Genomic DNA, 230,686 nt, shown 5'->3' with positions numbered 1-230,686 from the left:
GGCCTGGGTGTGGCCGATGTTGGACTTCAGGGAGCCGATCAGGAGGGGGTGTCCCCCGGCCCGGTCGCTGCCGTAGGTGGCGAGGAGGGCCTGCGCCTCGATGGGGTCGCCGAGGCGGGTGCCGGTGCCGTGCGCCTCCACCACGTCGACGTCCGCGCCGGACAGGCCCGCGTCGGCGAGGGCGGCGCGGATGACGCGCTGCTGGCTGGGTCCGTTGGGCGCGGAGAGGCCGTTGCTGGCGCCGTCCTGGTTGACGGCGGAGCCGCGCAGCACGGCGAGGACGGGGTGCCCGTTGCGGCGGGCGTCGGAGAGGCGTTCCACGAGGAGCACGCCGGCGCCCTCGCCCATGCCCATGCCGTCGGCCTCGTCCGAGAAGGCCTTGCACCGGCCGTCGGCGGAGAGGCCGCGCTGGCGGGAGAAGCTGATGAGGGCGCCGGGGGTCGCCATCACCGCGACACCGCCGACGAGGGCGAGGGTGCAGTCGCCCGCGCGCAGGGCGCGGGCCGCGAGGTGCAGGGCGACCAGCGACGACGAGCAGGCGGTGTCGACGGTGACGGCCGGGCCCTCCAGTCCGAGGGTGTAGGCGACGCGCCCGGAGACGACGCTGGGCGCGCTGCCGGTGAGCAGGTGCCCCTCGCCCTCCGCGGAGCGGGCCACCACCGCGCCGTAGTCGCTGTAGTTGACGCCGGTGAAGACGCCCGTGCGGCTGCCGCGCAGCGTCTCGGGGTCCAGGCCCGCGCGTTCCAGGGCCTCCCAGGAGGTCTCCAGGAGGAGGCGTTGCTGCGGGTCCATGGCGAGGGCCTCGCGGGGGGAGATCCCGAAGAAGGCGGCGTCGAAGTCGGCGGCGTCGTGCAGGAATCCGCCGTGCCGTGCGGTCGAGGTGCCGGGGTGGTCGGGGTCGGGGTCGTAGAGGGCGTCGAGGTCCCAGCCGCGGTCCGCGGGGAGTGCGGTGACGGCGTCGCCCCGGTCGGCCAGCAGGCGCCACAGCTCCTCGGGCGAGGTGACGCCGCCGGGCAGGCGGCAGCCCATGGAGACGACGGCGATCGGCTCGTCGGCGGCGGCCGTGCCGGTGCCGGTGCCGGTGCCGTCGGAGAGTGCCTTGCGCGGGGTGTCCTCCGTCGGGGCGTCCGCGCCGAGGAGGCGGGACCTCAGGTGCGCGGCGAGGGCGGCGGCCGAGGGGTGGTCGAAGACGAGGGTGGAGGGCAGCCGCAGGCCCGTCGCCCGGTCGAGGCGGTCGCGGAGTTCGACGGCGGTGAGCGAGGCGAAGCCCAGTTCCTGGAAGGCCCGGCCGGGCGGTACGGCGTCGGCGCGGTCGTGGCCGAGGACGGCCGCGGCGTGGTCGCGGACGATGTCCAGCAGCAGGCGGTCCCGCTCGGCGGGGGTCCGCAGGGCGGTGAGCCGCCGCCGCAGTCCGGAGGCGGCCGGGGCGTCGGCGCGGCCGGTGCCGTCGAGGGCGCGGCGTGCTTCGGGGACGCCGCGCAGGAGCGGGCTGGGGCGGCTGGAGGTGAACACCGGGGCGAACCGCGCCCAGTCGACGTCGGCGACGGTCAGGAGGGTCTCGTCGTCGTCGAGGATCTGCTGGAGCGTGCCGAGGGCGCGTTCGGCGTCGATGCGGGGCAGGCCGTGCTCTTCGAGGTTGAAGAGGTCGGCCGGGGTGCCGTCGGCGGGCGGCGCGATGCCGTCGGCCGGGTAGCCGTCGGCCGGGGGTCCGGCCCGCCAGATGCCCCAGTCGACGGTGGTCGCGCGGAGCCCGCGGGCGCGCCGGTGCCGGGCGAGGGCGTCGAGGTGGGCGTTGGCCGCGGCGTAGGCGCCGTGGTCGCCGCTGCCCCAGACCCCGGCGACGGAGGAGAACAGCACGAACGCGTCGAGGTCGCGGTCGAGCAGGGCGTCCAGGTGTGCGGCGCCCGCGGCCTTGGCGGCGACGACCCGTTCGTACGCGTCGACGGGGACGGTGGAGAGCGGGGCGAGGGCGATGTCGGCGGCGGCGTGCACGACGGCGGTGACCGGGGTGCCGGCCGCGTCGAGGGCGGCGAGGAGCCGTTCGGCCTGGTCCCGGTCGGCGAGGTCGCAGACGGGCAGGGCGAGGGTGGTACCGGACGCGGCGAGTTCGGCGCGCAGCGCGGCCGCCCCGGGTGCGTCCTCGCCGCGTCGGCCGGGCAGGACCAGGTGGGTGGCGCCGCCGCGGGCCAGCCAGCGGGCCAGGTGCGGGCCGAGGCTGCCGGTGCCGCCGGTGAGCAGGACGGTGCCGCGGGGCGTCCAGGCGCGGGCGGGGCGGGCGGGACGGGCGGCGCGGACGAGGCGGCGGACGAGGAGGCCGGTGGCGCGCACCGCGAGCTGGTCCTCGCCGTCGGGGCGGCCGAGGGCGGCGCAGAGCCGTTCCCCGGCCCGTGTGTCGAGGTGGTCCGGGAGGTCGACCAGTCCGCCCCAGCGCCGCGGGTGTTCCAGGGCGGCGACCATGCCGGTGCCCCAGACCTGCGCCTGCGCGGGTGCGGTGAGCGGGTCGGACGGGCCCGTGGAGACGGCGCCGCGGGTGGCGCACCACAGGGGCGCGGCGACGTCGAGGTCGCCGAGTGCCTGTACGAGGCCGAGGGTGAGGACGGTGCCGACGGGCAGGCCGGAGTGGCGTGGATGGGGGTGGTCGGCCAGGCCGAGCAGGGAGAGCACGCCGTCGGGCCGCCGGTCCGCGACGGCGGCGGCGACCGCGGCGCCGATCCGCGCGCGGTCGGCGCCGTCGGCCGTGGCGTCCGGGAGGCGTGCGGGGGGTGCGTCGTGCGGGGTGAGCGTCGCCGTGATCACCTCGGCCCCGTGTTCCCGCAAGGCCCGCAGGGTCTGCCGGACCGTGTCGCTCTCCTCGTGGCCCTGGGGTGTCAGGACCAGCCACGTCCCGTCGAGGGCGGGTGCGGGCGGGTCGGGGACGGGGTGCCAGGCGACGCGGTACCGCCAGGCGGCGGCCGGGTCGGGGGTGCGGCGGTGGCGGCGCCAGGCGTCGAGGGCGGGCAGTACGGCGCGCAGGGGCGCGGCGTCGACGGCGAGGGCGCCGGCCGCCTCCGTGACGTCCCCGCGCTCCACCAGGTCCCAGAAGTCGGTGTCGCCCTCGGCGGGCGGCGGTACGACGGGCGTCAGCCAGTGGCGGCGCTGCTGGAACGGGTACGTCGGCAGGTCGACCCGGCGCGCGTCCCAGCCCGCGTACACCGCCCGCCAGTCGACCGGTACGCCCCGCGTCCACAGTGCGGCGGCGGAGGTGAGGGCGCGGCGCAGGCCGCCGTCGTCGCGGCGCAGGGTGCCGGTGACGACGGGGGCGGGGACGCCCGCGGTGGCGGCGGTGTCCTGGACGGGGCCGGTGAGGACGGGGTGCGGGGAGACTTCGAGGAAGACGCCGTGGCCCTGTGCGGCGAGGGCGCGGACGGCGGTGTCGAAGCGGACGGCGCGGCGCAGGTTGCGGTACCAGTACCCGGCGTCCATGGGGGTGGTGCCCAGCCACTCCCCCGTGACGGTGGACAGGAGCGGGACGGCCGGGGCGGCCGGGGTGAGGCCGGCGAGGGCGGTGCGGATCTCGTCCTCGATGCCCTCGACGTGCGCGGAGTGCGAGGCGTAGTCGACGGGGACCCTACGGGCCCGTACGCCGTCGGCCTCGCACCGTGCGGTGAGTGCGGTGAGGGCCGCCGCGTCGCCGGACACCACGACGGCGGCGGGGCCGTTGACGGCGGCGACCGAGATCCGCCCGCTCCAGGGGGCGATCAGCCGCTCGGCCCGGTCGCGGGACACCGAGAGGGAGACCATGCCCCCGGCGCCCGCGAGGGCCGTGAGGGCGCGGCTGCGCAGGGCGACGGTCCGCGCCCCGTCCCGCAGGGACAGCGCCCCGGCGACCACCGCGGCGGCGATCTCCCCCTGCGAGTGGCCCACGACCGCGTCGGGCTCGACGCCCCAGGACCGCCACAGGGCGGCCAGGGACACCATCGTCGCCCACAGCGCGGGCTGCACCACGTCGACCCGGTCGAGGAGCCCGGCCGTGCCGGGCCCGCCGCGCACGACGTCGCGCAGCGACCAGTCGACATACGGGGCCAGCGCGTCCTCGCAGGCGGCCATGGAGCGGGCGAACTCCGGTGCGGCGTCGAGGAGTTCGCGGCCCATACCGGGCCACTGGGCGCCCTGGCCGGGGAAGACCATGACGATCCGGCCGGGGGCCGGGTCGGCGAGGCCGGTGACGGCGGCCGCCGTGTTCTCGGGGTCGCGGGCGAGGGCGTCGAGCGCGGCGAGGAGCCCGGCGCGGTCGGCGGCGGTGACGGCGGCGCGGTGCGCGAAGGCGGTGCGGGTGGTGGCCAGGGAGTGGCCGACGTCGACGGGGCGTGCCCGCGGGTCGGCGGCGAGGCGCGCCCTGAGGCGTACGGCCTGGTCGCGCAGGGCGTTCGCGGTGCGCCCGGAGAGCAGGAACGGGACGGCGTCCGGGGCGGGCGCGGCGGGCGGCGGCGGCTCGTGCGGCGGGGCCTGTTCGAGGATGACGTGGGCGTTGGTGCCGCTCATGCCGAAGGAGGAGACGCCCGCGCGGCGCGGCCGGTCCGTCGCGGGCCACTTCCGGTCGGCGGTCAGGAGGCGGACGCCGCCCTCGCTCCAGTCGACGTGCGGGGTGGGTTCGGTGATGTGCAGGGAGCGGGGCAGCAGCCCGTGGCGCAGCGCGAGGACGGTCTTGATGACGCCCGCGATGCCGGCGGCGGCCTGGGTGTGGCCGATGTTGGACTTCAGCGAGCCGAGCCACAGGGGCTCGCCGTCGTGCCGGTCCCGGCCGTACGTGGCGAGGAGGGCGTCGGCCTCGATGGGGTCGCCGAGGCGGGTGCCGGTGCCGTGCGCCTCGACGGCGTCGACCTCGGCCGCGGTGAGGCCCGCGTCGGCGAGCGCGTCCTGGATGACGCGCTGCTGGCTGGGCCCGTTGGGAGCGGTCAGGCCGTTGCTGGCGCCGTCCTGGTTGACGGCGGAGCCGCGGAGCACCGCGAGGACGGGGTGGCCGTTGCGGCGGGCGTCGGAGAGGCGTTCCAGGAGGACCACGCCGACGCCCTCGCCCCAGCCGGTGCCGTCGGCGGTGGCCGAGAACGGCTTGCAGCGGCCGTCGGCGGCCATGGCGCCCTGGCGGCTGAACTCGGTGAACACCGACGGGCGGGCCATGACCGTCACGCCGCCCGCCAGGGCGAGCGAGCACTCGTCGGCGCGCAGCGCCCGCGCCGCCTGGTGCAGGGCGACGAGCGACGCCGAGCAGGCGGTGTCGACGGTGACGGCGGGCCCCTCCAGGCCGAGGGCGTAGGCGACGCGGCCCGACATAACGCTCATCGAGTTCCCGGTCATCAGGAAGCCCTGGACGGTGTCGGGGGCGCCGGTGCCGAGCTGGGCGTAGCCCTGGTCGATCGCGGCGGCGAACACGCCGGTGCGGGTGGCGCGCAGCGAGGCCGGGTCGATGCCCGCGCGTTCCACGGCCTCCCAGGCGGTCTGGAGGAGCAGCCGCTGCTGCGGGTCCATCGCGGTGGCCTCGTGCGGGGACACGGCGAAGAACTCGGCGTCGAAGTCGGCGGCGCCGTCGAGGAAGGCGCCCCGGCAGGGCACGCCGCCGTCGGTGAGCCGGTCGGTGTCCCAGCCGCGGTCGTCGGGGACGGCGGTGACGGCGTCGCGGCCCTCGGCGACGAGGTCCCACAGGTCCTCGGGGGTGCGGACGCCGCCGGGGAAGCGGCAGCTCATCGACAGGACGGCGATCGGCTCGCGGGTCCGGCTCTCGGTGTCGCGCAGGCGTCGGCGGGTGTCGCGCAGGTCGATGGTGACGCGGTTGAGGTAGTCGCGGAGCTTGCGCTCGTTCTCTTCGCTCACCGGGTCCCTCCACGGGTGGGTCGGGACGGCGCGGTCGGGACGGGACTCACGAGATGCCCAGCTCCTTGTCGATCAGGTCGAAGATCTCTTCGTTCGTGGCGGACTCGACCGCGTCGGCCCGGTCCGGGGCATCGACGGCGGTGTGCTCCGGCGCGGGTTCGAGGCGGGCGAGGGCGCGCCGCAGCCGCCGGGCGAGGTCCGCGCGGTGCCGTTCGCCGTCGGGGCCGGTGCGGGCCAGGTCGGCGGCGAGGGCGTCGAGCCGGTCGAGTTCGGGGGCGCCCGGCGGCGCGGGGGGCGCGGACGGGGCGAGGAGGCGGGCGGCGAGGTGGCGGGCGAGCGCCTCGGGGGTGGGGTGGTCGAAGACGAGGGCGGCCGCCAGGCGGGTCGCGGTGGTGGCCGTCAGCCGGTTGCGGAGTTCGACGCCGGTGAGGGAGTCGAAGCCGAGTTCCTTGAACGGCCGGGCCGCCGCGATCAGTTCGGTGGATGTGTGGCCGAGGACGGCCGCCGCGTGGCCGCGGACCAGGTCGAGCAGGGCCCGGTGGGCCTCGGCGGGCGGCAGTTCGGCCAGTTGCGCGGCGAACGAGGGGCCCGACGGTGCCGCGGGGGACGCCGCGGACGGGGTGTCGCGGGCCGTGCCGCGCACCAGGGCGCGCAGCAGGGGCGGCAGCGGGGCGCCGGTGGCGGTGGACGCGCGGAGCGCGGCCGGGTCGACGGCGGCGGCCAGGACGTGCGGCTGGGCGGCGGTCAGGGCCGCGTCGAACAGGGCGAGGGCGGCCTCGGTGGGCAGGGCGCCGATGCCGTGGCGGGCGGTCCTGCGCAGGTCGGCGTCGGTGAGGTGCGCGGTCAGCGGGCTGCGTTCCTCCCACATGCCCCAGGCGATGGAGACGGCGGGCAGGCCGTCGGCCCGGCGGCGGGCGGCCAGGGCGTCGAGGGCGGCGTTGGCGGCGGCGTAGTTGGCCTGTCCGGCGGTGCCCAGCAGCGCGGCGCCGCTGGAGAACAGCACGAACGCGGCCAGGTCGTCGTCGCGGGTCAGTTCGTGCAGGGCGAGGGCGGCGTCCGCCTTGGGCCGCAGGACGGTGGCGAGCCGGTCGGGGGTGAGGGCGGTGACGGTGGCGTCGTCGAGGACTCCGGCGGCGTGCACGACGGCGGTGAGCGGGTGGGCGCGGGGCACGTCCGCGAGGAGCCGGGCGAGGGCGGCGCGGTCGGTGACGTCGCAGGCGGCGACGGTCGCCTCGGCGCCCGCCTCGGCGAGGTCGCGCACGAGCCGGTCCGCGCCGGGGGCGTCCTTCCCGGAGCGGCCGGTCAGCAAGAGGCGGCGTACGCCGTGCGTGGTGGCCAGGTGGCGGGCGACGAGCCCGCCGAGGGTGCCGGTGCCGCCGGTGACGAGGACGGTGCCCTCGGGGTCGAGGGGGGCGGGCAGGGTGAGGACGTTCTTGCCGATGTGCCGGGACCGGCTCAGGTGGCGGAAGGCCCGCGGGGCCTGCCGCAGGTCCCAGCAGGTGAGGGGCAGCGGGGTCAGGACGCCTCGCTCGAACAGGGAGAGCACCTCGGTCAGCAGGGCGCCGATCCGGTCGGCTCCGGCCTCCATCAGGTCGAAGGCCCGGTAGTGGACGCCGGGGTGGTCGCGTGCGACGTCGGCGGCGTCGCGCACGTCGGTCTTGCCCATCTCCACGAACCGGCCGCCGCGCGGCAGCAGGGTCAGGGACGCGTCGACGAACTCACGGGCCAGGCAGTCGAGGACGACGTCGACGCCCCGCCCTTCGCTGGTGTCGAGGAAGCGGGCGGCGAAGTCGGGGGTGCGGGTGGAGGCGATGTGGTCGTCGGCGAGTCCGGCGGCCCGCAGGACGCCCTGTTTGGCGGGGGCGGCCGTGCCGTAGACCTCGGCTCCGGCGTGCCGGGCGAGCTGGACGGCGGCCATGCCGACGCCGCCGGCCGCCGCGTGCACCAGCACCGACCGGCCGCGCCGCAGCCCGCCGAGGTCGAACAGGCCGTAGGACGCGGTGAGGAAGGCGATGGGCACCGACGCGGCCTGCGCGAAGGTCCATCCGGCCGGGATGCGGGCGAGGGTGCGCCGGTCGGCGACGGCGGTCGGGCCGAAGGCGCCGCCGAAGACGCCGGTCACCCGGTCGCCGGGGGCGAGGTCGGTGACGTCGGCGCCGGTCTCCAGGACGACACCGGCGCCCTCGCTGCCGATGGTCGGCTGGTCGGGGTCGAGGCCGAGGGAGGCGACGACGTCGTGGAAGTTGAGGCCCGCGGCCCGCACCGCGATCCGCACCTGCCGGGGGCCGAGGGAGGCGCGGGCGTCCGGTGCGGGCACGGTCGTGAGGCCTCCGGCGGTGCCGGGTCCGGCCAGGTCGACGCGCCAGCCGTCCGGGGCGTCGGCGGGCGGGGCCAGGGTGTCCCGGCCGGGCCCGGCGGTCAGGCGCGGCACGAACACCTCGCCCGCGCGCACCGCGGTGTGGGGTTCGCCGGTGGCGAGCGCGGCGGGCAGGGCGGCCCGGGACTCCGGGCTGCCGTCGGTGTCGACGAGGAGGAACCGGCCGGGGTGTTCGGTCTGCGCCGTGCGCAGCAGCCCCCAGACGCCGGACCGGGTCCAGTCGGCCGCGCGGTCGCCGGGGCCGGTGGTCACCGCGCCCCGCGTGACGACGGCGAGCACCGAGGCGTCGTAGCGCGCGTCGGAGAGCCACTCCTGGGCCAGGGCGAGGGCCGCGGTGGTCGCGGCGCGGAACGCCTCGGCCTCGTCCGTGCCGTCGTGCGGGGTGTCCGGTGCCGGGCAGTCGGCGACGACGAGGGCGGGCACGGGGCGGTCCGGTGCCGCGCGCAGGACCGCCAGTTCGGCCAAGTCCGGCGGCGCCGCGTGCTCGTCTCCGGGCGGTGCGGGCACCCAGTCCACCCGGTGCAGTCCGTCCCGTCCGGGCCGGGGGCGGTGCGGCCCGTCGTCCGTCGCGGGGCGCAGGGCGAGCGAACCGGCCGACAGGATCTCCCGCCCCGCGAGGTCGTACACGGTCAGGGCGACGGCCTCCGGTGTCGCGGCGGTGAGGCGGACGCGGACGGCGGTGCCGCCCGCGGTGTGCGCGGTGACGTCGGTCCAGCTGAACGGCAGGCGCGCGGTGTCGTCGCGGCCGGGGAGGAGGGCCGCGGTCTGGAGGGCGGCGTCCAGGAGCGCCGGGTGCAGGCGGTATCCGGGGGCGTCGGCGTGCTGCCGCTCGTCCAGGGCGAGTTCGGCGCAGATCTCGCCGTCGCGCGACCACGCGGCGCGGATGCCCCGGAACGTGGGGCCGTACGAGTGACCGGCGGCCTCGAACCGCTCGTAGAGGTCTTCGACGCCGACGGGCTCGGCGCCGGGCGGCGGCCAGGTGACGAGGGCGGGCGCGGCGGGACGGGGTGCGGGCGCGACGCTGCCGGTGGCGTGGACGGTCCACGGGGAGGCGTCGCCCGGCTCCGGTGCGCGCCCGTCCTCGGTGTCGTCGCCGGACGGGTCGGGGGCGTCCTCGGGGCGGGAGAACAGGCCGAGGGTCCGCCGGCCGTCCGCGTCGGGCGGGCCGAGCCGCACCTGGACGCGGACGGCGCCCTCGTCGGGCAGCGGGAGCGGCGCGGAGAGGGTCAGTTCCTCCACGGTGGCGCAGCCCGCCTCCTCGGCGGCGCGCAGGGCGAGTTCGAGGAACGCGGTGCCGGGCAGCAGGACGGTTCCCCGGACGGCGTGCTCGGCGAGCCAGGGCTGGCCGCGCCGGGAGAGGCGGCCCGCGCACAGGAGTTCGCCCGTGCCCGCGACCTCGACGGCGGCGCCCAGGAGCGGATGCCCGGTCGCGGCGAGGCCCGCCGAGGCGAGGTCGCGCCCGCCGGTCGGGGCGTCCAGCCACAGGCGCCGCTCCTCGAAGGGGTAGGTGGGCAGTTCGGTGCGGGTGGCCGCGGTGCCGTCGAAGGCGGGCGACCAGTCGACCGGGACGCCGTGGGCGTGGGCCCGGCCGAGGGCGTGGAACATCCGCCGCGGGCCGCCCTCGCCGCGGCGGAGGGTGCCGAGGACCAGGCCGCCCGTGTCCGCCGCCTCCAGGGTCTCCTCGACCGCGAAGGTCAGCACCGGGTGCGCGCTGACCTCGATCCAGGCGCCGAAGCCCTGGGCGGCCAGGGCGCGCACGGCCGGGGCGAAACCGACGGTGCGGCGCAGGTTGGCGTACCAGTACGCGGCGTCCATCGTCGAGGTGTCCAGCCACTCCCCCGTCACCGTGGAGAACAGCGGCACGTCGCCGCGGACGGGCGTCAGGCCGGTCAGGGACCGCGCCAGTTCCTCCTCGACGGCCTCCACCTGGGCGGAGTGGGAGGCGTAGTCCACGTCGATGCGCCGGGCCCGCACACCGTCCGCCGCGCAGGCGGCGAGCAGGTCGTCGAGGGCGTCGGTGTCCCCGGACACCACCACCGTGGAGGGGCCGTTGACCGCCGCCACCGACAGGTGTCCGCCGCGGGCCGCGAGCAGTGCGGCGGCCCGGTCGGGCGGCAGGGCCAGCGACACCATGCCGCCCTGCCCGGCCAGCCGTACGATCGCCCGGCTGCGCAGCGCCACCACCTTCGCGCCGTCCGCTAGGGTGAGCGCCCCCGCGGCCACCGCGGCCGCGATCTCCCCCTGCGAGTGCCCCACCACCGCGTCGGGCACGACACCGAAGGTCCGCCACAGCCGGGCCAGCGACACCATCACCGCGAACAGGACCGGCTGGACGACGTCGACCCGGTCCAGGCCCTCGCCCGAGCGGACCACGTCCGGCAGCGACCAGTCGGTGTACGGGGCGAGCGCGACCGCGCACTCCCGCATGGACGCGGCGAACTCCGGTGCCCCGTCGAGCAGTTCGGCCGCCATGCCCGCCCACTGCGCGCCCTGGCCGGGGAAGACGAACACCGTCCTGCCGGGCACCGGCGCCCGGCCCCGTTCGACGTGGGGGGACGGCTCCCCCGCCGCGAGCGCCCGCAGGCCGGACAGCAGTTGCCCGTGGTCGCCCACCAGTACGGCCCGGTGGTCGAAGCGGGAGCGGGTCACGGCCAGCGACAGCCCGACGTCGTCGGCGCGCAGGTCCGCGCCGTCCGCCGCCAGCAGGCGTGCCGCCTGGTCGCGCAGCGCCCGCGGCGACTTCGCCGACAGCACCCACGGCAGCGGCCCGGCCGCGTCGGGGCGCGGCACGGGGGGTGCCGGCGGTGCCTCCTCCAGGATCACGTGGGCGTTCGTGCCGCTCACGCCGAACGCGGAGACCCCGGCCCGGCGCGGTCCGCCGTCCGTGTCCCAGGGGCGGGCCTCGGTGAGCAGGCGCACGTCGCCCGCCGTCCAGTCGACCTGAGGGGTCGGCGCGTTGACGTGGAGGGTGCGCGGGAGGTGGCGGTGGCGCAGGGCGAGGACCGTCTTGATCACTCCGGCGACACCGGCCGCCGCGGAGGTGTGGCCGATGTTGGACTTCAGCGAGCCCAGCCACAGCGGCCGTCCCGCCGGGCGCTCCCGGCCGTAGGTGGCGAGCAGCGCCTGGGCCTCGATGGGGTCGCCGAGGGTGGTGCCGGTGCCGTGCGCCTCCACGGCGTCGACGTCCGCGGCCGACAGGCCCGCGTCGGCGAGGGCCGCGCGGATCACCCGCTGCTGGCTGGGGCCGTTCGGCGCCGTCAGGCCGTTGCTCGCGCCGTCCTGGTTGACGGCGCTGCCCCGCACGACCGCCAGCACCGGACGGCCGTTGCGGCGGGCGTCCGACAGGCGCTCCAGGAGCAGGACCCCGGCGCCCTCGCCGAAGGCGGTGCCGTCCGCCCCCGCGGCGAACGACTTGCAGCGGCCGTCGGCGGCCAGGCCGCCCTGGCGGCTGAACTCGACGAAGAGTTCGGGACTGGACATGACGGTGACGCCGCCCGCGACGGCGAGCGCGCACTCGCCGCGGCGCAGCGACTGCACCGCGGTGTGCAGGGCCACGAGCGACGAGGAGCACGCCGTGTCGATGGTGAGGGCCGGGCCTTCGAGGCCGAAGGTGTAGGCGACGCGGCCGGAGACGACGCTGCCGGAGTTGCCGGTGCCGAGGAAGCCCTCCACGTCCTCGGGGATGTGCGGCAGGAGCCGGACCGCGTAGTCCTGCTGCATCAGGCCGACGAAGACGCCCGCCGGGGTGCCCCGGAGCGCGGCCGGGTCGATGCCGGCACGTTCGCACGCCTCCCAGGTGAGGGTGAGCAGGAGGCGCTGCTGCGGGTCCATGGCGACGGCCTCGCGCGGCGAGATGCCGAAGAAGTCGGCGTCGAAGTCGGCGGCTCCGGTGAGGAATCCGCCCTCGCGGACGGAGGAGGTGCCGGGGTGGTCCGGGTCGGGGTCGTAGAGGGCGTCGAGGTCCCAGCCGCGGTCGGTGGGGAAGGCGGAGATGCCGTCGCCGCCCGTGGCCACGAGCCGCCACAGGTCGTCGGGGGTGCGTACCGCTCCGGGGAAGCGGCAGCCCATCCCGACGACGGCGATCGGCTCGTCGGCGGCGGTCGTGCCCGGCGGGCGGGTGGCGGGGGCCGTGGGCGCGGGGTCCGCGCCGCCGAGCGCGTCCCGCAGACGGGCGGCGAGCGCCTGCGGCGAGGGGTGGTCGAAGACGAGGGTCGCGGAGAGCCGCAGACCGGTGGCGGTGTTGAGGCGGTTGCGCAGTTCCACGGAAGCGAGGGAGTCGAAGCCGAGGTCCCGGAAGGCGCGTTCCGGTGCGACGGCGGCGCCGGAGGTGTGGCCGAGGACGGCGGCGGCCTGGGCGCACACCAACTGCACGAGCGTGCGCAGGCGTTCGGCCTCGGGGAGCGCGGCGAGCCGTTCGGGCAGGTCGGCGCGGGCGTCGCCGGGGCCCGCCGCGGCGGCCCTGGCCCGGGTGACGGGGACGCGGACGAGAGAGCGCAGGAGCGGTGGCACCGGTCGCCCCTCGGCGGCGCGGGCCCGCACGGCGCGCGCGTCGAGGCGGAGCGGGACGAGCGCCGGCAGGCCGGTGGTGAGGGCCGCGTCGAGGAGGGCCAGGCCCTCCTCGGTGGTGAGGGCCGGCAGGCCGGAGCGGGCCAGGCGGCGCAGGTCGGCGTCGTCGAGGTGCCCGGTCAGGGCGGAGCGCTCCTCCCACAGGGGCCAGGCGAGAGACTGGGCGGGCAGGCCGAGGGCGTGGCGGTGGTGGGCGAGGGCGTCGAGGTGGGCGTTGGCGGCGGCGTAGGTGGCCTGTCCGGGGCCGCCGAAGGTGCCCGCGGCCGAGGAGAAGAGGACGAAGGCCGCGAGGGTGCGGTGCCGGGTCAGTGCGTGCAGGTGCAGGGCGGCGTCGGTCTTCGGGCGCAGCACGGTGTCGGCGCGGTCGGGTGTGAGGGAGGTGAGGACCCCGTCGTCGAGGGTGCCCGCGGCGTGCACGACGGCGGTCAGGGGGTGGGCGGCGGGGATGCCGTCGAGGAGGGCGGCGAGGGCGTCCCGGTCGGCGGCGTCGCAGGCGGCGACGGTGACGTGCGCGCCGAGCGCGGTGAGGTCCGCGGCGGTCCTGGCGGCGCCCGGCGCGTCCGGTCCGCGGCGGCCGGTGAGCAGGAGGCGGCGCACGCCGTGCCGGGTCACGAGGTGGTGGGCGACGCGGGAGCCGAGGAGTCCGGTGCCCCCGGTGACGAGGACGGTGCCGTCGGGGTCGAGGGCGACCGGTGCCGGGTCGGTGGCGGCTGCCTTGGCGAGGCGGGGGACAAGGACGGTGTCGCCGCGTACGGCGAGCTGCGGCTCGCCGCTGGAGAGGGCGCGGGCGACCGTCGCCGCCGGGGTCCCGGCGGCGAGGTCGAGCAGGACGAAGCGGCCGGGGTGCTCGGACTGGGCGGAGCGCACCAGGCCCCACACGGCGGCGCGGGCCGGGTCGGCGGGGGCGTCGCCGACGGCGCCGCGGGTGACCAGGACCAGGGGTGTCGCGGTGAGGCGCTCGTCGGCGAGCCAGGCCCGGAGGGTGTCCAGCGCGCGGTGGACGGCGGCACGCACCTCCGCCGGGTCGTCCGCGCGGCCCGCGTCGCCGGTCGGGCCGGGTGACTGCGGTGCCAGGGCGCGCGCGGGGGGTGAGGTGCCCGCGTCGAGGGCGGCGGTCAGGGCGGCGGTGTCCGCGTGGACCGTGACCGCGTGCGGGCCGGTGATGTCGGACAGGGCGGTGAGGTCGAGCAGGCCGAGGGCGTCGGGGCCGAGGAGCGTCCAGTCGGCGGTCCCGGAGGAGGGCGGGCAGGCGAGGGGGACCCACTCCACCTGGAACAGGGAGTCGTACGGGGTGCGGGCCGCGGCGCCGTCCGGTGCGGCGGGGCGCAGGGTCAGGGACGCCACGGAGGCGACGGGGCGTCCGGTGGCGTCGGCGGCCTCGACGGCGAGGGTGTCGGGCGCGGTGCGGGTCAGCCGGACGCGCAGCGCGGTGGCGCCCGAGGCGTGCAGGACCGCCCCGGACCAGACGAACGGCATCCGGCCGCCCCCGGCGGCACCGGCGTCTGCGGATGCGGCCCCGTCGGTGAGCCCGGTGGCGTGCAGGGCGGCGTCGAGCAGCGCCGGGTGGAGCGCGAACCGCTGGGCGTCCTGGTGGAGTCCGGCGGGCAGCGCCGCCTCGGCGTACAGGTCGTCGCCGAGCCGCCAGGCCGCCGTGAGGCCCTGGAACGCGGGCCCGTAGCCGAAGCCGCCCTCGGCCCAGCGCGCGTACACGCCGTCGAGGTCCACGGGTTCGGCACCGGGCGGCGGCCAGGTCTCCCGGCCGTCCGCGGCCGGTGCGGGTTCCGCCGCCGGGGCGAGCAGGCCGGTGGCGTGACGGGTCCACTCCTCGTCCGCGCCCGGTTCGTCGGGCCGCGCGTGCAGGGCGAGGGTGCGGGTGCCGTCGTCGGCGGGCGCGCCGACGGACAGCCGCAGGACGACGCCGCCGTCCGGCGGCAGGGGCAGCGGCGCTTCGAGCGTGAGGTCGTCGACGCGGGAGCAGCCGGTGCGGTCGCCCGCGAGGACGGCGAGTTCGAGGAAGGCCGTGCCGGGCAGCAGGGCCTCGCCGCGCACGGTGTGGTCGGCGAGCCAGGGGTGGGTGCGGGTGGAGATCCGGCCGGTGAACAGCAGGCCCCCGCCGTCGGCGAGGGCGACGACGGCGCCGAGGAGCGGATGCCCGGACGGGTCGAGGCCGAGCGAGGCGGCGTCCCCCTCGGGGGTGCCGCTCCCTTCCAGCCAGAGGCGTTCGCGCTGGAAGGCGTACGTGGGCAGGTCGGCGCGGCGGGGCCGGTGCGGGGCGAGGACGGCGTCCCAGTCGACGCGGACGCCGCGCACGTGCAGCGTGGTGAGGGCGGTGAGGAGGCGGCGCGGTCCGCCGTCGTCGCGGCGGAGCGTGCCGAGGGCGAGGGCGTCGGTGCCGGAGGCGGCGGCGGTGTCCTGGAGGGCCGCGGTCAGCACGGGGTGCGGGCTGACCTCGATCAGGGCGCGGTGGCCGTCGGCGAGGAGGGCGCGCGTGGCCTGTTCGAACTCCACGGTGTGCCGGAGGTTGTCGTACCAGTAGGCGGCGTCGAGGCGCTGGGTGTCCAGGAGGCCGCCGGTGACGGTCGAGTAGAACGGCACGGAGGACGGGCGGGGCGTGATGCCGGCGAGGGCGTCGGTGAGTTCGGCGCGGACGCGCTCGACGTGCGGGCCGTGCGAGGCGTAGTCGACGGGGACGGCGCGGGCCCGTACGCCCTCGGTCTCCAGGGCCGTGAGGAGTTCGGCGAGGGCTTCGGGGTCGCCGGAGACGACGGCCGACTCGGGGCCGTTGACCGCGGCGAGCGCGATCCGTCCGCCCCAGGGCGCGACGCGTTCCCGGACCCGGTCGGCGGGGAGCGCCACCGAGGCCATGCCGCCGTGCCCGGCGAGGGCGCGCAGCGCCCGCGCGCGCAGGGCGACGACCTTGGCGGCGTCGTCGAGGGTGAGGGCCCCGGCGACGCAGGCGGCGGCCATCTCGCCCTGGCTGTGTCCGGCGACGGCGGCGGGTTCGACGCCGTGGGCGCGCCACACCTCGGCGAGGGAGACCATCACCGCGAACAGGGCGGGCTGGACGACGTCCACGCGGTCGAGCCCCGGAGCGCCGGGGACCCCGCGGACCACGTCGAGGAGCGGGACGTCGGTGTACGGGGCGAGGGCGTCGGCGCACTGGGCGAGGCGCGCGGCGAACACCGGGGAGGTGTCGAGGAGTTCGCGGGCCATGCCGGGCCACTGGGAGCCCTGCCCGGGGAAGACGAAGGCGACGGCCTCGCCGGGGCGGGCGGTGCCGCGCACGAGGCCCGGCGGGGGCGCGTCGTCCGCGGCGAGCGGGTCGGCGTCGCGGGCGAGCGCGTCGAGCCCGTCGAGGAGTGCCTCCCGGTCGTCGGCGAGGAAGGCGGCCCGGTGTTCGTGCGCGGCCCGGCCGGTGGCCAGGGTGTGGGCGATGTCGGGCAGCCGCAGCCGCGGGTGGTCCTCCAGGTGGGCGCGCAGGGCGGCGGCCTGGGCCCGCAGGGCGTCGGCGCCGCGCGCGGAGAGGACGCAGGGCACCGGTCCGGCGGGCCGCCCGGCGGGCGCCTGCGGGCCGCCGGGCTCCCCCGCGTCGCCGTTCGCGTCGGCGAGCGTGTCGGCGGGCGTGTCGCCGTTCGCGTCGGCGGGTGCGGCCTGTTCGAGGACCACGTGGCCGTTGGTGCCGCTGACGCCGAAGGACGACACGGCGGCGCGGCGCGGTCGGCCGGTGTCGGGCCAGGCGGTGTTGCGCGTGACGAGTCTGAGGACACCGCTGGACCAGTCGACCTGCGGGGTGGGGTCGGTGCCGTGCAGGGAGGGCGGCACGGTCCCGTGGCGCAGCGCGAGGACCATCTTGATGACTCCGCCGACCCCGGCGGCGGCCTGGGTGTGGCCGATGTTGGACTTCAGCGAGCCGACCAGGAGAGGCCGTTCGGGGGTGTGCTCGCGGCCGTAGGTGGCGAGGAGGGCCTGCGCCTCGATGGGGTCGCCGAGGGGGGTGCCGGTGCCGTGCGCCTCGACGACGTCGACGTCGGCGGCGGTGAGCCGGGCGTGGGCGAGGGCCTGCCGGATGACGCGCTGCTGGGCGGGCCCGTTGGGCGCGGTGAGGCGGCTGCTGGCGCCGTCCTGGTTGACGGCGGAGCCCCGGACCAGCGCCAGCACCGGGTGGCCGTTGCGGCGGGCGTCCGACAGGCGCTCCAGGAGGAGCAGGCCGACGCCCTCGCCCCAGCCGGTGCCGTCGGCGGCGGCCGAGAAGGACTTGCAGCGGCCGTCGGCGGCGAGGCCGTTCTGCCGGCTCATCTCCACGAACGGCACCGGCGTGGACATCACCATGGCGCCGCCCGCCAGCGCGAGGGTGCAGTCGTCCTGGCGCAGCGCCTGGCAGGCCAGGTGGAGGGCGACCAGCGACGACGAGCAGGCGGTGTCGACGGACACGGCGGGGCCTTCGAGTCCGAAGGTGTAGGCGATCCGGCCGGAGGCGACGCTGTCGGAGCTGCCGTTGCCGAGGTAGCCCCGGACGTCGTCGGGCACCTGGGAGAGCCGGACGGCGTAGTCCTGGTACATCAGCCCGGCGAAGACCCCGGTGCGGCTCCCGCGCAGGGTGTGCGGGTCGATCCCGGCGCGTTCGAAGGTCTCCCAGGCGGTCTCCAGGAGGAGCCGCTGCTGCGGGTCCATGGCGAGGGCCTCGCGCGGCGAGATCCCGAAGAAGCCGGGGTCGAAGCCCGCGACGTCGTCGAGGAATCCGCCCTCGGCGCTGTAGGTGGTGTCCGGCCGCTCCCCGTCCGGGTCGTGCAGGGCGGGCAGGTCCCAGCCCCGGTCGGCGGGGAAGGGCGTGATCGCGTCGGTGCCGGTGGCGACGAGCCGCCACAGGTCCTCGGGGGTGCGGACCCCGCCGGGGTAGCGGCAGGCCATCGCGACGACGGCGATCGGTTCCCGGTCCCTGGCCTCGGCCTCGTCGAGGCGCTGCCTGGTCCGGTGCAGGTCGGCGGCGACCCGCTTGAGGTAGTCGCGCAGCTTGTCGTCATTCACCGTGGATCGCTCACCTTCGGTACGCGGGGCGGTCGGGGGGCGTGCGGGCGGTGCGCGGTCACGGCCTGCCGAGTTCGGTGTCGATGAAGTCGAAGAGTTCGTCGTCGGTGGAGCCCATGCGGTCCTCGACGGCCTCCCCGGCCGCCCCGGTGCCGGGGCGCAGCGTGCGCAGCAGGCCCTGGAGGCGGGCGGTGAGGGCGGTGCGCGCGGCGTCGTCGTGCGGCGTGTCGCGTACGGCGCTCTCCAGGCGGTCGAGTTCGGCGAGGAGGGCGCCGCCGGGTCCTGCGGTCGTGCCGTTCGCCGTCGCCGTGTCCCCGGCCTCGTCGGGGGTGATCTCCGCGGCGAGGTGGCGGGCGACGGCGGCGGCCGTGGGGTGGTCGAAGAGGAGGGTGGCGGGCAGGGGGAGGCCGGTGGCGGCGCGCAGCCGGTTGCGCAGTTCCACCGCGGTCAGCGAGTCGAAGCCGAGGTCGAGGAGGGGCACGTCGGGGCCGACGGCCTGCGGGTCGGGGAAGCCGAGGACGAGCGCGGCGTGGGTGCGGACGGTGTCGGCGAGGACGCGTTCGCGCTGCGGCGGGGGCAGCGTCGTCAGGCGCCGCCGCAGGGTGTCGGCGGCGCCGGGGCCGTCGCTCGCGGCGGCGCGGCGGAGCGGGGTGCGGACGAGTCCGCGCAGGAAGGCGGGGACTCCGCCCGCGGTGGCCTGCCGGGCGAGCGCCGCGGTGTCGAGGCGCAGCGGCAGCAGGGCGGGCGCGTCCAGACGGGTGGCCGTGTCGAAGAGGGCGAGTCCGTCGGCGGGCGGGAACGCGACGATGCCGCCGCGGGCGATGCGGGCGAGGTCGGCCGCGCCCAGGTGCCCGGTCATCCCGGCGCCGGTGGCCCACAGGCCCCAGGCCAGGGAGGTGGCGGGCAGGCCGTCGGCCCGCCGCCGGTGGGCGAGGGCGTCCAGGAAGGCGTTGGCGGCGGCGTAGTTGGCCTGGCCCATGCCGCCGAAGACTCCGGCGACGGAGGAGAACACGACGAACGCGGTCAGGTCCCGGTCCGCGGTCAGCTCGTGCAGGTGGAGGGCGGCGTCGACCTTGGGGCGCAGCACGCGGTGGAGCTGCTGGGGCGTCATGTCGGCGACGACGCCGTCGTCGATGACGCCCGCGGTGTGGACGACGCCGCGCAGGGGACGTTCCAGGGCGTCCAGGACCTTCTTGAGGGCTTCCCGGTCGGCGGCGTCGCAGGCGACGATCTCGGCGTCGGCCCCGGCGGCGGCCAGGTCGGCGAGGAGGGCCGCCGCGCCGTCCGCGGCGGGCCCCTGACGGCTGGTGAGGAGCAGGTGCCGTACGCCGTGCGCGGTCGCGAGGTGGCGGGCGACGTGGGCGCCGAGGGAGCCGGTGCCGCCGGTGACGAGGACGGTGCCGTCGGGGTCCCAGGGTGTCTCCCGCGCGGGCAGGGAGGCGGGGACACGGGCCAGGCGGGCGGTGTGGAGGCGTCCGGCGCGCAGGGCGAGCTGGGGTTCGCCGGTGGTGAGGGCGGCGGCCAGCGCCGTCCGGGAGGACGGGGTGTCGTCGGTGTCGACGAGGACGAACCGGTCGGGGTGTTCGGTCTGCGCGGAGCGGACCAGGCCCCAGACGGCGGCGTGCGCGGGGTCGGGCACGTCGTCGCCGGGGTCGACGGGCACCCCGCCGCGTGTGACGAGGGCCAGTGTCGCGGTCCCGAACCGCGGGTCCGCCAGCCAGGTCCTGACCAGGTCCAGGACGCGGCCGGTCAGGTCGTGGACGTCCTGGGCGGTGCCGCCGCCCGCCGTGCCGGGCAGGGCGGTCACCACGAGGCCGGGCAGGGGGGCGCCGGCGTCGACCGCGGCGCCCAGGGCGGCGAGGTCGTCGTGGGCGGGGGCGAGGCCGGGGAGGCCGCCGCCGAGCACGGCGAGGGCGGCGGGCCGGTCCGGCGCGAGGGCGGCGGTGGGCCATTCCAGCCGGAACAGGTCCGGGAGGGTGCCCGTGCGGGATTCCCGGAGCCGCTCGGCCGTCACCGGCCGCAGGACCAGGGAACGGGCGGAGGCGACGGGGGCGCCGGTCGCGTCGGCGACCGTCACGGTGACGGCGTCGCGACCGGTCGGCGTCAGGCGCAGCCTCAGGGCCGCCGCGCCCGTCGCGGTGAGGCGGACGCCGCTCCAGGAGAACGGCAGCCAGCCCTGGTCGCTGCCGTCGAGCACGCCGAGGGCCAGCGCGTGCAGCGCGCTGTCGAGGAGCGCCGGGTGCAGTCCGTAGCGTGCGGCGTCCGGCTGCTGCCGCTCGGGCAGGCGGGCCTCGGCGTAGACGTCGTCGCCGAGCCGCCAGGCGGCGTTCAGTCCCTGGAAGGCGGGCCCGTAGGCGAAGCCGCCGTCGGCGAGGCGGTCGTACAGGTCTGCCACGTCGAGGGGTTCGGCGCCGGGCGGCGGCCAGGCCGTCAGGTCCTCGGCCGGGGCCGGGGCGCCGTCCTGGAGGCGGCCGCTCGCGTGCCGGGTCCAGGGGTCGTCGGCGGCGGCGGGCTCGGGCCGGGCGTGGACGGCGAAGGCGCGGCCGCCGGTGGCGTCGGGGGCCTGGACGGTGAGCTGGAGGGTGACGGCGCCCCGCTCGGGCAGGGTCAGGGGTGCCTCCAGGGTGAGTTCGTCGACCTCCGCGCAGCCGGTCAGGGCGCCCGCGTGGCAGGCGAGTTCGAGGAAGGCGGTGGCGGGCAGGAGGGCGCCGCCGTGGACGGCGTGGTCGGCGAGCCAGGGGTGGGTGTCGAGGGCGATGCGGCCGGTGAGCAGGAGGCCGTCGGCGTCGGCGAGCGGGGAGGCCGCGCCGAGCAGCGGGTGCGTGGATGGCAGCAGTCCCGCCGCGGGCAGGTCGCCCGCGCTCCGGGTGGGCGGCAGCCAGTGGCGGGAGCGCTGGAAGGCGTACGTGGGCAGGGTGACGGGGCGGTCCGGGACGTCGGCGAACAGGGGCCGCCAGTCGACGGGGACGCCGTGGACGTGCAGGCGGGCCAGGGCGGTGGTGAACGCGGCGGGCTCCGGGGTGTCCTTGCGCAGGAGCGGCACGGCGACCACGGCGTCGGCGGCGTCGTCGGTCAGGCAGTCCTGGGCGAGCGCGGCGAGGGCGCCGTCGGGCCCGAGGTCGACCAGGGCGGTGGCGCCCTCGGCCCGGAGGGTGCGGACGGCGTCGAGGAAGCGGACGGGGGACCGGACGTGCCGCACCCAGTGGCCGGGGTCGCGCAGGTCGGCGGCGTCGGCGAGGGCGCCGGTCAGGTCGGAGACGACGGGGATGCGCGGCGCGTGGAAGGTGACCTGTTCGGCGACGGCGCGGAAGTCGGCCAGTATGCCGTCCATGTGCGGGGAGTGGAAGGCGTGGCTGACGGTGAGCCGCCGGGTCCGGGCGCCGGTGCGGCGCAGGCGGGCGGCGATCTCCTCGACGGCGGCGGCGTCGCCGGACAGGACGGTGGCGGCGGGGCCGTTGACGGCGGCGATCGCGATCTCGCCCTCCCTGCCGCGGAGTTCGGGCAGGAGGTCCGCCTCGGGCACGGTGAGCGCCACCATCGCGCCGCCCGCGGGCATGGCCTGCATCAGGCGGCCTCGGGCGGCGACCAGGGCGGCGGCGTCGGGCAGCGAGAGCACTCCGGCGACGTGCGCGGCGGCGAGCTGGCCCACGCTGTGCCCGGTGACGAGGTCGGCCCGTGCCCCGTACGACTCGGCGAGCCGGTACAGGGCGACGCCGAGCGCGAACAGGGCGGGCTGCGTGTAGGCCGTGGTGTGGAGCAGGGCGGCGTCCTCGCTGCCGGGCCCGGCGTGCATGACGTCGCGCAGCGGCCGGTCCAGGAGGGGGTCGAGTTCCGCGCAGACCGCGTCGAAGGCGTCGGCGAACACGGGGTGCCGGGCGAGGAGCGCGGCGCCCATGCCGAGGCGCTGGCTGCCCTGGCCCGGGAAGAGGAAGGCGGTCCTGCCGTCCCGTCCGGCGGTGCCGGTGATCAGGTCGGGCGAGGCGGTGCCGTCGGCGAGCGCGCCGAGGGCGGCCCGTGTCGCGGCGGGGTCGGCGCCGGTGAGGACGGCCCGGTGCGCGAAGACGGTACGGCCGGTGGCCAGGGCCTTCGCGACGGTGCCGGGGTCGGCGTCGGCGGCGGGCCCGTCGGTGACGTGGCCGAGGAGCCGCCGGGCCTGGGCGCGCAGGGCGTGGCCGTCGCGGGCGGACAGCAGCCAGGGCAGGCCGCCGGGCGGCGGGGCGGCGTCGGGCGCGGCGGGTTCGGGGACGTGTTCCAGGATGGTGTGGGCGTTGGTGCCGCTGACGCCGAAGGACGACACGGCGGCGCGGCGCGGGCGGCCGGTGTCGGGCCAGGCGGTGTTCTCGGTGACGACGTGGACCCGGCCCGCGGTCCAGTCGACGTGCGGGGTCGGCGCGTCGACGTGGAGGGTGGCGGGGAGGGTGCCGTGCCGCATGGCGAGGACGGTCTTGATGACGCCCGCGATGCCCGCGGCGGCCTGGCTGTGCCCGATGTTGGACTTCAGGGACCCCACGAGCAGGGGCTGTTCGGCGGGGCGCCGCTGCCCGTACGTGGCGAGCAGGGCCTGCGCCTCGATGGGGTCGCCGAGCCGGGTGCCGGTGCCGTGGGCCTCCACGGCGTCGACGTCGCCGGGGGCGAGGCCGGCCGAGGCCAGGGCCTGGCGGATGACGCGCTGCTGGGAGGGTCCGTTCGGCGCGGTGAGGCCGTTGCTGGCGCCGTCCTGGTTGACGGCGGAGCCGCGGACCAGCGCCAGCACGGGGTGGCCGTTGCGGCGGGCGTCGGACAGGCGTTCCAGCAGGACCATGCCGACGCCCTCGGCCCACGCGGTGCCGTCGGCGGCGGCGGCGAAAGGCTTGCAGCGGCCGTCGGCGGCGAGGCCGCGCTGGCGGCTGAACTCGACGAAAGCGCCCGGCGTCGCCATCACCGTGACCCCGCCCGCCAGCGCGAGGGAGCACTCGCCGCCGCGCAGGGCCTGCGCCGCCAGGTGGACGGCGACCAGGGAGGACGAGCAGGCCGTGTCCACGGTCACCGCCGGGCCCTCCAGGCCGAAGGTGTAGGCGATGCGGCCGGACGCGACGCTGCCGGCGCTGCCGATGCCGAGGTAGCCCTCGAACTCCTCGGACGGCTCGGTGACGCGGGACCCGTAGTCGCGGTAGCTGGAGCCGACCCAGACGCCGCCGTCGCCGCCCTTGAGGCCGCGCGGGTCGATGCCCGCCCGCTCGAACGCCTCCCAGGCGGTCTCCAGCAGGAGCCGCTGCTGGGGGTCGACGGCGAGGGCCTCACGGGGCGACATGCCGAAGAAGGCGGGGTCGAAGTGGTCGGCGTCGTGGAGGAAGCCGCCCTCGCGGACGTAGGTGTGCCCGGTCCTGGCCGGGTCCGGGTCGTAGAGGCCCGCGAGGTCCCAGCCGCGGTCGGTGGGGAAGCCGGAGACGGCGTCGGTGCCGTCGGCGAGGAGCCCCCAGAACTCCTCGGGGGTGGTGACGCCGCCGGGGAAGCGGCAGCTCATCGCGACGATCGCGACGGGGTCGTCGGCCGGGTCGGCGTGCGGTCGCGGCGCGGGCCGGGCGGTCGGCGCGGCGGGCTCCGCCGCGCCGAACAGTTCGGCGTGCAGGTGGTCGACGAGCGCGGTGGTGGTCGGGTGGTCGAAGACGAGGGTGACGGGCAGGCGCAGCCCGGTGGCCTCGGCGAGGCTGTTGCGCAGTTCCACGGCGGTCAGCGAGTCGAAGCCGAGGTCCTTGAAGGCCCGCTCCGGTTCGATCGCGGCGGGGTCGTCGTGGCCGAGGACCCCGGCGGCCCGCGCGCGGACCACGGCGGCGAGTTCGGCGGTGCGTTCGGCCTCGGTGAGTCCGGCGAGCCGGGCCGTGAGGCCGTCCGCTCCCCCGCCGGGCGCGGCGGCGGCCCCGTCGAGGGCGCGCCGCGCCTCGGGGAGGTCGCCGAGGAGGGCGCTGGGCCGCAGGGCGGTGTAGGCGCGGACGAAGCGGTCCCAGGCGAAGTCGGCGACGATCAGCCGGGTCTCGTCGTCGTCCAGGGCCTGCCACAGGGCGTCGAGGGCCGTTTCGGGGTCCATGGCGGGCAGGCCGTCGCGGACGAGGCGTTCTCCGGTGGCGCCCGCGGCGAGGCTGTCGCCGCCCCACAGGCCCCAGGCCACCGAGGTGGCGGGCAGGCCGCGGTCGCGGCGGGTCTCGGCGAGCGCGTCGAGGAAGGCGTTGGCGGCGGCGTAGCTGCCCTGTCCGGTGCCGCCCAGGGTGCCGGCCAGCGAGGAGAACAGCACGAAGGCCGTGAGGTCGGCGTCGCGGGTCAGCGCGTCGAGGTGGAGCGCGGCGTCCGTCTTGGGGCGCAGCACCGCGGCGGCCCGTTCGGGGGTGAGGGTGTCGAGGACGCCGTCGTCGAGGACGCCCGCGGCGTGGAACACGGCGCGCAGGGGCCGTGCGGCGGGGATGCCGTCGAGGAGCCGCGCGAGGTCGTCGGGGTCGGCGACGTCGCACGCGGCGAGGGTGAACGCGCAGCCCAGGGAGGTGAGTTCGGCGGCGAGCGGCGCGGCGCCGGGGGCGTCGGGACCGCCGCGGCCGACGAGCAGGAGGTGCGCGCGCCCGCCGCGGGCGAGCCTGCGGGCGACCCGGACCCCGAGGGCGCCGGTGGCGCCGGTGACGAGGACGGTGCCGTCGGGGCTCCAGCCGTCACCGCCGGGCGGGGCGGGGCGGTCGGGTGCCGAGGGGGCGGGCACGGGCGTGCCGGTGGGGGCGCGGTGGGGCCGGGCGTGGGCGAGGCGCCTGCCGAAGAGCCCGGAGGCGCGCAGCGCGAGCTGGTCCTCGCCCCGCGGGTCGGCGAGGACGGAGGCGAGTCTGCCCCGCGCCCGTTCGTCGAGGCGTGCGGGCAGGTCGACGAGGCCGCCCCAGCGCTCGGGGTGCTCGACGGCGGCGACCCCGCCGAGGCCCCAGTGCGCCGCCTGGAGGGGCGCGTCGAGCCGGTCGGAGCGGCCCACGGTGACGGCGCCGCGGGTCGCGCACCACAGCGGCGCCCGCACGTCGGCGTCGCCGAGCGCCCGGAGCAGGGCGGTGGTGAGGGCGAGGCCGGTGGGCAGGGCGGTGCCGTCGGTGTACGGGGACGCGTCGAGGGCGAGGAGGGAGAGGACGCCGTCGGCCGGGGTCTCCCCGGCGAACGCGCGCAGCCGGTCGGCGAGCGGGCCGCGCGCGTCCGCGTCGGTGTCGTCGGCGCCGAGCGGGACCAGGACGGTGTGCGCGCCGTGGTCGCGCAGGGCCCGGACGCAGGCGGCGACGGCGGGGTCCTCGGCGGCCGTCGCGGACACCGCCAGCCACCAGGTGCCGGTGAGGGTGCCGGGTCCGGGCCGCGGGTCGGCCGCCGCGTGCCCCGTCAGGGGGGTGAAGACGACGCGGTGGCGCCAGGAGTCCAGCGTGGACCGGTGCCGGTGGTCGCGCAGCCAGTCGGAGAGCGCGGGCACCACGGTGCCCATGGCGGCGCGCACGGCGTCGTCCTCGATGCGCAGGGTGTCGGCGACGGCGTCCGCGTCCCGGCCCGCCACAGCCTCCCAGAAGCCCTGGTCGGCGGGGCCCGTGCCGCTCCCGGCGGTGGGCCGGGGCACGGGCTCCATCCAGTAGTGGCGGCGCTGGAAGGCGTACGTGGGGAGCGCGCGGCGCCGGGCGCCGGTGCCGTCGAAGACCGCGTCCCAGTCCACCGGGCGGCCTAGGGCGTGCAGTGCGGCGAGCGAGGTGAGGAACCGGGTGCGGTCGCCCTCGCCGCGGTGCAGGGTGCCCACGACGCCGCCGGTCCCGCCGGTGCTCTCCAGGGCCTCCTGGAGCCAGACGGTGAGGGCGGGGTGGGCGCTGTTCTCGACGAACAGGCGGTAGCCGTCGGCGAGGAGGGCGTCCACGGCGCGGCGGAAGAGGACGGGCCGGCGCAGGTTGCGGTACCAGTACGCGGCGTCGAGGGCGGTGCCGTCGACGACCGTGCCGGTGACGGTGGAGTAGAAGGGGACGCGGGACGGGCGCGGGGTGATACCGGCGAGGAGGGTGTGGAGGTCGTCGTGGATCTCCTCGACCTGGGCCGAGTGTCCGGCGAAGTCGACGCCGGGCAGGGGCCAGCACAGCACCCCGTCGTCGGCGAGCACGCCGTGCAGTTCGTCCAGGGCGGCCGGGTCGCCGGAGACGGTCACCGTCGTCGGGCCGTTGACGGCGGCGATGTCCAGACGGCCCGTCCACGGGGCGAGCCGCGCCTCGACGTCCTCCGGGGGCAGCGGCACGTACAGCATGCCGCCCCGGCCGGTCAGCGCCACGAGTGCCTTGCTGCGGAGGGCGACGACCCGCGCCGCGTCCTCCAACGACAACGCACCCGCCACACACGCCGCCGCTATCTCCCCCTGCGAATGCCCCACCACCGCATCCGGCACCACCCCCCACGACCGCCACACCTCCGCCAACGACACCATCACCGCAAACAACACCGGCTGCACCACATCCACCCGCTCCAACCCCACCCCCGACCGCAACACCTCCACCACCGACCACCCCACCAACGGCTCCAACACCCGCGCACACTCCCCCAACCGCCCCGCAAACACCGGAGAACACTCCAACAACACACACCCCATCCCCACCCACTGCGCCCCCTGCCCCGGAAACACGAACACCGTGCGGTCGTCCTGGGCGGCGGTGCCGCGCACGACGCCGGGGCCGGTGCGGCCGTCGACGAGGGTGTCGAGCGCGGCGAGGAGGGTGTCGCGGTCACCGCCGACGACGGCGGCCCGGTGTTCGAAGGCGGTGCGTGTGACGGCCAGGGAGTAGCCGATGTCGGCGGGCCGCAGGCCGGGCCGGTCGGCGACGTGGGCGCGCAGCCGCGCGGCCTGCTCGCGGAGCGCTTCGGGGGTGCGCGCGGAGAGCACCCACGGCACGGCCGGGTCCGCGGCCCCGATGCCGGGCTCGGACGCGGTCGGGGCCCCGGCCGCGGTGGTCTCCTCGTCGGCGGGCGGCTGTTCGAGGATGACGTGGGCGTTGGTGCCGCTGAGGCCGAAGGAGGAGACCCCGGCCCGCCGGGGGCGGCCGTCCGCGGGCCAGGGCGCGGGTTCGGTGAGCAGCCGGACCGCTCCGGCGGTCCAGTCGACGTTCGGGGACGGGGCGTCGACGTGCAGGGTCGCCGGGAGCGTCTCGTGGCGCAGGGCGAGGATCATCTTCATCATGCCCGCGACACCGGCGGCGGCCTGGCTGTGCCCGATGTTGGACTTCAACGAGCCGAGGTGGAGGGGGCGTTCGGCGGGCCGGTCCTGCCCGTACGTGGCGAGGAGCGCCTGCGCCTCGATGGGGTCGCCGAGGGTGGTACCGGTGCCGTGCGCCTCCACGGCGTCGACGTCGGCGCCGGTGAGACCGGCGTCGGCGAGGGCCTCGCCGATCACCCGCCGCTGGGCGAGGCCGCTGGGCGCGGTGAGGCCGTTGCTGGCACCGTCCTGGTTGACGGCGGAGCCGCGGATCACGGCGAGGACGGGGTGGCCGCCTCGGCGGGCGTCGCTGAGCCGTTCCAGGAGCAGCAGGCCGACGCCCTCGGCCATGCCGAAGCCGTCGGCGGACGCGGCGAAGGACTTGCAGCGGCCGTCGGGCGCGAGCCCGCGCTGACGGCTGAACCCGGTGAAGGTGAGCGGGGAGCCGATCACGGTGGCACCGCCCGCGAGCGCGAGGGAGCAGTCGCCGTCGCGCAGCGCGCGGGCCGCCATGTGGACGGCGACCAGCGAGGACGAGCAGGCGGTGTCCACGGTCACCGCGGGGCCCTCCAGGCCGAGGGTGTAGGCGACCCGGCCGGAGAGGACGCTGGTGGAGATGCCCGCGACGAAGAGGCCTTCGAGTTCCTCGGGCACCTGGTCCATGCTGCCGCCGTAGCCCTGGTAGGCGGCGCCCGCGAAGACTCCGGTGCGGCTGCCGCGCAGGGTGCGCGGGTCGATGCCGGCCCGCTCCAGGGCCTCCCAGGAGGTCTCCAGCATGAGCCGCTGCTGCGGGTCCATGGCCAGGGCCTCGCGCGGCGAGATGCCGAAGAAGGCCGCGTCGAACCGGCCCGCGTCGTACACGAAACCACCGGACGCCGCGTAGCTGGTGCCGGGCCGGTCGGGGTCGGTGTCGTGGAGCGCGTCCAGGTCCCAGCCGCGGTCGGCGGGGAGTCCGGCGACGACGTCACGGCCCTCGGCGACGAGCCGCCACAGCTCCTCGGGGGTGGTGACACCGCCCGGGTAGCGGCAGCTCATGGCGACGACGACCACCGGGTCGTCGTCGGTCGCGGCGGCCCGGCGCGGCGGGGCGCCGGGGGTGGCGGTGTCCGACGGGGGCGGGCCGCCGCCCAGGAGTTCGGTGCGCAGGTGGCGGGCGAGGGCGCGCGGCGAGGAGTGGTCGAAGACGACGGTGACGGGCAGGCGCAGGCCGGTGGCGGCGTTGAGCCGGTTGCGCATCTCCACCGCGGTCAGCGAGTCGAACCCGAGGTCACGGAAGGCGCGTTCGGGCGGCACGGACTCCTGGGCTCCGTGGCCGAGCACGGCCGCGGCCTCGGTGCGGACGAGGTCCGCCAGGACGCGGTCGCCCTCGGCGGCGGGCAGGTCGCGCAGCCGGGCCCGGAGGCTGCCGTCGGCCGGTGCCCCGTCGGCGGGGGCCGGTGCGTCGGCCGCGGCCAGGACGGCGCGGGCCTCGGGTACGCCGCCGATGAACGGGCTGGGCCTGCCCGTGGTGAAGACCGTCGCGAACCGGGCCCAGTCGATGTCGGCGACGACGGTGAACGTCTCGTCGTGGTCGAGGATCTGCCCGAGGGCGGTGACACAGATGGCGGGCGGCATGAACACCACGCCCTGGGCGCGGAGTTGGTCCTCGGCGAGGGCCGCCGCCATGCCCGCGCCGTCCTCGGGGCTCCAGATGCCCCAGGCGACGGAGGTGGCGGTGAGCCCGCGGGCCCTGCGGTTCTCGGCGAGCGCGTCGAGGTGGGCGTTGGCGGCGGCGTAGGCGCCGTGGATCGCGCTGCCCCACACCCCGGAGATGGAGGAGAACAGGACGAACGCGTCCAGGGTGTCCCGGTCGAAGAGGGCGTCCAGGTGGGTCGCGCCCAGCGCCTTGGCGTCCAGGGTGTCGGCGAACTCGTCCAGGTCGGTCGCGTCGAGCGCCACGAGGGAGCCCCCGGCGGCGGCGTGCAGGACGGTGCGGATCTCGCTGCCGTCCGCCGTCAGGTCGGCGACGAGCGCCGCGAGAGCGTCGCGGTCGGTGATGTCGCAGGCCGCGACCGTGGCACGGGCGCCCAGCTCCGTGAGTTCGCGGGCGAGTTCGGCGGCGCCGGGCGCGTCGGGGCCGCGTCGGCCGACGAGGACGAGGTGCTCCGCGCCCGCGCGGGCGAGCCGGCGGGCGAGATGGGCGCCGAGTCCGCCGGTGCCGCCGGTGATCAGGGTGGTGCCGCGCGGGGTCCAGGTGCGGCGCGGCGCGGCGTCGCCGAGCGGGGCGCGCACCAGGCGGCGGCCGTGCAGGCCCGCGCCGCGGACGGCGAGCTGGTCCTCGGCGCCGGGTGCGGCGAGCACCGCGCACAGCCGGGCCGCGGCCCGCGGGTCGGGCAGCGGCGGCAGGTCGACGAGGCCGCCCCAGCGGCGCGGGTGCTCCAGGGCGGCGCAGCGGCCGAGACCCCAGCTCAGGTGGGGGGCGGGGCGCACGGGCGGGTCGGCCGGGCCGACGGCGACGGCACCGCGCGTGGCCCACCACAGCGGCGCGGCGACATCGAGGTCCCCGAGGGCCTGGACCAGGGTGAGGTTGAGGGCGGCGCCGACCGGCACCGACGGCCGCCGCGGGTGCGGGCGTTCGTCGGCGGCGAGCAGGGACAGCACACCGGCGGGTACGGCCCCGGCCAGGGCGTCGGCGAGCCGGGCGGCGAGCGGTCCGCGCGCCGCGTCGGACGGGTCGGCGACGACGGTGACCACGGTGGCCCCCGCCTCCTCCAGGGCGCGCACCCAGGCCAGGGACCAGGCGTCCACGGCGGGCGGCGCGGCGGGTCCGGGCTCCCCGGCGGGCTCGGGTGACCCGCCAGGTGCGGACGGCCCGCCGGACTCGGGCGTCTCGGCCGGGGTCAGGACGAGCCAGGTGCCGGTCAGGCGGGTGGCCGGGGGGTCGGGGAGGGGCTGCCAGGTGGGCCGGTAGCGCCAGGACTCGACGGTGGCGAGTTCGGTACGCCGTTCCCGCCATCCGGCGAGCGCGGGCAGCACCGCGCTGAGCGGTTCCTCGGCGCCGACCCCCAGGGTCGCGGTCAGCCCGTGCAGGTCGCCGGTGCGGACGGCCTCCCAGAAGCGGTCCTCCGCGGGGTCGGCGGGGGCGCCCGTCACGGCCGGGGCCGGGGGCGCCGTCAGCCAGTACGGGCGGCGCCGGAAGGCGTACGTCGGCAGGTCGGCCACCGTGTCGTGTCCGGCGAAGACGCGCGACCAGTCGGGGGACAGACCGCGGGTGTGGGCCTCGCCGAGGGCGAGCCGGAAGCGTTCGGGGCCGCCCTCGTCGCGGCGGAGGGTGCCGAGGACGGCGACGGGCCGCTCGGGGCGCGCGGCCTCGGCGGTCTGCTCCAGGGCCACCGTCAGCACGGGGTGGGCGCTGATCTCGACGAAGAAGCCGTGGCCCTGGTTGAGGAGGCCGCGGACGGTCTCCTCGAACCGCACGGTCCGCCGCAGGTTGCGGTACCAGTACCCGGCGTCGAGGACCGTCGTGTCGGGCAGCTCGGCGGCCTCGACGGTGGAGTGGAACGGCACCTCGGCCGCGCGCGGGACGATGCCCGCGAGCAGGGTCCCCAGCCGCTCCTCGACGGCCTCGACGTGCGCGGAGTGCGAGGCGTAGTCGACGGGGACGACCCTGGCCCGCACGTCCCGCGCGGTGAGCGCGGCGACGACGCCCTCGATCGCCTCCGGGTCCCCCGACAGCACGGTGGCCGAGGGCCCGTTGACCGCCGCGACGGACAGCCGCCCGGCCCACGGTTCCAGGTGGGCGCCGAGGTCGGCCGCGGGCAGCGGCACGGACGCCATGCCGCCGCGCCCGGCGAGGTCCGCCAGCACCCGGCTGCGCAGCGCGACGACCTCGGCCGCGTCGTCCAGGGAGAGGGCGCCCGCGACGCACGCGGCGGCGATCTCCCCCTGGGAGTGGCCGACCACCGCGTCCGGCACGACGCCGTACGACCGCCACAGGTCGGCCAGCGACACCATCACCGCGAACAGCGCCGGCTGCACCACGTCGACGCGTTCCAGGGACGGCGCGCCGTCCGCGCCGCGCAGCACGTCCTCCAGGGACCAGTCGACGTGCGGTGCGAGGGCCCGTTCGCAGGCCGCCATCCGGTCCGCGAACACCGGCTCCGCGTCGAGGAGTCCGACGGCCATGCCCGGCCACTGCGAGCCCTGTCCGGGGAAGACGAACACGGTCCTGCCGACGGCCCCCGCGGTCCCCCGCACGACGCGCGGCGACGGGGCGCCCGCGGCGAGCGCGGTCAGCCCCTCGGCGAACCCGGCCCGGTCGGCCGCCACGACGGCGGCGCGGTGCTCGAAGGCGGTACGGGTCGTCGCGAGGGCCCGCCCGATCGCACCGTCCGTGACCGGCGGTTCCTGAACCGCCCTCTCCTCCGCGGCTTCGGCGGACGGAGCCTCGGCGGACGGGGGCTCGACGGGCGGGGCCTCGATGTGGGCGAGGAGGCGTGCGGCCTGGGCGCGCAGCGCGTCCTCGTCGCGGGCGGAGACGACCCACGGCAACGGCCCCGCGGTCGCCGCGGCGTACGTCCCGTCCCCGTCCCGCGCGCAGTCCTGGGGCGCGCCGTGCGCGGCGTTCCCGTCGCGCGCGGCGGGCTCTCCGTGCTCTTCGTGCTCTTCGAGGACGAGGTGGGCGTTGGTGCCGCTCACGCCGAAGGCGGACACTCCGGCCCGGCGCGGCCGGTCGGCCCGCCGCCAGGGGCGTGCCTCGGTGAGGACGCGGACGGTGCCCCGCGACCAGTCGACGAAGGGCGTCGGCTCGTCGACGTGCAGGGTGCTGGGCAGCCGCCCGTGGCGCAGGGCCATGACCATCTTGATGACGCCGCCGACCCCGGCCGCGCCGGAGGTGTGGCCGATGTTCGACTTCAGCGAGCCGATCCACAGGGGCTGTCCGGCGTCCCGTCCCCGGCCGTAGGCGGCGAGCAGTGCCTGGGCCTCGATGGGGTCGCCGAGGCGGGTGCCGGTGCCGTGGGCCTCGACGGCGTCGATGTCGCCGGGGGCCAGCCGGGCGTCGGCGAGCGCGTCGGCGATGACGCGTTCCTGGGCGGGCCCGTTGGGCGCGGTGAGGCCGTTGCTGGCGCCGTCCTGGTTGACGGCCGAGCCCCGGATCACGGCGAGCACCCGGTGGCCGTTGCGGCGGGCGTCGGCGAGGCGTTCCAGGAGCAGCATCCCGGCGCCCTCGGACCAGCCGGTGCCGTCCGCGCCCGCCGCGAACGCCTTGCACCGCCCGTCCGCGGAGAGCGCCCGCTGGCGGCTGAAGGCGACGAACGCGTCCGGTGTCGCCATCACCGCGACGCCGCCCGCGAGGGCGAGGGAGCACTCTCCTGAGCGCAGCGAACGGACCGCGAGGTGCAGCGCGACCAGGGAGGACGAGCAGGCGGTGTCGACCGTGATCGCGGGGCCTTCGAGGCCGAGGGTGTAGGCGACGCGGCCGGAGACCACGCTGGCGGCCGTGCCGGTGTCCAGGAGTCCCTGGACACCGGGGAGGTCGCGGGCGGCGCTGCCGTAGTCGTTGCGCATGGCGCCGACGAAGACGCCGGTCCGGGTGGCGCGCAGCGCGGCCGGGTCGATGGAGGCGCGTTCGACGGCCTCCCAGGACGTCTCCAGGACGAGGCGCTGCTGGGGGTCCATGGCGAGGGCCTCGCGCGGCGAGATCCCGAAGAAGCCGGGGTCGAAGTCGGCGGCGTCGTGCAGGAATCCGCCGTGCCGGGTGGTGGAGGTGCCGGGGTGGTCGGGGTCGGGGTGGTAGAGGGCGTCGGTGTCCCAGCCGCGGCCGGAGGGCCATTCGGTGACGGCGTCGGTGCCGCTGTCGACGAGGTCCCACAGCCGCTCGGGGGTGTCGGTGCCGCCGGGGTAGCGGCAGCTCATGGCGACGACGGCGACGGGCTCGTGGCGGGCGTCCTCCGCCTCGCGCAGCCGCCGTCGGACGTCGCCGAGGTCGGCGGTGGCACGCCTGAGGTAGTCGAGGAGCTTGTCGTTGTCCGGCATGGGTGTCCGTTCTCCCTCAGGCGCCGTAGTTGTTGTCGAGCAGTTCGAAGAGTTCGTCGGCGGTGGCGGTGGCCGTGTCGGTCCCGGTGCCGTCCGCCGCGTCGGCACTGTCGGGGCGTGGCCGACGGCTGGTCCAGGTGTGCAGCAGGTCACGCAGGCGGACGCCGATCTCGTCGGCGTCGGCCGTGGCCGGGTCGGCGTGGGCCAGGGCGTCGGCGAGCTGGTCGAGCCGGGTGAGGACGGGCCGCCGGGGTGCGGGCGGTGCGGTCAGCCGTGCGTCGAGGTGGGCGGCGAGCCCGGCGGGCGTGGGGTGGTCGAAGACCGTGGTGGGCGGCAGGTCGACGCCGGTCGCCTCGGCGAGGCGGTTGCGGAAGGTGACGGCGAGCATCGAGTCGAACCCCGCCGCGACGAAGGGGCGTTCGGGGTCGACGTCGGCGGTGCCGGTGTGTCCGAGCAGGGCGGCGGCGTGCGCGAGGACCAGGTCGAGCAGGGTCCGGCGGCGGTCGGTCCCGTCCAGCGGGGCGAGCCGGGCGGTGAGTTCGGCCGCCGGGTCGGTGCCGGGCGGTCCGGTCTCGGGTCGCGGGGCGGTGGCCGCCGCCGGGACGGCGCCGCCGGAGCGGCCCGGCGCGGGCAGCCAGTAGCGGCGGTGCTGGAAGGCGTAGGTCGGCAGCGGGACGTGCGCGCCGGTCGGCGGGGGCAGGACGGCGGCCCAGTCCACGGGAGCGCCGTGCGTCCAGGCCTCGGCGAGCGAGGCGAGGAGGCGGTCGGTTCCGTCGTCGTCGCGGCGTACCGTGCCGACGGCGGCGGCGGTCGCGCCCGCCCGCTCGGCGGTGGCGGTGACGGCGGCGGTCAGCACGGGGTGCGGGCTGACCTCGACGAACAGGTCGTGTCCGGCGGCGAGCAGGCTCTCGGTGGCCTGGGCGAACGCGACCGGTTCGCGGAGGTTGCGGTACCAGTGGCCGGCGTCGAGGGCGGTGCCGTCGACGACCGTGCCGGTGACGGTGGAGTACAGCGGTATGTCCGAGGTCCGCGGCCGGATGCCGGCGAGGACGGTGCGCAGGGTGTCGCCGACGGCGGCGACCTGGGCGGAGTGGGCGGCGTAGTCCACGGGGAGCCGCCGGGCGCGTACGGAGTCGCGGGCGCAGTCGGCGAGGAGCGCGTCGAGCGGTGCGGGCTCGCCCGCGACGACCACGGCCTGCGGACCGTTGACCCCGGCCACCGCGATCCGGCCGTCGTAGGGCAGGAGCAGTTCCCTCGCGCGTTCCTCGGAGGCGGCCAGGGAGACCATGCCGCCTTGGCCCGCGACGGACAGGAGTGCCTTGCTGCGGAGGGCGACGACCCGCGCCGCGTCCTCCAACGACAACGCACCCGCCACACACGCCGCCGCTATCTCCCCCTGCGAATGCCCCACCACCGCATCCGGCACCACCCCCCACGACCGCCACACCTCCGCCAACGACACCATCACCGCGAACAACACCGGCTGCACCACATCCACCCGCTCCAACCCCACCCCCGACCGCAACACCTCCACCACCGACCACCCCACCAACGGCTCCAACACCCGCGCACACTCCCCCAACCGCCCCGCAAACACCGGAGAACACTCCAACAACACACACCCCATCCCCACCCACTGCGCCCCCTGCCCCGGAAACACGAACACCGTGCGGGCCTCGCCCGCGCGGCCGAGGACGGCGCCCGGCGCGGGCGCGCCGTCCCCGAGCGCCGTGAGCGCGCCGAGCAGTTCGTCAGGGGTGGCGCCGGTCACGGCGGCGCGGTGGGGGAACGCGGTCCGGGTGCGGGCGAGCGCGTGGGCCAGGTCCGCCAGGGGTGTGTCCGGCGCGGCCTCGACGTGGGCGCGCAGGCGGCGGGCCTGGGCGCGCAGGGCGGCCGGGGAGGCGGCGGACAGCGGCAGCACCACGGTGGCGCCGGTCGGCGGCGTGTCGCCGGGGGCGTCACCGGCCGTGGGCGCGTCCTCGGCGACGGGGCTGTCCTCGGCGACGGGGCTGTCGTCGGGGGCCTGTTCCAGGACGGCGTGCGCGTTGGTGCCGCTCATGCCGAACGCGGAGACGGCGGCGCGGCGCGGGCGGCCGGTGTCGTCCCAGGGGCGGGCCTCGGTCAGCAGGCGTACCGCGCCCGCCGACCAGTCGACCTTGGTGGTGGGGGTGTCGACGTGGAGGGTGCGTGGCATCAGGCCGTGCCGCAGGGCCATGACCGTCTTGATGACCCCGGCGACGCCCGCGGCGGCCTGGGTGTGTCCGATGTTCGACTTCAATGAGCCGAGCCACAGCGGCCGTCGGGCGGGCCGGTCCTGGCCGTAGACGGCGAGGAGCGCCTGGGCCTCGATCGGGTCGCCGAGGACGGTGCCGGTGCCGTGCGCCTCGACGAGGTCGACGTCGCCGCCGGTCAGTCCCGCGGCGGCGAGCGCCCGCCGCAGCACGCGCTGCTGGGCGGGCCCGCTGGGCGCGGTGAGGCCGTTGCTGGCACCGTCCTGATTGACGGCCGACCCCCGGATGACGGCGAGGACGGGGTGACCGGCGCGGCGGGCGTCCGAGAGCCGTTCGACGACGAGGACGCCGACGCCCTCGCCCCAGCCGGTGCCGTCGGCGTCGTCCGCGAAGGACCGGCAGCGGCCGTCGGGCGAGAGGCCGCGCTGGCGGCTGAACTCGACGAAGGCGTCCGGGGTGGCCATGACGGCGGCGCCGCCGACGAGCGCGAAGGAGCACTCCCCGGTGCGCAGCGCCTGCCCGGCCAGGTGGAGGGCGACCAGCGAGGAGGAGCAGGCGGTCTCGACGGTGACGGCGGGGCCCTCGGTGCCGAGGGTGTACGCCACGCGCCCGGAGGCGACGCTGGTGACCGTGCCGCTCAGCAGGTGGCCCTCGACGTCGTCCGCCGGGTGCCGGGGTCCGGTGCCGTAGCCCTGGCCCGCGACGCCGAGGTAGACGCCGCCCTGGCTGCCGCGCAGCGACGTGGGGTCGAGGCCCGCGCGTTCCAGGGCCTCCCAGGAGGTCTCCAGCAGGAGCCGCTGCTGCGGGTCCATGGCCAGGGCCTCGCGCGGCGAGATCCCGAAGAACTCGGCGTCGAAGTCGCCCGCCCCGTCGAGGAATCCGCCGCCGGTCGTGGAGAAGGTGCCCTCGTGCGCGGGGTCGGGGTCGTAGAGGGCGTCGAGCGGCCAGCCGCGGTCGTCGGGCATCGGTCCGACGGTGTCCCGCTCGCCCGCGACGAGGTCCCACAGGTCCTCGGGGCTGCGGACACCTCCCGGGAAGCGGCAGGCCATCCCGATGACGGCCAGCGGCTCGTCGGCGCGGGCCGGGACGGCGGCGTCCGGGGCCGGTGCGGGCGCGGCGGCGGTCAGCGCGGTGAGGAGGTGCTCGCCGAGGGCGGTGGCCGTGGGGTGGTCGAAGACGGTGGCGGCGGGCAGGGTGAGGCCGGTGGCGGCGGCGAGGCGGTTGCGCAGTTCGACGGCGGTGAGCGAGTCGAAGCCGAGGTCGTGGAAGGGGCGTCCGGCGGTGACGGCGGTCATCGTGTCGTGGCCCAGCACGGCGGCGGCCTCGGTGCGCACGAGGTCGGTGAGCAGGCGTCGGCGCTCGGGGCCGGGCCGGGAGGCGAGCCGCCGCCGCCAGCGGTCGGCGGCGGGTTCCCCGTGCGCCGCGGCCGCCTCGACCGGCTCCGGCGCCGCCTCGGGGATCTCGTCGAACAGGGCGCTGTCCCGCCCGGTCCGGAAGGCGGGGGCGAACCGCGCCCAGTCCATGTTGGCGACGGTGAGGCCGCTGTCGTCCCGCTCCAGGGCCCGCCACAGCGCGTCCAGGGCCGCCTCGGGTGCCATGGGGACCAGGCCGAGGCGGCGCAGTCCGGTGCCGGTGTCGCCCTGGGCCATGCCCGGTCCGGCCCACGGCCCCCAGGCCACGCAGGTCGCGGCGTGGCCCCGCGCCCGCCGCCGGGCGGCGGTGGCGTCGAGGAAGGCGTTGGCCGCCGCGTACGTGGCCTGTCCCGCGCTGCCCCAGACGGCGGAGACCGACGAGAAGAGCACGAAGGCGTCCAGGTCGTCGCCGAGGAGGGCGTCGAGGTGGGCGGTGCCGCGCACCTTGGCCGCGGTCTCCTCGGCGAGCCGGGCGGGGGTGCAGTCGGCGATCCGGGTGGCGGAGGTGACCCCGGCCGCGTGGAAGACGGCCCGTACGGTGTCGCCGTCGGCGGCGAGCCCGGTCAGGAGGTCCGCGAGCGCCGACCGGTCGGCGACGTCGCAGGCGGCGACGGTGACACGGGTGCCCTCGGCGGTGAGGTCGCGCACGAGGGAGTCCGCGCCGGGCGCTTCGGCGCCCCTCCGGCCGGTCAGGACGAGGTGCTCGGCGCCACTCCGGGCGAGGCGGCGGGCCACCTGGGCGCCGAGGCCGCCGAGGCCGCCGGTGACGAGGACGGTGCCGCGCGCCGTCCACGGCCGCGGGCCGTCTCCGGCGGTGGGCCGGTCGGCGGCGGGCGCCGGTTCCCGGACCAGGCGACGGCCGTAAGCGGCGTCGGCGCGGACGGCCACCTGGTCCTCGGCGCGCCCGCCGCCGGGGGCGCGGACGGCCCCGGCCAGGAGGGCGCACAGGCGGCGCAGCGCGGTGCCGTCGGGCAGGGCGGGCAGGTCGGGCAGGTCGACGAGTCCGCCCCAGCGCCGCGGGTGTTCGAGTGCGGCGACCCGGCCCAGTCCCCACACCGGGGCCTGTCCCGGCTGCTCGGGGCCGTCGTCGTCGACGGCGACGGCGCCGGTCGTGACGCACCACAGGGGTGCGTCGGTGCCCGCGTCGCCGAGGGCCTGGACGAGGCGGAGGGTGGCCTCGGGTCCGGCGGCGGGGGCGAGCAGCGACAGCACGCCGGCCGGGTCGGCCGGCAGGCGGGCGGCCAGCGCGGCCCGGTCGGTGTCCTCGGGGACGGCGAGGACGCTCACGTCGGCGCCGTGCGCGGTGAGCGCGGCCCGGCACGCCCCGGTGAGCGGGGCGTCGGCCGCGGCCTCGGCGACGACGAGCAGCCAGGTGCCGGAGAGCCGGACGGGGGCCGGGTCGGGCAGGGCGCGCCAGGTGACGCGGTAGGTCCAGGCGTCGGCCGTGCCGCCGGGGGGCGGTCCGGCCGGGGCGGGGGTGCGGACGGCGCGGGCCGGTGCGGGCCAGTAGCGGCGGTGCTGGAAGGGGTAGGTGGGCAGGTCGGGCGGGAGCGTGTGGGCGGGGACGGCCGTGCTCCAGTCGACGGGCACGCCCCGTACGTGGAGGGCGGCGAGCGCCGCGGTCAGCGACTCGGTCTCGGGCCGCCCGGCGCGCAGCAGGGGCACGGCGCGGCAGTCCTCGTCGGTGCGGCACTCCTCGACGAGGCCGGACAGGCTTCCGGCGGCGCCGAGTTCGAGGCAGGTCGTGACGTTGTCCGCGAGGAGGGTACGGGTCCCGTCGAGGAAGCGGACGGTGGAGCGGACCTGCCGTACCCAGTACTCGGGGTCGCATAGTTCGTCGGCGGTGGCGGGCCTGCCGGTGAGGGCGGAGATCACGGGGATGCGCGGCGGCGCGTACTGCGCGCGGCGCGCCACGGCTCGGAACGCGTCGAGCATGCCGTCCATGTGCGGGGAGTGGAAGGCGTGGCTGACGGCGAGTTCCTTGGTGCGGCGGCCCCGCGCCCGCAGCGTCCCGGCGAGTCGCAGGACGGGGGCGCGGTCGCCGGACAGGACGGTGGAGCGCGGTCCGTTGAGGGCGGCGACGCAGGCACCGTCCGCGTCGGGACCGGCCGCGGCGAGCAGGTCCCGTACCTCGGCCTCGTCGGCTTCGACGGCCACCATGGCGCCGCCGCCGGGCAGGGCGTCCATCAGGCGGCCGCGGGCGGCGACGAGCGCGCAGGCGTCGGCCAGTCCGAGGACGCCCGCCACGTGGGCGGCGGCCAGTTCGCCGACGGAGTGCCCGAGCACCACGTCGGGCCGTACGCCCCAGTGCTCCGTCAGCCGGAACAGCGCCACCTGGAGGGCGAAGAGCGCGGGCTGGGTGTGGGCGGTGCGGTCCAGGAGGGGCGCGTGCTCGCTGCCGGGGGCGGCGGACATGACGGCGCGCAGCGGCGGCACCGGGGGCTCCTGGTCGAGGTGGGGCGCGAGGTGGGTGAGGACGTCGTCGAGGGCGTCGGCGAAGGCCGGTTCGGTGCGGTGGAGTTCCGCGCCCGCACCGGGCCGCTGGCTGCCCTGTCCGGGGAAGAGGAAGGCGGTCCGGCCGGGCGTGTGCGCGTGTCCGGTGCGGACGCGGCCGGAGGAGACGCCGTCGGCCAGCGCGTCCAGGGCGGCGCGGACTGTGTCGGGGTCGTGGCCGAGGACGGCGGCGCGGTGGTCGAGCGTGGCCCGCCGGGTGGCCAGGGCGTGGGCCACGGCCGGGAGTTCGCGGTCGGCGCGGGCGTCGTCGAGGCGGGCGCGCAGCAGGGCGGCCTGGGCGCGCAGGGCGTCGGGGGTGCGGGCGGACAGGAGCAGGGGTACGACGACGGCGGTGCGGGGACGGCCAGACGGCTCGGACGGTTCCGGGGCGTGGTCGGGCGGTGCCTGTTCCACGACGACGTGGGCGTTGGTGCCGCTGATGCCGAACGAGGAGACCCCGGCCCGCCGCGGGCGGCCCGTCCGCGGCCAGGGCGTGGCCTCGGTGAGCAGCCGTACGTCACCGGAGGACCAGTCGATGTGCGGGTTGGGGTCGTCGGCGTGCAGGGTGCCGGGCAGTTCCCCGGCGTCGAGGGCGAGCACCGTCTTCATCAGTCCGGCGACCCCGGCGGCGGCCTGGGTGTGGCCGAGGTTGGACTTGACGGAGCCGAGCCAGAGCGGCCGGGCGGCGGGCCGTCCGGCGTACACGGCCTGGAGCGCCTGGGCCTCGATGGGGTCGCCGAGGCGGGTGCCGGTGCCGTGGGCCTCGACGGCGTCGACGTCGTCGGGGCGCAGCCCGGCGTCGGCGAGGGCGTCCGCGAGGACGCGTTCCTGGGCGGGTCCGCTGGGCGCGGTGAGGCCGTTGCTGGCGCCGTCCTGGTTGACGGCCGACCCCCGGATGAGGGCGAGCACCCGGTGGCCGTTGCGGCGGGCGTCGGAGAGGCGTTCGAGGAGCAGCATCCCGGCGCCCTCGCCCCAGCCGGTGCCGTCGGCTCCGGCTCCGAAGGCCTTGCACCGCCCGTCGCGGGCCAGGCCGCGCTGGCGGCTGAACTCGACGAACAGGCGGGGCGTGCTCATGACGGTGGCGCCGCCCGCGAAGGCCAGTTCGCAGTCGCCGCGCCGCAGCGCCTGGGCGGCGAGGTGCACGGCAACCAGCGAGGAGGAGCAGGCGGTGTCCACGGTGAGGGCGGGTCCGCGCAGTCCGAGGGCGTAGGAGATCCGACCGGACAGCACGCCTGCGGTGCCGCCCGTGAGGAGGTGGCCTTCCGACACCTCGGGGTCGGCGGCGGCGAGCGCCGGGTAGTCCTGGCCGTTGGTGCCGACGAACACGCCCACGGGACGGCCGTGGAGGGCGGCCGGGTCCTGCCCGGCGTGTTCCGCGGCCTCCCAGGCGGTCTCCAGCAGGAGCCGCTGCTGGGGGTCCATGGCGAGTGCTTCGCGCGGCGAGATCCCGAAGAACTCGGCGTCGAACGCGGCGGCGTCGGCGACGAACGCGCCGCGGGTGCAGTAGGTGGTGCCGGTGCGGTCCGGGTCGGGGTCGTAGAGGGCGGCGGTGTCCCAGCCTCGGTCGGCGGGCCAGTCGGTGGTCGCGTCCCGGCCCTCGGCGAGCAGGCGCCACAGGTCGGCGGGGCGCCGTACGCCGCCGGGGAACCGGCAGCCCATGCCGACGACGGCGACGGGGTCCGTCTCGGGGTCGGCGGGGTGCCCGGACCGGGTGCCGGGCGCGGGTGCGCTCGGGGTGCCGAGGCCGTCGGGCGGGTCGAGGCGGCGCAGGAGGTGGGCGGCGAGGAGGGCGGGGGTGGGCCGGTCGAAGAGCGCGGTGGCGGGCAGGCGTACGCCGGTGGCGGCGGTCAGCCGGTTGCGCAGTTCGACGGCGGTCAGGGAGTCGAACCCGAGGTCGGTGAAGGCCCGTTCGGGGTGGACGGCGTGGGGGTCGGGGTGGCGCAGGACGGCCGCCGCGTGGGCGCGCACCAGGTCGGTGACGTACCGCGGGTGGTCGGCGGCGGGGACGTCGGCGAGCCGCCGCCGCAGCGTCCCGTCGGCCTCGGTGGCCTGGTGCGCGCGGTCGCCGTCGTCGTCCGGGCCGGTCAGTTCGGAGAGCAGGGTGGCGGTGTGGCGTCCGGTGGTGCCCGCGAACCGCCGCCAGTCCGCGTCGGCGACGACGACCGTGACGTCGTCCTCGGCGACGGCGCGTCCGACGGCGGTGACGGCGTCCGCGGGGTCCATGGAGGGCAGGCCGCGCTCGCGGAGCCGGTCCGCGACCGCGCGGGCGAGCATGCCTTCCCCGGCGGTCCAGGCGCCCCAGGCGAGGGCGGTGCCGGGCAGCCCGTCGGCCCGGCGGGCGGCGACGAGGGACTCCAGCGCGGCGTTGGCGGCGGCGTAGTTGGCCTGGCCCGCGTTGCCCACGGTGCCCATCAGGGAGGTGAAGACGACGAACGCCGAGAGGGTGAGGGGCGCGGTCGCCTCGTGGAGCACCTGCGCGGCGGTCGCCTTGGCCCGCAGCGGCCCGGCGAGCCGCGCGGGTGTGAGGGTGTCGAGGACGCCGTCGTCGAGGACTCCGGCGGCGTGCACGACGGCGGTCAGCGGCCGGTCCGCGGGCAGGGCGCCGAGCAGGTCGCCCACCTGGCGGGGGTCGGTGACGTCGCAGGCCGCGACGGTCACGGCCGTCCCGGCGTCCTCCAGTTCGGCGCGCAGGGCGTCGGCGCCGGGGGCGTCCGGTCCGCGGCGGCCGACGAGGAGCAGGTGGGCGGCGCCGTGCGCGGCGAGCCGGCGCGCCAGGTGGGCGCCGACGCCGCCGGTGCCGCCGGTGACGAGGACGGTGCCGTCGCCGAACCACCGGTCCGGGACGGCCGCCCCGGTGCGGGGCGGCGCGGGCAGCAGCCGCCGCCCGTGCGCGCCGTCCGCCCGGACCGCGACCTGGTCCTCGTCGGTGACGGAGGCGAGGACCGTGCACAGCAGCCGCAGTGTGCGTTCGTCCGGTCGCGGGGGCAGGTCGGCCGAGCCGCCCCAGCGGTCGGGGTGTTCCAGCGCGGCGCAGCGGCCGAGTGCCGCGACGGCCGCGTGCGCGGGGGCGCCGGGCCGTTCGTCGGCGCCGGGTCGGGCGGCGCCGCGGGTCAGCAGCCACAGCGGGGCGTCGATCCCGGCGTCGCCCAGCGCCTGGACGAGGGCGAGGGTGAGGGCGAGCGCGGCGGGCAGGCCGGGGTGTGCGGGGTGCGGGCGGTGTTCGTCGGCGAGCAGGGAGAGGACTCCGGCGAGGGGCCGCTCCCCGGCGGCGGCGGTGAGCGCCGCGGCGAGCGCGGCGCGGCCGCCCGCGGGGTCGTCGGCGGTGACGACGGTGACGTCGAGGCCGAGTGCGGCCAGACCGGCCACCACGTCGGGGCCGTCGGTGTCGGCGTTCCGGGCGGGGCGGACGGCGAGCCAGTGTCCGGGCGGCGCCTCGGTGGCGGGCCGCAGCCCCAGGGGCCGCCAGCCGACGCGGTGGCGCCAGGAGTCGGCGCGCCGCTGCCGGGTGCGGCGGTCGTGCCAGGCGGTCAGCGCGGGCAGCACCTCGTCGAGGGCGTCCGGGGTGACGTGCAGGGTCTCGGCGAGACGGGCCGGGCGGGCGGTGGCGAGTTCCTCCCAGAGCGCGTCGGCCGCCTCGGGCGCGGCGGCCGTCGGCCGGGGGGCGGGCTGCCAGAACCGTTCGCGCTGGAAGGGGTAGGTGGGCAGTGCGGTGCGGGTGGCGCCGGCGCCGTCGAAGGCGGGTGCCCAGTCGACGGCGACACCCCGCGCGTGGGCCTGCCCGACGGCGAGGAGCAGGTCGCGCGGGCCGCCCCGGTCGCGGCGCAGCGTGCCGAGGACCACGCCGTCGACGCCCGCCTCGGCGAGGGTCTCCTCGACGGCCGGGGCCAGCACCGGATGCGGGCCGATCTCGATGAAGGTGCCGAACCCCTGGGCGGCGAGGGCGCGGACGGCGGGCGCGAAGCCGACGGTGCCGCGGAGGTTGCGGTACCAGTGGCCGCCGTCCATCAGCGAGGTGTCCAGCCAGTCCCCCGTCACGGTGGACAGCAGCGGTGTCCGTCCGGGGACCGGCCTGATCCCCTCCAGTGCCTCGCGCACCTCGTCCTCGACGTCCTCCACGTGGGCGGAGTGGGAGGCGTAGTCCACGTCGACGCGGCGGGCGCGTACGCCGTCGGCCGCGCAGGACGCGAGGAGCGCGTCGAGGGCGTCGGGGTCGCCGGACACCACCACCGAGGCGGGGCCGTTGACGGCGGCCACCGACAGCCGTCCGTCCCAGCGGGCCAGTCGTTTGCGGGCCGCGGCCGTGTCCAGGGCCAGGGAGGCCATCCCGCCCCGTCCGGCGAGCCGGACGAGGGCCCGGCTGCGCAGGGCGACGACGCGCGCGCCGTCCGCCAGGGAGAGCCCTCCGGCGACGACGGCGGCGGCGATCTCCCCCTGGGAGTGGCCGATCACGGCGTCCGGTTCGACGCCGTACTCCCGCCACAGCCGGGCCAGCGACACCATCACCGCGAACAGGACGGGCTGCACGACGTCCACCCGGCGCAGCGCCTCGCCCGAGCGGACCACCTCGGTCAGCGACCAGTCCGTGACGGGTACCAGCGCGTCGTGGCACGCGGCCATCGACGCGGCGAACGGCGGTGAGGCGTCGAGCAGTTCGCGGGCCATCCCGGCCCACTGCGCGCCCTGCCCGGGGAACACGAACACCGTCCCGCCGACCCCGGCGGCCCGGCCCTGCACGACGTACGGTGACGGCTCGTCCGCCGCCAACGCCCTTACGCCCGCCAGGAGTTCCCGGCGGTCGCCCGCCACAACCGCCCGGTACTCGTGCGTGGCCCGCGTCTCGGCCAGGGACAGTCCCACGTCTGCGGCGCGTCCGTCGGCCCCGTACGCCTCGGCGAGCCGTGCGGCCTGCTCCCGCAGCGCCCGCGGGGAGCGGGCGGACAGCAGCCACGGGACCGGCGTGTCCGGGCCGGGCGCCGTGACGGGGTCCGGCTCCGGGACCTGCTCCAGGATCAGGTGCGCGTTGGTCCCGCTGATCCCGAACCCGGAGACCCCGGCCCGCCGGGGCCCGTCGCCCGCCGTCCAGGGCGTGGCCTCGGTGAGCAGGCGCACCTGGCCCGCGTTCCAGTCCACGTACGGGGTCGGCTCGGTGAGGTGCAGGGTGCGGGGCAGCAGTCCGTGCCGCATCGCGAGGACCGTCTTCAGGACGCCGCCGACCCCGGCGGCGGCCTGGGTGTGACCGATGTTGGACTTCAACGAGCCGAGCCACAGCGGGCGTTGCGCGGGCCGGTCCTGGCCGTAGACGGCGAGGAGCGCCTGGGCCTCGATCGGGTCCCCGAGGCGGGTGCCGGTGCCGTGGGCCTCGACCGCGTCGACGTCGTTCGCCGTGAGTCCGGCGTCGGCCAGCGCGGCCCGGATGACCCGCTGCTGGCTGGGCCCGCTGGGCGCGGTGAGGCCGTTGCTGGCGCCGTCCTGGTTGACGGCGGAGCCCCGGATCAGGGCGAGCACCGGGTGACCGTGGCGGCGGGCGTCCGACAGCCGTTCCAGGAGGACGACGCCCACCCCCTCGGCGAGGCCGAACCCGTCGGCGTCGGCGGAGAACGCCTTGCAGCGGCCGTCGGGCGCGAGGGCGCCCTGGCTGCTGAACTCCACGAACATGCCCGGGGTCGGCATCACCGTGGCGCCGCCGGCGAGGGCGAGGGAGCACTCCCCGCCGCGCAGCGCGCGCACCGCGAGGTGCAGGGCGACGAGTGACGAGGAGCACGCGGTGTCGACGGTGACGGCGGCCCCTTCGAGGCCGAGGGCGTAGGCGATGCGGCCGGAGGCGACGCTGCCGGTGGTGCCGGTGAGGAGGTGGCCGTTGCCGTCGGTGGCCTCGTGCAGCCGGGGGCCGTAGTCCATGGTCATCGCGCCGATGTAGACCCCGGTGCTGCTGCCGCGCAGGGTGTGCGGGTCGATCCCGGCGCGTTCGAGGGTCTCCCAGGACGTCTCCAGCAGGAGCCGCTGCTGCGGGTCCATGGCGAGCGCCTCGCGCGGGGAGATGCCGAAGAAGGCGGCGTCGAAACCGGGGGCGTCGTGCAGGAACCCGGCCTCGCGCTGGTAGTGGCGGCCCGGCGCGACGTCCTCGGGGGCGCAGGCGCCGGCGAGGCTCCAGCCGCGGTCGTGGGGGAACGGGGTGACGGCGTCGGTGCCGTCGGCCAGGAGTCGCCAGAGGGCCTCGGGGCTGTCGGCGCCGCCCGGGTAGCGGCAGCCCATGGCGACGATCGCCACCGGGTCGTCGTCCCCGGCGGCCGGGGCCGTGCCCGACGGGTCCGGCCGGTCCGGGCGGGGCCGGGCGGGCGGGTCCTCGCGGGGTGTGCCCGCTGCCAGTTCGTCCCGGAGCGCCTCCGCCAGCCGTCGGGGGGTGGGGTGGTCGAAGACGGCGGTCACCGGGAGGGCCGCGGCGCCGGTGGCGGCGGCGAGGCGGTTGCGGATCTCGACCGCCGTCACGGAGTCCAGGCCGAGCCCGGTGAACGGGGTGTCCGGGTCGACGGGGCGGGGGTCGCCGAGCACGGCGGCGGTCTCCTCGGTGACGAGGCGCAGCAGCCGCTCCCGCGCTCCGGCGGCGGTGAGTCGGGCCAGTTCGTCGCGGAGGGCGGTGCCGGGTTCCTCGGGTCCGGTGCCGCCCGCCGCCTCCCGCAGACCGGCGGGGAGTACGGCGGGGCGGGCGTCGAGCCCTGCGTAGGCGGCCGCGCGGTCCGGGGTGAGGCCGTGGACGTAGGCGTCGCCGAGGGCGGTGAGGAACTGGGCGCGCCCGCCGTGGCCGCGGCGCAGGGTGGCGCCGACGTGCGCGACGACGTCCTGGTGGGCGGCGGTCGCCTGGAGGGCGGTGGTGAGGACCGGGTGGGGGCTGATCTCCAGGAGGACGTGGTGGCCGTCGCGGAGCAGCGCGGCGGTGGCGTCCTGGAAGCGGACGGTCTCGCGCAGGTTGCGGGCCCAGTACCGTGCGTCCAGGGCGGGTTCGGGGAGCAGGTCGCCGGTGTGGCCGGAGTAGTAGGGCAGGGTGGCGGGAAGCGGCCGGACGGCGTCGAGGTCGGCGTGCAGGCGGGGCACGACGGCGTCGATGTGCGGGGAGTGCGCGGCGAGTCCGACGGCGATGGTGCGCGCGTGGACGCCGTCGGCGGTGAGGCGGGCGACGAGTTCGGCGGCGGCGTCGGTGTCTCCCGACACGATGACGGAGCCCGGCCCGTTGACGGCGGCGATCCCGAGCCTCCCGTCGAACTCCGCGAGCTGGGCGGTCACTTGGGTGACGGGGGCCAGGACGGAGACCATGTCGCCGCGGCCGGTGAGGGTGGCCTGGGCCTGGCTCCACCGGGCGACGACGCGGGCGCTGTCGTCGAGGGAGAGCGCGCCGCTGACGGCGGCGGCGGAGATCTCGCCGCAGCTGTGTCCGAGGACGGCCGACGGGTGCACGCCGTGGTCGCGCCAGAGCCCGGCGAGGGCGACGCCGACGGCGAACAGGGCGGGCTGCACGACGTCGGGGCGGTCGGGGGCGGGCGCGCGGTCCGCGGCGCGCAGCACGTCCATGAGGGACCAGTCGACGTGGGGTTCGAGGGCCTGGGCGCAGTCGTCGATCCGGGCCCGGAAGCCGGGTGCGGAGTCGAGGAGTCCGGCGGCCATGCCGGGCCACTGGGAGCCCTGGCCCGGGAAGACGAAGGCGACCGGGGTGTCGGGTCCGCGGGTGCCTTCGGCGAGGCCGGGGGCGGTGCGCCCACGGGCGAGCGCGTCGAGCCGGTCGAGGAACTCGTCGCGTCCGCGGGCCACGACGGCGGCCCGCCGTGCGCGGGGGTCCGGGTCGTGCGCGAGGGCCAGCCCGATGTCCGCGGGACTCCACTCGGGCAGGGCCCGCAGGTGGTCGCGGAGCAGTCGCGCCTGCGCGGCGAGGGAGCCCCTGCTGTCGGCGGACAGCGTCCACAGCAGCGGGGTCCCGCTAGGGCACTCGGGCAGGTTCACGCCATGGCTCCTCAGCACGCGCAGGGGGGATCGGCAGGGGGACCGCGGGCCCCGAGGGAGGGGCCGCGGGCGCGGGTGGTGCGGGTGGGTGGCTCGGAGTGGGGACCTGTCAGTACAGGCCCTCGGGGGCGGTGCTGGCGATCTGGAGCGGACGGACGTCCGCCACTCCGTCGCAGGGCCACTCGGCGTCGAGATGGCGTGCCGCCTGGTCGCGTTCGAGGATGTTGGGCAGGAAGAGGTCGTCGTGCAGGACGGTGAGGCGGACCTGTCCGGTGGCGCCGGGCGCGACGACGGTGCGCCAGTCGTCCTTGCGTACCACGGCCATGGTCACCTGCGGGTAGTTCGGCATGTACGGGAGGGGGCCGCCGCCGTCCGGTACGCCGAGGAAGGCGGCGTTGCCGAAGGTGTTGCCGTAGCTGATGCCGCAGAGTCCGCCGTCGAGGGCGGTGCGGAAGTCCCGGTACATGGCGGTGTTGATCTGGGTGCCGCTGAGGCGGGCCCCGGCGAGCGCGGCGACGTGCTGGGGGGCGCGTCCGCACAGGGCGGAGAAGAGGGCGGGGGTGGTGTTGAGGTAGTCGACGCGGTGCCCGTCGAGGATGTCGGTGATCTGGTCCAGGAGGTGGGCGGTGTAGCGCTCGACGTCGGCGGGGCGGCCCTCGCGGATGAGGCGCTTGACCCAGCGGGGGTCCATGTCGATGGCGTAGACGAGGCCCGCGTGCAGGTCGGCGACCTCCCAGGCGCCGTGCCCGATGAGGTGGGGTCCGGTGGGGGTGGCCTGGAGCCATCGGCGGCCGGGCCGGAACCCTTCGTGGACGAAGGACCAGCGGCGCCAGACGGCGCGGTGGTGGAGCATCGCGGGGGTGTAGTGGACGCGGCAGGGGGTGCCGGTGGTGCCGCCGGTGTCCCAGACGCGGCCGGTGAGCGGCCGGGGCACGGTGCGGGGCACCAGGTCGGCCGGGTCGACGGCGCGCAGGTCGGCGAGCGGGAACGGGCCGAACGCGGTGAGCTGCGCGTAGCGGGTGATGTCGTACGGGTCGAAGTCGAGGTGTGCGCGGCGGCTCAGCCAGTAGGGGCTGCCGGTCCCGGGGTGGAAGGTGCGCCGCACGATCGTGCGGGTCCATCCGTCGAGATCGGTGTCGAGCCATTTCGCGACGAGTAAGTCGGGGTCGGTCGCGTCGTTTCCGTCCGCTCCCGCCCGGCGCCCGGCTCCTCCCATATCAGCGGTCCCGCGCTGCGGAATCGCCCGGGGAAAGGCGGATTCCGAGATCGTAGGCGGTGCTGACGGCGAGCCGTATGTGTTCGGGTTTCTCCACATGAACGACCGGGAAGGGAATGTCGAGCATTCCTTCGGGAATCGCGGGGCCCATGACGAGGCCGAGTCGCACGTCGCGGCTCCGCATTCCCTCGTAGATGTCGACGAGGCTGATCGGGTCGGTGGAGTTCCGTTCGAACATGTCCCGCACCTCGTCGGCTGTTTTCAGCTCGCCGCGTTCCAGACAGGAGAGCAGCGGAATGCGGGGGGCGGTGAACGGCATCGTCGCGAGGTGCGGCGTGATGAAGTCGCGGAAGGGGCGGCGCAGCGGGGAGTGCACGGCGATGGTCCGGCCGGGCAGCGGCACGACGGAGCCGGGCGCCGCCTCGGCGGCCAGCCGCTCGACCGCGGCGCGGTGTCCGGCGAGCATCAGGATGCGCCGGGAGCCGTCCGCCAGGGGGCCGAAGTCACCGGCGAGGTGAAGGCCGGGGACCCCGTGCCAGGGCGGTGGCGCCTGCGCCTCGGCGGCCTCCACGAACGCGAGGGCCATGCCCTCCTCCGGTGCGTCGGGCGGGGGTTCGGGGGCGTCGGCCGTCCGGGCCAGCAGGGTGAACAGCGACCGGCGGTCGAGGGCGCCGGCGAGGCAGCTCGCCGTCATGGCGCCCAGGCTGAGCCCGCCGACGACGTCCGGGCGCAGGCCCGCCTCGGCGAGGAGGTCGTGCACGGCGACGGCCAGCGCCGTCTCCCGTATGGTGCCCGCGCTCTGCCGGCGTTCCCTGCCCTCGGGCAGTTCGCCGCGCAGGATCTGTTCGGCCGTCAGGCCGGTCCAGCCGGATATCTCCTCGTAGAGTTCCCGCACCAGCGGCGACGCCTCGTACAGTTCCGTCCCGTGCGGTTCGGTCCCGACGCCGCCACCGAAAAGATACCCCAGGGGCATTCTTACTCCTGTCACCCTTCAGGAGGTTCCTTTCCGCACGGGAACAGACTCGATGCCGAGCCCGAACCGCCGGTGGAGATCTCCCCCGCTTCGACAAAAGAAGTTCACGACTTTCCACAGCACGATGCGCGGGGCCCGTCGGGGCCGACGCCCCGGACTGTGTCCCGTTAAATCAAAGATTTGAGGAAAAGCAGTAATGACCCTAGCACCCGACACGAGCGAACAGAATGGCACCTTTCCGATCCAGCCATTCGGCGAACGCATCCCCCGCACCGGAAAAGGAACCAAACAAGCCAGCGCCCGACACCCCGTCCTCCACAGCCGTCACTCGCCCGCACCGGCCCCCTCGGCGAACGATCCGCCGACGTGCTCCTCCGCACCGAAAGCCCTCCCGTCACCCCTCAACCGGATTCGGCCTGCCCCCGCGAGAGCACCCGACGGAAGACGTGACCGAATGTCATCAGACGGACACCCAACGAGAGGGGGGCGGCCGGGCCGATATCGAGCGGAACCGCACGACGGAGAGGACCGCCCCGCCCGGCCCGGTGAAGCCCCCGGCCGTCACCGGCGCCTCGATTGAAGCCCAAGTCCCCTATGTACGGCCGCCGTTGACCGGACCGGTCGGTCGTCCGCCAGGTCCGCGTCCTGTCCGATGCGCTCGCCCAGACCCGCGCCGCGGTGCCCGCGTCGACGGCCCGAGACGCACACCGCCCCTGTGACCCGCTTCATAGCGGCGGCCAGGAACCAGCGTCGTCGGCCCCCCGACTCCTGGTACGGCCCTCGCAGTACGCCGACGCCACCGGGAACCCCCCGCGTGGGCGCCACCCCCCACTCCTGCGTTCCGGCCCCGTGCATGGTCGTCGGCGCCGAGGGCGTCAGGGAGTCGAGGTGGTCCGGTGATCGCGGCGAGCGGGTTGCGCTGGATTCTGAGTCTGATGTTCGCCGTCCCGGCCGGGTACGGGCTGTGGATGCTCGTCCAGCCGGGCACGGTGTGGGCGGAGCGGCTGGACCATGTGGTGCACGCGGCGATGGGGGGACTCATGCTCGCGATGGCCTGGCCCTGGGGCATGGACCTTCCGGCCGGTCCGCAGATCGTGCTGTTCGCCGCGGGGGCCGCGTGGTTCGTCGCAGCCGCGCCCCTGCGCGCGGAGGGGACGGGCCGGGGCGGCGCCGTCGTGGCCGCGCTGCCGCACACCGTGATGGCGGCGGCGATGGCGTGGATGGTGTGGGCGATGGGCGCGGGCGACGCGATGCACGGCGGTGCCGGGGCGGGCGGCGCGCACGAGATGGCGGGGCATCACATGGCGGCGGACGGCGGCCTCGCCACCATGACGCTGACCGGGACGGGGACCGTGGCCACGGCCGTCGTCCTCGCGGTCGTCCTCGGGGTGTTCGGGCTGGTCTGGCTGAGCCGCGCCCTCGACCGGGCCCGCGGCCCGCAGGAGGGCGACGGCACGGCCGGGGCCGCGACGTACGGGGCGCCGGTCGGAGTCCTGGCTCCCGCGTGTCACGCCGCGATGGCGTTGGGGATGGCCGTCATGTTCGCCGTGATGGCCTGACCGCCCCGGCTCCCCGGCGCCCACGGACCGTCAACCCCTGCCGGGGCCGGGCCGGTTCGCCGTTCTCGCGTGCCGCGCGGGGGAAGGTACCGGGCACCGCCGTCGCACGAGGGCGGAGGCACGTCAGGAAGCAGGGTGGGGTCCCGTGCACGGAGCGTCGGACGGGCGGGCGGCTCTCGCCGACGGGGCGTGGCCCTGGGGAGCAGCGGACCAGGTCCCCGCCACCGCCCACCCTCGGCGCGGCGCCCCGGCACCCGCTGACACACGGTCACGACCTCCCGGACGGGGCCGCCGAGACCGTGCCACACGCCCCGGCGGCCGTCGAACGGGCTCTTGCCCCCTGCCGCCGTAGGGGGGCCTCGCCCTCGTACGGATGTGTCCGTCAGACCGCGGCGGGCCGCGCCACCTGGTAGCCCGCCTCCTCGATCGCCGCGCGCAGCCGCGCGTCGTCCAGGCCGGTACCGGTGACGGAGACCGATCCCACCGCGACGTCGACGTCCACGCCGGTCACTCCGGGGACCTGGGAGACCTCTTCGGTGACGCTGGCGGCGCAGTGCGAGCAGGTCATGCCGGTGACGAGGTAGTGCTGACGGTTCATGGCGCGACTCCTGGGAGAGGTCGAGGCGCTGGTACGCCTCCTGGTACGGAGGCACGGGTTGTGGTGTTCAACCGGTGCTGTCCCCCAGTCAGTCGTGGGGCCCGCCCACCGGGTTCCCGGCTGTGCCGTGGCTCACCCGTCCGGGTGGGCGGGCGTGCGCGGGGCGGCCGGGTGCGCGGAAGGGCCGGGACGCGTCGTACGCGCCCCGGCCCGGCCTGCTCCGCCTCCCGGTCAACCGTCGGCTGCCGTCCGGGTCAGGCGTCGGATGCCGTGCGGGCGGCGCGCCGGGCGCGCAGCGTGCCCACCGTCATGTCGACGGCGAGGAAGGCGGCCAGCGGGATGCCGAACAGCGGTATCACCCAGCCGACCGCGGCGACCAGGACGATGCCGACGGCGAGCGGTCCGGAGGGGATGCCGCGCCAGCCGCCCCGCGCGGGCGGGGCGCCCAGGGGGGCCCGGCGGTCGGCACGGGTCGGGCGGCGCTGCCACCACATGCGGTAGCCCCAGACGATGACGCAGACCAGGCCGACGGCTATGACGGCGAGCACGAGCTGGTTGACGATCCCGAAGAGGAGTCCCATGTGGGCCTGGACGCCCCAGGTGGTCAGCTTGGACAGCAGGGGCCAGTCCGCGAAGTCCACCCGGTCGACGATGTCGCCGGTGGAGGCCTCGACGGCGACGCTGTCACGGCCGACCGGCCAGAGGTTGCGGGTCTGCGACACCGTCCAGGCGGTGGCCTGGTCGGGCGCCACGGCGATCTGTACCGGGCCGTCGACACCGGCGTCGCGGGCGGCCTTCAGGACCCCGTCGATGGCGGCAGGGTCGGCCGGGGGCGCCTCGGAGCCGGTGTCCGGGGTGCTGCCGGAGGCGTGGTCGTGCGTGAGGGCGGTGGAGACGTAGGGGGTGCTGGACCGCAGGGAGTCCAGTGCCTTGCCGAAGTTGGCTCCCGCGTAGGTGGACCAGGTCAGGCCGGTCGCGGAGAGGAACAGCAGGCCCAGCGCGATCCAGACGCCGGTCGCGGCGTGCAGGCCGCGGGTCCGCCGGACGCCCTTGCGGGCGGCGCGGTCGGGCAGCAGCAGCCGCCGGGCGGTCCGTCCGCCGCGGGCCCGGCGCCACCACAGGACCAGGCCGCCCAGGACGATGACCCACAGCCAGCTCGCGGCGAACTCCGAGTACAGGTTGCCGACCTCGCCGAGGTGCAGGTCGCGGTGGAGGACGTCCAGCCAGGTCGTGAGCGGGGTCGACGTCCACCACGTCGTCAGCTGCCCGGTGACGTCGCCGGTGTACGGGTCGACGTACACGGTGTGGGTCTTCTCGCCCAGCTCGGGCAGGGAGAAGTCGACCTGGGTGGTGCCGTCGCCGGTGCCCGGACGTACGGCGGTCAGCGTGCCGTCCGGGTGTTCCGCGCGCGCCGCGGCCACCTGTCCGGACAGCGGCAGCGCGCGGTCGCCGGTACGGGAGACGTGGAGTTCCTTGCCGTAGACGATCGAGTCCAGCTGCGGGGTGAACGTGTAGAGGAGACCGGTGACGGCCGCGACGAGCAGGAACGGCGCGACGAGGACTCCGGCGTAGAAGTGCAGGCGCGCGAGCAGCGCGCCGACGCCCCCGGTCCGTCGAGCGGGCGGGGCGGCGGCCGGCCGGTCGGCCGTCGCGGTGGCGGCGCCGGGTCTCTCGTCGGGACCGTCGTCGGCGGCCGGGGGCAGGTCGGGCTCGGTGGAGTCGACGGACGTCATGCTCACCTCGTAGGGATCGGCGCTGCGGGGTCGGCGGAACGTTCGGGACAAGGACTAGCGGCGGACATCCCGCCGCGAGGTCGAACCAGAGCCGTATTCAGCCGCTGTCCAGAACCAGTCGGATGAGCACACCGCCGAGTTCCCGGAGCGCCGGAACTTTTTTTGGCCGGTCAGCGGGCGGCCTTCGCCGTGACACCGTCCGTTCCGCCCGCCGGAGCGGGGCCGTCGGCGGCGGGGCCGTGGTCCGCGAGGGGGCGGGCGTCGTAGGTGACGCGGATGACGCCGTCCGCGTGGCGCTCGGTGCGCGCGCGGACGCCGAAGACGTCCCGCAGGACGGCGGGCGTCAGCACCTCCAGCACGGGTCCCGCGGTGACGACGGCGCCGTCGCGCAGGACCACGAGGTGGTCGCAGAGCCGGGCGGCGAGGTCGAGGTCGTGCAGGACGGCGAGGGTGGTCACGCCGGTCGCGCGGATCAGGTCGAGGAGTTCGAACCGCGCGCGGATGTCGAGGTGGTTGGTGACCTCGTCCAGCACCAGCAGGCGCGGCTGCTGCGCCAACGCGCGGGCGAGGAGCACGCGTTGGCGTTCCCCGCCGGACAGGGACGCGTAGTCCCGGCCGGCGTAGGGGCGGACGCCGCAGTGGTCGATGGCGTCCTCGACGGCCCGGTGGTCCTCGGCGCCGTCCCGGCCGAGGAGTCCGTGGTGCGGGGCCCGCCCCAAGGCGACGATCTCGGTGACGCTCAGCCCGGTGGTGTTGCCCGCGGCGTCCTGGAGGACGGCCGCGGTACGGCGGGCCGCCGCGCGCGGCGTCAGCCCCCACACGTCGTCGTCCCCCACCCTGACGACGCCCTGCGCCGGTCGCAGGGAGCGGTAGACGGTGCGCAGCAGGGTCGACTTGCCGCTGCCGTTGGGCCCGACGAGTCCGACGATGTCGCCCTCGCGGGCCTCCAGGGTCACGTCCCGCAGGATCGGGGCGCGGTCCAGGGTGATGTGGATGCGGTCGACGGTGAGTTTCATGCGGTCAGTCCAAGCCCTTGTTGCGGCGCAGCAGCCACAGGAAGAAGGGGGCGCCGAGGAGGGCGGTGAGGATGCCCAGGGGCAGTTCGTTGGGGCGGTTGAGGGTGCGGGAGAGCAGGTCGACCAGGACGAGGTAGACGGCGCCCAGCAGGGCGGTCAGCGGGAGCAGCCGACGGTGGTCGGCGCCGGTGGTCAGCCGCACCAGGTGCGGAATCATCAGGCCGACGAAGCCGATGCTGCCCGCGACCGCGATGACGGTGCCGGTGAGCAGCGCGCTGAGCACGAGCAGGACGGTCCGCAGCCGGTTGACGTCCACCCCGAGCGCGGTCGCCGACTCGTCGCCCGCGAGCAGGACGTTGAGGCGGCGGCCGAACAGCGCCAGCAGCACGGTCGTCGCCAGGACGACGACCGTCACGGTGGGGAGCTGGTCCCACTGGGCACCCGCGACGCTGCCCAGCATCCAGAACATGACCGTCCGCAGTTCGGTCGGGGTCGCCTGGAGCTGGACGAAGCTCGTCGCGGAGAGGAAGACGTAGCCCACCGCGACTCCGGCCAGGACCAGGCGGGTCGGTGCCATGCGGCCCCGGCGCTGCCCCAGCGCGAAGACGAGCGCCCCGGCGAGGACCGCGCCGACGAAGGCCGCCGCCGACACCCCGAGTCCGGCGAGGGCCACGCCGCCGCCGAGGGTGATGACGACGACCGCGCCGAGGGTGGCCCCGTAGGAGAAGCCGAGGACGATGGGGTCGGCGAGCGGGTTGGCCACCACGGTCTGGAGCACGGCGCCCGACACGGCCAGGCCCGCGCCGACCAGGGCCGCCAGGACCACCCGCGGGGTGCGGAAGTTCCAGACGATCTGGTCGAGCGCGGGGTCCGAGGGGGCCTGCCCGGCGCCGGTGACGTGGTGGAGGACGATGCTCCACACGTCGCCGACGGGGACGTTGACCGCGCCGATGCTGATCGCGACGATCATGGTGGCGGCCAGCGCGACGGGCAGCAGGGTGAAGGCGAGCGTCACCCGCAGCCGGTCGGGCCGGGCCGGTCGGGTCAGAGGCTGTCCGGGTGCAGCATCTCCGCGATCTTCCGCACGGCCAGGTCGTTGCTGGGGCCGAGGTACATCGAGTCGGACAGCGTCACGTAGGCGTTGTTCTTGGCGGCCGGCCACTGGGGGAACTCCTTGAGCAGTTTCTTGGCGTAGGCCGCCGGGTCGGGGTCGTTGTAGGCGATGACGACGAGGGCGTCGACGTCGGTGGCCGCGACCTTCTCCTTGCTGAGGTCGGCGAAGGACGTCTTGGACGCGTTCTCGAAGGCGTTGGTGCCGCCCGCCTCGGCGAGGATGTCGTTGTAGATGCCCTTGGCGACGACGGAGCTGAAGTCGTTGCCGCCCATGGACATGTTGGAGAACAGCACCATCACCTTGGGCTGCTTCTCCCCCTTCACCTTGTCCGAGACGGCCGCGATGTTCTTCTCGGAGGCGGCGATCACCTCCTCGGCCCTGTCGCCGACGCCGAAGACCTTGCCCATGTCGCGCAGCAGCCGGTAGCTGTCGTCGATGGTCATCTTCGAGGTGTCCTGGTCGCAGCCCGTCGGGGAGACGTAGGTGCGGGCGCCGACCTCCTTGAGCTGGTCGCGGGTGGCGAAGCCGTTCTTCTCGTCGAAGCCGTACGAGGTGGTGGACAGCACCAGGTCCGGGCGCAGGCCGATCATGGCCTCGCGCGGTACGTCGTAGGCGTCGTTGAGCTTGACGTCGCCCGTGGGCAGCTTCTTGATGGCGTCGGCGCGTCCGGGGACCTCGGACATGCCGTACGTCTGCTGGTTGGCGACGATCTTGTCGCCGAGGCCGAGGGCGAGCAGGGTGGACACCTCGGCCACGGAGGCGCCGTTCATGACGACGACCCGGCCGGGCGCCTTGTCGAAGGTCTGCTTCTGGCCGCAGTTGTCGAGGGTGACCGGGTAGCCGGACTTCGGCGCGGCGGCCTCGGTCTGCCGGTCGCCCGCCTTGTCGTCGGTCGACGAGCCGCATGCCGCGGTGAGCAGACAGAGGGCGGCGGCCAGGGCTGCGGCGGCCGGCCGGTGGATCGACATGCGGGCTCCTTGCGTGCGGGTGACGTGCGGGGGGGTGACGGTTCTGTTGCAGTAGTCGGGGTGAAGGGGCGCCGGGTTCCCGGCCGTCGGGACCTATTCGGCGGGCGCGGGCAGCACCCCGGTGCGGACGCAGTGGTCCAGGGAGCGGAAGAACAGGTCCCGGTCGAGGGGCGGGCAGGTGATGCCGCCGCGCTCCAGGCCCGCCCGGACCCGGTCGGAGCGGACGTGGCCGAGGCGCAGGTCGGTGCGGGCGGGGTCCTGGTCGGCCGCGTCGAAGAAGGCGAGCGTGGTGGCCGCGGCGTCGGCCGAGCGGGGCAGCCGCTCGCGCCACCGGGCGAGCGGCAGCGTCCGTACCGGATAGCCGTACTCCCGCACCCAGGCGTAGACGTCCGCGAGCCGCACCCTGGGGAGGGTGGCGTGGTTGAAGACCGGGCCCGCGGCCGGGGCGTCCTCGGTGAGGCACAGGTGGACGAGGGAGCGCGCGACGAAGTCCACGGGGGTCCAGACCTCGTCCTCGAACAGCTCGGGGACGATGCCCTCGGGGACTCCGGCGCGCAGCACGCCCCAGAGGAAGTCCCGTTCGTTGACGCGTCCGGTGTCGACGGGTCCGACCACGCGGCCCAGGCGGTGGACGGAGACGGGCAGACCGCGCTCCGCCGCCTGTTCCAGGAGCCGTTCGGAGGCCCACTTGGACTGCTGGTAGCCGTACCGCAGGCCCTCGTGGGGCGGCAGGAACGCCTCCGGCACCTCGGGGGCGAGGGCGGCCGGAGGGGCCACGGAGAGGGTGGACACGTGGTGCAGGGGTGTCGTGGTGACGGCGGCCAGGCGCAGGAGCTGCCGGGTCGCCTCGGTGTTGGCGGCGCGCAGCGTGGTGTAGTCGCGCATGATGCTGACGGTCGCCGCGTTGTGGAACACGGCGTCGCAGTGCGCGGCGAGGTCGGCGAGGGTGTCGTCGGAGAGTCCCAGGCCGGGACGGGACAGGTCGGCCGGGAGGGCCGTGATCCGGTGGGCGGCGCCGTCGGCGGTGACGGCGCCGTGCCGTACGAGGGCTTCCTGGACGCGGGCGGTGGCGGCGCCCGTGTCGGCGGCCCGGACCGGGCAGACGATCTCGGCGTCGGTGGCGGCGAGGAGACGGGCGAGCAGATGGGTGCCGACGAAGCCGGTGGCGCCCGTGAGCAGGATGCGCCGGGGTGCCCGGCGCGGGCCCCTGCTTCTGCCGGGGCGGATGCCGGGGCGGATGTCGGGGTCGAGGCGGGCGTCGGTGAGGAGGGTCGGGGGCAGCGCGCTCGGCGGGGTCACCGGGTCCGGCGCCGTCGTCGCGCCGGGCGCGTCCGTGGTGCTCGTGCTCGCTTCGTCCGTCGGGTTTCCCGCTTCCGGCTGTGTGAGGAAGCGGGCGAGGGCGGCCGCGGTGGGGTGCTGGAAGAGCCAGGCCACCTTCACCTCGCGGCCGAGGGCGACGCCCAGCCGGTTGGCGACCTGGATGGCCTGGAGGGACTGGGCACCGAGGTCGAACACGTCGTCGTCGGCCGTGACGCCGTCGTTGCCGAGAGCCCGGCCCCAGACGCCGGTGATGGCCGCCTCCAGCGGGCCGCCGTCCGCCGCGGCGGACGTCTCGGGCGGCGCGGCCAGCGCGGCGCGGTCGATCTTGCCGGAGCCGGTGCGGGGCAGCCGGTCGACGAAGTCGATCGCGGAGGGCACCATCGCCGCGGGCAGCGCCGCGCGCAGGGCGTGCCGGACCTGCGCGGCGGACGGCGCCCCGGGCTCCGCCACGAGGTGGGCCGCCAGGCGCCGGGTGCCGTCCGCGAGGATCTGTCCCGTGACGGCCGCCTCCCTGATCCCGGCCAGCGCCAGCAGGGCGCTCTCCACCTCGGCGGGCTGGACCCGGTGTCCGCTGATCTTGAACTCGGCGTCGGCCCGGCCGAGGAAGCGCAGGAGGCCGTCGTCGCCGACGCGGACGAGGTCGCCGGTGCGGTAGGCGCGGGGAGCGCCCGGCAGTGCGGTGAGCGGCGCGAAGCGGGCGCTGTCGGGGACCTCGGGCCGGTAGCCGTCGGCGAGGGCGGGCCCGAGCAGGTACAGCTCGCCGTCCACGACGGCGGCGCGGGTGCCGGGCAGCGGCAGCCCGATGGGGACGTCGCCGGGGGCGAGGCCGGGCGCGTGCAGGTCGGCGACGGTGGCCACCACGGTGGCCTCGGTCGGGCCGTAGGTGTTCAGCAGGGCGACCGAGGTGCCGACGGCCTTGCGCCAGCGTCCGACCCGTTCGGGCAGGGCGGCCTCGCCGCCGATGACGACGGTGCGGACCGCCTCGGGGAGGGCGGCGGCGCCGGTCGACAGCGCGTAGGCGACCTCGTGCCAGTAGGCGGTGGGCAGGTCGAGGACGCTGATGCGCAGCCGTGCGCACGCGTCGAGGAAGCCGGGCACCGACTCGGTCATGTCGTCGGGACGGATCACCAGGGTGGCTCCGGCGCACAGCGTCAGGAAGATCTCCTCCACGCTGGCGTCGAAGTGCGCCGGGGCGAACTGGAGGACGCGGTCCTCGCGGCGCAGCGCGTAGCGGGGGGTGGCGGCGGCGACGAAGTGGGCCAGCGCGGCGTGCCCGACGGCCACCCCCTTGGGGCGCCCGGTCGAGCCGGAGGTGTGCAGGACGTACGCGAGGTCCGCGGGAGCGGGGGGTGGGACGGAGACCGGGCCGGACTCCCGCCCGGCCGCGGCGGCGGTCGGGCCGGAGGTGAGGGGACCGGAGGCGAAGGCGCCTGAGGCGAGGGCGCCTGAGGTGGGGGGACCGGAGGTGAAGGGGCCGGGGTCGGTCGGGGGCGCGGCGGTCGGCGGGAGGACGAGGTGGCCGGGGAAGCGGTGCGCGTGGTCGTCGGTGGTCAGGACGGCGGCGGGCTCCGTCCCGGCCAGGAGGCTAGCGGTGCGGTCGGCGGGGGCCGAGGGGTCCAGGGGGCAGTAGGCGGCGCCGGACATCAGGACGCCGAGGACGGCGGTGACGGCGTCGGCGCCCCGCGGCAGGGCCACCGCGACGACGTCGCCGCGGCCGACGCCCCGGGCGGCCAGGGCGCGGGCGACGTCGCGGGCCGCGCCGAAGAGCTGGGCGTACGTGAGGCGCGTGCCGGCGTGCTCGACGGCGACGGCCCCGCCGCGGCGGGCGGCGTGGTCGGCGACGAGGCTCAGGACGGGCCGCGCCGGGGACGGCAGCGGGCCGCCGTCGAGGACGGTCGCGGCGTCCTGGTCGCGCGGACCGGCCAGCGGCCGGTCCGGGTCGGCGAGCGCCCGGTCCAGCAGGGCGAGCAGCTCCGCGTGGAACGTCGCCGTCCACTCCCGTGTGTACAGCTCGGGGTGGGTGTCGACGACGACGCGCGGGCCGGTGCCGTCACCGCGGTCGTAGACGTTGACGGCGAGGTCGTCCACGGGTCCGGCGGACACGTTGTGCACGGTGCTGGGGTGACCGCCGAAGGTCAGGTCGTAGGGGAACGGCATGATGTTGACGCCGGGGCCGGACAGCCGGCGCGCACCGCCCACCAGGCGGAGGTCGCGGCGCAGTTGCTCGTAGCGGTAGCGCTGGTGGGGCAGCCCGGCGCGCAGTTCGCGGGAGATCCGGGGGGCGAGGTCGCGGAGGCTGTCGGCCGGGGCGACGGGCACCCGCAGCGGCAGGATGTTGCGCACCATCGCGGGCACGCGCAGGGACACCGAGCCGAGGCGGCCCGTCGCGGGGAGGCTCAGCACGATCTCCGGGGCGCGGGTGAGGCGGTGCAGGTGTGCGGCGGTCACCGCGAGGAGGACCTCCGACCAGGTGACGGAGAGGCCGCGGGCGACGGTCCGCAGGGCGTCGGCGGTGCCGGGGGCGAGGTCACCGGTGTGCCGGTGGAACGTGCGGGCGGGCAGCGCGGTGCGGTCGGCGGGGGTGGCGACGGGCGGCCGGTCGGCGTAGCGCGCGGTCCAGTGGTCGCGGTCCAGGGTGTGGCGGGCGGAGGCGCGGTACGCGTCCTCCTCGGCGCGGACGGAGTCCAGGGTCCCGAAGCCGCTGTCCGGTACGGGGTCCCCGGCCGCCAGCGCCGTGTAGACCTGGGCGACACGCCGTGCGACGAGGGAGAGTCCGAAGCCGTCGAGGGCGATGTGGTGGACGCGGTGGTACCACAGGTGCTCGCGGGGTCCGGTCCGCAGGAGGGCGTGGCCGAAGACCGGTCCGCGGGTGAGGTCCACCGGGCGGGCCAGGTCCTGTTCCATCCAGGCCAGGGCGCTCGCGTGCGGGTCGGGTTCGCCGGTCAGGTCGGCGTGGTGGGTGTGCCAGCGGCCCGCCGGGGTGGGGACCTGGTGGGGGCGGCCGGTGGCGTCGGTGACGAAGGTGACGTTCAGCGCCTCGGTCTCGGCGACGACGTGGTGCAGCGCGCGGTCGAAGGCGTCCGGGTCGACGGGGCCGTCGATGCGGACGTACTCGGCGGTGTTGTAGGCCGGGCTGCCGGTGTCGAGCTGCTGGCCGGCCCAGATGCCCTCCTGGGCGGCGAGCAGCGGCCGGGGCTCCGCGGCGGGCGCGGTGCGGGGCTCAGGCGTCGGCACGGTCCGCTCCCGGCGTGCGCTCGGTGAGGAGCTGCCACCACTGGGCGAAGGTGGTGCGCTCGGCGAGTTCGACGAAGGTGACCTGCGCGCCCGCCTCCTGCCAGCGCTCCAGCAGGGTGACGATGCGCAGCGAGTCCAGTCCCGCGTCGAGCGGGCTGGCCGCCAGGTCGACCTCGTCCGGCTGGAGGAACAGGCACTCCGCCAGGTCCGCGCGGAAACGGTCCAGGGTGAGGGGTCGGGGCATGGGGGCTCTCTCTCGGTGACTCGTGCGGCGGGGTGGCGCGGGCGCGGGTCCGCGCCCGCCGGGGAACGGCGGGCGCGGGCCGGTCAGTTGACCTTGCGCGCCGCGTCGTTCCAGAAGCGGTCGCGCAGTGCGCGGCGGAGGATCTTGCCGCTCGGGTTGCGCGGGACGTGGTCGGTGAACTCGTATCCGGCGGGCAGCTTGAACGCGGCGAGCCGTGGGACGAGGAAGGTGTGCAGGTCCCGGGCGGTGGGCCGGGTTCCGGCGGCGGGCACGACGAAGGCGTGGACCTTCTCGCCCCAGCGCTCGTCGGGGACGCCGACGACGACGGCCTCCCCCACCGCGGGATGGTGCTCCAGCACGTTCTCGATCTCGGCGGGGTAGACGTTCTCCCCTGCGACGAGGATGGCGTCCTTGATGCGGTCCCGGATGAAGACGTAGCCGTCCTCGTCGACGTATCCGGCGTCGCCGGTGTGGATCCAGCCGTCGACCAGGGTCTCCGCGGTCCTGTCGGGCAGGCCCCAGTACCCGACCATGCGGGCCGGGGTGTGCAGGCAGACCTCGCCGATCGCGCCGGGGGGCAGTTCCCGGCCCTGGCCGTCGATGACCTTGGCCCGCACCCCCGGGTAGGGGTGTCCGGCGGCCTGCATGAGCGTCCCGCCCGGGACATGGGCGGCCGGGGGCAGGCAGACGGCGGTGTTGCCGGTCTCGGTGAGTCCGTAGATCTGGGCGAACTCGCAGTCCAGGACGGCGAGGCTCTCCTCCAGCAGTGCCTCGGAGATCGGGGAGCCGCCGTAGACCGTCTTGCGCAGGGTGGTGAAGTCCTCGGCGCTCACGCCCGGTTCGGTGAGCATCATGCGGAGCATGGCGGGGACCACGCAGGCGGTGGTGACGCCGAGGTCGCGGATGAGGTCGACGGCCTGCCGGGCGGCGAAGGCGCGCATCGCCACCACGGTCGTCCCGGCGTTGAAGTTCTGCGTGGCCCACCAGAGTCCGCCGACGTGGAAGCCGGGGATGCCGACGAGGGCGATGTCCCCGGCCCGCCAGTCGATCCAGTCCAGTCCGCCGTCCGCCAGGGCGTCGCGGATCGCGAAGAAGCTGCGGTGGGCGAGGACGACGCCCTTGGGCAGTCCGGTGGTGCCGCTGGTGTAGAGCTGGGCGACGGGGGTGTCCGGTCCGGGCTCGAACCCGGGGTCCGTGTCGGGGTGTCCGGCGCGCCAGGCGGCGATCGCGTCCACGGGGACGACGGTCCGCGGCGGTGCGGTGGGCAGGGCGGCGACGATCGGGGCGAACTCGTCCTCCAGGAACAGCAGGCGGGTGCCGGAGTCCCCGAGGATGTGGCTCACCTCGGGCGCGGTGAGCCGCCAGTTGACGGGCACGAGGACGGCGCCCGTCTTGGCGCAGGCGAAGAGGGCCTCGTAGTAGTGCTCGGACTCCTTGCCGAGGTAGGCGACCCGGTCGCCCTCGGTGACGCCCGCGGCGCGCAGGGCGTGGGCCGTGCGGTTGGCCGCGGTGTCCAGGTCCGCGTAGGTGAGGGTGCGGCCCTCGCAGAGCACCGCGGCGGTCCCGCCCCGGTGGCGGGCGTGGAAGCGGCTGGTGTCGACGAGATTCGTCAGCTCGGGGTGGTGGAGCGCGGCGCCGGGGCGTGGGGGTGGCGCCGGGGTCGGCGTGGTCGCCATCTGGGGTCTCCCGTCGGTGGATCGGTCAGGGCAGGTTGACGAAGGCGAGAGTCACTTCGCCGTCGCACCGGCCGCCCTCGGCGTCCTGGTAGCGGAACGCGGTCTGCGCGTGCAGGAAGGGGGCGCCGCCGCCGGGGGTGCGCCGGGTCACCGAGCGGAACTCCATCTCCCCGGTGAAGGAGCGGGGGTCGACGGGCCGCCGGAAGTTGGACGAGAAGCGGGCGATGAGGATGTCGGGCAGCTGGTGGCGCCAGAAGTCGTCCAGCGTCCAGTCCTCGAACCCGGTGAGGAGGCCGTCCCGGACGGACCGGGCGACCAGGTAGTACATCATCTGGTTGTAGGCGATGTTGACCTCGACCGAGTTCAGATGGCCGGTGTCGTCGATGTAGCAGGACTCCGGGATCGCGAACGCGCACGCCGCGGAGGGGAGTCCGTCCGCGGCCGTGACCTCGGCCGACGTCAGGTACTTGCAGTGCGGTTTGTAGGGCGTCAGGACCCGGGCCAGGAGGTCCGCGTCGGTGGGGTGGGACCGGGGGGCGGGTGCGGCGGGGCGGTCGGCGGCGCGGGCGGTCACGCGGCGGGCATCCCGTCGTACAGCCTGCGCTCGTCGTGCACGGTGACGCGGTGGGAGACCGTGGGCTCGGGGGTGGTGGTGTGGCGGGCGCGGTGGATGAGGCTGCGGTTGTCCCAGACCAGCAGGTCGCCCTTCTCGAAGCTCTGGAGGTGGATGCCCTCGTGCTCGAAGGTGTCGTCGAGCTGGCCGGTGGCCTCGAAGAGGCGCTTGAGGAGTTCCTCGTCGAGGGGTTCGCCGTGCTCGTCCTCGATGCCGACGGTGAAGCCCTCGCTGAGGTAGAGGACGGTCTCGCCGGTCATCGGGTGGGTGAAGGTGGTGGGCTGGAGGACCGGCGGGGTCTTGGTCTCCACCTCCTCGATGATCTCGGAGATCGGGCGGTAGACGTCGTGCGGGCGGATCTTGAAGTACTTGCGCACCGAGTGCCGGCAGCGCGTCCCGGCGATCTCCTTCTTCAGGTCCTCGGACAGCCGCTCGTACGCCCGGCCCATGTCGATGAAGTAGGTGCCGCGGTTCTTCTCGGGCACGACCTGGGGGTGGATGAGGGTGATGCCGAAGGGGTCGGGCATGAACTGGTAGTCCGCGTGCCAGAACTTGCCGGTCTTCGGGACGCCGATCTGCCGGCCGCCCTCGGGGACGTTGGAGGAGACGAATATCTCCGGCACGTCGGGGTGCTTGTACATCGGCTCGTAGTACGTCTCGGGGCGGCCCAGGCGGGTGCCGAGGGCGAGGAACTGCTCGGGCGTCAGGTCCTGGCCCTTCAGGACGGCGATCTTCTTCGTGTAGACGGCCGACTTGAGGGCGTCGATGTCGGTGTCGGACGCGGTGGTGTGGTCGAAGTCCTCGACGGTGACGCCGAAGGCGGCGCCGGGCTGGTCGGTGATCCTCATGGCTGCGGATGTCCTCTCGGGGGTGGGTCGGATCGTGGGTGGGTCAGACCGTGGTGGTGCGGCGGGAGTCGACGAGGTCGGCGATCTGTCCGAGGGTGAGGTCGGGCTCCAGTTCCTCGTCACCGACGGTGACGCCGAGGTCGCGTTCGATGCGGATGCTGATCTCGACCGTGGTGAGGGAGTCGATGTCCAGGGAGCCGAGGGTGGCCTCGGGGCGGGTGAGGTCGGCGGGCAGGTCGTGGAGTGCCGCGATGATCCGCACGAGCCGGTCGTAGGTGGAGGTCATGGTGTGATCCGTTCGGGTCGCGGGGTGTCGGCGGGCGACGGCCAGGTCAGGACGCAGGAGCCCCAGGTGAGGCCGCCGCCGAAGGCGGTGAGCAGCAGCCGGTCGCCGGGGGCGACGCGCCGCCGGGCCACGGCGTCGGCCAGGGCCAGCGGGATGGACGCCGCCCCGGTGTTGCCGACGGTCTCGAGGTGGGCCGCGCAGCGTTCCCGGGGCAGGCCCAGGTCGTCGGCCACGGAGTGCAGGATGCGCAGGTTGGCCTGGTGCGGGACGAAGTGGTCGACGTCGCCGGGCTGCCACCCGGCCGCCGACAGCACGGTGCGGGCCGAGGCGGCCATCCGGGTCACGGCGTGCCGGTAGACCTCCCGGCCGCGCATGGCGAAGTGCCGTTCGGCGTGGGTGGGTTCGGCGGTGGTGGAGCGCTGCCGGGAGCCGCCCGCGGCGACGGTGATGAGGTCCTCGTGGGTGCCGTCGCTGCCGAGGTCGAAGGGGCCGACGGCGCCCGGCTCGTCCGGGTCGCCCGCGCGCAGCACGACCGCGCCCGCTCCGTCGCCGAAGATGATCGCGTTGGTGCGGTCCAGCGGGTCGACGATCGTCGAGTAGGTGTCGGCGCCGACGAGGAGGACCCGGCGGGCGGCCCCGGCGGCGATCAGTCCGGCGGCGGTGGCGAGGCCGTAGACGAATCCGGTGCAGACCGCTCCCACGTCGAAGGCCGCGGCGCCGGTCAGACCGAGCCGGGCGGCGACCACGGGCGCGGTCGCCGGGCAGGGCCGGTCGGGGGTGGTCGTGGTGACGACGACGGTGTCGGGGTTCGGGCCGCCGGCCGAGTCCAGGGCGCGTCGGCCCGCCTCGACGGCGAGGTCGGAGGTGGCCTGGCCGGGTTCGGCGACGTGGCGGCGGCGGATGCCGGTGCGGGTGCGTATCCAGGCGTCGTCGGTGTCGAGCCGCGTGGCGAGTTCGCCGTTGGTGACGACGCGGGGCGGCACCCATCCGGCCAGTCCGCACAGGACGGCCGCCGGTGCGGGCGGTCCGGAGGTGGAGCGGGGCACGGCTGATCTCCTCGTGGGGTGAGAAGGGAGCGAGGGGGGACGGGAGCGGGCCGGGGGGGTGAGGCAGCGGGCCGGGTGGTTGGTGAGGGAGCGGTCTAGGCGGTGACGGTGGTGGGTCTGCGCAGGGCCAGGGCGAGCGGGACACCGCAGCCGAGCGCCACGGCGACGGTGAGGACGGCGGCGCGCAGTCCGGTCAGCACGGCGCCGTCGGACGGGCCCTGGGCGACGCCGCCGGAGACGGCGACCAGCAGGGCGAGGCCGACCGCGCCCCCGACCTGGAGCGTGGTCGAGGCCAGACCCGACGCGATCCCCTGGTCGTGTGCGTCGACGCCGGAGGCGGCGACGATCCACATGCCGGTCCAGGCGGCGCCCTGGCCGATGCCGAGCAGCACGATGCCGGGCAGCAGCAGGGGGTAGGAGCCGTCCGCCGTGAGCGCGAGCCCGAGGGCGGCGGCACCGGCCGAGCCGAGCGCCATGCCGCCGGCCAGCATGCGCCGTACGCCGACGCGGGCGACGGCCCGTTCGCCCGCCTGGGTGCCGAGGGCGGTCACGAGCGCGGGGACCAGGAAGGCCAGGCCGGTCACGAGGGCGCTGTACTCGCGCACGGTGCGGAAGTAGAGGGTCATGAAGTACGGCAGGGCGCTGAACGTGGCGCCGTAGAGGGCGGTGACTCCGGTGGCGGCGAGCAGCGGCCGGTGGGCGAGGAGCCGGGACGGCAGCAGGGGGTCGCGGGAGCGGGTCTCCACGAGGGCGAAGACGGTCAGCAGGGCCGCCGCGGCCACCGCGCTCAGCACCGCGGACGGGCTGGTCCAGCCCGCCTCGGGGGCGTGGACGAGCAGGAACACCAGGAGGGTGATCCCGCCCGTGCCGGTGAGGGCGCCCGCGACGTCGAACCCGCGTGCGGACGTCCGTGGAGCGTCCGCCGGGAAGAGCCGCAGGGCCGCCCAGGCGAGCGCCGCCGCGAGGGGCACGTTGACGAAGAACACCGACGGCCAGCCGAACGTCTCGACGAGCACCCCGCCCAGCAGCGAGCCGAAGCAGAGTCCGCCTGCTCCCGCCGCGCCCCAGACCGCCAGGGCGCGGTTGCGGGCCGGGCCCTCCGCGTAGAGCGTGTTGATCAGGGCGAGGGTGGCCGGGAAGAGCAGCGCGCCGCCGAGGCCCTGCACCGCGCGGGCCGCGACCAGGACGCCCGCCGACGGGGAGACTCCGCCGACCAGTGAGGAACCCGCGTACAGCAGGGCGGCGACGACGAACGCCCGGCGTCTGCCCAGCAGATCGGCGGTCCGGCCGCCCAGCAGGAGGAAGCCGCCCGTGGTGACGACGTAGGCGCTGACCACCCACTGGAGGTCGTGCGGGGCGAAGCCGAGGTCGTCGCCCATGTCGGGCAGGGCCACGTAGACGATGTTGTAGTCGAGTGCGATGACCAGCTGGGCCAGCGCCAGGACGAGGAGGGTGAGCCGTGCCCGCACCGGTCGCTTTCCTCCCCTCGCCCCGCCGGAATACAACGGTGAATTCATGTCCGGAAATCGATTCGATCGATCATTTTCAGTCACCATAACATCGCCCGGAGGGCTTGAAAACGGCCTGCCGGAAACACGTTCACTTTTATTTCCCATTCCTTTTCAGGGCAGCACTGAAATCCGGCAGCACCGGACTGCCGGATGGTTTATCGATGCACTGTTCAGCTGGTCAGGCGTCTCCCATGAGACGCCTGACCTCGGTGATGAGTACGGTCAGCGCCCGCCGCTCGGGAAGAGTGGTCTCCGGATGCCAGAGATCCACGAGCAGGCAGGTCCGGGGCCGCTCCCCGGAATTGCGCGCCTCATGCTCGAAGGAGTAGTCGAAGAGCAGGCACTTTCCCTCCTCCCAGGAGCGGGTCTCACCCGCCACCGTGATACTGCACCCGTCCGGAATGTCCACGGCGAGATGGAGATTGATACTGAAGTTCCACAGGTCGCAATGGGGTGCGATGACGGCACCCGGAAGCAGGGTCGAGAAATGGCATTCCAGGAGCGGACATATCGCGTCCGTCTCCACGGCGAACTCCCGGAGAACTCCGTGGGCGGTGGGCATCGTGTCCGCCGATTCCGCGACGAGGCCCCCGTCGCGGTAGAGGTGGAGCGCCTGCCAGTCCTCCTGGCGGGTCAGGTAGTGCTCGTAGTCCGAGAACACCTCGCGGCGCCCCGCCCAGGCGTCGGCCAGTTCCTTCTTGATCGCGGGGTGCGCGTCCTCGAACGCGGCCACGACGGGCGCGATCTCCGGATGGCCGTAGGGGTCGTGCCACGGCGTGGGTGACAGGCCCGGAAGAATCCACTTCGCCCCCTTCTGGAGAGGGTGGCGCAGCGCTCCGCCGCCCGGCTCCAGCATCCGCTCCACGCGCGCCAGGGACGCCGGGCCGTACTCGTCCCTGATCGCCGCGAAGGCGGTCTCCATCTCGGGTGTCACGCGGGCCCCTCCTGGTGCTGCGACCTGGTCGGCTGCCGGGCCGACGTCGTTGTAGTAGTCGGGTGAAGAAGCCGGGGAGTTCCCACGCCTTCCGGCCAATTGCGTGCGCCGGTCGCGGACTTGGAACCCTTGGCGTTCACGTGGAGAGGCGCTGCGGGGGCCCCGCGGACGGCCGGGTTCCCGGCGGCCCGTCCCTGTGAGGGGGGCGCGCACCGCCGGGAACCCGGTGACGACGGAGGGCGGGGCGTGTCAGACCGCCGCGGCGCCCGGCGCCTCGGCCTCCTGGAGCATCCGCTCCAGGGTGGCGCGGGCGCGGGAGACACGGGAGCGGATCGTGCCGACGGGGCAGCCCGCGAACCCGGCGGCCTCCTCGTAGGACAGTCCGACCACCTGGGTCAGCACGAACGCCTCACGGCGCTCGTCGGGCAGGGACTCCAGCAGGTCGACGAGGGCCACCCCCTCGTCGAAGCCGGGCAGGTCGCACGGCTGGGCCCGTTCCATCACCAGCGACCAGTCCACCGTGTCCGCGATCCTCGGCCGGACCGCGGCCCGCCGCAGGCTGTCGGCGACCGCGCGGCGGGCGATGGACAGCAGCCAGGTACGCGCCGAGGCGCGGCCCTCGTAGCGGTGCAGGCTCCCCAGGGCCCGCGCGAAGGTGTCCTGGGTCAGGTCGTGGGCGGACTGGGGGTCGCCGCACAGGTGGGCGACGTAGCGCAGTACGTCGTCGTGCAGGGCCCGGACGAAGCGGTCGGCCGCGACGGGGTCGCCGCCGCGGGCCGCGAGGGCCCAGGCGGTGGCGGAGACGTCCGACCGGGCGCGTTCCGCCCGGATCTGTTCCGCCCGGACGTGGTCCGTCCGGGGTGCGGGCAGGACAGAGATCATCACGTGATGTCCTTCTCGGGTCTTCCGGGACCGGCCCGCGAAGGGGCACGGGTCACCGGCGCAAGGTGGCGTCCGTACCCGTGGGGGTACGGCGGTGCCCGGGGCCCGTCAGGAGGCGCGGTGACGCGCCGGGTCGAGGGGTGCGCGCGTGCGCCGCGGGCGGTCGCGCCGCGGGACGCGCTGCGGGAAGGGCCCCGGTGGTTCCGGCTGCCTCAGTGGGCAGCGACGCCGGCGGGGGGACCGCGGAAGGTGAGGGAGGAGCACAGCAGCCGCCGTACGGGGGCCGGGCAGGCGGCGTCGCGGCGCCTGCGCACGACGGGGCGGAAGGGCGGCGCGGGCAGGGCCAGCAGCAGCCGCAGGGGTGCCGCCAGGCGGGCGGCGGCGGCCCGCAGAACGCGGAACAAGCCCCGTTCGCCGTGGGCCAGCCACAGACCGCACAGCAGCGCGGCCAGCAGGTGGGCGGCGAACATGCCGAACGACGACATGCCCTCCATCCCCGCCATGTCGTGCGCGGGGCCGAGGCCGCTCATGCCGTGCGCGGCGTGCCCCGCGCCCGTACCGCCCAAGGCGTGCGCGGCATGGGCCACATGGCTCATGTCCATGCCGCCCATGTCCATACCGCCCATGCCGCCCAGGGAGTCCGTCGCCATGGAGTCGGTGTGCGGGGAGCCCGCGGCGCCCCGGTCCAGGGCGTGGGCGGCGTCCGCGGCGGAGGCGACGGGCGACGCGGTCGCGGGGGCGAGCTTCTGGGCGAGGGTGAAGGTCTCGTGCAGCACCGCCTGCGCGGCGGTCACGACCACCACGATCAGCGTCCGGCCCCGCTCCCGGCCCGCCAGCAGCCAGCCGACGGCACCGGTCCCCGCCGCGCCCGCGCCCATGGCCCACCAGGGCACGGGGGTCGCGGACATCGTGGCGTGGCCGAGGGCGGCGAGCAGCACGCAGACGGCGGCGAACACGCCGGCCCGCGTCGTGCGGCACCACCCTCGGACAGTCATAGCCCGCTCATCCTCGCACCCGCTGTCTGGTCGTCATCAGGGGGTACGTACAAGGCCCCGCCCCCCGACTCACCGCGCGCACCGTGACTCTCGTCATGCCACGGGCCGGGAACCGGAGAGTGGTCGTGGACGACGGCGTGCTCTGCTTCTACGCCGAACGACACCGTGCCGGTTCTACGCCGAACGACAAGCGTGCGGTTGTACGGGAACGACACCTCGCGGTTCTACGGGAACGACACCGTGCCGGGCCGGACCACGACGGCCAGGACCTTCACCCGGCCGCTGCGCCGGAACTCCAGGGTGAACGGCACAAGATCGCCCGTGCGCCACGTCTGCGTGGGCACCGGCACCGTCAGGTCCACCGAACTCGGCGCCATGGCGAGGGTGTCGCCCGCGCCGACGGAGACCGAGTCGACCTGGGACCGGGAGGCGGCGTTCCCCTCCCGCATCAGGTGACGGGACAGCGTCACCTCGCCGGAGAGACCGGACGCGGTGACACCGACCAGGGCGTCGGCGGAGCCGCCCTCGTTGGCGATGCGGAAGAACGCGGCGGTGTCGGGGACCCCGGCGGACGGCAGCAGCACCATCCCCTCGGTGACCTGGATGCGCGCCGGACTGCCGGCCCGGCCCGCGCCCACCCACGTGGTGAGCCCGGCCAGCGCCACACTGCACGCGGCGACGGGCACCAGCGTGGCGAGGGCGCCGTCCCGCAGGCGCCGCCGGTCGGGCTCCGCCGACGACAGCAACCTGTTCAGCCCCTTCAGCCTCCTCAGCCCCCTCAGCTCCTTCGGCTCTTTCGGCTCCTTCAGCTCCTTCAGCTCCTTCATGGGGTTCCTCACCGGACACCGGCCTTCCCGCGCCGCGGGCCGCCCCGGGCGCCGGTGGTGCGGCCGGGAGAGGGCTGCCAGCCGCGCAGGCGCAGGCTGTTGGCGACCACCAGCACCGAGCTGAGGGACATCGCGGCGGCGGCGACCATCGGATCGAGCAGGCCCACCATGGCGAGGGGCACCGTGACGACGTTGTAGCCGAAGGCCCACACGAGGTTCGCCCGGATGGTGCCCAGGGTGCGCCGTGCCAGGAGGACGGCGTCGACGAGCGATTCGATGTCCCCGCGCGCCAGCGTCAGGTCGGCCGCGCCGATCGCGACGTCCGTGCCGTTGCCCATGGCGATGCCCAGGTCCGCGGCGGCGAGCGCGGCGGCGTCGTTGACGCCGTCGCCGACGACCGCGACCCGGTAGCCCTGCTCCCGCAGTTCCCGTACGAGGGCGGCCTTCGCCTCGGGTGTGCAGCGCGCGTGCACCTCGTCGATGGCGAGCGTCGCGGCGACGGCGTCGGCGGGCGCCTTGCGGTCGCCGGTGGCCAGCACGGGACGGATGCCGAGGCGCCGCAGCCGGTCGACGGCCCGGTAGCTGCCGGGGCGCACCAGGTCCCCGACGGCGATCAGGGCCTTGGCCCGGCCGTCGACCTTGACCAGGACCGGGGTGTGCGCGGCCTCCTCGGCGGCGGCGAGCGCCTTGTCGAGGGCGCGGGGCAGCTTCTCGTCGGGCGCGCCGACCTCGACGGTACGGCCGTCCACCAGGCCGCGTACGCCGTGTCCCGGCACCGCGGTGAACTCCGTGACCTCCGGCAGGGGATCGCCCGAGCCGGTCCGGCGCGCGTACGCGGTGACGGCGCGCCCCAGTGGGTGTTCCGAGCCCTGCTCCACGGCCCCGGCCAGGGCCACCACCTCGGCCTCGCCGAGCGTGCCCGGCAGCGCGGTGACGTGGGCCACGGTCATGTGCCCGGTGGTCAGGGTGCCGGTCTTGTCGAGGACGACGGTGTCGACGTGCTGAAGGGCCTCCAGCGTCTGGGGTCCGCGGACCAGCACGCCCAGTTGGGCGCCGCGTCCGGTGGCGGCCATGAGGGCGGTCGGGGTGGCCAGGCCGAGGGCGCAGGGGCAGGCCACGACGAGGACGGCCACACAGGCGGTGAGCGCGGCCTGCGGGTCGGCCCCGGCGCCGAGCCAGAACCCCAGCACGGTCACGGCGACGGCCAGCACGACGGGGACGAAGACCCCGGCGACGGCGTCGGCGAGGCGCTGCGCGCGCGCCTTCCCGGCCTGGGCGTCGGTGACGAGGCGGGTGATGCGCGCCAGTTGGGTGTCGGCGCCGACCGCGGTGGCCTCGACGAGCAGCAGTCCGCCCGCGTTGACGGCTCCGCCGACCAGGGCCGAGCCGGGTGAGACCTCCACCGGTCGGCTCTCGCCGGTCACCAGGGACAGGTCCACGGCCGAACTGCCCTCCGTGACCCGCCCGTCGGTGGCGACGCGCTCTCCGGGGCGGACGACGAAGACCTGGCCCACCCGCAGCTGCTCGATGGGGACGGACCGCTCGCCGCCCGCGTCGCGCACGGAGACCTTCTTGGTGGCGAGTTCGGCCAGCGACCGCAGGGCGGCGCCGGTGCCCCGCCGGGCCCGGCCCTCCAGGTACCGCCCGGTCAGCACGAACAGCGGGACGCTCACCGCCGCTTCGAGGTACAGGTGCGCGATGCCCTCCGAGGCGGACGGCACCAGGGTGAACGGCATGCGCATGCCGGGCTCGCCCGCTCCCCCGAGGAACAGCGCGTACACCGACCAGGAGAACGAGGCCGCGACGCCGAGCGAGACGAGGGTGTCCATGGTGGCCGAGGAGTGCCGCAGCCCCCGCAGCGCGCGGAGGTGGAAGGGCCAGGCGCTCCAGACGGCGACGGGGGCGGCCAGCATGAGGCAGAGCCACTGCCAGTTGCGGAACTGGAGCGCCGGGACCATCGAGAGCACCAGGACGGGGACGGACAGCAGCGCGGTGACCAGAAGCCGCTCCCGCTCGCGGCGGGCCGCCTCGTCGGTCCCGGCCGCCTCGTCCTCGGGCGCGTCGGGCTTCTCGGGCACCGGCAGGGCCGCCTCGTACCCGGCCTGCTCGACCGCGGTCACCAGGTCCTCGGGGGCGACGTCGGCCGGATGGCTGACCCGGGCGAGGCCGGTGGCGAGGTTGACCGTGGCGGTGACGCCCTCCAGCTTGCCGAGCTTCTTCTCCACGCGGCGGACGCAGGCGGCGCAGGTCATGCCGCCCACGGTGAGGTCGGTGATCACGAGGCTGCCGGTCGCCTCGCCCGCCGTCACTGCCCCGCCCCGTGGTTCATGCCCGGCATGTCGTCCGTGCCGCCGTCGCCGTCACCGCCGTCGTGACCGCCGCCCCCGCCGCCCGTGTCCCCGGTGCCGTGCATGCCGGGCGCCACCGGGCCCGCCGTCGAGCCGACGGCGTAGGAGAAGGCGCCCAGGAGCACGAGCAGCAGGAGGAAGCCGCAGAGCGCGGGCGGGGGAAGGAATCTGCGGAGGGTCCCGCCGGTGGAGCGGGGGGACAACGGGATGTCGGCCATACCCGGCCTTCCTGGTCGCGTCGAACCGTCCTGCGAGAGAAAGATGGCAGGTGCAGCGATGTCGCTCCAGTAGTCGGGGGGCCCGCCCACCGAGTTCCGGCGACCCATCGTGAGGCACGTCACACGTGTCTGACGGTGCGTCACCCGTCCGGGTCCGAGGCGCGCCTCGCCGCCCCGGGGGAACCGCCCCACCGGGCCGCCCTCCCCCGCCGTCCGTGGCGTCCGGCTCGTCGGTCATCGGTCATCGGTCATCGGTGACGGTCACTCGTTCGGGAGGAGGGTGAACAGCCGCTCGACGATCTCCTTCGGGGCGGTGGCCGGGGACCCCGAGCGGTACGGCGGTTCGGGCGCGTACTCGACGAGAAGCTGGACGGCCTGGGCGACGTCGTCGCCCGCGATGCGCCCGGCCAGGGTCAGCGCCATGTCGATGCCGGCCGAGACCCCGGCCGCCGTGACGTAGTGGCCGTCCACGACGACGCGTTCGTCGGTGGGCGTCGCCCCGAATCCGGCGAGCTGCTCCAGCGCTCCCCAGTGGCAGGTCGCGCGACGCCCGTCGAGGAGGCCCGCGGCGGCGAGGATCAGGGAGCCGGTGCAGACCGACACCGTCCAGTCGGCGGTGCGGTCGACGGTGCGCAGCCAGGTGTGCAGCGGCCCGTCGGACATCTGCTCCGCCTGCCCCGGCCCACCGCCGACGATGACGACGTCCGGTCGCGGTACGTCGTCGAGGCCGGTGACGACGTCCACCGAGAGACCGCCGAGGTCGTTGCGGACAAGGCCGGGACGTTCGGCGACGAACACGGTCTCGGCGCCGGGGAGACGGCCGAGCACCTCGTAGGGGCCGATCACGTCCAGCGCGGTGAATCCGGGATAGAGAACGATCGCGGTCTGCATGGTCCGACTCCTCGGGACACTCCGACGGGGCCCAGCACGGTACCGCCCGCCGGTCCGCCGGTCCGCTTCTCCGTCGGCGTGGCCGGGACGGGCGCGGCTGCGTCGCGGGGACAGGCGCGGCCGAGTCTCAACTCCGGGGTCGTCGTGTTTCGGCCACTAGTGACTCAAGAAACGCGATCCCCGGCGCATTCAATTCTCGCTGACTTCCGGGAAAATCGACACGCAAGGCGTGCGCGCGCACTGGTCCGTCCATGATTCCGCCGGGCTGAACCCGAGGGTCGCATTGGCGCCAATGCGCACGGTTATCTTGCCCCGCTGTACGTGCTCTGCCTACGGTGACCGTTACGACTGGCGGATCTGACCAAGCCGCCGAGGTCGCGCGCAGTTGAACGAGCGGGCGGGTGTCCGCCGTCACGGGGGGTCGCAATTGAGACTGCCATCAGACAGATTGAATGATCACGAAGAGATTCAGGACACCTGCTGCGGGAGGTTCCGCATCCCGCCATGGGCGCGTGCCGCCGACCTGTCTCTTCTGACGGAGCGCGAGCTGGAGGTTCTCGCCGCGCTGGGCGACTGCCATTCGAACACGGTAATCGCGGGCCGCCTCCGTATCACGGAGCGGACCGTGAAAAAGCATGTGACCAGCGTCTTCGTCAAGCTGGAGATCACGTCGCGGGCCGAAGCGGCCGTCATCGCGATATTCGGGAAGCGCCCTCCGTAGTGCCCTTAAGGACACTAGAACCGCTTATCGGGGACATGCCAGCATTATCGGGTCGACTTCAACCACAGGGGAGAACAACTGTGTCTGCGTCCACTCTGATAAGCGAACCGACAGCCGCCGACGAATCGGTGAAGGCGAAGGCCGTCAGCGCCTACACGAACGCGTCGATCGGCGCGTACGTGGCGGCGACCACGGCTCCCGCGCGGGCCATCACGTCGATCAGGACGAAGGTCGACAAGGGCCTCGTCCGCTACGACGCGTGGTTCCTGGTCTTCACCGCCGTCATCCTCGCCCTCGGCGCCACCATCTTCGCCGGTCTGGTCATCTGGTGCGTGACGGTGAAGGGCAAGAGGTTCACCGGCAACTGGTCCTTCAAGAACTTCGGCCTGAAGGTCAGCGCCGAATGCGTATAGCCACCTGACGGCTGGGTGCGCCAGGTGCCCAGGAAGCCCGCCGGACAGGACTCGGGCTCCCTGGGCACCGCCCTGATCGACCGACTCGACAAAGGATCAACGCGACAGTGTCTCTCCTCAATGTCAACGACGTCAGCTACTCCTACGACGGAATTGTCAACGTCCTCCTGGACGTGTCCTTCACGGTCGAGGAAGGCACGATCGTCGGTCTTGTCGGCCCCAACGGCTCGGGCAAGTCCACCTTGATCAGGAACATCTTCGACCTCGTGCGCCTGCAGTCCGGAACGATCCGGATCGGCGATCACGAGCACACCCGGCCCGAGGCGAAAAAGCTGGGCATGTATCTGTCCAGCAACGACTACCTGCCCGAATTCCTCACCGCCCGCGAGTACATCTCCATGATCGGCAAACTGTTCGACCTCACTGTCGACCACGACGAGGTCATCGGCCTGTTCCGCAGGTTCTCGATGGAAGGCCGCTACGACCATCTCATCGAGGACTACTCCCACGGCATGCGCAAGAAGACGCAGTTGGTGTCCGCGCTCGTCATGCGCCGGCCGCTGACCGTCATCGACGAGACGCTCAACGGCATCGACCTCGAAGCACTACATCTCGCCGAGAGAGAGTTCCGGCGGGTCCGCGACGCGGGGCGTTCGATCCTTCTCTGCACGCACGACTTCGCCGTGCTGGAGCGCCTGGCCGACAGGACTCTCTTCCTCGACCTGGGCCATGTGGTGTGCGACGAGCCCACGGAGGATCTGGTCGAGGAACACGGATCGCTGTCCGCCATGGTGTTCCACCACCTCGAAACCTCCCAGCGATGACGGCGGTCCGGCTGAAGCAGTCCGCCGTCCTGGCCCGGATGCTGCTGGTCTTCTTCCGCCGCCGTGTGCTGCGGGCAGGAGTCCTGAAGTCCACCCCGGTCAGAGTGTTCGTCGTGGTGGCGTCCGCGCTGCTCCTGGGCGTCATGTGCACCGCCGCCTATTTCTTCCTGCGCCCCCTGGCCGACGAAGCCGCCGTGTGGCGACTGCTGTTCGACACTTCGACGGTGTCCCTCCTGCTGTGGGTGCAGATCGCGTTTCTGCTGGTGAAGGTGTTGTTCATCAACGCGGAGGGCATGCTCCGCCTCAGCTATCAGTTACCGGTCACCAACCGGGAACGCTCGATGGCGTTCCTCATGTACGAAGCGGCGATGACCGCCCTCGTGGCCGCCGCCGGTCTGGTCTCCCTCTCCGTCAGCGCGCTGATCCTCCTCGGTCCGTCCGCGATCGCCCACATCACGGCTTCGGTCGTCCTTCCCGTCGCCCTGACCTACCTGGTGCTGTCGGTGCTGTACCAGTTGCTGACCCGGATGTGGATGCTGATCAGGCTCAGCCGGATTGCGGGCGTCCTCAACGTGCTCGTCCTGTTCGCCGTGCTGGCCTTCTACTCCGCGCAGATGACGTTGATGGTCCAGGACCTCTCCGGCGCGTATCTGAGCAAGCGGACCGAGTACACGTGGGCCACGTCGGTGTCCTGGTCGTGGAACGAGCACGGGCCCTGGCTCACCCTCGCCGCCGCGGTGGCCTTGTCGGCCTTGCTGATCGCCCTGACCTTCGCCCTCGCCCCGAACCAGCACGTACGGCAGTCCCGCTACTTGAAAGTGCCCGGAAGTGTGCGGCTGCGGAGCGTCCTGGGGCCCTACGACTGGTGTCTGCTGCGCAGCGCGCAGACCGTGGCCGCCGCCGCGATGGCGGTCGCGGTGTTCGTCTACCTGCTGCTGGCCAGACCTTCGATGAACCCCCTGTGGGGCCTCGCTGCCCTGTCCTTCGGTGGCCTGTACCAGTTCACCGCCACCCAGCCGCTGCGGATGCTGCCCGGCGCGCGGGAAGCGGCCTGGCGGGTCTACGCGCGGCTCATCAGGGCGCAACTGGTTCTGCTCGTCGTGTTCGCCGTGCCCGCGCTCGCGATCACGACGGCGGTCCACCCCGACCGGCTGCTCTCCAGTGGCGTGGCCCTGGCCTCCTGCATGGGCGGCGCGGTCGTGACCACGTGCATCAGCATCGTGTTCCCGGCAGAGAAGGACAATCCGTTCTCGGTGTTTCTGGGGTTGTCCGTGGTCGTGATCGTTCTGGGCCTGTCGGTGATCGCGCTGGGCCTGCTCAGCCTTCCCCCCTGGGCGGTGACGGCCTGTCTCGCCGGGGCGGCCGTCGCGTTCGTCTGGTACGCGGTACAAGGAATCCACGCAAGCGAGTCGAGGAGAAGGAATGCTCAAGGCACGGTCGGTCGTGAAAGCCGCCCTGGGGGCCGCGCTGCTCACGCTGGTCACGGTGGCGGCGACCCTGCTCGCCCTCATGTTCTCAACGGGCAGTGACGAGGTCGGTGAACGGAAGGCGTTCTTCGGATCGATGGTGTTCGAGACGGTGGAGAAGGACAACGGGGCGACGGGCATCACCACCGGCGTCGACAACCCGGTCCCGATCATCGTCCTGTTCCTCGTGCTCACCGTCGTCCTGACGCTGGTCCAGATCATCTACCGGGGGTTGAAGGAGCGCCGTGACCAGCTCCTCCGCGAGAAGCCCGGCACCTGATCTGAAGGTCCGTACCGTCGGCTGGGCGGTGGCCGCCCAGGTGTGGCCGCTGCTGGCGTTCGCCGGTGTCCTCCTCGCCGCGGCTCTGGCCTGGCGGGCGCGCTCCGGTGACCCGGTTCCGGCCGAGATGGCATGGACGCTGCTGGTCGAACCGGCCGCCCTGGGCCTGGCGGCCTCGTTCGCCCTGCACGAGTCGGCCCATGTCGTCGTCCTCAAACGGATCCGCACGGTCACTCACCTCACGATCGAGCGGACAGCGTGGCGCACGTCGGTCATCCCGGAAGGGACCATGACCGCACGGCAGACGGCCGTGGTGGCCCTGGCGGGTCCGGCTGCCTGCGTCGCGGTGGGTGCCCTTCTGTGGGTCGCCGACCTCGACCGGAACCTGGCCTGGTGGTACCTCGCGCACATCGCGTTCCTGCTGCCGCCCTTCGGTGACGGCCGAGCCCTGTGGCACAGCCACGGCGCGCTCCGGAGGCAGCAGCCCGACGACAGCGAATGAGCGCCGGCAACCGCCCTCGCTGTCGGCGTCCTCCTCTCCCGCTTCCCCCAGGACCGTGCCGCGGTCCTCGGCGTTTCGGCCATCCGCGCTCCGGACGGCTTCCCGGCCCGGCAAGGGTCGGTGTACGCGACAGCCAGGAACTTCCCTTGCCTCACTGGCTTCACAGCCCGTCCGAAATACATGTGTTCGAACCGGCGGGTGTCCTCGTTGAACGCCATGAACCGCAGGAACACCGACTCCTGGAGGCCGTCATGCACCGCTGTCCCTCCGCCGCGCCGCCGCCTCTTCCCCTCTCGCATCTTCTCCTCTCACCCGATCGGCACGAACCCGCTTGCCGCGGCGGCGTCCCGCGGCCTGTCCGCCGCGCCGTCGGCGCGTCTCGCTCAGCGCGTGCGAAAGAGGGGTGGACGGCATGAACAGCCCCGCCGAGGCAGCCACCGGCGGCGTTCCCGGCCCGCGGTCCGCCCCGCTGCCTCCTCCGCCCACCACGGTGCCGGCGGGTCCGGAGGACGACGACCCGACCGACGCTCTCGAAGAGGCGTACTGGTCCGTTCACGACGGTGCCGCCGCCAGTGCCACCGTGCGTCAGGTCCTCGCACGACTGCCCAGGATCACCGCGCTGATCGGCCGGATGGCGTGGCAGGCCGACCGCACGGCCACTCTCACGGCCATCGCCTGCCAGCTCGCGTCCGCCGCCATGGCGGCCTTCGGTCTGATCGCCTCGGTCGGCGTGCTGCAGCACCTGTTCGCCCAGGGCCCCACCCCCGACCGGGTCCGTGCCGCCGTCCCGCAGATCCTCCTGGTGGCGGGCTTCCTCACCGCCCGGTCCCTGCTCGACACTGCCGTCTCAGTGGCTCAGGCACGGGTCACTCCCAAGATCCGCACCAGGCTGGAATGTGAGTTCCTCCACCTCACCGCGCACGTCCGGCTGGAGGCGGTCGAGGACGCGGACTGGCACGACGAGGTGCACCGAGCCAATGACCGCGGGCTCTTCTACGCGCGGATGATCGTGGGGCAGGTGGTCTCCCTCGCCTCGGCGGCCCTCGCCCTCATCGGTACCGCCAGCGTGCTCAGCGTCCTCCACCCCGCTCTGCTGCCGCTGCTGTTGCTGTCCGTCCTCCCGGTGGGCGTCGCCGCCGTCCGCAGCGCCCGCGCCCGCTTCCACTCCTTCAAACGGTGGAACGCGCTCCAACGCCGCGTGCGGGTGTTCTCCTGGCTGCTGCTCGACGTGGACGCCGCCGCGGAACTGCGTGCCGACACGGCCCAGGGCGCGCTGCTGGACGAACATCGGCGGCTGACCAGCAAGATCGCTGACGAGGACACCCGTCTCGGGGTGCACGCCGCCCTGCTCAACCTGGCGGGCCGGGCCGTGGGCGGCGTCGGCACCGGCGTCACCTACGCCGCGCTCGCCGCCATGCTGATCGCGGGATGGCTCCCCCTGGCGGCGGGTGCGGGCGCCGTCCTCGCCATCCAGGCCGGACAGTCGGCGCTCACACGGCTCATCGAGGTCGGCCACCTCGTCTACGAGCACGCCCTCTGGGTCGATGACCTCCTCGCCGTGCAGGACCGCAGTCGGCGCCTCCTGCCCCGCACGTCGGAGCTTCGCGCACCGGACCACGTCCAGGAGATCGCCGTCCGCGACGTGCGCTTCTCCTATCCGGGCAAGGACCGGCCCGCCCTCGACGGAGTGTCCTTCACCCTCCGCGCCGGGCAGACCGTTGCGTTCGTCGGTCTCAACGGCTCGGGCAAGTCGACCTGCGCCAAGCTGCTGGCCGGTCTGTACGAGCCGCAGGAGGGCAGCGTCCGCTGGGACGGCGTCGATGTGCGCGAGATGGACGCCCACTCGGTGCACCAGCAGGTCGCCTGTGTGCTCCAGGACCCCGTGCGCTTCCCGTTCAGCGCGCTCTCGAACATCGTCGCGGGCACCGGCACGCTCACCCACGTCGAACCGAGGCGGGCCATGGCCGCCGCACGTGCCGCCGGAGCCGACACGGTCATCGCCGCTCTGCCCGATCAGTGGAAGGCCCTGCTGTCCAAGCGGTTCAAAGGAGGCCAGCAGCTCTCGGGCGGGCAGTGGGCGAAGATCGCCGTCGCCCGCGGCCTCTACCAGGGGTCGGTGCTGCTGCTCCTGGACGAGCCGACCGCCAGCATGGACCCGCCGTCCGAACACGCCGTGTACGAGGCGGTCCTGCGTGACCGTCTGCGCAAGGACCGGATCACGGTCCTGATCTCCCATCGGCTGGCCAGCGTCGTCGCCTGCGACCACATCTACGTCTTCGACGCGGGACGCGTCGTGGAGTCGGGTTCGCACGAGGAACTCATGGCCCTGGACGGCGACTACGCCGCCATGTTCACCCTCCAGGCCAGCGGCTACCGCGCCCCGGCCGCCTCCGCCGAGGAGACAGGCGGATGAACACGGCTGCGCGGCCGACGGGACGGGGGCGAAGACCCTGTCGTCGCGCGGCACGTCAAGGATCGGCGGCGCGTCAACTAGCCTCCTGTGCCGCGGTGATGGTGTCGCGGAGCCAGCGGTGGGCCGGGTCGTCGTCGAGGCGGGGGTGCCAGGTCATCGCGTAGTTCATGGGGGTGATCTCGTCGGGTGCGGGGAGCAGGGTGGTGGCGCCGGGGGTCACGTGGCGGCGGGCGTAGCTCGTGGGCAGGGTGGCGATCAGCAGGCTGTCCGGGACCGCGGTGGCGGCCGCCGCGTGGTAGGGCACGGTGACCGTGGCCCGCCTCGGGCGGCCGAGTGCGTCCAGGCAGCGGTCCACGTGGCCCTGCCGTCCGTCGATGACGTCGATGACGATGTGCGCGCAGTCGAGGTACTCGTCGAGGGTCGGGGCGGTGGAGCGGGCGAGCGGGTGGCGGTCGGAGACCAGGCAGGAGTAGCCCTCGGCGAACAGCCTGCGGGAGCGCAGCGGCGGGGGCGGGGTGCCGCCGTGGATCAGCAGGTCGGTGAGGCCGTGTTCGACGTCGGAGAACATGGCGTGGTGCCAGCGGGAGAAGTTGACCGTCGAGCCGGGTGACTGTTCGAGGATCCGGCCGAGGAGGGCGCCGCTCAGCAGCGAGATCGTGTAGTCGGTTCCGGCGAGCCGGAAGGCGCGGGCCGCGGTCGCCGGGTCGAACACCTCGCCGGAGAAGACGTGTTCCAGGCGCGGGAGCGCGAGCTGGAGTTCGGCCTGGACGCGTTCGGCTCTGGGGGTGAGCTGGTAGCCGCGGGGGCCGCGGACGAGGAGTTCGTCGCCGAGGGTGGCCCGCAGGCGTTGCAGGGCCCGGCTCATCGACGGCTGGCTCATGTGGAGCCGGGCCGCCGCGCGGGAGACGTGGCGTTCCTGGAGCAGGGCGTGCAGCGGGGCCAGGAGGTTGAGGTCGACCGACTCTATGCGTGGCACGCATACACGGTATGCGAGATCACCCATTGCGGCATAGTCCCTGGTCGGACGAGGCTCTTCTCATGAGTCAAGAACAACGCCAGGCGCTCGACACCCTGTTCCGCACCGGTCCCCTCCAGGTGGACGGGGACCCACGGGAGCAGCGCGAGGTCTTCACCCGGATGCTCACCTCCCGGCCGCTGCCCGACGATGTGTCCCTCACCGACGGCACCCTGGGCGGTGTGCCGGTCCTGGAGATCACTGTGGACGGGGTCACGCCGCGCGGGACGCTGCTGTGGCTGCACGGCGGCTTCTACGTGTTCGGTTCGCCCCGTACGTCGGCGGGGCTTGCCTCGGACGTCGCCCGGCGCACCGGTATGCGGGTCCTGTCGGTGGACTACCGGCTCGCGCCGGAGCACCCGTATCCGGCGGCGCTGGAGGACGCGCTGGCCGCCTACCGCGCCGTGGCCGAGTCCTCCGCGGCCTCGGCGGCCTCGCCGGCTTCGGCGGTCTCCGGCGGCGGGGAGCTGGTCGTGGTCGGTGAGTCGGCGGGCGGCGGTCTCGCGGCGGCGCTGCTGGTTGCGGCGCGTGACGCGGGGCTCCCCCTGCCCGCGGCGGCCGTGCTGTTCTCGCCGTACGCGGATCTGACGCTGAGCGGGTCGAGCATGACGGGGAAGACGGCCGTGGACCCGTCGTTCACGCCGTCGGCGGTGCGGGTGCGGGCGCGGGACTACGTCGGCGGGGCGGACGCGGCCGATCCGCTGATCAGCCCGGTCTTCGCGGAGCTGCGGGGCCTCCCGCCGCTGCTGATCCAGGCCGGGTCGCACGAGCTGCTGCTGGACGACGCGGTCCGGCTCGCGGCGCGGGCCGCCGGGGACGACGTCGACGTCACGCTGGACGTCACGGCGGGTGTCCCGCACCTGTTCCAGGCCTTCGCCGCGCTGCTGGACGAGGGGGACGCCGCACTGCGGCGGGTCACCGCCTTCGTCGCCGACGTGACCGGTTCCGTCCCCCGTTGATCCGCGCCTCCCCACCACCCCCGCGGACCTCTCCGCCCACACCAACCCCTCCCCACGTACAGGAAGTTCTCCTCCCATGACCCTCACCACCACACGTTGGTCCTCCGCCGACGCCGCGGACCGGTTCACCGTCGAGAACCCGTCGACCGGCGCCGTCATCACGACGGTCCAGGGCGGCGGCGCGGCCGAGGTCGACGCCGCCGTACAGGCAGCGCACCACGCGTTCACCACGGACTGGCGGTGGCGCGCCCCCGCCGAACGGGCCGCGCTGCTGCTGCGCGGTGCCGACGTGCTGGCCGACCACGCCGACGAACTCGCCGCCCTCGTCTCCGAGGAGAACGGCAAGCCGGTCGCCGACGCGCGGCTGCACGACGTCGGGTTCCTCATCGGCGTACTCCGCTTCTTCGGAAGCCTCGTCGACAAACTGCCCGGCGAGTTCTACGACTCCGGGGCCATCTACACCTCCACCGTGCGCGAGCCGCTGGGCGTGGTCGGCGGGATCATCCCGTTCAACTGGCCGCCGATCCACACCGGCGGCAAGATCGCCCCGGCCCTCGCGGCGGGCAACACCGTCGTCCTCAAGCCCGGCGAGCAGGCTCCCCTGACCGCGCTGCGCATCGTGGAACTCCTCAACACCGTGCTGCCCCCGGACGTCCTGCACGTCGTCCCCGGCACGGGGGCCGCCGCGGGGCGCGCGCTGGCCGGACATCCGCTGGTGCGGATGGTGTCGTTCACCGGCTCGACCGCCGCGGGCCGCGCGGTCGCCCACGCCGCAGCCGACCGGGTCGCCCCGGCCCTGCTGGAACTCGGCGGGAAGAACGCCTTCATCGTCCTGCCCGACGCCGACCTGGACGCCGCGGCCCGCGACGCCCTCGACGGCGCCTTCTACAACAAGGGCGAGGCGTGCACGGCGGCCTCCCGCGTCCTCGTCCACCGGGACGTGCACGACGCGTTCGTGGCGCGCCTCGCCGAGGGGGTGCGCGCGCTGCGCACCGGCCACGCCGCCGACCCGGCCACCCACGTCGGCCCGGTCGTCTCCGCGGCGCAGCGGCAGCGGGTGCTCGACCACATCGGCGCGGGCCTGGCGGAGGGTGCCACGATCACCGCGCAGGGCGCGCTGCCCGACGATCCGGCGCTGGCCGACGGGTTCTACGTCCCGCCCACCCTCTTCACCTCGGTCACCCCGGACATGCGGATCGCCACCGAGGAGATCTTCGGCCCGGTCGTCACGGTCACCGCGTTCTCCTCGCCGGACGAGGCCGTCGAGATCGCCAACGCGTCGGAGTACGGGCTGCTCGCCGCCGTCTACGGCCTCGACAGCGCCGCCGCCTTCCGGGTGGCCCGGCGCCTGGACGTCGGCATGGTCTTCGTCAACAACTACTTCCGCGGCGTCCTCGGCACCCCCTTCGGCGGCACCAAGCACAGCGGCTACGGCCGCGAGCACGCCATCGAGACCCTGCGCGCGTTCACCACCACGAAGATGATCCGCTTCCCCACCGGCCTGGCACCGGTCCCGCAGTGGCGGGCGGTCACGGACATCTACGCCTCCTGAGCGGCCGGTCCACGCCTCCGCCTCCGGCGGACGTGACCTTCGGTCATCGCCCGACGCCCGACGGCGACCCCGGCTGTTCACTTTCAGGCCACTTTCGATACTCCTGGAATCAACCCGTGATTCTCATGGCCTCCTCAGGCGCCGTTGGTTGCGTTTCCTCCCGCCGGCACTGCCGGTCCGTTTGAGGAGGAGGCGTTGGTGTCGCAAGACGCAGGAGCAGAGGGAGACGGGCAGCCGCTGCACGTGGCCAGTCGGCTGCACGCGTTCAACCGGTTCGAGCTGAAGTATCTCGTCCCGGTCGAGGAGGCGGCCGCCATCCGCGATGAGCTGGGTGAGCGGATGGACCGCGATCTGAACAGCCCGGTCGGCGGGTACGGCGTGTGGAGCCTGTACTACGACACTCCGCAGCTGCGTTTCTACTGGGAGAAGATCGAGGGTCTGAAGTTCCGCCGCAAGCTGCGGATCAGGCACTACGGCAACCTGGACACGGTCACCGACGAGTCACCGGTCTGCGTGGAGATCAAGCAGCGGGTCAACCGGGTCACGCAGAAGCGGCGCATCACCCTCCCCTACGGCGTGGCACGGCAACTGTGCGACGAGCGGGCGATGGTCGAGCACTCGGGGAAGGAGAGCGCCTTCGTCCAGGAGGTCCTCGAACTCGTCGTACGCCTGAATCTCCGGCCGACCGCCATCACCGGCTACCAGCGTGAGGCCCTGGTCGGGCGGGACGCGGACACCGGTCTGCGGGTCACCTTCGACCGCCGGGTCCGCGGCCGTGACCGGGACTTCCACTTCGGCGTCCGGACCCCGGAGAACCGGTTCACCATCCCGCCGCACATGTCGGTGATGGAGGTCAAGGTCAACGAGCGCACCCCGCACTGGATCACCGACCTGGCCGCGCGGCGCAACCTCAACCTCGTACGGATCTCCAAGTACGTGCAGTCCGTCGAGGCGTTCGGCCTGGCCCCGCGCTCGGTCTTCCACGTCGACGAGGCGGACTGCCCGCCTCCCGCCCCCACCCCCGACGAGCAGCAGCCGCACACGCTGCTGAAAGCAGGAGCACAGTGAACTTCGATCTGCAGGAACTCAGCGGGACGTTCAGCGTCGCCGATGTCGTGGCGGCGATGGCGCTGTCGTTCATCCTGAGCACGGTGATCGGCTACACGTACCGGTACACGCACCGCAACGTGTCCTACAGCCAGTCCTACGTCCAGACCCTCGTGATCGTCGGCATGATCGTGGCGCTGATCATGCTGGTCGTCGGGTCCAACCTGGCGCGGGCCTTCACGCTCGTCGGTGCCCTGTCCGTGGTCCGGTTCCGCAACGCGATCAAGGAGACGCGGGACGTCGGCTTCATCTTCCTGGCGATGGCGATCGGCATGGCGTGCGGTGCCCGCTTCTACACGCTGGCCGCGGTCGGGGCCGTGGTGGTGTGCGTGGTCGTGCTCGTGATGCACAAGTTCAACTGGTTCGCGCTGAACGTCCAGCGGCAGGTCGTCAAGGTCCAGGTGCCGGCCGGTGAGGACTACGCGCCCGGGATCAGCGACGTACTGATCAAGTACACGACCGAGTTCGAGCTGGTGAGTACCGAGACGATCCGCGGCGGGGCGTTGACCGAGGTGTTCTACACGGTGCGGTTGAAGAAGGGGGCCGAGCCGAGTGATCTGGTGTCCGCGCTCCAGCAGCGCACATCGGGGCAGCGGGTGACGGTCCTGACCGGTTACGACACCACCGATCTGTGATGAACGGCGACGCTGTGACACCGGACGACGCACCGCGTGCGGCACGCGGGCGGCGGTGGAAGCACCGCCTGCCGGTACGGCTGCGGCACCACTGGAGGCCGGCCGGAGCGCTCTGCGCCGGCCTCGCCGTGGCCGTCTGCTTCTTCGGGGACGCCCGCGTCTCCCCGTACGTGACCTCCTCGTCCCGCGTGGAGGCCGACCCCATCACCGAGAACGTCGACGGCACGGTCGACCTGTACGACGCCTCCGTGTCGCACTCGATCCGACTGAGCTACGACCAGGTCGAGTTCGACAAGATGATGAAGGAGTTCGAGGACGAAGGCACCAAGGAGTTCATCGAGGCCGATCTGACCATCGACGGCGTCCACCTCCAGGACGTCGGCCTCCGCCTCAAAGGCAACTCCACTCTCTCGTCCCTGCGCGGCAGCGGCCAGGGCATGCCCGGTGGCGGCCGGCGGATGCCCGGCGCCGATGCCGGCCAGGGCGACCCGCCCGCACCCGGACAGGGTGCGGGCGGGGGCCGGGACCGCGGCCAGGCGACTGGCGGCGGTCCCGGCGCCACCGCGGGCGGTCAGGGTGCCGGCGGCGGCCCGGGCGGGATGGTCGACTACGACCTCTCCGCCGACAGGCCGGAGGAGCTGCCCTGGCTCATCAAGATCGACGAGTATGTCGAGGGACGCGCCTACCAGGGCGAGCGGGAGATCTCGCTCCGGCCGGGCAGCAACGACCAACTGCCTCTCAACGAAGCGCTGTCGTCGTCCCTGACGAAGACCTCGGGCCAGCCGGCCGAGGCGTACAGCTTCACCTCGGTCAAGGTCGACGACCGCCCCGCGGCCACGCGCCTGATGGTCGACAACCCGGACACCGAGTACGCGGAGTCCGTCTCGGACGGTGACGGGGTGCTGTACAAGGCACGGGCGGGCGGCAGCTTCGAGTACCGCGGGGACGATCCCTCCACGTACGAGACGTCCTTCCGCCAGCTCAACAAGATCGGCAGCCAGGACCTGGAGCCGGTCATGAAGCTGATCAAGTGGGTGAACGAGGCGTCCGACAAGGAGTTCGAGGAGGACCTGGACCAGCACGTGGACGTCGACTCGCTCGCCGACTACGTCGCCACCCAGAACCTGCTCCTGAACTTCGACGACATCGCCGGTCCCGGCAAGAACTACCTGCTCCGGTACGACCTGGACACCAAGAAGTTCTCCGTCCTGGGCTGGGACTACAACCTCACCTTCAGCGGCGACGCCACCGCGGGCCCGGACGACGAAACCGGGATGGGCGGCGGATTCCCCGGCGGCGGCGGAGGCGGTCAGGGGATGCCTGAGGGAATGCCCGAAGGCATGCCGGAAGGAGCACCGGAGGGATTGCCCGAGGGCCTGCCGGAAGGAATGCCGGAGGGCGCGCCGGGCGGCGGGAACGGTGCGGCCGGTGGAGGCCGCTCGGGCATGAGCGGGCACCCCCTCAAGCAGCGCTTCCTCGACTCGGACGCCTTCGACGCCGTCTACAAGAAGGCGTACAAGAAGCTGTACGCGAAGCTCTACGGCTCCGGTGCCGCCACCGACGCCCTGGACGAGATCGCGGAGCAGGCACGGGACGCCGCCGGTTCCTCCGAGGCGCTCGACGAGACCGTGGACAAACTCCGCACGACAGTCACGCAGCGCACCACCGCGCTCGCGAAGGACAAGCAGGTCACCGGCTGACCCGGGGCCCGGCCGGTGGCACCGCGCCACCGGCCGGGCTCTCAGCCGGTTCACAGACGACGCCGTTACCGTCGCACGGCACCGCCCCTCTGCCCAGTGAGCCGCACATGTCTTCCACCACTCCCGGGCCGTCCCCGGCCGGAGCCACGATCCTCGTGGTCGAGGACGACCCGAGCATCCGCACCCTGCTCACCTCGGCCCTGAGCGCCGCCGGATACGTCGTGGCCACGGCCGGCACCGGGCAGGAGGCCATGTTCGAGGCTGGCAGCAGGCGCCCGGATCTGATCGTCCTCGACGTGATGCTGCCCGACGGCGACGGCTTCGCCCTGACCCGGGAACTGCGCGCGCAGGGCGCCTACACGCCGGTGCTGTTCCTCACCGCGCGCACCGAGGTGGAGGACCGGATCATCGGCCTCAGCTCCGGCGGGGACGACTACGTCACCAAGCCCTTCCACGTACAGGAGGTGCTGCTGCGCATCCGGGCGATCCTGCGCCGGGCCGTCGCCTCCGCTTCCGCGGCCTCCGTACGCCAGCCGCTCAGGTACGCCGACCTCGTCCTCGACCAGGACGCGCACACCGTGGCGCGCGCGGGACGTCCGCTGAAGCTGTCGCCGACCGAGTTCCGTCTCCTGGCCTGCCTGATGGCGAGCGCGGAGCGCGTCCTGGAGAAGCACGACATCCTCCAGGCGGTGTGGCGGTACGACTTCGCCGGGGACACCCGCATCGTCGACACCTACATCAAGAACCTGCGCCGCAAGATCGACCACACCCCACCCGCGATGATCCACACGGTGCGCGGCGTGGGCTACTGTCTGCGCCTGTCCGGCGGCGACGCGGGGGCCGCCTCGTGAGGTGGCGCCCGAGGCGACCGCGCTCCCTGCGTACGCGCCTCGTGCTCATCGCCGCGGTCCTGGCGACCTCCGCGGTGCTGCTCTGCCAGGCCGCGGGAGTGGGCGTGCTGCGTTCCTGGCTCACCGACCAGGTCGACGAACGTCTCACCGAGTTCCGCCCGCCCACCCGCGCGTACCAGGACCTCGCCGAGGGCCGCAGCCTGCGGCTGCCGAAGAACGACGACGTCCTCCCCTCCGACTACCGCGTCTTCTTCTACGACTCCGACGGCCGCCTCATGGACGACTCCCTGGGCAGGAGCAACGGAAGCAACCCCCGGCTGCCCACCGGCAGCGCGGCGCTGGGCCTCACGGACGGTACGCCGGACACCGTGCCGGCCGACGGCGGCATCGGCAGCTGGCGCGTGGTCGCCGACTCCGGCCCCGACGGCATGCGCGCCGTGGTCGCGCTGCCGCTGGACACCGTCGACGGCGCCACCCACAAGCTCCTGTGGCTGAGCCTGCTGCTCGGCGTGATCGTCGCCCTCGGTGTCGTCCTGCTCGGCAACGCCGCCGCCCGCCTCGGCCTGCGCCCCCTGTCGCGGGTGGAGCAGACCGCCCAGCGCATCACCGGTGGCGCCCTCGACCTTCGTGTGCCCGACACGGACCCCGCCACCGAGGTCGGCCGCCTCGGCCACGCCCTGAACACCATGCTGGACCGGCTGCACACCGCCCTGCACCGCACCGAGGCATCCGAACGGAAACTGCGCCGCTTCATGGCCGACGCGGGCCACGAGCTGCGCACCCCGCTCACCGCCATCCAGGGCTTCGCCGAACTCCTGCACGCCGACCCGCAGATGGCCGAGCACCGCCGGGCCGAGGCCCACGCGCTGATCGTCACCAACGCCGACCGCATGAGCCGCCTGGTCGACGACCTGTTCCTGCTCGCCACACTCGACCACACCCCCGGCCCGCACCGCGAGCCGGTCGACCTGCTCTCCCTCGCCGCCGACACCATCACCAGCACCGCCGTACGCCACCCCGGGCGGACCATCACCCTGGAACCCCTGCACGGCGAAGCCCCCGGCACGGAACCCGTGGAGCTCGACGTCGTGGAGACCCTCGGTGACGGCGGCCGACTCGCCCAGGTCGTGGCCAACCTGCTGACCAACGCCTGCCTCCACACCCCGGCCACGGCACGCATCCAGGTACGTGTCGGTACCCTCCGCACGGTGCCGCCGCGGCGGCACCGCCCACCCCGGCCGCACCAGCCCCTCACCCGCCCTGCCGGCCGGCACCTGCGCCGCCGTCATCGAAGTGGCCGACACCGGACCGGGCCTCACCACCGACGACGCCCGCCACGTGTTCGACCGGTTCTACCGCGCCGCGCCCGGCAGCGGCGACGGCGACTCCGGAACAGGGCTCGGCCTCGCCATCGCCGCCGCCATCGCCGAAGCCCACCGGGGCCGGGTCGAACTCGACACCCGGCCCGAACGCGGCTGCACCTTCCGCCTGCTGCTGCCCTGTACCGAAGGAGATCTTCGATGAGGCTGACGACCGTCCGTCTCTCCGGCGACCGCACCGCGGCCGCCCGCGTCGAACGGCGCCGGCTCGTCCTCCTCCCCTTCCCCGACGTCAGCGCGATCCTCGCCACCGGCGAGCACTGGCAGGACCACACCACGGCGCCCAGCACCCCCTCGACCACGGCCTCGGACGCCGGCCCCCTCGTCACGGGCCTCGCCGTCCTCATCGAGACAGGCGTCAACTACGCGGCACGCGCCAGGGAACTCGGTGCCCCGCGACCCGACGCACCCGAGCTGTTCACCACGCCCGTCGACCGACTCGTCGGCGACCGGGACACCGTCCACACCGACCGAGCGGCGGACCTGCGGTGGGGTGTCGAACTCGGCGTCGTGATCGGGCGGGAGACGTCACGGGTGTCACCGGCCTCGGCGCTCGGCCACGTCGCCGGATACACCGCCGTCACCGTCGTCGCCGCGCCGGGACAGCCGGCCACCGTCGCCGTCGGCCCGCAGCTCGTCACCCCCGACGAACTCCCCCTGGGCGCCCGCGGACTCGTCCTCACCGCCACCCACGACGGCCGTCTGCGGCAGAGGGCCACCACCTCGGACCTGCTCTTCGACGTAGCCACCTTGATAGCCCACGCCAGCGCCACGACAACCCTCGTGCCGGGCGACCTCCTCACCACCGGCACCCCCGCGGGAGCGGCCACCGACCCGCTCGAAGACGGCAGCGAAATCGTCGCTGCCGTCAAGGGCATCGGTGAACTCCACCTGACCGTCGCCGGCCGATCGGGCCGCTGAAAGCCTCCCTCGTCGCGACGGTGGTCGATTGCCCCGACCGTGACCGGCCGACCGCAGTGCCATGAGGCGTGTTCAGGGCGCGGGGGTAGTGACGAGCACGCGATTGAGGGCGCTGTCGGGGTAGGCCGCGAGGTGCTCCCAGGTTCCCTCCTCCACGACCCGGCCCGCTTCGAGGACGGCGACGCGGTCGGCGCGGCGGATGGTGGCCGGGCGGTGGGCGATCACCAGCGTGGCGCGGATCTCGTGGCGGAGGGCGGCGGCGAGTTCGGCGTCTCCCTCGTTGTCGAGGTGGGCGGTGGACTCGTCCAGCACGAGGACGCGGGGCCGGACGAGGAGCGCGCGGGCGAGGGCGATACGGGCGCGCTGGCCGCCGGAGAGCGTCGCGCCGCGCTCGGCGACCGGGGTGTCCAGCGGCGCGATCCGGTCGACGCCGCAGCGGCGGGCCGTCTCGGCGAGCAGCTGGTCGTCCGCGTCGGGGGCGACGAGCCGCAGATTGTCGGCGAGCGTGCCGTGGAAGAGGGGCGTGTCCTGTCCCACCAGGGCGACGGCGCCGCGCAGTTCGGCGTCGGCGAGCCGCCGTATGTCCACGGGGTCGCCGTCGGCGGGTACGAGCTGGACCGCCCCGTGGGTCGGGTCCCAGAACCGGGCGATCAGGTGGGCGCAGGTCGACTTGCCCGCCCCGGAGACTCCGACGAGGGCGAGGGTCTCCCCGGCCCGCACGGTCAGCTCCACCCCCTTCAGCACGGGTGCGCCGCCGTAGTCGAACGTGACCCCGCGCAGCCGGAGGTCGAGCGGACCGGCGGGCAGCCGGTGCGGGGAGTCGGGGGGCGGGGCGAGCGCGGGGGCCCGCAGGGCCGCGTCGACCCGACCGGCGGCGGCCCGCAGGGAGACCGCCTGGCTGACGGAGCGGGCCGATTCCGCGACCGGGCCCAGGACCGCCAGGGCCAGCGCCATCGCCGCCGGTGTCCACGCGCCGTGCAGTCGGCCGGCGGCGGCGGAGTGCGCCGCGGCGGCCACGACGCCGAGCACGGCGGCCACGATGAGAAGGTCGCGGACCGAGGCGGTGAGGGCTTCCCGGCGGGCCTCCGCCCCTTGGGCCTCCCCCACCTCCCGCCCGCGCCGCGCGAGGCGGCGCCGCCGGTCGGCGAGCCGTCCGAAGGCGAGCAGTTCGCGCAGCCCGTCGACGGTCTCCACGGTGTCGGCCGACAGCCGGGCGGTGGCGGCGCGGGTACGGGCGCCCTGCTCGGCGCGGACGCGCGCGTCGGCGAACGGCGCCGCGGCGAGCAGTGCGGCGACCGGCAGCACCACGGCCGGCAGCCACGGTTCCAGTCCGGCGAGGACGACGGTGCCCGTGCCGAACACCGCCCCGGAGGCGAGGAGTTGGGCGGTGGTGTGGGCGTAGAAGAACTCCAGGGACTCCACGTCCGCCATGGCGGTGGCGGCCAGGTCGCCGCTGCGTCGGCCCGCCACCCGCGCGGGCGCGCTCCGGGCCAGTCCGTCGAAGATCCGCACCCGCAGCGAGGCGAGGACCCGGTAGGCCAGGTCGTGCGAGAGGTCCATCTCGCGCCAGGTCGTCACGACGCGGACGAGGACCAGGCCGACCAGGGCGGCGACGGTGGTCGCCGACGGGGTGTGTCCGTCGACGACGGCCGCTCCCACGGTGTGCGCGGCCAGGGTGACCAGGGCGACGAGGGAGCCCTGTTCGAGCAGTGCGGCGCCACAGGTGCGGGCGATCATGGCGCGGTGTGCGGTGAGCGCGGGGAGCAGGGCGCGCAGCGCGCCCCGGCCGGGGGTGCCCGGCTCGGGCGGGACGGTGGTCATCGGACGAGTCCTCCTCGGTGCGTCAGCCCGGCGTCGACGAGCCGCGCGTAGACGCCTCCGGCGTCGACGAGTTCGGTGTGTCCGCCGGAGGAGTCCACCCGGCCCGCGTCCAGGACGACGATGTGGTCGGCCCCGCGGACGGCCGCGAGGCGGTGGGCGACGACGAGGACGGTCCGCCCCGACGCGGCGGTGGCGATCCGGCGGACGATGTCCGACTCGCGGCGCTCGTCGACGGCGCTGGTGGCTTCGTCGAGGACGAGTACGGGGGCGTCCGCGAGCAGCGCCCGCGCGAGGGCGAGACGCTGCCGCTGCCCGCCGGAGAGGGTGGAGCCCCGTTCGCCGAGGACGGTGGCGTAGCCGTCGGGCAGGGCCGCTATCTCGTCGTGGACTCCCGCGGTGCGGGCCGCCCGGGTCAGGTCGTCGTCCGTGGCGTGCGGGCGGGCCATGCGCAGGTTCTCGGCGACGGTGGCGTGGAAGAGGTACGTCTCCTGGGAGACGACGGCGATGCCCTGCCGCAGCGTGTCGAGGGGGTGGCCGGTGACGGGGGTTCCGTCGAGGGTGACGCGTCCTTCTTGGGGGTCGTGCAGGCGCAGGAGGAGGTGGAGGAGGGTGGACTTCCCGGCGCCGGAGGGGCCGACGATCGCGGTGGCGCGTCCGGCCCGCGCGGTGAAGGAGACGTCGTGGAGGGCGGGGGCCGTGGCGCCGTCGTAGGTGAAGGTCACGTTCTCGAAGCGGAGTTCGGGCGGGGTGGTCCACGCGGCCGGTGCCGTTCCGGTGTCGGGGACGGCGGGGGTGGCGGTGCGCAGGGCCGCGATGCCGTCGGCGGCCGACACACCGAGGTATCCGGCGTGCCATTCGCGGGCGAGGTCGCGTATCGGCCGGAAGCACTCGGAGGCCCCGAGGAGCACGAGGTAGGTGGCGGTCGCCGGGGTCGTTCCGTTCGCGGCGGACCAGCAGGCGAGGAGCGCGGCGGCGACGGTGCCGCCCTGGACGGCGAGGTCGGTGAGGGCGGTGTCGACGAGGGAGACCCGGAGTTTGGCGACGGTCGCCCGGTGCAGTGCCGTCGAGCGTTCCTCCAGGCGGCGCCGGACCCGGCCGACGGCACCGGCGGCCCGCAGGGCGGGCATGCCCTGGAGCGCCTCCAGGTAGTCGGCGCCGAGTTCCTCGTAGGTGTCCCAGTGGTCTCTGCCGCGCCGGGCCAGGAGGCGGTCCCAGGCGCGGGGTCCGGCCAGGGCCAGCGCGAGCGCGGGGACCACGCCGAGGAGGACGGCGGGTTCGACGACGGCCAGTGCGGCGAGCACCAGCGGGGGCACGGTGAGGGTGACGACCAGTTGGGGCAGGTAGCGGGAGACGTAGGCGTCGACGCCTTCGACGCCGTCGACGAGGGTGGTGCGGACGGCTCCGGCGCGGGTGGCGGGGCCGCCGGACCGGCCGGGGGCGGCGGTGGCGTGGGCGGGCCCGAGGCGGCCGAGGTGGGCGAGGAGTTCGTCCCGCAGGGCCACACGCACCCGGGCTCCGGCGCGGGTGGCCAGGTCCCGCTGCCGGACGGTGAGACCGGCGCGGGCGGCGACCACGGCGAGGACCGCGGCGAGCAGCCACGGGAGCCTGCCGGTGTCCCCGCGGGCGAGGTCGGCGAGCGCGACGGCGAGGAGCGCGGCCTGCGCGAGGTGGGTGAGCGTGACCGCTCCGTGCACCGCGGTGGCCGCGATCAGGGGGCGCCGGGCGCGCCGGGCGGCGCGGCGCAGTTCGGGGTGGACGATCACGTGGTGTTCTCCTCGTCGGCGTGGTGGGTGCCGAGGGCCAGTCCGTGGACGATCCAGTCCCGGCCGGGCGGGCCGCCGAGGGCGGCGCCGAGGTCCGCCCGCTGCCAGGAGCCGACGGGACGGGCGGCCAGGCCGTGGCGGTGGGCGGTGTGATGGGCGAGGTGGACGGCGAGTCCGGCGTGCAGATGGGCCCGTCGGATGTGCGGCGCGTCGGCGTCGTCGGGGCACCCGCGGCCGAGGACGACGGCGCCCGCCTGCGCTAGCCAGGCCTGCCCGGCGGCCCACACCGCCAGGGTCGGGCGGGCCTCGCCCGCGGCGAGGCGGCGCAGGGTGGTGCCGTCGGCGGCGAGCGCGACGAGGCCCGGCCGGGGTGGGCCGACGGCGGCGCACCAGCGCAGCACGCCGCCGCCCGCCCGCTCGGCGGTGCGGAGCACGTCGCGCAGCGCCTCGGGGGTCGGGGTGCCGTGCAGGGGCGGCCGGGCGCTGCGGCGGGCCAGCAGTTCGGCGGGCGTGGGCGCGTCGGCGGGTGTGGGCGCGTCGGCGGGCTTCGGCGCATAGGTGGACGGCGTGCGGTCCGGGGTCGGCCCGGCGGTGCCGGGGAAGGGACCCGGCTGCGGGACATGGACGGCGGCGAGGGGGGTCGCGGTGCGTCCGTCCGCCTCGGGCCGGGCCGGGCCGACGCCCAGCGCGCGGGCCGCGAGGAGGAGGGCTGCGGCGGCGTGCCCGGTGTCGAGGAGCAGCAGCGGCCAGGCGCGGTGACCGTAGTGCGAGGCGGTACGGCGTGCGCTGACGGTGAGTTCGGCCCGTACGCCCGGCGGGGTGCCGGTGGGCGGACCCCCGAGAGGGTGCACGCGGTGGCGGAGCGGGTCGTAGCCGTAGCGGCCGGGCGGCAGGGAGCAGCCGGCGCCCACGACCAGTTCGGTGTCCACGGGGTGCAGCGCTCCGGCGGAGGACGCGGGCCGCAGCCGTCCGGTGCCGTCCGCCGCCGCCAGGGAGAGCCGCAGCAGGGCGTCCAGGTCGAGGGCGCCGGGGTCGGCCCGCGGAATCCGGCGCGCCGGTCCCGGCCAGGTCCGGACGGCGGGCCCGGCGGGCGTGTCGGGGCCCGGGGGTTGCGGGGAGCGGGCGCGGGCGAGCGCGGCGGTCAGGTCCACGGGACCGTCCTGCGCGTGGTGGTGCCGCGGGGCGCCGTCGCGGCGCTCCGGCGGTGGAGGTGTGTGCCGGGGGTGGTGTCCCGGCCGCGGGTCGGGTCCGTCCGTCGTCCGACGGCGTGCGCGCCTGTGTTCCACGGGGCGGTCCTCACATGTGCGGCGGGGGTGCGAGGGTGAAGTCGCCGGGCCCGGTGGGCCGGCGGTCGCGCCAGCCGCGGGCGACGGCGGTGTCGGCGAGTCGGGGACAGCCGAAGTAGCCGAACGCGGCGGGGGCGTTGGGCAGGAGCCCGGAGACCAGGACCCGGGCGACGCGCAGCGCGGTCTCGGCGACGTCCTCGGTGGTGAGGTCGAACGTCATGACGCGGTGTCCGCCCGCGCGGAGCGCGCTCATGAGGCGGTCCGGGCTGCCCGGCTCGACCTCCCCGACGGGGACAGTGCCGAGGGCGGGGGCGGTGAAGCGGCGGGCCTCGGACGCCATCCGGGGGTCCAGCCACACCTGGACGTGCGCGCCGAGGTCGCGTACGTGCTCGAACCGGTCGCCGCAGGCGTCGAGGTAGCGTCCGTCGGCGCGGTGGTCGAGGTAGAGCCCGCGGGCGAGGAGACCCGCCTCGACGGCCTGGAACACCCAGCCGTCAGGGCCGGTCAGTCCCTGGGTGAACACCCAGGTGTGGACGGCTTCGAGGACGGCCTTGCGGGCCGCCTCCACCGGGTCGTGCTTGCAGGCGAAGCCCGCGGCGTACAGGCCGAGCCGGGGGTCGTGGACGAGTGCTGCCATACAGGGGGCGAACTCGGAGGGCATCTCGACGAGGTGCACGTCCAGGGCGGACCCGGCGAGATCGTCACTGAGTCCGGGGACGCTGGCGGGGTCGATGCCGCGGGTGGGGCCGTCGAGGTGCCACCACAGTTCCAGGGCGTCGCGTTCGACGACCTCCAGCAGGCCGCGCTCGACGGCGTCGTCGAGGCCCTGGCCGGTGGCTATCCCCGCGTAGTTGAGGTGGTGGGTGCGGGGCAGTGCGCGCAGGTCGCCCTGGCGCCAGTTGAGGTGGGTGAGCGCGACGGGCGCCCAGACCGCGTCGCGGGTGCCGTCGGGCCGCAGTTCGGTGCCGCGGGTCCACAGGGACGGGGTGTCGGCGGTGAAGGGGCGGTAGGGGAACCGGTCGCGGGTGTACTGCCAGGGGGCGTACGCGGGCAGGTCTCCGGGCCCGTAGAGCGGCAGTCCCTTCGCGGTCAGTTCCGCGGCGGTGGCGCGGAGCGGGGCGTCGGGGTGGCCGGCCGGGGGCACCCGGTTGCCGCAGTACCGCTCGACGCCCTCCGCGATCGCGGCGACGCGGGCCTGTGCGGGGTCGCCGAAGGTGGTGCCGAGGGAGACGCGGTCGGCGGGCCACAGCCCGAGTCTGCGGGCGTCGGACACCTCGGCGGTGAGCGCGGTGTAGCGGACCGGCGCGCCGGGCGGGTGCGCGACGGGTTCGACGGTGCGGACGACGCCGCAGACGGGATCGACCAGGGCTTCCAGCGGCAGCGCCGTCATCGAAGGATCTCCTCGGCGGGATCGGTGCGGGTGGGGCGGGCGGGGAGTACGGGAAGGCGCAGGGTGACGCTGTCGGTGTCGACCTCGCGCCGGGAGGCGGTCAGCCGTTCCGCCGCCATGGGGTCCTGTCCGGTGTGCGGATTGCGCGCGTGCGCCGGGAAGTGGTGTCCGGCGATCTCCAGGCGCAGCCGGGTGCCCGCCGGGAGCCTGCGGACGAGGCGGCCGAGGCCGATGCCGAACGCGGCCGTCGGGTCCGCGGGCCCGCTGCGGCGTACGGTGCCGACGGCCAGGCGCTCGGCCCGGCCCGCCGGGGTGAGGGCGACGAGCCGGGCGAACCAGTCGGCGGACGGTGTCCCGGCGGAGGCGCGCATGGTGACGTGCACGGGACCGGCCACGTCGAGCGGGCGGGGCAGCGGCGCGGTCACGAGGAGGCAGCGGTCGGGAGGGCCGTCGGCGGGCACCGTCAGGTCGTCCGAGCGGACGGGCCGGTCGGGGTCGGCGGTGAAGACGGCGCCGTGCAGGGGTCTGGTGCGCTGGGTGCGCGGCTCGCCGTCGGTAGCGGCGGGCAGCCACAGGTCGGCTCCGCCGAGCGCGACGGCGCCGCCGTGACCGGGGGTCAGGTCGCCCGCCAGCGCGCGGCGGGCCCAGCGCACGTACAGCCGCCCCAGGTCGACACGGTGGGCGTCCCGCGCGCCGGGCCCGGGGGCGGAGACCAGGCCGTGTCCCCAGGGACCGGTCAGCAGCCGGGCCGAGGGTCCGCCCCAGGCGCGCCACAGTGCGTGGGTGTCCTCGGCGAAGGGGTCGTGGTGGCCGCCCACCGCGAGGAGCGGCACGTCGGCGCGGGCGGCGCGCGCGAGGAGGAGACCGCGGTCGCGGTGGCGCCACAGCGCGGCCCAGGAGGGCAGGTTCCGGCCGAGCCGTTCGGGCAGGCGGGTCAGCGGCAGGTGGGTGAGGAGGCCGGGGTCCGCGGTGAGTGCCTGGTCCAGCGCGCCGTCGTTGGAGTCGGGCCGGTCGCCGTGGGCGGCCCACCAGCCCGCGCGTGCGAGGAGCCGTTCGACGCCGGAGGGTTCGCGGGCGGTGTCGGCGGCGCCGAGGGCGGGCACGGCGGCGAGGACGGCGTCGGGCCGGTCCTCGCGGTGGGCCTCCAGGGCGGGGACGAGCGCGCAGTGGGCGGCGTAGGAGGCTCCGGCGGCCAGGACCCGGCCGTCGCTCCACGGCTGCCGCCGGAGCCAGCGGACGGCGGCCGCTCCGTCGACGGCCTCGTCGCGGTACGGGTGCCACTCCCCCGGCGACGCGAAGCGGCCGCGGACGTCCTGGACGACGACGGCGAAGCCGTGCCGGGCCCAGCCGCGCGCCTCGGCCCGGTGGCGGGTCCGGTCGTAGGGGGTGCGGATGAGGACGGCCGGGAAGGGGCCACCGCCCTCGGGCAGCAGGACATCGGTGGCGAGCCCCCCGACCGCGGTGCCGGGCACCGTGGCGTCTGCGGTCATCCGGCCCGCCCGGACATCGGGGCGACGGGGGGCACGGGGAGGACCGGGCGCTCGGTGACGGTGAGGGTGCGCAGGTCGACCTGGCGCAGACGGCGCCGGGCGGGGATGCCGCCGGGGTCGTCGCCGTCCGTGGCCCAGCGGTGCAGGTCGTCGGCGAGGAGGGCCGCCAGCAGCCCGGCGGCGGGGGCGGTGAGCCGCACGGGGGCGCCGGAGGTACGGGGTCCGCTCCAGTAGGCGGCGAGTTCGCGGTGGGCGGGCGTGGCGGCGAGGCGGCGGGCCCGGACGTGGGCCGAGGTGACGTCGCCGGGGGTGGCGGCGAGGGGTTCGACGTACGCCTGCCAGCCCTCGCGGTGGCAGCGCAGCCAGGCGACGCCGCGCTCGGGGAGCCGGTCGGCGGCGTCCCACAGTCCGTCGGGGACGGGACCGTCGAGGCACCAGACGACGGCGGCGTGGTCCGGGCCCGCCGGGTCGGTGTGGTCCGCGGCCGCTCCTGCGGGGGCGGACGCCGGGTCGGCGGTCCGGGGGCGGGCGCCCAGGGCGGTGAGCTGGGCGGCGACCGGTCCGGTCAGCACCGGGTCGCCGAGCAGCAGTACGTTCCCGCGGGCGGCGGGCCAGGGGGCGGGCGGCGGGTCGGCGCGCAGGTAGCCGGCCGTCTCGAACGCCGCGAGGACACGGGCCAGTCGCTCGTCCGCCGGCGTGTCCGTCTGCCCTGTGAGGCGCGCCAGCAGGGCCGCCCGAGCGGCGCCGTCCGGCGTGCTCACGTGGAGGAACTCGCCTTCGGGGGTCCGCAGGGCGAGGTTCCGTCCGGGGACGGCGACGACCTCGGCACCGGGCACGAGACGGCTTCGGGACACGGGGGTTCTCCTGACGACGGGTCACGGGACGGGCGTGGGCCCGCCCGAAAGGCGACGGGCGGGCCCACGGTCGAGGGGGTGACCCCTCTTACTCCTCGTTGTCGTCGAAGGGGTTCTCGACGAGCGCGTTGGAGTGGGTGGCGGAGGCGTGAGCCAGCTGACCCGGATCGGTGATCGGGGTGAAGATCTGCTCGTTGTCCATGAACTCTCCTTCATCACAGGGGAGATGCGGCGTTCGGTCGATCGCCGCATCCGCAGCTTAATGAATCCGATTGTCATATTCAAAGTCCGCGAGAGGGTGATCTGGGTAACACACCGGCCACCCTCCGTGGGGGTCCACGCCGACCCGACCCGCCACCTTGAGGACGTCGGCCAGCAGACCCGGCGTGACGACCTCCAGGGGCGGCCCGTCCGCCACCACCCGGCCGTCGCGCAGGGCGACGATGCGCTCGGCGAACCGGGCCGCGTGGGCGAGGTCGTGGAGGACCATGACCACCGTGAGGCCGCGCTCCTCCCGCAGCCGCACCACCGTCCGCAGCACGTCGAGCTGGTGGTGCAGGTCGAGGTACGTGGTCGGCTCGTCGAGCAGCAGGACCCCGGTGTCCTGGGCCAGCGCCATGGCGAGCCGCACCCGCTGCCGTTCACCGCCGGACAGGGCGTCCACGTCGCGGTCGGCCCACCGCTCCACGCCGACGTCCCGCAGCGCCCGGCGCACCACGGCGTCGTCGCCCTCCCGCAGCATGCCGAGCGGGCCCCGGGCCGCGTACCGCCCCTGGCGCACCAGATGACGGACCGTCATGCCGGGTACGGCGGGGGCGGACTGGTGCAGCAGCGCGACCCGCCGGGCCGTGACGCGCCGGGAGAGCCGGGCCAGGTCGTCGTCGCCGAGCAGCACGCGCCCCCGGTCCGGTCTCAGCAGACCGGCGGCCAGCCGCAGGAGGGTGGACTTGCCGCACCCGTTGAGGCCGATGAGGGCGGTGAGTTCACCAGGACGCACCGTCAGGTCCACGCCTTGCAGCACCGGGCGGTCGGGGTAGCCGAAGTGGACTCCCTCGACCCGGATCTCCCCGGACTCGGTCATGGTCTCTCCTCTGTGCACATCAGAACGATCGGTCGGGCGCGCGGCGTACGGCGGCGAGCAGCAGGAGGGCGCCGACGCAGGCGGTGAGCGCGCCGGCCGGCAGCGTGAGCCGTCCCGAGTCCAGCACCGCCGCGATCAGCCGCGAGGAGGCCTGGGCGGCCGCGTCGGCCCCGCATACGACAGCCCCGCCCAGCAGGGCGGCACCGGGGACGGCCACCCGCAGATCGGCGCCGAACAGCGCGACGGCGAGGTGCGGGACGAGCAGCCCCACGAACCCCAGGGCGCCGACCGAGGCCACGGCGCCCGCCGTCAGCGCGACCGCGCACAGCAGGGCGAGCGTCCGGGCCCGGCGGGCGGAGAGACCGGCCGCGAGGGCGATGTCGTCCCCGCAGCGCAGCAGGGTGAGCGGCCCGGCCAGCAGCCAGGCCGCCGCTCCCCAGAGCGACGCCCACGGCCACAGCAGGTGCCAGTGCTGCCAGACCCGGCCCTCCGTGGTGCCCACGAGCCACTGGACGACGCTGCCGAGTTCGCCCGGCCGCACCAGGAGCACCATCGCGGTGAGCCCGCCGAGCACCGCGGACACCAGCACGCCGTGCACCGCGGTCGTAGCGGGGTCGCCGTCGCGGCCGGCGAGCAGCCACAGCAGCGCCGCCCCGGCACACCCGCCGACGCAGGCGGCGACGACGACGGCGAGCGGCGAGTCCCACCCCGCGAGTCCCAGCGCCGTGGCGGTCACGGCGCCGAGGACGGCGCCCGGCGTCACGCCGGTCACCTCGGGCCCGGCGAGGGGGTTGCGCAGCGCGGACTGCAACACCAGTCCGGCCACGGCGAGACAGGCGCCCGCGCCCAGGGCCACGAGCGTCCGCGGAACACGCAACTGGAGGAAGATGTGCCGCTCCGTCGCGGTGCCGCCACCGCCGAGGACGTCCAGCACGGCACCCGGTGACATCCCGCGCCCGACCACGAGTTCGGCTCCGGCGATCACCAGGACGAGGGCGGCGACCGCCGCGAAACGCCGCTTCACCGCGTCTCCCCCGCATCGGTCACCGTACGGCGGAGAGACCCGCCGCCCTCGGGGTCTCCCCCGGCACGTCCGGGGCGCGCGGGGGCGCTCCGCGGGCGGGTCGGCGCCGGTCCGGCACCGGGTCCGGCGGTGCCGGGGTCACGCCGCGGCGGGCGCGTTCCCGCCGGGGCGGTACGCCGCCGCCGGGAGGTTCCGCCCCGGCGGGAGGAGCGCATGAGGGCGACGCCCGCCGGAACCCCCAGGAGGGCGGTCCAGGCGCCCGCCGGGGTCTCGACGGGCGCCAGTGCGAGCCGGGCCGGGACGTCGGCGACGGTGACGACGACGGCGCCCCAGACCGCCGACCAGGGCAGCCAGCGCACCGCCCCGGCGCCGGGATCGAACCATCTGGCCAGGTGCGGGGCGAGGAAGCCCACCCACGCGACGGGCCCGCACACGGCCGTCACCGGCGCGATCAGCACGATGGCGATGCCCAGCGCGGCCAGCCGGGCCCGCCGGGCGCGCACGCCGAGCGCCTCGGCGTCCTCGTCGCCCAGCCGCAGGACGGACAGCACCGGCGCGCAGCACACGACGGCGGGCACCGCGACGAGCAGCCAGGGCCACAGGCCCAGGACGTCGTCCCAGGTGCGGGCGGAGAGGGAGCCCAGCAGGAAGCGGTAGATCAGCTGGAGGTCGAGCTGGTCGGCCATCACCATCAGGACGAGCAGCGCGGCCTGCAGAGCGGCCGCGACCGCGGCACCGGTCAGCAGGACGGCGGACGGGCTGCGGCCGAGTCCGGCGGCGACGAAGGTCAGACCGCCGCCGAACGCGGCCCCGCCGACGGCCAGCAGGGGTTCCACGGCGGCGGGCAGGGACAGCGCCAGGACCAGGGGCGCGGCCACACCGAGCGCCGCGCCGGACGACACGCCCAGCATCTCCGGCACCGCCAGGGGGTTGCGCAGCGCCTCCTGGAGCACCAGCCCGGCCGCGCCCAGGCAGGCTCCGGCAACGAGGGCCAGCACCAGGCGGGGGACGCGGAGTTCGGTCAGGACGATCCCGGCGAGGGTGCTGTCCCCCTCCAGCAGCGCGCCGACGAGCCGGTGCGGGGCGACGTACGGGGTTCCCAGGCTCAGCGCGCACCCGGAGGCGGCGGTCAGCAGCAGGACCGTCACGAGCGGCTGCCACCGGCGCGCCCCTCGCGGCGGTCTGCGGGGGCCCGCCGCCGTGTCGTCCGACGGCACGGGTGTGGCGGACGGTCCGCTCACCGCAGTGCGGCCGTGGCCTCGTCGAGGACGATGCCCAGGGAACGGGTGCCGCGGCCCTTGGCCCACACCTCCGGGTTCACCTCGTGGACGTCGCCGTCGCGCACCGCGCGGATCTTGCCCCAGAGGGGGTTCTTCGCCAGCTTCTCGGAGAGCTTGCCGTCCGCGTCGCCGAAGCTGATCGTCTCGACGAAGAGGACGTCCACGTCCTTCGCGAGGATCTCCTCCAGGCTGTAACTGCCCTCGACGCCACGGGACTTCCAGGGGTAGTCGGCGATCTTGGGGAAGAGGCTGGCCGCCACGTCGCTCTCGGGGGCGGCGACGCCGAAGTTCTCGTCGCTGCCGAAGATGACGAGCGCGGTCTTGTCGCTGGGGGTCTTCTCGGCGGCCGCGAGCTTGGTCCGGAAGGCCTTCTCGGCCTTCATCCCCTCGGTGGTGCGGCCGGTGAGCGCGGCGGCGTCGCGCAGGTATCCGACGCTGTCCTCCCACGTCTCGGCCTGCATGGGCCAGAACGTGGTGGCGCCCTTCAGCGCCGGGGCGAGCTTGCCGTGCGTGCTCTTCTCGCCGATGACCAGGTCGGGTTCGTGGGAGAGGATCGCTTCCACCTCGGGGGCGATGAAGCCGCCGGGCACGACGTCCACGTCCTTCGCCTTCTCCGCCCCGAGGAACGCGGGCTGGGCGAGCAGCGCGTTGTTGGTGGCCACGGGGACGATGCCCAGCTCGGTGAGGATGTCGTCGCAGAGCGCGTAGAGGCAGACGATGCGTCGGGGCGCCTTGTCGAGGGAGATCCGGGTGCCCTTCGTGTCGGTGAGTTCCGTCGCCGCCGTGATGGGTGCGACGGTCACCTCGGTCCTCGCCGCGGGCCGGGCCCGGTCGTCCGTGGACTCACCGGACGAGGAACCGCAGCCGACCAGGACGGAGCCCGCCACTGCGGCGGCGATCCAGACACGGGCAAGTCTCAACGGTGAGCGCAGCATTGATGCCTTCGTTTCTTTCCGGGGGCGGGATCTCACCGAAGATACATGATAATCGTTTTCACTACACTGGTTGTCTGGAGGCCCGATGCGTACCGATCCCGTCCTGTTCGTCTCCGACCACGTGGACGGCCACGTGCACGTGGTGACCGTGCCGGAGGGCGCCGTCGTCGGGCGCCTGGACGGCCGTCATCTCTCCGAGCACGCCGGTTTCCTGGCCCTGCCCGGCGGCCGGGTGGCGTGTGTCGACGACCGGCGGGGAGAACTGCTCGTCCTCGACCCCCACGGGGACCGGCTCGTGGAACGGGCCGTCCCCGTCGCGGTACCGGCGGAGCACCTCGCGTGCGATCCCGCGGGCCGGCTGCTGGCGGTGACCACCGGCCTGGGCGACAACGCCGAGCCCTGGTCAGACCTGTTGACGGTCGTCGACCTCGTCACGCACGAGGTCGCGCGGGTGCGGACGCGGGTGGGCGAACCGGGGGTGACCGTCGTCGGCGGCGGTGACGCGCTGGTGGTGCTGCGGCACCGCGAACCCGGCGCGCTGGCCGTGCACCGCTTCGCCGACCTCGTGGCGGCACCGCCCGGATGCCCCGCCGTCGCCCCCCACGCCCTGCTGCCGTTCCCGGACGACGGCCACGGGGACGCCCACGAGCCCGCGACGGAACGGGTGTTCGCGGCCACCGGCGAAGGCGTACGGCGGGTGCGGCGGAAGGGCGACACGGTCGTGGCCGAGGCGGTCATCCCGTGGGAAGCGCCCGCCCGCGGCTGGTACTTGCGCCTCGACACCCGTCGGCCCGCCCTGTGGAGCACGCTGCGCGGGGGCCCCGCCGATCCGCTGCGCTGGCCGGAGTGGACCAACCAGGCCTGGCGGCACGACCTGGAGACGGGCCGCACCCTCCGCACGGACCTCGGCCCCGGCCTGGTCTTCCGGCTGGCCCTCACCCGCAGCCGCACCGCCTTCACCCGGATCCACCCCGCCGGGGACGAACTCGTCCTCCTGGACGGCCTCGACGTCGCCCGTCGCGTCCCGCTGCCCGCGATGGACGGGGCACCCCGTCCCGGCGGCACCCCCTGGGACGGGGTCCAACGGCGCGCGGTGGCCGCCTCACCCGCCTCCGAGTGGGTCGCCGTCACCCGCGGCGGCCACGGCGAGGTGCACCTCGTGGACGCGCTGACCGGCGACGAGGCGAACCGGCTCCGCCTGACGACACCGCTCCACCACGGCGGCCACCTGGCCCTGCGCGGACGCGACGACGGCGCCGAGGGCGATCCGGTGGGCCGGTGAGATCCAGGCAAGGGCTGCCGACGGGGCGGCCCGGCACGGCTTCCGGCACGGCTCCCTGTGAAACATCCCGCTACGGGTGCTCGTAGGTGATCTTTCCGAGCCGGTTCCGGACGAGGAACCGTCCGTCGGACCACTCGGAACGCGCGAAGACGTCCCGCATGTCCAGGTGGTGCGGTCGCTCGGTCATCCACCGGACGTCAGGCGCCGCCCCGGAACGGTCCGTGATCTCGACGCGCCACGCTTCACCGACGTCGCGGTTGAGACAGCGCACGACACGTGCTCTGGCCGCCCTGTCCGGTGAGGTCTTCGACAGCCGGGGGACGGGCAGGGCGAGGCAGAAGTCCCGGCGGCGCAGCGTCTCGCAGGCCTCGCGGATCGCCGTCTCGACCGCGTCGCCCCGGTGGTGGCGTCGCGCGAGGTCGACCAGCGCGTCCTCGACCAGAGCGAGCAGATACGTGTCACGCGCTCGGGGCGGGAGGGCGTGGAGGCGGCCGAAGTCGACGTCCTCGACGACGTACTCCGACGCCCCGAGAGCTTGCCAGTACTGCCCGGTCTGCGCTCTGCCGGGTACGCACGTGAGCTGGATCTTCGCGCACCCGTCGACGTCGAGCCCCTTCGGCAGCAACGCGACGACGCCCTCACGGAGGTGATGGGCCAGCCACCGAAACGGCACTCCGTCCGGCATCGGCGCATGGGGGGCCGCCTCGATGGCCAGCATGGTCAGTTTCACCAACGGTCCCCGGTCGGGCGGCAGCCACGGTGTGCGGCTGGAGTGGCAAATCGTGGATGAGGGGAAGGGCCCCGTGCCACTCGCCCATCACACCACGGGACTCCTCCGGGGTGGGATCGCGGCTCCCTCCCCGTGCGTAAGCCGGGGATCGGTGCGCGCTGCGCGGTCGCCGGGCGCCGATCGGTGTCAGAGTGGAGGTATGGCCAGGGATAGGCGGGAAGCGGAGGGGCGGGAGTTGGAGGGGGCCATTCTTGCGTTGTTGGACAGGCGGGCGGTCGGTGCTTCGGTGTGTCCGTCCGAGGTCGCGCGGGCCGTTCACGGGGGGAGCGGTGACGGGTGGCGTGGCCTCATGGAGCCCGTTCGGCGGGCGGCGTGGCGGTTGGTGGCCGCGGGTGAGGTGGAGGTCACTCAGGGGGGTCGGCCCGTCGAGCCCGACACGGCCCGCGGCCCCCTCCGGATCCGCCGCGTGGAGCAGGAGAGCTGACGGGAGAGGGCCGCGGGTGGGTGTGGGGTGCCGCGATCGGTCAGTCTCTGCGCCAGACCGTGCCGCGCTGCTCGTACTCCATGACGGCTTCGACCCTGGCGGCGACAGGCGCGCCGCAGTTCCTCGTGACCATCCACAGCGCCAGGTCGAGGCCGCTGGTGACGCCGCCCGCCGTCACGACGTCCTTGTCGTCGACGACCCGCGAGGACACCAACTCCCCGCCCTCCTGGGCCAGTACGTCTGTCGCGAGGTGGTGGGTCGTGCACGGGCGGCCCTTGAGGAGGCCCGCCGCCGACAACGCCATCACCCCGGTGCAGACCCCGGCCAGCACCACGCCCGAGCGGTGCTCGCGTCGGAGACCGTCCAGCACGGTCGGGCTGCTGCGCAGGCGGTGGACGCCCGGCCCGTCGGGCTTCGCCCATCCGCCGCCCGGAATCACGAGGATGTCGGCCTCCGTGGGCCGCCATCCCTGGTCCACGACGATCCTCGTGCCGAAGGCGCAGGTCACCTCGCCCGGTCCGCCGGGGCGCACCAGGGACGTCTCCACCGCGCCACCCGCGTGCACGGCGTGCCCGAACACGTCGCGGGGCCCGATGAAGTCCTGCTCCTCGGCGCCGTCGTACACGAGGATGTGCACGCGGGTGGGGCTGCTCTTGGTCGATTTTGTTGGCTTCGTCGACTTTGACGCCGATGGCGAGGCGCTGTGGGCCGTGGCCGGGGAGGCCGATGCCCCTACCGCCGCGGCTGCCATGCCGACGCCCGATGCCTGCAACAGATTCCTTCTCCGCACGGTTCGTCTCCTCGGTCACTCACTCGGCGGTGTCCTGGCGGCACGGTCTCGGCCGTCCCCCATAGGTGTCGTGCGCCTCCGGGGGCGAGTTCCCGACCCCGGAGGCGCAGGTGAACGGTGGAGCCGTGCGGGCGCCGGACCGCGTCCTGCCGCTAGCCGCGCGGCTCGGCCGCGCAGGCGAGGTCGCGGGGCGGGCGGTGGCCTTCGGTGAGGAAGGCGGTCGCCGCGTCGTTCGCGCAGGTGTTGGTCCCGAACGGGTAGACCCCGTGTCCGCCCTGGTCGGCGGTGACCATCGTGGCCCGCTGCCCGAGCGCGCGGCGCAGGTCGCGGGCGCCGGCCAGCGGGGTCCCCGGGTCACGCTCGTTCTGCACGAGGAGGACGTTCGACGGGCCGCGGTCCCCGACGCGCACCGGGGGTTCGACGCGCGCGGTCGGCCAGAACGCGCACGGCCCTATCCCGGCGGTGGAGCCGCCGAGCATCGGGTACCTGACCCGGTCGACGGCTACGTCCCGCTGGTACGAGCCGATCGTCGTGGGCCAGCGGGAGTCGTTGCAGATCGTGTAGAAGCGGGCGGCGAGGAGGTTCTCGTCGAGCGGCTGCTCCGGGGCGGGCGGCAGCGGCCGGTCCGTGTCGACGGCCTGCCAGAACTTCGCCAGGGTGGGGATGAGGGCGTCGGCGTACAGGTAGGTGAAGGTCACCCCGCGCAGGGCCATGCCGTCGATGCCGCGGACCGGCTCGCGGTCCAGACGGGCGACCAGCGTGAAGAACTTCGCCCGCACCTGCCGCGGTGTGGTGCCCAGTCCCAGCTCGGGGTGGGCCGCCGCGTACCGCGCGAAGTCCGGGAAGCGGTCCTCCAGTCCGCGCGCGAACCTCCGCATGGCGGTGACGTCGTAGCCGCCCGCGCCCAGGTTGCTGTCGAGGACGAACCGGTCGCTGCGGTGCGGGAACATCGTCGTGTACACGGCGCCGAGGTAGGTGCCGTAGGAGTGGCCGAGGTAGGAGATCTTCCGCTCGCCGAGCGCCGCCCGGACGCGGTCCATGTCGCGTGCCGAGTTCCGCGTCGTGATGTACGGCAGGAGGTCCGCCGTGGACGAGGTTGCGCACTGCCGGGCGATCGTCCGCGCGTACCCCGCCTCGCGGGCCACGTCACGCGCGGTGTGCGCGTACGGCGGGAAGTTGCCGCGCTCCTGCTGCTTCTGCGTCAGCTCGCAGGTGACGGGGGCGCTGCGGCCGACCCCGCGCGGGTCGAAGCCGATCACGTCGTACCGGTCGAGCACGGTACGCGGCAGTCCCGAGGCGGCGAGGAGGGCCGGGTAGTCGAGCCCGGCGCCGCCGGGGCCGCCGGGGTTCGTCAGCAGCACGCCGCGCCGGGCGGCGGGATCGGCGGCGGCGAGCCGCGAGACGGCGAGGTCGATCTGCCGGCCGTGGGGCGCCCGGTAGTCCAGCGGGACCTTGAGCGTCGCGCATTCGAGGCGGGGCGCGGCGACGTCCTCGGGGCACGCTCCCCATCGCAACGTGTCCGCTACGGGCCGTGCCGCCGCCGTCGCCGACCCTGTCGTACTCGTCGTACTCGTCGTACTCGTCGTCCTCGCTGTCTGCGGTGCCGCGGCGGCCGAGGGGCCCGGCACCGCGGTCGCCACGGCCACCGCCCCGGCGGCCAGGGCCAGGGAGAGGGTTTTTCGCATCTGATGTCCTCCAGGAATGAGGTGGGGGGTGGTGGGGAGGGGCGGCGAGTGGAGGGGCGGTGGGGAGGAAGGGTGGTGGAGAGGAGGGGCGGCCGGTCTCGTCCTGCCGTCCACGGCCGGTCCACGAGCTGGCGGCTATGGGCTGCGGCCGGGTTCAGGGGCCGCCGCCCGTCTCGTCCGCACGGTGGACCGCGGAGGGTTCGGTGGGCGTCCGGGAGGTGGTCTCCCTGTCGGTGGCCTCCCGGCCCGCGGTCTTCCGGTCCGCGGTCTTCCAGCCCGCGGTCTTCCAGCCCGCGGTCTTCCAGCCCGCGGTCTCCCGGTCCGCGGTCTTCCGGACCGCCGCCGTCGTCCGGCGGGTGTGCGCCCAGCCGCCGGTCGTCGCCGCGAGCAGGGCGACGGCCGCGAGGGCCGTCGTCCGGGTCGCGGTGCCGCCGGGGACCCAGCCGAAGAGGGTCCGCGGCAGGGTGAAGTCCGGGGCGAGGAGGCCGTGGATCAGCGCGGGGAAGGCCAGCGCCGTGAGCACCATGCCCGCCGCCTCGAGGGCGGCGAAGCCACGCTCCCGCATCGCGCCCCCTCCCCCTCTGTCCCGTGTCTCTCTGTCCCGTGTGTCTCGCTGTCCCTTGTGTCGCTCTGTCCCGCCGTCCCGCGTCCGGGCCGTGCCGGTCCGGACGGCGTGTGCCGGGGCGTCCGGATTCGTCGTGTCCGGGCGCCCCGACCCGTGGAGGAGTCTCGTCGGGGGGCGAGGAGCGGCGCGTCGGCCCGGCGGGCGGGGTCGGCACCGACTCCCGGCGGGGCGGGGCTACGACTTCGGTCGGGGGTGCCTCAGTCCGAAGACGGACGTGGCCGGTGCCCCGGCCCCGCGACAATGAGGGGGTGGACAGGGACGGGAGGCCGGGGCCGGGACGCGGGCGGCAGTTCCTGCTCCTCGCCGCCGCCGCGGCGGTGGGTGTGCCGGTGTGGCTCTTCGTCGGGGTGCTGCTGCACCGGCTGGACGGCGACACCGGCGGCTGGTTCCGGACCGGTGATCCGCTGGTCGCCGTCGGCTGTCTGCTGGCGCTGCTGTGGCGGCGCCGGTTCCCGCTGACGGTCGCGATGACGGTGGTGATCGCCTCGACCGCGTCGGCGCTCGCGACGGGCGCCGCCCTGGCCGCGCTGTGCTCGATCTCCACCCGGCGCCGCCCCGTCGAGATCGGGGCCGTGGCGGTGGCGTACGTGACGGCGTCGCAGCTCGCCGCCGACCTCTACCCGGTGCCGGGGTCACCGGCCCCGGTCTGGTACTCGCTCGCCCTGGCCGCGCTGACGGCCGGTATCGCGGCGGCCGTGGGCATGGCCGTCGGCGCGCGGCGGATGGAGCTGCGGTCCCTGCGGGAGCGGGCGGAGAGCGCGGAGCGGGAGCAGGCGGCCCGCGCCGCGCAGGCCAGGTTCCGGGAACGCAACCGGATCGCCCGCGAGATGCACGACGTGCTCGCGCACCGGATCTCCCTGGTCGCCCTCCAGGCCGGAACGCTGGACCACGTGACCGACCTCGCCGCCGCGGAGAGCCGGGCGCTGGTCCGGGGCATCGCCGAGGGCTCCCATCTGGCGCTGGAGGAGCTGCGGGAGGTCCTCGGTGTGCTGCGTTCGGACGCGGGCCGCCCGGAGCCGCCGCAGCTCTCCGCCGACCGGATACCCGACCTGGTGGCCGACGCGCGGGCGTCCGGGCTGGACGTCACGCTGACCACCGACGTGACGGGGACCCCGGCCGACGCGGTGGGACGTACCTGCTACCGGGTCGTCCAGGAGGGGCTGACGAACGCGGCCAAGCACGCGCCGGGCGCGCCCGTGCACGTCACCCTCGAAGGCGGGGCGGGCACCGGACTCGCCGTCACCGTCCGCAACGCCCCGGCCGCCGCCCGCCCGGCGCGCCGACCGCCGGTCTCGGGGTTCGGGCTGCCCGGTCTCACCGAGCGGGTCGGCCTCGCCGGCGGCACCCTCCGCCACCACCCCACGCCGGACGACGGGTACGTCCTCGTCGCCCGGCTGCCCTGGCCGCACCCGACCCGTGAAGCGAGCGTCTGAGTGGACGAGCAGAAGAGGCCGGTCCGGGTCCTCGTGGCCGACGACGAGGAACTGGTGCGCATGGCGCTGCGGCTCGTCGTCGACAGCGCGCCGGACCTCACCGTCGTGGCGGAGGCCGCCGACGGCCGCGAGGCGGTGACCCTGGCCGGACGGGAGCGGCCGGACGTCGTGCTGCTGGACGTACGGATGCCCGGACTCGACGGGCTCGGCGCGGCCAGGGAGCTGCTGGGCCGTCCCGCGCCGCCCGGGGTGCTGATGCTGACGACGTTCGACTCCGACGAACTGGTGCTCGGCGCGCTGCGGGCCGGGGCGCTCGGGTTCGTCCTCAAGGACACGCCGCCGCCGCAGATCCTCGACGCCGTACGGACCGTGGCGGCGGGGCGGCCCGTGCTGTCGCCGACGGTCACGGCGCGGGTGATCGCGGCGGCCACCGGCCCGTACTCCTCCCACGCCCGGGACACGGCCCGCGAGGCCGCGCGGGAGCGGCTGTCCGTCCTGACCGAGCGGGAGCGGGAGACCGCCCGTGCCATCGCGGACGGTCTGGCCAATCCCGAGATCGCCCGCAGACTCCGGATCAGCGTCGCCACGGTCAAGGCGCACACCGGGAACCTGTTCGCCAAGCTGGGCGTGGACAACCGGGTGCGGATCGCCCTGCTGGTGCGCGACGCGGAGGAGTGAGCGCGGGCGGGGGCGGCGGCGGGTGCCGTGCGGACGCCTGCCGGAGCCCGCCCCGGTCACGGCCCGCCCGTCACTGCCCGATCGGGGTGGGCGCGGGGTGTCGGAGGAGGTCGTCCGTGACGTGCCAGGGGGCGCCGTCGGCGGTCGTGCCGGTCAGGCCGTCCAGGTGGGCCGGTCCGACGAGGGCGAGGGTGCGCGGGTCCCCGATCTCGGCGGTCGCGAGGGTGTGTCCGGGGCGCCAGGGCGTCGACCACAGCAGGCGCCGGGTCATCTGGGCCCAGCCGGTGGCCGGGCCGGTCATCACCCAGAGGTCGGGGGCGGCGGCGCAGAAGCGGGTCGCGGGGCGCAGCCAGGAGGCCGCGGTCTCCGGCCAGGTGACGGTGGTGAGGGTGATGCCTCCCGTACGGTCCCAGGCCGAGGCGATCCGGCGCGTCGTGTCGAGGGCGTGCGGGGTGCGGCCGGAGCCGATCGCGAGGGTACGGGCCCGGCGGGCGCGGGCCAGGCGGACGAGGGCCGCGACCTCGGCGTCGGAGACGGTGAGGTCCGGGGCGTGGGGCGTGGGGCGGGTCAGCAGGGGGCTGGTCAGGGGGTCCATGGCGCACCGTTCTCGCGGGCGGTCCGCCACCGCCGGTAGCGGTCCGGGCAGCAGGCGCCGCAGGGGCGGAAGCCCGCGGCGATCGCGGTGGCCTCGTCCGCGAAGAAGACGCGGTGCCGGGCGTAGCCGCCGCGGGCGAGGGCGCGCAGGGCGGTGGGGCAGTCGAGCCGTCCGTAGATCCGCGCGCCGCGGTGGCCGCCCCACTCCCCCGCGACCGGCGAGGAGTGCGGACGGCCGTCAGCGCCCAGCAGGACGTACGTCCTCGTCCCCGGGCTCGCCTTCGGGACGTTGCCCGTCCTCGTCGGGTCGCTCAGGCCGGCGTGGCGTGTTCCGTCGGGGGCGGTGGTCACGCGGCGTCGTGGAAGACGAGGGCGAGGGTGTGCCGTTCGCCGGAGCGGACGGCGGAGACGCCGTGGCGGACCGGCGCCGCGGACCAGCCGCGGGCCGATCGGACGGGGCGGTCGCGGGTGGTGAAGAGGTAGCCGTGGCCGTGCGGGAGGAGCGTGGCCGTGCCCCGGGACTGGGCACGCGGGCGCTGTTCGAGGAGCAGGAACTCGCCGCCCGTGTGGTCGACGCCGGGTTCGTTGAGATTGATCACGACCTGGAGGGGGAAGACCAGGTCGCCGTACAGGTCGCGGTGGAGCGCGTTCCAGTCCTTCGCGCCGTAGCGGAGCAGGATGGCGGTGGACTTGGTCTGGCCCGCGTCGTGGCACATCCGCAGCCACGCGTCGAGCGAGTCGGGCCACGGCGCGGGGCGGCCGAGCTTGCTCCACCAGTCGCGGGCGATGGGGAGCAGCCGCGGGAACAGCGCCTGCTTGAGCCGTTCGACCGGTTCCGGGTACGGGGTGGCGAAGTACCGGTAGCGGCCCTCACCGAAGCGGTGCCGGGCCATGTCGACGGTGCTGCGGAACAGATGGTCCCGCGCGTACAGGTCCCTGATCTCCGCCGTCTCCTCGGGGCTGAGCAGGCGCGGCAGCAGGGCCCCGCCGTACTCGTCGATCTCCGCGGTGATCGCCTCCCAGTCGCCGGACGCGACGCGGTCGTGCCACGGGTCGGTGCCGGGCGGGGTGGTGCCACGCGGGTAAGTGCCGGTGGTCTGTGGGGTGTTCATGCCGCGGCCTCCAGGTCCAGCAGTGCGGTCTTGGCGTCCAGTCCGCCGATGTAGCCGCCGAGGGTGCCGTCGGTGCGCAGCACGCGGTGGCAGGGGACGACGATGGGGAGCGGGTTGGTCGCGCAGGCGGTGCCCACCGCGCGGACGGCCTTGGGGTTGCCGACGCGTTCGGCCATCTCCCGGTAGCTGCGGGTGCGGCCGTACTCGATCTCGGGCAGGTGGGTCTGCACGAGGCGCCGGAATCCGCGCGACAGGGACAGGTCGAGGGGCAGGTCAAAGGTCCGGCGGCGCCCCGTGAAGTACTCGTCGATCTCGCGGGCCGCGTCGTCCAGTCGTGCGGGGGCGCGCAGGATGCGTGGGCTGAGTTTCTGGCCGAGGGTCTCCAGGACCCGGTCGTGGTCCTCACCGGCGTACGCCACCCGCACGAGCCCCTTCGGGGTGGCGGCGAGCAGCAGTGCGCCGACGGGCGAGTCGACGGTGGTGTAGGCGACGTCGACCAGGTCGGCCCGGTCCGCGGCGCGCTCCAGGCGGCGGTGGAGGCGGCCGAGGGTGTCGGTGTCCACGGCCGTCGACAGCAGGGCGGCCAGGTCGTCGTCGTGCGGGCTGTCGCTCATGACGGTGCTCCCTTCGTGCGCGTGGCGCCCGGATAGTGCTTCCTGAGGTTCTTGACCCCGTCGGCGGCGGCTCTGCGGGCCGCGTCGACGGTGCCGCCGAGGATCTCCGCGATCTCGGCGTACGCCAGCCCCGCGACGTACCGGTACGCGACGGCCTGGCGCTGCTTGGGGGGAAGGTCCTTCACCGCGGCCCACACATCGGCGGCCTCGGCGTCCGGGACGCCCTGCCCCGTCGGCGTCTCCGGGACCTCGTCGACCGGGAGGGGGTTGCGGCGCGCGGCGCGCAGCACGTCGATCGCCTTGCGGTGCGCGATCGTGACCAGCCACGCCTCCACGTTCGCCGACTCCGGCAGGTCGGGGTAGGCGCGCAGGGCGGAGAGGAAGGTCTCCGACCAGGCGTCGTCCGCGTCGTGCGGGCCGAGGACGACCCGGCAGACGCGCAGCACGGTCGCTCCGTGCCGCGCGACCACACTCTCGAACGGTTGTTTCATGTCGATCCCAGGGGAGGCGTGCGGGGGGCGGCGGCGGGGGACGTGAGAGGGCCGGGTCCGGGCGGTCCGGGCGTGACGGTCCGTCCGGGTCCGGGCGTGAGGGTACGTCCAGGTCCGGCCGGTCCGGTCACGCCCCTCGGTCCTCTCGGTCCCGTCGGTCCCGTCGGTCCGGTCGGTCCGGTCGGTCCGGTCAGAACAATCGCCCGGCCTCGTCCGCGGCCCGTTCCTCCAGGGCCAGCAGTGCCTGCTTGCGTTCCAGTCCGCCCGCGTACCCGGTCAGCGCGCCGCTCGCGCCGACGACGCGGTGGCAGGGGACGAAGACGCACAGCGGGTTCGCGCCCACGGCCTGTCCGACCCGCTGGGCGAGGCTCCGGTCGCCGATCTGCTCGGCGATCCGGCCGTACGTGGTCGTGTCGCCGCACTGGATGCGCTTCACGATGTCCCAGACGGCACGCTGGAACGTGTCGCCCTCCGCCTCGAGCGGAAGGTCGAAGTCCCTGCGCCGTCCCGCCAGGTAGTCGCCCAGTTGGCGGGCCGCCTCGTCCAGCAGCGGGTCCGCGGCGCTGTCGGTCTCGTGGCCGAGCGCCTCCTGCGCGGGTCGCCGGGCGTGCTGCCTGAAGTACAGGCCGGTGATCGCCTCGCCGTCGGCGACGAGCGTGACCGGTCCGAGCCGCGTCTCGACGACGGCGTGTCGCGTGTTCATCCGTGTCTCCCTTCTCTGCCCGGTAGACGCGCGCCGGGGGCGGAACGTGAGATGCGGAACGCACGGCTTTCGGACCAAAGTGTCGGTTCGACATGCGGCCCTCCGCATCCCCCAGACCCTGCCGCCGCGACTGCGCGAACGCGGCCGGGGGCGCGGCCGGCTCCGGCGCGCAGGACGACGTCCTCACCCGCACGGCCCCGCACGACAGGCCCTTCCGCCCCGACAGGACCCCTGCGGCCCAGGCCCGAGCACCGGCACCGGCACCGGGCAGTCCCGGGCGGCGCCGGTGTCAGGCGTCCAGGGGTGTGGCGAGGGTGGTCAGGTGATGGTGGAGGTGGGTGAGGATCGTGCGGGCGGTGCGGGGGCCGTGGTGGGTCGTCTCGTGGCGGAGGGTGCCGGTCAGGCGGGCGTCGGGGGTCATGGTGAGGCTCAGGGAAAGGGTCGCCGCCGCCGCGTCGGAGGACTGGCGGGTGGCGTAGGCGAGGCGGGAGAAGTCCTGGCGCAGTGGGAGGACGGCGGTGCGCAGGCCGTGCATCGGGCGGGCGTCGTCGCGGTAGGGGTCCAGGGCCCAGCCGGTCACGCCGTGCAGGCGCAGCTCGGCGTGTGCGAGGGCGTACCGGTAGAAGCCGTCGGCGCCGGTGCGGCCGAGGACGCTCTCGGCGAGGCGGGCGAACGGCAGGTCGACGGTGGCCGCGGCCGCGCGGACGGCTTCGTGCGCGTGGCGCAGCGCTCCGGGGCCGTCGTGGGAGAGGTCGAGGGGGATCTGCACCATGTTGGCGAAGTCGCCGACGGCGCCGCGGTGTTCGGGGCGCAGTCGGCCGTGGGAGGGCGTGGAGAGGATGAGCCGGTCGCGGTCGAAGTGGCGGCCGAGGGCGGCCGCGAACGCGGCGGCGAGCAGCGCGTACAGGCCGACGCGGGCGGCGCGGGCGGTGTGCAGGAGTCGCCGGGTGTGCGCGGCGGAGAGAGCGAAGGGCTCCTCCTCGTAGCGGTGGCTCAGCGCTGGGGGGCCGGGGGTGCGGCCGGGCAGGAGGTCGCCCGCGCCGTGGGCGCGCAGGGTCGCGGCGCGTTCGGTCAGGCGGCGGGCGCGTTCGGCCAGGGAGCGCGGGGTGTTCTCGGCGCGGACGAGGTCGAGGTAGGAGAACGGCGACCGGAGCGCCGGAGCGTCCCGCACACCGGTCACGCGGCGGTCGTAGGCGTGGGCGAGGTCGGCGAGGAACACGCCGTGGCTGGCCGCGTCGAAGACGAGGTGGTGGAAGCTGGTCAGCAGGACGTGGTGGTCGGGGGCCGCGCGCAACAGGCGGGCCCGGCCGAGGTGTTCGGTGACGGGGAAGGGGCGGGTGCTGAGGTCGACCAGGAACGCGTGCGGTGTCGGCGGCAGTTCGGCCTCGTCCAGCGGAAGGGGTGTCGCGCGCAGGCTCTGGAGCGGGTGGACGACGCCGCCGATCCGGTCCGGGTCGCCGTCCAGCCGCAGGCGCAGGGCGTCATGACGGAGCGTCACCTCTGCGAAGGCGTCGCGGAGGGCGCCCGTGTCGAGGGGGCCGAGGAGTCGGAGGGCGGTGGAGCAGTCGAGGGAGACCGCCGCGGGGTACGTCCCGGCGTAGCAGCGGTGCCACTCCCAGCACCACTCCTGCCGTGAGGAGAGGGGCAGGCCGGGTGGGCGGGAGTGGTGGCCCGGGGAGGGCGGGGGAACGGGGGGCGTGGTCATGCCGGGGTCAGTTCCGCCAGGAGGTCGCCGTACCGTCCGGCGATCCGGGCGAGCCGTCCGGCATCGTGGTAGCGGCGCTCGTACCAGAGGTCGCCGACGAGGGCGCCGTCGGTCAGGTCGAGGGTCGCGAAGAGCGTGGCGGCGCAGGCCCGCGCCTGGTCGGGGCCGTTGAAGGAGGGCGGGGTGTAGGGGGCCGTGACGTCGAGGGCAGTCGCGGACAGTCCGGGCGGGAACGCGGGCGGACGGTGCTGGTCGACGGGGAGCCAGCCGGTCACGCCGGTCAGCCGCAGCTCCAGATGGGCCAGCGCGCTGCGGCAGTAGGCGCCGCCGCCCGGCGGGCGGGGCAGGACGCGCGCGGCGACCTCGGTGAACGGCAGGTCGACGTCGAGGGAGGCGTCCCGCACCCGGTCGTGGACCGAGCGCAGGAAGTCGGGCAGCGGCATGGGGGCCGTGTCCAGGGGCACCGACACCACATTGCTGAACAGGCCGAGGGTCTCGTGCGCGGCGGGGGTGGTGCGGCCGTGCGTGTAGACCGAGCCGACCAGCCGGTCGCGGTCGAACTCGGTGGCCACGGCGCGGGCGAGGGCCGCGAGGAGGACGGTGTGCAGCGTGACCCGTTCGGCCCGTGACCTGCGCAGCAGCAGGCGCGTGCGGTCGGCGGGGACGCCCAGCGGGACAGACGCGAACCGCGTGTCGGGGTCGACGGCGTCGGTGTCGCCGGGCAGCGGGTCGCCGGAGCCGTGCGCTTGCAGGCTCCGGGCCAGGTCCGCGGCCCGTGCGCGGACCGCGGAACGCGCCTGCGGTGTCGCCTCGCGCGCGATCAGCGCCGTGTAGCTCTCGGGTTCGCCGCGGCGTCCGCCGGGCGCCGGGTCCGGCGCGGGCCGCGTCCGCCGCGTGTATCCCTCGGCCAGCAGGTCGCGGAAGAGGGGGTGGCAGGCGCCGTCGACGACCAGGTGGTGGAACTGCATGACGAGGAGGTGCTCGCGCGGCCCCGCGCGCAGCAGGGTGGCGCGGGTCATCCGGTCCGTCAGATCGAGGGGCCGCGCCAGGACACGGACCGCCTCGGCCGTCGTCTCCCCGGCCGTCACGGGCAGGACGGTGAGCGTGCCCGGGTCCGGGCGGAGCGTCTGGCCGGGCCAGGCGGCGGACGGGTCGGGGCCCGGCGGGCCTGCCAGGCGCAGCCGCAGCGCCTCGTGCCGGGTCTCGATCTCGGCGAGGGTGTCGCGCAGCGCGCCGACGTCCAGCGGGCCGTGCAGCGCGAGGGTCTCCGTCGCCTCGACGGGCACGGAGTCGACGGGGTAGCTGCGCATCCACTGCCAGCACCAGTCCTGCCGGGACGACGGGGGCAGCGGCTCCGGCCGGTCCGCGGTGGCGGTCATGGGCGCTCGCTCCTTTCCAGGGTGTGGACGGTGTCGGCGTACCGCCGTTCGTTGCCGGAGGGGCCGAGGAGTTCCGGCAGGGCGCGTACCGCCGCAAGCGGGTGTTTGGCGGTGAAGCGGGCGAGGTTGACGGTGTGCTGGGCCCACCGGTCGGCCCGTGGGTGGGTGAGGTGCACGCCCGGCGCCGCGGGTTCGGGGCGCATGACGGTGCCCGACTGCCACAGACGCAGGCCGAGTTCGAGGTCCTCGCAGCCCCAGGTGGTGCCGAAGTCCTCGTCGTAGCCGCCGCACTCCGCCCAGAGCGCAGACGGCAGGGAGGTGTTGGCGCCCACGCAGCCCAGCCAGGGCGCCACGGCGGGGAGTTCGCCGTCGGACATGGCGGTCAGCAGACGTTCCAGCGCGGTCGTGACGGTCCGTCCGTAGCGACCGGCGGCCACCGCGGCGTACGGGTCGTCGTGCGGGGCAGGGGCGTCTTCGCGCGGCGGGCCCGGGGTGGGGCGGGGGGCGCGGCCGGTGTGTCCCGCCGTGTCGGCCAGCAGGCGGCGGGCGCCGGGGAGTTCGCGGAGCGGCCCGTGCACGCAGGCGGGGCCGGGGCGGAGGTGCGCGGCGGCGTGGGCGGCGAGGGCGGGGGGCGGCAGCAGGATGTCGTCGTCGAGGAACAGCAGCACGGGACCGCGCGCGGCGGCCGCCCCGGTGTTGCGGGCGGCGGATCGGCCCGCGCACGGCCCCGGCACCGTCCGCAGCGGCAGCCGCCCGGCGGCCTGCGCGAGGAGGGCCGGGGTGCCGTCGGAGCAGCCGTCGTCGACGACGACGATCTCCCAGGGGCGGGCGAGGTCCTGCCGGGCCAGACAGGCGAGGACGAGCCGCAGCGACGCGGCCTTGTCGCGGGTGGGGATCACCACGCTGAGGTCCGGGCGGGTCATGCCACCCGCTCCCCGCCGAGCAGGCCGGCGCCGCGCCGGGCGAGGAGCGCCGCGCCTTCGAGCGACGCGTGGGCCCCGTGCCTGGCCGTCCGCACCTCGGGGACGGGGCGGCCCGCGCGGACGGCGGCGGGCAGCCGCCCGGCCACCCGCTCGGGCAGCCCGGTCAGCGCGGACCCGAGCCCGCCGCCGAGGTGGGCGCGCTCCGGCTGGACCACCTCGGCGAGCACGGCCAGGGCGCGCGCGAGGAGGTCGGCCGCGTGATCGAGGGTGTCCGCCGCCCAGTCGGCGCCATCGGCGACGCCCGCGACGAGGTCGGCCGTGGTGGTGGGCCGGGCGCGCAGGGCGGTGGCGTACGCGGCGAGGGCGGGACCGGACGCCCCGGCCTGGAGGCAGCCGCGCGCGCCGCAGCGGCAGACCGGGCCGCCGGGGTCGACGACGAGGTGGCCGAGTTCGGCGGCGCTCCCCCACGCGCCGGTCAGCAGCCGCCCGCCGCAGACCAAGCCGCCGCCGACTCCCGTGCCGAGGCCCAGGTGGACGAGGTCGGGGCAGGCGGCGGAGTGCGCCTCGGCCAGCGCGGCGAGGCTCGCGTCGTCACCGAACAGCACCGGCGCCCCGGTCGACGCGAACGGGGTCCGCAGACAACGGCCCTGCCAGCCCGGGCGGTTGGGCCAGACGGTGACCCGTCCGTCCCGGTCGACGTTGGGCGCCGCCGCCACCCCGATCCGCGCCGGGGCCCCGCCGAGCGCCTCGACCGCCTCCGCCACCGAGGCGGCCAGCAGCCCGAACTCCGCGTCGGTGTCCGCGCCTTGGGGCCAGTGGACGGTGTGCTCGTGGACGGTGGTCCCGTCGGCGAGGGCACGGACGGCGAGTTTGGTGCCGCCGATGTCGACGGCGACGACGGGCGGCCCGCTCATGACGGCCTCCGCGCGGTGACGACGGCCCACCGGCCACCCTCCACCGTCCGGGTGTCCTCCACCTGGAGCCCCGACGCGGTGAGCGCGGAGTGCAGTTCGGCCACCGTCCAGCAGTACGGCCGCCCCTCGACGAGCCACCGCACGGCCCGTGCGCCGTCCTCGCCGTCCAGTGTCCAGGGGTCACCCACGAACGCGTCGGCCAGCAGCAGTGGTTGACCGGGACGCAGCAGCTCCGCCCAGGCGCCCAGTCGGGGTTCGGGACCGTGCAGTCCGCCGAGGAGGACGTACCCGCCGTACGGACCGGGAGGCGGCGGTGACGTGTCGGCACGGAGTTCCGGCACCCGCCCCGGCACGTCGCACGCGGCGAGGCTCTCCTCGATCGCGGTCCGCAGCGCGGGCGGTGGTGCGGTGGTGACCAGCGGGTCCGCCGAACCCGGTCCGGGGGGCGGGAGTTCGACGACTCCGTGGCGCACCCGCGAGGCGAGGAGCCGCCCGGCGACGGAGGCGGCCTCGCGGCCCGGCGGCGGTCGGGACGGGACGGAGGTGTCGTTCGGGTCCACGCCCCGGACGTCGCCGGCATCAGGCACGGCATCGAGCTGCGGCCCGGTGTCCGGTTCCGGTGCGGTGGTCAGCAGGCCCAGGGCGCACGCGGTGTCGAGGAGCGAGATCAGCAGGTCGGTGTGGAGGCCGTCAGGACCGGCGAGGTCGACGGCACCGGCCCCCTTCACCAGGGCGGATTCCAGGCCCAGTTCACGGAGCGCGTCAGCCACGATCCGTACCGGCGCGACGGCCAAGGGTTGTACGGCGGATGCGGCGACCCTGGTCGGGGCGCTCGCTCCGTCGAGGTCCCGCCGGGTGCCAGGGCGTGGTGCGAGCCGGTACACCGGGTCGGCCGTCGCCTTGCCCACGGCCGAGCGGCGCAGCCGGTACCGGGGCCGGAAGCCGTCCGGCACCTTGTACGGCGCCAGATGGGCGCGGGCGTGAGCGCGGACCCGTTCGGGTGCGGCGAGGGCCGTGTCGGCGGGTACGTAGACGGCGGTGAGGCCCTGGTCGTCGGAGTCGTCGGGGCCGGTCGCGGTGACGGCGACATCGGCCACGCCGGGCGCGGCGCGCAGGACGGACTCGATCTCCAGGGTGGACACCCAGCGGGCGCCCCGCCGGACGACGCCGCTGCGGGCGCGGCCGAGGACGCGGTGGACGCCGTCGGCGTCCCGTTCGGCGAGGTCGTGCAGGTGGTGGACGGAGCCGTCCTCCAGCACCACGCTCAACTCGCCCTGTCCCGGCCCCACCTGGACTTCTCCGCCGGGGCCGGTCAGCAGTACGCGGACCCCAGGCATGGGGTGGCCGACGGCGCCCGCCGGGAGGCCGGGCTCGCCCCACAGCACGGCGCCGGTCTCGGTGGAGCCGTAGTTGCGGGAGACACCGACACCGAGGGTTTCGCGCCACCGCTCGTCCAGGGCGGCGTCCACGTATCCGGCGCCCGCCATGACGCGGCGCAGCGCCGGGTAGGGCGCGTCCTCGGCGAGGGCGCGTCGGCGGACCAGGAGCCGGGCGAGTCCGGGGACCGTGACCAGGACGGTCGCGCCCTCCCGCAGCCTGGTGTGGACGGCGCCCACGGCGTGCGGCGGGACGGCGTCGACGTGGGCGCCCGCGACGAGGACCCCGGCCAGCCAGCCGAGGGCGTAGGCGTGGCTCAGCGGCAGGGGCAGCAGCACGCGGTCGCCCGGCACGGCCAGGCCCGCCCGGTGGTAGCGGAACCCTTCGTCGACGACGGAACGCGGGCCGCGGGCCACGGACTTGGGGAGTCCGGTGGAGCCGGAGGAGGCGAGGAGGAGGGTGGCGGGCTCGCGGTCGCCGTCGGGGCGGCCGGGCGCGCCCTCGATCCGGGCGGGCCGCGGTCCGGTGACGAGCCTCCGCTCCGCACCGACGGCACGGGAGAGCCGTCGTGTCTCGGCGGGGGGCGAGTCGGCGGACAGCAGCAGGGGGCAGGCGCCGACCGCGGTGAGCGCCAGCAGCCCTTCGACCCACTCGGGCCCGTTGGGACCGTGCAGCGCGACGGCCTCCCCCGGCCGCACCCCCGACCGGCGCAGACTCCCGGCCAGTTCCCCGATCCGTGCGAGGGCCTCGGCGCGGGTCCGGTCGCCCAGGGCGGGCGCGTCGGGGTCGGGGCCGGGGCGGGAGAACGCCTCCCACAGGTCCCGAGGGCGTACGGGGTCGTCGGGGCGCTCCTGCCCCGAGGATTCCGGCCGCTCCGGGGCTCCCGGCGTCTCAGTGCTCATCGGGGCCCGTCTCCGCGAGCCTGCGGACGAGGGCGTCCGCGGCGAGTTCGTAGCCGTACGTGCCGAATCCGGCGACGACGCCGACGGCGAGCGGGGAGAGCACCGAGTGGTGGCGGAAGGACTCGCGGGCCCAGACGTTGGAGATGTGCACCTCGGCCCAGGGCGCCGGGTAGTCGGCGAGGGCGTCGCGCAGGCTCCACCCGGCGATCATCAGCGCGCCGGGGTTGACGATGGCGGCGACGGTGTCGCGGTGCCGTTGCAGCGAGCGGATCAACTCGCCCTCGCCGTCGTGCTGTTCGGCGCGGAGTCCGTATCCGGCGGCGGTCAGCCGGGCGGCGACGGCGGTCTCCACCTGGGCCAGCGTGGTGGTGCCGTAGACGCCGGGTTCGCGGGTGCCGAGGGTGCCCAGGTTAGGGCCGTTGAGCAGCAGGACGTCGGCGGGCGGGGCGGTGGTCACGCGGGGGTCCCTTCGGGGCGCAGCAGCAGGTCGGCGAGTTCGGCGCAGGTCGCGGCGACGAGGTCGGGCCGCTCGGCGAGGAGTTCCGTACGCTCCCCCTGGCCCCAGAGTCCGGCGGCGGTACGGGTGCCGGCGGCGCGGCCCGCGCGCAGGTCGAGGACGGAGTCGCCGACCATGACGGCGTCGGCGGGCTCGGCGCCGAGCTTGCCGAGGGCGAGGAGGACGAGGTCGGGGGCCGGTTTGCCGTGGGCGACCTCGTCGCTGCCGCAGACCGCGTCGACCAGGTCGAGCAGTCCGGTGGCGGCGAGCGCCTCGACGGCCCGCGGGTGGGTCTTGCCGGTGGCGACGGCCACGGGGACGCCCGCCTCGCGCAGGGCGGTGAGCAGGTCGGCGGCGCCGGGGCAGGGCACGATCTCGTGGACGAGGCGGCGGCTCTCGACGACGAACGGCTCGTACATCGTGGCGGGCAGCCCCATGATCTCCAGGGTCTCGGGCATGTGGCGGCCGAGGTGGGCGAGGTAGGCCTCGAAGGGGGCCGCCCCGTCGCCGACGGTGACGTCGTAGGCGTGCTGGAAGGCCCGGCGCATGACGTGGACGCTGTCGATGAGGACGCCGTCGAGGTCCATCACGGCGACCCGGTCGCGGAGTTCACTCACCGGAGGCTCCCGTCACGGCGGCGCGCAGGCTCTTCGCGAGGTGGGCGACGTCGTCGTCGGTCATGGCCGCGCCGAGTCCGACGGTGACCGAGCGGCCGAGGATCGCCTCGCTGGCGCGCAGCCGTCCGGGGGCCTGCCAGCCGGTGCCCCAGGGGGTGCGGCCTGTGCGGACGGCGGGGTTCTGGTGGACGAGGCGGCCCTGGTAGAGGGTGCCGGCGGGGACACCCGCCGCGGTGAGCGCGGTGACGAGGCGGCGGGCCGCCATGCGGTCGTCGAGGAGGAGGGTGAGGTCGCCGCCGCTGCCCTCCTCGTCGGGCAGCGGCCGCCAGCGCAGGCCGAGGTCGGCGAGGTCGGCGCGGACCGTGCGGGCGATGTCGCGCAGGCGGCGGAGCATCGGCGGGAGGCGTTCGAGCTGGACGGCGAGGACGGCACCGGCGATCTCGGTCATGCGGAGGTTGGCGCCGAGGAACGGCTCCCCGGCCGCCGTGCCGCGGTCACCGGCGCGGGACGTGGTGAACTGGCCGCCCTGGTCCTGGTAGCGGGCGACACGGTCGTGGACGGCGGGGTCGTGGGTGACGACGGCGCCGCCCTCGCCCGCGGTGATGTTCTTCTCCGACTGGAAGCTGAAGGCGCCCGCGTCGCCGATCGAGCCGACGGGCCGCCCCCGGTAGGAGACCCCGCAGGCCTGGGCCGCGTCCTCCAGGACCCGGAGGCCGTGGCGGCGGGCGACGGCGAGGACGGGGTCGAGGTCGGCGGCGGCCTGGTGGAGGTGGACCGGCATGACGGCGAAGGTGCGGTCGGTGACGAGGTGTTCCCAGCCGGTGGGGTCGAGGGTGAGGGACTCGTCGATGTCGGCGAAGACGGGGACGCCGCGGGCGGCGACGACGGCGTTGACGCAGCCCAGGAAGGTGGCCGCCGGGACGATCACCTCGGCGCCCTCGGGGATGCCCAGGCCGATGAGGGCGCAGGTGAGGGCGGCGGTCCCGGAGGAGACGGCGACGGCGTGCGGGGCGCCCGCCAGGGCGGCGAAGCGTTCCTCGAAGGCGTCGACGCGGTGCAGCGGGGCCGGGCCGTAGTAGCGGAAGAGGGAGCGGCTCTCCAGCACCTCCAGGGCGGCGGCCTTCTCCTCCTCGCCCCACAGGGCCAGGCCGCGCAGCGGTTCGTAGCGCGGGGCGGTGGGCTGGGGCAGGGGCGTGGTCATGGCGGGTCTCCGGGGTGCCGTTCTGCGGTCGCGGGGCGCGGTCACGATCGGGGTGCGCGGTCCGCGGGGCTACGGGGTGTCGGCCGCGCGGTAGCAGGCGTCGACGACGGCCAGGGCGCGGTGGGCCTCGCGCAGGGACCGTTCGGTGGGGTCGGGGCGGGTCAGGGCCTCGGGGAGGGCGTCGAGGTGGAGGTCGTACTCGTCGCCGATGCCGACCGGGGGCAGCGGCACCGTCCGCTCCCCGTCGCGTCGGCGCAGGGTCAGGGTCGGTTCGGTGACCCGGTGGCTGGTGAAACCGAAGGTGGTGACGAGTTCGGCGGTGCCCTCGGTGCCGTGCAGGACGATGCGGGTGCGGTCGACGGTCTCGTACGACGCCCACGCGAACCGCAGGTGGAGGCCGTACCGTTCGGTGGCGAGCAGGGCGGTGAGCTGGTCCTCGACGTCGGCGTCCGGGCGGGCCGGGGTGCCGCCGCTCTGCCACGCGGCGCCCCAGCCGCCGCGGGTGAGGAAGTCCGCGGAGGCGACGGCGGTGGCGGAGCGGATCGGGGCGGCGCCCCAGATCTGGTGCAGGACGTCGACGAGGTGCCAGCCGAGGTCGACGAGGACCCCGCCGCCCGCGGTCGCGCGGCGGGCGAACCAGTCCCCGGCGGGCACGCCGCGGGAACGCGTCCAGCTCAGTTCGGCGAGCCGCGGGGTGCCGAGGGCGCCGTCGGCGACGAGCCGGGCCAGGGCGCCGACGTCGGCGCGGTGGCGGGCGGCGGTGGACAGCAGCAGCCGTCCGCCGCCCGCGCGGGCCGCCTCGGCGAGGCGGGCCAGGTCGTCGGCGCCGGTCGCGGTCGGCTTCTCCAGGAAGACGTCTTGGCCGCGGCGGAGGAAGCCGCCCGCGACGGCCTCGTGGGTGTGGTTGGGGGTGAGGACGAAGACGAGGTCCGCCTCCCCCGGCCCGATGTCCTGCGGGGTGGCGCAGAGCCGGGCGCCCGCGATGAGGGACCCGGCCCGCTCGACGGCCTCGGGGCGCGGGTCGGCGACGGCGACGACCGTCATGTCCGGATGCTTGACGAGCCGGGGCAGCCACACCTCGCGGGCGACCCAGCCGAGTCCGACGACGGCGATCCTCATCGGGCGGGCCGCCGCTTCCCGGCGACGGCCGCCAGTACCTTCGCCACGGCCTCGGCCACGTCGGCGCAGTCGGCGTCGGTGCCGAGCAGCACCCGGTGGTGCAGCCACAGGCCGCGGGCGCCGAGGTGTTCGCTGACCGGGTTGCGTTCGGCGAGTTCGGCGGCGTCCGGGAGCGCCTTGCCGAGCAGCGCGGCGTGCGCGGCGGTGCGGTAGACCGGCGGGTAGTTGACGAAGGCGGGGATGCCTTCGGCGACGAGGGCGCGGACCACGAGGTCGCGGTCGACGTCGGGGTGGGCCTCGGGGTCGAGGGCGGCCATGGCCATGTAGTGCGGGTGGACCTCGCACTCGGGGTCGCGGCCCTGCGGGATCACGCCGGGGATCTCGCGGAGCGCGGCGGCGAGGGTGGTCCAGCGGGCCTCGCGGCGCTCGGTCTGCGCGGTGAGGCGGCCCAGTTGGACGCGGAGCACGGCGGCGGCGAACTCCGTCATCCGGTAGTTGGAGGAGGGGCTGCGGTGCTCGTAGTCGAGGTCGCCGAGGGGGCGTCCGCAGCTGTGCCGGGCGAAGGCGTCGTCGAAGCCGTCCGCCGAGGGCAGGAGCAGCGCCCCGCCCTCCCCGGCCGTCATGAGTTTGCCGTTCTGGAAGCTGAACGCGGCGAGGGTGCCGAAGTCGCCGATACGGCGGCCGGAGCGGACCGCGCCGTGGGCGTGGGCGGCGTCCTGGAAGACGGTGACGCCGTGCCGGTCGGCCCAGGCGCCGATGGCGTCGAGGTCGGCGACGTGTCCGGCCATGTGGACGGGGACGACGACGCGGGTGCGTTCGGTGCGGACGGCGTCCAGGGCGGCGGGGTCGAGGCAGTACGTCACCGGGTCGACGTCGGCGGGAACGGGGACGCCACCGGCGCGCTGGACGGCGATGGAGGTGGAGATGAAGGTGAACGCGGGGACGACGACCTCGTCGCCGGGTTGCAGGCCGAGGATCTCCAGGCCGAGTTCCAGCGCGTGGGTGCCGTTGGTGACGGCGAGCACGGGCCCGCCGTGGTGGGCGCCGAACTCGGCCTCGAAGGAGGTGACTTCGCTGCCGCCGACGCGCCACCACTGGCCCTGGTCGACGGCGCGGACGAGGGCCTCGCGTTCGGCGTCGTCGTGGTGGGGCCAGGCCGGGAAGTCGTGACGGCGCACCGGGGTGCCGCCGTCGAGTGCCAGTACCACTGTGGTGCCTCTCAGTCGGTGGTGGGCGCGCCGCTCGGCGGCAGGGTGGCGAGGGCGTCGGGGGTGTGGCCGACGACGTAGTCCTCCATGACGAGCCAGTCGAGCCTGCTGCCGCCGTAGAACTCCAGGGCCTGCGCGGGGGTCTCGACGATGGGCTGACCGTTGTCGTTGAAGGAGGTGTTGAGGACGACGGGGACGCCGGTGAGGTCGTGGAAGCGGGCGATGAGCCGGTGGTAGGCGCCGTTGTCGGCGGCGGTGACCGTCTGCACGCGGGCGGTGCCGTCGACGTGCACGACGGCGGGGATGCTCGCCCGCCGCTCGGGCAGCACGGGCGCGACGAGCAGCATGTACGGCGACTCGACGGCGAGGTCGAACCAGTCGGGGGCGTGCTCGCGCAGGACGGCGGGGGCGAAGGGCCGGAACGGTTCGCGGTGTTTGACGCGGTCGTTGATGATGTCCTTCATCTCGGCGCGGCGCGGGTCGGCGAGGATGCTGCGGTGGCCGAGGGCGCGGGGCCCGAACTCGGCGCCGCCGGTGAACCAGCCCACGAGCTGTCCGTCGGCGAGGAGTTCGGCGGCGAGGTGGGCGGGGTCGGCGACCCGGCGGTGGGGCAGGCCGGAGGCGTCGAGGGCGGCGCGGACGGTGGCGTCGGGGTAGGTGCGGCCGAGGTAGGCGTGGCGCTGGGCGGTGCGGGCGGGCTGTTCGCGGGGTTGTCCGGCGAGGACGTGGTGGCCGTAGAAGGCGGTGCCGACGGCGCAGCCGCCGTCGCCCGCGGCGGGCTGCACGAAGACGTTCTCGAAGGGGGTCTCGCGCAACAACCTGCCGTTCGCTACGCAGTTGAGGGCGACCCCGCCCGCCAGGCACAGGTCGGTGAGGCCGGTCTGCGCGTGCAGGTGGCGCGCGACGTGCAGGAGGGTGGTCTCCAGGGTGTCCTGGGCGGCGTACGCGAGGTCGGCGGCGTGGGTGCGGCGGTCCTCGCCGTCCAGGCCGTCGAGGGCGTGCTCGATGACGTCGAGGAGGCCGCCGTCCTTGAGGTGGAGTTCGTAGCGGCCGTCGGGCAGGAGGGTGAGGTGTTCCAGGAACTCCTTGCGGTAGCGGGGTGTGCCGTAGGGGGCGAGGCCCATCGTCTTGCCGTCCTCGGAGAGGTACCAGTGGCGTCCCTGGTACTCGTCCTCGTACAGCACGAAGCCGAGGGCGCGGCTGACCGCCTTGTACATGTAGCCGAGGGAGTGGTCGCTGTCGCCCGCCTGGTGGACGCGCAGGGCGCTGAGGCCGTCGGTGGACCAGTTGGTGCCGAGCACCTTGGTCAGTTCGGTGATCTCCGTGCCCTCGCCGACGGCCGTGGTGAGGGTCTCCACCCCTTGGTCGTCGATGAGGCTGCCCGCGCCGTCGACGACGAGGATCGCGGCCCGTTCGAAGGGCGAGGGGTAGAACGCCGAGGCGGCGTGCGCCATGTGATGGCGTATCAGGTGGATGCGCTTGCGGAAGGGGAACCAGGCGGGGGCGAGGAGGGTGTCGTCGGCGACGACGACATCGATGTCCGCGGCGCGGGCTCCCACCATGTCCAGGCAGTACCGCCAGGACTGGTTGAACAGGGAGTTCACGCCGACCGCGTACTTGACCCGGCGCACCCGCTCCTCCTCGATCCCGGCGGCGATCACGCCGTCGGCGACGAGACAGGCGGCGAAGTCGTGGTTGGACCCGCCGAGCCCCAGCGTCAGCATCCCAGTACTCCCCTTCGTCCGGCTCCCCGGTGGTCGGTGCCTGTGGTCCGTCGGTGTGTGTTTCCCTCGGTGCCCGCGGTTCCTCGGTGTCGGTGGTCGGTCGGTGCGTGCGGCGGGGCGGGTCGGTGCCCGTGGCCGGTCGGTGCTCGTGGCCGGTCGGTGGGTGGGGCGGGGTGGTCAGGTGCGGACGGCCCGGATCAGCCGGTTGAGGCCGTCGTCGCCCGTCGCCGCGGGTGGCCGCAGGACGCTGACGTCCAGGCCCGCGCCCTCCAGGAAGGCGCACAGGTCGGCCACTCTGCCGCCCACGTCCTGCACGTCGACGAGCACGGTCCGCAGCAGCGGCCGGAGCCGCTCGTCGATCCCGCGGAGGATCTCCAGCTCCGCGCCGACCGCGTCGATCTTCAGCAGGTCCACCGGCCGTCGCGGGTCGAGACGGCGGGAGAGCCGCTCCACACGGACGGTGACCTCCCGGCCCCGGAACATGCGTTCCACGACCCGGGGCGGGAAGCTGCGCCCCAGCAGCTCCTTCAACCGGCCCTGGTCCTGCGGGTACAGCGTGGAGCTGCTGGGCAGCAGCGGGTAGTAGCGGAAGGGCACCGCCTCCGACTCCTCGGCGCCGAGGGCGACTTCGTGCGTCTCCACGCCGTCGAGGCCGAACGCGGCCGTGTTGGCGCGCAGCGCGGCCACCAGCTCGGGCAGCGGCTCGAACGCCGACACCCGCGCCCGAGGACGCTGTTGCTTCACGTACAGCGTGAAGAGCCCGATGTTCGCGCCGACGTCCACGACGAAGGGCTCCTCGGGGAGTGCGACGCCCGCGTAGGTGCCGCTCTCGAAGATCTCCCGGTAGAGGAAACGCGCGTCGAGCGCGCTGACGGCGTGGACGTGGACACCGTCCGCGACTTCGGTGCGTCCGGAGGGCATTCAGCCGAGGCGGTCGACGACGTAGCCGGCGAGGCGGTCCTCCGAGGTGAGGGTCTCCTCGGTGAGGTCCTCGTCCTCGAACGTCACCCCGAACCGCTCCTCCAGCAGGAGCAGGAACTCCAGGGCGTCGAGTGAGGTGAAACCATAGGCCTCGAGAAAGTTGGGGCTGTTCTCATTCACCGTACGTCCACTCGAAGCGGCGAACTCCTTCGCGATCTGGTGAATCTCCTGGAGTACTTCGTCACGGTTCACAGAGGGGGCCTTTCCCTTGTTCGGACCGCTCACAATCTAGTGCGCGCGACCGGAAGCTGTCCATGGCACAGATCGTTCAAATGCCCTTTCCCACAGGTCAGTTGGCGTCCCCCAGCATCCGTCGGAGCCACCGCCTTTGATGCTGGAGCGCCACTTCGTTACGACCGAAGAGAAAATGGGTATTGGCACCCGACGACAATGCGGACTGGACGTCGAATCCCGTGCGGTAGTCCTCTTCCTCGACACCCCGGAGCACGAGTGCGCTGAACTGCGCCGTGTAGCGTCTGTCCGTCTCGGTCATCGGCACGGACCGGGTGATGACGGTCTGCTCGGTGCGGCTGCGGTCGTGACCCGGCCCCGGCATGATCCGGGAGACCACCCCGTGCCCCTCCCAGGTGCCCGCGATCGACACGTTGGGGAACACGGTGTAGACGGTGCCGCAGTGGGGACCGGGGTCCCAGTCCCGCTCCGGCAGGTCGCGCAGGGTCCGCAGCGACTTGGCCGGGTAGAGGATGCGCTGGTGGGGCCCGAAGGCGTCCACCACCATCAGGTTGGACGTGGAGGTCGGGGCGAAGGTCGTCCGGTGCAGTGCCTGGATGTGGTAGCTCTCCAGATAACCGTCGTAGGCCACTTTCCAGCCGGGCCCGTCGAGTTCACGCTGCTCGTACACATGCCACTTGTCGAGTTCGAGCCGTTCCAGTTCGTCGGCGTAGTCGCCGAGCCAGCCGTCCAGGTCGAGCGGCTGTCCGGGGGTGAGGCACACCCACACGAAGCCGTGCGCCTCGGTCGCGGGGAGCGGTCGCAGGCCGAGGCCGTCGGGGTCGACCTCGCCGAACGTGCCCGGCTTGTGGACGGCGACCAGGGCGCCCGTGTCGTCGTAGACCCAGGCGTGGTACGGGCAGCGGAACCGGTGCCGGGTGCCGGTGCCCGCGGGGCACACCTGCGCGCCCCGGTGGCGGCAGACGTTGAGGAAGGCGCGGACGGCGCCGTCCCGGCCGCGGGTGAGCAGCACCGGGGTGCCCAGCGCGTCGAACGCCTTGTAGGCGCCCGCGGCGGGGAGTTCGGCGGAGAGGGCCAGCGCGAGCGGGACGCGCCGGAAGACCGTCTCGACCTCGCGTCGCCAGCGTTCCGGGTCCAGGTACTCGGCCACGGGGACGGGCATCACGTCGTCGGCCTGGTCGGTGGTCCCGGCCTCCAGGTGGGCCAGGGCCCGCCGGGCGAGTGCCACGGCCTGCGCGTGGTCGATCATGGCGTCGGTCCCCCCTCGGGCGGTGCGCCGGCGGTCAGTCCGAAGAAGTCGCGGTACAGGGCGACCTGGCTGTCGAGGACGGGCCCGCCGGGGACGACCGGCCGTCCGGCGGCGGCCGCGGCGCGCAGCAGGGCGGTCTCCGCCGGTTTCATCACGAGGTCGGCGACGGTGCCGTGCGGGGGCAGCCGGTCCGGGGCGAACGGCAGCGGGTCGCCGGGGCGCATGCCGAGGGGGGAGGCGTTGACGGCGAGGTCGACGCGGGCCAGGGCCTCGTCGGTGCCTTCCCGCGCCCACCCGGGCCGCAGTTCGGTCAGCCGCGTCAGGAGGTCCTCCCGGTGCGTGGCGTCGGGGTCGAACAGGTGCAGCCGGCGGACGCCGGAGGTCAGCAGCGCGCACGCCAGCGCGCGTCCCGCTCCCCCGGCGCCGAAGAGGGCGACCTCGGCGTCGGCGAAGTCGTGGCCGTGGGCGCGCAGGGCGTGGACGAAGCCCGCGCCGTCGAAGTTGTCGGCCCGCCAGGTCCCGTCCGGGTTCCGGCGCAGGGCGTTGGCGCTCCCGGCGAGGCGGGCGGCCGGGGCCAGTTCGTCGGCGTACCGGCAGACCTCGATCTTGTGCGGGACGGTGACAAGGACGCCGTCGAGGTTGCGCAGGGCGCGCAGTCCGCGCAGCACCGTGGCGAGGTCGGCGGGCGTGACGTGCAGGGGGACGAGGACGGCGTCCGTGCCGGTGCGGGCGAAGAGCGCGTTGAGCAGGCCCGGCGCGCGGACCTGGGCCACGGGGTCGCCGAGGACGGCGTAGAGGCGGGTGGTGCCCGAGATCCCGGGGCCGGGGCGGGGGGCGGGGTCGGTGCCGGGGCCGGTCACGCGGTGCCTCCGGCGGGGGCGGGGTGACCGTGGCGGGCGGCGGTGGCGGTGGCCTCGTCGGGAGCGGGAGCATGGGCCGGGGTGGGACTCTCGTCCGGGGCGGGTGTCTCGTCGGGGGCCGGGCCGGTGGGCAGGTCGGCGAGGACCTCGGCGACGACGGCCTCGTCGACGTCGGCGAGGGCGGGACCGCCGGGGCCGTCCAGGACGAAGGTGAGGTCGCGACCGGGACGGGTGCCCTTCTTGTCGCGCCGCATCAGCTCCACGAGGGCGGAGGGCGCGACGTCCTCGGGTAACCAGTCGGGCAGGCCGAAGCTCCGCACCATCTCGCGGTGCAGCGCGACGCGTGGGGCGTCGATCCGGCCGAGGCGTCCGGCGAGGAGGCCCGCGAAGACGGTGCCGACGGCGACCGCCTCACCGTGCCGCCAGGTGTAGTCGGTGGCGCGTTCCACGGCGTGGCCCAGCGTGTGGCCGTAGTTGAGGATGTGCCGCGGTCCCCGGTCGCGTTCGTCGCGGGCGACGATCGAGGCCTTGAGGCGGACGCTCGCCAGGATCTGCTCGACCAGCGGACGGCCGCGCAGGTCACCGGCGCCGATGAACGCGGCGCGGGCGATCTCGCCGTAGCCGCTGAGGAGTTCGCGGTGGGGCAGGGTGTGCAGGAAGTCGGTGTCGCACAGGACGGCGGCGGGCTGCCAGTAGGCGCCGACGAGGTTCTTGCCCTCGGGCAGGTTGACCGCGGTCTTGCCGCCGACGCTCGCGTCGACCTGGGCGAGCAGGGTGGTGGGCAGGTGCACGACGGGGATGCCGCGGTGGTGGAGGGAGGCGGCCAGGCCGACGGTGTCGGTGGTGGTGCCGCCGCCGCAGGCGACGACGGCGTCGGTCCGGATGAGTCCGGCGGCGACGAAGGCCCGGCAGTACGTCTCCACGTTCGCCAGCGACTTGGCGTGCTCCCCGTCGGTGACCGGCAGGACGGTGTGGGGCACGCCCGGGTCGGGGAGGCGGTCGGCGGCCAGGGCGGCCGGAGCGGCCACCACGACGACCCGGGACACGCCGAGTCCGGCGAGGACGCGGGGCAGCAGACGGCGTACGCCGGAGCCTATGTGCACGGTGTACGCGTGCTTCTCCAGGGCGACGTCGACACGATGACCCACTTCATCCGTGGTGTCGCCATCCATCCTTATTCGGATTTCGCTCATGCCTTCCGTGCCCCCGTGCTTCCGCGGCTACGGCCGGGAGCATGCTAGCTCACGGTCCGGGATACCGGTCAGGTCCCGACAGCGGCTCTTCCGGATTTCATTCCGCCGCAATAATCAGTGCCCGCGACCGTGTCAAGTAGTCGCCCTAGGCAGGAGATTGACGGGCGGTTAGGGTTGACCGCACGGGAAGCCGACTGCCGAAGACGGGGATTTCATGCGTCTGAAGGACACGTTTCGTGCTGCACTCACCTCCTCGTTGCCCGAGGGCGGACGCTTGCCGTTCCTCATGAACGACATGGTGATCGAGGAGCAGTTGTGCCAAATGCGCTGCTCCTATTGCCTGACCGAGGAGTACAACCTCCTCATGAACGTGCCGGACGCCCGGTTACGGCTCACCACCGACCGGCGGCAGGACTGGCACGAGATCCTCGACCTGTACCACGCGCAGGTCGACGCGCCGATCCTGCGGCTGTCCGGCGGTGAGTTCTTCTGGCTGAAGGGCTCCACGGAGTTCGTCGAGGAGGCCAGCCGCCGGTACGAGACGGTCCAGGTCATCACCAACGGCGTCTTCCTCACCGAACGGCGCATCGCCGCGCTCGCCGCGCTCGGCAACGTCCAGCTGAACATCTCGCTGGACGGCCACACCCTGGAGCTGAACCGGCACCGGCTGCCCCCGAAGCAGGCCAAGCTCCACGACGTCATCATGCGGGCGCTGAGCGCGGCGGCGGAGGCGGGGCTGCGCGTCGACATCCAGTCCGTGCTGACGGACGCCAACTACGCGGGCCAGTTGGAGTTCGCGGAGTACCTGCGCGACCAGGTCGCCGGGAGCACCACCCTGTACTTCTTCCCGGTGCGCGGCGAGACCGCCGAGCGGATGGGTCCCCCGCCCGGCGACCACCTGGTGCCGCTGGTCGAGCGCTACGACGAGTTCGCCGAGGTGCTGCCGCCGCGCGCCTACGTCGCGCACATGGCCGACCAACTGCGTTCCAACGTCCGCACGTTGGGCTGCTTCGTGACGGCCACCATGGCCCAGCTGTTCGGGCAGGGGGACGTCTCCGCCTGCCCGCACGCCTGGGTGAAGCCCATGGGCAACCTCGCGGAGAACCGCACCCTCCTCCTCGACCAGTACGCCAGCCACCAGCACTACGACCTCTTCATGCACGACCGGCCGCGTTTCTCCTTCTGCAAGACCTGCGCCACCCCGTCCGACGTGATCAACCTGTACTTCCTGGACCGGATCACCGAGGAGGAGATCGGTGCGACGCACCTCTACTCGGGCGAGCGGTCCCGTGCCCGCCTCAGGGAGCTGAAGGCCGCCTTCCGGCCCGCTCTTCCCGGCGACGCCCCGGCGGGCACGGGTGGTCAGAGCGCCGGCTCCCGGTCGACGACGGCCAGGGCGTAGAGCCCGGCGATCAGTTCCTGGACCTCCAGGGCCTGGGCCGGTCCCGCGGTGCGGCCGGTGGGCCGCCCCGCGGTCGCGTCCAGGAAGCCGCGGATCGCCGCGAGTTCGGGCCGCCGGTCCTCGGCGGTGACGGTGCCCGCGGGGCCGCGGACCTCGCCGCGCCGCAGGTCCAGCACCGCGCTCCCGCCGCTCGCGCCGGTCGCCTCGACGCTCAGCCCCAGCACCCGGCTGCGGCGGTCGATCCGCACCCGGGCCGGTCCGGCCGCGAACTCCAGCTCCGCGACGACCCGTTCCTCCACGCCCGGCGCGTCGACCCGGCAGGCCAGCGGGCGGGCGGCGCCGAACAGCGTGACGAGCAGGTCCAGGGCGTGGGCGCCGAGGTCCACCAGCGCGCCCCCGCCCGCCCGTGCGGCGTCGCCGTACCAGTCGGTCACCGGCCGCCACAGGCGCTGCCCGGCGGTGGTGAACGTCAGGCTGATCTCCAAGGGCCCGGCGGGCAGCGCGGCACGGAAGGCGGGGAGCAACTCGTGGAAGCGGTACGGCAGGTTGACCGCGAGCCGCTCGTCGGCGCCCGGCGACTCGGCGAGGCGGCGGGCCTCGTCCGGGTCGGCGGCGAGCGGCTTCTCGCACAGGACGCGGGCACCGGCGGCGAGGGCGGCCGACACGGGTGCGGCGTGGGCGTCGTTGGGTGTGCACACGGCCACCGCGTCGGGTCTGCCGACGGTGAGGAACTCCGCCAGCGAGGACGTGATCAGGACGCCGTCGGCGGCGGCGCCGAGCAGGCCGCGCGCGCTGTCGGGGTCGGTGTCGCAGACCGCGACCAGCCGGTGGTCCGGGTCCTCGGTGACGACGGGCAGGTGGTAGCGCTGGAAGACCCGGCCGCAGCCGACGACGCCGTATCTGGGGCTCATCCGGCCGCTCCCGCCGCGAGGAGGGCCTCGGCGCCGCAGATGCGTTCCACGCGGTCACCGAACTCCGCGAAGGACTCGCCGAGATGCTCGGTGTCGTACTCGGCGACCAGGTCCCGCAGATCGGCGGTGAGCCGGGCGGCGAGGTCCGGCGGGTCGCTCTCGGCGAGGACCAGCCCGTAGTTCATGAACGCGAGGAACAGTTCGGGCAGGCCGTTGCGCCAGGCCCGCAGGCGGCTGAGCAGGCCGCGCGGGTTGTAGGGGCCGCCGCGGAGTCTGCGCGCGCCGAGGGCGATCTTCTGCGCGACGAACGGCAGGACGTTCTCCTTGCGGTCGCTGATCTCCTCGCCGACCTCGCTCCAGGCCGCCCAGAGCGCCTCGACCCGCGGGTCGGGCACCCGGTAGTCGCGGCGCGCGGTGCGCAGGATCTCGTAGGCGTCGCCCTCCAGGCCCTCGATGTCGGCGAGCGGCAGCGGGTCCTCGATGCGGTCGTACATCTCGGTGCCGCGCAGGGCGATGGCCCGGTTGATGAGGAAGAACGGGTTGTCGGCCTCGTGGATGCGGGCGGCGACGATGAACTCCAGGTTCTCCCAGAGTTCCGCGAGCGAGGTCTTGGGCTCGATCATGATCCAGCCGGGGTCGAGGCCGAGGCCCTTGCGTTTGAACATGCGGGCCGCGTCGAGGTTGTAGGCGACGGTGGTGCCCTTCTTGAACCGGCGGAGCATCGCCGGTGAGCCCGACTCGATGCCGAGCAGCGCCGAGGAGAGCCCGGCCCGGTGCAGCAGGTCGAGGGCCTCGTGGTCGATGAGCCCCGAGTCGACCCGGAACTCGCAGTGGAACTGGAACTTCAGGCCGCGGGACAGGACGGTCTCGGCGAACTCGACGGCGTGCGCGAAGCCGTCGCCGAAGGCGCCGCCGAAGTTGTCGTCGTTGAACCAGATGAAGCGGGTGCCGAACTCCCGCTGGAGGTGGGCGATCTCGTCGACGACGTCGGCGGGCGGCCGCATCCGCCAGAACCCGTCGACCACGCCGGGCTGGCGGGGGGCGTAGCAGAAGGTGCACTTGGCGTGGCAGCCGCGGCTGGTGAAGGTGGACGCGACCGGGGTGGCGATGCCCGCCGCGCGGTGGTACTCCAGGACGTCGCGGGCGGGCCACACGAGGGTGCCGAGGTCGGGCAGGACGGGCATGCCGCTGCCGCGCACCCGGTCGCCGTCGCGGTAGAAGACGCCGGGGGTGCGCCGCCAGTCCTCGCCCAAGGTCAGCCGGTCCATGAGGCCGACGACGGTCAACTCGCCCTCGCCGAAGGTGACGCAGTCCGCCTCGGGGACCTGTTCCGCGATCAGCCGGGCGTTGTAGGTGCAGAAGGCGCCGCCGATGGCGATGAACACGTCGGGGTCGGCGGTGCGGGCGCAGCGGATGAGCCGGATGGCGTCGATGATGTGCAGGTCGTACATGATGCTGATGCCGACGAACCGCGGGCGTTCGCGGCGGATGAGGTCCACGATGGCCTCGTCGGAGGGTGCCCGGCCGTGCAGGTTCAGGGACTTGACGGTGTATCCGGCGTTCCGTAAGTAGCCGGTGATGCAGGCGAGGCCGAGGTTCTCGCGGACCTTCTCGTAGAAGATCCGCAGGGCGGGGTCGAGTTGGACGTACTCCTCGTCGGTGACGGTCACGTTCTGGTTGTTGAGACTCGTGGCCCCGGTGGTGATCTCACGCGGGGTCAGCAGCACGACGTCCGACATCTCTCCTTGCCCTTCTCCGTCGTTCACGAGCGGACGAGCCGGGTGGTCCGCCGTTCGGTGCGGGTCTGTGGTGCGGGTCTGAAGTGCGGTGGGGGTCTGAAGTGCGGTGGGGGTCCGCGGTGCGGTCCGAGGTGCGGTGCGGGAGTCGTGCGGCTACCGGCGGGCGCGCAGGGCGCCCGGTGCGGGGTGCTGGACGAGGGACACCTCGGTGGTGCCGGTGACCGCCACCGACGCGGGATGTGTCTCCCCGGCCAGGGTGTCCGCCATGCGTACCTCGCGGCGGACGCCGATCTTCTCGGGGAGGGCCAGCACGGCGGGTGCGAGGGCCGGGTCGGTGACGTGGAGTCGGCGCGGCGGCACGCGCAGGCCGACACCGAGTGCCTTGAGGACCGCCTCCTTGCGGGTCCAGTAGCGCAGGAAGGCGGCGGGGCGTTCGGCGGGCGGCCGGGCGCGCAGGGCCGCCAGTTCGGTGGCGCCGAGCGTGCGGGGCGCGACCGCCTCGACGTCCGTGGCGGTCCGCGCGTCCTCCACGTCGAGGCCGACGTCCGCGCCGCGGCAGACGGCGAGCCCGACGACGTCGCCGCTGTGGGAGATGTTGAACCGGAGGTCCGTGCCGGTGTCGGCGGTCACCTTGCCGTGCGGTCCGGAGCAGCGCGGGCACACGCGGCGCAGCGGGACGGCGGCGGGGCCGATGCCGAGGAGGTCGCCGAGGACGATCCGGGTCAGGGCGCAACCGGCGAGGAAACGTTGTCGGTTGGCCGGGTCGGGCGTGGCGTCGTGGCGGGCGCGCTCGACGGGGTCGAGCAGGTCCACGAGGCTCTCGGGCACGTCGGCGGGCCGCGCCCACCACACGTCGACGGGGCGGAGGTCCGTCCGGGCCGGGCGGGCAGGGGCGTTCACGCGGCCGTTTTCCGGCGGACCTCGCCGACGAGCCGGAATCCCATGTGGGGCACCTTGAGGATCTGCGCGCCCGAGCCGACCTCCCGGAACCGGCGGCGCAGCGCCTCGACGAGGTCTCTGGGGTCCTCGCCGGTGAGGCGCAGCAGGTCGGGGCGGGCCACGATGGTGGCCCGGCGGTCGCCGAGCGCGCGCAGGGCCCGCGCCTCCGCCGGGGTGAGCCGTACCGAGGCGGAGGGCGTGGTGAGCGTGCCGTCGTCGTCGAGGTCGAGGACCTGTGCGGCGGCGGGGGCAGCGACGTCGCGCAGATATGTCAGGAACGCCTCCAGGCGGGCGGTGTCCAGCGGTGCCGCCATCACGAACCCGGCGCCCGAGCGGACCGCCGCGAGCGTGGATCTGGCGGTGGGCGCGGACTGCACGAGGACCGCGTAGGCCCCGTCGCGGGTGAGGGCGGGCAGCAGCAGCGGGGACGCGCCGTCGGCGCAGGCGGCCACGAAGGCGACGAGGAGGTCGGGCGTCAGGTGGTCGGCCGGGTCGCCGTGCTCGGGAAGGGACTTCAGCGGCAGCTCGGTCCTTCGACACGCCTCGCCCAGGACCGTGGTCTCCGCCGTGCCGAGTCCCCGCGCGAGTACGTACATGCCATCGAGCCTCTCGTCGTGTACCGACCACAGACGTGCCATGTGCTCATGCCATCCTTCCACAAACACCCTGTGGCCTACACTCATGCGCATGTCGGAGAGCGCCTCCGTCGTGCGCTTCACACGGCGGACACAGAGAGAACTCACGGCGGTGGACCGGCCGTTACGGCTTCCTCACGGCGAGTTCGACGGCGGTGGCGCACGCTTCCTCGGGGAGCCGGTCCCCGAACTCCTCCCGGATTCGGCGGCGGCGCTCTGGGCGGCCTGCGACGGCGGCCGGGCGTTCGGCTCCTTCCCGCCCGCCGAGGCCGAGCGGATCGCCCGCTGGCACGCGGCGGGTCTGGTCGTGGCGGCCCCCGCTCCGCGTACGGCGCCCGCGGGGTCGCCGGTCTGTCTCTCGCCGCACCCGGACGACGCCACGCTGGCCGTGGGCGCGCTCCTGGCCCGGTCCGGGGGCCGGGTGGTGAACGTCTTCTCGCACGAGACGTGGACGCGGCGCCCCTACTACCGGGAACGCCCGGCCCTGGCGTCTCGGCTGCTGCTGGCGGAGGAGCGGGTGGCGTGCAGGGTGCTGGACGTGCGACCGGCCTTCCTGGGCCATGTGGACGCGGCCGACCGCGCGGCGTGGGGCGCGGACTTCCTGGTGGAGCCGGACGCGGAGGTGTCGGCCGTGGCGGCGGAACCGGACCTGTTCGCGCGGGTGACCGCGGACCTGGCGGCCGAGGTCGCGGGGGCGCCGCTGGTGCTGGTCCCGCTGGGCGTCGGCGGGCACGTGGACCACGTCCTCACCCGGCAGGCGGCCCTCGCTCTGGTCGACCGGGGGGTGTGGGAGCCCGGACGCGTCGCGTTCTACGAGGACATGCCGTACGCCCTGTTCACGGAGGCGGCCCAGGCGGCGGGCCGACTGGACCGGCCGGGCGGGTTGTCGGGCGCGGGGCGGTCCGGCGGCGGGGTCCGACCCGTGCGGGTGCCGGGGACCGAGGAGGCGGCGCTCGCCAAGCAAGAAGCCTTGTGGGCCTACCGGTTGCAGGTGCTGGACGCCGTGGTGCGACGTGTCGACCGGTACGGGCGGAAGGCCGGGGACCCTGGAACGGCGGCCGGGGTGGCTGGTGCCGCGGGCGCGGCGCACTCGGTGGGTCCGGTGAGGTTCGCGGAGCGGCTGTGGGTGTGGCCGGAGGCGGAGGCCGCGGTGCGTGAACTGGCCGCGGAACACGGGGACTCGAAAGGGTGGGGCGGCGACGGGCCGTCCTCCACCGGCGGCTGAGGGAGGACCACGAGGTGCGTCTCGACACGCGGGAGTGGGGCGCGGGCGATCGGCTCGCGGTCCTCGTCCACGGCCTGATGTCCGACCACCGCACCTGGGACGAGCTGGTGCCCGTCCTGACGGGGCGCGGCTACCGGGTGCTCGCCGTGGACCTACGCGGCCACGGCACCAGCGCCCGCGGCCCGTACGCACCGCACCTGTTCGCCGAGGACCTCGTCGAAACACTGCCGCGCGGGGCCGAGTTGGCGCTCGGTCACTCGCTGGGCGCGCTCGCGCTCTCGCTGGCGGTGGAGGAACTGCGCCCGGAACGGGTGGTGTACTCGGAGCCCGCCTGGCGGCTCGGCGGACCGGACGGCGCCCTCGATCCGGCCCAGTTCGTCCTCTTCAAGCGGTCGCCCCAGTTGCTGGTCAGCATGTTGCGGCCCGGCTGGCCGGAGTCGCGGGTGGCCGCCGAGGTGGCGGCCCTGCGGGCGTGGGACGAGGAGTCCGCCGTGGCCCTGTCCGCGCACCGGGCGGTCGACCACACGCCGGAGAAGGCGGTCGTGCCCTCACTCGTCCAGGTCGCCGACCCCAGCACCCTGGTGGACGCGGAGATGCGCGCGGAGTTCGGCCGACGGGGGTTCACGGTGCGGACGGTGCCGGGGGCCACCCACGCGATCCACCGCGACGGCCTGGACACCTTCGTGTCGTCCCTGGCGGGCTGGCTGTGACGCTCCGCGAGGACGACGAGGGAGCGGCGGCGGCAGCACCGGGAGCGGAGGGTCTCGTGACGGAACAGGCATCCGCACAGGCGGAGTTCACGGACACGGAGTCCAGGGGTGCGGTGTCCAGGGGGGTGTCCTGGGACACGGAGTTCTCTGCTCTGGACTGCATCTCGGCGACCTTCGGCGTGGTGGCGGCCCGGCTCGGTCACGATCCGAGCGTGCTCGGGGACCAGTGGGGCTACCACCGCCGCGCGGACGCGGTCGGGACCGAGTGGCCCGTGGAACTGCTCGGCATCCACCGCCGTACGCCGGAGGAGATCCTGCGCGACTGGTACGGGCTGGACACCGCCGTCCGCGAACACGGTTCGTCCGAGGAGGCGTTGGCGTGGGTACGGGAGCAACTCGCCGCCGGGGTGCCGGTGGTCGCCTGGGTGGACACGTTCCACATCCCGTACAGCTCCTTCCACGGCCGTCAGCACCACGCCCACCGGATGGTGGTCTGCGGCTACGGCGAGGGCGGGAGCGGGGACGGAGACGGCCGCGTCGGGTCCGCGCAGGCGGCGGCCTCCGGACGCCCGGACCGGCCGTTCCATGTGATCGACTGCTACCAGGGCTTCCCCTACGACGGTCCGCTGGACGCGGGCACCCTCGCGGCGGCGATGTCCTCGGCGGCGCTCGGTGAGGCGCGGCGGGGAGATCCCGACTGGCGGAACAGAACCCTCGTCGTCCGGCCCGGACGTGCGGGCGGGTCCGGACCGGCCGCCGGGGAGCGCTTCAGGGCCGCCCTCGTCCGGAACACCGTGGAGGCAGCCTCCGCCGCGGGTCTGCCGACCGCCGCCGCGGACGCCCTCCGCGACGACCCGGCCCGCTACGCCGACCTGAGCCCCGTCGGTGTGATCGAGGTCAGCGCCTGGTTCGGCGAGCTGGCCAGTCAACGCGCCCTGAACGCACGGTTCCTGCGGGCGGCGGCCGAGGCGTGCGGGGTGCCGGTGCTGCGGGAGCGGGCCGCCGAGGCCGAGGCCCTGTCCCGCCGCTGGGAGATGACACGGAACGTGTTCTCCCTGCGCCTGCGGCAGGGCGCCCCGGCGGTGGTCCGGGTCGCCGGTCTCCTCACCGAGACGGTGGCCCGGGAGACCGTGTGGAACGAGCGGGTGGCGGAGGACATCGCGCCGGGGTCGTGACGGGGTCGTTGCCGACCTTCCCGTGGTCGGGAGGCCGGGCGGTACACAAGAGGGTTTCGTGTCGCGGGACTTCGGGGAGACGTCCTGCGGAGATCGCGACCGGCTACGCTGACCGGCACGGGGCATGTCCGTCGCCCGCAGGCCGCGCAGCATTCGAGGAGCAGCCCGTGAACGACCTCTCCTACCGCGACTTCGAGGACGTCCTCCGCCGCAGCCTCCCCTTCCTGGACGCGTCGGCCCCCGTCGATCCGGACGCCGGTCTCACCGAACTCGGCCTGGACTCACTGACCTTGCTCACCCTGGTCACCGAGCTGGAGGAGACGCTCGCGGTGGAACTGCCCGACGAGATGCTGGTGATGGACACGTTCTCCACACCGTCGGCGCTGTGGGAGAAGCTCTCGGAGCTGCGCCGGAGCGCCTGAGGCACCGCGTCGCCATGTCACCGCGCCGCCCGGCCCTGGTTTCGGCGTCGGGGTCGGTGTCCGCTCACGGCCCGTCGGCGGCGGCGAAGTCGGGCAGTTCGGTGGAGAGGAGGTCCTCCGCGCCGCCGTCGAGGAGGCGCTGTGTCTCGTGGGCGCGGGGGATCATGGTCTGTTCGTAGACGCGGACGGCCTCGGCGACGGTGTCCGTCCGGGCGACGGCGAGGGCGAGTTCGCAGGCGTCGAGCATGGCGAGGTTGACTCCGACGCCGAGCGGGGGCATCAGGTGGGCGGCGTCGCCGAGGAGCGTCACGGCGGGGTCCTGCCGCCAGACGTGCGGGACGGGCAGGGCGTGGAGGGGGCGGTGCACGTAGGGGCCGTCGTTGTCGGTGATCAGGCGTCGCAGGGCGGGTGACCACGCCTGGAACCGCTTCAGGAGCAGGGCGCGAATGCCCTCGGTGTCCTGGGCGGTGAGCCCGGCGTCGGTGATCCAGTCGGCGGCGGCCTTCTGGATGACGTAGACGCGGATGTGGTCGCCGCCGTTGCGCTGGGCGAACAGGCCGCGCTCGCCGTCGGCTCCGGCGGCGGAGCCCTGGCCGACGAGTGCGGCGATCTCGGGGTGGCGACGGTCGACGTCGTCGAACCAGGCTTCCAGGAAGCTGACGCCGGTGTACTCGGGGACCGCGTCGGACACGGCCCGGCGCACCTTCGACCAGGCTCCGTCGGCCCCGATGACGAGGTCGGCCTCGACGGTCGTGCCGTCGGCGAAGCGCAGCCGCCGGGGTCCGCCCCGAGGGCCGTCGACGCTGATCAGCGTGCGGCCCCACCGGACGGTTCCGGGCTGGAGCGAGTCGAGGAGGAGGTCGCGGAGGTGTCCGCGGTCGATCTCCGGCTTGAAGCGTTCGCCCTCCTCGGGCCGGTGGTGGAAGAGGACCGTGCCCGCCGGGTCCAGCTGCCGCATCTCCTGGCCCTCGGGGCGGGACGCCCGGAGGAACGCGTCGAGGAGTCCGGCCTCGCGCAGCGCGATCTGGCCGTTGTCCTCGTGCAGGTCGAGGCTGCCGCCCTGGTCGCGGACGTCGGGGCCGCTCTCCCGGTCGTGGACGGTGACGGTGACGCCGTGCCGCTGGAGGACGCGGGCGCAGGTGAGGCCGCCGGGTCCGGCGCCGACGATCGCGATACGAGGGGTGGTGGGTGTGCTGTTCATGCCTCCCACAGAAGCACACCGGTTCACTAAGTGCAACCGTTGCACTTTTTGAGTCGATGCACTTTCGGGTAGGGTGGCGGCATGCCGATGCCAGATCCCTCCGCGGCGGCGCAGCCGACGGGGCGCCGCGAGCGCAAGAAGGCCGCCACCCGCCGGGCCATCGCGGACGCCGCGCTGCGGCTCTTCCTGGAACGCGGCTACGACGCCGTCGGCATCCGGGAGATCGCCGACGCGGCGGACGTGTCCACGACCACCCTGTTCAAGCACTTCCCGGTCAAGGAGGCGCTCGTCTTCGACGAGGAGGCCGACCAGGAGCAGCAGCTCCTCGCCGCCGTGCGGGAGCGCCCCGCGGGCCTGTCGATCCCGGCGGCGCTGCGCGAGCACGCTCTGCGGCACCGGGTGGCGCCGCCCGACCGCGGCAGCGACTTCCGTACGTTCGCGGCGCTCGTCGACGCCACCCCGGCGCTGCGGGAGTACCTCCAGGCGATGTGGCTGCGGCACACCGACGCCCTGGCCCGGACCGTCGCGCGGGAGTGCGGCCTGCCGCCCGGCGACGCCACCTGCACGGCCCTGGCCCACTTCGCCCTGGAGGCCCCGCGCGTCGCCCGCACGCACGACGACCCCCGCGCGGCCCTGGTCAGCGCCTTCGATCTGCTCGAACAAGGCTGGGCGGGAGTCGCCGACGGCCGCTGACGGCAGGGCTCGACAGCCGTCCCGTGGGCGGGTGTTCAGCGAGCCGGGGTGACGCGCCGCTCGGTCACGCGGTCGCGGTGCGGGCCAGTGTGCCCGTCAGCAGGGTGGTCAGCACGTCGCGCAGCGCGGGGGCGAAGTCCAGGCGGTACGCGGCGAGCGCGGGGTCGGCACGGTAGGCGTCCAGCATGGCGGCGGACGGGCGGGCGTGGGTCCACACCGCGCCGACCATCATGACGACCTGGGCGGTGAACACCACAGCGGCGTCACCGAGTTCGGGGAGCCGGGCGCGCAGCAGCGCGGCCATCGCGTCGACGTTGCCGAGCGCCGTCCGCTTCCATCGTCCGGCCACCTCGGCGGAGACGTTGCGCTCCAGGACACCGGCCTGGGCGCTGAACAGGTCGCACAGGACCCGGCGCCCCTCCAGGGAGCGGACGAGGACGTCGACGAGCCGTTCGGCGCGCTCCCCCACCGGGGCGTCCGCGGCGATCTCCCGGTCCAGCAGCGCGGGCAGGTCGTCCGCCCACTGCTTCCAGGCCCGGTCCAGCAGTTCCAGCAGGATGGCTTCGCGCGACTCGAAGTAGCGCAGCACGTTGGACTTGGCCAGCCCGACGCGTCGGCTCAGCTCGTTGAGACTGACCTCGCCGACCGGCGTCTCGTCGAGCATGGCGGCCGTGGTGTCCAGGATCGCCCGCCTCCGCAGCTCGCGCTGCTCCTCGCTGCGCGCACGTTGAAAGGTAGGCATCGGTTCATCGTACAGACCGTCGGGCTGTTGCGATCGGGCCGCCGACGCCCCGCGGACCTCCGTCAGGCGGGACGGGCCCGCCTCACGCGAGCGAGCGCCACGTGCGGTGCAGGGCGTCCCGGAACGCGGCCACCTCCGGGGTCGTCAGGTCGGCGACCATGCGGGCCTCCAGGTCGCGGGCGGGGGCGGCGTACGCGGCCAGCAGGCCGCGGCCCTCGCCGGTGAGGTGGATCAGGCGTTCACGCCGGTTGGCCGGGTTGGGCTCGCGCCGGATCAGGGCGCGGCCCTCCAGCGCGCGGACCATGTCGGCCATCGACTGGGCCGTGACGAACGAGTCCCGCGCGAGCTGCGCCGCGGAGACGCCGTCGTGCCGCTCCAGGACCGTGAGGGCCGTGTACTGGAGCGCCGTGATGCCCGCGGGCTTGAGCAGCTCCTCCAGGCGGGCCCGGACCGCCAGTTCCGTCCTCTTGACCAGGTAGAGCAGCGACGTGCCCACGGTTGTCCCCTCTCCCCCGCGGCGGTGCGCCCGGCGGGCCGCGCCACCGCGCGGGATGTGCGGGCGGCGCGGTCGACACTCTAGACCATTGACAGGAATCCTGTCGGTTCCCCAGACTGTCGATTATCAGGAATCCTGTCGATCGAGGCCCGTCGAGGGCTGAACCCTCCGGTCGAGGTCCGGTCGCCAGGTTCATGGGCCCCGCACGCCGTTCGGGAAGTCCATGAAGTCCGGGAAGTCCAGGAAGTTCAGGAAAGGCACCTCCATGGATCTGCAAGGGAAAGTCGCCGTCGTCACGGGCAGCGGCCGTGGTCTGGGGCTCGGGTACGCCCGAGCCCTCGCCGCCGCGGGTGCGGCCGTCGTCGTCAACGACGTCGCACCGGACGTGGTCGGCGCCGCCGTGGACGCCCTCCGCTCCGAGGGCGGCCGGGCGGCCGGTGTCGTGGCCGCGGTGGGCGACAGCGCGGTGGCCGAGGAGCTGGTGGACGCGGCGGTCGACGCGTTCGGACGCCTCGACGTGCTCGTCACCAACGCGGGCATCCTCCGCGACCGCGTGCTGTGGAAGATGACCGACGACGACTTCGACGCGGTGGTCCGCGTCCACCTCCGCGGCACCTTCACCTGTGCGCGGGCCGCGGCGGTCCGGATGCGCGAGCAGGGCACCGGAGGCCGCCTGGTCCTCATCTCGTCCCCCGCCGGGCAGCGCGGCAACTTCGGGCAGACCAACTACGCGGCGGCCAAGGCGGGCATCGTCGCCATGGCCCGCACCTGGGCCATGGAGCTGGCGCGCGCGGGCGTCACCGTCAACGCCGTCGTCCCGGTGGCCGCCACCGAGATGACCCGCACGATCCCCGCGTTCGCCCCCTTCGTCGACGCGGCCGAACGCACCGGCGCGCCGCTGCCGCGGTGGCTGCGCCGGGACGAGGGTCTCGGCACCGTCGAGGACGTCGCCGCGCTGATCACCTTCCTGGCCTCGGACGCCTCCGCCGGCGTCACCGGGCAGGCCATCGGCATCGGCGGCGACCGGCTCGCGCTGTGGGCGCACCCCGCGGAGAAGGCGGTCGCCTTCGCCGACGGCGGCTGGAGCGCCGACGCGATCGCCGCCGGGTGGCGGGACGGCGTGGGCTCCGAGCCCGAGACGTACGGCATCCCCGCGCCCACCGCCCCGGAGGCGTGACATGACCGACCTCCCCCGCGCCACCGACCGGCCGCCCGCCACCGGCACACGCACCGACACCGGCACCAGCGCCAGCACCACCCCCGCCCCCAGCCCTCGTACCGCCCTCGACGTCGACCGGCTCGTCGCCATCGACGTGCACACCCACGCCGAGGTGTCCAAGGACGGCCACGGCGCGCTGAGCCCGGAGCTGTTGGCGGCGTCCGCGACGTACTTCAAGGCGCACGGGCACCGGCAGCCGACGATCGACGAGACGGCCGCCCACTACCGCGAACGCCGCATGGCGGCCGTGGTGTTCACCGTCGACGCCGAGCACGCCACCGGCCATCCGCGGATCGCCAACGAGGAGATCGCGGAGAGCTGCGCCGCGCACGCCGACGTGCTGATCCCCTTCGCGAGCGTCGACCCGCACAAGGGCCGCGCGGGCGCGCGGGAGGCGCGGCGGCTGGTCGAGGAGCACGGGGTGCGCGGCTTCAAGTTCCACCCGAGCGTCCAGGCGTTCGCCCCGAACGACCGGATGGCGTACCCGCTGTACGAGGTGATCGAGGGGCTGGGCGTGCCCGCGCTCTTCCACACCGGTCAGACGGGGATCGGCGCGGGCGTGCCGGGCGGTGGCGGCATCCGGCTGGCGTACTCCGACCCGATGCTGGTCGACGACGTCGCCGCCGACTTCCCCGAGCTGCGGATCGTCCTCGCGCACCCGTCGTTCCCCTGGCAGGACGAGGCGCTCGCGGTCGCCACGCACAAGCCGTACGTGTACATCGACCTGTCCGGCTGGTCCCCGAAGTACTTCCCGCCGCAGCTCGTCCGGTACGCCGACACGCTGCTCCAGGACAAGGTCCTCTTCGGCTCCGACTACCCCGTCATCACCCCGGACCGGTGGCTCGCGGACTTCGAGAAGCTCCCGGTCAGGCCCGAGGTCCGGCCGAAGATCCTCAAGGAGAACGCGGCACGGCTGCTCGGCCTGCGGGCGGGGTGACGGACGTGGAGGAGTCGTACGTGGTGAACCGGGGCATCGGCTCCTGGTCGGCGCGCCGGGCCCGCAGGAGCCCCGACCGGGTGGCCGTCGTCCACGAGGAACGGACGCTGACCTACCGGGAGTTGGACGAGCGGGTGGGGCGGCTCGCGCACGCCCTGCGGGAGCGGGGGGTGGGCCGGGGCGACCGGGTCGCGTATCTGGGGCCCAACCATCCCGCCTTCCTGGAGACCCTGTTCGCGGCGGGCGTCCTCGGGGCGGTCTTCGTCCCGTTGAACATCCGGCTCGCGGCGCCGGAGTTGGCGTACAACCTGGCCGACTCGGGCAGCGCCGTCCTCGTGCACGGGCCCGAGCAGGAGGCGGGGGCCCGTGCGGCGGCCGTCGAGGCGGGGGTGGCGCACAGGATCGCGCTCGCCGGACCCGACGGCGACGCCCCCGGCTACGAGGAGTTGCTCGCCGCCGCCGGGACCGCCCCGCCGGACGAGGACGTGGCGCCCGAGGACCCGTGCATGATCATGTACACCTCGGGGACGACGGGCCGGCCCAAGGGTGCCGTCCTCTCCCACGGCAACATCGCCTGGAACAGCGTCAACGTCCTCGTCGACACGGATCTGCGCGCGGACGAGGTGGCGCTCGTCGTCGCCCCGCTGTTCCACACCGCCGGTCTGAACATGTCCTGTCTGCCGACCCTGCTCAAGGGCGGCCGGGTGGTGCTGCTCGGCGCGTTCGACGCCGACCGGGTGCTGGAGGTGATCGAGGAGCGGCGGGTGACCTCGATGTTCGGCGTGCCGACGATGTTCGACGCGCTCGCCGCGCGGCCCCGCTGGGCGACCGCGGACCTGTCCAGCCTGCGCACGCTGAACTGCGGCGGCGCGCCCGTCCCCGCCCGGACGCTCGCCGCGTACCGCGAGCGCGGCCTGGCCGTCAGCCAGGGCTACGGCATGACGGAGGCCTCCCCCGGTGTCCTCTTCCTGGACCGGGAGCGGGCGGCGGACCGGGCCGGGTCCGCCGGGGTGCCGCACTTCTTCACCGACGTCCGGGTGGTCCGGCCCGACGGGCGGGACGCCCGGCCGGGGGAACACGGCGAGATCCTCGTCCGCGGCCCGCACGTCATGACCGGCTACTGGCGGCGGCCCGAGGACACCGCGGCCGCGTTCGCCGACGGCCGGTGGCTGCGGACCGGCGACGTCGCCCGCACCGACGACGACGGGTACGCGTACCTCGTCGACCGGGTCAAGGACATGTTCGTGTCGGGCGGCGAGAACGTGTACCCGGCGGAGGTGGAGCAGGCGCTCCTCACCCACCCGGCGGTCGCCGAGTGCGCGGTCTTCGGCGTGCCCGACCCGGTGTGGGGCGAGGTCGGCCGCGCCGTCGTCGTCCCGCGGTCCGGCGCCCGCGCCGACGCGGAGGAGCTGCTCGGCCATCTCCGGGGGCGGCTCGCCAAGTACAAGATCCCGCGCTCCCTCGTCCTGACCGACGCGCTGCCCCGCACCGGCTCCGGGAAGATCGTCAAGCACGTCGTACGCGCCCGGTACACGGACGGTCCCGGCGACGACGGCAATGACGGCGGCTGACGGCGCCCCTTGACCGCCCCGCACCCACCCCGGTGCGAACTCCCACTCCCACTCCCTCTCGTGGGCGGCGTTCCGAGCCGCCCACGCCCTCGGAAGGATCGACCATGACCGCACCCACGCCGACGCCCACGCCCGCGCCCCTGACCGCCGACGGTCTCGACGCGCTGAAGGCCCTCGCCGGAACCGACCTCGGGCGGACCGGGTGGCGGGAGATCACCCAGGAACGGGTGGACACCTTCGCCGACGCCACCGACGACCACCAGTGGCTGCACACCGACCCGGAGCGCGCCGCGGACGGCCCCTTCGGCGGGACCATCGCGCACGGCTACCTCACCCTCTCCCTCCTCATCCCGCTCTTCGGCGAGCTGCTGGAGATCACCGGTACGCGGATGAGCGTCAACTACGGCCTGGAGAAGGTCCGTTTCCCCAGCCCCGTGCGGGTCGGGTCGAGAATCCGCCTGCACGGTGCCGTCGGCGCGGTCGAGGAGGTGAAGGGCGACGGGGTGCAGATGGCCCTGACGTTCACCGTCGAGACGGAGGGCGGCGACAAGCCCGCCTGTGTCGCCGAGGCGGTGTACCGCCACTACGCCTGACCCGGCCGCCGCGCCCGAGCGGTCCCGCGCCCGACCCGGCCGTCGCCCCTGGGCGGCCGGGTCAGTGGGCGCGGGTGGGCCAGCCCGTGTACTGCTCGGCGAGGTAGGTCTGTCCGGCGGGGGTGCCGACCACGTTGTCCAGTTCGCCGAGCTGACGCCGCAGGTCGAACGCGGAACCGCCGGGCGGCGTGTGCAGCAGCTGGGTCATCCAGTACGAGAAGTTCTGCGCCCGCCAGACCCTGCGCAGGGCCTGCGGCTGGTAGTCGTCCAGCGCGGTCCCGCCCTCCCGGCCGAGGGCCCGCAGCAGCACGGGGGCGAGGACCTTCACGTCGTGCAGGGCCAGGTTGAGGCCGCGCGCCCCGGTCGGGGGGACCGTGTGGGCGGCGTCGCCCGCGAGGACCAGCGAGCCCCAGCGCATCGGCTCCTGCACGAACGAGCGGAACCGCAGGACCGTCTTCTCCAGGACCGGCCCCTCCTGGAGGCGGAATCCGTCGTCCCCGGCCACCCGGTCCTGGAGCGTCTTCCAGACGCGGTCGTCGGACCATGCCTCGGGGGACTCGTCGGGGGCGCACTGGAAGTACATGCGCTGCACGGTCTCGGTCCGCCGGCTGATCAGGGCGAAGCCGTGCGCGGAGTGGGCGTAGACCAGTTCGGGGGCGCTCGGGGGCGCCTCGGCGAGGATGCCGAACCAGGCGAAGGGGTACTCCCGGCCGTAGCGCGTCCGCCGGTCCCCGGGGACCAGGTCGCGGCACATGCTCCGTGACCCGTCGGCGCCGACGACATACCGGGCGCGGACCTCGTGGCGGGTGCCGTCGGGTGCCGTCCAGCGCACGCGGGGCGTGGCCGTCGTGACGTCGAGGACCTCGGTGTCGGTGACGCCGAAGTGCACGGTGCCGCCGTCGCGGGCGCGGGCGTCGGCGAGGTCGGTGAAGACGTCGGTCTGCGGGTAGAGCCAGACCGACGCGCCGACCAGGCGCTTGAAGTGGACGCGGTGCGGCCGTCCGCCGAAGCGGAGTTCCAGGCCCTCGTGCTCGTCGCCGTCGCGCAGGACACGGTCGGAGACACCGGTGCCGACGAGGTCGTGGGCGACGTCGGCCTCCAGTATCCCGGCCCGCTGGGTGGTCTCGATCGCGTGCCGGGTGCGGGTGTCGACGACGACGGTGTCGACCCCGGCCCGCCCGAGCAGGTGCGCCAGCATCAGACCGGCGGGACCGGCTCCGATGACGGCGACGGGAACCGAGGTGACGGTGTCGACGGCGGTGTCGGTCATGGCATCTCCTGTACGGGGGTGATCGGTGCCCTCGCCCCGAACGGTGGCAGGGGCCGGGGCCCGCGGTCGCGGGGGTTTCCGCCGAGCGGAAACCCCCGTGCGGGCGCCCGCACGGGGGCGTGGGCACCGGGTGGGACGGCGCTCGGGTCAGGTCGTGGCGGCGCGGCGGACGTGGGCCGCGAGGACGGCGTACATCTCCTTCGTGACCTCGGGCTTCTCGCCGGTGATGTCGTAGCCGTGGTCGACGTCCGGCAGGTCGTGATGGGCGACCAGGGCCCCGGCGTGCGCGAGGCGTGCCGCGTAGACGAGGCCCTCGGCGCGGAGCCGGTCGCGTCCGGCGGTCACCAGGACGGCGGGGGCGATGCCGGTGATGTCGTCGCTGTTGGCGCCCCAGGCCGGGGAGACCCGCGGGTCGGTGCGCTGCCGGGGGTCGGGGACGTAGGCGGCGTCGAGGAACTGGCTGAGCGAGGGGCGCAGCATGGGTTCGTGGTCGGTGGGCGCGGCCTTGCTGCGGGCGGGGGTGACGAGGTCGAGCGGCGGATACTGCAGGACCTGGAGGGCGATCTCGGGTCCGCCTTCGGTGAGGGCGGTGCGGCAGGCCGCCGCGGCGAGCGAGCCGCCCGCGCTCTGTCCGCCGACGAGCAGCGCGGCCCCGACCCACGGGCGGGTGTCGTCGGCCGCCCAGAGCAGGGCGTCGTACACCTGCTCGACGGGGACCGGGAAGCGGGCGTGCGGGGTGCGCCGGTAGTCGACGTTGACGACGAACACGCCCGCCTCGTGGGCCAGGTAGCGGCAGAGGGAGTCGTCCATGGCGGGTGCGCCCGCCGAGAAGCCGCCGCCGTGGACGTTGACGTACACACCGCGGGCGGTGTCGGCGGTGCGCGGCCGGTAGAGGGTGGCGGGCATGTCGCCGTGCCGGGTGGGGACGGTGACGGGCGCGGTGTCGGCGGGGACGGCGGCGAACGGGGACTCCCTGCGCTGCCGGGCCTCGGCCACGGCCAGGAGGCGGGCCATGCCGTCGGCGACGAACTGCCGGGGGCGGACGGAACGCGGCGGAGGGGACGACGGGGGCAACGGTGACGAGGGGGTCATGGGGCGGCTCATTTCTCCGGGCGTCCCTCGGGGGCCCGGTGTTCGGTGACGCGGTGGAAGGCGAGGGAGACGCCGCTCGGGGTGTCGGCGCCGGTGAGGGGGGTGAGGGTGCCGACGAGCACGGCGTCGTTCAGCCAGGCGTAGGGGCCTTCGGGGGCCTCGATCCGCGGGGTGGTGACGAAGCCGTGGTCGGTGAGGGCCCCGGAGTTGGTGACGGAGAGGACGACGCCGTCGTCGGTGCGGACGAGGTAGGTGGCGTCGACGGTGGGCACGCCGTCCTCGCGGATCAGGCTCCAGTCGGCGCCCAGCGGCAGCACCTCGCCGTGCACGCGGGGGCCGGTGACGGTGCCGCCGGTGAGGGGGATGACGCGCCGCAGGCCGCGCGGGGTGCGGCCGACCACGATGGGCTCGCCGACGAACACGGTGAGCCGGGCGACGAGTTCCCGCACCAGCCGCGGGCCGGGCGCCCCGGCGGCTTCCGTCGTTCCCGTGTCGTGCGCGGTGTGCGGCGGCTCGGGCGGCGGCTGGTCCGCGGCGGTGCGGGGATCGGACGTGTTCGGCATCGCTGCCCCTTTCCACATCAGGTGCACAGCACCCTGCATTGACAGGATTCCTGTCATTCACGGCAGTGTGGCGTCACGCAGGATTCCTGTCAATGCAGGGTGAGCGAGCCCCGGCGAGGCGCCTCCGATTGCACAATAGACCGCCGGTCCGTTAACGTGAAGGCAATAAGAGACCGACAGTCTTTAAGGGGATCGATCCGATGTACGTCGTACCCGACCAGTCCGGGACGTCCGCCGTGGTGACCGGCGCCAACAGCGGCACCGGCAAGGAGACGGCCCGCCGTCTCGCCGAGGCCGGTGCGCACGTCGTCCTCGCCGTCCGCACCCCGGCCAAGGGCGAGCAGGCCCGGCGGGACATCCTGGCCCGCCATCCGGCGGCGCGGCTGGAGGTGCGCCCCCTCGACCTCGCCGACCTGGCGTCGGTCCGGGCCTTCGCCGACCGGCTGACCGCCGACGGGACCCCGCTCGACCTGCTGATCAACAACGCGGGCGTGATGGCCCCGCCGCGCCGGATGACCACCGCCGACGGCTTCGAGCTGCAACTGGGCAGCAACTACCTCGGCCCGTTCGCGCTGACCCTGCGCCTGCTGCCGCTGCTGCTGGCCGCCGACCGGCCGCGGGTCGTGACGATGAGCAGCGGAACGGCCGCCTTCGGGCGCGTCCGCTTCGACGACCTCCAGTGGGAGCGCCGCCGCTACAGTCCGATGCTGTCCTACGGGCAGTCGAAGCTGGCCGACCTGATGTTCACCCGGCAGCTCGCGGCCGTCGCCGAGGAGCGCGGCTGGGACCTGCTCAGCGTGGCCGCGCACCCCGGCTCCACCCGCACCAACCTCCAGACGGCCGGGGCGAGTCTCGGCCGCGACCGCACCACGCGCCCCTGGTTCGCGCGCTTCGACGTCGTCCCGACCCAGGACGTCGAACAGGGCGCCGAGCCGCAGCTGTACGCCGCGACGGCCCCGGACGTCTCCCCCGGCGACTACTACGGGCCGACCGGCCGCATGGGCCTGGTCGGCCCGGCGGGCAAGGTCCGCCCGACCCGCCGCGCACTCGACGCCACCGCCAACGCCCGCCTCTGGACCGCGTCGGAGCGGCTCACGGGGGTCACCCTGGCCGACTGCGTGTCGTGAGGCGCGGCGGCCGACGTGACGGCGGGACCTGGCGCCCGCCCGGCGGGGCGGCGGGGGCGGGCGCCAGGAGGGTGGGGGTCAGGTGACCTTGGTGAACCTCCACTGCTGGTTGGTGCCGCCGTGGCAGGTCCACTGGATCAACTGGACCTCGTTCTCGGTGGAGTGGCCCGGCACGTCGAGGCACTTGCCGCTGGGCGCCGACAGCACGCGGTAGACGTCCGTACCGGCGGACTGCACCTTCCACTTCTGGTTGCCGCCGCCGTTGCAGGACCACTGGCGGAGCTGGGCGCCCTCCGTGTCGCCTTGGCCGCCCGGCACTTCGAGGCACTTGCCGCTGACCTCGGCGACCAGCGTGAACGTGCCGTCGCCCGCGTCGTTCAGCTTCCAGCGCTGGGCGGCGCTGTTGTTCGGCGTGTACTGGATCACCGGCGCGCCGTCGTCCGTGGCGGCGTGCTTCACGTCCATGGCCTTGGAGCTGCCGACTCCCGTGACCGTGTAGGTGCTTCCGTCCTCGGGGGCCGAACCGGAGCCGACGCCGCGGCCGTTGAACGTGAACGCGTCGAGGTCGAAGGTGAGGTTGCCGTCGGCCCGGAACACCGCGTAGAGCTTGCCGGTCCCCACGGGGTCGGTGAGGTCGGTGGCCGGGAGGTCGACGTAGGTGTCCCAACTGCCCGTCACCGGGATACGGGTGGTGGCGAGGAGCTGTCCGGTCGGGGAGCCGGAGCGCAGTTCGACGGTGCCGCCGCCGTTCTCCGGCGAGGACACCCGGTACGACACCGAGGTGATGCCGGAGAGGTTGACCGGGTCGAAGGAGATCCAGTCGCCGGGGCTGATGTCGCCGATGCGGCGGCCGCCCTCGGCGCCGCCCTGGCTGACGATCCGGACGCCGGACTGCGCGGTGAAGTACTCCGCCTGCTTGTGCTTGGGGTGGAGCGCGGCGCTGGTGGTGCCGGTCAGGCCGCCCGCGTCGGTGTAGTCCGCGGAGAGCACGAAGTAGGTGTTGGCGTCGGCGTCGTGGCCGGAGGCGCTGGTGCGGATCGTGCCCGTGCAGCCGGTGTACTGGCCGGTGTCGTGGCTGTGGCTGTCGTGGCCGAGGGCGGCGGTGACCTTGACCTTGGAGCAGTCGACGGTGCCGTCCTCGGGGTCGGTGACGTTCACCTTGTAGCTGATGGTGTCGCCGTAGGAGATGAAGCCGCCGTTCGGCGGGCTGGCGAAGGTCACCTTCGGCCGGGTGTTGCCGACGGTGACGGGCACGTTCACGCTGCCCGTCTTCCCGGCGGCGTCGGAGACCGTGAGGGTCGCGGTGTAGGCCCCGTTGGCCGTGTAGCGGTGGGTGGGGTTCGCGGCCGTGGAGGTGTCGCCGTCACCGAAGTCCCAGCGGAAGCTGAGCGCGTCGCCGTCGGGGTCCGTGGAGCCCTGGGAGGAGAACTCGACCTCCAGCGGCGGCTGTCCGGCGTCGGGGGTGGCCTTCGCCTTCGCCAGGGGCGCGCGGTTCCCGGCGACGTAGTCGATGCGGTAGATCCCGTCGTCGGTGTTGGCGTGACCGAAGCCGTTGCCCCACTCGGCGATGTACATCGCGCCGTCCGGGCCGAACTTCATGTCGATCAGCGCGCGGGGGCTGATCTGCGCCGCCAGGGAACTGATCTTCAGGAGCTTGCCGGTGTCGTCGAGGCGCATCTCCTTGACGAGGTTGCGGCTCCACTCGTAGAAGAACGGCGTCTTGTCGAAGTAGGCGGGGAACTTGCGCTCGGAGGTGCTGTCCGGGTCGAAGTGGTAGAAGGGGCCGCCCATGGGGGCCGCGCCGCCCGCGAGGTCGATCTCGGGGAACTCGGCGGAGGCGTGGTAGTCGTACCAGACCGTGGCGGGCTTGGCGGCGGGCAGCTCGGTGCGGCCGGTGTTGTTGGGCGAGTCGTTGACCGGCGCCCCGCAGTCGAACTTGGCGCCGGAGGTGCCGGTGGCGAAGTCGTAGTCGTTGAACGGGGTGTTGTCTCCCGTGCAGTACGGCCAGCCGTAGAAGCCGGGCTCCTTGATCAGGTCCCACTCCACGGTGCCCTCGGGGCCGCGGTTCGGGTCGGCGGCGCCCGCGTCGGGCCCGTAGTCGCCCGCGGATATCCAGCCGGTCTCCTTGTCGACGGCGAACCGGAAGGAGTTGCGGAAGCCCATGGCGTAGATCTCGGGCTTCGTCTTCGCCGTGCCCGGGGCGAACAGGTTCCCCGACGGAACGGTGTACGTGCCGTCGTCCTCGGGGTGGATGCGCAGGATCTTGCCGCGCAGGTCGTTGGTGTTCGCGGAGGAACGCTGGGCGTCGAAGCGCTCACGGCCCGGACGTTCGTCGATGGGCGTGTAGCCGTTGGACTGGAACGGGTTGGTGTCGTCGCCGGTGCCGATGTAGAGGTTGCCGCCCGGCCCGAAGGCGAGGTTGCCGCCGGTGTGGCCGGGCTCGTCGACGTCGCGGAAGTCCGGCACCTCCAGGAGCTTCTTCTCGCTGCCCAGGTCGAGCGTGTCGTCCGCCTTGACGGTGAACCGGGAGATCCGGTTGATCTCGGCGCCACCGGCCGGGGCGTAGTTGACGTAGATCCAGCGGTTGGTGGCGTAGCCCGGGTCGAGGGCCAGGCCGATGCCGCCGCCCTCGCCGCCGTCGTAGACCTCCAGACGGGCCGCGACATGCGTCTCGTGCGTGTCGCCGTGGGTGTGGATCACGTTGACGGCGCCGGAGCGGGACAGGTAGAAGACGTCGCCGTCCGGCGCGACGTCGAGCTGCATCGGCTGGTCGGGGGTCCCGTCGAGGACGACCTTCTGGTAGCGGTTGGACACCGTGCCGCCGCAGTCGCCCGCCGCGGCGCCCGCCGCCCACTTCACCCCGCCGAGGAGGTGCTGCCGGAAGAACGGCTCGGAGTAGGCGGACGCCTGGTGGCCCATCGCGGTCGCCCAGACCTTGCCGCCCTCGGCGTTGCGGCACCAGGAGATCGGGTGGTCGGCGCCCATCCGGCCCGGCCCGGGGTCGTACGTCGTCTCGTCGGCGGTGACCAGGACGTGCACGTCGCCGCGGGTGTTCTTGTCGAAGTTGTACCACTCCTCGCTGCGGGTCCAGCGCTCCGGCAGCCCCTTGGTCGAGGGGTGCACGCGGTCCGCGACCTTGGCGGTGCCCTGCACGATCGAGGAGTGCTGCGTCATGTGGGCGCCGGCCATCACGACCTGGTCCCACCAGGGGAACTCGGCCTCGATGTTCATGTCGGTGGTGTTGTGGACCGCGACGATGCCGTGGCCGCTGCGCACGTAGTCCTGGGCCGCCTTGCGCTGGGCGTCGGTGTCCCAGACCATGCCGGAGTTCTGGAGCATGATGACGGCGTCGTAGGTGTTGAGGGTCGCCGTGTCGAAGACGGCGGAGTCCTCGCTCCTGACGACCTCGAAGTTGTTGTCGGCGGCGAGCTGTTCGACCATCTGGACGCCGGCGGCGATGGAGTCGTGGCGGTAGGCGCCGGGGGCGGTCTTGGTGAAGAGCAGCACCTTGAAGTCGGCGGCGTCGGGGGCCGCCTGGGCGGGGGGTGCCTGGAGGAACGCCAGGCCCAGGGCGAGGGCGCTCAGCGCGGTCAGGGCGCGCTTCGGCCAGGGTCTTCTCACGGGTGGTCTCCTAGCAGGGGGCAGGAGGGGTGGGGGTGAGGGGGGGGTTCAGAGGGTGCGCAGGAACGCCAGTCCGTCGGCGGCCAAGGCGTCCTGGGTGGCGGCGAGGGGCCGCCAGACGGACGCCGCGACGGCGATCGACGTGTTGTCCGGGGTGAAGGACTCGATGACCAGCGGGCCGTCGTAGCCGATGTCGCGCAGGACGGCGGTGAGCGCGGCCCAGTCGAAGTGGTCGCCGCCCGGAGCGCCGCGGTCGGTGCCGCAGACCTGGAGGTGCACGAGGCGTGCTCCGGCCGCCCGGACGGCCTGGTGGGGGCTCCTCTCCTCGATGTTGAGGTGGTACGTGTCGAGCGCGAGGCCGCACTCCTCGGGGAGGGCGTCCAGAGCCTGGTCGACGGTGTTGATCAGGCTGGTCTCGTAGCGGTTGAGGGGTTCCACGCCGACCCGTACGCCGTGCTGCCCGGCGTGGTCGAGGACGGGCTTCAGGTTCTCCCGCAACTCCGCGTAGGCGGCCTTGCGTTGGGCCGTGTCCAGCCGCCAGGTGCGGCCGACCGAGGCGTAGGCGGGGCCGCTGATCGCCGGGGCGCCGACGGCGGCGGCGACGTCCACGCAGTAGCGGAGGTAGTCCTGGGTGGCGCGGACGGTTCCCGGCAGGGCGGTGACGAGTTCCCGGCCGGGCGGCATGACGAGGACGACGGAGGCGGCGAGGCCGAGGGAGGCGAGCAGTTCGGCCGCCCGGTGGGGGTCCCACAACCCGATCTGCTCCACCGGGAGTTCGATGACGTCGAAGCCCAGAGCGGCGACGTGGGGGGCGAGTTCGGCGAGGGACTCGTCGGTGAGCGGCGAGTTCCACACCCAGGTGTTGACGCCGATCGCCGTCACTGCTTGCCACCCCACTTCTGCGGGTAGCCCGGCAGGTCCTCGCAGCCGCAGAGGGCGTAGTGCAGCGGGGGCATGCCGGGCCGGAGGTAGGTGTCGAGGGTGTCCTCGGTGACGGTGGGCTGCGGCAGGTTCCAGGTCTTCGGCACGCTCTCGCCCTTGAGGATCTTCAGGGCGGCGATGACCGGGGTGCGCCACTGGTAGGTGGGGTAGGTCGGGGCGACCGCGGTGAGCTCGGCCTCCTTCCACTTGGTGAGGAAGTCCTGCTGGTCCTCGCCGTTGATCGGCGGGACGGGCACCCCGGCGTCCTCGAACGCCTCCACGGCGGCGACGGACGTCGCGCCCGCGTCCATCCAGACGCCGTCGAGGGTGCCGTGGCGCTGGAGGTAGTTGCTGACGATGCTCTTGGTCTTGGCGGCGTCGCCGTCGGTGTACTCCACGCCCACGATGTCGAGATCGCTCCTGTCGAAGACGATCTTCGCGGCGGACCAGCGGGTCTCCAGGACGTCGACGCCGGGCAGGATGCGCAGGGCGAGGACCTTCCCGCCGGGCTTCACCCGGTCGACGAGGAACTCGGCGGCGTCCGCGCCGAAGGCGTAGCCGCCGATCGGCTTGATGAAGGTGACCGGGCAGTCGGTGGCGACGCCGCGGTCGAAGACGATGACGGGGACCTTCGGGCAGGCGCCCTTGACCGCCGGGGTGAGGGTGGCGGTGGTGTTGGGGGACACGATGAGCGCGTCGCAGTCCTTGGCCTGGAGTTCGGCGATGTCGGAGATCTGCTTGTCGTCCTTGCCCTCGGCGTCGAGGACCGTGAACTTCTCGATCTCCTTGTGCAGGGAGACCTCGGCCTGCATGGACTTCCAGCCGACCTGGCGCCACGGGTTGTCGGTCGCCGCGTTGGAGAAGCACAGGTGGTAGGGGCCGTCCTTGGCGTACCGGGCGGTGTCGGTGGGCTGCGGGTCGATGGCCTGCTCCCAGGGCTTGCCCGCGGGTCCGGTGGGCTGCTGGGTGCGCATGGCGAGCTGGGCGTCGTGGTCGGCCTGGACGAAGAACGCGGACCGGCCGTCCGTCGCGGCCGACGTGCCCGGGGTGCCGGACGCGGCGGCGCCGTCCTGCGGCAGGTCGGAGGTGCAGGCGGTCAGGGACGCCGTCAGCGACAGCGCGGCGGCCAGCGCGGCGGCGGCTCTGGTGAGCGTGGGGGCGGGGGTGGCGGGGAGTCTCATGGTGGTCTCTCAGGTGGTGGAGGAACGGGGGCGGCGGCGCGGGAGGACCGGGCGGGTGAGCTGGAGGGAGCCCAGGGCGACGGCGGCGATGAGGATGACTCCCTGGACGGTGAACTCCAGCGCGCCGGAGACGCCGTGCAGGTTGAGCAGGGTGAACAGGGCCTGGAGGGTGAAGGCGCCCGCGACGGCGGCGACGACGGAGCCGCGCCCGCCGCCGAGGGCGACGCCGCCGAGGACGACGGAGGTGATCGCCTGGAACTCCAGGCCCTCGCCGACCTGCGCGGACACCCCGGCGAACCCGCCGAGGAGGAGGGCGCAGACGGCGGCGGAGAGCCCGGAGATCACGAAGGCGAGGGTCTTGACCCGGTGGACGCGGACGCCGGACAGGGCCGCCGCGCGTTCGTTGTCGCCGGTGGCGACGAGGAGGCGGCCGAAGTCGGCCCGCATGAGGGCGACCACCGCGGCGACCACGACGGCGAGGACGATCACCGACCAGGGCACCGGTCCGAGGCTGCCCCGGCCGAACTCCCGGAACCGCTCGGACAGCGCGCCGCGCGGCGCTCCGTCCGTCCACAGGAAGACGGCACCGGAGAGCACCAGCAGCATGCCGAGGGTGACGATGAACGACGGCACCCGCAGCCGGGTCGTCACCAGCCCGTTGACGACGCCGACCAGGGCGCCGAAGGCGAGCAGCAGGGCGATCACGGGCCAGGTCGCGCCCGCGTCGCCGTCGATGAGCCGGGCGGCGATCACGACCTCGGCGGTGACCAGGGAACCCACCGACAGGTCGAACTCGCCGGAGACGATCACGAAGTACTGGCCCGCGGCGAGGATCGCGAGCGGCGCCGCCCGTTTGACGAAGGCGAGGAAGCCCTGGGGTTCCAGGAAGTGCGGGTTGGCCGCGGCGATCGCGACGAGCAGGATCGCGAGGACCGCGAAGAGGGGCAGGGTGCGTCTCATCGGGCGCTCCTCCGGCGGGCGTAGATCGCCAGGGCGGCGACGAGGACGATGCCGCGGACCACGTCCTTGGCGAAGGAGTTGATCTCCAGCTGGTTGAAGACGCTGTCGAGGACGGCGAGGAGGAGGACGCCGCCGACCGTGCCGGCGACGCCGCCCTTGCCGCCCGCGAGGGCGGTGCCGCCGAGGACGACGGCGGCGATCGACTCAAGGTCGTAGCCGCCGTCGGTGCCGACGGTGGGCGCCCCGGCGCCGAGCCGGGCGGCGAGGAGGAGCCCGGCGGCGCCCGCGGTGAGCGAGCACAGGACGTGGGTGGTGACCAGGACGCGGTCGGTGCGGACGCCGGAGAGCCGGGCGACCTCGGGGCTGCCGCCGACGGCGTGGATGTGGTGGCCGAGGGGGGTGCGGCGGAGCAGGAACCAGGCGGCCGCGGCGATGGCGAGCCAGAGCAGCGCGGAGACGGGGACGGGCCCGACGCGGTCGTAGCCGAGGCGTTGGAAGGAGGTGGGGACGCTGCCCGCGGGGCCGTCCCAGCGGTTCTCCAGGATTCCCTTGATGATGAGCGTGACGCCGAGGGTGGCGATGAAGGCGTGCACCTTCAGCTTGGTGATGACGAGGCCGTTGACGAGGCCGGTGAGGGCGCTGACGACGAGGACGGCGCCGATGGCGGGCAGGACGCCGTACGCGGCCATGGTCTCGGCGGCGACCAGGGAGCACAGGCTCATCAGGACGGCGACGGAGAGGTCCAGCGAACCGGCGAGGATCGCCAGGGTCTGGCCGACGGCGACGATGCCGAGGGCGGTGGAGCGCTGCTGGATGCCGACGACGTTGGCCTCGCCGAAGAACTGGCCGCCGTCGACGGCGAAGAGGAGCCAGCCGAGCACGAGCAGACAGCCGAGGGCGACGAAGACGGGCCGGGCGGGACTGTCCGCGCCGAGGTCGCGCAGGACGGGTCTACCCAGGGCGGGTTTCTGTATCTGGAAGGTCATGATCCGGCCGCCAGGTGCATCACGGCTTCCTCGGAGGAGCCTGCGGGGAGGTGGCCGGTGATCCGCCCGTCGCGCAGGACGACGACGCGGTCACTCATGCCGATGAGTTCGGGGAGTTCGGAGGAGATCATCAGGACGGCCATGCCGTCGTCGGCGAGTTCGCGGACGAGGTCGTGGATCGCGGCCTTCGCGCCGACGTCGACGCCGCGGGTGGGTTCGTCGAACAGCAGGACGCGGGGGGCGACGGTGAGCCACTTGGCGAGGACGACCTTCTGCTGGTTGCCGCCGGAGAGGTGGCGTACCTCCTGTTCGGGCCGCGGCGGTGCCAGGCGCACCCGCTCCAGCAGGCGCAGGACCGGGGCGGCCGGGTTCCCGCGGCGGGTGCGGGCGACCAGGAGCGCGTTGTCGCGGACGGACTGGTGCAGGGCGAGCCCCTCGGATTTGCGGTCCTCGGTGACGAGGCCGATCCCGGCGGCGATGCCCTCGCGCACCGACCGGGGGCGCCTCGGGGTCATCTCGCCGCGGGTGAAGGGGTCGGCGCCGAAGAGCGCCTTGGCCAGTTCGGTGCGGCCCGCGCCCTGGAGTCCGGCGAGGCCGACGATCTCCCCGGCGCGCAGGTCGAGGTCGACGCCGTCGAGTTTCGCGTTGCCGCCGCCGCGCACGGAGAGCAGGACGTCCCCGGCGGGGCGGGTCGCGCGCGGCGGGTAGTAGTCGGTGAGGTCGCGGCCGACCATGAGGCGGACCAGGTCGGCGGTGGTGAGCCGGTCGACGGTCTCGGTGGTGACCTTGACGCCGTCCTTGAGGACGGTGACGCGGTCGGCGAGGGCGAAGATCTCGCGCAGCCGGTGGGAGATGTACAGGACGGCGATGCCCCGCTCCCGCAGCCGCCGCACCAGTGCGTGCAGGAGTTCGGCCTCGTGTTCGGCGAGGGCGGCCGTCGGCTCGTCCATGACGACGATCCGGGCGTCCACGGAGAGCGCCTTGACGATCTCGACGACCTGCTGCTGCGCCACGGACAGGCGGCGGACGAGGTCGCGGGGGCGGAAGGAGCGTTCGCCGATCTCCTCCAGCAGCCGGGCGGTGGTGGTCTCCATCGCGGCCCGGTCGACGAGGCCGCGGGACCGCGGCTCACGGCCGAGGAAGACGTTCTCGGCGACCGTGCGGTCGGGCAGGAGGGTGAGTTCCTGGTAGATGATCGACACCCCGGCCCGCTGGGCGTCGAGCGGATGCCGGAAGTGCCGGGCCCGGTCGTCGATCTCGACGGTGCCCTCGTCGGGGACGTGGACCCCGGCGAGGATCTTCATCAGGGTGGACTTGCCCGCGCCGTTCTCGCCGACCAGCGCGTGCACCTCGCCGGGCCGCACCTCCAGGTCGACGCCGGACAGCACGCGGGTGCCGGAGAAGCTCTTGCCGATGCCGGTCATCCTCAGCATGTGACCCACCCGCCGTCCCGGGCGGAGCGCAGGGCCGCGTCGGTGAGGTGGCCGGCGCGGGCGCCGTCCTCGAACGTGGGTAGCCCGTCGGGCCGTTCGCCGCCCAGGGCCGCGTAGGTGTCGGCGACGAAGGCGTCGAAGGCGTCGTGGAAGCCCTGCGGGTGCCCCGCGGGTAACGGGGCGTAGCGGCGGGCCGCGTCGGAGAGGGTGAGGGGGTCGCGGACCAGGGTGCGGGAGCCGTCCCGGCCGCCGAGCCAGAGCCGCTCCGGGTCCTCCTGGTCGAAGGCGAGGCTGCCGGACGCGGCGGACACCTCCAGGAAGAGGCGGTTCTTGCGGCCGGGGGCGACCTGGCTGACGGCGGCCACGCCGAGCGCGCCGGAACCGGTGACGAACTGGACGACGGCCAGGTCCTCGGTGGTGACGGGCCCACTGGTCACCCGCTCGGTGACGACGGTCGACGTCCGCGCGGCGAGGCCGGTGATCCGCTCCCCCGTCACGAACTCGACGAGGTCGAACCAGTGGGAGCCCAGGTCGCCGGTGGTGCGGCCCGGTCCGCCCTGCCCGGGGTCCACCCGCCAGTTGTCGTCGGTCGGCCGCAGCAGCCAGTCCTGGAGGTAGCCGCCGTGGATCAGGCTCAGCCGGCCGAGTCCGGCGAGCCGCGCCCGTGCCTCACGGATCATCGGATGGAAGCGGTAGACGAAGGGCACCGTGGCGACGGTCCCCGCGCCCTGCGCCCGCTCCGCCATCAGCGCGGCGGTCGGCGCGTCCGTCGCCAGCGGCTTCTCGCAGACCACGGCCAGCCCCGCGTCGATGGCCTTGAGGGCGAGGGGGGCGTGCAGGTGGTTCGGGGTGCAGACGTGGAGCACGTCGATGAGGCCGGACGCGATCAGCTCCTCCGCCGACGTGAACGCCCGCTCCGCGCCCAGTGCCTCGGCGCCTTCTGCGGCGCTCGCCGGGGTCGCTCCCGCGATCCCCACGAGGCGGGCGCCGGACTGCCGGACGGCTCGGGCGTGGATCCGCCCGATGAAACCAGTTCCGACAACACCTACCCTGACTTCCGATTTTCGTCGTCGTATATCGAGCATGTTGCGGGAGTCTAGGGACGTCATTTGAGTCGGTCAAGATTAATATCGCGCTAGTTATAGTTGATGTGGAGCCTGCTTCAACGGCTCTCACGGCGATAGCGATCCGACACCGAGGAGACGGAGTTGACCAACGCACCGGTAGGCGCGGGGAGCCTTCTGACGATCCTGCGCGACGGCCAACCTCGGACCCGCACCGAGTTGCAGCAGCTCACCGGCCTGGCCAGGTCGACGGTGTCGCAACGACTGGACGCCCTGCTGGACCGGCGGTGGATCACCCCCGCCGACGACGCCATCGCCTCCGGCGGCAGACCGGCGACGGCGTTCTCCTTCAACAGCGGTGCCCGGACGGTGCTCGCCGCCGACCTCGGGGCCACGCACGCCCGGCTCGCCGTCACCGACCTCTCCGCGCGTGTCCTGGCGGAACGCGGACGGGACATGCCGATCACCGACGGTCCGGAGGCGGTGCTGAGCTGGCTGGTCGGCGAACTCACCGAGATGCTGGCCGAATGCGGGCAGTCCCTCGCGGACGTGTGCGGGGTGGGCATCGGCCTGCCCGGCCCCGTCGAGCACACCACCGGTCGCCCGGTGAACCCGCCGATCATGCCGGGCTGGGACGGCTTCGACGTACCCGGCTGGCTCGAACCCCGCCTGGGGGCCAGCGTGTTGGTTGACAACGACGTCAACATCATGGCGCTGGGCGAACACTGGGTCGCGAGCCCCAAGGTCGAGCATCTGCTCTTCGTGAAGGTCGGCACCGGCATCGGCAGTGGCATCATCAGCGAGCACCGGCTGCACCGGGGCGCGCAGGGCTCGGCGGGGGACATCGGGCACGTCCCGGTGGCCAGCGCCGCCGACAAGCTGTGCCGCTGCGGCAACACCGGCTGCCTCGAGGCAGTCGCCGGGGGCGCCGCCCTCGCCGCCCGGCTGCGGGAGGAGGGCACGCCCGCGACGGACGGCCGTGACGTGGTGCGGCTGGTCCGCGCGGGCAACCCCCGGGCGATCCAGCTGGTCCGGCAGGCGGGCCGGGACATCGGCGACGTGCTGGCGACGCTGGTGAACTTCTTCAATCCCGGCGTGATCATCATGGGCGGCGATCTCTCCGAGGCGGGCGAGCACCTTCTCGCGGGCATCCGCGAGGTCATCTACAGCCGCTCCCTCCCCCTCGCCACCCAGCACCTGGTCATCCGCGAACGGGACCTGGGCGACAGCGCCGGCATCATCGGCGCGTCCGTCATGGTCATCGAGCACGTCCTCAGCCCTCCGGCGATCGACCTGGAGGTGGGCGGCCCCGCGTAGGCGGCCCGGACGGCGGCTCCGGGACGACCGGCCGACCACCGCCGACCCGGCCGACCACCCTCACTCCAATCGAATATCGGATACCATCGTGGCATGACTGCGATCCCATGGACGGCGGGCAGGCTTCCCGCCGTCAAGAGCAAGGCCGACCTGGTCTACGAGAAGCTGCACGCGGCGATCGCGTCGGGCACCTTGCACCCCGGGGAGCGCATCAACATGGACGAGTTCGCCCGCGCGTTCGGCGTCAGCAAGATCCCGGTGCGGGAGGCCGTCAAGCGCCTGGAGTCGGAGGGCCTGGTCACCTCGCGCGTGCACTCGGGGGTGACGGTGACGGAGATCGACCGGGCCGAGATCAGGGGCGTGTTCCTGGCCCGGGAGGCCATCGAGGGGCTGGTCGGCCGCCTCGCCGCCGAGAACGCCGAGGCCTCCCGCGCCTCCCGCGCCCCGCTGCTCCCCGGGCTCCGGCGGACGCACGACGAGATGCGGGCGGCCGTCGCGGCCGGGGACGCGCGGCTGCTGTCGGAGCTGAACGCGCGCTTCCACCGCCAACTCGCGGAGGCGACCGGGTACCGCATCCTCACCGAACTGACCGAACAGCTCCTGCTGGCCGTCCAGCGGTACCGCGTGGTCACCCCGAAGAACACGGCCGACTGGCCGTCGGTCCTGGCGGAGCACGAGGCGATCCTCGAAGCGCTGGACGGCGGCGACCCGGCGTCGGTCGCCGAGGCGGCCCGACGGCACGCCGCCTCCCAGGCACGCAAGGAGGCCGCGCCCGCGCTCCGGGCGGCACCGGAGGCGCGATAGGCGTCGGCCGTTCCCGGTGGGGGCGGTCCGGAGACCGGGGAGACCCCCCGACGGCCGGCCGCCCTCACAGCGGCCCCAGCCCCATCCGCTCCCGGTGCGCGTCCCGCAGCAGGCTCGCCGGGCTCACCACCGAGGCGCCGCCGTCCAGGACCAGTTCGGAGCCCGTGAGGAGGGCTCCCGCGGGTGAGGCGGCGAAGGCCACCGCGTCGGCGATCCGGTCCGGACCGCACAGCGCGCGCAGCGGGTTGCTCTGCCGCAGCCGGTCGAGGTCGTCCGACCCGCCGTCCAGCCGCGCCTCCGTCGCGGGCGTGCGGACCCAGCCCGGTGACACCGTGACGAACGAGATGCCGTACTGCCCGTAGTCGACGGCGAGTTGTCGGGTGAGCGCGGCGACCGCCCCCTTGGCGGCGGCGTAGGCGGGCAGGCCCGGCGCGGCGGTGCGGTGCAGGACGGACCCGATCGTGACGACCGCCCCAGCGCCCGCCTCGATCATCGCGGGCAGCACGGCGCGCGTCACGAGGTAGACCGAGGTGAGGTTGACGCGCAGCACGGCCTCCCACGCGTCCGGCGGCGTCTCGTGCAGGGGCCGCCCGGAGGTGACACCGGCGCAGTTGACGAGCACCCCGACGGGACCCGCAGCTGCCTCGGCGGCCTGTACGGCGGACGCCACCTGGTCCTCGTCGGTGACGTCGGCACGCAGGGGGGTGACGCCGGGCAGGTCCGGGGTGTCCCGGTCGAGCCCGAGGACGCGGTGTCCGTCACGGACGAAGCGGGCGGCGACGGCGCCGCCGATCCCGCCCGCCGCTCCGGTGACCAGGACGGTCTCGGCCATGTCGCCACACCTCGCAGTCGATCCGCCGCGCGGCACCCACGGGACGCTCCCGGCGGAGGGTTGAAGTCGGAGACTAAGAGTATACGATCTACGAAACATCCTCAACGTACGTCGGAGGCCTCCGTGCACCCAGTGGAACTCCTGTCCGCGCTGCGGACCCGGCGTCTCGTCGCCATCGTGCGCGGCGCGGACGCCGACGCGGCGCTGGACACCGTCCTCGTCCTCGTCCGCGCGGGTATCGACCTGGTCGAGATATCGCTGAGCGGCAGCGACGCCCTGCGGGTCATCGAGCGGGCCCGCGCCGCGCTCGGTCCCGGGGCAGCGCTCGGCGCCGGGACGGTCCTCACCGCGCGGGACGCGCGGCGGGCGGCCGAGGCGGGCGCCGCGTACACGGTCACGCCCGGTGTGACGGACGCGGTGGCCGCGTCCCGGCAGCTCGGTCTGCCCGTCCTCGCGGGGGCGTTGACCCCGACGGAGGTGGCGGCCGCGATGTCGGAGGGCGCCACCGCGGTGAAGCTCTTCCCCGCCGGCCCCGACGGCGTCCCCCTCCTCCGCGCCCTGCGCGCCCCCTTCCCGGACGTCCCGTTCGTCCCCGTGGGCGGCATCGACGCCACCGCCGCCCGCGCCTACCTCGCGGCAGGCGCCCTGGCCGTGGGCGTAGGCACCCCCCTCATCGGCCCCGCGGCAGACGGCGACCCCACCGGCCTCCTGGACCGAGCAGCACAGTTCCGCACCCTGGCGACAACCACCCCCGAGGGGGCGCGAGGAACCGCGCACATGACGGACACCGACCCGCACACCCGAACACCGCCCACGGCACCCCCCTCAGGGGCGCGGGGAACAGCGCACGTCACAGACACCGACCCGCACACCCGAACACCGCCCACGGCAACTCCCCCAGGGGCGCGAGGAACCGCGCACCCCACGCACACCGACCCGCACCCCCCGACTCCCCCGTCCCCCCAGACCGCACCCCGCACCCCCGCCCGGAGGGCCACCTCATGATCGACGTACTCGGACTCGGGGAGGCGATGGTCGCACTCCGGGCGGACCAGCCCCTGCTCACCGGCGGCTCCCTGCGGATGTCCGTCGCGGGCGCGGAGGCCAACGTCTGCATAGGTCTGGCCCGCCTGGGCCACACGGCCCGCTGGACAGGCCTCACCGGCAAGGACGCGTTCGGCGGCTACGTCCGGCGGACCCTGCGGGCGGAGGGCGTCGACCTGACGTACGCGGAGGAGGCCGACGCCCCGACCGGCCTGGTCGTCTTCGAACCACGGATCGCCCACCTGACCCGCGTGGCGTACTACCGGACGGGCTCGGCCGGTTCCCGACTCGGCCCGGACCACGTCCACCGCGCGCTCACCGAGCCCCCCAGGGTCATCCACGCGACGGGCGTCACCGCGGCCCTCGGCCCGGACCCGCTGGCCGCGGTCCGGGCGGCGGCGGACGCGGCGGCGGGGAGCGGCGCGCTGCTGTGTCTGGACGTCAACCACCGGGAGCGGCTGTGGTCACGGGAGGCCGCCGCGGCGGCGCTGCGCCCGCTGATGGGGCGGGTGGACATCCTGGTCGCGTCGGACGACGAACTCCCGCTGGCCGCGCCCGCCGGGGCCCGGTCGGAGCGGGAGCGGGTGGCGGCCCTGCTGGCGGCGGGCGTGCGCGAGGTCGTCGTGAAGCGCGGGGCGGACGGCGCGGAGGTGTTCGACGCGTCGGGGGCGGTGCGGCGGGCGGCCGTGCCGGTGCCGGTGAGGGACACCGTCGGCGCCGGTGACGCGTTCGTCGCGGGCTATCTGTCCGCGCTGCTGGACGGTGAGCCCGTCGCGGCGCGGCTGGAGCGGGCGGTGACGACGGGCGCGTTCGCGGTGGCGTCAGCAGGGGACTGGGAGGGCCTGCCGGACCGCGACGAGCTGGGCCTGCTGGGCGTGGCTCCCGGCAGCACGATCCGGTGAGCGGCGTCGGCGGCGCGGGGCCGTGGCGCCTGTGCACCCCCGACCGGTACCGGCTGGCGGAGGGAGCCCGCTGGTCCGGGGACCGCCTGCACTTCGTCGACCTCCCGCACGGGGTCCTGTACCGGTGCGGGAGACCACCGGAACCGGCACCGAGAACACCGGGAGCGCCGGAAGCACCGGGAGCACCGGGAGCACCGGGAGCACCGGCCCAGGCACCCTCACCCGTCCCACCCGCCGCCCCTCCCGCCGTCCTGCTGGACGTGGGCATGCCGCTCGGCGCGGTGGCCCCGGCCCGCCTCGGCGAGGGGGCGTGGGTGCTCGCCACCGGCCCCGGCATCGCGCTGGCGGAAGGTCGCGGACGGCTCGACTGGCTGGACCGTCCGGAGGACCGGCCCGGCCGGACGATGCGGATGAACGACGGGGTGTGCGATCCGGCGGGCCGGTTCTGGGCGGGCAGCATGGACGTCGGCGCCGCTCCCGGCGCCGGGTCGCTGTACCGGGCCGACCCGGACGGCCGGGTGCACCGGGTCCTGGAGGGCCTGACCGTGCCCAACGGCCCCGCCTTCACGGCCGACGGCGCGGTCATGTACCTGGCCGACAGCGCCCGCGGCACCGTCACCCGGTACGAGGTCGACCCCGCGACGGGCCGCCTCGGGCGGGCGGAGCCGTTCACGCGGCTCGCTCCGGGCGAGGGCCGCCCCGACGGGATGACCGTGGACGACGAGGGGAACCTCTGGGTCGCCCTGTGGGGCGCGGGCCGGGTCCGCTGCCACGCTCCGGACGGCCGGGTGGTGGGGACGGTGACCGTGCCGACGCCGCAGGTCAGCAGCGTCGTGTTCGGCGGCGGCCGGATGTCCGTCACGACGGCCCGCCACGGCCTGGCCCGCCCGGACCCGCTCGCGGGCGCGGTCCTGGCCCGCCCGTCCCCGGTCACCGCGCCACCCGCCCGCCCCTACGGCCCGAGTCCCACCCCGTAGACCACGCGGCCCCCCCGCCCCCCAGAAAACGGAGCGGAACTTCTCGCCGCACCCCTAGAAGTTATTTCGTATATGGAATACCTTCGCTTCGCCGGGCCGCCCCCGTGTCCGGTTTTCGTTCCCCAGGTGGTGTGATGCCGATGAGTACGTCCGCGATCGCAGAGAGCCCCTCGATGACCCGACCCCCGTCCGCGAGCCGACGCCGCACGATGGTCGCCGGCACGGTCGGCACGGTCATGGAGTGGTACGACTTCAACCTCTACGGTCTGGCCTCGGCCCTGGTCTTCGGGCCGCTCTTCTTCGGGTCCGACTCGACCGGCGCGACCCTGGCCTCGTTCGCCACGTTCGCGGTCGGTTTCGCCGCGCGGCCGGTCGGCGGGATCGTGTTCGGGCATCTCGGCGACCGGGTCGGCCGCAAGCACGTCCTGCTGCTGACCATGCTGATCATGGGGCTGGCGACGGCGCTCGTCGGCCTGCTGCCGGCGCACGCGGCGATCGGCGTCTGGGCGCCGGTCCTGCTGATCGTCCTCAGGGTCGTCCAGGGCGTCGCCGTCGGCGGCGAGTTCGCGGGCGCCACCCTGCTCACCGTCGAGAACGCGCCACCGGGCCGCCGCGGCCTGTACGGCGCGATCCCGGCGATGGGCACGGGCGCGGGCTTCGTCCTGGCCAGCGCCGTCTTCGGCCTGGTCTCCCTGCTCCCGGAGGACGCCTTCCTCAGCTGGGGCTGGCGGGTGCCGTTCCTGCTCAGCTTCGGCCTGGTGGTCTTCGGTGTGTGGGCGCGGCGCGGCATCGTGGAGACCCCCGTGTTCACGGAGGTGGAGGAGCGGGGCGAGACGGTCCGCTTCCCGCTGCTGCACACGCTGCGGACGCAGCCCGGCGCGGTGGTGCGGACCATGGGCATCACCGTCTCCGGCTTCGTCTGGGGCTATCTCATCCAGGCGTTCACCCTGGCCTACGCGACCAGCGCGCTGGACATCCCGAAGGCGACGCTGCTGTGGGCGATCGCCCTGGCCGCGACGCTGGAGATCGGCGCGATCCCGCTGTGGGGCCTGGTCTCCGACCGGATCGGACGGCGTACGACGGTGGGGATCGGCCTGGTGGCCACGGCGGCGTTCGCCTTCCCGTTCTTCCGGATGCTGGAGAGCCGCGACACCGCCCTGATCGTCCTCGCGTACGTCATCGCGATGCCGGTCTGCAAGGACCTGGTCTTCGGGCCGCAGGCGGCGCTGGTGGCCGAGCAGTTCGACGCGAAGGTGCGGTTCAGCGGGGTCAGCACCGGCCGGGAGGTCGGCGGCGCGCTCTTCGGCGGCACCGCCCCCTTCATCGGGACCGCGCTGTACGCCGCGACGGACTCCGTCGTCCCCATCGTCCTCTACGTCCTCGCCGCCTGCGCCCTGTCCGCCGCGGCGGTCCTCACCGGCCGCGAGACCTCCCGCGACTGACCGGCACCCACCCGCTACCGCCCGCCCGTCCCCTCCGAGGCCTGTCTCCGACCCGCCTCGTCCCGCCCCGTCCCACCTCTTCCGGCCACATCCCGTTCTCCCGCCTCATCCCGCCGGTCGGCGCCCGTTCCCTCCGTGGCGCACCGCGCCCGGCGGCACGATCCTCTGGAGCACCCCCTCATGTCCTCGCCCGCCGTGCGCATCGCCAAGATCGAGGCCCTGGCCCTGTCGGCCAGCTTCGACGACCTGTACGACTCCCCCGACGACGTGCCGGACTGGCTGCGCCACCCCGCCGCCAGCCACCTCGTGCTCCCCCGGCGCGGGCAGTACGCCACCCTCGTCAAGGTCCACGCCGACGACGGTACCGTGGGCATAGGCGAGTGCTACGGGCTGCCGTCGCCGCAGGTCACCGCGACGGTCGTGGCGACGGTCCTGGCGCCGCTGCTCATCGGCCAGGACGCGACGGCCACCACCGCGGTGTGGGAGCGGCTGTACCGGGGGCAGGCCGCGGGCGGCCACAACCGGGGCTTCTACCTGGAGGCCGTCGCCGGGGTCGACCTCGCCCTGTGGGACCTGCGCGGCAAGCTCGCGGGCGTGCCGGTGCACCGGCTGCTCGGCGGACCGCTCCGGGAACGCGTCGACTGCTACGCCAGCCCGGTCGCGCTGCACGCCGACCCGGCGGACTCGGCGCGCCAGGCCCTGGGGTTCGTCGCGGACGGCTTCAAGGCGCTCAAGGTGAAGATCGGCCGCGGTGAGCGCACCGACCGCGCGCACCTCACCGCCGTCCGGGAGGCCGTCGGCGAGGACGTGGAGATCCTCACCGACGCCAACTGCGCCTACGACCTCGACCGTGCGACCCGCGTCGGCGGGGTCCTGCGCGACCTCGGCATCTCCTGGTACGAGGAGCCGCTCCAGGTCGACGACCTCGCGGGCCTCGGCGAGCTGCGCCGCCGGACCGGTCTCACCGTGGTCAACGGCGAGACCCACTTCACCCGCTTCGACCTGCGGGACTCGCTGCTGCACCGGGCGATCGACGTCTTCATGCCGAACGTCGCGCGCTGCGGCGGCATCACCGAGGCCGTCCGGCTGGCCGCCCTGGCGTCGGCCTTCCACGTCGACATCGCCCCGCACGGCGTCGGCTCCGGGGTGAGCCTGTGCGCGGCGCTCCAGTTGTGCGCGGCCACCCCGAACCTGCGCACCTACGAGTACAACCGGCTCCCCAACCCGATCCGGGAGCGGATTCTCCGCAACCCGCCGGAGTTCACCGACGGCGCCCTCCTGGTCCCCCAGGGACCCGGACTCGGCGCCGACCTCGACGAGGCGGTCGTGGACCGCTACACGATCGCCGCCTACTGACCCGCCGAGCCCTACCGCCCCACGAGCCCTTCCGCACCACGAGCCCTTCCGCACCACGGGGCCTTCTGCCCCACGGAGCCCTCTGCCCCACGTGGCCTTCCGGCCCGTGGGACGGGCGGTGGCAGGCGCCGGGACGGCGTGCCACCGCCAGGCGGAGAACCCCCGCCGCCCACCCCAACCAGGTCATCGAAGGAGATGCCCCATGTCCGCACCCCGTCCGAGCCGCCGGTCGCTGCTGCGCGGCGCGGCCGTCACCGGAACCGCGGCGGCGCTGTCGCCGCTCGTCAGCTTCTCCCCCGCGCGGGCCGCGACCGCCGGGAGCTACACCCTCCGCTACGACCTCGCCCGCCAGCAGACGATCCTCGGCCTGGGCTTCGAGATCCAGTCGGACTCCATCGGGTCGGGCAACAACGGCCTCCCCGACGAGGTCAACGGCGTGCCGTACGACCTCACCGACTCCGAGCGCACCAGGTTCATCGAGCAGATGCTGAAGGGGGGACGCGCCGACCGCGGCTTCCGCTACTGCCGTCTCGCGATGGGCCTGTACTACCGGGGCCTCGACCCCACCCGGAAGTTCCTGCGCGGCCGCTACCCGGGGCAGACGGCGCAGCTCGCCGACATGATCCGGCGGGCGGGCATCGAGGGCACCTCGGTCGAGTACTGGTCCCCGGCGCCCGGCTGGAAGTCCAACGACTCGTACATAGGCGGCAAGCTCGCCTCGTTCGACCCCGTATTCCTCGGGCAGTTCGGGGACGCCCTGGTGGCCGACCTCGACTACCTGAGGGCGGGCGGGGTCCCGGTGTCGATGTGGGGCCTCCAGAACGAGCCCCGGTTCAGCACCCCGTACTCGTCCTGCGTCTACAGCCCGTCGGAGTACGTGGCCGCCTTCAAGGCCGCGGCCTCCCGCATCCGCGCGAAGTACCCGGAGGTGATGATCACCGCCGACAGCCTCGACGGCTGGCACGGGGCGATCGGACAGGCGATCAAGCAGGACAGCACCGCGCTGTCGTACGTGGACGCGTGGACGTACCACCACATCGGCGCGGACAGCAAGCAGCACCAGAACCCGGACGAGTACACCGTGGGCGCCGCCGGGAAGCCGGTGTTCAACAACGAGTTCGAGTACCTGGACAACCAGACCTCGGACTGGCGGACCATCAACACCGCGCAGTCGATCATGAACTGGATGGTGTTCCAGGACGCGCCCACCTGGTTCTGGCTGCACGCGCTCAAGCCCACCACCAACGCCGAGTCGCCGGGCTACTCGCTGGGCTTCTGGCGTCCCCCGTCCGACACCGACTTCTCGCACTTCCCGGACCTCCCGGTCGGCCACTGGACGTGGAACCCGCGGAACTGGAACGGCGTCGCCGGGTTCGTCAAGTACCTGCCCTGGGACTCGGTGCGCTACATGGTGGACGAGTCCGCCCGGCTGGAGAACCAGCGGATCATGGCGTGGAAGACGCCCGCGGGCAAGCCGGTCTTCGCCGTCACCAACCGCTCCGCCACCGAGTCGTTCACCTACACCGTGGACACGCAGACGGCCGCCCCGTTCGAGGGCCACCGGTACGGGCCGAGCACCAACAACCTCGGGCTCGGCTTCAAGACCGGGCCGCAGCTGACGATCACCGTGCCGCCGCTGTCCGTCGAGTTCTGGGTCCGCACCCCCTGACCGTGCCCCGCCCCCCGGCCGCGTGGTGCCACCGCGCGGCCCGCATCCCGGCTCTCCCCTTTCGGCACCCAGTACAAGGAGAACGCACCATGGCAAGACCCAGGCGCCGCCTGCTCACCGCTGTTTCCCTGGCCTCCGCATGCGCGCTCACCGCGACCGCCTGCGCCGGCGGCTCCGGTTCCGGTTCCGGCGCGGCGGGCGACGGGAAGGGCACCGTCGAGTTCTGGTCCATGCCGTACTGGATCGGGCAGGACGACAAGGTCAAGTCCCTCGTCGACGAGTTCAACGCCTCCCAGGACGACGTGAAGGTCAACCTGACCCAGCTGGAGTGGAAGGACGGCCGGGACAAGATCAAGCAGGCCGTCGCCGCCGGGAAGGGCCCCGACGTGTGGCTGATGAACAACGGCCTGGAGCTGGACTACCTGACGGCGGGCTCGCTCGCCCCGCTGGACGACCTCGGCTACACCAAGGCGGACACGGACCGGTTCCTCGACCTCGCGAAGGTCGACGAGTACGACGGCAAGCTCTACGGCGCCCCCCTCTACTTCGACGTCGGCGTGATGCTGTACCGCACGGACGTCCTGCGGAAGTACGGGCACACCGCCCCGCCCACGACGTGGGAGGAGCTGAAGTCGACCGCCGCCGACATCACCGAGAAGTCCGCCGCCGACGGCCGCAAGGTCAGCGGATGGCAGTTCAAGGGCATGGACGACCACGTCAACGCCATCAACTCGACCTGGGAGAGCTTCCTCTGCCAGGCGGGCGGCAGCCTCACCTCCGCCGACGGCACCAGGTCGACGCAGAACTCCGCGGCCGGCCGTACGGCCATGGAGTACATGAAGTCCTTCTACACCGAGAAGATCTCGCCGGTGGGCACGAGCGCCCTGAACGGCTTCGTCGACGGCACGGTGGCGATGTTCCCGTTCTTCCAGTCGGTCATCGCCAACGTCGAGGCGGGCGGCGCGAAGACGGCGGGCAAGTGGGCGGTCGCGCCCATGCCGACGGGCCCGAAGAGCGGCTGCTCGATGGTCGGCGGGCACAGCCTGGTCGCGAGCGCGGGCAGCGAGGACCTGCTGGCCGCGGGCACGTTCATGAAGTGGCTGGCCTCGCCCGAACGCAGCGCCCGGTACATGGACTTCCACGCGATCTTCCCGTACAAGCCGGACGCGGTCGACCCCGCGGTGAGGGCGACGTACAAGAAGAAGGTCCAGGGCGATCCCCGATGGAAGCCGATCCTGGAGCAGTTGGGGCGCAACACGCCCGATCTGGTGCTCCAGGACCGGCACGGCTGGGCGACCCGCTGGGAGGCGCAGAAGGCCTCGGTCGTGGCGGGCGTCAACGGTTCGGTCCCCGTCGAGAAGGCCCTCGCCTCCCTCGACGACCAGGTCGGCAAGGCCCTGAGCACGGAGAAGTAGCGATTCCGATGCCCCTCACCACCGAGCTTCCCGCGAAGCTCTCCCCGGACCGCGCGGGCGGCACCGCCCGCCCGCGCGGCGGCGGACGGACCGGACGGCGGCGGCGCCCCACCGGCGCCCTGGCCGGCTGGCTGTCCGTCGCCCCCGCCCTGCTGATCATCCTCGGCTTCACCTTCTACCCGATGGTCCAGTCGATGCTGCTGAGCACCGACCGCTGGAACATGCTCGGACCGCGGCGGTACGTCGGCGCCGAGAACTACACCACCATCCTCGCGCCCGGCACGTTCCGCGAAAGCCTCCTCAACACGCTGGTGTTCACGGTCCTGACCCTCGTCGGGACGTACGTCCTGGCACTGGCCACGGCCCTGGCGGCGAACCGGGAACTGGCCTCGGCCCGCTTCGTGCGCACCGTCACCGTGCTGCCCGCCGTCATCCCCATGGTCGTGGCCGGACTCATCTGGAAGTGGCTCTACGAGCCCGACCACGGCCTGGTCAACACCCTGACCGGCCTGGTCGGCGTCGACGGCGCCCGCTGGCTCTTCGACCAGGACCTCGCCCTGCCCGCCGTCGCGCTGGTCAGCGTCTGGAAGGACTTCGGCATCTACGCCCTGATCCTGCTCGGCGGACTCCAGCGCATCCCCGCGGAGCTGTACGAGGCGGCCACCCTCGACCGGGCCGGTCCCTGGCGGCAGTTCCGCTCCGTCACCCTGCCCCTCCTGCGCCCGGCCGGGGCCGCGGTGTTCCTGCTCCTCGTCTTCAACTCCTTCAAGGTCTTCGACCAGGTCTGGGTGATGACCGAGGGCGGCCCCGGCACGGCCACCACGACCGTGGTCACCTTCATCTACACCAAGCTCCTGACCGACGTGGGCGTGGCCTCGGCGGCCTCCGTGGTGCTCTTCGTGATCCTGCTGCTCATCACCGTCGTCCGGCTGTGGCTGACCTCCCGGGAGGAGTCATGAGACGCACCGCCGGGACCCTGCCCCGGGCCCTGTGGCTGACGCTGGTCTGCCTCTTCGCGGGGGTGCCGGTGCTGTGGATGGCGCTGACCTCGCTCCAGCCGATGGAGGACCTCCTCGGCACCGACACGAGCCTCGTGCCCCGGTCGGCGTCGCTGGACGCCTACCGGGAGGTCGTCACCCGCTTCCCGTTCTGGCGCTGGTTCGGCAACTCGGTGCTCGTGGCCGTCGCCGTCGTCGCCGGGAACCTGGTGTGCGACACGCTCGCCGCGTACGGTCTCAGCCGGATCAGGTTCCGCGGCCGTCAGGCGGTCCTCACGCTGATCCTCGCCACTTTGATGATCCCCACCCAGGTCATCCTGGTCCCGCTGTACCTGGTGATGCGCGACCTGGGCTGGATCGACACCTACTGGGCGCTGATCGTGCCGTTCCTGGCCAGCCCCACCGGGATCTTCCTGCTGCGCCAGCACTTCGTCACGCTGCCGGTCCAGCTCGACGAGGCCGCGGCGATCGACGGCGCCGGACGGCTGCGCACCCTGTGGAGCGTGCTGCTGCCCAGTTCGTGGCCCGCGCTCGGCACGGTCGCCGTCCTCAAGTTCATGTGGACCTGGGGCGAGTTCGCCTGGCCGTCGCTGGTCACCAACAACGAGCTGCTGCGGACCCTGCCGGTCGGACTGGCCCGGTTCCAGAACCAGTTCGACCCGCGCTGGGACCTGCTGATGGCGGGCTCGGTCATGGCGGCCGTCCCGGTCGTCCTCGGCTTCGTCGTCCTCCAGCGCTTCTTCGTCCGCGGCCTCACGGGCGGCGCGGTCAAGGAGTAGACGCCGGTGGCCGGGCGCCCGGCGGCGTACCGGCCTCCTGACCAGGCGGCGGGCCCCCTGCCGGAGGGGGCCCGCCCGACCGGTGAGGGATATCGGATACGATGACGGTATGACGGAGAACAGCTGGGCTGGGCGGCTGCCGGCCGTGAAGAGCAAGGCCGACCTCGTCTACGACAGTCTGCGGGCCGCCGTCGCCGACGGCAGGCTCCGGCCGGGCGAGCGCATCAACATGGACGAGCTGGCACGCAACTTCGGGGTGAGCAAGATCCCCGTCCGGGAGGCGGTCAAGCGGCTGGAGTCGGAGGGGCTCCTCGTCTCGCGCGTGCACTCCGGTGTCTCCGTCGCCGAGGTCGACAAGAACGAGATGCGGGGCGTCTTCCTCGCCCGCGAGGCCATCGAGGGACTGGTCGGCCGGCTCGCCGCCGAGAACGCCGACGAACACCTGCTGGCCCGGCTGTCCGCCGTGCAGGACCAGATGCGCGACGCCCTGGACCGCGGGGCCGTCGACGAACTCCCGTCCCTGAACTCGGCGTTCCACCGCGCGCTGGCGACCGCGAGCGGCTACCGCATCCTCGCCGAGCTGACCGAGCAACTGCTGCTCACCATCCGCCGGTACCGCCTGGTGGCCCCCGTCGACACCATGAACTGGCGGTCCGTGGTCAGCGAACACGACGAGATCATCGCGGCCCTGCGCTCGGGCGACGCCGAGGCGGCGGCGGAGGCGGCCCGCGCCCACACGTCCTCGCAGGCACGCCACGAGGTCGTCGACGAGGACTGACCGCCGCGGGAGCGTCCCGGTCCGGCCGTCCGGGTGTCAGAGGGCTCTGGCAGCATCGCGCCCATGACCGACACCGACGACCTCCTGCGCCGCGTCGCCCTCCGGGCCGCGGCGGACGCCGACGACCTCCCCGCCCCCGTCGACGACGCCCGGCTCCGGGAGGCCGAGGAGCGGCTGGGCTTCGCGCTGCACCCGCTGCTCGCGCGCCTGTACCGGGAGGTCGCCGACGGCGGCTTCGGCCCCGACTACCGTCTGCTGCCGCTGCTCGGCACGGGGTCCGGCGTCGTCGGCGAGTACGTCGCACGGCGCGCGGCGTCCGCGGGGGCGGAGCACCCGCAGTGGCCCGCGGGCGTCCTCCCGATCCTGACCTGGGGCTGCGGCATGTACGCGGGCGTGGACTGCCGCAGCACGGACGGCCAGGTCCTGCTCTTCGAGCCGAACCCGTACAGCGGCGGCTCGTGGGAGGAGTGCTGGTTCCTCGACGCGCCCGGTCTCGCCGGATGGCTGGAGACCTGGCTCGCGGGAACGGGCTGGTTCGAGGAGGACGCGTACGGCCGCGACGACGTGACCGAACCCCAGCCCTGGGAGAAGGCCGCGACCCGGCTCACGTCCGGCGCGTAGACGCCGCCCGAGGACGGCCGCGGGCTCCCTGTCACTCCGGAATCTTCCGGATGCCGGACCCCGCCGCACCCGCCGTACCTTCCAGACACACCGGTCCGCTCAGGACGACGCGGCGCCGGTCACAGCGACCTCACGGCCCGCGAACGCGGCCGGAAGCTCTGGGAGGAACACTCGTGCGTCACCGTACCCTCGGCCGTGTCCTGCGCGGCGGTCTGCCCGTCGCGTCCGCGGTGCTGCTGCCGCTCGCCGCGGCCGCCCCCAGCCAGGCCGCCCCGCCCGCCGCACCCGTCAAGGCCGCCACGAAGGCGCCCGCCGCGGCCGCCGCATTCACCGGGGCGTGTCCGGCCGCGGGCAGCGTCTCGCAGTGGTACAGCTCCGGCCACGACGGCGTCGACATCGCCAACGGCCGCGGCACCCCGATCCACGCGGTCGGCCCCGGCCGGGTCATCAACTCCGGCCCCGCGCAGGGCTACGGGCAGTGGATCCGCATCCAGCACCCCGACGGCACCGTCAGCGAGTACGGCCACATGTACCAGCGGGACGTGGCCGTCGGTGACAACGTCGTCGCCGGTCAGCGCATCGCCCTCATGGGCAGCGAGGGCGACTCCACCGGCAACCACCTGCACCTGCGCATCCGCACCAGCACCTCCACCACCGTCCGGGGCATCGACCCCGTCCCCTACCTGCGCGACCGCGGCGTCAGCCTGCCCTGCACGCCCGGCGGCGGAGGCGGCGGGGGCGACACCACGGTCACCGCCTGGGCGCAGGCCAACGTCCGCGCGTGCGCCTCCACCAGCTGCGACGACAAGAGCGACGTCTACCCCGGCCAGACCTACACGGCGGTCTGCTGGACCAAGGGCGAGCTGATCACGGACTCGGGCTACACGAACGACAACTGGGTCATGCTCCGCCTCAACGCGGGCGGCTTCGGCTACGTCAACGCGATCTACCTCAAGGGCGACGACAAGGGCAACGTCAGCGTCCGCTGCTAGGGCCTGTCGTTTGGATCACGCCTGGGCCGCGGGGTGTGGCACGCACATCTGCGGCGTTGTCGTCGGTTGCCGACGCTCCGCGTCGACGCCCTCCTCCGCCTTGCAGCTGCACGCACCACACCCCGCTCACCGGCACTCACCAGGCACCCAGGCCCGCAGCCGGCATGATCCAAACGACAGACCCTAGGCCGCACTCGCACCCGCACGCCCTCCTCTCTCATCGCTTCTCTTTCCCTTTCCCTTTCCCGCGCGGCGGGACGAGCAAGGAGACCCCATGATCCGCGATCACCTCAGGACGGTGGCGGCCACCGCCACCACGGCCGCCGCACTGGTCGGCATCCTGGCCGCCCCTTCGGCGCAGGCCGCGTCGAAGGCACCGGCCGCTCCCGCGAAGGCGGCGAAGGCGGCGGCCGAGTGCGGCGTACGCGCCCACGACGGGCGGCTGTGGTGCAGCAACCTGGGCCAGGCGCCGACCCGTGTGGAGCCGTTCCACGAGAGCCCCATCACCGGGCTGCTGACGTCGACGTTCAGCTACTTCACCTGCTGGTCGCCGGGCGGCCTGCACGGCGGCGGCAACACCACCTGGTACCGGACGGTCCCGGACTGGAGCAGCGACGGCCGCGAGGGCTACGTGCCCGGCGACTGGGTGATGACCCCGAGCTGGTTCGACGCCAACCCCAGCGCGTACGGCCTGCGCCGCTGCTGACCCGGCCCCGGCCGCCGACCACGGCCGGGACCGCGCAGCGCACCGACCCGACACCCACTTGACCTGACGTCACGTCACATCGGTTTTCCAGCAACGGAGTCGACCATGTCCGGGAAGGACCTGCGGCGCGCTGTCGCGACGCTCGCCCTGCTGCTCGCCACGGCCTGTTCGGGCCCGGCCACCGGCTCCGGCGCGCCGGTGTCCGACGCGGAGCCGCGGACCGGACTGACCGACCGGGAGAGCGGGCTCCTCGCGGACGCCGAGGAGAAGCTGATCACCGCGTGCATGAAGGGGAAGGGCTTCGCCTACACGGTCGACGCCCCGCCCGCGGGCCACGACCGGGCGCCGGAGCGGCCGTTCGGCCTCGACGACGTCGCCTGGGCACGCGCCCACGGCTACGGACTCGACGCCGCCGGGCCGGGGGACGACGGACGAACCACCGTCGCGGCGAGCACGCAGGACCGCTACCTCGCCTCGCTCACCGCGGACCGCAGGCGCGCCTTCGGCACGGCGCTGAACGGCACCGACCGGGCGGCGATCACCGTCGAGGTGCCGGGGCGCGGCAAGATCTTCACCAGTGCCGACGGCTGCATGGCCGACGCCCGCCGCAGGTTGTACGGGGATCTGCGGACGTGGACCGAGGCCAAGGCGATCGTCGTCAACCTCCGCTATCTCACCTGGGACCAGGTCGTCTCCGACCCGAAGTACAAGGCGGCGCTGGTGTCCTGGCGGACCTGCATGGCCGACAAGGGCTTCGCGTACGCGAGTTCCTCCGACGCCATCGCCGCCGTCGCCGCCCGCGACGGGGCCGGGGGCGGGACGGCGGCGCGCGAGCGGGAGGTGCGCACCGCCGTGGCCGACGCCGAGTGCAACCGCGACGCGGGGCTCGCCCGCACCGGCGCCCGTCTCCAGCGTGAGCGCGTCCGGGAGGCGGCGACGACCCGCTTCGCCCGCCAGGCACGGCACTTCACCGCCGCGGTCACCGAGGCCCTGACCGAGGCCCGCGCCTTGACCGCAGACGGCGCCGGGGGCGGCGACCGCGCCCGATAGCGCCCCGATCGCACCACCCACCACCGAACGAACCCTTCACAGACAAGGACCGCACACCCATGCGCAAGTCGACCCGCTTCACCCTGGGGCTCGCCCTCGCCGCGTCGTTCATGCTGCCCGTGGCCGCCGCGGGCACCGCCCACGCGGACGGCACCAACCCGACGTACTCGACCGACAACCCGGGCAACTGCGACGCCGGATACCTGTGCGTCTACAAGGGCATCAACTACGACCAGGCGGGCTGGGGGATCGCGAAGTTCAAGTTCGACAACCCGATCTGGTCGGACACCGCCAACGCGTTCATCGCGCACGAGGACTCGTCCTGGTTCAACAACGGCACCGGTACCTCGTTCAGCTCCGTGGTCGTCTACCACGACAACGGCTACGGCGGCCGCTCGTTCTGTCTCGACAAGGGCTGGGGCAACAAGTGGGACAGCGTCGCCAACGACCAGGGCGAGGCCAACCGCTGGGTGAACAGCTGCTGATCCCGGCACCGCCGGTCGCCGTGGTGCGCGCCGGGCCCGACCGGCCCGCGCGCACCGCGCCCGGCCGCCCGCACCACCCCAGGAAGACGACCGCCCGGCACGGCGCCGGGCGGGCAAGGAGGAGACCCATGCGCACACCCCGCGGCGGACGGACCCCGGTGGCGTCGCCGCCCCGGCCGTTCGTCCTCGCCGTCGCGGCCCTGCTCGCCCTGCTCGGGCTGTGGACGACCGCCGGGGCGGCCCCCGCGGTCGCCGCGCCGGGCCAAGTGGCGGGTGCCCGGCCCGACTTCCGGCTGCCGTTCGCCTGCGGCGAGACCTGGCAGTTGCAGACGTACGCGGGACACGCGCCCGACGACAAGAAGCTCGACCTGTACCGGGTGGGCGGGCAGACCCTCGGTGCCTCGGTCGTGGCCTCGGCCGCGGGGACGGTGACCGAGTTCTTCGAGCCGGGCGGTGTGGAGATCAACCACGGCGGCGGCTGGTTCTCCGTGTATCTCCACATGGACCGTATCGATGTGCGGCTCGGTCAGCAGGTCGCCTCGGGCACGCCGGTCGGGCGGCTCGGACTCGTCGGGACGACCTCGGCGCACCTGCACTACGAGCAGCTCTACGACACCAACGGCGACAACGACGGCGAGACGGACGAGATGGTGCACCCGGTGATCCAGGGCACCGAGTACCGGCTCACCCCCGCCGGGCCGTTCCCCCGCGTCACCAGCACCAACGCCTGTGGCGGCACGCCCTCCCCGGACAAGTTCTGGGTGGACACCTTCGCCGACGCCCCCGGGTACGCGGCCGTGGACTGCGTCGGCGACACGAGCCCCCGCTGCGCGGTCCAAGGCAAGCTGCTCAAGGGCACCAACTACGTGCTGTGCAAGAAGAAGGGCGCCGAGGTGCGCGTGGGCTCCTCGTACAACCACTGGTGGCTGCTGACCGACCTCGACGAGGTGACGCCGGGCGGTTCGGGGCGCGCCTACGTGTCGGCGTACTACCTCCAGCGCTGGGGGAACAACGAGGCGAAGGACAACGACGGGCGCGACATCAAGCTCTGCTGATCCGCGACCGGCGCCCTCGCGCCGGGGCCGGGCCCGGTCGGGGGACGGGCCCGGCCCCGGCGCGCCGTCCCACCCGGCCGGGGACGGGCCGGGTCAGCGCGGACCGGGCCCGGCCGGGCACGCGGCGAGGGCGGGCCGGTCCTTGGTCCGCACCTCCGGCAGCCAGGCCGTGGTCCGGCCCTCCTCCCCCGTCAGCCGCACCCGGTACCAGGCCACCGACCGGGTGCCCGCCTCGTCGGCCACCGGCATCCCCTGGTGGAACCGGCAGTCGGCGGTCAGCACGTCGCCGTCCCACACGCGGGTCCGGACGACGTTGTCGATGTCGTACGGCAGCAGCGGATCGACGGCGAGGCCGAGACTGCACAGCTTGTCCCGTTCGGGGAGCCGGTGGCAGATCCGTTCGGCGTTGTACACCGTGACCCGCGCGCTCGCCACGACGCTCGCCGTCGGTGTGCCCCGGCCCGCGGCCGGGCCGCCGGCCGGCGAGCGGTCGTCGTCGTCCAGGTGGAGCCATCCGGCGGCGCCCGCCCCGCCGACCGCGACCGCGACGGCGGCGGCCGACAGGACCGTCCGCGCCCGCCGGGTCCGCGGGCGGGACGCGGACGGTTCCCGTTCGGCGCGGATGCGGCGCAGCAGGGTCTCGGGGGTGTGCTCGGCGCGGTCGGCGTGCGCCGCGGCGAGGCAGTCGGACGCGAGGTCGCGCCAGAAGGGCGGTACGCGCGGGTCCATGCGCAGCGGGGCGCGTCCGTCGGCGTACTCCTGGGCGGCCGCGGCGCGGGCGGCGGGGGTGGCGCCGGGGAACGGTGAGGCGCCCGCGGCGAAGAGCTGGTGGATCATCACGCCGAGCGCCCAGATGTCGGTGCTCTGCCGGATCTGGACGCCTCGTTCGCCGAGCGCGGCCCGCCAGCGCTCCGGGGGCAGGTAGTCGGGGGTGCCCAGCGGCGGGACGTAGGCGTGGGTGCCGGTCAGCTCCACCGACAGGCCGAAGTCGGCGAGGCGGGCCGAGCCGTCGGCCATGAGGAGAACGTTGTCGGGCTTGAGGTCGCCGTGCACCCAGCCCAGCCCGTGCAGGTGCGCGAGCCCCTCACAGACCTCGGTGAGCAGCCGCGCGGCCTCGCCGACCGGGAGCGCGGGGCCGTCCGGCGTGTCCGTGAGCCGGTCGCGCAGGCTGCGTTCGGCGCGTTCCATGACGAGCACCACGGCCCCGTCGAAGGCGGGGCCCGCGGCGGCGTCGAGGGTGAGGGAGTCGTACAGGCGGATCAGACGCGGATGGCGGGTGCGGCGGCTCAACTCGGTCTCGCGCCGGGCGGTCTCCACGAGTCCGCGGGCCTGGCGCGGCGCGAGTCCCGCCGTGGGCAGGAACTTGAGCGCGACCTCGTCGGGGACGGCCTCCTCCTCGTCCGGGACAGCCACTTCCCCGTCCGGGACGGCCTCCTCCCCGCCCGTACCCGTGTCTTCGTCCGGCGGGGTGGCGCGGCGGGCCGCGTACACCGTGCCCCAGCCGCCGGTGCCGATGAGTTCGGTGATCTCCCAGGCGCCGGCCCGGTGGCCGCGCGGGAGCAGTTCGGCGGAGTCGTCGCTCATGCCCGTGCTCCTTCCGTCCGCTGGAGGACCGCTGTGCGGGGCGGCAGGAGACACAGGTGTTCCTCGCGCACGAGCCCGAACCGCAGGGCGAGTCCGGCCAGGGCCTCCCGCTTGCCGGTGCGGCGCGCGCCGTTTCCGGGTGCGGCGGCCGGGGCGGCGATGCGGAGCTTCTCGTCGGCGAGGTAGTCGATGTGGGAGCTGACCGCGCGGGCGGTGAGCCGTTCGCAGCCCGGCCGCCCGCGCAGCCGTTCGACGATCTGCGGGGTGGTGGCGAGCGCCACGGTCGACTCGTCGCGCAGCCGCGGTTCGCAGAGCGCGACCAGGACGAGGAAGTACGTGGCGGTCTCGTCCAGGGAGAACCCGGCGAGGGTGCCGGTGCCCGCCAGGGCCGGGGTGCGTCCGCCGCCGACGTAGACGTGGTCGGGGGCGAACACCTGGAAGCTGACGGTGGCGCCGCGGGCCGGGAGGACGACGCGGGCGAACTCGAACGGCACGGGCGCCCCGGCTCTGCGGGGCGGGACCCTGAAGTACTCCCCCGCGCCCTCCGGGTTCTCCACGAGGTAGGTCTGCGAGGTGCTGAGGTTGCTCAACTGCCAGTGGTCGTCGGTCACCCGGATCTCACCGGCGAGGCGGGACACCGCCGGGTTCGCCAGCCGCAGGTCGACGGGGACGGACGCGGAGCCGCGGCCGAAGCGGGCCACGTCCCCGGGGCCGAGCCGCAGGCTGACCGGCTCCGCGGCGGGGGTGGTGTCCGTCCTGTCGTCCGACGGCAGGTGAACCAGTAGGCCGCTCATGTGCTCCTTCTCCTGACGGCTTGTGGGGGTGTCAGTGGTGGTGGGGTCGGGGGTCGGTGGGGCCCGTGACGGGGCCGGAGGGGCGGGTCGCGGCGGGGGCGTCCGGCGGGTTCCGCTGCTAAGAGAGCACAGGGGCCGTCAGCGGTTCCCGTGCCCGCGCGGCGGTTCCCACCTGCGCGTTCGCCCGCCGTGCGGGCCCGGACAGGGGTGCCCGCGGGCAGGCGGTACGCCACGGACGGCGCACTGCCGGGCCCGTACGGACGACAGCCGGAGCGGCGCCGACGGCACCCCGGAGCACCGCGTAGGGCGCACGGCGCAGGCGCGGCGCGCGCGACGTACGGCGTGCGGGGTCGGCCGCGAAGGGCGGGCTGCGAAAGGCGGGATGTGAAGGGTGCGGTGTGCGGGGCTGAGTGGTCCTCAGGCCCTGCCCGCGCGCGGTATGCGCCGCGGGCCCGTCCGCGGGAGCGCGGGGTCCGCGGCTCGGCGGTGGTCGGGCGGCGGCGCGCTGTGGTCGGTCAAGCTCGGTCCCCCGGTCTGGTCCCCGGACTGATGCTCCGGTCTGGTCTCCGCGTCGCGCGGGCGCGGCGGTGCCCCGCCCTGTTCCGGGAGGTCGGTCCGGCGGCCGGGCGGCGCTCAGAACAGTCACACGGCGGCACCCGCGTTGTCAGCAGGCCCGAGCATGCGGAATACGATCCCTCCGATAAGGAATTCCCCATGCATGGCGCCCTGTCGACGGGGTGCGCGTGCGCCGGGACAGCGGGAGGACCCCATGACCGGCAGCGGACCGGAACGGCAGACGGAACCGTCCGTCCACCAACTGCGCCTGTTCGTCGCGCTCAGTGAGGACCTGCACTTCGGGCGGACCGCCGCCCGTCTGTTCATCACACAGTCCGCGCTGAGCCAGCAGATCCGGGACCTCGAACAGCGCCTGCGGATTCGCCTGTTCGAGCGAACCAGCCGTACGGTCGCGCTCACCTCCGCCGGGCAGGCCCTGCTCCCCGAGGCCCGCGCGGCCGTCGACGCGGTCGCCCGGGTGCGGCGGATCGCCGCCGCCCAGGCGCGGCAGCTGTCCGGCGAACTCGTCGTGGGCACCATCGGCGCCGAGGCCGCCATGCCGACCACGCGGGCCGTGCTGCGCGCGCTGCTGGAGCGGCACCCCGGGATCACCGTGCGGGTGGTGAGCCTGAACTTCGCCGACCATCTCGCCGCGCTCGTCCGGCAGGAGGTCGACGTGATGTTCCTGCGGCCGCCCGTCCCGGCCGGGATCGAGACGCGCCGCCTCGCCACCGAGCCGCGGGTGGCGTGCCTGCCCGCCACCGACCCGCTCGCCGACGCGACCGCGGTGACGCTCGCTCAGCTCGCCGGGCGGACCGTGGTGGACATGCCCGCGCAGGTGCCGCGGGTGTGGTGGGACTTCTGGGCCGTGGACCCGCGCCCCGACGGCAGCCCGGTGCGGTACGGGCCCGTCGTCACCGACATGGAGTCCCTGCTGCACGCCGTGGCGGACAGCGAGGCGATGTGTTTCCTCCCGGCCGCCGCGCGCGACCTGTTCCCGCGGCCCGGCATCCGCTACGTCGACGTGACGGACCTCTTCCCGTGCAGTTCGGCCGTCGCCTGGCTGGCCGCGCGGCGCGACGAACCGACCGTCGCGGCCGTGCGGGAGGCGGCGCACAGCGCCGTGCGGAGTCCGCTGGACGCCGTGTGACGGCGTCCAGCGGTCCGGGGGCCCGGCCGCCGTCCGCGGCCGGGCCGGTCAGGTGGCGGTCAGGCCGCCCGTGCAGGCGGCGCCGGGCTCGGGGGTCTGCGCGCCCTGGACGTACTTGGTCAGGAACTGCTGCACGCGGGCGTCGGAGGCCTTCTCCACGGTGAGCTGGTGGCCCCACGCCGACAGCATGATCGTCCCGGACTGGGTGGTGTTGGGGCTCATCAGCGTGTACGGCGTCCTGTCGACCTTCTCGGCGAGGGCCTTGACGTCGGCGTCGGCGGCCTTGTCGTTGTAGGTGATCCAGACGGCGCCGTGTTCGAGGGAGTGGACGGCGCTCTCGTTCGCTATCGCCTGGGTGTAGACGGTGCCGTCGCACGTCATCCACGCCTGGCTGTGGTCGCCGCCGACGGGCGGCTGCATCGGGTACGTCACCTTGTCGGCGACGTGGTTGCGGCCGAGCTTCTTCGCGTCCCAGCTCTTCTCGCCGCGGACCGGCTTCTTCGCCGCGGCGGCCTGCTGCTCCTCCTTCTCGTTGGCGTTGTCGATCGCGTACGCGCCCCAGCCGACGAGCCCGGCCACGATGACCGTGCCGAGGGTGAGGGTGAGGATGCGGTTCCTGCGGTCGCGGGCCTTCTCCGCGCGCCGCATCTCCTCGATGCGGGCCTTGCGGGAGGCGGCGGCCGCCTTCTTGCTGGTCTTGCTCATGCCGATGTCGTCCTCGTCTCCGCCGTCCGGCGGTGCGTGCGGTGTCCTGGGGGCCGGGCGGTCCGGACCGCCCGGTGGTGCGGGCGGTCCGGTGCTCCGGTGGGTACGGGTGACGGACGGACGCCGGTGCGCGCGTGGGCGCGGGCGTCCGTCCGGAGGGCCCCACCGGGCCGGGGACGAGGTCTAGATCCGCTGGATCTGGAGGACGTGGAGATCGGGGGCGCCGCGCGCCGACGGCAGGCCGGGAGCGTGCGGGGCCGCGGCCCCGGCGGCGTGGACGGGCAGGCGGGGCAGGACGACGGGGACGGGCTGGGGTGCCGCCGGGAGGACGGCGTGCGCGCCGTGCGGGGACCGGGTGCAGCACTCGCCGTCGGAGGGGCAGGGCCCGGGGTGCGCCGCCACCGGGTGGTGGTCGGTGCGGTGGCCGCCGGCCGACGGCGCCTCGGACGCCGGGTGCGGGCCGGTGGCCCCGGCCGGTGCGGCGGCGGTCGTGGCGGTGTCCCGGTCCGCCGCCGCGTGGCCCGCGGGACCGAGGCAGAGGAGCAGGGCGGCGATCAGGACCGCGAGGACAGGACAGAGCGCCGCGAGCCGGGGGGTCCCCCACGCGTCGCGCCGCCCGTCCTGCCCTCGGCCGTTCATCACGGTGATGCTAGACGGTGTCCGCGCCCCTGATCACCGCCGGGACGGAACGGGTCCGCCGGTTCAGCCCGTTCCGCCGGTTCCGCCGGTTCCGTCGGCGAGGCGGGCCTCGATCAGTGCGGCGAACTCCTCGTAGGAGGCCGGGGTGGGGATGCGGGCGCCGTCGACGAAGAAGGTCGGGGTGCCCTGGACGCCGAGTCCGAGTCCGTCGCGCTGGTCGTCGCGGACGCGGTCGGCGACCTCGGGGGCGGCGAGGTCGGCGTCGTAGCGGTCGAGGTCGAGGCCCAGGTCCTCGGCGTAGCCGCGGAACACGTCCGCCTTCGGCTCCCGCGACTCGCCCCACTGGCGCTGGGTGGTGAAGAGCCTGCCGTACATGTCGGCGAAGCGGCCCTGCCGGGCGGCTGCCTCGGCGGCGCGGGCGGCGGGCTCGGCGTTGCGGTGGCCGGGCAGGGGGAAGTAGCGGGCGACGAAGGTGACGCGGTCGCCGTACTCCTCGCGCAGCCGCTCGACGACGGGGTACACCGCTCCGCACGCCTCGCACTCGAAGTCGAGGAACTCCACGACCGTCAGCTCGCTCCGCGCCGGGTCGGTGAGGCGGTGGCTGGAGTCGCGCAGGGGCAGGGCCTCGGCGGCGGGCCGAACGTCGAGGCCGCCGCCGTCGCGGTTGTCGGGGGCGAGCAGCAGGTACGAGCCGAGGGCGGCGGCGAGTCCGGCGGCCAGTACGGCGGCGACGATCAGGTGCTTGTAGAGCCTCTTCACGGGCGGCGTCTTCATGGGCGGTTTCCTCCTGGACGGCGCCGTCTTCATCGGCGGCCTCTCGGGGCGGGACGGGTCGGGGTGGTACGGGTCGGGGTGGTACGGGTCGGGGTGGGGCTTGTTCGCGCGGGGCTGCGGGGTCACGGGTGGGTGCCGCCTGTTCCGGGGTGGTCGGGGGGACGGGGAGCGGCCGGGCGGCGGTCGCGGGCGTGGAGGCTCGCCAGGTAGGCGTTGTACGCGGCGAGCGGGTCGTTGTGGTCGCCGCGGTCGATCTGCCGGTCGACGCGGCGGGCCTCGCGCCGGTCGGAGCGGACCCACTGGACGGCGAGGACGAGGGTGGTGGCGAGGACGGGGAGGTCGCCGGTGGCCCAGGCGATGGCCCCGGCGTCGTACTGGTCGTCCATGGCGTCCACCCACGGCCGGTCCAGGAGCGACCACCAGCCTTCGCCGATGAGGGCGCTGGAACTCATCAGGGAGATGCTGAACCAGGAGTGGAACGGCATCGTCAGGATCAGCGCGAACAGGCGGCCGAGGTGCGGCGGGCGGCGCGGGCCCGGGTCGACGCCGATGATCACCCAGAAGAACAGCAGTCCCACGGCGAGGAAGTGCGCCAGCATGAACAGGTGTCCGAGGTGGCTGCGCATCAGCGTCTCGAAGAGCGAGGTGTGGTACACGGCGAAGGCGCTGCCGACGAAGAGGGCGCTCGCCACGACCGGATGGGAGACGAACCGGACGTAGCGGCTGTGCAGGAGCCGTACGAGCAGTTCACGCGGGCCGTCCGGCGCACCGCGGGGCGCTGGGGGCAGTGCGCGCAGGGCGAGCGTGGCGGGGGCGCCGAGGACGAGCAGGATGGGCACCGTCATCGCGAGGATCATGTGCTGGCCCATGTGGACGCTGAACAGGACCCTGCCGTAGACGGCGAGGCCGCTCGTCGTGGCGAGCACGGTGACGGCGAGGCCCAGCAGCCAGGAGAGCGTGCGGCCCACGGGCCAGGTGTCGCCGCGCGCCCGGACCTTCCGTACGCCCGCCAGGTACAGGAGCGCGGCGGCGGCCGTGCCGAAGGCGAACAGCGGGTCGAAGTGCCAGCGGGTGAACAGCGGCGTCCACGGGAAGTCGCCGAGCGGGGGCGGCATGGCGAAGCCGAGCAGTTCCTCCGCGGGTGAGCGCGTGCCGTCGGCGACGCCCGGTGCCGGGGTGCGGGCGAGCCCGACGGCGAGACCCATGGCGGCGGCCATCAGCAGGAGTTCGCCCGCCGCGAGCCGGACGAACGCGTGGCGGCGACCGGCCCGCAGGGCGGGCAGGGTGCGCCTCCGGTGCCACGCCCCGGCCGCGCCGAGGAGGGCGAGGGCCGCCGTCTTGGCGAGCAGGAGCAGGCCGTACCGGCTGGTGAACAGGTCGGCGGCGGACGGCAGTCGGACCGCCGCGCCGACCAGTCCGCTCGCCGCGACCGCCAGGAACGCCGCCGCGGCGAGCGGGCCGAAGCGGCGGACGGCGACCTCCGCGCCGTCCTCCCGGCGGGCGACGGCGACCAGCACGGACAGCAGCCCGCCGACCCAGACGGCGACGCCGGTCAGGTGGAGGGCGAGGGCGGTGACCGCGGTGTCGTGGCCGCCCGCGGCGGCGGAGTGCCCGGTGAACGCGGGCGGCAGCATCCCCGCGAGGGCGAGCAGCAGCGCGAGGCGCGCCCAGCGCGTGGTGCCGCTTCCGACGCACAGCGTCGCGACGAGACCGGCCGCCGCCGTGGTGAGGGCGTACGCGCGGCCCCGGACGTCGGTGGCGACGAAGTCGGCCGCCACGGCCGGGGAGGCGATCTCCGTGACCGGCTGGGCGAACAGGTCCGACAGGGTCAGCAGGAGCGTGGCCGCCGAGGCGAGCGCCCACACGGCCGCGGTGACGGCGGCCCAGGTGAGGTGGCGCTGCCGGGCGGGGCCGAGGACACGTCCGCCCGGCAGCAGGACGGCGGCCAGGAGCAGCGCGCCGACGGTGGCGACGGCGGCGCCGTCCGCGACGGTACGGGCGACCGGCAGGCCCCGGGCCGTGAGCGCGCCCGCGTCCGGGACACCGGGGACAGCAGGGACGCCGACCGCGCCACCGCCGCCGATCCGCACGGCGACCAGGGCGGCGACGACGGCGAGGCCCGCGGCGGCGGCGAGGAGGAGGGGAAGCCGGACGGTCCGACTCCGCGCGGGCGGCTGGTCATGGGGGGTCGGCTGGTCATGAGGGATCGTCGGTTGGTCGTGGACGGGGCCGGTCGTGGTCTCAGCCGCCATGACCGGCCCGCTTCCGCCGTGCCGCGAAGGCGGCGACGGCCGCCACGGCGAGGAGCAGTGCCCCGGCGACGAGGAGGGTGGTGGGCCGGTCCGACCGGGGCGCCGCGCTCGGGGCGGTGCTCGCGCCGGGGCTCGGTGCCGCGGGTCGCGTCGCGGGCGCAGCTGGGTGCGGGGCGGTGGCCGACGGGGTGGGCCGATGGTCGGGGGCCGCTGTGACGGTGAACGTGTACGAGCCCGCGACCGGGTGGCCGTCGGCGGAGACGACCCGGTAGCCGACGGTGTAGCGGCCCGCGGATGCGGCGGGGTCGAGGGGGAGGGTGACGGTCCGGCCGCGGACCGCCGGGTCACCGGTGGCGGCCGAGGTGCCGTCGGGGCCGGTGACGGCGACCCGTGCGTACCGCTGGGTCATGGCGTCGGTGAAGGTGAGCGTGACGCTCGGCGGAGGTCCGGCGAGCGTGGCGCCGGAGGCCGGGCTGCGGGCGTCGAGCCCGGTGTGGGCGGCGGCCGCCGGGGCGGTGGCCGGCAGGGTCAGCGCGGCGGCGGGCAGGAGGAGTCCGCGTGCCGCCGAGCGGGCGGCACGCCGGGGGAAGGCGTTCATGAAGGGGCACTCGCTGTCTCCCGGCGCGGGGTGTCGCGGCGGGACGGAAGGGGGAACCGGCCCGACGGGCGGTCACCCCTCGTGCGAGGCCCGTCGGAACGGGTGAGGGGGGCCGGTCAGCGCGGGCCGATGAAGGAGAGGGCCGGGTGGGCGGGCAGGGCGCGCGGGGGTGCCCGTCCCGCGTCCGGCCGTACGGCGGGCGCCTGCCGGGGCGGCACGGCGCTCGCGGGCTCCGGCGGGCGGGGGCCGGTGTCGCCGTGACCGCGGCCGAGCAGCGGCCGGAGGAACACCAGCAGGCGCCGTACGGCCGTCAGGAGCGACCGGCTGCGCCACAGCAGCCGCTCGGTCAGGCCCAGCAGACGGGCCACCAGCAGCAGCGTGACGAGGTGCCCGGCGAGCAGCACGCTCTCCGGCGGACCGGCGGCGGCGTCGTGGTCGACCAGCCGCGACAGCCCGGCGGGACCGCCCGGCTCGGCCATCGCCGCGCAGGCCCCGGGCAGCGAGTAGGCGCCGTGATAGGCGAGTTGCGCCACGGCCAGGACGGCCAGGAGCTGTGTGTCCGTCAGCCGCCGCCGGGTCAGCGCCACCGCGCCGGGCAGTGCCACGGCGGCCAGTGCGGCCAGGACCGCCCACCGGGGCGCGTGGCCGCGCGCCAGTACGTGCCCGGCCAGCGGCAGCAGCACACACAGCACCGCCAGCACCCCGGCCCGGACGCCGCGCAGCACACCGGACGCCGGTGAGGCGCCGGAGGGCGGGCGGGTGGGACGCATGGGGGCGGGCGCTGCCTTCGGGAGGCCGACCGCGCGGGGCCGGGTCGGACGGGAGGTCGGCGGGCGGATCGTGTCCCGCCCACCGGGCAGCGTACCGAGCGCCCTTCCCGCCGGTTCACCACAGGGTGCCCTGCCCTGCCGGGGGGTGGCGGGTGGGCGTCGTGACCGGCCCGTCGGGGTGGGCGGTGCTTGACCTTCGAGTCGGGTGGAAGGTCTACCGTCGGGAGGGTGACGACGTACCGGATAGCGCAGGTGGCCGAGCGGTCGGGGATGACGGCCGGGACGTTGCGGTTCTACGAGGGGGCCGGGCTGCTGGCGCCGGGGCGGACCGCGTCCGGGTACCGGGCGTACGGGGAGGACGTGCTCGGGCGGCTGGCGTTCATCGGGGCGGCCAAGCGGCTGGGGCTGACGCTGGCGGAGATCCGGGAGCTGCTCGCGGTGTGGGACGGCGGGGTCTGCCGGGAGGTCCGGGCCGATCTGCGGCCGCGGCTCGCCGCGCGGCTGGCCGACGCCGAGCGGCGGGCCGCCGCACTGGCCGCGTTCACCGACGCGTTGCGGACGGCGCTCGCCCGGCTGGACGCCCTGCCGGAGCGGGACGACGCGTGCGGCCCCGCGTGCGGGGTCACCGCACCGCCGACTGCGGCGGCCGATCCGGCGGCCGTCCCCGCGACCGCTCCGGTGCCCCTGCCCGACGAGGCGTGGCGTACGGCTCCGGTGGCGTGCTCGCTGACGGGCGACGGGGTGCGGGAGCGGGCCGCCGCGTGGCACGAGCTGGTCGCCGGTGCGGCGCGGGCCGGGATCGACGCGGGGGTGCGGCTGACGCTGCCCGTGGAGCGGGTCGGGCGGGTGGCGGAGCTGGCGGCGGCCGAGCAGCGGTGCTGCCCCTTCTTCGACTTCCGGCTGCGCCTCGACGGTCCGCGCCTGCACCTGGAGGTGCGCGCGCCCGCCGAGGGCAGGGGGCTGCTCGGGGAGCTGTTCGGCGGGGGCGAGGGGCTTACGGGGTGAGGCAGGGGCCGCCGGGTCGCGCTCAGTGCGCGCAGCCGCAGCCGTCCTGGCAGGCCGGTGCCGGGACGGCGACGGCCCCGGCGTGGGCGGTGGGGGCGCAGCAGCCCTTGCCCTGCCAGGCGTCGCGGCTCTCCTTGAGGGCGATGCCCGCGATGGCCAGGGCGGCGACGGGGTCGGCCCAGGACCAGCCCAGGGTGGCGTTGAGGAGGAGGCCGAGGAGGAGGACGGCGGAGAGGTAGGTGCAGAGCAGGGTCTGCCGGGAGTCGGCGACCGCGGAGGCGGAGCCGAGTTCGCGGCCCGCGCGGCGCTGGGCGGCGGACAGGAACGGCATGACCGCCAGGGAGAGGGCGGCGAGGGCGATCCCGGTGACGGAACGGTCGGCCTCCCCGGCGCCGGTCAGGGCGCGCAGGGCGTCGACGGTGACGTAGGCGGCGAGGGCGAGGAAGGAGACGGCGATGACGCGCAGCGCGGTGCGTTCGCGGGCGTCGCGGACGGCGTGGTCGCGGGCGGAGAACTGCCAGGCGACGGCCGCCGCGGAGGACACCTCGATGACGGAGTCGAGGCCGAAGCCGAGCAGGGCGGTGGAGGAGGCGGCCGTGCCGGCGGTGATGGCGACGACGGCCTCGACGACGTTGTAGGCGATGGTGGCGGCGACCAGGAGCCGTATGCGCCGGGCGAGCGTGTCGCGGCGGGCCGGGGAGGGGACGGTGGCTGGGGAGGTCACTCAGCAGCAGCCCTTCTCGGCGGTGTCCGGGCAGGAGCCGTCCGGTCCGGGGGCCGTTCCCGGTGGGGTCCCGGGCCCGGACCCGACGGCGATCACGGCGGCGACGAGGTGGTCCAGGGCGTGGCCGAGGCGGGCGTCGGCCAGTTCGTACCGGGTGCGGCGCCCGTCGGGGACCGTGACGACGAGACCGCAGTCGCGCAGGCAGGCCAGGTGGTTGGAGAGACGGGTCCGGGAGACGCCGAGGATGTCGGCGAGGTCGGCCGGGTACGCCGGTGCCGCGCGCAGGGCGAGCAGGACGCGGCAGCGGATCGGGTCGGCGAGCGCGCGCCCGAAGCGGGCGAGCACGTCGATGTCGGAGGCGACGGCGAGGTCGGTGAGCACCCCCCGACAGTACATCGCATCCTGAATTCAGGAAAGCGTGAACTCAGCTGGATGTGGCGTGGCTCCGGTCGTCCTCGGACCCGGTGGCGGCGAGGGCGCGGTTGCGGCGGACGGAGGACCAGAAGGACCAGCCGATCAGGACGACGCCGACCAGGCCCGTGACGACCTCGTTGATCTCGTACTGGATGGTGACGAGGAGGATCACGGCGAGGGCGCCGATGGCGTAGTGCGCGCCGTGCTCCAGGTAGACGTAGTCGTCCAGCGTGCCCTGGCGGACCAGGTACACCGTCAGCGACCGGACGTACATCGCGCCGATGCCCAGGCCCAGCGCCATCAGCACGATGTCGTTGGTGATGGCGAACGCGCCGATGACCCCGTCGAAGGAGAACGAGGCGTCCAGGACCTCCAGGTACAGGAACATGAAGAACGCCGCTTTGCCCGCCAGCAGCGCCACCGACCGCTGCCCGCCGGTGCGCCTGGCCGCCTCCTCGGCCTCCTCCTCCCGCTCCTCGTCCTCCTCCAGCCGGTTCTCGAAGAAGCCGGAGAGTCCGCCGACGATCATGTACGTGATGAGGCCGCCGATGCCGGAGAGCAGGACGGTCTCGGCCTTGTCGGCGGAACCGGCGTGCAGGTGGGCGTGGGTGGCGAAGGTCATCGCGGTGATCAGCAGGACGATCAGGGCGATGCACACGGACAGCATGTCGACCTTGCCCAGCTTGGCCAGCGGGCGCTCCAGCCAGCCCAGCCACTTGATGTCCCGGTCCTCGAAGACGAAGTCCAGGAAGATCATCAGCAGGAACATGCCACCGAAGGCCGCGATCGCGGGGTGCGCGTCCGTGACGAGCTGCTGGTAGCGGTCCTTGTCGGTCAGGGCCAGGTCCACGGCCGACACCGGGTTCAGGCGGGCGCTGATCGCGACGATGACGACGGGGAAGACCAGCCGCATGCCGAAGACGGCGATCAGGATGCCGACGGTGAGGAAGATGCGCTGCCAGAAGGCGTTCATCTTCTTCAGGACCCCGGCGTTGACCACGGCGTTGTCGAAGGACAGCGAGATCTCCAGGACGGCCAGGATCGCGACGACCCCGAGGGCGGCCCAGCCGTCGTAGAGCACCGCCAGGACCAGGCCGACGGCCGTCGCCCCGAACGACCAGCGAAAAGCTTTCAGCAGCATGCCTGCCCCGTCCTCCGGAATGGATCTCGCCGACCGGCGTACCCCCGGACGGTCCCCGCATGCCGAACATACGGGGGCGGCGCCCGGGACGAGAGGCCCCCCGGGGGACGACACGGCGTTCCCGGGACGGATTTGCCGTATCGGCAACAGCGCTCGGCCCGGGAGGCGGGTGGTCCCGATGATCGATGGCAGGAGCAACCGGACCCGGACCTGAACCTGGACCGGACGCCGGACCCGGACCGGACCTGGACCTGGAGGAGAGACATGGCGGAGCGGACGGCGGAGCAGACGGCGGAGTGGGCGACGGGGATGCGGCATCGGACGGTCGCCGGGCCGGGCGGGCGCATCCATCTCGTGGAGCAGGGCAGCGGGCCGCTGGTACTGCTGGTGCACGGCTTTCCGGAGTCCTGGTACTCCTGGCGGCACCAGATGCCCGCGCTCGCGGCGGCGGGGTACCGCGCGGTCGCGCTCGACGTGCGCGGGTACGGCCGGTCCGCCCGGCCGGACGCGGTGGAGGCGTACCGGATGACGGAGTTGGTCGCGGACAACGTGGCGGTGGTGCGCGCGCTGGGTGAGGAGTCGGCGGTGGTCGTCGGCCACGACTGGGGTGCGGGGATCGCGGCGAACTCGGCGCTGCTGGAGCCCGGCGTGTTCCGCGCCGTGGGGCTGCTGAGCGTGCCGTACACCCCGCGCGGCGGGCCGCGCCCGCTGGAGGTCTTCGCCGGGATGGGGGGCGACGAGGAGTTCTACGTCGCCTACTTCCAGGAGCCCGGCCGCGCGGAGGCGGAGATCGAGCCCGACGTACGGGGGTGGCTCGCCGGTTTCTACGCGGCGCTGTCCGCCGACACGATGCCCGCGCCGGGCGCGCCCGATCCGCACTTCGTCCGCCGGGGCGGCGGGACGCTGCGCGAGCGGTTCCCGTCCGGGCCGTCGCCCGCCTGGCTCGGCGCGGACGCACTCGACTTCTACGCGGGCGAGTTCGAGCGGACCGGGCTGACGGGGGCGCTCAACCGCTACCGGAACATGGACCGCGACTGGGAGGACCTCGCCGCTCTCGACGGGGCGCCGGTGACGCAGCCGTCCCTGTTCGTCGGCGGCGCGCTGGACGCCTCGACGGCCTGGCTGGCCGACGCGATCGCCGCGTATCCGGTCACGCTCCCGGGTCTGGTCGCGTCCCACGTCCTCGACGGGTGCGGGCACTGGCTCCAGCAGGAGCGCCCGACCGAGGTCAACCGGCTGCTCGTGGAGTGGCTCGCCGCGGTGGCCCCGGTGGACAGTGCGGCGGGCGCCGCCGTGGACGGCGGCCGGGTCAGCGGGGCGCCGTCATGATCATCGTGACGCGGACCGACTTGGCGTAGTGGCGGGGCACGACCGCCCACGCGTCGACCAGCTCCGTGATGAGGCGGAAGCCGTAGCCGCCCGCCGGTCCGCGCCCCTCCGGCGGGACCAGTCGGGGCGGGACCCGGCTGCGGTCGCCGACGTCGAGCAGCAGGACGCGGCCCCGCAGCGCCATGCCGAGGTGGCGGGGGCCCGGTGTGTGGCGGCAGGCGTTGGTGACCAGCTCGGACACCACCAGCAGCGCGTGGTCGGCCTGCTCGGTGTACCGGCCGTCGGGGCCGGTCAGCAGCCCGCGGTGCCCGAGGAAGCGGGCCAGGGCCCGGCGGCCGCGGCGGACGGCCTGGAGGCCGTCGGCCAGATCGACGGTCCGGTCGGGGACCGGCTGGGGTGTCGGCATGGGCGCCGAGTCGTGCTGCACGGTTCGCTCACCGGCCTCTCCTGCCGCGGGCGGCGGGGGATCGCCCCGTTCCGCCCTGTCGGGAACTGCCGGTTCCGACCCTGCCACGGGGCGCCTCCTTCCCCTTAAGGGAAAATCCCTACAAAAACCCCGTAAACGCCCACTCCGGAGCGCGACCGGTCCGCGACTCGGGGCGACTGCCGACGCCCAGCCCTTCGGCGGCCCCTCCGTGGAGACCCGGCCACCGCCCGGCCGATGCTCGGGAAAGCGGTGAAAATAAATCAGAGAGGATATTTCGTTGACCGCATCGAGGGGTGCGTATGAACGCGATCCGCGGCTTCCGGTTCATCGGTCGCGCCGACGCCCTGGACGTCCTCCGGCACGCCGCGCGGACCGCGGCCGCGGGTGTGCCCCGGGTCGTGGTGGTCTCGGGTCCGGCGGGGATGGGGAAGACGACGCTCGTCGGGCAGTTCAGCCGTGAGGTCGAGGGGGAGTTCACCGTGGTGCGGGCCGGTGATGTGCCGCCCAAGCCGGACCTGCCCTTCCACACCGTCACCGGCCTGCTGGACAGGGCCACGCACCCGCGGCCGACCCCGCGCGACGGCGACCGTCCGGGAGCGTCCGTACCCGGCGGCTACCGTCCGCCGCCGTCCGTGCTCGGCATGGGCGCGGCGGTCATCGGTCTGCTCGACTCGCTGCTGGCGCGCGGGCCGGTGCTGTTCTGGGTGGACGACGCCCACCGGGTCGACCGCGAGTCGCTTCAGGCCGTCGGTTTCGCCCTGCTGCGGCAGGGCGCGGAGCGGGTCCTGACGGTGCTGTGCGCGCAGGACCCCGCCCGGACCCTGCGGGAGACGGGCCTCAGCGAGCTGGTGCCGGAGCCGGACCGCGTCGACCTCGGCGGGTTCACCCTGGACGAGACGCGGGACTTCGTGGAGAGCCGCACCGCCCGCCCGCACGCGGAGGGCCGGTTGCGGGACCTCGCCGTGTGGAGCCACGGCAATCCGCTGTTCCTGGAGGCCGCGCTCGGCGCGTTCGGCGGGCGGCTGCCGCAGGACCCGGCCGCGACCGCTGTGCCGTCGACCCTGAGCGAGGCCGTCGGGGCCTGGTCACGGTCGTTCCCCCCGGCGGGCCGGGCGATCCTCACCGCGCTCGCCGTCCTCGACGCCCCGGCCACCCTCCCCCTCCTCGGCCAGCTGCTGGACTCGGACACGGTGGGCGCCGACGCGGAGGCCCTTGTCGAGCAGCGCGCCGCGGTGTGGGTGCCGTCCGCCGTGCCCGCGCTGGCACTGGTGCACGCCGGTCAGCGGGACGCCCTCTACGCGGCGCTCCCCCGCGCGGAACGCGACCGGATGCACCTGCGGGTCGCCGCCTTCCTGGACCCGCCCGCGGGCTGGCGGCACCGGGTCGCGGCGGCGGAGGCCTACGACCCCGTCCTGGCGGGGCAGTTGCGCGCGGAGGCGGCGCGGGAGACGGACGAGGGGCACGCGGCGCCCGCCGCCGAGTACCTGCTCGCCGCGTCACAGGTCGACCCGGAGGCAGACCGGCGCCAGGAAGCGCTGGTGGCGGCCGTACGGCTCCAGGTGACGGGGGGTCAGGCGCGGACCGCGCTGCGGCACGAGGAGGCGGTGGCCCGGTCGCCCGAGGGGCCGTTGCGGGAAGAGGGGCTGGGCCTGCTGGGGCTGGCCCGGGGCACGGACAGCCGGGCCCGGTCACGGCTGGAACGTGCGCGGGACGGGTTCGCCGCCCGCGGCGACCTCGCCCTCGCGGCCCGCGCCGCCGCCGAACTCGCCGTCGCGGAGAACTCGTTGGGGCACGGCCCGCAGTCCCTGGCCGCCGCCGGATACGCGCTGCGGCACACACGGGACGACACGGTACGGGGCATGGCGCAGGCCGGACTCGCCTACGGCCACGCCCTCGTCGGCGGCCCCGCGGCGGGCCTCGGCTACCTGGACCGGCTGCCGGGGCCGCCCGAGCTGGTCCCGGCCACCCACACCGACGCACTCATGTACCGGGGGGTGTTCCGGGGGCTCGCCGGGGACGTCGCGGGCGCGGTGTGCGACCTGTCGGCGGCGGCCCGGCGGCGGGACGTCGGCATGTCGCGGGTCAGCAGCGTCGCCGCGCTCACCCACAGCATCTGGTGTCTGTTCGCGCTCGGCGCGTGGCAGGAGGCGCGCGGCAACCTCTCCGTCGCCCTGGACATCGCGCACACCACCGGACGGGCCGCCGACTTCTTCTCCCTGCACTGCTTCATCGCCGTTCTGCGGGCCTTCGGCGGACGCCCCGACGAGGCGGCGGCCGCGCTCGCCGAGGCCCGGTCGTACGGCGACGCCTCCGACTTCGCCGGCCCCGGCTTCCACCTCGCCGCCGCGCGGGCGATGGTCGCGTTCGCGGCGGGCGACCACGAGGCGGTGGCGGCGCTCGCGGGTCCCGCCGTACGCGACTCGGTGAACGCGAGCCGTTCCCGGCTGTACGCGCTGCGGAACCTGCCGCCGCTCGGCGTGGCGTACGCCCGCACCGGGGACACCGCGCGCGCCCGGGAGGTGCTGCGCGACCTGGGCGCGGCCGAGCCGCGCGGGGCGCTGCTGCCGGTGGCCGTGCGGTGGGTCGAGGGCGCGGTCGCGGTCGCGGAGGGCGACCCGGAGGCCGCCGCGCGCGCCTACCGCGCGGGTCTCGCCGTACCGCCCGACGGCGGCGAGCCGCTCCTGCACCGGACCTTCCTGCGCGAGGACCTGGGCACCCTCCTGCTGCACTCCGGGGCCGCCGGGCCCGGCGGTGCGGACGCGGCGGAGGGCCGCCGCCATCTGGCCGACGCCGAGGCGGTGTACGCGCGGCTCGGCGCGGAGCCGCTGCGGCTGCGGTGCCGGGCCCTGCTCAGCGGGCCGGACACCCCGCCGTCCGCTGGGACGGACGGCGGGGGCCGGGGCACCGGGGACGCCGCGCGCACCGGGGGCGGCACGGACGCGGTGGCCGGGGACGGCGCGCTGCTGACGGACCGGGAGCGGGACATCGCGGAGCTGGTCGCGCGGGGCTGGACCAACCGCGAGATCGCCGCGCGCCTGTATCTCAGCGTGAAGACGGTCGAGTACCACCTCGGCAAGGTGTACGCCAAGAACGGCATCCGGGGCCGCCGCGAGCTGCGGGACCTGATCCAGGCGGCACGGCGGGCGTGAGCGGGGCTCCTGGGCCGTGTCCGCCCCGGGCCCGGTCGGGGCTCCCCGGCCGGGGCGGGGCCGGCCCGGCCGGGGAGCGGCTCGGCCGGGAGGCGGCTCGGTCGGGGCGTTCAGGCGGAGCGGCCCGCCTGGTCGAGCAGGGACTGCCAGTACCCGGCCGGGGGCAGCTGGTCCCAGGGGTTGTCGAGGACGTCGTCGGTGACGTAGACGTGGCCCGCGTTGCGCTCCTTGGACAGGCGGACCGTCTCGGCCAGGCGGCTCTGCGGGGTGGCGTGGACGAGGTGCCAGATCCGGTCGGCGGGCACGCCCGCCTCCCAGGCCTGCGGGCGGTGTCCCTGGTAGGTGTCGGCGGTGCCCTCGAAGGTGACGAGGGTGTCGGCCGTGTCCTTGAAGCACTCCTGGGTGCCGGTGCCGGGGTTGGCGACGACGATCTCGTCGCCCTTGGCCTCGATGTGGTCGCGGAGCTGCCGGTAGCGGTCGGCGTTCACGTTGTTCGTGCCGCACTGGGCAAGGCCCTCGTCGAGGAAGACGCCGTCGAGACCCGCGCCGCCGTAGAGGCTGTACCAGGTGTCGATGTCGGCCTTGATCTGGGTCATCCACGCGGTGGGGTCGGTGGAGCCGGTGCGGGTCGTCATGCCGGTCGTGCCGAGGTAGCCGGTGGGGACGTAGCCGATGACCCGGACGCCCGCCGCGTCCGCCTTGCGCAGGGTGGCGAGGTAGGCGTCGCGCGACGGGGCGTCGGTGTGCGGGCCGTTGTTCGGGTTGGCGACGGTCAGGCCGACCGTGCCGCCGGACTGGATCAGCCGGTCCCACGTGGCGCCGGGATAGAAGTACGACGGGACGGAGACCTTCTGCGCGCCCGCCGCGGCGGCGACGGCGGGCGCGGGGGCGGCGGCCGAGGGGGCGGCGGCCGAGGGGACCGCGGTGACGGTGACGGACACCGCGAGGGCGGCGACCGTGGAGGCGAGGAGTCGGGTGCGGAGGACTCGGGTGGGGAGGCGCATGGGCATTCCTCGATGTGGGGGGGTGATGTGGGGGGGTGAGGAACGGCCGCCGGTCGCGGACGTGGGGGGAGTGTGTCCGCGACCGGCGGTGGGGCGCCCCGCCGCTTCCGAGGGGGGCGCTGTCCGCCGGGCCGCGCGGACGCGGTACCGGCGGTCCTCCGGCCGGGGCCAGTCGGCCGGGAAGTGCCCGACGACGCGCTACCGCAACGGTGGTACGACCGCTGCGACGTGGTGGACACGGGGTCTCACTCGGCTGTGCATGTGACTGACCTCCGTGACCGGTGCGGGCCGTCGGACCCAGGGGGCGGAATCATCCGTCGGTGGGACACGGATGGTCGCCGCGGCGACAGCACTCCATGGGAGCGCTCCCCTGCCCGCTTGGACGCTGAGGCTAGAGACCTGATCCACCCCGCCGCAAGCCCGGTTCCCCGGCCGTGATCGCCAACCGGCCGCTCCGTACAACGTCGTACGACATTTCGGGAGCGCTCTCATCGGTCTGGACAAATCAACCCCGGTCGGATGAGCACGGAGAACGTCGGCGGCCGGTCGGCCGGGGCGGACGGCGGGTGTCCGGTTCACGCCGTCGCGCGATGTCCGACAATCGCCGCTCACCGCACCCGCCGGGAGCGGAATCGGTCCGTCCGTTGTGGGCGGAATCCGCGGTTTCCGCAGCCAGGAGGGGGAGTTGGGGGTTCCGCGCATCTTGTGGGGATGCGGAGGGGGCGGCGGGCCGGGGCGGCTGGAAGTGACCGCCACGCCGACGGCGGGCGGTCACGGGAGGCGGGACGGGACCAGCAGGGTGGTGACGCCGCTCCGGCGGAGCGCGGCCACGAGGTCGCGGTCCGCGTGCGCGTCGGTGACCACCGTGTCGACGCTCCCCGCGTCGGCGATCCGCGCCGACCGCACCCGGCCGAGCTTCGAGCTGTCCGCGACGACGATCCTGCGCCGCGCCCGTTCCAGCATCACGCGGTCGATCTCGGCGCCGCACGCGGTGTGCCGGGTGAGCCCGTGCACGGGACACACCCCGTCCACGCCGAGCACGGCGACGTCGAAGCGGTGGGAGCGCAGGGTCCGCGCGGCGGCCGGGCCGACGAGTTCGTCGGAGAGCGGCCGGGCCACTCCCCCGGTCATCACGACCTTGACCGCCTGCCGGGCCAGCAGGGCCGTCGCCGTGCCGATGGTGTTGGTGACGACCGTGAGGTCGGCGCGGTGGACGAGGCTCCCGGCGACGAACCCGACGGTGCTGCCGCCGCCGAGGGCGATCGTGAGGGGGCGGGCCGGGAGCAGGCTCGCGGCGAGGGCGCCGATCCGGCGCTTGGCCTCGGTGTGCTGGGTACGCCGCAGACCGACCGGCAGTTCCGCGCCCTGGTGGGCGGCGGCGACCCGGCCGTAGGAGCGCCGGACCATGCCCTGCCGCTCCATCGCCGCGAGGTCCCGCCGGACCGTCGCGCCGGAGACGCCCAGCAGGGCGGGGAGCCTGCGCACCTGGAACTCCTGGTGCCCGGCCCCGGCCAGGAGGTTCACGATCGTGGCGATGCGGGCCTCGCGGGTGCGGTCGGTTCTCGGGTCGAGGGTCCGGTCACTCACCGAGGGCTCCGTCGGTCTACGTCAGTTTCCGTCACGGCTCGCTTCAGCCCCCGATCCTGTCGGTCCTGGCGGTCCCTTCCAGACTGGCGGACACCGCGCCCGGCGGGGAACGGGGAAAGTCCCCAGTGGGGTGAGGCGGCGGCAGGTGCCGCACTCACCGGACAGGCGTTCGAGACTGGCGGTTCCGGTCCGCTAATCTCACCGCATGTCACTCAGCGCACCTGATCTCGCCGGATACGTGGACCGCGGGCTCGACGCCGACCTCGCCCGCTGGTTCCCGGACGCGCCGCGCGTGGACCTGCCCGCCGACACGCGCCCGGTCGAGCCGTTCCTCGCCAGGCTGCCGCCCGCCGCCGCGACCGCCCTGGCCGCCCTCGACCGCAGGGCCCGCTCGGGCGCGCTGGCGCAGTTCCTCGACATGTACGACTGGTCGTACGCCTTCGACTTCGCGGAGAACGACTGCCAGGTCCTGGACTCCGACTACGAGACCGAGCTGGACCCCGACGACGTGTGGGCCGTCGGCTGCGACGGCTCGGGGAACTACCACGTGGTGCTGACCGACGGCCGGGTCGCGCTCTGGTCCCACGAGGAGGAGGTCGTGGAGGAGAGCACGCGCTACGACAGCCTGGACGTCTTCGTCTGGTCGGTCGTCCGCTACCAGGCGGTCCGCGCGGGCGTCCTCGACCTCGCCGAGGTGGAGGCGGACTTCCGGTCCCTCGGCCAGGACGGCGTCCTGGAACCGAACCTCGGGCTGCTCGCAGAGCTGAAGTCACGCGGCTGAGGTCACGCGGCTGAGGTCACGCAGCTGAAGGGGGCGTAGGCCTCTCCCTACTGGGTCGTGCCGGGTGCCTCGGCCGGCGTCTCGGCGGGTGCGGGGGGTGTAGCCGGAGCAGGGGTGCCGAAGCGGGCGCGGGCGCGCGGGTGGGTCGCCCGGTCCGCGGGGAAACCGGGGCCGAAGCCGGGCCGTATGGCGTCCGGGCGCAGGGGCTCGCGGCACTCCCCGCAGACGACCTCGGCGTGGACGTCGTGTCCGCACGAGGTGTGACGGAAGGTCACCGGGGGCCCCGCCTCGTCCGCGAGCCAGCGGTCCCCCCAGGCCACCATCGCCATGAGCACGCCGAAGAAGTCGCGGCCCTTCTCGGTGAGTACGTACTCGTGGCGCAGCGGCTCGCTCTGGTACGGCTCCCTGGTGAGCAGGCCGAGTTCGACCAGGCGGCGCAGCCGGTCGGTGAGCGTGCCGCGCGCGATGCCCAGCTCGCCCTGGAAGTCCTCGAACCGCCGGGTGCCGTAGAACGCCTCGCGCAGGACGAGCGGGGTCCACCAGTCGCCCAGCAGGTCGGTGGTGCGGGCGATGGAGCAGGGCCAGCTCTCGAAGGACGTCCGTCGCATGACGTCGAGCGTATAGCGGGGGCGGGGGTGTCTCCCAGGCGTGATCAGCGGTGAGGGCGGTCGGGGTGGCGGGGGTCGGGGTGGCGGGGGTCGTGGGGGTCGTCCGCCGGGCGGTGGTCGATCTTGGTGAGGAAGGCGCGGAGGTGGCCGGTGACGGCGGCGGGCTGTTCGAGGGTGGGGGTGTGTCCGGCGCCGTCGAGGACGGTGAGGCGGGCGTCGGGGAGGCGGGCGGCCAGGCGGCGGCTGTCGTCGACCGGGGTGGACACGTCCTCGGCGCCGACGAGGACGAGGGCGGGCGCGGTGATCCGGGGCAGTTCGGCGGCGACGGACGGATGGTCGGCGACGGCCCGTGCGGCGCGGGCGATGCCGACGCGGTCGCCGCGCCGCAGGTGCCGGTGCCATTCCGCGAGCACCGGCCCGCTCCGCCCGGAGGCCCGGAAGGAGCTGCCGAAGGCGAGGGCGGCGGCCTGCCGCCGTACCGGTGCGGGGCCGACGAGGCGGGAGACCGCGGCGAACTGCCGGAACAGGCGGGCGCGGTGGGCGGGCAGGCCGTCGGCGGTGGTCGCGAGCAGGGTCAGCGACCGCACCCGCTCGGGGTGGCGGGCGGCCAGTCGCAGGCCGACGAAGCCGCCCATCGAGAGGCCCACGAAGTGGACCGGGCCGGTGTCCAGGGCGGTGATGAGGGCCAGGGTGTCCGCGGTGAGGGTGTCCATGTCGTAGCCGCCGGGCGTGGCCGGGCTGTCGCCCTGCCCGCGCCAGTCCGGGCTGACGCAGCGGTAGTCGGCGCGCAGGGCCTCGGTCTGGGGCCGGAACATCCAGCCGCCGAAGAGCAGGCCGTGCCCGAGGACGACGGTCGGCGCGTGCGGGCGGCCGGGGGGTGGGCCGGTGTCGGTGTACGCCAGTGGCACGGGGGCGGTGCAGGTGGCTGCGGCGCTGCCGGTGCCTGTACGCGTGCCGGGCGGGCGGCCGTCGGGGGCGGTCACCGGGAGCCGGTCCGGGCGTGGGGCGCGGGGTCGACGCCCGGTCGCCGGAGCGTGCACGGGGCCATGGTTCTCCTTCGGGCGGGCGGACGGGAGCAGGTGGCGAAGACGGGTTCTCGGGCGGGTGGCGACCCGGACGGCAGGGCACCCGGACAGGTGGCGCCCGGCCGCAGTCCGTGGGGCGGAGTTCTGCCGGGATACCGTGCGCGGGCGGTGCTCCCCGTTCCCGGGGGCGCCGTCCCGCCGTCGCCCCGGTGATGACACGTCGTCCCCGCCCCGGTGTCAACGGCGGGCGCCGGAAACGCCGGTGGCGCGAGGCGAGTGGTCGCGCGGAAGTCCGCCAGGCGGACTCGGACGGAGGTGTCCCCATGGAGGAGTCGCGGTCCCGGCAGGCGACCGGGAAGGTGACGGCGGTGCTGACGGCGCTGGCCCGGGAGGGGGGTGAGGGGAGGCGGCTGCTGGACCTCGCCCGGGAGACCGGCATCGCCCGGCCCACCGTCCACCGCATCCTGAGCGAGCTGACCGAGGCGGGCTTCGTCGAGCAGCGGCCCTCCCGGCGCTACGGCCTGGGCCCGGCGCTCTACGTCCTCGGCCTCGGCGCGCCGTCCCCGGTGCGCGACCCGGACTCCGTACGGGAGATCGCGCGGGACCTGGCCCGGCGTACCGGCGACACGGTGTACGTCGCCGTCCGGCGGCTGGACGGGGTGCATTACCTGATCCGTGCCGACGGCGCGTACCCGGTCCGCGCGGACCTCGTGGAGGTCGGCGAGACCGTGCCGCTCGGGGCGACCTACGCGGGGATCGCGCTGCTGGCCGGGCACGGGCCGGAGGCGGTGGACGCGCGGCTGCGCGCCAACCACGCCCTGCGGCGCACGATGCGGGTGCCGGGCCCGGACCTGGACACCCTGCGCACGGCCGTGGGCCGGCAGCTGGTCCAGGTCCGTGAGTACGGCTACTGCTTCGACCGGGACAGCGTGATGCCCGGGGTGTCCGGCATGGCGGCGCCGGTGCCGACGGCGTCCGGTGAGCCGTATCTCGCGGTGACCCTCTCCGCCGTCACCGACCGGCTGCCCACGAGCCGGGTGCGGGAGCTGGCGCCGCTGCTGACGGCGGCCGCCGCCGCGATGTCCCACGCCACGACGTGACCGCGGCACGGGGCGCGGGGTACAGGGCCCCGGTGTGAATGAGTCTTGTAGATGAACGGTTGAGGTGAGGGGCTTGCTGTAGTAGAAATCTGGGCCACGGGCCGTCCGTCCGGGACGAGGCCGCCGTCCGCCCGACCAAGGAGCCGCACCATGGGGACACCCCTCGCGCCCGACCACGCCCGCTCGCCGGACGGCTCCGTCCCGGCGTCCGCGCGGGCCGCGGACCCGGCGGCCTGGGACGGGGAGACCCGGGCCGTGAACACCATCAAGACCTTCGTCCTGGTCGGGTTCGTCGGCGAGGCGTCGTTCCTCGTCCTCGGTCTGGTGCTCTTCCCCGACCACGGTCCGCTGCTGTGGCGGCTGGTGTGGACGCTGGGCCTGTGCGGCGTCGGGATGGGCGCCGCGGTCGGCGCGCTGACATTCCTCGCCACCGCGCGCCTGACCCCGGGCACGCGGTCCGCGTACGTGACGACCGCGGTGTGCGGCGCCCTGCTCTACAGCGTCTGCCAGACCCTGTGCTGGAGCCTGGACCACAACGTCGGCCTCAACTACTGGGGTTCGCGGGACCTGCCCGAACTGTTCCTCGTCAAGGGCTACGCGGGGGCCGTGCTCGGCGGGGTGTTCGGCGCCTTCCACCTCAACTCCCGCACCGGGGCTGCCCTGATGACGCGGCTCGGGGTCTTTCCGTGAACGGCGGGGCGGGGTACGCGGCGGGCGCCGGGACCGCGATCGGTCTGTCGACGGCGGCGGCGCTCGTCAATCTCGCCCTGTGGCACGGGCCGTTGCTCGCCGCGGCGCACGGAGCGGCGCCGACCGCGCTCCTGGCCGGATGGGTGCTCCTGGCGTGGGGCGCGGCGCCCGGAGCGCTGACGTTCCTGCTGCTGACCCGCCGCCGACGGCGTACGGGGCGTACGGCACCGGACCCGGCGCCTCCCGGAGTGTCACCTACGGCGACTCTGGCGAGTGTCGGCGCGGCCTGGGCGGTCAGTGCCCTGACGTACGCCTTCCTGACGGACCCGACGTTCCGGCACCAGGCGATGAGCGGCCCCGGACACGGACCCGGACCCGCCGCCGGGCACGTCCACGGGGCCGACCCGATCGGCCTGCTGCCCCTGCTCGTTCCCGTCACCTACGCCGTGGTCGGCACGGCGATCCTCCTGTCCCGACCGGCCGCCAGGACCGGCGGACGGTCCGGTGCGGAGGTGGGGTTGTCCCCACCCCCGAGCGGCGGCGCACCCCAGTGACCGGCGGGTGCGCGGCGGGTGAGGATCGGCGGACGGGGGTGCGGCGTCCGCCGGGCGCGGACGCGTGGCCCCGCCCCGTCCGAGCAGAAGGAACAGGAACATCGTGCACCGTCTCGTCTCCCCGTCCCGGTCCGCCGGTCCCCCGGCCCGCGTGCCCGCCGTCCTCGGTGGTCTCGCCGTAGTGCTCCTCGCCGCCTTCGTCCTCGCGCCGGGTCCGCTGGCGTCGATCGGCACGGACGGCTCCTTGGCCGAGCGGGACGGTCTCGTCGCCGCGGTCCGGGAGGTGTTCGTCGGCTACTGGCGGTCGGGCGGCCCGGGGTTCTCCCCGGAGCTGGAGCGGGTGGTGGACTACTGGTTCCGCTACCACGTGGTGAAGGCCGTGCTCGCGGCGCTGCTGCTGGCCGTGTTCGCCGCGCTCGGCACACACCTGTGGCGGGCGTTCCTGCGCGCGGGGGCCGCGGACGCGGACGGCGCCGGGAAGACGGCCGGAGCCACCGTCAGGGGCTCGCGTGCGGGACGGCGGGTGGCCCTCGCGTCAGGCGGAACGCTGGTGACGGGCCTCGGCCTGCTCTCGCTGCTGACGGTGATGGCGAACATCCAGGGCGCGGTGGCCCCCTTCTCGTCCCTCCTCCCCCTGCTGCCACCGGGCGCCCGCGACCGCGAACTGTCCGGCACGGTCGGCGAGGTCCGGCGCGGGCTGGCCGGATCGGCGAGCGAGAGCGGTGCGGCGCGGCCGCCCGCGCTGACCGTGATGGTCGACGACTTCTCCCGGTACCACGTGGCGATGGCCGTGATCGCCGCGGTCGTCGCCCTCGCCCTCGTCGCCCTCACCGTCCGGTTGCTGGTCGCCCGCCGCGGACTGACGGCGGCCCACCCGGCCGACCTGCGGACCCGCCGCCTGCTGACGGTGTCCGTCGCCCTCACGGCGGTGACGGCACTGGCCGTCTCCGTGGTGGTCGCCGCCAACACCACCACCGCGACCGACCCGGCCCCCGCCCTGCTGGCCTTCTTCGACGGCGGCTGGTGACCTCCGGGGGTTTTCCCGTTTCCCGTTCGGCGTCCTGGCGGTCCGTAAGTGGCCGGCCCGACCGGCTATAGAATCTGACATAGAGGATTCGACGGTCCGGAACAGGCCGGAGCGGGCCACCACCGGTCCACGCCGCCCCGTCCGGACCGGCGCCGCGCGGGCGCCGACCGGAGGGAGACAGACGGCGATGCCATCGGCCAGGACGGAGAACGGGCGCTCCAGCAAGCAGCGCATGCTGGACAGCACCGTCGCACTGCTCCAGCAGCACGGCGCGGGAGCGGTGACCGTGGACGCGGTGCTCCAGCACAGCGGGGCGCCGCGCGGCTCGGTCTACCACCACTTCCCCGGCGGCCGGAACGCCCTGCTGCTGGCGGCGATCCGCCAGGCCGGGGACGAGATGTCCGGGGCGATCGAGGCGGTGTGCCGCACCGCCGCACCGCGGGAGGCGCTGGAGCGGGTGGCCTCGCTGTGGCGGCACCGGCTGGCGTCGAGCGAGTTCGGCGCGGGGTGCGCGATCGTCGCCGCCGTCGTCGACAACCGCGCCAACCTGCCGGAGGCGGACCACGCGATCCAGGAGATCTTCACGCGCTGGCAGTCGGCTTTCGCCGACCTCCTCGTCCGCAGCGGCTACGACGAGGGCCGGGCGGGACGGCTGGCCACGATGACCGTCGCGGCGGTCGAGGGAGCGGTCGTCCTGTGCCGCGCCCAGCACAGCACGGAGCCCCTGGACGACGTCCTCGCCGAGCTGGCCCTGCTCCTCGACCGCGCCTGACGAACCGGCTCTGCCGGGCAGGGCGGTGCGGCATGCCGGCCGTCACGCTCGCATGGTTCGAACGGTACGGCGCGGTTCTCCGGGCGGGCAGCGCGAGGACGTCCGCACCAGGTCAGGAGACCCGCCGCCCGTCCGCCCGCTCCCCCGGTCCGCCGCGCGCCGTGGGCCTGCGCCAGCCCTCGCGGTAGGCGCCGGGGGTGAGGCCCTCCCAGCGGGTGAAGGCGCGGACCAGGGCGGCGGGGCTGCCCAGGCCGGTGCGGCGGGCGACGCCGGTCAGGGTCATGTCCGTCGTCCGGAGCAGGAGCGCGGCCCGTTCGTGGCGGGCGGTGTCCAGCAACTCCCGCCAGCTGGTGCCCTCTTCGCCGAGGACGCGGCGCAGGGTGCGTTCGCTGACGTGCCGGGCCGCGGCGGCGTCGGCGGCGCGGACCTCGCGCAGGTCGCCGCGGCCGAGCCAGCGGCTCACGGACAGGCGGACCGAGCCGGAGACGGCGAGTTCGGCGAGCAGCCGGTCGGCGTGCTCGCGGTGCAGCGAGGCGAGGAGGCCGTCGCCGACCGAGCGCGTCAGGTCGAGGTCTGCGGTGCGGACCACGACCTCGTCGACGTCCGCGCCGAACACGACGGCGCAGCCCAGCGCCCGTTCGTAGTCGGCGACCGTACCGGCGCACGGGTGGGTGAAGTGCACGGCCTCGGGCACCCAGCCGGGGCCCGCGACCCAGCCGCCCGCGGTGACGACGCCCGCCAGGACCGCCTCGACCTGCGGGGGGACCATGGGCCGGGCCGCCTCGACCGGGCGGTACACCAGCCGGGACAGGGCGGGCCCGCGCCGGAAGGTCACCTCTCCGGCCTCGCTGACCAGTGCGTGGTACTCGACCGCGAGGGCGGCGGCGTCGGCGAGGGTCGCGCAGTCGAGCAGCAGGTGGCCGAGGACGTGGAAGGCGCTCGGCCGGATGCCGAGGCCCACGGAGAGCCCGGTCCGGGCGTCGTCCGCGTGGTCCAGGACCTCCGCCCAGAGGCTCTGCACGTCCGAGAGGTCCAGCCGGTGGTGGGGCGGGACGGGGGCACCGTCGTGGCGGTCCGCGGTCAACAGGCTTCCGGAGGAGCGGGCTGACGATCGGTCGGCGGCGCGCTGGGCCACGGCGCGCGCGTAACTCGCGGCGACGGTGGGCCGGGAACGGTCGTGCACGCGCACCAGTGAACTCCCGGCGACCGGGGGGAGTCAACGGCGGGCGGGCCGCGGGGCGGGGGCCGGAATCCGGGCGGGTGGGGACGGAGTGGGGCGATGGTGGCGACCGCGCCGCGCCGCCTATATGGTTAGGCTTACCTAAGTAGCGTCGGCCGGTGTGTGGCCCGGCGCTCCGGGCCCTTCCGTCCTGCGGGCCCGTTCGCCGACCCCACGGAGATTCCAGGCCATGACGCCGCCCCGCACCACCGCACGCCCCGCGCGCCGTCCCGGCGCGGCCGCCCGGAAGAGCACCGGCGCGTGAGCGCCGGGCAGGACCGCGCCACCCCTGAGGGAGCGGGCGGACACGGCGACGAAAACCGTGTGGGCGTCGCGGGCGGCCGCGAGGGCGGCGGGTCGGGTACCGAGCAGGATCTCGCCGGGCGGTTCGCCCTGGTCACCGGGGCGGGGCGGGGGATCGGCGCGGCCGTGACGGACGCGCTCGTGGCACGCGGGGCGCGGGTCCTCGCCACCGATCTGGACGCCACGGCCGTGAAGGCGGCGGCCGACCGGCACGGCGACCGGGTCGTCGCCGGTGCCCTGGACGTGACGGACGCGGCGGCGGTGGAGCGGACGGTCGCGGACGCGGAGCGCGCGATCGGCCCCCTGGACATCGCGGTCAATGTGGCCGGAATTCTGCGCGGCGCCCGGGTCGTCGACCTGGACGACGCCGACTGGGCGGGCGTGTTCGCCGTCAACACGGACGGTGTCTTCCACGTCTCGCGGGCCGTCGCGCGCCGGATGACCGCGCGCGGGCGGGGCAGCATCGTCACCGTCGCCTCCAACGCGGCCGGTGTCCCCCGCGCCGGGATGGCCGCCTACGCCGCCTCCAAGGCCGCCGCCGTCATGTTCACCAAGTGTCTCGGCCTGGAGGTCGCCCCGTACGGCGTGCGGTGCAACACCGTCTCCCCCGGCTCGACCCTCACCGACATGCAGCGCGCGATGTGGGACCGGTCCCCCGGCGGCCCCGAGGCCGGGCAACGCGCCGTCATCGAGGGCGACCTGGCCGCGTACCGGACCGGCATCCCGCTCGGCCGGATCGCCGAGCCCGCCGACGTCGCGGACGCCGTCGCCTTCCTGGTCTCCGACCGCGCCCGGCACATCACCCTCCACGACCTGTACGTCGACGGGGGCGCGACCCTGCGGGCCTGAACGGGAGCGCGACCCGGCGGGCGTGACCGGCCGGGCGCGACCGGCGGCCCGCCCGACGGGCCGGCGCCCCGCGGTGTCCGCGTCCGTGTCGCCGCGTCAGCTCTCGCGCTCCGCCTCCCCTTCTCCTCTCGCCCCCTGCCCCTTCCCCGGCCCCTTCTCTCTTCTCCCGGAGCCTCGCCGTGACCCTCACCCCGACTCCCGCCGAACCGACGCCCGCCGAGGGCCGCGCCCCGGACCCGGACGGCGCCGCCGCCGCTGACGCCCTCACCCCCGGCACGGACGCGCCCACCTGGCCCGCGAAGTTCGCGGAGCGCTACCGCGCGGCGGGGCACTGGCGCGGGGAGACCTTCGGCGGCATCCTGCGCGAGCGGGCCGCCGCGCACCCCGACCGGATCGCCCTGGTCGACCCGGCGCCCGAGCGTCGCACCTGGACGTACCGCCAACTGGACGAGGCCGCCGACCGGTTGGCCGCCGGGTTCGCGGCGCGCGGTATCGGCCGCGGCGACCGGGTGGTCGTCCAGCTGCCCAACGTGGGCGAGTTCGCCGAGGTCGTGTTCGCGCTGTTCCGGATCGGCGCGCTGCCCGTCTACGCGCTGCCCGCCCACCGGGACACCGAGATCGGTCACTTCTGCGCCTTCACGGAGGCCGTCGCCTACGTCGTCCCCGACGTGCACGCGGGCTTCGACCACCGGGTCCTCGCCGGCAAGGTCCAGGAGGCGACGCCTTCCCTGCGGGAGGTGTTCGTGGTCGGCGACCCGGGTCCGCACACCGCGCTCGCCGACGTGCCCCTCGACCCGGCGGGCACCGCGCGGTGGGCGGCGTCGGCGGCCGGACCGCTCCCCCACGAACTGGCCTTCCTCCAGCTGTCCGGCGGCACGACCGGCGTGTCCAAGCTGATCCCGCGCACCCACGACGACTACGTCTACTCGCTGCGCGGCTCGAACGAGATCTGCGGCGTCGACGCGGACACCCGCTTCCTCGTCGTCCTGCCCGCCGCCCACAACTTCCCGATGAGTTCCCCGGGTTGGCTGGGCGCCCTGTACGCGGGCGGTACGGCGGTGCTGTGCCCGAAGCCGGACCCGGCGACCGCGTTCGCGCTGATCGAGCGGGAGCGGGTCACCATGACCGGACTCGTGCCGCCGCTGGCGCTGGTGTGGACGGAGGCCGCGGCGCGCGGCGAACACGACCTGTCCAGCCTGGAGTTGGTCCTGGTGGGCGGCGCCAAGTACAGCGAAGCGGCGGCACGCAGGCTGGAGCCCGCGCTGGGCTGCCGCCTGATGCAGGTGTTCGGCATGGCCGAGGGGCTGGTCAACTACACGCGGCTGGACGACGATCCGGAGACGGTCGTCACCTCGCAGGGCCGCCCGATCTCCCCGGACGACGAGATCCGGATCGTGGACGACGCCGGACAGGACGTCGAGGACGGCGCGTTCGGGCATCTGCTCACCCGCGGCCCGTACACCATCCGCGGCTACTGGCGGGCACCGGAGCACAACCGGACCGCGTTCACCGACGACGGCTTCTACCGCACCGGGGACATCGTGCGGCGGCTGCCGGGCGGGCATCTCGTGGTGGAGGGCCGGGCCAAGGACCAGATCAACCGGGGCGGCGAGAAGATCGCCCCCGAGGAGATCGAGAACATCGTCCTCGCCCACCCGGCCGTGCACGACGTGTCGTTGGTGGCGGTCCCGGACGAGTACCTCGGCGAGCGGACCCTCGCCCACGTGATCCTGCGGGAGGGCGCAGGTCTGGTGAAGGCCACCGAGATCAAGCGGTTCGTCCGCGAGCGCGGCGTCGCCGCCTTCAAGGTCCCCGACGTCGTCCGGTTCGTCGACGCGTTCCCGCAGACCGGGATCGGCAAGGTCAGCAAGAAGGGGCTGCGGTCCGCCGCGGACTCCGCCGAGCAGCACTGAAAGGCCCACTCCGCCATGGCACTTCCGAAGATCGCCGCCTATCCGGTCCCGGACGCGGACCGGCTGCCCGCCAACCGCGTCGCCTGGACCGTGGACCCGGCGCGCGCCGTGCTGCTGGTGCACGACCTCCAGCAGCACTTCCTGTCCGCGTTCCCGGCGGGCGAGCAGCCGCTGACGGGGATGCTCGCCAACACCGCCCGCCTGCTGAAGGAGGCGCGCGGCAACGGCGTTCCGGTGGTGTACTCCGTGCAGCGCGGCGGGCAGACGCCCGAGGAGCGCGGGCTGCAACTCGACTTCTGGGGGCCGGGGGTCGCGGACGATCCGGCGATGCTGGCCGTGCCGGACGAGGTCGCGCCGGAGCCCGGGGACGTCCTGCTGACGAAGTGGAAGTACAGCGCGTTCGTCCGCACCGACCTCGCGGAGCGGATGCGGGCATGGGGGCGGGACCAGCTCGTCGTCGTCGGGGTGTACGCGCACATCGGCGTGCTGATGACGGCCGCCGACGCGTGGATGCGGGACATCCAGGCGTTCGTGGTGGCCGACGCCGTCGCGGACTTCTCCCGCGAGGAGCACGAGACGGCGCTGCGCTGGGCGGCGGGCCGGTGCGCCGTGGTCACCACCACGGACGCACTCCTCCCCCTGGGCTGACACCACGTCACGTGCACGGTGCCTCGACCGGCCGCCGAGCTGACACTCCGTCACCTATGCCAGGTCGCCTTCGTCAGGGCGCCTTCCCTACGTCGCCTTCGCCGTGTCGGCGGACCGCGCGGCGGCGAAGGCGCTGGTCACGGCGTCCGTGCCGACGATGCGGGCGCAGGTGGCGGCGAGCCAGTCGAGGGCGGCGACGTGGTCGTCGGCCGTCCGGTCGACGACGGCGTCGCCGACGACGAAGGGCCGCAGGTCCTGCATCCAGGCGTCGGCGGCGGTGAGCAGCACGTCGGTGCGCGCGGCGCCGCCGGTGAGGATGACCTGGTCGCGGCCCAGTTCCTTCAGGCGTGCCCGCAGCCGGGTCCCGACGAAGGCGCTGCACCGCTTGGCGGCGAGGACGCTGTCCCCGGCCTGCGGCAGGACGGCCTCCGCGACCGCGCGGGCCTCGGCCTCACCCGTCGGCGGCTCCAGGAGCAGCCGGCCGGGTCCACCGGGCCGCCCCGCGGAGCCGGCCGGGTCCTCGGGGTGCCCCGGCACGCGTACGACGTACACGACGGGTACGCCCGCGTCGCGGGCGGCGCCGATCAACCGGGCGGCGTGGGTGAGGAGTTCGTCCACCGGCGCGCGGTGCTCCAGCGCGGTCAGGAGGTGGCGCTGCACCTGCTGCACGACGAGGGCCGCGCGGTGGGGGTGGATGCCCCACGGCGGCCCGTCGGCGTCCGTCGGCGCGACGGCGGGCATCGGGTACGGGGCGTGCGGGCGGTGGGGGGCGGCGGGCGTGGGCGCCTGCGGGTGCGGCGTCAGGGGGTTCGGCGTCATCGGGCTCGGCGTTTCTCGGTCGGGGCGAGGGCGGCGGCTCAGGTCAGCAGGTGACCGGCGTGCGATCGGCGGCGGGCCGCGGCCAGGAGGGCGTGGATCTGGGGACCGACGTGGTCGACGTGGCGTACGGGCGTGCCGAAGGGCAGCCGGACGTCGCGGTGGGTACGGGGGTGTTCGAGGCGCAGGGTGAGGCCGTAGCGGTCGACGGCCAGCGGCAGGACGCGCAGCAGGTCCTCGTCCGGGAGCGGGCGGGCGAGCCGCAGCAGCAGCGGGACCAGGGCGCCGTGGTCGTCGATCAGATGGGTGAGCATGGCGGCCTCGCAGGTCGCGAGCGGGTCGGGCTCGGCCGCCTCCAGCTCCGCGAGGCCGACGTACGCGCGTCCGTCGGCGTTCTCCAGCACGGCCTGGCCGAACTCCACGCACGTGCTCTCGCCGGGCGTGGGGTCGTGCGGGGTGGCGAGCACCCCGGTCAGGGTGAGGCGGGCGCGCAGCCGGTCCCGTACGGGGGTGGGGGCGATGTCGGTGAACTCCAGCCGTACGGGGACGCGTCGGCTCTCGGGCGCGGCGGTGCCGTCCTCGCACGGGGCGTGCAGGTGGAAGTGGCCCATGGCGCCGTCGCCGTCGAGCCGGCGCACCTCGGTGTGCCGTCCGTCGCTCACGACGGTCATCGAGTGGGCGGCGGCGAGGATCGAGCGGACCCGCTCGGCGGCCGTCGGCGCGCTGGGACGTGCAGGGGAACGACGCATCAGGACCCTCCCACCACTGGAATTTAGGTTTGCCTAACCTAACTTATTTCACGTCCTGATGACCAGACGTCACTTCCACGTCAACCACGCGCCGCCGTGGCCGGGTTGCGCGGAAGGTAAGGTTACCCTTACCTTACCTATGTTCCGGGTCGGTCTGTCCGACCCCACGACCCCGGGGGATGGCGTGCCACAGAGCGCGGTGCGGACGACGCTCACGACGCGACCGACACGACCGACGCGACCCGTTCGAAGGGTCCGGGCGACTCCGGCCGGGGGATAGCTCCGGGCCCGCGGCAGGACCGCGGCCCTCCGGCACGCCCCCGCCCCGCGCATCCCACCCGTACGACCGCGCAGGCACCCCCGCCTGTCCACCCACCGCGCCCACCGACCGTGCCCACCGACCGTGCCCGGCAACGGAGTCGGCGCACCGGACAGCCGCGCCCCGCACACGACCCCACACGGATTCCGACCGGAATCCCGGCGAAGGGACGAACACCGCGATGACGTCGACCAGCGACTCGGCGGATCATTCTGCACCCGTGCCCACGACCCCACCCGCGCCCGCATCCGGGGGCGCGTCGGGGGCGGGGAGCGGCTCCACGTCCGTGGGCAAGGTGCCACCCCCACGCCGGGCCGGTTCCCCCGCGAGAGGGGTCGGCGGGCCCGCGGGCCGCACACCCCACGCCCCCTCGGCGGCCGCGGTCGCGGAGGGGCTGGAGCGGTACCGGGGGCGGACCGTCGTCGTGAAGTTCGGCGGGAACGCGATGATCGACGACGCGCTGAAGCGCGCCTTCGCCGAGGACGTCGTCGCGCTGCGCGCGGCGGGCGCGCACCCGGTCGTGGTGCACGGCGGCGGACCGCAGATCAGCGCCCTCCTCACCCGGCTCGACCTGGAGGTCCGGTTCACCGCCGGACTGCGGGTCACGACACCCGAGGTGCTGGACGTGGCGCGGATGGTGCTGGCCGGTCAGGTCCAGCGGGAGATCGTCGGCCTCATCAACGCGCACGGACCCCTGGCCGTCGGCATGACCGGCGAGGACGCCCACACCCTCACCGCCGTGCGCCGACCCGCCTGGGTGAACGGCGAACCGGTGGACATCGGCCTGGTCGGCGACGTCGTACGGGTCGAACCGGGCACCGTCCGCGCCCTGCTCGACCAGGGCCGCGTCCCGGTCGTGTCACCGCTGGCGCGGGGCGCCGACGGCGAGGTCTACAACATCAACGCCGATCTCGCGGCGGCGGCCCTGGCGGGCGCGCTGGACGCGGAGAAACTGGTCATGCTGACCGACGTCGCCGGGCTCTACGCCGACTGGCCCGCGAGCACCGACGTCGTCGAGCGGCTCACCGCATCCGAACTGGAGGCGCTGCTGCCGGGGTTGGCGGGGGGCATGGTCCCCAAGATGGAGGGCTGCCTGCGGGCCGTACGGGACGGGGTGCGGGCCGCGCACGTCATCGACGGACGGGTGCCGCACGCCCTCCTGACCGACGTCTTCGGCGTCGGGACCGCCGACGGGACCGGCCCCGGAGCGGACGCCCCGGACACCCTGGGCGGTCCGGACACCCTGGACGCTCCGGGCGGGCCGGGTGTCCCGCCCTCGACGGCGCGCGGCACGGGGACGACCGTGACCCCGGACCCCGTCGCGGCTCCTCTCACGGACGTCTGCGTCGGCTCCTGAAAGCTCATCAGCGCCTGTTTCAGGGGCAGTTGGGGCGGGACGCCCCCGACCGGCACCCTTCAGGCCCTTCGGGCGGACGGGGCGGACTTGACACCCTTTCCCTCCATAAGAAATCTTAGGCAAGCCTTACCTAAGTAGGGTTTGGCGCGGTCCGGGCCAGGACCTGAACAAAGGACGAGCATGTCAGCAGGGCAGTCAGACGCGGGCCGGTACGACGAGCAGCCGCCCCACGACCTGGTCGGCATAGGCTTCGGGCCCGCCAACCTCGCACTGGCCATCGCGATCGAGGAGCACAACGCCCGGCGCGGGCCCGGCGGCGCGCTGCGGACGGCGTTCACGGAGCGCCAGCCGGAGTTCGGCTGGCACCAGGGCATGCTGCTCGACGGCGCGACCATGCAGGTGTCGTTCCTCAAGGACCTGGCCACGATGCGCGACCCGGGCAGCCGCTTCACGTTCCTGCGCTATCTGCACGAGCGCGGACGGCTCGCCGACTTCATCAACCAGAAGTCGTTCTTCCCGACCCGCGTCGAGTTCCACGACTACTTCCGCTGGTGCGCCGCCATGGTGACCGACCAGGTCCGCTACGGCCGCGAGGCCCACGCGGTCCGGGCGGTGGCCGCCGACGGCCCCGCCGACATCCTGGAGGTCGCGACCCGCCCCGCCCCGGACGCGTCCGGCGCCGCATCGATCCTGCGCGCCCGCAACATCGTGGTGGGGACCGGACTGCTGCCCCGCGTGCCGGAGGGCGTCACCACCGGCGCGCACGTGTGGCACAGCCGCGACCTGCTGTTCCGCGCCGCCGACCTCACCGACCGCCCGCACCGCCGGTTCGTCGTCGTCGGCGCGGGCCAGTCGGCCGCCGAGACCGCCGAGTTCCTGCACCGTGCATTCCCCGACGCGGAGGTCTGCGCGGTGTTCAGCCGCTACGGCTACAGCCCCGCCGACGACAGCCCGTTCGCCAACCGGATCTTCGACCCGGCCGCCGTGGACGACTTCTACGAGGCCCCCGACGACGTCAAGCGGACCCTCCTCGACTACCACGCGAACACCAACTACGCGGTGGTGGACGGCGATCTGATCGAGCAGCTCTACCGGACCGTCTACCAGGAGAAGGTGGCGGGCACCGAGCGGCTGCGCATCCTCAACACCACCGCCCTCACCGCCGTCGAGCAACTCCCCGACGGCGCGCGGGTGGTGCTGCGTCCGCTGATCTCGGGCGAGGCGTACACCCTCGACTGCGACGCCGTGGTCCTCGCCACCGGCTACCGGCCGTCCGACCCGCGCGACCTCCTCGGCCCGCTCGCGGACGAGTGTCTGACGGACGGTCAGGGACGCCTGGTCATCGGGCGCGACCACCGGATCGCCACCACGTCGCGGGTGCGCGCCGGGATCTACGTGCAGGGCGCCGTCACCGAGCACTCGCACGGCATCACGTCCTCCCTGCTGTCCACGCTGGCCGTGCGGGCGGGCGAGATCTGCGACGCCCTGCTGCTGGACCGGGCCGGACGGGACGTGGCGGCGGACGCCGGGACGTCCCGGAACGCCGCGTCCGGAGACCCCGCGGCCGGAGACCCCGTGAACGGGGACGCCGTGGCCGGGGCCTCCGCTTCCGACGGCCTCGCCGTACCGGCCGCGTGACCGGCGTCCACGGCACCCGCCGCGCCCCACCGGGCGCGCCGCCGCGCCGACCCCGTATCTGCCACTGTCCCCCGGCCACCGGCCGGACGACCGCGACCGCCACCGTCTGACCGCGTCCCGTACGGGGCCCTCCACGACCCGGGCCGGCCGCCGGGCATCCACCGATGCCCCGCGCGGCACGACCGGTACCGGCGGGCCCCGCATCGGCGTGCCCCGCACCCGCCCTCCGCCACCCCACCACCCTCACCCGCACGCACACCAAGGAGTACGACCATGGCCGCGACCAACCCCTTCGAGGACGACGACGCCCGCTACCTCGTCCTGGTCAACGAGGAGAACCAGCACTCGCTGTGGCCCGCCTTCGCCGAGGTCCCCGCGGGCTGGACCGCCGTCCACGGCGAGGACTCCCGGCAGGGCTGCCTCGCCTACGTCGACGAGCACTGGACCGACATGCGCCCGGCGAGCCTCGTGGCCCGCTCCTGACGCGCCGTGCGGGGGCCGCGCGGCCCCCGCACGCGGCACCCCGCGGTGCGCCTCCTCAGAGCGTCCGGCGCAGGACGTGCGACCCCGTACGGGGGTTCAGCGCGGCCGGCCAGGCGGCGGGGTCGGGCACCTCGGTGAACCCGTGGCGCAGGAACAGGGCCGCGTCACCGCTGGTCGCGGTGTACAGCGTGCCCACGGCGCGGTCCGCCGCCTCGGCGAGCAGCGCGCCGAGCAGGGCCGAGCCGACCCCGCGCCCCTGACTGGCCGCCGCCACACAGAAGTTGTAGACGACCGCGACGCTCGTCGGGACCGGTCCGTCCGGTGCGCAGGGGCCTTCCGGCGCACCGGGGACGGCCGGTACGTCAGGTCCTTCCGGTCCGTCCGGTCCGTCCGGTCCGGGAAGGCGCCGCAGGCCCACGCAGCCCGCGACGCCACCCCCGGTCGACTCCGCGACCAGGAAGTCGCGGACGTCCCGGACGTACTGCCCGTACGGGCGTTCGCGCAGCTCTCCCGTGCGCGCGAACGCCCGCGACAGGCCGTACAGCGCCGCGACGTCGGCGGGCCCGGCGGCCCGGACGACGACGGCGTGCGGGCGCGGCTGCGGCGTACCGGCGGACTTCGCGCGCGCGGGGGACGGGACGGGCGCGGACCGGAGTCCTGGACGGGGGATCACCGTGGTCATCGGTCTCTCACTCGGGGGGTCGGCGGGGCCCGCCGTGAACGGCGGGGCGGGTGCCCGGACTTGACCCGGGCAAGAATAGATTGTTAGGTAAGGCTTACCTAACCAGACATCATTCGTGATCAGGAGCCGACGCGACATGACCGACACATCCAGACCTCAGCCCTTCACCCTGGAGCGGGTGCGCAAGGACGTGGCCGAGGTGCTCTACGTCGAGACCGACGAGGTCGAGGTCGACGAGAACGTGTTCGACCAGGGGCTCGACTCCGTACGGATGATGACGCTGGTGGAGGGGTGGCGGGCGGACGGCGCCGAGGCCGGTTTCGCCGAGCTGGCCGAGCGGCCCACCCTGACCGCGTGGGTCACGCTGCTCGCCCCGGCCGGAGCCCCGCATGCGCGTGCGTGAGCTGCTGCTCGACATCGAACCCCTGCGTGCCAGCAGGGACTTCAGGGCCATCTTCGTCGCGCGCGTGGTGTCGCTGTTCGGCCTGGGCATGGCCACGGTGGCCCTGTCCTCCCAGGTGTACGACCTCACCGAGTCCACGTTCCAGGTCGCCGCGGTCAGCATGATCATGAGTGTGTCGGTGCTGCTGGGCTCGCTGTGGGGCGGCTGGATGGCCGACCGCGCGGACCGCCGCCGTCTGATCATCACCGCGCGCGCGGTCGCCGCGGTCGCCTTCGCCGGACTCGCCGCCAACGCCTTCACCGACGACCCCGGCCTCGCGGCGATCTACGCCTGTGTCGCCGTGGACGGTCTGGCGACCGGCGTCAGCGTCACCGCCCTGATGGCGGTGGCCCCGACCCTGGTGCGGCCGGACCAGCTCCCGGCGGCGGGCGCCCTGATCGCCTTCACCGGCGAGATCGGCTCGATCGGCGCCCCGTTCCTCGGCGGTGTGCTCCTCGCCGCCACCGGCCCCGGCCCGGTCTTCGCCCTCACCGCCGCCACCACCGGCGTGACCACCCTGCTCCTGCTGCGTCTGCGCCCCCTGCCGCCCGTCCCCGCCGAGGACGACGACGAAGGCGCAGGCGAAGACGGCGGGCGTGGCGAGGGCAAGGACGACGGCTCCCCGCTGGTCGCGTTCCGGTTCGCCCGGCGCAACCCGGTCGTGGGCTCCCTCCTCGCCCTGGGCGGGGTCACCGTGCTGTTCAACCTGCCGGTGGTGCTCTTCCCCGAGCTGGTCGCGACCCGCTTCGGCGGCAGCGACGTCGTGCTCGGTCTGCTCTACAGCGCGCCCGCCGTGGGCGCCGTCCTGATCTCCGCGACCAGCGGCTGGATCACGCGGGCGACCCGGCCCGGACGGCTGCTGCTGACGGCCGCGTTCACCGGCGGCCTCGCCACCGTCGGCTTCGGGCTGAGCGGCGAGATCTGGATCGCCGTCCTGGCGCTGGCGGTCGGCGGCGCGGCGGGCACGGTGTACGAGATCCTGGAGTACGCCCTCGTCCAGCACAACACCCCCGACCATCTGCGGGGCCGCATGGTGGGCGTGCTCAGCGCGCAGGGCACCACGGGCGATGTCCTCGGTGACGTCGAAGTCGCCCTGATCGCCCGCTGGTTCAACCCCGCGGGCGCGGCCGTCGTCAACGGCGCGGTGTGCGCGGTCGCGGCGGCGCTCGTCGCCGTCCTGGTGCCGGGTCTGCGGCACGCGACCCTGCCCCGCGACGACGAGGACGACGACGCGCACGAGGCCGGGGGCCCCGACGAGCGGTCCGGTCCCGGCACGCCCGCCCCCGCCGCGGCTGCCGCCGCCCCCTCCGCCGCTGCCCCCTCCGCCGCTACCGCCGCCGCTGCCGCGAAGAGCGGCCCGTCGGCGGGCCAGGACACCGCGTGTCCGGGCACCGGCCCCGAGCGGGACGCCCCGGCCGCCACCGCCTGAGCCGGCCCCGCGTCGCCCCGCCTCCCTTCCCTCCCTGCCCCCGCACTCCTGCCCCTCCCCCGCGGACGATCCTCCCGGTCGCGCCGCGCCCCTCTCTGGAGCGAGACCCATGACCGAGCGTGCCCTGCGGCGACTCCCCCTCACCGGGGCCCAGACCGGCGTCTGGTACGGCCACCGACTGGACCCCGACTCCCCGGTCTACAACGTCGGTCAGTACGTCGAGATCAGCGGGCCGGTCGACGTGGCGCTCTTCACGGAGGCCGTACGGCGCACGGTCGGCGAGTGCGCGTCGCTGACGGTCCGCTTCGAGGAGGACGCGTCGGGCGAGCCGTGGCAGGTGCTCGCCGGAGAGCCCGGTACGGACGGCGTGGAGGCGGTGGACGGCTCCGTGCTCCGGGTCGTCGACCACCGCGACGCCCCCGACCCGGACGCCGCCGCGCTGGAGGTCATGCACGCCGACATGGGCCGCCCGCTGGACCCGGCGGCCGACCCGCTGTTCGCGTTCGCGCTGCATCTCGTGGGCCCGCAGCGGTCGTTGTGGTACCAGCGGGCGCACCACATCGCGCTGGACGCGTACGGCTTCTCGCTGATCTCGCGGCGGGTCGCGCAGGTCTACACGGCGCTGGCGGCGGGCGAGGAGCCCCCGGCCTCGCCGTTCGGGTCGCTGGCCGACGTGGTCGCGGAGGAGCAGGCGTACCAGGGCTCGGAGAAGGGCGCGCGGGACCGGGCGTACTGGCTGGAGCGGCTGGCGGACCGGCCGGAGCCGGAGCTGCTGGCGGGGGCGGCGCATCCGGCGGCGTCGACGTTCCTGCGCGACGGGGCGGTGCTGACGCCGGAGGCCACGGCCGGGCTGTTCGCCATCGGCCGTGCGGCGCGCGCGAGTTGGGCCGACGCGGTGACGGCGGCGTTCGCCGCGTTCCTGCACCGCTCGACGGGTTCGCGGGACGTGCTGCTGTCGATGCCCGCGATGTCCCGCCTGGGGTCGGCCGCCCTGTGGGTGCCGACGATGGTGGTGAACGTGCTGCCGCTGCGGGTCCCGGTCCGCCCGGACCGCACCCTCGCCGAGCTGACCGCCGACGTGGCCGCCCTCGTGCGCGACCTGCGTACCCACCAGCGCCACCGGGCCGAGGACATCCGCCGCGACCTCGGCCTCGTCGGCCGGGAACAGGGCCTGCTGGGCCCGATGGTGAACATCAAGGCCTTCGACTACGCCCTCGACTTCGCGGGCGCCCCCGGCGCGACCCGCAACCTGGCCGCGGGCCCCGTCCACGACCTGACCCTCGGTCTCTACCACGACGCAGCCGACGGGCACATACGGTTCGAGCTGGACGCCAACCCCAACGCCTACGACGCCGACGAACTCGCCGCCCGCTGCGCCGAGTTCACCCGATTCCTCACCGAGGTCGCGGCCGCCGGACCGGACGCCCCGGTGGGCGGTCCGGACCTGGTGGACGACGTCACCCTGCGCGCGCTGCTCGACGCGGCCGACGGCACCGCGCGCCCGGTCGCGCCGGGCACGGTCGCGGACGCCTTCGCCGCGCAGGCGGCCCGGCACGCCGGACGGACCGCGCTGGTCGCGGGCGGCCGGGACGTCACGTACGGCGAACTCGACGAGCGGTCGGGCCGGTTGGCGCGGCTGCTGATCGGGCGGGGCGTCGGCCCGGAGACGTACGTCGGGATCGCCCTGCCCCGCACGGACGAACTCCTCGTCGCGCTGCTGGCGGTGCTGAAGGCGGGCGGCGCCTATCTGCCGCTGGACCTGGACTATCCGGCCGACCGGCTGGAGTACATGGTGCGGGACGCGCGCCCGGTGTGCGTGCTGACCACGCTGGCGGCCGCGCCGACGGCGCCGGACGTGCCGGGCAGTGACCTGGTCGTGCTGGACGCGCCGGACACCCTGGCGGCGCTGGCCCCGCTGTCCGGCGCCCCGGTGGCGGCGGCGGAGCGGCGCGCGCGGGTCGACGGCGCGCACCCGGCGTACATCATCCACACCTCGGGCTCCACCGGGCGTCCCAAGGGAGTGGTGGTGCCGCACGCGGCGCTCGCGAACTTCCTGCGGATGCAGGCGCACGAGCTGGAGCTGGCGCCCGGGGACACCCTGGTCGCGGTGACCACGATCTCGTTCGACATCGCGGCGCTGGAGCTGTGGGTGCCGCTGATCAGCGGGGCGACCGTGGTGCTCGCGGACCGGGACACGGTGCGGGACCCGGCGGCGCTGGCCGCGCTGGTGGACGCGCACCGGCCCGCGGTGATGCAGGCGACGCCGTCGCTGTGGCACGCCCTGCTCGCGGACGGCCGTCCGGCGGCGCTGGTCGGGACGTCCGTGCTGGTCGGCGGCGAGGCGGTCCCCGCGGACCTGGCCGAGCGGCTGGCCCGGGGCGCCCGGCGGGTCACCAACGTGTACGGCCCGACGGAGGTCACCGTGTGGGCGACCTCGTCCGTGCTGGCCCCGGACCACACGGGCACGCCGGACATCGGCACCCCGTTCTGGAACACCCGCGCCTACGTCCTCGACGGCGCGCTGCGGCCCGCCCCGGCCGGGCGTCCGGGCGAGCTGTACCTGGCGGGCGCGCAGCTCGCGCGCGGCTACCTGGGCCGTCACGGTCTGACGGCGGAGCGGTTCGTCGCCGACCCGTACGGGCCGCCCGGCACCCGCATGTACCGCACCGGGGACCTGGTGCGGCGGCGGGCGGACGGCCGGATCGACTACCTGGGCCGTGCCGACGACCAGGTGAAGGTGCGCGGGTTCCGGATCGAACTCGGTGAGATCGAGGCCGTGCTGGGCGCGGCGCAGAGCGTGGGCCGGGCCGTGGTCGTGGTCCGCGAGGACCAGCCGGGCACGCAGCACCTCGTGGGCTACGTGACGGCCGCGCCGGAGGAGCCCGCGCCGGAGCCGGTGGCGCTGCGGGCGCTGGCCGGGGAGCGGCTGCCCGAGTACATGGTGCCGTCGGCGGTGGTGGTGCTGGACGCGTTCCCGCTGACCGCGAACGGCAAGGTGGACCGGCGGGCGCTGCCCGCTCCCGATCTGTCCGGGCTGACGACGGCCGGGGCGCGGGCGCCGCGCGGGGCGCGGGAGGAGATCCTGACGGGCATTCTCGCGGACGCGCTGGGCCTGCCGTCGGTGGGTCCCGACGACGACTTCTTCACCCTCGGCGGGCACTCGCTGCTCGCGGCGCGGGTGATCGCCCGGGTGCGGGTGGCGCTGGGCACGGAGTGCGGTATCCGTGACGTGTTCGAGGCGCCGACGGCCGCCGCGCTGGCGGAGCGGCTGGCGGGGCGCGGCTCCAGCGGGCGGGCCGCGCTGACGGCCGCGGCGCGCCCGGAGCCGCTGCCGCTGTCGCACGCCCAGCGCCGGCTGTGGTTCCTGCACCAGATGCAGGGCCCGAGCGCCGCGTACAACATCCCGTTCGTCGCGCATTTCGCGGAGGGGCTGGACCCGGTCGTGCTCGACGCGGCGCTGGGTGACGTGGTGGGACGGCACGAGGCGCTGCGCACGGTGTTCGGCGAGACGGGCGGCGAGCCGTTCCAGCGGGTGCTGGCGCCGGAGGCCGCCGGGGTGCGGCTGCGGGTCGTGGACGTGGCGCGGGAGCGGTTCGCGGCGGAGAGCGAGCGGGCGCTCGGGCACCACTTCGACCTGGCGGCCGAGGCGCCGATCCGGGTGACCCTGCTGCGCGACCCGGCGGAAGGCGCGCCGGGCGGTGCGCAGGCGTTGGTGGTGCTGCTGCATCACATCGCGAGCGACGAGTGGTCGATGGGCCCGTTCCTGCGCGACCTGGAGCAGGCGTACGCCGCCCGTGCGGCCGGTGGCGCGCCCGAGTTCGGGCGACTGCCGGTGCAGTACGCGGACTTCGCGCTCTGGCAGCACGGCCTGCTGGGCGACCAGTCCGTCCCGACCGAGCTGAGGGACCGTCAGGTCGCGTACTGGCGTACGGCGCTGGAAGGGCTGCCGGAGGAGTTGCCGTTGCCCGTGGACCGGCCGCGCCCGGCGGTTCCGAGTCATGCGGGTGGCATGGTGCACCGGGAGCTGTCGCCCGAACTCGCCGTCGCCGTGCGGCGGCTGGCGCGGGAGAGCGGGACGAGTGTCTTCATGGTGGTGCACGCGGCGGTCGCCGCGCTCCTGCACCGCCTCGGCGCCGGGGACGACATCCCCCTCGGCACCCCCGTCGCCGGACGCACCGACACCGCCCTCGACGACCTCGTCGGCTTCTTCGTCAACACCCTCGTCCTGCGAACCGACCTCACCGGCGACCCCACCTTCACCACCCTCCTGCACCGCGTCCGCACCACCGACCTCACCGCCCTCGACCACACCGACCTCCCCTTCGACACCGTCGTCGAAGCCCTCAACCCCCACCGCACCCTCACCCGCCACCCCCTCTTCCAGACGATGGTGTCGCACAGCACCGTCACCCAGGACGTGCGGCGGCTGTTCGGCCGGGACACGCGGGCGGAGCGGGTCGATCCGGGCACCACCAAGTTCGACCTGGACTTCACGTTCTCCGACACCGCCGACCGCGACGACCTGGACCTGGAGGTGTTCTTCGCGGCGGACCTGTTCGACCGGTCCACCGTCGAGATCCTGACGGACCGTCTGATCGGCGTGCTGGCGCAGGCGGTGGCCGATCCGGAGCGCCCGGTGTCCGGGTACGAGCTGCTGGACGCCGGGGAGCGGGACCGGATCGCGGCGTGGAACGACACGGCGCGGCCGGTGCCGGTGGAGACCGTGGTGGAGCTGTTCGCCCAGCGGGCGGCGCGTGTCCCGGAGGCGACCGCCGTGGTCTGCGGCGACGTCCGGCTGACCTTCGCGGAGCTGGACGGCCGGGTGGAGCGGCTGGCACGGGTGCTGGCCGCCGAGGGCGTCGGACCGGACACGGTCGTCGCGCTCGCCCTGCCCCGCTCGGCCGACTCGGTGGTGGCCGCGTTCGCCGTGCTGCGCGCGGGCGGCGCCTACCTGCCCCTGGACCTCGACCACCCGGCGCACCGGCTGGCGTACATGCTCCAGGACGCGGCCCCCGTCTGCGTGCTGACCGCCACCGCCGTGGACGCGTCCGTGCCCGAACTCCCCGGCGCCGTACGGCTGGTGCTGGACGCCCCGGCGACCGATGCCCGCTTGTCGTCCGCGCTGGAGCTGCCCGCGCCGCGGGCCGCGGGACCGGACCATCTGGCGTACGTCATCTACACCTCCGGCTCCACCGGCCGCCCGAAGGGCGTCGGTCTGCACCACGCCGGTCTGACGCACCTGTACCGGGACCACGAGCGGGCCCTGTACCGGCCGGTCGCGGAGCGGCTGGGCCGCCGGGTGCGGGCGCTGCACACGGCGTCCTTCGCGTTCGACTCGTCCTGGGAGCAGTTGCTGTGGCTGGTCGCCGGGCACGAGCTGCACGTCCTGGACGAGTTCGGCCGCCGGGACCCGGACGCCGTGGTCGCCGCCGTCCGCGCGCACCGTGTCGACACGCTGGATGTGACGCCGTCGTACGCGCGGCAGTTGCTGGACGCGGGCCTGCTGACCGGGGAGTGGCGGCCTCCGCTGTTCCTCCTCGGCGGTGAGGCGGTGCCGCCCGCGCTGTGGGCGGAGCTGCGCGACGTGCCCGGCGTGGAGACGGTCAACTACTACGGGCCGACCGAGTTCACCGTGGACGCCCTGGTGGCCCGGGTCACGGACTGCCCGACGCCGGTCGTGGGCCGTCCCCTGGACAACACCCGCACCCACGTCCTGGACGCCCGGCTGCGCCCGGTGCCGCCGGGGGTGCCCGGCGAGCTGTACCTGTCCGGGCCGCAGAACGCGCGCGGCTACCTGGGCCGCCCGGCGCTGACGGCGGAGCGGTTCGTCGCCGACCCGTACGGGGCGCCCGGCACCCGCATGTACCGCACGGGGGACCTCGCGCGGTGGCGGCGGGACGGGCTGCTGGAGTTCCTGGGCCGCGCCGACGACCAGGTGAAGATCCGCGGTTTCCGGATCGAACTCGGCGAGATCGAGGAGGCGTTGACGGCGCGGGCCGGGGTCGCGTCGGCGGCCGTCGTGGTCCGCGAGGACACGCCGGGCGTGCCGCGTCTGGTGGCCTACGTCACCGGTTCGGCGGACCCGGCGGCGCTCCGCCGCGACCTGGCGGCCGAACTGCCGGAGTACATGGTCCCGGCGGCGGTCGTGGTGCTGGACGTCCTGCCGACGACCGTGAACGGCAAGCTGGACCGTGCCGCGCTGCCCGCGCCCGCGCTGACGGCGGCCGAGCCGTCGCGGCCCGCGCGCGGCGCGGCGGAGGAACGTCTCGCGGGGGTCTTCGCGGAGGTGCTGGGCCTGGCCTCGGTCGGCGCGGAGGACGACTTCTTCGCCCTCGGCGGGCACTCCCTGCTCGCCACCCGCGTGGTCGCCCTCGTGCGTGACCTGGGCACGGCCTGCTCGGTGCGGGACGTGTTCGAGACCCGTACGGTCGCCGCGCTCGCCGTCCGGCTGGCGGAGCGGTCGGCGTCGGCCCGGCCCGCGCTGACGCGCGCCGCCGACCGGCCCGCGCTGCTGCCGGTGTCGCACGCGCAGCGCCGGCTGTGGTTCCTGCACCGGATGGAGGGGCCGAGCGACACCTACACGGTGCCGGTGGCGCTGCGGCTGCGCGGGGCGCTGGACGTGCGGGCGCTGGAGTCGGCGTTCGCGGACGTGGTGGCCCGGCACGAGGCGCTGCGCACGGTGTTCACCGAGGTGGACGGCGAGCCCTACCAGCGGGTGCGGGCGCCCGGCGCGTCGCGGGTGCCGTTCGTGGTGCGGACGGTCGCGGCGGTAGACCTGGAGGACGAGGTGACGGCCGCCGTGGGCGGCGTGTTCGACCTGACTTCCGAACTACCGCTGCGGGTGACCCTGTTGAGTGCGGCGGACGACGACCATGTCCTGGTCGTGCTGCTGCACCACATCGTGACCGACGAGTGGTCGACGGGCCCGCTGCTGGCCGACCTGGACACCGCCTACCGGGCCCGCCTCACGGGCAAGACCCCTGACTACCCCGAACTTCCGCTCCAGTACGCGGACTTCGCCCTCTGGCAGCGCGAGCTGCTCGGAGACCCGGCCGAGGCGGGCTCGCTGGCGGCACGTCAGGCGACGTACTGGAAGCAGGCGTTGGCCGGGCAGCCGGAGGAGCTGACGCTGCCGTTCGACCGGCCGCGTCCGGCGGTCCCGAGCCACCGCGGGGACACGCTCTCCGTGGCGCTGCCCGACGGCGTGCTGACCGGTCTCGAACGGCTGGCCGCGGACTCAGGGGCGACGATGTTCATGGTGGTGCACGCGGCCGTGGCCGCGCTCCTGCACCGCCTCGGCGCCGGGGACGACATCCCCCTCGGCACCCCCGTCGCCGGACGCACCGACACCGCCCTCGACGACCTCGTCGGCTTCTTCGTCAACACCCTCGTCCTGCGCACCGACCTCACCGGCGACCCCACCTTCACCACCCTCCTGCACCGCGTCCGCACCACCGACCTCACCGCCCTCGACCACACCGACCTCCCCTTCGACACCGTC

General features: G+C 74.9%; 168 protein-coding genes and 2 pseudogenes (2 of these 170 cut by a window edge). 68 read left to right on the top strand and 102 right to left on the bottom strand.

The features are described 5' to 3' along the window. From ACIQPQ_RS24370 to ACIQPQ_RS24345, 6 genes are all read right to left on the bottom strand, one after another. Positions 1-5,847: the 5' portion of a type I polyketide synthase gene (locus ACIQPQ_RS24370; protein ID WP_401307071.1), read on the bottom strand. Its footprint begins 4,653 nt before the window's first position; the window shows 5,847 of its 10,500 coding nt (coding positions 1-5,847); the start codon lies at positions 5,845-5,847; its stop codon lies off the left edge, out of view. Between the two features lie 46 nt (positions 5,848-5,893). After that, on the bottom strand, positions 5,894-17,815 hold the full coding sequence (locus ACIQPQ_RS24365) for an SDR family NAD(P)-dependent oxidoreductase (protein WP_401307068.1): 11,922 nt from the start codon (positions 17,813-17,815) through the stop codon (positions 5,894-5,896). Positions 17,816-17,873: 58 nt separating this feature from the next. After that, the gene (locus ACIQPQ_RS24360) at positions 17,874-33,032 is read right to left on the bottom strand and encodes a type I polyketide synthase (protein WP_401307065.1); all 15,159 of its coding nucleotides are present in this window, start codon (positions 33,030-33,032) and stop codon (positions 17,874-17,876) included. Between the two features lie 16 nt (positions 33,033-33,048). Beyond that, positions 33,049-47,157, bottom strand: coding sequence for a type I polyketide synthase (locus ACIQPQ_RS24355; protein WP_401307063.1), 14,109 nt, complete (start codon positions 47,155-47,157; stop codon positions 33,049-33,051). A 109-nt stretch (positions 47,158-47,266) separates the two neighbouring features. Next, the gene (locus tag ACIQPQ_RS24350; protein ID WP_401307060.1) at positions 47,267-48,373 is read right to left on the bottom strand and encodes an arylcarboxylate reductase; all 1,107 of its coding nucleotides are present in this window, start codon (positions 48,371-48,373) and stop codon (positions 47,267-47,269) included. A gap of 1 nt (position 48,374) precedes the next feature. Further along, positions 48,375-49,346: an ACP S-malonyltransferase gene (locus tag ACIQPQ_RS24345; RefSeq protein WP_401307057.1), complete on the bottom strand. Its 972-nt coding sequence runs from the start codon at positions 49,344-49,346 to the stop codon at positions 48,375-48,377. An 896-nt stretch (positions 49,347-50,242) separates the two neighbouring features. Here ACIQPQ_RS24345 and ACIQPQ_RS24340 point away from each other — a divergent pair. Then, the gene (locus ACIQPQ_RS24340; RefSeq protein ID WP_401307055.1) at positions 50,243-50,905 is read left to right on the top strand and encodes a DUF5134 domain-containing protein; all 663 of its coding nucleotides are present in this window, start codon (positions 50,243-50,245) and stop codon (positions 50,903-50,905) included. Between the two features lie 382 nt (positions 50,906-51,287). Here ACIQPQ_RS24340 and ACIQPQ_RS24335 read toward each other — a convergent pair whose 3' ends face one another. The 20 genes from ACIQPQ_RS24335 to ACIQPQ_RS24240 all read right to left on the bottom strand — a co-directional run bounded on the left by ACIQPQ_RS24335 (position 51,288) and on the right by ACIQPQ_RS24240 (position 74,207). Next, positions 51,288-51,503: a heavy-metal-associated domain-containing protein gene (locus ACIQPQ_RS24335; RefSeq protein ID WP_401307053.1), complete on the bottom strand. Its 216-nt coding sequence runs from the start codon at positions 51,501-51,503 to the stop codon at positions 51,288-51,290. 254 nt (positions 51,504-51,757) lie between these two features. After that, a complete protein-coding gene (locus tag ACIQPQ_RS24330) occupies positions 51,758-53,236 on the bottom strand; it encodes a PepSY-associated TM helix domain-containing protein (RefSeq protein ID WP_401307051.1) in 1,479 nt (492 codons plus the stop codon). Positions 53,237-53,406: 170 nt separating this feature from the next. Continuing rightward, the gene (locus ACIQPQ_RS24325; protein WP_401307048.1) at positions 53,407-54,252 is read right to left on the bottom strand and encodes an ABC transporter ATP-binding protein; all 846 of its coding nucleotides are present in this window, start codon (positions 54,250-54,252) and stop codon (positions 53,407-53,409) included. Positions 54,253-54,256: 4 nt separating this feature from the next. After that, entirely contained in the window at positions 54,257-55,222 is a 966-nt protein-coding gene (locus tag ACIQPQ_RS24320; RefSeq protein ID WP_401307180.1) for a FecCD family ABC transporter permease, read from the bottom strand. 74 nt (positions 55,223-55,296) lie between these two features. Beyond that, positions 55,297-56,334 (bottom strand): ABC transporter substrate-binding protein, encoded by a 1,038-nt coding sequence (locus ACIQPQ_RS24315; protein ID WP_401307045.1) that lies wholly within the window; start codon positions 56,332-56,334, stop codon positions 55,297-55,299. 93 nt (positions 56,335-56,427) lie between these two features. Beyond that, positions 56,428-60,888, bottom strand: coding sequence for an amino acid adenylation domain-containing protein (locus ACIQPQ_RS24310; protein WP_401307043.1), 4,461 nt, complete (start codon positions 60,886-60,888; stop codon positions 56,428-56,430). Beyond that, positions 60,875-61,132 (bottom strand): phosphopantetheine-binding protein, encoded by a 258-nt coding sequence (locus ACIQPQ_RS24305; RefSeq protein ID WP_401307040.1) that lies wholly within the window; start codon positions 61,130-61,132, stop codon positions 60,875-60,877. Before ACIQPQ_RS24305 ends, ACIQPQ_RS24310 begins: the two co-directional genes overlap by 14 nt. Before the next feature lie 83 nt (positions 61,133-61,215). Then, positions 61,216-62,808: a long-chain-fatty-acid--CoA ligase gene (locus tag ACIQPQ_RS24300; protein WP_401307037.1), complete on the bottom strand. Its 1,593-nt coding sequence runs from the start codon at positions 62,806-62,808 to the stop codon at positions 61,216-61,218. A 25-nt stretch (positions 62,809-62,833) separates the two neighbouring features. Continuing rightward, entirely contained in the window at positions 62,834-63,382 is a 549-nt protein-coding gene (locus ACIQPQ_RS24295; RefSeq protein ID WP_401307034.1) for an FcoT family thioesterase, read from the bottom strand. Beyond that, positions 63,379-64,269: a TauD/TfdA dioxygenase family protein gene (locus tag ACIQPQ_RS24290; protein WP_401307032.1), complete on the bottom strand. Its 891-nt coding sequence runs from the start codon at positions 64,267-64,269 to the stop codon at positions 63,379-63,381. The genes ACIQPQ_RS24295 and ACIQPQ_RS24290 overlap by 4 nt, the downstream gene beginning before the upstream one ends. Positions 64,270-64,312: 43 nt before the next feature. Further along, positions 64,313-64,555 (bottom strand): acyl carrier protein, encoded by a 243-nt coding sequence (locus ACIQPQ_RS24285; RefSeq protein ID WP_401307029.1) that lies wholly within the window; start codon positions 64,553-64,555, stop codon positions 64,313-64,315. Beyond that, positions 64,552-65,601 (bottom strand): beta-ketoacyl-ACP synthase III, encoded by a 1,050-nt coding sequence (locus ACIQPQ_RS24280; protein ID WP_401307026.1) that lies wholly within the window; start codon positions 65,599-65,601, stop codon positions 64,552-64,554. Before ACIQPQ_RS24280 ends, ACIQPQ_RS24285 begins: the two co-directional genes overlap by 4 nt. A 95-nt stretch (positions 65,602-65,696) precedes the next feature. Then, a complete protein-coding gene (locus ACIQPQ_RS24275; protein WP_401307023.1) occupies positions 65,697-67,070 on the bottom strand; it encodes an MFS transporter in 1,374 nt (457 codons plus the stop codon). Positions 67,071-67,290: 220 nt separating this feature from the next. Further along, on the bottom strand, positions 67,291-68,046 hold the full coding sequence (locus ACIQPQ_RS24270) for an aspartyl/asparaginyl beta-hydroxylase domain-containing protein (protein WP_401307021.1): 756 nt from the start codon (positions 68,044-68,046) through the stop codon (positions 67,291-67,293). A gap of 249 nt (positions 68,047-68,295) precedes the next feature. Beyond that, the gene (locus ACIQPQ_RS24265) at positions 68,296-68,928 is read right to left on the bottom strand and encodes a sigma-70 family RNA polymerase sigma factor (protein WP_401307018.1); all 633 of its coding nucleotides are present in this window, start codon (positions 68,926-68,928) and stop codon (positions 68,296-68,298) included. Between the two features lie 212 nt (positions 68,929-69,140). After that, positions 69,141-69,923 carry a hypothetical protein gene (locus ACIQPQ_RS24260; protein WP_401307016.1) on the bottom strand — a complete coding sequence of 261 codons (783 nt, stop codon included), beginning with the start codon at positions 69,921-69,923 and terminating at the stop codon, positions 69,141-69,143. A 224-nt stretch (positions 69,924-70,147) separates the two neighbouring features. Continuing rightward, positions 70,148-70,750, bottom strand: coding sequence for a copper chaperone PCu(A)C (locus ACIQPQ_RS24255; protein WP_401307013.1), 603 nt, complete (start codon positions 70,748-70,750; stop codon positions 70,148-70,150). A gap of 8 nt (positions 70,751-70,758) precedes the next feature. Beyond that, complete coding sequence (locus tag ACIQPQ_RS24250; protein ID WP_401307010.1) at positions 70,759-73,059, bottom strand: heavy metal translocating P-type ATPase; 2,301 nt, start codon at positions 73,057-73,059, stop codon at positions 70,759-70,761. Next, positions 73,056-73,316, bottom strand: a complete 261-nt coding sequence (locus tag ACIQPQ_RS24245) for a hypothetical protein (protein ID WP_401307008.1) — start codon at positions 73,314-73,316, stop codon at positions 73,056-73,058. Before ACIQPQ_RS24245 ends, ACIQPQ_RS24250 begins: the two co-directional genes overlap by 4 nt. A 261-nt stretch (positions 73,317-73,577) precedes the next feature. After that, positions 73,578-74,207, bottom strand: a complete 630-nt coding sequence (locus ACIQPQ_RS24240; RefSeq protein WP_401307005.1) for a DJ-1/PfpI family protein — start codon at positions 74,205-74,207, stop codon at positions 73,578-73,580. A 448-nt stretch (positions 74,208-74,655) separates the two neighbouring features. On the opposite strand from ACIQPQ_RS24240, the gene ACIQPQ_RS24235 reads away from it, so the two are divergent. From ACIQPQ_RS24235 to ACIQPQ_RS24205, 7 genes are all read left to right on the top strand, one after another. Further along, positions 74,656-74,928: a response regulator transcription factor gene (locus tag ACIQPQ_RS24235; protein WP_401307003.1), complete on the top strand. Its 273-nt coding sequence runs from the start codon at positions 74,656-74,658 to the stop codon at positions 74,926-74,928. A gap of 80 nt (positions 74,929-75,008) precedes the next feature. Further along, on the top strand, positions 75,009-75,341 hold the full coding sequence (locus ACIQPQ_RS24230) for a hypothetical protein (RefSeq protein WP_401307001.1): 333 nt from the start codon (positions 75,009-75,011) through the stop codon (positions 75,339-75,341). 107 nt (positions 75,342-75,448) lie between these two features. Next, on the top strand, positions 75,449-76,165 hold the full coding sequence (locus tag ACIQPQ_RS24225; protein ID WP_401306998.1) for an ATP-binding cassette domain-containing protein: 717 nt from the start codon (positions 75,449-75,451) through the stop codon (positions 76,163-76,165). Further along, positions 76,162-77,694 carry a hypothetical protein gene (locus ACIQPQ_RS24220; RefSeq protein WP_401306995.1) on the top strand — a complete coding sequence of 511 codons (1,533 nt, stop codon included), beginning with the start codon at positions 76,162-76,164 and terminating at the stop codon, positions 77,692-77,694. Before ACIQPQ_RS24225 ends, ACIQPQ_RS24220 begins: the two co-directional genes overlap by 4 nt. After that, a complete protein-coding gene (locus tag ACIQPQ_RS24215; RefSeq protein ID WP_401306992.1) occupies positions 77,651-77,911 on the top strand; it encodes a hypothetical protein in 261 nt (86 codons plus the stop codon). The genes ACIQPQ_RS24220 and ACIQPQ_RS24215 overlap by 44 nt, the downstream gene beginning before the upstream one ends. After that, positions 77,877-78,413: a hypothetical protein gene (locus ACIQPQ_RS24210; RefSeq protein ID WP_401306990.1), complete on the top strand. Its 537-nt coding sequence runs from the start codon at positions 77,877-77,879 to the stop codon at positions 78,411-78,413. The genes ACIQPQ_RS24215 and ACIQPQ_RS24210 overlap by 35 nt, the downstream gene beginning before the upstream one ends. A 412-nt stretch (positions 78,414-78,825) precedes the next feature. Further along, positions 78,826-80,826 carry an ABC transporter ATP-binding protein gene (locus ACIQPQ_RS24205; protein ID WP_401306987.1) on the top strand — a complete coding sequence of 667 codons (2,001 nt, stop codon included), beginning with the start codon at positions 78,826-78,828 and terminating at the stop codon, positions 80,824-80,826. 73 nt (positions 80,827-80,899) lie between these two features. On the opposite strand, the gene ACIQPQ_RS24200 is transcribed toward ACIQPQ_RS24205, so the two are convergent. After that, positions 80,900-81,802 (bottom strand): LysR family transcriptional regulator, encoded by a 903-nt coding sequence (locus tag ACIQPQ_RS24200; RefSeq protein ID WP_401306984.1) that lies wholly within the window; start codon positions 81,800-81,802, stop codon positions 80,900-80,902. 62 nt (positions 81,803-81,864) lie between these two features. Here ACIQPQ_RS24200 and ACIQPQ_RS24195 point away from each other — a divergent pair, with 62 nt between their 5' ends. The 8 genes and pseudogenes from ACIQPQ_RS24195 (at position 81,865) to ACIQPQ_RS24160 (ending at position 90,945) form a co-directional block, all read left to right on the top strand. Then, positions 81,865-82,800, top strand: a complete 936-nt coding sequence (locus ACIQPQ_RS24195; RefSeq protein ID WP_401306981.1) for an alpha/beta hydrolase — start codon at positions 81,865-81,867, stop codon at positions 82,798-82,800. Between the two features lie 76 nt (positions 82,801-82,876). After that, positions 82,877-84,352, top strand: a complete 1,476-nt coding sequence (locus tag ACIQPQ_RS24190) for an aldehyde dehydrogenase family protein (RefSeq protein ID WP_401306978.1) — start codon at positions 82,877-82,879, stop codon at positions 84,350-84,352. A gap of 198 nt (positions 84,353-84,550) precedes the next feature. Further along, positions 84,551-85,420: a polyphosphate polymerase domain-containing protein gene (locus tag ACIQPQ_RS24185; RefSeq protein ID WP_401306975.1), complete on the top strand. Its 870-nt coding sequence runs from the start codon at positions 84,551-84,553 to the stop codon at positions 85,418-85,420. Beyond that, on the top strand, positions 85,417-86,094 hold the full coding sequence (locus tag ACIQPQ_RS24180) for a DUF4956 domain-containing protein (RefSeq protein WP_401306974.1): 678 nt from the start codon (positions 85,417-85,419) through the stop codon (positions 86,092-86,094). Before ACIQPQ_RS24185 ends, ACIQPQ_RS24180 begins: the two co-directional genes overlap by 4 nt. Further along, on the top strand, positions 86,094-87,794 hold the full coding sequence (locus tag ACIQPQ_RS24175) for a CotH kinase family protein (protein WP_401306971.1): 1,701 nt from the start codon (positions 86,094-86,096) through the stop codon (positions 87,792-87,794). The genes ACIQPQ_RS24180 and ACIQPQ_RS24175 overlap by 1 nt, the downstream gene beginning before the upstream one ends. Positions 87,795-87,901: 107 nt before the next feature. After that, positions 87,902-88,645 carry a response regulator transcription factor gene (locus ACIQPQ_RS24170; protein ID WP_401306968.1) on the top strand — a complete coding sequence of 248 codons (744 nt, stop codon included), beginning with the start codon at positions 87,902-87,904 and terminating at the stop codon, positions 88,643-88,645. Further along, a pseudogene (locus ACIQPQ_RS24165) lies at positions 88,642-90,169 on the top strand (ATP-binding protein). The gene ACIQPQ_RS24170 and the pseudogene ACIQPQ_RS24165 overlap by 4 nt, the downstream one beginning before the upstream one ends. Continuing rightward, positions 90,166-90,945 (top strand): fumarylacetoacetate hydrolase family protein, encoded by a 780-nt coding sequence (locus tag ACIQPQ_RS24160; protein ID WP_401306965.1) that lies wholly within the window; start codon positions 90,166-90,168, stop codon positions 90,943-90,945. Before ACIQPQ_RS24165 ends, ACIQPQ_RS24160 begins: the two are co-directional and overlap by 4 nt. A gap of 72 nt (positions 90,946-91,017) precedes the next feature. On the opposite strand, the gene ACIQPQ_RS24155 is transcribed toward ACIQPQ_RS24160, so the two are convergent. The 11 genes from ACIQPQ_RS24155 to ACIQPQ_RS24105 form a co-directional block, all read right to left on the bottom strand. Then, a complete protein-coding gene (locus ACIQPQ_RS24155; RefSeq protein ID WP_401306963.1) occupies positions 91,018-92,766 on the bottom strand; it encodes an ABC transporter ATP-binding protein in 1,749 nt (582 codons plus the stop codon). Further along, entirely contained in the window at positions 92,763-94,529 is a 1,767-nt protein-coding gene (locus tag ACIQPQ_RS24150) for an ABC transporter ATP-binding protein/permease (protein ID WP_401306961.1), read from the bottom strand. Before ACIQPQ_RS24150 ends, ACIQPQ_RS24155 begins: the two co-directional genes overlap by 4 nt. Then, positions 94,526-95,680, bottom strand: coding sequence for a SagB/ThcOx family dehydrogenase (locus tag ACIQPQ_RS24145; RefSeq protein ID WP_401306958.1), 1,155 nt, complete (start codon positions 95,678-95,680; stop codon positions 94,526-94,528). The genes ACIQPQ_RS24150 and ACIQPQ_RS24145 overlap by 4 nt, the downstream gene beginning before the upstream one ends. Positions 95,681-95,825: 145 nt before the next feature. After that, entirely contained in the window at positions 95,826-97,205 is a 1,380-nt protein-coding gene (locus tag ACIQPQ_RS24140; protein ID WP_401306956.1) for a YcaO-like family protein, read from the bottom strand. Further along, entirely contained in the window at positions 97,202-98,695 is a 1,494-nt protein-coding gene (locus ACIQPQ_RS24135) for a CocE/NonD family hydrolase (RefSeq protein ID WP_401306953.1), read from the bottom strand. The genes ACIQPQ_RS24140 and ACIQPQ_RS24135 overlap by 4 nt, the downstream gene beginning before the upstream one ends. Continuing rightward, on the bottom strand, positions 98,692-99,549 hold the full coding sequence (locus tag ACIQPQ_RS24130; RefSeq protein WP_401306950.1) for a hypothetical protein: 858 nt from the start codon (positions 99,547-99,549) through the stop codon (positions 98,692-98,694). The genes ACIQPQ_RS24135 and ACIQPQ_RS24130 overlap by 4 nt, the downstream gene beginning before the upstream one ends. A gap of 88 nt (positions 99,550-99,637) precedes the next feature. Then, the gene (gene amiA / locus ACIQPQ_RS24125; RefSeq protein WP_383777043.1) at positions 99,638-99,751 is read right to left on the bottom strand and encodes a streptamidine family RiPP; all 114 of its coding nucleotides are present in this window, start codon (positions 99,749-99,751) and stop codon (positions 99,638-99,640) included. Positions 99,752-99,808: 57 nt separating this feature from the next. Beyond that, positions 99,809-100,630 carry an ABC transporter ATP-binding protein gene (locus ACIQPQ_RS24120; RefSeq protein ID WP_401306947.1) on the bottom strand — a complete coding sequence of 274 codons (822 nt, stop codon included), beginning with the start codon at positions 100,628-100,630 and terminating at the stop codon, positions 99,809-99,811. A 19-nt stretch (positions 100,631-100,649) separates the two neighbouring features. Next, positions 100,650-101,654, bottom strand: a complete 1,005-nt coding sequence (locus ACIQPQ_RS24115; RefSeq protein WP_401306945.1) for a FecCD family ABC transporter permease — start codon at positions 101,652-101,654, stop codon at positions 100,650-100,652. Beyond that, on the bottom strand, positions 101,651-102,802 hold the full coding sequence (locus tag ACIQPQ_RS24110; protein WP_401306942.1) for a FecCD family ABC transporter permease: 1,152 nt from the start codon (positions 102,800-102,802) through the stop codon (positions 101,651-101,653). Before ACIQPQ_RS24110 ends, ACIQPQ_RS24115 begins: the two co-directional genes overlap by 4 nt. Before the next feature lie 89 nt (positions 102,803-102,891). Further along, on the bottom strand, positions 102,892-103,869 hold the full coding sequence (locus ACIQPQ_RS24105; protein WP_401306939.1) for an ABC transporter substrate-binding protein: 978 nt from the start codon (positions 103,867-103,869) through the stop codon (positions 102,892-102,894). An 85-nt stretch (positions 103,870-103,954) separates the two neighbouring features. Between ACIQPQ_RS24105 and ACIQPQ_RS24100 the strand changes: the two genes are divergently transcribed. Then, complete coding sequence (locus ACIQPQ_RS24100; protein ID WP_401306936.1) at positions 103,955-105,151, top strand: YncE family protein; 1,197 nt, start codon at positions 103,955-103,957, stop codon at positions 105,149-105,151. 70 nt (positions 105,152-105,221) lie between these two features. On the opposite strand, the gene ACIQPQ_RS24095 is transcribed toward ACIQPQ_RS24100, so the two are convergent. Further along, positions 105,222-105,881, bottom strand: a complete 660-nt coding sequence (locus ACIQPQ_RS24095) for a hypothetical protein (RefSeq protein WP_401306933.1) — start codon at positions 105,879-105,881, stop codon at positions 105,222-105,224. A 199-nt stretch (positions 105,882-106,080) separates the two neighbouring features. On the opposite strand from ACIQPQ_RS24095, the gene ACIQPQ_RS24090 reads away from it, so the two are divergent. Then, positions 106,081-106,365: a DUF3253 domain-containing protein gene (locus ACIQPQ_RS24090; protein ID WP_401306930.1), complete on the top strand. Its 285-nt coding sequence runs from the start codon at positions 106,081-106,083 to the stop codon at positions 106,363-106,365. A gap of 40 nt (positions 106,366-106,405) precedes the next feature. Here ACIQPQ_RS24090 and ACIQPQ_RS24085 read toward each other — a convergent pair whose 3' ends face one another. The 3 genes from ACIQPQ_RS24085 to ACIQPQ_RS24075 form a co-directional block, all read right to left on the bottom strand. After that, positions 106,406-107,002 carry a DJ-1/PfpI family protein gene (locus ACIQPQ_RS24085; RefSeq protein WP_401306927.1) on the bottom strand — a complete coding sequence of 199 codons (597 nt, stop codon included), beginning with the start codon at positions 107,000-107,002 and terminating at the stop codon, positions 106,406-106,408. 305 nt (positions 107,003-107,307) lie between these two features. After that, entirely contained in the window at positions 107,308-108,840 is a 1,533-nt protein-coding gene (locus tag ACIQPQ_RS24080) for an alpha/beta hydrolase (RefSeq protein ID WP_401306925.1), read from the bottom strand. A 154-nt stretch (positions 108,841-108,994) separates the two neighbouring features. Next, entirely contained in the window at positions 108,995-109,405 is a 411-nt protein-coding gene (locus ACIQPQ_RS24075; RefSeq protein WP_401306922.1) for a hypothetical protein, read from the bottom strand. A gap of 308 nt (positions 109,406-109,713) precedes the next feature. On the opposite strand from ACIQPQ_RS24075, the gene ACIQPQ_RS24070 reads away from it, so the two are divergent. Beyond that, positions 109,714-110,898, top strand: a complete 1,185-nt coding sequence (locus tag ACIQPQ_RS24070) for a sensor histidine kinase (protein ID WP_401306919.1) — start codon at positions 109,714-109,716, stop codon at positions 110,896-110,898. After that, complete coding sequence (locus tag ACIQPQ_RS24065) at positions 110,899-111,576, top strand: response regulator (RefSeq protein ID WP_401306916.1); 678 nt, start codon at positions 110,899-110,901, stop codon at positions 111,574-111,576. A 70-nt stretch (positions 111,577-111,646) separates the two neighbouring features. On the opposite strand, the gene ACIQPQ_RS24060 is transcribed toward ACIQPQ_RS24065, so the two are convergent. The 22 genes from ACIQPQ_RS24060 to ACIQPQ_RS23955 all read right to left on the bottom strand — a co-directional run bounded on the left by ACIQPQ_RS24060 (position 111,647) and on the right by ACIQPQ_RS23955 (position 133,109). After that, positions 111,647-112,171 (bottom strand): hypothetical protein, encoded by a 525-nt coding sequence (locus ACIQPQ_RS24060; RefSeq protein ID WP_401306914.1) that lies wholly within the window; start codon positions 112,169-112,171, stop codon positions 111,647-111,649. Then, complete coding sequence (locus tag ACIQPQ_RS24055; RefSeq protein WP_401306911.1) at positions 112,159-112,521, bottom strand: Ada metal-binding domain-containing protein; 363 nt, start codon at positions 112,519-112,521, stop codon at positions 112,159-112,161. Before ACIQPQ_RS24055 ends, ACIQPQ_RS24060 begins: the two co-directional genes overlap by 13 nt. Beyond that, positions 112,518-113,282 carry a 2OG-Fe(II) oxygenase gene (locus ACIQPQ_RS24050; RefSeq protein WP_401306909.1) on the bottom strand — a complete coding sequence of 255 codons (765 nt, stop codon included), beginning with the start codon at positions 113,280-113,282 and terminating at the stop codon, positions 112,518-112,520. Before ACIQPQ_RS24050 ends, ACIQPQ_RS24055 begins: the two co-directional genes overlap by 4 nt. Beyond that, the gene (locus ACIQPQ_RS24045; RefSeq protein WP_401306906.1) at positions 113,279-113,896 is read right to left on the bottom strand and encodes a methylated-DNA--[protein]-cysteine S-methyltransferase; all 618 of its coding nucleotides are present in this window, start codon (positions 113,894-113,896) and stop codon (positions 113,279-113,281) included. The genes ACIQPQ_RS24050 and ACIQPQ_RS24045 overlap by 4 nt, the downstream gene beginning before the upstream one ends. Further along, positions 113,893-114,387, bottom strand: coding sequence for an RNA polymerase sigma factor (locus ACIQPQ_RS24040; RefSeq protein WP_401306903.1), 495 nt, complete (start codon positions 114,385-114,387; stop codon positions 113,893-113,895). Before ACIQPQ_RS24040 ends, ACIQPQ_RS24045 begins: the two co-directional genes overlap by 4 nt. A 190-nt stretch (positions 114,388-114,577) precedes the next feature. Further along, positions 114,578-115,090 (bottom strand): methylated-DNA--[protein]-cysteine S-methyltransferase, encoded by a 513-nt coding sequence (locus ACIQPQ_RS24035; RefSeq protein ID WP_401306900.1) that lies wholly within the window; start codon positions 115,088-115,090, stop codon positions 114,578-114,580. Positions 115,091-115,379: 289 nt separating this feature from the next. Then, positions 115,380-116,795 carry a condensation domain-containing protein gene (locus ACIQPQ_RS24030; RefSeq protein WP_401306897.1) on the bottom strand — a complete coding sequence of 472 codons (1,416 nt, stop codon included), beginning with the start codon at positions 116,793-116,795 and terminating at the stop codon, positions 115,380-115,382. Next, positions 116,792-118,174 carry a condensation domain-containing protein gene (locus ACIQPQ_RS24025; RefSeq protein WP_401306894.1) on the bottom strand — a complete coding sequence of 461 codons (1,383 nt, stop codon included), beginning with the start codon at positions 118,172-118,174 and terminating at the stop codon, positions 116,792-116,794. Before ACIQPQ_RS24025 ends, ACIQPQ_RS24030 begins: the two co-directional genes overlap by 4 nt. Next, complete coding sequence (locus ACIQPQ_RS24020; protein ID WP_401306891.1) at positions 118,171-119,097, bottom strand: glycosyltransferase family 2 protein; 927 nt, start codon at positions 119,095-119,097, stop codon at positions 118,171-118,173. The genes ACIQPQ_RS24025 and ACIQPQ_RS24020 overlap by 4 nt, the downstream gene beginning before the upstream one ends. Then, positions 119,094-120,011: an ROK family protein gene (locus ACIQPQ_RS24015; RefSeq protein WP_401306888.1), complete on the bottom strand. Its 918-nt coding sequence runs from the start codon at positions 120,009-120,011 to the stop codon at positions 119,094-119,096. The genes ACIQPQ_RS24020 and ACIQPQ_RS24015 overlap by 4 nt, the downstream gene beginning before the upstream one ends. Beyond that, on the bottom strand, positions 120,008-122,290 hold the full coding sequence (locus ACIQPQ_RS24010; protein ID WP_401306885.1) for a class I adenylate-forming enzyme family protein: 2,283 nt from the start codon (positions 122,288-122,290) through the stop codon (positions 120,008-120,010). The genes ACIQPQ_RS24015 and ACIQPQ_RS24010 overlap by 4 nt, the downstream gene beginning before the upstream one ends. Further along, positions 122,280-122,747, bottom strand: coding sequence for a type II 3-dehydroquinate dehydratase (locus tag ACIQPQ_RS24005; RefSeq protein ID WP_401306882.1), 468 nt, complete (start codon positions 122,745-122,747; stop codon positions 122,280-122,282). The genes ACIQPQ_RS24010 and ACIQPQ_RS24005 overlap by 11 nt, the downstream gene beginning before the upstream one ends. After that, entirely contained in the window at positions 122,744-123,403 is a 660-nt protein-coding gene (locus ACIQPQ_RS24000) for an HAD-IA family hydrolase (protein WP_383777115.1), read from the bottom strand. The genes ACIQPQ_RS24005 and ACIQPQ_RS24000 overlap by 4 nt, the downstream gene beginning before the upstream one ends. Next, complete coding sequence (locus ACIQPQ_RS23995) at positions 123,396-124,604, bottom strand: DegT/DnrJ/EryC1/StrS family aminotransferase (protein WP_401306879.1); 1,209 nt, start codon at positions 124,602-124,604, stop codon at positions 123,396-123,398. The genes ACIQPQ_RS24000 and ACIQPQ_RS23995 overlap by 8 nt, the downstream gene beginning before the upstream one ends. 69 nt (positions 124,605-124,673) lie before the next feature. Next, entirely contained in the window at positions 124,674-125,723 is a 1,050-nt protein-coding gene (locus ACIQPQ_RS23990) for a Gfo/Idh/MocA family protein (protein WP_401306877.1), read from the bottom strand. Further along, the gene (locus tag ACIQPQ_RS23985; RefSeq protein ID WP_401306874.1) at positions 125,720-126,931 is read right to left on the bottom strand and encodes a DegT/DnrJ/EryC1/StrS family aminotransferase; all 1,212 of its coding nucleotides are present in this window, start codon (positions 126,929-126,931) and stop codon (positions 125,720-125,722) included. The genes ACIQPQ_RS23990 and ACIQPQ_RS23985 overlap by 4 nt, the downstream gene beginning before the upstream one ends. Before the next feature lie 11 nt (positions 126,932-126,942). After that, on the bottom strand, positions 126,943-128,655 hold the full coding sequence (locus tag ACIQPQ_RS23980) for a carbamoyltransferase (RefSeq protein ID WP_401306872.1): 1,713 nt from the start codon (positions 128,653-128,655) through the stop codon (positions 126,943-126,945). Between the two features lie 177 nt (positions 128,656-128,832). Further along, positions 128,833-129,576 carry an FkbM family methyltransferase gene (locus ACIQPQ_RS23975; protein WP_401306871.1) on the bottom strand — a complete coding sequence of 248 codons (744 nt, stop codon included), beginning with the start codon at positions 129,574-129,576 and terminating at the stop codon, positions 128,833-128,835. Beyond that, entirely contained in the window at positions 129,577-129,756 is a 180-nt protein-coding gene (locus ACIQPQ_RS23970) for a phosphopantetheine-binding protein (protein ID WP_383777130.1), read from the bottom strand. Between the two features lie 169 nt (positions 129,757-129,925). Beyond that, the gene (locus tag ACIQPQ_RS23965) at positions 129,926-131,077 is read right to left on the bottom strand and encodes an SRPBCC family protein (RefSeq protein WP_401306866.1); all 1,152 of its coding nucleotides are present in this window, start codon (positions 131,075-131,077) and stop codon (positions 129,926-129,928) included. Continuing rightward, positions 131,074-131,937: a shikimate dehydrogenase family protein gene (locus tag ACIQPQ_RS23960; protein ID WP_401306863.1), complete on the bottom strand. Its 864-nt coding sequence runs from the start codon at positions 131,935-131,937 to the stop codon at positions 131,074-131,076. Before ACIQPQ_RS23960 ends, ACIQPQ_RS23965 begins: the two co-directional genes overlap by 4 nt. Further along, positions 131,934-133,109, bottom strand: coding sequence for a 3-dehydroquinate synthase family protein (locus tag ACIQPQ_RS23955; RefSeq protein ID WP_401306860.1), 1,176 nt, complete (start codon positions 133,107-133,109; stop codon positions 131,934-131,936). Before ACIQPQ_RS23955 ends, ACIQPQ_RS23960 begins: the two co-directional genes overlap by 4 nt. Before the next feature lie 307 nt (positions 133,110-133,416). Here ACIQPQ_RS23955 and ACIQPQ_RS23950 point away from each other — a divergent pair, with 307 nt between their 5' ends. Further along, positions 133,417-134,532 carry a radical SAM protein gene (locus ACIQPQ_RS23950; protein WP_401306857.1) on the top strand — a complete coding sequence of 372 codons (1,116 nt, stop codon included), beginning with the start codon at positions 133,417-133,419 and terminating at the stop codon, positions 134,530-134,532. On the opposite strand, the gene ACIQPQ_RS23945 is transcribed toward ACIQPQ_RS23950, so the two are convergent. From ACIQPQ_RS23945 to ACIQPQ_RS23930, 4 genes are all read right to left on the bottom strand, one after another. Continuing rightward, complete coding sequence (locus ACIQPQ_RS23945) at positions 134,493-135,443, bottom strand: Gfo/Idh/MocA family protein (protein ID WP_401306854.1); 951 nt, start codon at positions 135,441-135,443, stop codon at positions 134,493-134,495. The genes ACIQPQ_RS23950 and ACIQPQ_RS23945 overlap by 40 nt on opposite strands. Then, on the bottom strand, positions 135,440-137,182 hold the full coding sequence (locus ACIQPQ_RS23940; RefSeq protein ID WP_401306851.1) for a B12-binding domain-containing radical SAM protein: 1,743 nt from the start codon (positions 137,180-137,182) through the stop codon (positions 135,440-135,442). Before ACIQPQ_RS23940 ends, ACIQPQ_RS23945 begins: the two co-directional genes overlap by 4 nt. Positions 137,183-137,335: 153 nt before the next feature. After that, complete coding sequence (locus tag ACIQPQ_RS23935; protein WP_401306849.1) at positions 137,336-138,082, bottom strand: 4'-phosphopantetheinyl transferase family protein; 747 nt, start codon at positions 138,080-138,082, stop codon at positions 137,336-137,338. Further along, the gene (locus ACIQPQ_RS23930) at positions 138,079-138,717 is read right to left on the bottom strand and encodes a hypothetical protein (RefSeq protein ID WP_401306846.1); all 639 of its coding nucleotides are present in this window, start codon (positions 138,715-138,717) and stop codon (positions 138,079-138,081) included. Before ACIQPQ_RS23930 ends, ACIQPQ_RS23935 begins: the two co-directional genes overlap by 4 nt. 91 nt (positions 138,718-138,808) lie before the next feature. Between ACIQPQ_RS23930 and ACIQPQ_RS23925 the strand changes: the two genes are divergently transcribed. The 4 genes from ACIQPQ_RS23925 to ACIQPQ_RS23910 all read left to right on the top strand — a co-directional run bounded on the left by ACIQPQ_RS23925 (position 138,809) and on the right by ACIQPQ_RS23910 (position 142,288). Further along, on the top strand, positions 138,809-139,981 hold the full coding sequence (locus ACIQPQ_RS23925) for a PIG-L deacetylase family protein (RefSeq protein ID WP_401306844.1): 1,173 nt from the start codon (positions 138,809-138,811) through the stop codon (positions 139,979-139,981). Between the two features lie 14 nt (positions 139,982-139,995). Continuing rightward, the gene (locus ACIQPQ_RS23920) at positions 139,996-140,691 is read left to right on the top strand and encodes an alpha/beta fold hydrolase (RefSeq protein ID WP_401306842.1); all 696 of its coding nucleotides are present in this window, start codon (positions 139,996-139,998) and stop codon (positions 140,689-140,691) included. A 56-nt stretch (positions 140,692-140,747) separates the two neighbouring features. Continuing rightward, the gene (locus ACIQPQ_RS23915) at positions 140,748-141,866 is read left to right on the top strand and encodes a BtrH N-terminal domain-containing protein (protein ID WP_401306840.1); all 1,119 of its coding nucleotides are present in this window, start codon (positions 140,748-140,750) and stop codon (positions 141,864-141,866) included. A 167-nt stretch (positions 141,867-142,033) separates the two neighbouring features. Next, positions 142,034-142,288, top strand: a complete 255-nt coding sequence (locus ACIQPQ_RS23910) for a phosphopantetheine-binding protein (RefSeq protein WP_401306838.1) — start codon at positions 142,034-142,036, stop codon at positions 142,286-142,288. Positions 142,289-142,352: 64 nt separating this feature from the next. On the opposite strand, the gene ACIQPQ_RS23905 is transcribed toward ACIQPQ_RS23910, so the two are convergent. After that, positions 142,353-143,489, bottom strand: coding sequence for an FAD-dependent oxidoreductase (locus tag ACIQPQ_RS23905; protein ID WP_401306836.1), 1,137 nt, complete (start codon positions 143,487-143,489; stop codon positions 142,353-142,355). A gap of 87 nt (positions 143,490-143,576) precedes the next feature. Here ACIQPQ_RS23905 and ACIQPQ_RS23900 point away from each other — a divergent pair, with 87 nt between their 5' ends. Then, complete coding sequence (locus ACIQPQ_RS23900; RefSeq protein WP_401307177.1) at positions 143,577-144,182, top strand: TetR/AcrR family transcriptional regulator; 606 nt, start codon at positions 143,577-143,579, stop codon at positions 144,180-144,182. Between the two features lie 64 nt (positions 144,183-144,246). Here ACIQPQ_RS23900 and ACIQPQ_RS23895 read toward each other — a convergent pair whose 3' ends face one another. Together ACIQPQ_RS23895 and ACIQPQ_RS23890 are read right to left on the bottom strand one after the other, a co-directional pair. Then, positions 144,247-144,924 (bottom strand): TetR family transcriptional regulator, encoded by a 678-nt coding sequence (locus ACIQPQ_RS23895; RefSeq protein ID WP_401306833.1) that lies wholly within the window; start codon positions 144,922-144,924, stop codon positions 144,247-144,249. An 82-nt stretch (positions 144,925-145,006) separates the two neighbouring features. Then, entirely contained in the window at positions 145,007-145,420 is a 414-nt protein-coding gene (locus tag ACIQPQ_RS23890) for a MarR family winged helix-turn-helix transcriptional regulator (protein ID WP_401306830.1), read from the bottom strand. A 265-nt stretch (positions 145,421-145,685) separates the two neighbouring features. On the opposite strand from ACIQPQ_RS23890, the gene ACIQPQ_RS23885 reads away from it, so the two are divergent. The 4 genes from ACIQPQ_RS23885 to ACIQPQ_RS23870 all read left to right on the top strand — a co-directional run bounded on the left by ACIQPQ_RS23885 (position 145,686) and on the right by ACIQPQ_RS23870 (position 149,740). After that, positions 145,686-146,597: an SDR family oxidoreductase gene (locus ACIQPQ_RS23885; protein ID WP_401306827.1), complete on the top strand. Its 912-nt coding sequence runs from the start codon at positions 145,686-145,688 to the stop codon at positions 146,595-146,597. Between the two features lies 1 nt (position 146,598). Next, entirely contained in the window at positions 146,599-147,576 is a 978-nt protein-coding gene (locus ACIQPQ_RS23880) for an amidohydrolase family protein (protein ID WP_401306824.1), read from the top strand. A gap of 20 nt (positions 147,577-147,596) precedes the next feature. Next, entirely contained in the window at positions 147,597-149,147 is a 1,551-nt protein-coding gene (locus tag ACIQPQ_RS23875; protein WP_401307174.1) for a long-chain fatty acid--CoA ligase, read from the top strand. 104 nt (positions 149,148-149,251) lie between these two features. Beyond that, on the top strand, positions 149,252-149,740 hold the full coding sequence (locus ACIQPQ_RS23870) for a MaoC family dehydratase (RefSeq protein ID WP_401306822.1): 489 nt from the start codon (positions 149,252-149,254) through the stop codon (positions 149,738-149,740). 61 nt (positions 149,741-149,801) lie between these two features. On the opposite strand, the gene ACIQPQ_RS23865 is transcribed toward ACIQPQ_RS23870, so the two are convergent. From ACIQPQ_RS23865 to ACIQPQ_RS23855, 3 genes are all read right to left on the bottom strand, one after another. Then, positions 149,802-151,010, bottom strand: coding sequence for a 4-hydroxybenzoate 3-monooxygenase (locus tag ACIQPQ_RS23865; protein WP_401306819.1), 1,209 nt, complete (start codon positions 151,008-151,010; stop codon positions 149,802-149,804). 147 nt (positions 151,011-151,157) lie between these two features. Continuing rightward, a complete protein-coding gene (locus tag ACIQPQ_RS23860) occupies positions 151,158-152,102 on the bottom strand; it encodes an alpha/beta hydrolase fold domain-containing protein (RefSeq protein ID WP_401306816.1) in 945 nt (314 codons plus the stop codon). A gap of 8 nt (positions 152,103-152,110) precedes the next feature. Next, positions 152,111-152,665 (bottom strand): DUF3237 family protein, encoded by a 555-nt coding sequence (locus ACIQPQ_RS23855; RefSeq protein ID WP_401306813.1) that lies wholly within the window; start codon positions 152,663-152,665, stop codon positions 152,111-152,113. 200 nt (positions 152,666-152,865) lie between these two features. Between ACIQPQ_RS23855 and ACIQPQ_RS23850 the strand changes: the two genes are divergently transcribed. Next, positions 152,866-153,792, top strand: a complete 927-nt coding sequence (locus ACIQPQ_RS23850; protein ID WP_401306810.1) for an SDR family oxidoreductase — start codon at positions 152,866-152,868, stop codon at positions 153,790-153,792. A gap of 78 nt (positions 153,793-153,870) precedes the next feature. Here ACIQPQ_RS23850 and ACIQPQ_RS23845 read toward each other — a convergent pair whose 3' ends face one another. Genes ACIQPQ_RS23845 through ACIQPQ_RS23815 form a run of 7 tightly spaced genes read right to left on the bottom strand, consistent with a single transcriptional unit; the run spans position 153,871 to position 163,979 of the window. After that, the gene (locus ACIQPQ_RS23845) at positions 153,871-157,413 is read right to left on the bottom strand and encodes a ThuA domain-containing protein (protein ID WP_401306808.1); all 3,543 of its coding nucleotides are present in this window, start codon (positions 157,411-157,413) and stop codon (positions 153,871-153,873) included. Positions 157,414-157,461: 48 nt separating this feature from the next. Continuing rightward, positions 157,462-158,295, bottom strand: a complete 834-nt coding sequence (locus tag ACIQPQ_RS23840; RefSeq protein WP_401306805.1) for a sugar phosphate isomerase/epimerase family protein — start codon at positions 158,293-158,295, stop codon at positions 157,462-157,464. Continuing rightward, positions 158,292-159,515 (bottom strand): substrate-binding domain-containing protein, encoded by a 1,224-nt coding sequence (locus tag ACIQPQ_RS23835; RefSeq protein WP_401306802.1) that lies wholly within the window; start codon positions 159,513-159,515, stop codon positions 158,292-158,294. The genes ACIQPQ_RS23840 and ACIQPQ_RS23835 overlap by 4 nt, the downstream gene beginning before the upstream one ends. A gap of 9 nt (positions 159,516-159,524) precedes the next feature. After that, positions 159,525-160,475: an ABC transporter permease gene (locus tag ACIQPQ_RS23830; protein ID WP_383780471.1), complete on the bottom strand. Its 951-nt coding sequence runs from the start codon at positions 160,473-160,475 to the stop codon at positions 159,525-159,527. Beyond that, positions 160,472-161,461, bottom strand: coding sequence for an ABC transporter permease (locus ACIQPQ_RS23825; protein ID WP_401306798.1), 990 nt, complete (start codon positions 161,459-161,461; stop codon positions 160,472-160,474). Before ACIQPQ_RS23825 ends, ACIQPQ_RS23830 begins: the two co-directional genes overlap by 4 nt. Next, positions 161,458-162,894: a sugar ABC transporter ATP-binding protein gene (locus ACIQPQ_RS23820; RefSeq protein ID WP_401306795.1), complete on the bottom strand. Its 1,437-nt coding sequence runs from the start codon at positions 162,892-162,894 to the stop codon at positions 161,458-161,460. Before ACIQPQ_RS23820 ends, ACIQPQ_RS23825 begins: the two co-directional genes overlap by 4 nt. Then, positions 162,888-163,979, bottom strand: coding sequence for a Gfo/Idh/MocA family protein (locus ACIQPQ_RS23815; RefSeq protein WP_401306792.1), 1,092 nt, complete (start codon positions 163,977-163,979; stop codon positions 162,888-162,890). Before ACIQPQ_RS23815 ends, ACIQPQ_RS23820 begins: the two co-directional genes overlap by 7 nt. Before the next feature lie 123 nt (positions 163,980-164,102). Between ACIQPQ_RS23815 and ACIQPQ_RS23810 the strand changes: the two genes are divergently transcribed. Continuing rightward, positions 164,103-165,275 (top strand): ROK family protein, encoded by a 1,173-nt coding sequence (locus ACIQPQ_RS23810; protein ID WP_401306789.1) that lies wholly within the window; start codon positions 164,103-164,105, stop codon positions 165,273-165,275. A 93-nt stretch (positions 165,276-165,368) separates the two neighbouring features. Then, positions 165,369-166,079, top strand: a complete 711-nt coding sequence (locus tag ACIQPQ_RS23805; RefSeq protein ID WP_401306786.1) for a GntR family transcriptional regulator — start codon at positions 165,369-165,371, stop codon at positions 166,077-166,079. 64 nt (positions 166,080-166,143) lie between these two features. Here the strand turns inward: ACIQPQ_RS23805 and ACIQPQ_RS23800 are convergent, their stop codons facing one another. Then, entirely contained in the window at positions 166,144-166,911 is a 768-nt protein-coding gene (locus ACIQPQ_RS23800; protein WP_401306783.1) for an SDR family NAD(P)-dependent oxidoreductase, read from the bottom strand. Between the two features lie 132 nt (positions 166,912-167,043). Between ACIQPQ_RS23800 and ACIQPQ_RS23795 the strand changes: the two are divergent. The 16 genes and pseudogenes from ACIQPQ_RS23795 to ACIQPQ_RS23720 all read left to right on the top strand — a co-directional run. After that, positions 167,044-167,646, top strand: a pseudogene (locus ACIQPQ_RS23795) (bifunctional 4-hydroxy-2-oxoglutarate aldolase/2-dehydro-3-deoxy-phosphogluconate aldolase); the annotation flags it as partial. A gap of 266 nt (positions 167,647-167,912) precedes the next feature. Further along, on the top strand, positions 167,913-168,857 hold the full coding sequence (locus ACIQPQ_RS23790) for a sugar kinase (protein WP_401306780.1): 945 nt from the start codon (positions 167,913-167,915) through the stop codon (positions 168,855-168,857). After that, positions 168,854-169,834, top strand: a complete 981-nt coding sequence (locus ACIQPQ_RS23785) for an SMP-30/gluconolactonase/LRE family protein (RefSeq protein ID WP_401306777.1) — start codon at positions 168,854-168,856, stop codon at positions 169,832-169,834. The genes ACIQPQ_RS23790 and ACIQPQ_RS23785 overlap by 4 nt, the downstream gene beginning before the upstream one ends. Positions 169,835-170,007: 173 nt before the next feature. Continuing rightward, positions 170,008-171,276, top strand: a complete 1,269-nt coding sequence (locus ACIQPQ_RS23780; RefSeq protein WP_401306774.1) for an MFS transporter — start codon at positions 170,008-170,010, stop codon at positions 171,274-171,276. Between the two features lie 180 nt (positions 171,277-171,456). After that, positions 171,457-172,632 carry a mandelate racemase/muconate lactonizing enzyme family protein gene (locus ACIQPQ_RS23775; protein WP_401306772.1) on the top strand — a complete coding sequence of 392 codons (1,176 nt, stop codon included), beginning with the start codon at positions 171,457-171,459 and terminating at the stop codon, positions 172,630-172,632. A 202-nt stretch (positions 172,633-172,834) separates the two neighbouring features. Then, positions 172,835-174,301 carry a hypothetical protein gene (locus ACIQPQ_RS23770; protein ID WP_401306769.1) on the top strand — a complete coding sequence of 489 codons (1,467 nt, stop codon included), beginning with the start codon at positions 172,835-172,837 and terminating at the stop codon, positions 174,299-174,301. A gap of 89 nt (positions 174,302-174,390) precedes the next feature. After that, the gene (locus ACIQPQ_RS23765; protein WP_401306767.1) at positions 174,391-175,716 is read left to right on the top strand and encodes an ABC transporter substrate-binding protein; all 1,326 of its coding nucleotides are present in this window, start codon (positions 174,391-174,393) and stop codon (positions 175,714-175,716) included. A gap of 8 nt (positions 175,717-175,724) precedes the next feature. Beyond that, positions 175,725-176,675, top strand: a complete 951-nt coding sequence (locus ACIQPQ_RS23760) for a carbohydrate ABC transporter permease (protein WP_383780440.1) — start codon at positions 175,725-175,727, stop codon at positions 176,673-176,675. Next, entirely contained in the window at positions 176,672-177,493 is an 822-nt protein-coding gene (locus ACIQPQ_RS23755; RefSeq protein WP_401306764.1) for a carbohydrate ABC transporter permease, read from the top strand. Before ACIQPQ_RS23760 ends, ACIQPQ_RS23755 begins: the two co-directional genes overlap by 4 nt. A gap of 109 nt (positions 177,494-177,602) precedes the next feature. Further along, a complete protein-coding gene (locus ACIQPQ_RS23750; protein ID WP_401306761.1) occupies positions 177,603-178,271 on the top strand; it encodes a GntR family transcriptional regulator in 669 nt (222 codons plus the stop codon). Between the two features lie 63 nt (positions 178,272-178,334). Beyond that, entirely contained in the window at positions 178,335-178,892 is a 558-nt protein-coding gene (locus ACIQPQ_RS23745; RefSeq protein WP_401306758.1) for an SMI1/KNR4 family protein, read from the top strand. 173 nt (positions 178,893-179,065) lie between these two features. Continuing rightward, a complete protein-coding gene (locus ACIQPQ_RS23740; protein WP_383780431.1) occupies positions 179,066-179,884 on the top strand; it encodes a M23 family metallopeptidase in 819 nt (272 codons plus the stop codon). Between the two features lie 274 nt (positions 179,885-180,158). Continuing rightward, positions 180,159-180,590, top strand: a complete 432-nt coding sequence (locus ACIQPQ_RS23735; RefSeq protein ID WP_401306756.1) for a hypothetical protein — start codon at positions 180,159-180,161, stop codon at positions 180,588-180,590. Positions 180,591-180,695: 105 nt separating this feature from the next. Beyond that, positions 180,696-181,640: a hypothetical protein gene (locus ACIQPQ_RS23730; protein WP_401306754.1), complete on the top strand. Its 945-nt coding sequence runs from the start codon at positions 180,696-180,698 to the stop codon at positions 181,638-181,640. A 59-nt stretch (positions 181,641-181,699) separates the two neighbouring features. Further along, the gene (locus ACIQPQ_RS23725; RefSeq protein ID WP_383780424.1) at positions 181,700-182,125 is read left to right on the top strand and encodes a peptidase inhibitor family I36 protein; all 426 of its coding nucleotides are present in this window, start codon (positions 181,700-181,702) and stop codon (positions 182,123-182,125) included. Positions 182,126-182,253: 128 nt separating this feature from the next. Then, positions 182,254-183,180 (top strand): M23 family metallopeptidase, encoded by a 927-nt coding sequence (locus tag ACIQPQ_RS23720; RefSeq protein ID WP_401306751.1) that lies wholly within the window; start codon positions 182,254-182,256, stop codon positions 183,178-183,180. 93 nt (positions 183,181-183,273) lie between these two features. On the opposite strand, the gene ACIQPQ_RS23715 is transcribed toward ACIQPQ_RS23720, so the two are convergent. Both ACIQPQ_RS23715 and ACIQPQ_RS23710 read right to left on the bottom strand, forming a co-directional pair. Next, positions 183,274-184,764 (bottom strand): serine/threonine-protein kinase, encoded by a 1,491-nt coding sequence (locus tag ACIQPQ_RS23715; protein WP_401306749.1) that lies wholly within the window; start codon positions 184,762-184,764, stop codon positions 183,274-183,276. After that, a complete protein-coding gene (locus ACIQPQ_RS23710) occupies positions 184,761-185,558 on the bottom strand; it encodes a serine/threonine protein kinase (protein ID WP_401306746.1) in 798 nt (265 codons plus the stop codon). The genes ACIQPQ_RS23715 and ACIQPQ_RS23710 overlap by 4 nt, the downstream gene beginning before the upstream one ends. Positions 185,559-186,327: 769 nt before the next feature. Here ACIQPQ_RS23710 and ACIQPQ_RS23705 point away from each other — a divergent pair. Next, positions 186,328-187,263 carry a LysR family transcriptional regulator gene (locus ACIQPQ_RS23705; RefSeq protein WP_401306743.1) on the top strand — a complete coding sequence of 312 codons (936 nt, stop codon included), beginning with the start codon at positions 186,328-186,330 and terminating at the stop codon, positions 187,261-187,263. A gap of 48 nt (positions 187,264-187,311) precedes the next feature. Here ACIQPQ_RS23705 and ACIQPQ_RS23700 read toward each other — a convergent pair whose 3' ends face one another. The 6 genes from ACIQPQ_RS23700 to ACIQPQ_RS23675 form a co-directional block, all read right to left on the bottom strand. Further along, positions 187,312-187,968: a DUF3105 domain-containing protein gene (locus tag ACIQPQ_RS23700; RefSeq protein WP_401306741.1), complete on the bottom strand. Its 657-nt coding sequence runs from the start codon at positions 187,966-187,968 to the stop codon at positions 187,312-187,314. Positions 187,969-188,151: 183 nt separating this feature from the next. Then, a complete protein-coding gene (locus ACIQPQ_RS23695; RefSeq protein WP_401306739.1) occupies positions 188,152-188,607 on the bottom strand; it encodes a hypothetical protein in 456 nt (151 codons plus the stop codon). Positions 188,608-188,670: 63 nt separating this feature from the next. Further along, positions 188,671-189,381 carry a DsbA family protein gene (locus ACIQPQ_RS23690; protein ID WP_401306736.1) on the bottom strand — a complete coding sequence of 237 codons (711 nt, stop codon included), beginning with the start codon at positions 189,379-189,381 and terminating at the stop codon, positions 188,671-188,673. 122 nt (positions 189,382-189,503) lie between these two features. Further along, complete coding sequence (locus ACIQPQ_RS23685) at positions 189,504-191,633, bottom strand: cytochrome c oxidase assembly protein (RefSeq protein ID WP_401306733.1); 2,130 nt, start codon at positions 191,631-191,633, stop codon at positions 189,504-189,506. Continuing rightward, on the bottom strand, positions 191,623-192,231 hold the full coding sequence (locus ACIQPQ_RS23680) for a copper resistance protein CopC (protein ID WP_401306730.1): 609 nt from the start codon (positions 192,229-192,231) through the stop codon (positions 191,623-191,625). The genes ACIQPQ_RS23685 and ACIQPQ_RS23680 overlap by 11 nt, the downstream gene beginning before the upstream one ends. A gap of 116 nt (positions 192,232-192,347) precedes the next feature. Beyond that, positions 192,348-193,001 carry a hypothetical protein gene (locus tag ACIQPQ_RS23675; protein WP_401306728.1) on the bottom strand — a complete coding sequence of 218 codons (654 nt, stop codon included), beginning with the start codon at positions 192,999-193,001 and terminating at the stop codon, positions 192,348-192,350. Between the two features lie 228 nt (positions 193,002-193,229). Here ACIQPQ_RS23675 and ACIQPQ_RS23670 point away from each other — a divergent pair, with 228 nt between their 5' ends. Further along, positions 193,230-194,006: a MerR family transcriptional regulator gene (locus tag ACIQPQ_RS23670; RefSeq protein WP_401306725.1), complete on the top strand. Its 777-nt coding sequence runs from the start codon at positions 193,230-193,232 to the stop codon at positions 194,004-194,006. 22 nt (positions 194,007-194,028) lie between these two features. Here ACIQPQ_RS23670 and ACIQPQ_RS23665 read toward each other — a convergent pair whose 3' ends face one another. The 3 genes from ACIQPQ_RS23665 to ACIQPQ_RS23655 are packed head-to-tail and all read right to left on the bottom strand — an operon-like array spanning position 194,029 to position 196,285. Continuing rightward, a complete protein-coding gene (locus tag ACIQPQ_RS23665) occupies positions 194,029-194,730 on the bottom strand; it encodes a cation transporter (RefSeq protein WP_401306722.1) in 702 nt (233 codons plus the stop codon). After that, complete coding sequence (locus ACIQPQ_RS23660; RefSeq protein WP_401306719.1) at positions 194,731-195,126, bottom strand: ArsR/SmtB family transcription factor; 396 nt, start codon at positions 195,124-195,126, stop codon at positions 194,731-194,733. A gap of 28 nt (positions 195,127-195,154) precedes the next feature. Next, the gene (locus ACIQPQ_RS23655; protein ID WP_401306716.1) at positions 195,155-196,285 is read right to left on the bottom strand and encodes a DUF475 domain-containing protein; all 1,131 of its coding nucleotides are present in this window, start codon (positions 196,283-196,285) and stop codon (positions 195,155-195,157) included. 264 nt (positions 196,286-196,549) lie between these two features. Between ACIQPQ_RS23655 and ACIQPQ_RS23650 the strand changes: the two genes are divergently transcribed. Next, entirely contained in the window at positions 196,550-197,614 is a 1,065-nt protein-coding gene (locus ACIQPQ_RS23650) for an alpha/beta fold hydrolase (protein ID WP_401306714.1), read from the top strand. On the opposite strand, the gene ACIQPQ_RS23645 is transcribed toward ACIQPQ_RS23650, so the two are convergent. After that, a complete protein-coding gene (locus ACIQPQ_RS23645; RefSeq protein WP_401306711.1) occupies positions 197,595-198,020 on the bottom strand; it encodes an ATP-binding protein in 426 nt (141 codons plus the stop codon). The genes ACIQPQ_RS23650 and ACIQPQ_RS23645 overlap by 20 nt on opposite strands. Before the next feature lie 320 nt (positions 198,021-198,340). Between ACIQPQ_RS23645 and ACIQPQ_RS23640 the strand changes: the two genes are divergently transcribed. Further along, a complete protein-coding gene (locus ACIQPQ_RS23640) occupies positions 198,341-201,190 on the top strand; it encodes an AAA family ATPase (protein WP_401306708.1) in 2,850 nt (949 codons plus the stop codon). 110 nt (positions 201,191-201,300) lie between these two features. Here the strand turns inward: ACIQPQ_RS23640 and ACIQPQ_RS23635 are convergent, their stop codons facing one another. Further along, positions 201,301-202,194, bottom strand: a complete 894-nt coding sequence (locus tag ACIQPQ_RS23635) for a spherulation-specific family 4 protein (RefSeq protein ID WP_401306705.1) — start codon at positions 202,192-202,194, stop codon at positions 201,301-201,303. A 771-nt stretch (positions 202,195-202,965) separates the two neighbouring features. Next, positions 202,966-203,781, bottom strand: a complete 816-nt coding sequence (locus tag ACIQPQ_RS23630) for a DeoR/GlpR family DNA-binding transcription regulator (RefSeq protein WP_401306702.1) — start codon at positions 203,779-203,781, stop codon at positions 202,966-202,968. Between the two features lie 205 nt (positions 203,782-203,986). On the opposite strand from ACIQPQ_RS23630, the gene ACIQPQ_RS23625 reads away from it, so the two are divergent. Continuing rightward, positions 203,987-204,562 carry a hypothetical protein gene (locus ACIQPQ_RS23625; protein WP_401306700.1) on the top strand — a complete coding sequence of 192 codons (576 nt, stop codon included), beginning with the start codon at positions 203,987-203,989 and terminating at the stop codon, positions 204,560-204,562. A gap of 47 nt (positions 204,563-204,609) precedes the next feature. On the opposite strand, the gene ACIQPQ_RS23620 is transcribed toward ACIQPQ_RS23625, so the two are convergent. Next, on the bottom strand, positions 204,610-205,170 hold the full coding sequence (locus ACIQPQ_RS23620; RefSeq protein WP_401306697.1) for a winged helix-turn-helix transcriptional regulator: 561 nt from the start codon (positions 205,168-205,170) through the stop codon (positions 204,610-204,612). A 44-nt stretch (positions 205,171-205,214) separates the two neighbouring features. Then, positions 205,215-206,153 carry an alpha/beta fold hydrolase gene (locus tag ACIQPQ_RS23615; protein WP_401306695.1) on the bottom strand — a complete coding sequence of 313 codons (939 nt, stop codon included), beginning with the start codon at positions 206,151-206,153 and terminating at the stop codon, positions 205,215-205,217. Between the two features lie 365 nt (positions 206,154-206,518). Between ACIQPQ_RS23615 and ACIQPQ_RS23610 the strand changes: the two genes are divergently transcribed. From ACIQPQ_RS23610 to ACIQPQ_RS23590, 5 genes are all read left to right on the top strand, one after another. Next, the gene (locus ACIQPQ_RS23610; protein ID WP_401306693.1) at positions 206,519-207,295 is read left to right on the top strand and encodes an IclR family transcriptional regulator; all 777 of its coding nucleotides are present in this window, start codon (positions 206,519-206,521) and stop codon (positions 207,293-207,295) included. 150 nt (positions 207,296-207,445) lie between these two features. Beyond that, positions 207,446-207,985 carry a hypothetical protein gene (locus ACIQPQ_RS23605; protein WP_401306690.1) on the top strand — a complete coding sequence of 180 codons (540 nt, stop codon included), beginning with the start codon at positions 207,446-207,448 and terminating at the stop codon, positions 207,983-207,985. Continuing rightward, complete coding sequence (locus tag ACIQPQ_RS23600) at positions 207,982-208,539, top strand: hypothetical protein (protein WP_401306687.1); 558 nt, start codon at positions 207,982-207,984, stop codon at positions 208,537-208,539. The genes ACIQPQ_RS23605 and ACIQPQ_RS23600 overlap by 4 nt, the downstream gene beginning before the upstream one ends. 103 nt (positions 208,540-208,642) lie before the next feature. Continuing rightward, positions 208,643-209,566, top strand: a complete 924-nt coding sequence (locus tag ACIQPQ_RS23595; RefSeq protein WP_401306685.1) for a hypothetical protein — start codon at positions 208,643-208,645, stop codon at positions 209,564-209,566. A 187-nt stretch (positions 209,567-209,753) separates the two neighbouring features. Further along, complete coding sequence (locus ACIQPQ_RS23590; protein ID WP_401306682.1) at positions 209,754-210,338, top strand: TetR/AcrR family transcriptional regulator; 585 nt, start codon at positions 209,754-209,756, stop codon at positions 210,336-210,338. 112 nt (positions 210,339-210,450) lie between these two features. Here ACIQPQ_RS23590 and ACIQPQ_RS23585 read toward each other — a convergent pair whose 3' ends face one another. Beyond that, positions 210,451-211,521 carry an AraC family transcriptional regulator ligand-binding domain-containing protein gene (locus ACIQPQ_RS23585; protein WP_401306679.1) on the bottom strand — a complete coding sequence of 357 codons (1,071 nt, stop codon included), beginning with the start codon at positions 211,519-211,521 and terminating at the stop codon, positions 210,451-210,453. A 360-nt stretch (positions 211,522-211,881) separates the two neighbouring features. Between ACIQPQ_RS23585 and ACIQPQ_RS23580 the strand changes: the two genes are divergently transcribed. The 3 genes from ACIQPQ_RS23580 to ACIQPQ_RS23570 all read left to right on the top strand — a co-directional run bounded on the left by ACIQPQ_RS23580 (position 211,882) and on the right by ACIQPQ_RS23570 (position 215,270). After that, positions 211,882-212,709 (top strand): 2,3-dihydro-2,3-dihydroxybenzoate dehydrogenase, encoded by an 828-nt coding sequence (locus ACIQPQ_RS23580; RefSeq protein WP_401307172.1) that lies wholly within the window; start codon positions 211,882-211,884, stop codon positions 212,707-212,709. A 179-nt stretch (positions 212,710-212,888) separates the two neighbouring features. Next, a complete protein-coding gene (locus tag ACIQPQ_RS23575) occupies positions 212,889-214,622 on the top strand; it encodes a (2,3-dihydroxybenzoyl)adenylate synthase (RefSeq protein ID WP_401306676.1) in 1,734 nt (577 codons plus the stop codon). Between the two features lie 15 nt (positions 214,623-214,637). Continuing rightward, entirely contained in the window at positions 214,638-215,270 is a 633-nt protein-coding gene (locus ACIQPQ_RS23570; protein WP_401306673.1) for an isochorismatase family protein, read from the top strand. A gap of 87 nt (positions 215,271-215,357) precedes the next feature. Here the strand turns inward: ACIQPQ_RS23570 and ACIQPQ_RS23565 are convergent, their stop codons facing one another. Both ACIQPQ_RS23565 and ACIQPQ_RS23560 read right to left on the bottom strand, forming a co-directional pair. Beyond that, on the bottom strand, positions 215,358-216,089 hold the full coding sequence (locus tag ACIQPQ_RS23565) for an isochorismatase family protein (RefSeq protein ID WP_401306670.1): 732 nt from the start codon (positions 216,087-216,089) through the stop codon (positions 215,358-215,360). A gap of 38 nt (positions 216,090-216,127) precedes the next feature. Next, entirely contained in the window at positions 216,128-216,835 is a 708-nt protein-coding gene (locus ACIQPQ_RS23560) for a DUF2470 domain-containing protein (protein ID WP_401306667.1), read from the bottom strand. A 539-nt stretch (positions 216,836-217,374) separates the two neighbouring features. Between ACIQPQ_RS23560 and argB the strand changes: the two genes are divergently transcribed. The 3 genes from argB (at position 217,375) to ACIQPQ_RS23545 (ending at position 220,632) form a co-directional block, all read left to right on the top strand. Continuing rightward, positions 217,375-218,511 (top strand): acetylglutamate kinase, encoded by a 1,137-nt coding sequence (argB, locus tag ACIQPQ_RS23555; protein WP_401306664.1) that lies wholly within the window; start codon positions 217,375-217,377, stop codon positions 218,509-218,511. A gap of 180 nt (positions 218,512-218,691) precedes the next feature. Then, positions 218,692-220,149, top strand: coding sequence for a lysine N(6)-hydroxylase/L-ornithine N(5)-oxygenase family protein (locus tag ACIQPQ_RS23550; protein ID WP_401306662.1), 1,458 nt, complete (start codon positions 218,692-218,694; stop codon positions 220,147-220,149). Between the two features lie 273 nt (positions 220,150-220,422). Next, positions 220,423-220,632: an MbtH family protein gene (locus tag ACIQPQ_RS23545; protein WP_383779501.1), complete on the top strand. Its 210-nt coding sequence runs from the start codon at positions 220,423-220,425 to the stop codon at positions 220,630-220,632. Between the two features lie 55 nt (positions 220,633-220,687). On the opposite strand, the gene ACIQPQ_RS23540 is transcribed toward ACIQPQ_RS23545, so the two are convergent. Then, positions 220,688-221,314, bottom strand: coding sequence for a GNAT family N-acetyltransferase (locus tag ACIQPQ_RS23540; protein ID WP_401306659.1), 627 nt, complete (start codon positions 221,312-221,314; stop codon positions 220,688-220,690). A gap of 136 nt (positions 221,315-221,450) precedes the next feature. Here ACIQPQ_RS23540 and ACIQPQ_RS23535 point away from each other — a divergent pair, with 136 nt between their 5' ends. The 3 genes from ACIQPQ_RS23535 to ACIQPQ_RS23525 form a co-directional block, all read left to right on the top strand. Then, on the top strand, positions 221,451-221,717 hold the full coding sequence (locus tag ACIQPQ_RS23535) for a phosphopantetheine-binding protein (RefSeq protein WP_383779504.1): 267 nt from the start codon (positions 221,451-221,453) through the stop codon (positions 221,715-221,717). After that, positions 221,704-223,185: an enterobactin transporter EntS gene (gene entS / locus ACIQPQ_RS23530; protein WP_401306656.1), complete on the top strand. Its 1,482-nt coding sequence runs from the start codon at positions 221,704-221,706 to the stop codon at positions 223,183-223,185. Before ACIQPQ_RS23535 ends, entS begins: the two co-directional genes overlap by 14 nt. Positions 223,186-223,294: 109 nt before the next feature. Next, positions 223,295-230,686 carry the 5' portion of an amino acid adenylation domain-containing protein gene (locus ACIQPQ_RS23525; protein ID WP_401306654.1) on the top strand. The gene runs 6,927 nt beyond the window's last position, so 7,392 of the gene's 14,319 nt are visible here — the first part of the coding sequence; its start codon is at positions 223,295-223,297; the stop codon falls past the right edge of the window.

It is taken from the genome of Streptomyces sp. NPDC091281 (genome assembly GCF_044757425.1).
Classification (GTDB): Bacteria; Actinomycetota; Actinomycetes; order Streptomycetales; family Streptomycetaceae; genus Streptomyces.
The sequence above is the reverse complement of the archived record's forward strand: the minus strand, read 5'-3'. Positions and strand labels throughout refer to the sequence as shown.

Coding starts and splice junctions, on each gene's coding strand:
- ACIQPQ_RS24360 (WP_401307065.1), bottom strand. CDS start 33,032: ATGCCGGACAACGACAAGCTCCTCGACTACCTCAGGCGTGCCACCGCC.
- ACIQPQ_RS24350 (WP_401307060.1), bottom strand. CDS start 48,373: ATGGGAGGAGCCGGGCGCCGGGCGGGAGCGGACGGAAACGACGCGACC.
- ACIQPQ_RS24345 (WP_401307057.1), bottom strand. CDS start 49,346: ATGCCCCTGGGGTATCTTTTCGGTGGCGGCGTCGGGACCGAACCGCAC.
- ACIQPQ_RS24335 (WP_401307053.1), bottom strand. CDS start 51,503: ATGAACCGTCAGCACTACCTCGTCACCGGCATGACCTGCTCGCACTGC.
- ACIQPQ_RS24330 (WP_401307051.1), bottom strand. CDS start 53,236: ATGACGTCCGTCGACTCCACCGAGCCCGACCTGCCCCCGGCCGCCGAC.
- ACIQPQ_RS24325 (WP_401307048.1), bottom strand. CDS start 54,252: ATGAAACTCACCGTCGACCGCATCCACATCACCCTGGACCGCGCCCCG.
- ACIQPQ_RS24320 (WP_401307180.1), bottom strand. CDS start 55,222: ATGATCGTCGCGATCAGCATCGGCGCGGTCAACGTCCCCGTCGGCGAC.
- ACIQPQ_RS24315 (WP_401307045.1), bottom strand. CDS start 56,334: ATGTCGATCCACCGGCCGGCCGCCGCAGCCCTGGCCGCCGCCCTCTGT.
- ACIQPQ_RS24305 (WP_401307040.1), bottom strand. CDS start 61,132: ATGCCCCGACCCCTCACCCTGGACCGTTTCCGCGCGGACCTGGCGGAG.
- ACIQPQ_RS24300 (WP_401307037.1), bottom strand. CDS start 62,808: ATGGCGACCACGCCGACCCCGGCGCCACCCCCACGCCCCGGCGCCGCG.
- ACIQPQ_RS24290 (WP_401307032.1), bottom strand. CDS start 64,269: ATGAGGATCACCGACCAGCCCGGCGCCGCCTTCGGCGTCACCGTCGAG.
- ACIQPQ_RS24285 (WP_401307029.1), bottom strand. CDS start 64,555: ATGACCTCCACCTACGACCGGCTCGTGCGGATCATCGCGGCACTCCAC.
- ACIQPQ_RS24265 (WP_401307018.1), bottom strand. CDS start 68,928: ATGATCTCTGTCCTGCCCGCACCCCGGACGGACCACGTCCGGGCGGAA.
- ACIQPQ_RS24260 (WP_401307016.1), bottom strand. CDS start 69,923: ATGACTGTCCGAGGGTGGTGCCGCACGACGCGGGCCGGCGTGTTCGCC.
- ACIQPQ_RS24255 (WP_401307013.1), bottom strand. CDS start 70,750: ATGAAGGAGCTGAAGGAGCTGAAGGAGCCGAAAGAGCCGAAGGAGCTG.
- ACIQPQ_RS24245 (WP_401307008.1), bottom strand. CDS start 73,316: ATGGCCGACATCCCGTTGTCCCCCCGCTCCACCGGCGGGACCCTCCGC.
- ACIQPQ_RS24240 (WP_401307005.1), bottom strand. CDS start 74,207: ATGCAGACCGCGATCGTTCTCTATCCCGGATTCACCGCGCTGGACGTG.
- ACIQPQ_RS24220 (WP_401306995.1), top strand. CDS start 76,162: ATGACGGCGGTCCGGCTGAAGCAGTCCGCCGTCCTGGCCCGGATGCTG.
- ACIQPQ_RS24205 (WP_401306987.1), top strand. CDS start 78,826: ATGAACAGCCCCGCCGAGGCAGCCACCGGCGGCGTTCCCGGCCCGCGG.
- ACIQPQ_RS24195 (WP_401306981.1), top strand. CDS start 81,865: ATGAGTCAAGAACAACGCCAGGCGCTCGACACCCTGTTCCGCACCGGT.
- ACIQPQ_RS24190 (WP_401306978.1), top strand. CDS start 82,877: ATGACCCTCACCACCACACGTTGGTCCTCCGCCGACGCCGCGGACCGG.
- ACIQPQ_RS24175 (WP_401306971.1), top strand. CDS start 86,094: ATGAACGGCGACGCTGTGACACCGGACGACGCACCGCGTGCGGCACGC.
- ACIQPQ_RS24170 (WP_401306968.1), top strand. CDS start 87,902: ATGTCTTCCACCACTCCCGGGCCGTCCCCGGCCGGAGCCACGATCCTC.
- ACIQPQ_RS24160 (WP_401306965.1), top strand. CDS start 90,166: ATGAGGCTGACGACCGTCCGTCTCTCCGGCGACCGCACCGCGGCCGCC.
- ACIQPQ_RS24155 (WP_401306963.1), bottom strand. CDS start 92,766: ATGACCACCGTCCCGCCCGAGCCGGGCACCCCCGGCCGGGGCGCGCTG.
- ACIQPQ_RS24140 (WP_401306956.1), bottom strand. CDS start 97,205: ATGACGGCGCTGCCGCTGGAAGCCCTGGTCGATCCCGTCTGCGGCGTC.
- ACIQPQ_RS24135 (WP_401306953.1), bottom strand. CDS start 98,695: ATGACCGCAGACGCCACGGTGCCCGGCACCGCGGTCGGGGGGCTCGCC.
- amiA (WP_383777043.1), bottom strand. CDS start 99,751: ATGGACAACGAGCAGATCTTCACCCCGATCACCGATCCGGGTCAGCTG.
- ACIQPQ_RS24120 (WP_401306947.1), bottom strand. CDS start 100,630: ATGACCGAGTCCGGGGAGATCCGGGTCGAGGGAGTCCACTTCGGCTAC.
- ACIQPQ_RS24105 (WP_401306939.1), bottom strand. CDS start 103,869: ATGCTGCGCTCACCGTTGAGACTTGCCCGTGTCTGGATCGCCGCCGCA.
- ACIQPQ_RS24100 (WP_401306936.1), top strand. CDS start 103,955: ATGCGTACCGATCCCGTCCTGTTCGTCTCCGACCACGTGGACGGCCAC.
- ACIQPQ_RS24090 (WP_401306930.1), top strand. CDS start 106,081: ATGGCCAGGGATAGGCGGGAAGCGGAGGGGCGGGAGTTGGAGGGGGCC.
- ACIQPQ_RS24080 (WP_401306925.1), bottom strand. CDS start 108,840: ATGCGAAAAACCCTCTCCCTGGCCCTGGCCGCCGGGGCGGTGGCCGTG.
- ACIQPQ_RS24075 (WP_401306922.1), bottom strand. CDS start 109,405: ATGCGGGAGCGTGGCTTCGCCGCCCTCGAGGCGGCGGGCATGGTGCTC.
- ACIQPQ_RS24060 (WP_401306914.1), bottom strand. CDS start 112,171: ATGGACCCCCTGACCAGCCCCCTGCTGACCCGCCCCACGCCCCACGCC.
- ACIQPQ_RS24050 (WP_401306909.1), bottom strand. CDS start 113,282: ATGAACACCCCACAGACCACCGGCACTTACCCGCGTGGCACCACCCCG.
- ACIQPQ_RS24045 (WP_401306906.1), bottom strand. CDS start 113,896: ATGAGCGACAGCCCGCACGACGACGACCTGGCCGCCCTGCTGTCGACG.
- ACIQPQ_RS24040 (WP_401306903.1), bottom strand. CDS start 114,387: ATGAAACAACCGTTCGAGAGTGTGGTCGCGCGGCACGGAGCGACCGTG.
- ACIQPQ_RS24035 (WP_401306900.1), bottom strand. CDS start 115,090: ATGAACACGCGACACGCCGTCGTCGAGACGCGGCTCGGACCGGTCACG.
- ACIQPQ_RS24030 (WP_401306897.1), bottom strand. CDS start 116,795: ATGACCACGCCCCCCGTTCCCCCGCCCTCCCCGGGCCACCACTCCCGC.
- ACIQPQ_RS24025 (WP_401306894.1), bottom strand. CDS start 118,174: ATGACCGCCACCGCGGACCGGCCGGAGCCGCTGCCCCCGTCGTCCCGG.
- ACIQPQ_RS24020 (WP_401306891.1), bottom strand. CDS start 119,097: ATGACCCGCCCGGACCTCAGCGTGGTGATCCCCACCCGCGACAAGGCC.
- ACIQPQ_RS24015 (WP_401306888.1), bottom strand. CDS start 120,011: ATGAGCGGGCCGCCCGTCGTCGCCGTCGACATCGGCGGCACCAAACTC.
- ACIQPQ_RS24010 (WP_401306885.1), bottom strand. CDS start 122,290: ATGAGCACTGAGACGCCGGGAGCCCCGGAGCGGCCGGAATCCTCGGGG.
- ACIQPQ_RS23995 (WP_401306879.1), bottom strand. CDS start 124,604: ATGACCACGCCCCTGCCCCAGCCCACCGCCCCGCGCTACGAACCGCTG.
- ACIQPQ_RS23990 (WP_401306877.1), bottom strand. CDS start 125,723: ATGAGGATCGCCGTCGTCGGACTCGGCTGGGTCGCCCGCGAGGTGTGG.
- ACIQPQ_RS23980 (WP_401306872.1), bottom strand. CDS start 128,655: ATGCTGACGCTGGGGCTCGGCGGGTCCAACCACGACTTCGCCGCCTGT.
- ACIQPQ_RS23975 (WP_401306871.1), bottom strand. CDS start 129,576: ATGCCCTCCGGACGCACCGAAGTCGCGGACGGTGTCCACGTCCACGCC.
- ACIQPQ_RS23965 (WP_401306866.1), bottom strand. CDS start 131,077: ATGATCGACCACGCGCAGGCCGTGGCACTCGCCCGGCGGGCCCTGGCC.
- ACIQPQ_RS23955 (WP_401306860.1), bottom strand. CDS start 133,109: ATGGATGGCGACACCACGGATGAAGTGGGTCATCGTGTCGACGTCGCC.
- ACIQPQ_RS23950 (WP_401306857.1), top strand. CDS start 133,417: ATGAACGACATGGTGATCGAGGAGCAGTTGTGCCAAATGCGCTGCTCC.
- ACIQPQ_RS23945 (WP_401306854.1), bottom strand. CDS start 135,443: ATGAGCCCCAGATACGGCGTCGTCGGCTGCGGCCGGGTCTTCCAGCGC.
- ACIQPQ_RS23940 (WP_401306851.1), bottom strand. CDS start 137,182: ATGTCGGACGTCGTGCTGCTGACCCCGCGTGAGATCACCACCGGGGCC.
- ACIQPQ_RS23930 (WP_401306846.1), bottom strand. CDS start 138,717: ATGTACGTACTCGCGCGGGGACTCGGCACGGCGGAGACCACGGTCCTG.
- ACIQPQ_RS23925 (WP_401306844.1), top strand. CDS start 138,809: ATGTCGGAGAGCGCCTCCGTCGTGCGCTTCACACGGCGGACACAGAGA.
- ACIQPQ_RS23905 (WP_401306836.1), bottom strand. CDS start 143,489: ATGAACAGCACACCCACCACCCCTCGTATCGCGATCGTCGGCGCCGGA.
- ACIQPQ_RS23900 (WP_401307177.1), top strand. CDS start 143,577: ATGCCAGATCCCTCCGCGGCGGCGCAGCCGACGGGGCGCCGCGAGCGC.
- ACIQPQ_RS23895 (WP_401306833.1), bottom strand. CDS start 144,924: ATGCCTACCTTTCAACGTGCGCGCAGCGAGGAGCAGCGCGAGCTGCGG.
- ACIQPQ_RS23885 (WP_401306827.1), top strand. CDS start 145,686: ATGGATCTGCAAGGGAAAGTCGCCGTCGTCACGGGCAGCGGCCGTGGT.
- ACIQPQ_RS23880 (WP_401306824.1), top strand. CDS start 146,599: ATGACCGACCTCCCCCGCGCCACCGACCGGCCGCCCGCCACCGGCACA.
- ACIQPQ_RS23870 (WP_401306822.1), top strand. CDS start 149,252: ATGACCGCACCCACGCCGACGCCCACGCCCGCGCCCCTGACCGCCGAC.
- ACIQPQ_RS23865 (WP_401306819.1), bottom strand. CDS start 151,010: ATGACCGACACCGCCGTCGACACCGTCACCTCGGTTCCCGTCGCCGTC.
- ACIQPQ_RS23860 (WP_401306816.1), bottom strand. CDS start 152,102: ATGACCCCCTCGTCACCGTTGCCCCCGTCGTCCCCTCCGCCGCGTTCC.
- ACIQPQ_RS23855 (WP_401306813.1), bottom strand. CDS start 152,665: ATGCCGAACACGTCCGATCCCCGCACCGCCGCGGACCAGCCGCCGCCC.
- ACIQPQ_RS23850 (WP_401306810.1), top strand. CDS start 152,866: ATGTACGTCGTACCCGACCAGTCCGGGACGTCCGCCGTGGTGACCGGC.
- ACIQPQ_RS23835 (WP_401306802.1), bottom strand. CDS start 159,515: ATGAGACTCCCCGCCACCCCCGCCCCCACGCTCACCAGAGCCGCCGCC.
- ACIQPQ_RS23830 (WP_383780471.1), bottom strand. CDS start 160,475: ATGAGACGCACCCTGCCCCTCTTCGCGGTCCTCGCGATCCTGCTCGTC.
- ACIQPQ_RS23825 (WP_401306798.1), bottom strand. CDS start 161,461: ATGACCTTCCAGATACAGAAACCCGCCCTGGGTAGACCCGTCCTGCGC.
- ACIQPQ_RS23820 (WP_401306795.1), bottom strand. CDS start 162,894: ATGCTGAGGATGACCGGCATCGGCAAGAGCTTCTCCGGCACCCGCGTG.
- ACIQPQ_RS23815 (WP_401306792.1), bottom strand. CDS start 163,979: ATGCTCGATATACGACGACGAAAATCGGAAGTCAGGGTAGGTGTTGTC.
- ACIQPQ_RS23805 (WP_401306786.1), top strand. CDS start 165,369: ATGACTGCGATCCCATGGACGGCGGGCAGGCTTCCCGCCGTCAAGAGC.
- ACIQPQ_RS23800 (WP_401306783.1), bottom strand. CDS start 166,911: ATGGCCGAGACCGTCCTGGTCACCGGAGCGGCGGGCGGGATCGGCGGC.
- ACIQPQ_RS23790 (WP_401306780.1), top strand. CDS start 167,913: ATGATCGACGTACTCGGACTCGGGGAGGCGATGGTCGCACTCCGGGCG.
- ACIQPQ_RS23780 (WP_401306774.1), top strand. CDS start 170,008: ATGACCCGACCCCCGTCCGCGAGCCGACGCCGCACGATGGTCGCCGGC.
- ACIQPQ_RS23775 (WP_401306772.1), top strand. CDS start 171,457: ATGTCCTCGCCCGCCGTGCGCATCGCCAAGATCGAGGCCCTGGCCCTG.
- ACIQPQ_RS23770 (WP_401306769.1), top strand. CDS start 172,835: ATGTCCGCACCCCGTCCGAGCCGCCGGTCGCTGCTGCGCGGCGCGGCC.
- ACIQPQ_RS23765 (WP_401306767.1), top strand. CDS start 174,391: ATGGCAAGACCCAGGCGCCGCCTGCTCACCGCTGTTTCCCTGGCCTCC.
- ACIQPQ_RS23760 (WP_383780440.1), top strand. CDS start 175,725: ATGCCCCTCACCACCGAGCTTCCCGCGAAGCTCTCCCCGGACCGCGCG.
- ACIQPQ_RS23755 (WP_401306764.1), top strand. CDS start 176,672: ATGAGACGCACCGCCGGGACCCTGCCCCGGGCCCTGTGGCTGACGCTG.
- ACIQPQ_RS23750 (WP_401306761.1), top strand. CDS start 177,603: ATGACGGAGAACAGCTGGGCTGGGCGGCTGCCGGCCGTGAAGAGCAAG.
- ACIQPQ_RS23745 (WP_401306758.1), top strand. CDS start 178,335: ATGACCGACACCGACGACCTCCTGCGCCGCGTCGCCCTCCGGGCCGCG.
- ACIQPQ_RS23735 (WP_401306756.1), top strand. CDS start 180,159: ATGATCCGCGATCACCTCAGGACGGTGGCGGCCACCGCCACCACGGCC.
- ACIQPQ_RS23730 (WP_401306754.1), top strand. CDS start 180,696: ATGTCCGGGAAGGACCTGCGGCGCGCTGTCGCGACGCTCGCCCTGCTG.
- ACIQPQ_RS23725 (WP_383780424.1), top strand. CDS start 181,700: ATGCGCAAGTCGACCCGCTTCACCCTGGGGCTCGCCCTCGCCGCGTCG.
- ACIQPQ_RS23720 (WP_401306751.1), top strand. CDS start 182,254: ATGCGCACACCCCGCGGCGGACGGACCCCGGTGGCGTCGCCGCCCCGG.
- ACIQPQ_RS23715 (WP_401306749.1), bottom strand. CDS start 184,764: ATGAGCGACGACTCCGCCGAACTGCTCCCGCGCGGCCACCGGGCCGGC.
- ACIQPQ_RS23710 (WP_401306746.1), bottom strand. CDS start 185,558: ATGAGCGGCCTACTGGTTCACCTGCCGTCGGACGACAGGACGGACACC.
- ACIQPQ_RS23705 (WP_401306743.1), top strand. CDS start 186,328: ATGACCGGCAGCGGACCGGAACGGCAGACGGAACCGTCCGTCCACCAA.
- ACIQPQ_RS23700 (WP_401306741.1), bottom strand. CDS start 187,968: ATGAGCAAGACCAGCAAGAAGGCGGCCGCCGCCTCCCGCAAGGCCCGC.
- ACIQPQ_RS23695 (WP_401306739.1), bottom strand. CDS start 188,607: ATGAACGGCCGAGGGCAGGACGGGCGGCGCGACGCGTGGGGGACCCCC.
- ACIQPQ_RS23690 (WP_401306736.1), bottom strand. CDS start 189,381: ATGAAGACGCCGCCCGTGAAGAGGCTCTACAAGCACCTGATCGTCGCC.
- ACIQPQ_RS23685 (WP_401306733.1), bottom strand. CDS start 191,633: ATGGCGGCTGAGACCACGACCGGCCCCGTCCACGACCAACCGACGATC.
- ACIQPQ_RS23680 (WP_401306730.1), bottom strand. CDS start 192,231: ATGAACGCCTTCCCCCGGCGTGCCGCCCGCTCGGCGGCACGCGGACTC.
- ACIQPQ_RS23675 (WP_401306728.1), bottom strand. CDS start 193,001: ATGCGTCCCACCCGCCCGCCCTCCGGCGCCTCACCGGCGTCCGGTGTG.
- ACIQPQ_RS23660 (WP_401306719.1), bottom strand. CDS start 195,126: ATGTACTGTCGGGGGGTGCTCACCGACCTCGCCGTCGCCTCCGACATC.
- ACIQPQ_RS23655 (WP_401306716.1), bottom strand. CDS start 196,285: ATGCTGCTGAAAGCTTTTCGCTGGTCGTTCGGGGCGACGGCCGTCGGC.
- ACIQPQ_RS23650 (WP_401306714.1), top strand. CDS start 196,550: ATGGCGGAGCGGACGGCGGAGCAGACGGCGGAGTGGGCGACGGGGATG.
- ACIQPQ_RS23645 (WP_401306711.1), bottom strand. CDS start 198,020: ATGCCGACACCCCAGCCGGTCCCCGACCGGACCGTCGATCTGGCCGAC.
- ACIQPQ_RS23640 (WP_401306708.1), top strand. CDS start 198,341: ATGAACGCGATCCGCGGCTTCCGGTTCATCGGTCGCGCCGACGCCCTG.
- ACIQPQ_RS23635 (WP_401306705.1), bottom strand. CDS start 202,194: ATGCGCCTCCCCACCCGAGTCCTCCGCACCCGACTCCTCGCCTCCACG.
- ACIQPQ_RS23625 (WP_401306700.1), top strand. CDS start 203,987: ATGTCACTCAGCGCACCTGATCTCGCCGGATACGTGGACCGCGGGCTC.
- ACIQPQ_RS23620 (WP_401306697.1), bottom strand. CDS start 205,170: ATGCGACGGACGTCCTTCGAGAGCTGGCCCTGCTCCATCGCCCGCACC.
- ACIQPQ_RS23610 (WP_401306693.1), top strand. CDS start 206,519: ATGGAGGAGTCGCGGTCCCGGCAGGCGACCGGGAAGGTGACGGCGGTG.
- ACIQPQ_RS23605 (WP_401306690.1), top strand. CDS start 207,446: ATGGGGACACCCCTCGCGCCCGACCACGCCCGCTCGCCGGACGGCTCC.
- ACIQPQ_RS23590 (WP_401306682.1), top strand. CDS start 209,754: ATGCCATCGGCCAGGACGGAGAACGGGCGCTCCAGCAAGCAGCGCATG.
- ACIQPQ_RS23570 (WP_401306673.1), top strand. CDS start 214,638: ATGGCACTTCCGAAGATCGCCGCCTATCCGGTCCCGGACGCGGACCGG.
- ACIQPQ_RS23565 (WP_401306670.1), bottom strand. CDS start 216,089: ATGACGCCGAACCCCCTGACGCCGCACCCGCAGGCGCCCACGCCCGCC.
- ACIQPQ_RS23560 (WP_401306667.1), bottom strand. CDS start 216,835: ATGCGTCGTTCCCCTGCACGTCCCAGCGCGCCGACGGCCGCCGAGCGG.
- ACIQPQ_RS23550 (WP_401306662.1), top strand. CDS start 218,692: ATGTCAGCAGGGCAGTCAGACGCGGGCCGGTACGACGAGCAGCCGCCC.
- ACIQPQ_RS23545 (WP_383779501.1), top strand. CDS start 220,423: ATGGCCGCGACCAACCCCTTCGAGGACGACGACGCCCGCTACCTCGTC.
- ACIQPQ_RS23540 (WP_401306659.1), bottom strand. CDS start 221,314: ATGACCACGGTGATCCCCCGTCCAGGACTCCGGTCCGCGCCCGTCCCG.
- ACIQPQ_RS23535 (WP_383779504.1), top strand. CDS start 221,451: ATGACCGACACATCCAGACCTCAGCCCTTCACCCTGGAGCGGGTGCGC.
- entS (WP_401306656.1), top strand. CDS start 221,704: ATGCGCGTGCGTGAGCTGCTGCTCGACATCGAACCCCTGCGTGCCAGC.